Source organism: Amycolatopsis methanolica 239 (assembly GCF_000739085.1).
Classification (GTDB): domain Bacteria; phylum Actinomycetota; class Actinomycetes; order Mycobacteriales; family Pseudonocardiaceae; genus Amycolatopsis_E; species Amycolatopsis_E methanolica.
This window is the reverse complement of record NZ_CP009110.1, coordinates 4603414-4831554: the sequence shown is the minus strand read 5'-3', so window position 1 is coordinate 4831554 and position 228141 is coordinate 4603414. Positions and strand designations below refer to the sequence as shown.

The following is a 228141-nucleotide window of genomic DNA, read 5'->3' as shown; positions in this document are numbered from 1 at the left end:
CCGCGTGAGCACGCCGGACACGGCCCGGGTCGGCGACCCGGGCCGTGTCCGGCTCCGGGATCCATGGTCCACTGCTAGATTGGGCGCGGACCGACGAGAGGTGTTACATGGCGAACGAGGGCGTGGCCACGCCAGGGATCGGGGACCTGTCGGCCGAGGTCTCGGCACTGGAGCAACTGCCACCCCGGGACAGCACCGCACTGGTCAGGACCGTTCGCGACCGCCTGCGACTGGCGATCGCCCTGGAGCAGATCCCCACCGGGAAGCTGAACCAGGTCCAGGTCGCCAAGCAACTCGGGGTGAGCCGGATGCCCATCCGGGCGGCGATCCCCGAACTCGTCGCGGAGGGCCTGCTCGAACCACTGGCAGGTGGGGGAGTGGCCGTGCGGGAGTTGACGGCACCCGATGTGCGTCAGGTTTACGACGTGCGGATGGCACTGGAAACGAAGGCCGTCCGCATCGTCGCCGAGCAGGGAACCGACGAGAGCGTCCGCCACATCCAGCAGGTGGTGGACCGGCACCTGCCGGTCTTCACCTCCTACGACACGGCCAAGCTGCTGGCCGCGGACCGCGAGTTCCACATGTCGATCCTCACCGCGACGGACAACAGCCACTTCCAGCGCGCGATCGTGCCGGTGTGGTCCATCGTGGAGCGCGCCATGGTCAGCGTGATGCACATCCGGCACGTCTTCGACAGCGCCTGGCACGAACACGCCGAGGTCGCCCGCGCCCTGGTGGAGCGCGACCCGGACGCCGCCGAAGCCGCGATGCACCAGCACCTCAGCCGTGCCGCCGACAAGCTGGCCACGTCCATCGCGGAGTCCGCCGAGTCCTGACAGCACACGCCCAACGCGAACCGGCTTCCCGCGTCACTCCGCGGGAAGCCGGTTCGCGTTGCGCGGTGGCCGTTATCCGGCGGTGTGCTGCCACTGCACCGCCTGGCCGGTGGCGATCATGTCCGCGACCTCGGCGTCGTCGTAACCGAGTTCGGTGAGGACCTCGTGGGTGTGCTCGCCGAGCATCGGTGCGGGGCGGCGGAGCCATTGCGGGTCCGCGCCGCCGATGTGCACCGACTGACCGAGCACCTTCATCGGGCCGAGCGTGGAGTGCTCGACACGAGCGACCATGTCGAGGCCGGCCGTGATCGGGTGTTCCAGGGCCTCCGGGATCGTGAGGACCGGCCCGCACGGCACACCGGCCGCACCGACTTCGGCGATCCACTCCTCGGTGGTCTTGGCCGACAGCACGTCCTCGATGATCTTGCGGAGCTCGGTCCGGTTGGCCATGCGGCTCGCGTTGTCGGCGAAGCGCGGGTCGGCTTCGAGTTCCTGCATGCCGAGCGCGGAACACAGGCGCTGCCACATCTTCTCGTTGCCGCAGGCCAGCGTCATCGCCGTGTCGCGGGTCTTGAAGGTGCCCTGCGGAAACATGATCGGGTGGTCGTTGCCGTCCTGCCCGGGAGTGACGCCGAGGCTCAGGTACTTCTGCGCCTGGTAGGACAGCAGCGTCAGCATGGACTGCATCAGCGAACCTTCGACCACGGTGCCCTGCCCGGTGCGCTCCCGCTCGTAGAGCGCGGAGAGGACACCGACCGCGCCGAACACGCCGGTGGCGGAGTCGGCGATCGCGATCCCGACTCGCAGTGGGCCGGTTTCAGGCGTGCCGGTGACGCTCATCAGTCCCGACATTGCCTGCGCGGTCTGGTCGAAGCCGGCCAGGTCCGCTCCCGGGGGCCGTTGCCCGAAGCCGCTGAGCGAGACGTAGATCAGCCGCGGGTTGAGTTCGCGCATCTCGTCCGGGCCGAACCCCATCCTTTCGGTGGTGCCCGGCTTGAAGTTCTGCACGAACACGTCGGCCCCGGCGACGAGTTTGCGCAGCGCGGCCTTGCCTTCCTCGCTGCGCAGATCCAGGGCGACGCTGCGCTTGTTGCGGTTGGAGGCCATGTAGTAGACGCTTTCGCCGTCCTGGAACGGCCCGGACTGGCGGGCCGGGTCCCCGGTCGGCAGCGTCTCGACCTTGACGACGTCGGCGCCGAGGTCGGCCAGCAGCATCGTGAGCGTCGGCCCGGACAGGTAGCGGGTCAGGTCGACGACGCGGATTCCGTCGAGTGCGCCCATGTTCAGTCTTCTCCCTTCTGGCCGAACACCGGTGCGCGCCGCTCGGCGAACGCCGCGACACCTTCCTTGAGATCGCTGCCCTCGTAGGCCTCGACGGTGAAGCGCGCGAGAGCGTCGGCGTCGGCGTCGGTGAGCGGGCGCCCGGCCATGCCCGTGACGACCTTCGCCGCCTTGAGCGTGAGCGCCGACTGGGACCTGATCCGGCCCACGAGGCCGGTGACCGCGTCGACCAGCCCATCCGGGTCGGTCAGGCGTTGCACCAGGCCGATGCGGTGCGCGTCATCGGCGGTGATCAGCTCACCGCTGTAGAGCAGGTACTTCAGCTCTGCGGGGCCGATCAGCCGGGCCACCGACACGGTTTCGGTGTACCCGAGTGTGACGCCGAGTTTGCCGATCGGGATGCCGAAGCGCGCCGCGGTCGAGGCGATCCGCACGTCGCAGGCGGTGATGAGCTCGCATCCGCCGCCGACGGCCAGGCCGTGCACGGCCGCGATGACGGGAACGGGCAGGTCGGCCACCGCCCGCAGCGCACGGGCGATCGTCTCGTTGTAGTCGGTCGCCGCCGCCGCGCTCATCCTGGTTTCGGGGAATTCCTTGATGTCGGCACCGGCCGCGAAGGCCTTCGGGCCGGCGCCGCGCAACACCACCGCACGCAGGTTTTCCTGCCGGGCGAGCTCCGTGAAGTCCGATCGCAGCTGTCGCCAGCTCGCCAGGGAGAGCGCGTTGAAGGCCTCCGGCTTCGCGAGGGTGATCACGGCGACGTCGTCGACGGCCTGCCTGGCGATGCGGTCGACGACCAGGGCCGCCGGCGGGTCGGTGCGCAGAATGTCGGCCAGCTCCGCGGTGAAGGCGTCGGTGCTCATGACCGTGGCCCTCACCGGGAGGTGTCGATGGAGACGTGCTTGCGCTCGGTGAAGCTCTCGATCATGCCCTCGAGGGAGAACTCGCGGCCGATACCACTCTGCTTCCAGCCTCCGTAGGACTGGCCGAGCACCTGGCCGCCGCCCTGGTTGACCTGGATCCAGCCGGCGTCGATCGAGTGCGCGGTGCGCAGGGCGCGGCCGATGTCGTGGGTCCAGATGAACGCCGACAACCCGTAGTGGGTGTCGTTGGCCATGCGGACGACCTCGTCCTCGTCGTCCCACGGGATGACGCACAGGACCGGGCCGAAGATCTCCTCCTGCGCCAGCCGCCAGGAGTTCTCGACGCCGACGAACACCGTGGGCTGGACGTAGAAACCCTCCGACAGCGGACCCTCCGTGGGGGGAAGCCCGCCCAGGGCCACAGTGGACTCTCCGCGCTGGAGACCCTCGTCGATGTAGCCGCAAACCTTGTCGAACTGCTTCTTGTTGACGATCGCGCCGATGTCGGTCTCTTCGTCGAGCGGGTCGCCGACCTTGAGCTTGCCCAGGTTGGCGGTGAGTTTGTCCACGAAGGAATCGACGATCGAGCGGTGCACGAACAGCCGGGATCCCGCGGTGCAGGACTGGCCCTGCCGCGCGAAGCGCATGCCGGAGATCGTGCCCTGCGCGACCCAGTCCTCGTCGGCGTCGGGGAAGACGATCTGGGGGTTCTTGCCGCCCAGCTCCAGCGAGACGGGCACGATCCGCTCCGCCGCGGCGGACATCACCCGCTTGCCGACCGCGGTGGATCCGGTGAAGGACAGCTTGCGGACGGCGGGGTGGGTGATCAGGGCTTCGCCCGCTTCGGTGCCGTAGCCGACGACCACGTTCAGCACGCCCGCGGGCAGGAACTCGTGGCAGATCTTGACGATCTCCAGCACGGCCAGCGGGGCGTCCTCGGCAGCCTTGAGCACGAGGGCGTTGCCTGCCGCGAGGGCGGAGGCGATCTTCATGACGGCGAGCTGCACCGGGGCGTTCCACGGCACGATCGCGCCGACGATGCCGATCGGTTCGCGGCGGGAGTAGTCCAGGACGTGGGCGTTGAGCGGGATCGTCTCGCCCTTGACCTCGCTGGCCACCGAGCCGAAGTAACGGAACACGTCGACGGCGAAGGTGACCTCGCCGCGGGACTGCGTGCGCAGCGCGTTGCCGTTCTCGTCGGAGATGATCCGGGCGATGCGCTCGATCTCGGGTTCCAGCTTGTCGGCGATCTGCTGCAACAGTCGGCCGCGAGCCCGCGGCGCGGTGTCGCGCCAGCCCGGGAACGCGCGGCCGGCCGCGTCGACGGCGTCGGCGATGTCCTTCTCGTCGCCGCGGGGCACCTTCGCGATGATCTGCCGGTTGCGCGGGCTCTCGACGTCGATCCAGGCATTGTCGCGTGCGGCGACCCAGGTGCCGTCAATGTAGTTCAGGTACTCGGGAATCGAGGTGGTCATGCTGGTGCTCCTGGTGTTCGGGTACTGGTTGGGCCGGGCGTGTGGTCGAAGTCAGCTCTTGACTTCGATGACCTTCACGACCGCCGAGGAATCGAGGCTGCCGTCGTGCGCGACGAGCTTGTCGAACTGCGCCTTCGCGCTGGAGCCCACAACGAGCTCGACGCCCGCGCTTTCCGCGGCGCTCAGCGCGAGTCCGAGGTCCTTGGCCAACAGGGCGGCGGCGAACTTGGCCTGGTAGCCGTTGTCGGCGGCGGATCCCTCGACGAGACCGGGGCGCGGGGTGAAGTTGTGCAGCGCCCAGGTGTTGCCCGAGGACGTGCTGAGCACGTCGAACACGCTCTGCGGCGTCAACCCCAGCTGCTCCGCGAGGACGAACGCTTCGGCGGTGGCGGCGAGGCTGGCTCCGACGACCATCTGGTTACAGGCCTTGACCGCCTGGCCTGCGCCCGCGCCACCGACGTGGAAGATCCTGCTGCCCATGGCGTCCAAAGCTGGCTGCGCCGCGGCGAGTGCGGCCTCGCTCCCGCCGACCATGAACGTCAACGTGCCCGCGGTCGCGCCGCCGACGCCACCCGAGACCGGTGCGTCGAGGACGAGCAGACCGGCTTCGGTGGCCGCCGCGTGCACATCCCGGCTGGTGGCGACGTCGATGGACGAACAGTCGAGCACCAGGCCGCCCGGCTTCAACCGGGTCAGGGGCCCGTCCTGGGCGAGCAGCACCGCACGGACATGTTCGCCCTTGGGCAGCATGGTGATCAGTACGTCCGCGCCGTCGGCGGCGTCGTTGGCCGAGTCGGCGATCGTGATTCCCGCGGCGGCGGCCTGCTCTCGGATCGCGTCGACGACGTCGTACCCGCGCACGTCATGGCCGGCCTTGATCAGGTTCTCCGCCATCGGCCGACCCATGTTCCCGAGGCCGACGAAACCGAAAACACTCATGCCTTGCACCCCTTCTCGTGACTGTCCCGGTTACTGTCGCGTGGCAGAAAGGCACACTCAAGACGAACATCGGCACCCGGTCTGTGCAAAAATGCACGAGGTGAACCTCGAAGACCTCCGCTACTTCCTGAGCCTGACCCGCTACGGGCGGCTGGCCACCGCGGCCGAACGGCTGGAGGTCGAGCACACCACGATCCGCAGGCGGGTCCTGGCTCTGGAGAAGCAGCTGGGGGAGCGGCTCTTCGACAAGACGCCCCGCGGCTGGACGCTGACCTCCGCGGGGCGGCGGTTGTTGCCCTACGCCCAGCGGATCGAAGCCGAGGCCGACGCCGCCCGCGCCGCGGTGTCCAACGACCGCCACAGTCCACGCGGGACCGTGCGCATCGTTGCCACGGACGGCTTCGGCGGTTCGGTCATCGCCCCGGGGCTCGCCCGGCTGCGCGAGCGGCACCCGGGGATCGCGGTCGAACTCGTGACCCGCATGCACCTCCTCGACTACGGAGTCGGCGAATTCGACCTTGCGGTCACCATCCACCGGCCCGAACGGCCGGGTTTCCACATCGCGCACCTGTGCGACTACGACCTGCGTCTCTACGGCAGTCCCGGCTACCTCGCCGGCCATCCGCGGATCCGTGTGCAGGACGACCTCGCCGACCAGGACCTGGTGTGGTTCGTGCCGTCCCTGCTGGATCTTCCCGAGTTGCAGAGCGCCGAGGACATCGCGGCCAAGGCCAACGTCGTGTTCCGCACCACCAACCTGTTCGCCCAGGTGGAAGCCGCGGCGGCGGGGGTGGGGCTAGGTCTGGTCCCGTGCTTCCTCGCCCATCACGACGACCGCCTGATCCCGGTGCTGCACGACCAGGTGTGGGCGCGTCGCACGTTCTGGGTCATCACCCCGAACCGGCTGCTCAACACCGAGCGGGTCGCTCTCGTGGCCGAGCACCTGGCCGAGACTGCGCGGCTTGCGCAGGACAGGCTGATCCCTTCCCGAAACTGATCACCGCAACGTGAGCTCTTGAATCCGCTGGCCAGAGCGGCGATCTGGATGGCAGCGGCTGGGTGGGCGGGCAGTGACGGATTGACACCCCTCCGGCGGGAAGTTACGGTCCTCACACCGTGGATCCAGGACACAGGATTCAGGACTCACTAGATCAATTCTGGCGAACTCGTCACCGTGAGCACTCACCAGCAGCAAAGGAGCGCTGTGACAACCGTGCCACGACCGCTCTCGTCAGCGACCGCGCACCACCGTGATCGCCCGAGCGCGTCGTCAGCCCAGCCCCCCAACGATTCAGAGCCGAACCGTCCGGAGGTAACCCGATGACCGCCCACCATGACTTCGAGACGGCGGAACGAACCCGGCTCCGGAAGAAGGTCCTCTGGCGGATTTCCCCGTTCGTCGGCCTGATGTACCTGGTCAACTATCTCGATCGGACCAACCTGTCCTTCGCGGCGCCGGCGGGGATGAAGACCGACCTGGGCCTGACCGCGGCCGGGTTCGGTCTCGCCTCGGGTGTGTTCTTCCTCGGCTACCTGCTGCTGGAAGTCCCGAGCAACCTCGCGCTGCACCGCGTCGGTGCCCGTCGCTGGCTGGCACGCATCCTCGTCAGCTGGGGCGTGGTCGCCTCGGTCATGGCGTTCGTCCCGAACGCCCCGTGGTTGTACGCGCTGCGGTTGCTGCTCGGCATGGCCGAGGCGGGATTCGTGCCAGGCGTTCTGCTCTACCTGACCTACTGGTTCCCCAAGAAGGACCGGGTCCGGGCCATGTCGCTGTTCCTGGTGGCGATCCCGCTCACCTCCGTTATCGGCGCACCGGTCGCTAGCGCCCTGATCCAGTACGGGCACGACCTCATCCCCGGCCTGTCCGGCTGGCGGTTCATGATCCTCATGACCGGTGTGCCCGCGGTTGTGCTCGGCCTGATCTGCTGGTTCTACCTGACCGACAAGCCGGCTGACGCGAAGTGGCTGACCAGTCACGAAAAGCAGATCCTGATCGCCGAGCTCGAGCGCGAGCAGGAAGCCGGCGACCGGAGCCACAAGGTCCGCGACGCGCTGCTGCAGCCGAAGGTGTGGTTGCTCGGCCTGATCTACTTCGGCGTGCTGTACGGCATGTACAGCATCGGGTTCTTCCTGCCGACCATCATCGCCGACTTCCGCGAGCAGTACGGCGTGCGGTTCTCCACCCTCCAGGTCGGCCTGCTCACGATGATTCCCTACGGTGTGGCGGCCCTGGGCATGATCCTGTGGGCGCGGCACTCGGACGCCAAGAACGAGGTCGTCCGGCACGTCGCCATCCCCGCCGCGGTCGGCGGTCTGGGCATCGTCGCCGCGATGTACGCCGGCGGCCCGGTGCTGGCGATGGTGGGCATCACGATCGGGACCACCGGCATCCTGGCTTCCATGTCCCCGTTCTGGGGCATGCCCACCCGCCTTCTGACCGGTGCCGCGGCGGCCGGCGGCATCGCACTGGTCAACTCGCTGGGCAACGCATCGGGCTTCGTCGGCCCGTACCTGACGGGATGGCTGTCGGACCTCACCGGGAGCCAGCGCGGCGGGATGTGGATCGTCCTCGTCTTCCTGTTCCTGTCCGCGATCATCTCCATCCTCATGTTCCGGTCGCGGTTCGACGAACGTGCCAACGCGAAGGACACCGCGGCGGTGGAGGAAACAGTCAACTAGGACCGCGTCGCGGACAGGAGAGCTCCGTCTCCTGTCCGCGACGGACTGTGCCTGCTCAACGAAAACCGACGAGGGAATCGATGTTCCGCAAGGTGCTGGTGGCCAATCGCGGCGAGATCGCGATCCGCGCTTTCCGGGCCGCGTAAGAACTCGGGGTGTCGAGCCGGAGAAGTTCGAGGCCGAGCCGAACCGCTACGACATCCCGGACTCGGTGATCGGGTTCCTGCGCGGCGAGCTGGGCGACCCGCCCGGCGGCTGGCCGGAGCCGTTCCGCACCAAGGCGCTGGAGGGCCGCGCCGAGCCGAAGCCGGTCGCGGAGCTGTCCGCCGAGGACCGCGAGGGACTGGCCAAGGACCGCCGCGCGACGCTGAACCGCCTGCTGTTCCCCGGGCCCGCCAAGGAGTTCGAGGAGCACCGCCGCGCCTACGGCGACACCAGCGTGCTGCCCAGCAAGGACTTCTTCTACGGTCTGCGCCCGGGCGAGGAGTACGCCGTCGACCTGGAACCCGGCGTGCGCCTGCTGTTCGAGCTGGAGGCCATCGGTGAGGCCGACGAGCGCGGGTATCGCACGGTGCTCACCAGTCTCAACGGGCAGCTGCGCCCGGTTGTCGTGCGCGATGAGTCGGTGCGGACCGGGGTCAAGGTGGCGGAGAAGGCGGACCGGACCGGCCCCGGTCATCTCGGTGCGCCGTTCGGCGGTGTGGTCACGCTCCTGGTGGGGGAGGGCGAGGCCGTTTCCGAAGGTCAGGTCGTGGCCACGATCGAGGCCATGAAGATGGAGGACGCCATGACCGCCCCGCGCGGCGGTTCGGTGCGCCGGGTGGCGATCGGCGCCGTTCAGCAAGTGGCGGGCGGGGGTCTGCTCCTCGAAGTCGGCTGAGCGTTACCGATCGAGGGGCCGCGGGACGATCGACGCTCCCGCGGCCCCGCCTCACCGGCGGTGCGTGCCGTCCAGGTGGTCGCGCAGGGCGTCGGCGAACGCCGCCTCGTCGCACGACTCCACGATCATGATGAGATTTTCGTGTTGCCGCAGAACCAGGTCGAAGAAGCTGGGATCCGAGCTCACGATCCGCCTGCTCATCCTGCGTTGCCGATCCGCCAGTGAGTTGTAGAAGCGCGCGGTGAGCGCGTTCCTGCCCGCCGCGACGATGGTGCGGTGGAACTTCTCGTCCGCCTCGGAAAAGGCGCCGAGGTCCTGGGAGCGGGCGTATGCGCGCTGGATGTCCAGTGCCTGCCGGAGTTCCTCACAGGCGCGCGTGATGTCGGCGGGCCGGCGAAGCAGTCTGCGCACGGCGGCGACCTCGATCGCTTCGCGAGCGTCGAGGACGTCCTCCGCTTCACCGGCCGGAACGGGCGCCACCACGGCTCCTCGCTTGGGGAACAGGTCGAGCAGCTCCTCGGCCTGCAGCCGCAGGAAGGCCTCGCGCACCGGGGTGCGGCTCATGCCCAGCCGCTCCGCGATCTCGCCCTCGCTCAGGAGCTGCCCTGCGGCCAGCTCGCCGGACAGCACCATCTCCTTGGTCTGCCGGTAGGCACGTTCGGCAGCGGAAGATTCAACCATGCGGACCCTCCGTTGGGTTGCGTGAACGGTTGTCAGAAATGGCTGTGGAACTCGCGTACGTGCTGCTCCATGAGGTCTGCCGCGGCGTCGTCGTCCTGGTCGAGGAGAGCGTCGTAGATCCGGCGGTGCTCGCCGCGCAGCCGGTCGCGCAACGACTCCCAGTCGCCTTGGATGCTCACCGCGCCGAGCAGCAGACCCTGTACCGATTGCCGGATGGCGACGGTGAGCTCGTTGACCAGACGGTTGCCCGCCGCGCCTGCGATGGCGACGTGAAAAGCGACATCGGCTTCGCTGAACTTCTCCGGATCGAGGTCGGCGTCCATCGCGTCCAGCTCGACCTCCATCCGCAGCAGGTCCGCGGCCTTGCGGCGCCGCGCGGCGAGACTCGCCGAGAACCGTTCGAGCATCACCCGTGCTTCGGTGACGTCGTCGACGGGGAACGAGTCGACGGCGAGGTGCAGGGCCAGGACGCGGCCCAGTGCCCGCGCTGGAGCGGGAACCACGGTGGTTCCGGAGCCGTCGCCGGTGCCGACCTGCGACCGGATGACACCCTGTGCCTGGAGGACCCGCATCGCCTCGCGAACGGCCTGCCGGCTCGCGCCGAGCTGAGCAGCCAGCTCCCGCTCGGGAGGCAGCCGGTCGCCGGGACGCAAATCTCCCGACATGAGCCGCCGTTCGACATGGTCCAGCACCATCTCGTAGGTGGGCTGCCGCCCGGAAGTGCTGGTGGACACTTTCACCCTCCCCGTTCGCAAGCACAAACCGCCTCGTCCGGTCTCAGTGTGCTGCACCCGGATCCGCGGCGAGGTCCCGGTACTGCCCGGTCAGTTCGCGGTACACCTCGGCATTGCGGTGCAGCCCCTCGACCTCCTCGTCGGTCAACGTCCGCCGGACCTTGGCCGGCACACCTGCCACCAGCGACCTGGGCGGGACACGCGTTCCTTCCAGTACCAGGGCGTTGGCGGCCACCAGTGATCCGGCCCCGATCGTCGCACCATTGAGGACGGTCGCGTTCATGCCCACCAGGCAGCCGTCCTCGACGGTGCAGCCGTGCAGGACGGCGCCGTGGCCGACGGACACCCCTGCTCCGATGCGGGCCGGAGAACCGGGGTCGGCGTGGAGTGTCGCGTTGTCCTGGACGTTGCTCCCGGGACCGATCGAGATCGACTCGAGGTCCGCGCGGACCACCGCTCCGTAGAAGATCCCGGTGCCGGCCTCGACCACGGCCGACCCGATGACCACGGCGGTGGGGGCGACCCAGGCACCGGACGCGATCGACGGGGTGTGCTGCCCGAATGTGAGCACGTTGTGGGACATCGTTGTCTCTTCCTGTTTCACCGAGGTTGTGCTTGGTCGTACCATACAGCTATCTTGGTCGAACCACACCCTCCGTCCACTTTCTCTGCACCCGGAGGACCTATGTCCAGCGTCGGCCTGATGGTCACGTGCATGAACGACGCGCTGTTCCCCGACACGGGCCGCGCGGTAGTCACCCTGCTGCGGCGCTTGGGCGTCGAGGTCGGTTTCCCCGCGAAGCAGACCTGTTGTGGCCAGCCGATGGTCAACACCGGGTACCTGGACGAGGCGGTGCCGCTGCTGCGGAACCACCTCGACGCGTTCGTTGGCTGCGAGGCGGTCGTCGTTCCGTCCGGGTCGTGCGCCGGTTCCGTACGGCACCAGCACCGGATCTTGGCCGAGCGGTCCGGGGATCCCGGACTGGTACGTGCGGTCGAGCAAGCCCCGCCCGTCTACGAACTGACCGAATACCTCGTCGACGTGCTCGGCGTGGTCGATGTCGGCGCCTACTTCCCGCACCGGGTCACCTACCACCCGACCTGCCACTCACTGCGGATGCTCGGGGTCGGTGACCGGCCCACCCGGCTGTTGCGGGGCGTGCGCGGGCTGACCCTGCTGGAACTCCCTGCCGCGGACGAGTGCTGCGGCTTCGGCGGCACGTTCGCGGTGAAGAACGCCGACACCTCGGTGGCGATGGGCAGCGACAAGGCCCGGCACGTGCGGGAGAGCGGCGCTGAAGTGCTAGTCGCGGGCGACAACTCCTGCCTGATGCACATCGGCGGGCTGCTGTCGCGGGAGCGCTCGGGAATCCGGGTGATGCACCTCGCGGAGATCCTCGCCGCGACCGAGACGACCAGGACGAGGACCACCGAACCGGAGGCGGTGACGGCACGATGAGCGGCACGTTCCTCGGCATCCCGAAGTTCCCCGCGGCGGCGAAGAAGGCACTGTCGGACAGCCAGCTGCGGCGCAACCTCGCGCACGCCACCGGCACTATCCGGGCCAAGCGCGCGGCTGTGGTCGGCGAAGTCGCCGACTGGGAGCAGCTGCGCCTCGCCGGCGAGGCCATCAAGAACCGGGTGCTGCGGCACTTGCCCCACTACCTCGAACAACTCGAGAAGTCGCTGACCGCCGCCGGCGCGACGGTGCACTGGGCCGTCGACGCCGCCGAAGCCAACCGCATCGTCGTCGACATCGCGCAACGCCACGGCACCGACGAAGTCGTGAAGGTCAAATCGATGGCCACCCAGGAGGTCGAACTCAACACTGCGCTCGAAGCCGCGGGCATCCGGGCCTGGGAAACCGATCTCGCCGAGTTGATCGTGCAGCTCGGCGACGACCTACCTAGCCACATCCTGGTCCCGGCGATCCACCGCAACCGCGCCGAGGTGCGCGAGATCTTCCTGGGCAAAATGGGCCGGGTCGGCAAGGCGGCTCCGGACGACCTCACCGACGAGCCGAAGCGCCTGGCCGAAGCGGCACGGACGCACCTGCGCGAGAAGTTCTTGCGTGCCAAGGTCGCCGTGTCCGGGGCGAACTTCGCGGTCGCGGAGACCGGCACCCTCACCGTTGTCGAGTCCGAAGGCAACGGCCGCATGTGCCTGACCCTGCCCGAGGTGCTCGTGTCGGTAGTGGGTATCGAAAAGGTGTTACCGACCTTTCAGGACCTCGATGTCATGCTCCAGCTGTTGCCGCGCTCCTCCACCGGCGAGCGGATGAACCCTTACACCTCGATGTGGACCGGTGTCACTCCCGGCGACGGCCCGCAGGAGGTCCACGTGATCCTGCTGGACAACGGCCGGACGAACGTCCTGGCCGATCCCACCGGCCGCCAGGCGTTGCGCTGCATCCGGTGCTCGGCGTGCCTGAACGTCTGCCCGGTGTACGAGCGAACCGGCGGGCACGCCTACGGATCGGTGTATCCGGGGCCGATTGGCGCGATCCTCACCCCGATGCTGCGGGGATCGGATCCGCAGTCCGACTCCCTGCCCTACGCCTCGAGTCTGTGCGGAGCCTGCTTCGAGGTCTGCCCGGTCCGGATCGACATCCCGGCGGTGCTGGTGCACCTGCGCAGCCGGGTGGTCGACGAGCACAAGGAGGCCTCGGCCCTGCCGTCGGTGCAGGACATGGCCTTCAAGGCGGCGTCGTGGACGTTGGCGTCCTCGCGCCGGACCGCCGCCGCGGAGAAGGCCGCCGGGCTCGGGGGCCGGATCTTGGGCAAGCGCGCGCGGACGGCCCCTGGGGGGCGCGCGGTGTTGGGACCGCTGCCGGGGCCGGCCGCGGGGTGGTCGCAGTCCCGCGACATACCGGTGCCCGCTGCGGAGTCGTTCCGGGACTGGTGGAAACGCACCGAAGGCGGAACGCGCGACACCGGCAGCGCGCCTACCGCACGACGGAAGGGTGGACGATCGTGAGCGCACGCGAGCAGATCCTCGAGCGGGCCCGTCGGGCCCTGGCCGATGTCACCGCGACCGAGCCCGAACTCGACGTCCCGGTGCACCGCCCGCCGCCGCGGCCGGGAAGGCCCGCCGCGCAGGTGCTCGACCTGTTCGCCGAGCAGGTCGCCGACTACCGGGCCGTCGTCGAGCGAACCACGAAGACGGGCGTCGCCGGCGCGATCGTCGGCGCGCTGCACGGCAGGAAACCTCGCGCCGGGGCGGGACCGCTGCGGATCCTTGTCCCACCCGGCTTCCCCGCCGTGTACCTGCCGGCCGGGATCGAGCCCGTGGCCGACGGTCCGGACGTGCCCATCGCCGTACTCGACCGTTGCGACGGGGTGGTGACCACCGCGGCGATCGGCATCGCCGAGACCGGCACGATCGTGCTCGACCACGGCCCGGGCCAGGGTCGGCGCGCCGCGACCCTGGTGCCGGACCTGCACGTGTGCGTGATCCGAGCCGAGCAGGTTGTCGCTGACGTTCCGGACGCTGTTGCCGCCCTCGAACCGCACCGCCCGCAGACCTGGATCAGCGGCCCCAGCGCCACCAGCGACATCGAACTCGACCGCGTCGAGGGAGTCCACGGCCCACGAACTTTGCACGTGCTCATCGTCACCGATGACGCTTGAGGTGCCGGACTGCCGCAGCGACAGGTCCGCGCCGGTGATCGGTCGGCCGGGCAAGGGGCCGGGAGCGGTTCGCAGAGCTTCCATGAGCAAGCGTGGTCGTTCGATCGAACTCGGGGACGGCAGGGGAGGTGGGGCAGGCGGCTCGCGGAGAGCCAGTGAGAACATGATCGCGACATCGCCCGCTCCGACATCGGCGCGCAGTGTGCCCTCCGCCTGCGCCGCCTGAACGAGCCGTTCGAACCCGGACATGAGTTTCTCCCGGTACCGGCGGCCTCGACATTGTGGTGCAGCAGTTCCTTCGCGCGCTGGGAAATCAGTAGCCCTGCACGCTCACGTGCGGCCGACGGCACAACCGGATCAGGCGCGCGCGAGCATCCCATGCCGTCGGCTCCTCGTCTTCCGCTGCATGCATCTCTCGAACAGCTCGGCGGTAGCGCGTGTGCGCGACGGCCCGCAACAGCGCTTCGCGGTGGGGGAAGCGCCGGTAGAGGGTTCCGACGCCGACATTGGCTGAGCGCGCGCTGTCCGCCATGGGATGCAGCGGCTGCTGCGCTGGGCGGATTGGGATATCGACGGCGTCCGCGACGACATGCGCGACTATGTCATCGAGCACCTCGGCGAATCTGGCGGGGTGCTGATCGTCGATGACACCGGGTTTCTGAAGAAGGGCAGGATGTCGGCCGGGGTTCAGCGGCAGTACTCGGAACCGCCGGCCGGATCGAGAACTGTCAGATCGGAACGTTCCTGGCCTATGCCGGTACTCGCGGTCATGCACTGATCGACCGGGAGTTGTATCTGCCCGGGCCGTGGACGCCGATGAAGATCGTTGCCGGCGGGCGGGGATCCCGGAAGGCACCGAATTCCAGACCAGGCCATGCCAGGCGATGGTGATGCTGGCCCGGGCGTTCGAGGCAGAGGTGCCGTTCGCGTGGATCACTGCCGATGAGGCATACGGGCAGGTCAAGTACTCGCGGTTGTGGCTGGAAGCCCACGATGCCGCTTCCCGCCCGGTCCCGGCGGCGTCTATCGGTCGGCGCCGGAGCGCACGGGCCACGGGAGTACGACGGGGCGCGGGTGCCGATCCGGCTCGGCTGGCAGCCTGGGCGGGGACACTGGCCGCTGGCCCGCCGCAAGCTCACCGGCCCAGCCGGGATCGCCTACTACGTTTGCTATGGACCTCGCCGCTCGACGCTGCCGACTCCAGCCGCCCTGCACGCCGCCGTTGACGGCGCCGTGCAGATCAGCGCCGCGCTGGCCAGCCTGGTCCAGACCGTGATGCAACGGGACCTACCACCCTCGACCACACCAGCGGGCCGCTACTGGAGGAACTGTGCGCCGACTTGCGCGCGATGCACGGGTGCCTGATCACCGGGCACAAGCTGCTCGCCCCAGCCCGCGACGACCTGCAGGAACTCGACTGATCACATACTGTGGACATGGCTACGTGAATCGCATGCCAAAGCTGGGTACCTATGATCTCGGACCGTGCCCACGCGGGGCCAACACCTAGCGTTCAGTGTCTACCGGACTCGCGGCGGTTGCCGCCGCCGGCGGCGTCGTTGGCGTAGTGCGTCGATCACCCCGGCAAGGCCCCGGCGGCGGGAGACGAACACGATGCGCTCCCCGCTTGCCTGCTGGGTGGCGTGGAACCGGGCGAGCTGGGTGATGAGCTCGTCCGGATCGCCCCCACGGTCCGGGTGGTGGGTGCGGATCAGGTGGCGGTAGGCCGCCTTCTCTGCGGCCGTCCAGTCCCGGCCGGTGCTGTCCTGGTTCATTCCACTCTCGGGGTTCGGCGCTGGTGCCCTGCCCATCGTAGTGCTGTGAGCAGGTGGTCGGTGGGTGCCGTTCGGGCGGGCCAGTGGTGACAGGTTTCACCGGATCGTGGGCGTGACGCCGGGCAGCCGGGCGGGTCTTTCGATGCGAGTGGTGCACACCAGGGTGCGCCTCGACCGGAGGAGGGATGCCGGATGTCGCTCGGTGACAAGATCGGTAACAAAGCGGAGGACGTGGCGGGCAAGGCCAAGGAGGCCGCGGGCGCGGCGACTGGGGACGAGCAGCTGCGGGGTGAGGGCAAGGCCGACCAGGCCAAGGCCGGGATCAAGGACGCACTCGACTCGGTCAAGGATGCCGTAGGCGACGCCGCAGACAAGCTCAAGGGCGCCGTGAAGAAGGACTGACCTTGGGGCCCAGCCGGGGCGGCGGCGCAGGGGACGTCGCCCCGGCTGTCCGCCGTCCTGCTGCCCGGCGCGGTGGAAATGTGAGACGTGATCGTGTGGGGGACTTGCAGTTGAGCCCGTGGTCGGCCGCCTGGATGATGGCCAGTCCCGTGGCATGGGGGTGGCAGCGTCGGGGCGAGGGGAGGTTGAGTGGATGGTCTCGTCCGGTCCGGAGGAAGTAGGCGACTCCGAGCCAGTGGTGGTCGTCGAGCCGCGTCAGGACGCGACGGTGGTGCACGTCGCCGGCGAGCTCGACATGCTCACCGCACCGCAGGTGGAGGCTGCGGTTTTGCGGGAAGTACGCAGCGCCGCGGACGTGATTGTGCTCGATCTGAGCCGGGTCACCTTCCTCGGTCTGCAGGGCTTGTCGATCATCGTGGTCGCCCAGGAGGAAGCCGGAGACACTGAGGTGCGGGTGGTCGCGTCGACACCGGTGACGCTTCGCCCGCTGCAGCTGACACAGATCGACCGCCTGGTCGATGTTTACGGGTCCCTGGCCGAGGCACTCGCGCCGGCTACTCCGCAACCGGGTGAGCCCGGTCGCTCGGTTCGGCAGTGACGATCCGGACGGTGCCGTGTCGGTAGGGGCGGGACGAGGAGAGACGGCCGCGTATCGGCAGGCCGGTACCTGCTGATACGCGGCCGCTGCCGTTGGATGACGCGACTTTGGTCGCGCGCGCCCGTGATGGTGATGCACGGTCCTATGAGGAGTTGGTGCGGCGCTATCAGGGCCCGATGTTCGGGCCGGCGCTACGGATGCTGTCCCGGCAGGCCGGCGCCGAGGACGTGGTGCAGGAGGTGTTCCTGACCGCGTGGCGGCGGCTGGCGCAACGCCAGGAGGACGCCGCGTTCGTCGGCTGGCTGCACCGCGCCACCACCAACCGGTGCCTGAACGCGCTGCGCGCCCGCAGACCGGTCGCGGAATTGCGACCTGAGCAGCAGGGGTCGCTCGGCTCAACGGGACGTCCTGAGCAGGTTGCGGAGACCTGGGCGCAGATGCGGGCGCTGACGGTCGTTGCAGGAGTTGACGCCGGAGCAGCGGGCGTGCTGGCTCCTGCGCGAGGTGCACGGCCGGTCCCACGAGGAGATCGCGACGACGATCGGCACGACCACGACGGCGGTGCGTGGGCGCATCAGCCGTGCCCGGACGCAATTGGCGGAGGTGATGGCGCCATGGCGATGAACCCGGCCACCCAGGGCTACGCGCTGCCGTGCGGGCGTGACATGGAACAGCTGTGGGAGAGGCTGGAGGAGCTCGGCAACGACCCGCACGAGCGGGACTGCCCGCACTGCCGCGCGGCGCACGGCAGTTTGCAGCTGCTGTGCGAGGCCACCGCCGAGCTGAGGCACGACACCCCCGCGCCGTCGCAGGATCTGACCAGCCGCATTATGGCCGCGGTGCGTGCCGAGGTCCGGCGGCGTGAGCTGCTGCCGCTGCCCACGCACGAGCCGGGCGGGGCGCGGATCAGCGAGCGGGTCGTGGCCGCGATCCTGCGGTTCGCCGCCGACACCGTCCCGGGCGTGCGCGCGCGCCACTGCCGGGTCATGGCCCGGCCCGGTACCAAGGTGGAGGTGGAGATGGAGCTCGCCGTGCGCTACCCCGACACGACGGGGGCGGCCCTGAACCTGGTTCGCGAACGCGTTCCTGCGGCGGCGGGCGCGCGGATCGGGGTGGAGGTGGCCCGGCTCGACGTCAGCGTTACCGACCTTTACGACGGTTGAGAGGATCAGGGGGGCACCAGCCGCATGCCAAGGGGGGGACCAGCGCAGTGATCACGATCGACGTCGAGGACGCCGCGGACCCGGCCACGAAGGCGGTCGTCGCCGCCCCGGTCATCGCTGCGGTCGTCGCGCACGTCGCAGTGGCCGTGCCGGGCGTCGTCCGTACCCAGCCCGGGCTGGGCGGGCCGGCCGCTTCCATCGTCCGCACCGCCAGGCAACGGATTCAGGGGCTGCAGCCGACACCGGCCGACGGAGTCCGCATCTTCCTCGCCGATCCGGACGCTGACCGTGCAGGGGTGCGGGTGGAGGTCGATATCGCCGTCTCCGGCCAGGATCAGGCGGCCGCGATCGCTCAGGCCGTTCAGCGCACTGTGACCCGAGCGGTGGAAGCCGCCACGGGCGTGCATGTGGCGTCCGTGTGGGTCACGATCCTCGACATCGAGGACCTGGGAGTCCAGGGGTGATCACCAGTCGCCGCGAGTTGTCCCAGGCGATGCTCACCGTCCTGCGTGATGTTCCCGGGCTTCGCCCGGCTGTGCCAGTGTTGCGAAAAGCAGGACGGTTGTCGTGGGATCTTGACCTGCTCGCCGTCGATGTGGACGACGGCGTCGTCGAGATCCGGCTCGTCGCGCTGATCCTGCCGCTGGCCCCGCTGCTGCAGCAGGCGGTGGGGGCGCTACGGCCGGTGCTGGAGGACAGCCGGTGGAAGGACACCCGGCTGTGGCTGGTCGTGACCGACCTCGACGCCACGGCGTTCACGACGAACCGCGAGTGACTCCGAGCACACGATTAGGTGAGTGACGCTTTCCCCGTGTCCGGGTCTATCTGGTGTGGACGGATCGCACCAGGTGCGAGACCGTCCCTGGTAACGGAAAATGATGCGGACCGACGTGAGGAGACAGTCATGACCAACGCCACTGCCAAGCCTGCCGCGGACACCCGCTCCGGTGCGGAGGTGGAAAAGACCGACGCCACCGCTCTGGTCACCAAGCAGGGCACCACGACCATCGCCGACACCGTGGTGCAGAAGATCGCCGGCCTGGCCACCCGCGAGGTGTCCGGCGTGCACGACCTGGGAGGTGGCGCGGCGCGGGCGTTCAGCGCGCTGCGTGAGCGGATCCCAGGGGCGACCGCGAGCGCCGGGCAGGGTGTGTCGGTCGAGGTGGGCGAGAAGCAAGCCGCCGTCGACCTGCAGCTGCTCGTCGAGTACGGAGTGTCCATCACGGACCTGTCGCGCTCGGTGCGGCGCAACGTGATCACCGCAGTGGAGAGCATGACCGGCCTGGAGGTGGTCGAGGTCAACATCAACGTGACCGACGTGTACATCCCCGGCGACGACAGCGACGCGCAGGCCGACTCCGACCGCGTGCAGTGACCGCGGGCGTCGAGATCGACGCCGGCCGCATTGCCACCGCAGTGCAGGCCTGCCCGCACGTGGCGGGCCTGCACGCCGGACGGTTCGGCGAAATAGCCACCTACCTGCCCGGTGGCCGCGTCCCTGGCGTGCGGATCCGGCCGGAGGAGATCACCGTGGGGGTCGTCGGCCACTACCCCGCGCCCGTCCGCGACATCGCACAGGAAGTCCGCGCCGCGGTCGGCGCGGTGGACCGGGTGGTGCACGTGTGGATCGGCGACATCGCGGACACCCCACAGCCGGCGTGAGTCCACGCAACGAAGGAAGGCGATCACCATGTCCACCACCCAGATCGGCCTGCTGACCGGCCTCGTGCTCGGCTTGGCGGCCGCGTTCGGCGGGTTCGGCGCGTTCCTCGCCGTGCTCGTGCTCGGCGGCCTCGGCCTGGCCGTCGGGCGCTACCTCGACGGCAAGCTCGACCTCGCGCAGCTCACCCGCCGCGATCGGGGGTAGGCATCTCCATGACCACCACAGCCGCACCCACGCCTGACATCGACGACCGTGGTATTACCACCGTGGCCGAACGCGCCGTCGAGCGGATCGCGGCCGAGGCCGTGACCGAGGTCGATGGTGTCGGCGGCGCCGCCGGACGGGTGCTCGGGATCGCAACCGGCGGCGAGGACCCCGACCGCTCCGCGAAAGTCACCGCCACCGTCGCCAACGGCTGCGCCACCCTGGCGGTGCGCTTGTCGGTCGTCTACCCGCGTTCGGTCGCGGCCACCACAGACGCCGCCCGCCGCCACCTGCGGCGCCGCGTGGCGGAGCTGACCGGCCTGCCGGTCACCCGGGTCGACATCACCGTCTCCGCCCTGCACACCAACACCGCCACCGCGAGGAGGGTGCAGTGAAACGCCGACCCCGCCGCAGTGTTCCCGCGGCACTGACCGCCCTGGCGCTGCTCGCCGCCGCGGTCGTCGTCGCCGTCTCCGCGATCCAGACCCTGCTCGGTGAGCAGCCGTGGCTCAGCTACGACACCGCTGCCCGCACCCTGCACGATCTGCAGTGGACCGACCTTCCAGTGGCGATCGCCGGTTTGGTCGTCGCGGTGCTGGGCCTGGTCCTGTTACTGGCCGCGATCCTGCCCGGCGCGCTTACCGTCCTGCCCCTGAAAGCGAACGCGGACGACGTTGACGCGGGCGTGTGTCGACGCAGCTACCTCAGCACGCTGCGGGCCGCGGCATCCACAGTGGACGGTGTCGCCCACGCGAAGCTGAAGCTTCACCGCCGCACGGTGGCTGCCGTCGTGCGCACCGACCGCGCCAAGCCCGACGGCCTCGACGGTGCGGTCCGCAGCGCGCTGACCGAGCGGCTCGAGCAGATCCAGCCCGCCACGCCGCCGAAACTCAAGGTCGTCGTCAAGGCCCCGAGGAGCCGGTGATGCCCAGCCTCAACCGACCCGCCCGCCTCAACCGCAGCCTGCTCATACTGTTCGGCCTGCTCTTGATCGCCGTCGGCTCCCTCACCCTGGCCACGCATTTCCGCGCGCTGACCGTGATCGACCCCGACGCGCCACTCGTGCCCGGCACCGCCGCCCCGCCCACCTGGGCGTACTACGCCACCGTCGCTGGGGCGATCCTCGCCGGCCTGCTCGCGCTGCGATGGCTGCTCGCGCAGCTGGCCCACAAACCCAAATCCCGCACCTGGCGCCTGGAATCCGACCCTGACACCGGCCGCACCGAACTGCCCGCCGCCGTCGCGGTCGCCCCGCTCACCGAGGAGATCCGCGGCTACCCCAGCGTGCACGACGCCCACGCGACACTCGCAGGCGAACGAGACAACGCCGCCCTCGCACTCGTCGTCACCGCTGAACAGGACACCAACATCACCGTCCTGCGCAAGGAAATCACCACAACCGCACTGCCCCGCCTGCGGCAGGCCCTCGACCTCGACAACCTGTCCACCACTCTCGAAGTTCGCTTCGCATCCGCCACCCCTACACGCTCGCTCCAGTGACAGAACCCGCTTATCTGTCACTCGTACAGAACCTCCGCCACGGAGGGAAACACCGCAAGCTGCGTGGCCGGACCGGGCCCCGCTCCAGGTTCCGCAGCATCCTGGCCCACCGCGACAGTCCGGACCGACGACCGAATCTATGAGGCGAGCGTGCGTGCCGCTCAGTGAACTGTCACGGGTTGGGGGCCGCTTCCTTGCGTGAGGATTGATGGTCACTATGTCGAAGCGTTACCCGCCTGAGGTTCGGGAGAAGGCCCTGCGTCTGGCTCTTGATCACCTGGAGGAGTAGGGGTCCGCCTATGCCGCTGCGCATGCGATCGGGCCGCGGGCGGATGTGCATCCGGAGACGTTGCGGGTGTGGATCGTGAAGGCGCTCAAGCAGCAGCCCCTGCGGGGCGGGCCGGGCGCGCGGGCCGCTGGTGAGCTGGCGGCGGCTGAGCGTGCCGAGTTGGACAGGTTGCGCAGGGAGAACCGTGAGCTCAAGCAGTCCAATGAGATCCTGAAGCTGGCCTCGGCTTTTTTCGCAATCCAGATCGCGCCCCGGACCTACCGCAAAGCCCGTCGACGGTCGCCATCAAGCCGGGACATCGCTGATGCGCGTGTGGAGAACGCCCTGCGTGGCGTGGCAGGCAAGCCTGAGGCGATGTACGGCGGCGGAAGATGACCCGCTGGCTGCGCCGCCAGGGACATGACGTGGCGTTGTGCACCCCTCGACCGGATCATGCGCCAACTCGGCCTCAACGGAGTGACCAGAGGCCGGGCACCGCGGACCACGATCCGCGCCGCGGACGGCGTGCGAGCCGGTAACCAGCTCAACAGGGACTTCACCGCCCAGGCCCCGAACCAGGCCTGGGTCGCCGACTTCACCTACGTCTCGACCTGGACCGGATGGGCCTACGTGGCGTTCGTGTTCGACGTGTACTCGCGCACCATCGTCGGCTGGACCGCGGCGAACACGAAAACCACCGCGCTGGTCTCCCAAGCGCTGAACATGGCGATCTGGCGACGTGATCACTACGGGCATCCGGTTGAGCCGGGCCTGATCCACCACAGCGATGCCGGTTCGCAATACACATCAGTCGCGTTCACCGAATCCCTTGCAGTGCAAGGACTCTCCGCGGCTATCGGCTCGGTGGGTGATGCCTACGACAACGCGCTCGCCGAGTCCATCATCGGACTGTTCAAAACCGAGGTCGTCAACCGGCACGGACCATTCAAAACCCTCGCCATGGTCGAATACGCGGTCATCGAATGGGTCGACTGGTACAACAACGCCCGCCTCCACTCCCGGCTGGGCTACCTCACCCCCGTCGAGTATGAACACGCCTACTACGCTCAACACCAGCCACGCCAACCGGCGATGGTCTGACACCGAAGCCGGTCCCCAACCCGTGACGGTTCACCCTTCGGAAATCCCGAAGTCCCGGGCGATCCGGGGCAACGGGGCCTCGCCCTTGCGGGCGACCGCGACCACGTCGCGGCGGAACTCCTCTGGATAAGGCTTCGGCATGACAGACATCCTTCCACCGCGAGGCAGATCCTCACAGGTCAGGAGTCGATTAAACCGGGTGCAGTCCCTCGCGAACACCTTTGTACTGTACGAAAAGTACACCGACGCCTCCGATTACGAAGAGCACCGGGCGACCGAGACCTCGCGGTCCTACGTCCTCGGCGAGGCCCTGCCCGAGCTGGCGGAGCGGAGTGTCGCCGACTTCGAGGTGCTTGACTGACTCGTTCGCATCACTCGTGACGCTGATTGATCAACAAATGCTGGATCCCAACCGTCCTTCCAGAGCTCCCGTCAAAAGATGAGGCGGGTCGATGCGTGGCCAGGCGATGTCAGCGTTGTTCGCAGTGGTAGAACAGCGTGACGTAGTGAGCCGGCGTGGCAGCATTGTCTGCCTCGGCCTGCGGCCAGGCGCTGTGTGCCCTTTCCTGACCGGCGATCAAGTCGACCTCAGCGGACTCCCGACCGACCGACGATCGGTGACGGCCGGTCTCGCAGGCCGCGCACGGCATCCCCGGTTACTTGCCAGTGGGGGTGTCGGGGTTCCATCGGGGATCGGTCAGGATCGCGCGGAACACCGAGGTCAGCTCCTGGCGGCGTGCGCTGCCCACGAGCGCTGCCGCGGAGATCTCCGACCAGACGACCTCGGCGCGGTCCGGAAGTGGCACACACGCCAAGCCCGCCAGGTCCAGCGGGATCAGTGTGTGACTGCGATGCCACACCCCCGCGTCGACATCGCCGCGCAGGACCGCGGCCGGCACATCCGGGAACCGGTGGCCGACGTAGGTGTAGCCGGCCGCACGTGGATAGGACGCCTCGGTCAGTGCGACGTGGTCGGGCGAGTCCCAGTCGATCGCCACCCGTTGCGGGACAACAGCCAGCTCAGCGGCCCTGCGGACCGAAACCAGCCTGCCCCGGCCGTAGTAGGTGCCCGGTGCCAGCTGCCGGACGTGGACGTCGCCCAGCCGGCGGGCGGCCGCCTCGAGCACACCCGCGGAAACGACCGCGACATCCGCCCGGTCGTCGGCGATGCTGTCCAGCCGGCGGGAACCGCCTCGCTGATGGCGGACGGTGTGGGGAATTCCAGCCACCGTCAGGTCGTCGGTCAGGGCCTCGGAGAGGAGTTCGACCTCCTCAGGACCTCCGGGCGGCAGCAGCAGGCGAACGGGGGGCAAGCCGGCCAGCGCCCACGCCCGGCCGAGATCGATCGACTCGACAGCGCGACCGCGCGCGCCGTGCGAGGTGGTGGTGACCGCTCCCTGCTCGGCCAGCGTGGCCATCGCGCGCTGGATCGTGCCCGCCGTGCCGCCCACCGTCCGGGCGTAGTGCGCGTTGGTCGGAAGCCGCTCGCCGACACCCAGTTGCAGCGCGTCGATCACGACGGCCCGGAGCACCCGCGGCAACGGGCGATCCGACGCGGCCGGGCGGATCCGGTCGTTCACCTGCCCACTCCCAACTGTCGATGGTCAGGAACTCTACTGGTACCCCGGGCTGGCTATTGCTCCAAAAATGGAGTATTACTGGGAGGTGCATGCCAGTTGTCGTCGATCGCCGGGAAGTAACGTGTCCGAGTCCGAGCTGCTCATCCGTCAACTCACCGCGGCCGTGGGGGCCGGGAAGGTCCTGACCGATCCCGCGGTCCTGTCGGCCACCAGTCATGACACCTGGCCGGTGTCGACCAAGTGGGCGCGCCAGGACCAGCATCCGTACCGGGGTGACGTGGTCATTCGGGCCGGCTCCGAGGCCGATGTCGTGGCGGTTCTCGAGGTCGCGGAGGAGACCGGGGTGCCGGTCACCACGCGGGGGCTCGGCTCGTCGGTGACCGGGCAGCCGCTGCCCACCCGTGGCGGGATCGTGCTCGACCTGTCCGGGCTGACGGGGCCGCACGAGGTCGACGAGGTCGACATGACGGTGACTGCGCCGGCCGGGATGAACGGTGGTGCGCTCGAGGACGCTCTCAACCAGGCCGGCTGGACGATGCGGTTCTCGCCGCAGTCGCTGTACCGGTCTTCGGTCGGCGGCTGGCTCGCCACTCTGGCCACCGGCCAGTTTTCGTCGCGCTACGGCGGGGTCGAGGACCTGGTCGTCGGCTACCGGGTGGTTCTCGCCGGGGGCGAGGTGGCCGAGTTGACCGCGTCACCGCGAGCGGCGATGGGGCCGGATCTGCGACGGGTGTTCCTGGGCTCGGAGGGGACCCTCGGTGTCATCACCCGCGTCACCCTGAAGATCGTCCCGCTACCCGCCGCCCAGCATCTGCAGACGTTCCTCGTCCCGGATGTGACGACCGGGCTGGCGATCATGCGTGAACAGGCCGCGCGGGGTCTGCGGCCGTCCCTGCTGCGGCTCTACGACGCCGACGAGGCACGGCACGCGATGGCCGATCCGGACTTCGATGGGACGGTGCTCTTTGTCGGCACCGAAGGTGAGCCCGAAGTGGCAGCGGCCGAGATGACGGTGCTGACGACGATGGCCACCGAACGAGGCGCGACCGAGCTCGGCCCGGAACCCGTGCAGGCCTGGCTGGACCGGCGATTCGACTTCTCCACGGTGGAGAAGCGCCTCGACACCCCCGGCGGCTTCGCCGAGACCATCGAGGTCGCCCACACCTGGCGGCATATCGAGGGCCTCTATGCCGCCATCCGCAAGGCGCTCGAGCCACTCGCGGACGAGGTGCTGGTGCACTTCTCGCACGTCTATCCGCAGGGCACGTCGATGTACGTGATCCTTCTCGGTCAGGTGGCCGACGACGCCGCGGCGAGCGCGCGGCTCGCCGAAATCTGGGCGACCACGATGCAGATCGGCCTCGACCACGGCGCCGAGCTTTCCCACCATCACGGTGGCGGCCTGGCCCGCTCTCCGTACTCGCGTCGCTCGCTGGGGGCGGCGCACGGGGTGCTGCGGCGGCTCAAGCACGCGCTTGACCCCGACGGGCTGCTCAACCCGGGCAAGCTCGGACTCTGACACCACAGGGGGCTCACCGATGAGCAACGACGACCGGCTGCTGGTCATCGACGAAGGCACCACCGGCACCCGCGCACTCGTTTTTGATGGCGCAGGCCGGCGCCTGAGTGCGTCCTACAGCGAGTTCACCCAGCATCATCCCGCGCCCGACCGGGTCGAGCACGATGCCGAGGAGATCTGGCAGCGCAGCCTCGAACGGATCGGCGAAGCACTCACCGAAGCCGGGACGGTTCCCGACGCCTTGGTCGCGGTGGGTATCACCAACCAGCGCGGTACGAGCCTGCTGTGGGACCGCGGCACCGGAAAGGCGATCACGCCGGCGATCGTGTGGCAGGATCTGCGCACCGCGGGCCTGGCCGCCCGGCTCGCGCCCGAGTGGGGACAGAAGGTCCAGGCCCGCACCGGCTGGACGCTCGCGCCGGTCTACTCGTGCCTGTCGCTGCACTGGTTGCTCGCCCACGACGCCGATCTGCGCGCCCGGGCCGAGGCCGGTGAACTGGCCTTCGGCACGATCGACTCGTGGTTGATCCACAAGCTCAGCGGCGGCGCCGCCCACGTGATCAGCGCCTCCAACGCCGTGGTGACCGGGTGCTACGACCTGCTGGCCGGCGAGTGGTACGGCGAGTGGCTCGACGCGCTCGAGATCCCGCGCGCCGTGTTGCCCGAGGTCGTCGACGACTCCGGGGTCATCGCGACCACCAGCGCCGAGGTGCTCGGTGCTGAGGTTCCGATCGCGGCCGCCGTCGCCGACCAGTCCGCCGCGCTCTTCGGCCAGGGCTGCCTGGAACCGGGCGAGGCCAAGACCACCCACGGCACCGGGACGTTCCTCGACCTCAATACCGGCACCACGCCGGTGATCTCCGAGCACGGCCTGTCGACCATCATCGCGTGGCGGCGGGAGGGCGTGACCACCTACGGGCTGGAGGGCTACGCGCCGGTCACCGGCGCGGCGGTGCAATGGCTGCGCGACGGTGCCGGACTGCTCCGGACCGCGGCCGAGACGCAGGAGCTCGCCGGCAGGGTCGCGGACAACGGCGGCGTCTACTTCGTCCCGGCGCTGACCGGGCTGGCCGCACCGTCCTGGGACTCCTCCGCGCGTGGCCTGCTGATCGGGATCTCGCCGGGGACGACGCGGGAGCACCTGGCCCGCGCCGCTCTGGAGGGGATCGTCTACTCCATCAAGGACTTCACCGACCTGATGGCCACCGAATCGGGTCGTCCGATCACCAGCCTGCGGGCCGACGGAGGAGCTTCGGCCAACGACTTCCTGCTGCAGTTCCAGGCCGACATGCTCGATGCGACCATCCACCGCCCGGCCGACGTCGAGGCGACGTCCATCGGCACCGCCTACCTCGCCGGGCTCGCCGTCGGAGTCTGGAAGACCCCGGAGGAGTGCTTCCGCGGGGTCACCGACGACGCCGTGTTCACCCCCGCCATGGACCCGGCCGTCCGCAAGGCGCATCACGAGGAATGGAGCCGGGCAGTCGAACGAGCGAGAGGATGGATCCGGTCGTGAAGCGTTTCGCCCCATCCGACCTACCCGCGCGGGCGGACGTCCTGATCATCGGAGGAGGTATCACGGGCGCGTCCGCCGCACGCGACGCCGCCCTGCGCGGACTGTCCACTGTGCTCGTCGAACGCGACGACTTTGCCTCGGGCACGTCCTCACGGTCGTCCAAACTCATCCACGGCGGCCTGCGCTACCTGCAGACATACCAGTTCAGGATGGTCCACGAGTCGGTCCACGAGCGCGAGGTCATGATGCGCATCGCCCCGCACCTGGCGGACCTGCGGCCCTTCCTCTACTTGCTCTACCGCGGATACCCCGAGGGCAAGGCATTGCTCAACCTGGGGCTGACGTTCTACGACGCCTTCTCGCGAGCTCCCTTGCGACGGTGGCACCGCATGCTCGGGCGCGATGCCGTACTACGCCGCGAGCCGCACCTGAACCCGGACGGTCTCACCGGGGGCGGGCTCTACCACGACGCCATGACCGACGACGCCCGTCTGGTCATCGACGTGCTGGAATCCGCCTGGCGCGCAGGAGCGTTGTTGGCCAACCACAGCGAGGCCACCGGCCTGGTACACGAACGCGGCCGCGTCGCCGGCGCCGAAGTCACGGATCGGATCACCGGTGAACAGACCGTGATACGGGCCCGTACCGTCGTCAACGCCGCGGGACCGTGGGTCGACCGCGTCCTCGGGCTCGAGCGCCCGGTGACCCAACCGACGCTGCGGCCGACCAAGGGAGTCCATCTTGTCCTGCGTACAGAGGACTTTCCTTTGCAAACCGCGGTTTTTCTGCGCTCACCGTCCGACAACCGTGTTGTCTGGCCCACTCCGACGGCCGACGGCCGCCACGTCTACATCGGAACCACCGACACCGACTTTCACGGCTCACCGTCCGATGTGGTCGCCGATGACCGGGACATCGACTACCTGCTCGAGGTCGCCAACCACACCCTTCCCGATGCCAACGTCGGTCCGGAGCACGTCGTCGCCACCTGGGCCGGGCTCCGCCCGATCGTCGCTCCAACGCCCGGCACCTCGAATTCCGACGCCTCCCGCGAGCACACCATCACCGAAGGACCCACCGGTCTCATCACCGTGGCCGGAGGAAAGCTCACCACGGCACGGATCATGGGGCGCCAGATCGTCGAGCACGCCATCGAGCAGCTGCGTCGCGACCACGGGATCCGTTCGGTACCCACGAGCACGACGGGAACCGTCCCGATCGCCGGCGGCGATCCCGCCGACCGATTCCGCGCCGAACGGGCGGTCGCGACGGCTCCCGGTGACCTCGCGCAGCGCTGGCTGCGCCGCTACGGCGGTAACGCCGGGCGCGTCGCCGCCGCCGGTACGCACGAACGCATCGCTGGTACGGACCTGACCGACGCTGAAATCCGCTACGCCGTCGACCACGAGATGGCCATGACGGTCGCTGACGTCCTGGTCCGGCGAACTGGGTCGTTCTTCTGGTCCGCCGACGGCGACGCCGCCGCGATCGACCGCGTCTCGGACGTCCTGGCCGAGGGGCGCCGATACCCGGACGACGTCCGGAAGGCGCAGCAGGCTGACTACAAGGACTGGGTCGCCCGCAACCGCGGCAGACGTACTTCGCCCTGACCTACGGCGTTTGACTCCACGACGCCTGAACGCGTGCGCGGAACGTTGGTGAGCCGGCCGAAGTTCGCCGGTCTGTCCAGATCCGCGTGCCAGCCCATGGCCCGTCCCGCCTCCGGAAGGCACGCGGACCGGCTGGCGTCGGTCTCGGCGGATGGGAAGGAACCGTCACAGCCCGCTACGGCCGGTGTGACCGCCGCTGGCGCACGGCCGGAAACGCAGCACGCCCGCCTCAGCAGCACACCCAGCGCGGGCAACCAGCCCAGGTCGACACCGGTCCGGGCCAGGCCGCCAGTGTTGCCCGGCGAACTGCGGATCGGCGCGACTACCTCGCCGGTGGTGGTGGCGCCGGTGGTCATCGGGGTCGTCGTGGCCGTGCTGTTCGTCCCGGGCGTGGTCACCGTGGTGCGCTCACCGGGTTGCCGTCCTGGTCCCGCCGAGCAGGTTGACCAGCACGGTTGCGTTTGCCGCGATGCCGTCGAACATGATGGTCTGCGCGTCGCCGGTGCTGCCGGCCAGGTCGAAGTTCACGTTGAACACCCGGAGCGCGGACGTGTCGGCGCTGGTGAAGGTGGTCTGATGGCTCGCGTTGGTCACCGTGCCGGTGGGCGGGCGACCGGTGCCGGAGTCGGTTGGGCGTAGCGATGGTGCCGCCGGCCATGCCGGCGTGCCGGACCACGCCACCGGGCGGCGAGTCGCCGACCGCGTCCAGTGTCTGTCCGGATGTGACGGTGACGTTGGCGCCGGTGGTCAGCCAGTCGGTGCCGTTCGCCAGGGCACCCGGGAACCGACTCCAGCAACGCCGATGTTGTACCCGGACCACCCGCCGGGTGCTGTGTTCTGGTCGACATTTCCCAGCACCACGATCCGGCCTTCGGCCTCGGCGGCCCCGTCGCGCACCCGGTGCCGCCGCCATACCCGCCCCCTCGCTCGGGCCGTCGCAACGGCCGGCCCTGGTCTCATTGTGGCCAGGATGCCGACACCGCCACGGAACCGCCTGGATCGTGCCCTGGTTGATGCACCGGGACTGGGAACGGCCGGCCCACCACGGCCGTCCAGTGTTCGGCGAACCGGCGCCAGCGCCGCCCGATCACGCCCATCCACTCCGGACGTGGCAGGACGCGCCGTGCCGCGGGGGCGGACACGGGTGGGTGGCCGGAGGCAACAGCGGCCATCCCCGCCGCGCCCATCGCGGGCAGGTGGGACTCTTCGACGAGGTCGACCGGACGGCAGAAAGCATCGGCGACGATCTGCGGAAAGGGATCTGAGGGACCGAAATGGCCAGTGAGGATGATGGGCGTGGACGGGGGGAGGTTCCCGGTCACACAGATTTCCATTACCAGCCGGGCTGCGAACACGACTCCCTCGACCACTCCCCAGGCGGCCGCCCGGGACTCCGTTCCCGGCACCAGGCCCTGCAACGCGGTCCTCGGGCGTTCCAGCCACAGTGGACCGCGCTCGGGCACTACGTGCGGGATGAACACGGGCGCGTCGACGATCTTGTCCGGCGTCGCGCGGCCGGCGTCCGCGGTCAACCGGGCAACCGCGTCGCCGCTGCGGCCGTGCCCGAGTAGCCGCGCACCCATCGCCAGGGCGTCACCACCGTTGATCGCCCCGTGCGTGAGCCAGCGGGAGGGCAGGACGTGCGAGCGGGTCAACGCCACCGGGAACGCGTCAGGGCTGGCGCTGCAGGTGGTGATCACGTGGGTGGTCCCGACCGTGTACAACGGCGGGCCGTTCTCCTCGAGGCCCAGGAAGTAGGCCGCTGCGGCGGTGTCGGCGGCGCCGACGACGACGGGCACACCGGCCGGGACGCCGAGCAATGCGGCAGCCGGGCCGGTGAGACGGCCCAGGACCTCGAGAGAGGGCTTCACCTCGGGTAGCAGGGACAGCGGGATGCCCATCCGTTCGGCCAGCCCGGGCAGCCAACGGTGGGAGCCGTCTGTGAGCGCCATCAGACCGAGGTAGGAGGCCTGGGTGGGATCCAGCGCCACTCGCCCGGTGAGCAGACGTCCGAGCCAGGTGCCCACCAGCCCCAGCGTGGTGCACTTCTCGGCCACGAGCGGGTTTTCCTTGGCGGCCACGGGCCACGCGAGCGCCATGGTCGTGGCGGGCTGTGGCCGGTTCGCCACCAGCTGGGCCTCGGCAGCGGTCCGCATCCGGACCGCACTCGAACATCGAGGTGGCAGAGCGGGGTGATCCCAGCCGATGCCCGGACCGATCGGCTCACCAGCGGCGTCCAGGAACAGCGCAACCGGCGAGTGCACAGCCGTGCCCACGGCTCTGACCTGCTCTGTGGCAGGACCGAGCGCTCGGCACGCCTCCGTGAGGCTGCGCAACCACGGGCCGGGATCGACCTCTCCGGTCCCGGCCCGGCGGGTGTCGCCGTGGGAGGCCTTGCTCCGGGCCGCTACCCGCCCGTTGCCGTCGACCAGGATCGCCTTCGTCGCTGAGGTGCCCAGGTCCACACCGAGGTACAGTCCGTCACTCATGCGCCGCTCCGTCTCATCGTCGAGCCGTCCTCAGCCGATACTCAGTCGAGCAATTTGGCTGCGGTCTCGGGGCGCTCTCCGCCGTGCACGACGGCGCGCAGGGCCGTCACCATCTTCGCGGGGTCCTCGGCACCCCAGATGTTGCGTCCGGTGGTGATTCCGTGCCCGCCGGCCTCGATCACCGATGCTGCCTGCTGCAACACCTGGAGCGGGCTGTCGGCCTTCGCGCCGCCCGCGGCGACGACGATGGCAGGCACGCCCTCGACGACTTTCGCGAACTCGGCGGTGGATCCCGTGTACCAGGTCTTGACGATGTCGGTTCCCATCTCGGCGGCAGCGCGCGCGGCGTACAGCACGGCCTCGGTGCTGCCCTTCTTGTCCGCGGGCCACAGCTCCCCGCTCGGGTAGGCATGGCACACCACCGGAAGGCCCACCTCGGCCGCTCGGGCCGTGATCGCGGCGAGCTCGGAAAATCCCTCGACCTGACTGCTGGAGCCCGCACTGATCCCGACGGCGACCGCATCGGCACCGAGCCGCAGGGCCTCGTCGACGGTGCCGACGGCCGCCTCACGCGTCAAATGGAAGTCCACGGAGAACGTGCTGGCCTTCATGATGAACGGAACGGGCGCCGGGTTGTGCGCCAGCAGGGCACCCGCCAGGCCCTTGAACATCGTGACGGCGTCCGGGCCGGCGGAAGCGATGGCAGCGTAGGTCGGCGCGATGTCGGCCAGTCGCGGCGCGACACCGCGGGGTACCGCCTGATCCAGGGCAACCGTGACCGTGCGGCCGGTCTCGCCGAAGAGCCGGCGCAGGCGAATTGCACGACCGAGCGCGGCCGTGGTGCCGTAAGGGGTGATCTGCAGCGCGTCGGACGGCAGGGTGCTCGGGATCTGGCGGGTGGAAGTGCCCACAACGGCGGTCATGGAGGTCTCCTCGTCTGTGTTGGGTCGGGCAGGTGCGGTTCAGCCCCAGGGCGCCACTCCGACACGGAGGTCGCGGCCGGAGGCGGCGAGGTGGAGCGCGTCGGTCACGGCGTCGATCGGGAGCTGGGTGCCTACGAGGTCCTCCACATGCAGGGCTCCGCTGCGGACCAGGCCCGCGACGGCCTGGAAGTCGCCCAGACGGGAGGAGGACGCGCCGACGAAGGTCCATTCGTTGTAGTGCACGTCGTTGGCCGGGATCTCCAGGTTGGTGCCCTCCCCGCTGAAACCGGCGAAGACGCTCACCCGCGCCCCGGGTGCGAGCACCCCGAGGTACGGGTGCACGGCGTCGGTGCGGCCGACGGCCATCACCAGGACGTCGACCCCCGCCCCCTCCGTCCAGTCCAGGATCCGGTCGGCCGCCCCGGGCCCGGGGGACAGGGCGAGGTCGGCCCCGGAAACCTCAGCGAGCGCGCGCCGTTCGCGAATCGGATCGACGGCCACGATCCGCTGCGCCCCGAGCTGGCGGGCGAGCCGGATGTGCATGAGTCCCAGCGGGCCACAACCGCTGACCAGCATGGTGGACGCGCCCTGCGCCGAGGCCAGCCGTTGGCCGTTGTACGCGCAGGCCAAGGGCTCGATGATGGCCGCCGCAGCGGGGGAGATGCCGTTGACGGCGACGACGTTACCGGCCCGGACGGCCGCGGCGGGAACCCGGACGAACTGGGAGAATCCGCCGGGCAACTGGTAGCCGAACGCGATCCGGTTGCGGCAGAGGTTGGGGTGTTCCCTGCTGCAGGCGACACAGTGCCCGCACGGCAACAACGGGTAGACGCAGACCAGGTCGCCGATCGACAGCCCGTCGGGCAGAGGCCCTGCGGAATCGGCGACGGTGGCCGAGAACTCGTGTCCCATCACCGTCGGATAGGTCACGTTGCGCTTCTTCCGGCCTTCGTAGATGCGTACGTCGGTACCGCAGACAAGCGCGCTTTCCACGCGTAGCAGCAGATCACCGTCGTCGAGCGCGGGGATGTCGGTCTCCACGACCTTGAGGTCGAGCGGTGCGTGCAGGACAGCCTGCTTCATGAGTTGTCTGGCTCCTGTCGAGTGTTGCGGGCGGCAGCAGGCCACCCCACCGGGAAGTGAGAACTGGGAACGGCGCTATCCGCCGACCTCGGTGGCCGCCGGGAGCGGGCACGTGACGACACGGAGCTGGGGGTTCGCCGCCGAGAACGACTCCACCAGGTCGGGATCGGCGCCGTCGTCGGTCACCAGCGTCCAGGGCCGCGTCATCGGCGACCAGTAGGACGGCCAGCCGGCGGTGAGCTTGGTCGAGTCGGCAACCACCACCACCGACCGTGCGTGGGCGGCCATCGTGCTCTTCAGAGCGCTCTGCTCCATGGTTCGGGAAGCGATTCCACGTCCCGGATCCACCGCGTCGCCGCCGAGGAAGGCGACGTCGGCGTACAGAGTTGCGACCATCTGCTCCGAGGCCGAACCGCTGATGGCCTGGTTGATGCGCCGGAGCCGTCCGCCCAGGACGACGATTTCGGTGTCCCCGTATTCGAGCAAGGTGGCCGTTGCGGCGATGCTGTTTGTGACGACAGTCAGGTGGGGGATGGTTCGCAAGACCCGGGCGAGCCGCTCCGTTGTACTCCCGGCGTCCAGCAGAACGACGGCTCCGGGCTCCACCCACTGTGCGGCGGTGCGCGCGATGGCGTCCTTCTGCGGGACATTGCTGAGTTCACGCTGCCGCACCGATTTCTCGGCGGGCGCCATCCCCAGAGCGGCACCACCGTAGGTGCGGGTGATCCGTCCTTCCTCACGCAACTGACCCAGGTCGCGGCGCACCGTCGCCGTGGAGACCCCCAACGTCGCTGCCAACTCGTCCACCGGCAACGAGCCGTCACCGCGCTGAACGAGCAGCTCGACGATGCGCTCACGCCGAACATGCGCGGGGAGCCGTTCGGGCTGGTTCATCATCCTCCTCGTGATCAGTTTGTGCACAAAGATGCTCGCATTGATCACACCGCGCCGTCAAGCTGGGCGCGTCAGCAACGACCTCAACCGCCCTGCTGATCGAACTGCTCAGAGATGTAGCACATCACTCATGCCTTCAAGTGCTTGACAGGAGTGACTGATCAGACTGAGCATGTCCCCGACGTTTTGTGGCACGAGCCACATCCTTGACGCAGATGTGTAGTGCGCAGATCAAGCACGCCGTCAGCCAGACTCAGCCCTAGGAGCACATTCATGGTCGAACCGAGCGTGCGAAAGCCGACGACGGCATCCGCACCCAGTACCGAGACCGGCGACGTCGAAGTCCCCGTGCGCCGGGCGTCCGGTGTCCGGACCAAAAAGCGGTGGGTGATAGCCGGCTTCTGTTTCGCCGGCCTCGCGATCAACTACGTCGATCGCTCTGCACTGTCGGTCGCCCTCCCCTTCATGACCGAGGACTTCCACCTCACCCCCGCCGAGCAGGGACTCATCCTGTCGGCCTTCTCCTGGACCTACGCCCTCCTGCAGCTCCCGGCGGGCGCCCTCATCGATCGGTTCGGAACGCGCGTCATGTTCGGCGCATCAGTCATGTTGTGGTCGGCGTTCACCTTGACCACCACGCTGGCCAGTGGATTCGCCTCCCTTCTCGGCTTCCGCCTCGGTCTGGGCGTCGGCGAATCAGGCGCCTACCCGTCCAGCGCCAAGGCCATCTCGCAGTGGTTCCCACGGCAGGAACGCGGCCGCGCCACGGCGTTCTACGACAGCGGGGCGAGAGTCGGTTCTGCCCTCGCGGTACCGGTTGTCGCGGCCATCACCGGGCTCTTCGGCTGGCAGGCCGTCTTCGTGATCATGGGAACGATCGGGATACTCTGGGCCGTCGGCTGGTGGGCCTACTACCGCAGCCCTGAGAAACACCCTGGTGTGAACGCGGCCGAGCTGAGCCACATCCAGGCCGGCAACGCCGCACCGAGTACCGCCGCCACAACCACCACCGTCCCGGCGGGCCGAGTTCGGGACCTCCTCCGGCACCGTACGGTCTGGGGCATGTTCGCCGGGTTCTCCTGCCTGAATTTCGTGGTCACCTTCTTCCTCACCTGGTTTCCCAGCTACCTCGTCGAGGAGCGCGGCTTCGACCTGCTCAAACTCGGCTTCTTCGGAGTCATCCCAGGCCTCACCGCGATCGTGGGATCGTGGGCGGGTGGTGCGGTAGGTGACGCACTGCTCGCCCGCGGCTGGTCACTCACCAGGACCCGCAAAACGTGCTTGGTTTCGGGAATGCTCACCAGCTCGGTCATCATGGCGGCCGTCCTGACCGAAGCGGCCTGGCTCGCGCTCGCCCTGCTCAGCCTGAGCTACTTCGCCAGCGCCTTCACCATGGTTTCGGTGTGGTGCCTGCCCGCCGATGTAGCACCGGAGCATCAGGTGGGTGTGCTCGGCGGAGGACAGAACTTCGTCGCCAACGTCGCCAGTGCCGTCAGCCCCATCGTCATCGGGGCGCTCGCCGGCGCGACGGGTTCGTTCGTGGCGCCGCTCATCCTGACCGGCGCAGTCGCGGTACTCGGAGCCCTGTCGTTCGGGCTGGTGATCCGACGGGTCGAGACGCTGCACACGAGCGGGACGTAACCCGGCACTTCCCGCCCGGCTGCGACCGAGCCCGGCGCTGCTCACGGATCCTCAACCAACCGTGAGCAGCGCCGGTGAGGTTGGTACCGTACCGTGTCGCAGCGGGATCGGGACGATGCGCACCTGATCAACGCCGCGTTCGGCGTTCACCACGACGACCCCACGTTCGGCTACGGGTTCATTGCCGACGAACTCCCGGCCCGGGGATCATCGCCAGCGACAAGCGGGTCGACCGCCCGTGCCGGGAGCAGCGGATCTGGAGCGTGTTCGCGAAGAATCGCGGCCTGACCCGCAAGACGGGACCACCGGTGCACGACGACCTCGTCACTCCTCGGTTCACCGCCACCGTGGCCGATCGGCGCCGGCGCACCGACGTCACCGAACAGCCCACCAGCGAAGGGAAACTCTTTCTCCAACCGCATCGACGGATACTCGGTCGACCAGCGAATGACCTCCGACCTCGCGAGCAACACCCTGAGCTACGCGATTTCCACTCGGAAACCGACGAGTCGGAGCCCGCGGCGCCAACGCCAAAACTTGATCGTGTTCTCGCTCGTCAGCTGTTCCTCGGCGAACCCGAGTAAGGAGGCTGTGCGGATGGCGTCACCACGGGTGTCAGCCACAATCTCCAGGTAGATGGGATGACGGGCCACTCGTCGATCCCCAAGCGGACGCCGTCAAGGCGGAAGCTGGTGCGGCGGTTCTCCTGGTGCGACTTGGGCGTGAATCCGAGGAGGCCGAGCAGTTCGTTGGTGTCGGCGAAGTCGCCGACGGTGACTTCGACTTCGTGTGTCCCGTCGATGGCGTCGCTGCGGATCTCCTTGACGCAGAGGGTGGTCTCGCTGCCGGTGTCGCGGAGCCGGATCCATTTCGATTGGTCGCCCGGCGTGATCTAGTAGATGTAGCGCCGCATGAGCCTGGTCTCGCCAACCTGCTGGCCGTCCGGTGGCCGCGAGCTCGGAGATCCGCCTCGACCCGCTCACTGGCGAGTGGGCCGCCACCGGCAGACCCGCACCTACAAACCGCCCGCCGGCCTGTGCCCGCTGTGCCCCAGCAAACCGGGCAAGCCCAGTGAGATCTCCGAGGCCGACTACGACGTGGTCGTGTTCGAGTACCGCTTCCCCGACCACGACGGGTTGTTCGCGAAGCTGAGCCCGTCCCGGGTGCGCATGGTCGTCGACGCGTGGGCCGACCGGACGGCGGCGCTGTCCGAAATCGACGGTCTGGAGCAGGTCTTCCCGTTCGAAAACCGCGGCGAGGAGATCGGTGTCATACTCCACCACCCGCCCGGTCAGATCTACGGCTACCCCTTCGTGACGCCGAAGACGCGCCGCATGCTCGACGTCGCCCGCGCCGGCGACGTGCTCGCCGCGGAGCGCGCGACGTTGGTCACGATCCCGTCCAACACCACGCGCGTCGCCCGTTCACGCAGCTCCCTCACCGCATTTTCCCGGTTGCGGAATCGTCTGCATTCTTCCTGGAACCAGAGCCCGCACAGACATCTCAGACTGCTCGACATTCTCCGCGCAGGCATTCGTCGAGAATCCGGTGGAATAGAGCCGAATCCGCGTGCTTCGCGAAGCGGACATTCGCCGGCTCGCCTCGGTTCCCGTGGAAGTCGACGGCAGTGCGTCCGTAGTTGTACGGGCTCACGGTGTCGACCTCGACGAAGGCGTCAGTGGTGTCAATGACTTTCGGGTCGATCGCATACGCGACGCACAACGCGTCATGCGGCGGTGCAGACGAGGCGGTCCCGATTGGGCCGGCAGACGCTTCGTAACCATCGATGTAGTACTCGGTCACAGCGGACACGAGGTCGCCGGCGAGTGTTCCCAGTGTTCGATAGCGGTGCAAGTCTTCCCTGCTGACGAGCACGTCGTGCGTCGCGTCGAGCGCGGCCATCGTCAGGCGCTTGATGCCCGCATTGAGAACGACGTTCGCTGCGACGGCGTCGGTGTAGATGTTGAACTCAGCGGACAGGGTTCGGTTCCCGAAGGTCGATGATCCGCCCATCAGGACGACCTCGTCGATCGAATCGAGGATGTCGGGTGCGACAGTGATCGCGGCGGCGATGTTGGTGAGCGGGGCGACTGGGATCAGCGTGACCTGCCTTGTTGTCTGGCGCAGAGTCTCGATGAGCCATTCCACGCCGTGCCAGCTTCGTGGTTGAAGCCCTGAGACGCCGACAGGCAGTGTGTTCTGATGGAATACGCCGTCCACCTCGTTCGCACCGTAGGCATAGGGCGTCGGAGCAAAGGGACGCGAGAGACCGGCGTGGACCTCGATGTCGCTCCTGCCGATCGCATTCAGCACCCGGAGGGTGTTGTCGGTGGCCTCTTCGAGTGAGAGGTTGCCGGCAACGGTTGTGCAACCAAGAAGCTCGATCGCGGGGTGTGTCGCGGCCATGGTGATGGCGACGGCGTCGTCGTTGCCGGTGTCGACATCGAGGATCACGGGACGGCGCATCATGCGGAGCCTTTCAAGGTCGGGTCCATGGGGGGGTGGGGACATGCTGGGCCATGTCTGCGCTCAAGTCCTGCTGTGCTCGCATCAGCAACCACGACTCGGGCCAGCGCCAGGTCGTCATGAGGAAGGTTGCTGGGCTCCGGAGTCCGACCAGACGGACACCTTGCGCAGCCGTTCCAAGGTGCGCCAGGTGTTTCGCTGACCGGCATTGAGGCGGACGATATCGCCTGGGCCGATCTCGATCCTCTCCTTCGTGTCCTCGAATGTCACTTCGGCGCGGCCCTCGAGAACGACGAAGATCTCATCGGCAGTGAGGCCGCCGATGAGGCCCGGCTCCGCCTCCCACACCCCGACGTTGACGCCGCCGACCATTCCGATGTGATGGGCCGCCGTGTGGATGGTTGTGCGGCTGTCTTCCAGGGACTCGTAGCCCTCTGCGTCGAGGTCGTAGTGGAATGCATTCCCGAGGTGTTGCGTCACCTTCTTGATCCTTTCGGTGTGTGAATCCAGTTGTCGCGGCTGTCACGCGAACTCTTCGTCGCTACGGGGTCTGCGAAGCTCCCAGCCGTGACATCCTCGACGGCTTTCGCCAGGGGCCGAGGCGCGCGCGGCGCCGATGAACAGGCGCCGGGGGTTGGTCGTCAGCAGATCGGCGGTCACACTGGCCGGCACCCCGTGACGCTCGAGCCGGGGGAGGAAGAGCCGGGGCACGTAGCCGACGCCGTTTCCGCCGTTCCGCGTCCACATGTTCTTGAGCGACAGGTCATGGCTGAGGAGGAGGCGGGAGGCGTGCCCAGCCTCGACGAGCCGCGCGATCGCCGTGGCCGTCTGGTCCGGCGAAGGCGACTGACCCTCGCCAGGAAAGTAGTTGGACATGCCGATCATGTCGAACTCGAGCCAGACACCTCGATCAGCTACCTCGCGTTGGTAGACAACGTCCTCGCCAGATGGATCCATGTGACACAGGACGACTGCCTCGGGCGCAACGCCCTCTTCGCTCAGCACGATATCCAGTACCTCGAAGGCGCGGCGTTGCCATCCCGGCAGGTGGATGAGAAGCGGTACGCCCAGTGCCAATTGAGCCCGAGCAGCCGCGCGGAGCCGGACCCGTTCTGCGACGGTGAACTCGGGCGAGACGCCGATCTCTCCGATCACACCCGGCTTCACCCCCGTGTCGCCGACGCCGTCGGCAAACTCGGCGAGGATCTGCGCGTAGAGCTCGTCTGCTGTGGCCAGGGCGGTTCCGCTGTCGTGATACGGGTGCACGTACCAACCAGAACCCATGACGATGTTGAGGCCGGTTCGCTCCGAGATCTCGCGCAGCGCACGCGGGTTCCGGCCGATATCTCCGTTGGTGCAGTCAACGACCGTCTGTCCTCCCGCGTCGATGAACCACTGGAGTTCATCGACGACGGCCGCGGTGTCTTCCAGGCGTGCGTTGTCGAGGCAGCACGACGGATCCTCTGTGAGCAGCCAACAGATCGAGGGATCCACACGTCGGACAAAGGCACTGCGGTCAACTGCGCCCTGGGGTTCGCACAGGGGCTTGGTCCAGTCGCAGATGAGGTGCTCGTGCGTCAGCGTGGTTCCAAGCTCGTCGGCCGGCACGGGTCCCATAACAGTGTTGACCTGGACCTCGCTGGCAGAGGCTTCGTCCACAGCTGCAGTTCCCTCGTTGAAGTCGGCGCCGCTCCGCTGCGGCCCGCATCCTCGGATCGTATACTCGAATCGTTTCTGGTGACAGCCAACTGGGTGAGAACCGCCCATACGGCGGTCTCAGCGCCGCCTGACCTGCGAGCGGGGCGTTCCGACGTCTAGGGCGGCACCATGACGTGCTCCGTGCGCGGTCGACGCCGCCAGCGCCGGATCGGCGCGAGGCAGCTCGCGGCAGCCTGCGGCGTGCGGCTTGTGCCCGCCGACCTGATCGACCGGGAAGTGCCCGCAACACCACCTGCACCGGACAATTGGCCACGTCGTGGCGACGTGGCCGATCACCAGTGCCGGCGCATCGTCCACGCCCGTGTCGACGTCCCGGACCAGCGGCATCCCCGCCCCTCAGGCGCTGGTGGGGTGCCCTTCGCGTGCGACCGCACCGGCCCGCAGGTCGCACGCCGCGGCAACGGCCCCGTCCCACATCGGTTGACATCCTGCGGGCTGCGCACGCGCGGCGGATGGGTGGAACCTGCTGCGAACGCTTGTGCGCCAGCGTGGGGCCGGAGCGATGGAAACGCTTCCACCAGCGTCCTGGCCCGGCATCCTGCTTGGATAGCCAGATTTTAGCGACGTCTGGCCGTGCCGTTGACAGTCAAAGTCGAATCGTTAATACTTCCGTTCCAGAGATAAGCGCGGAGCCTGCAGTACGCGTGCCCAGCGAAGCCCTCGGCCGAGTTCGTGCGCCCGGGGCGGCACAGTCGGCCAGACCGAGCCGCAACCGTGGCGTCGTCTGCCCCTTGGTGCCAGAAGTGAGGATGGGAAGAGATGTCGGACTTCAAGGACCTGGTGCGTTCGGCTTGGGACGCAGCCTGGAACCAAGGTGACTCCGACGCCTTGGACGAGATCGTCCACGCCGACTACGAGTTGGAGAACGCCGGGCTGGGGCGAACCTCGGGGCTGGCCGAGCTCAAGCGCCAGGTTTGCGACATGCGGACTTCGATCCCGGACCTGCGAACGACGGTGGACAAGATCGTGGTGGACGGGGATGACTTCGCGCTTTTCTGGTCGGCAACCGGTACGTTCATGAACGCGTTCGGCGACGTCCCCCCGACGAGGCGTGCGCTCCACACCCGAGGCGCCGTTCAGGGAACCCTGCGCGATGGCCGGATCATCCGTGAGCGCGTGACGTGGGATCCGTCGGTGGACATGCTGTCCGACCTGGGAGTACCTGGCCTAGGGTCGGCGCTCGATGTACCTGCGTCGCCCAATGGCGCGGGCCAGGCGGTGGAGATGCCCAGCATCGAGGATCTCAAGGAGTTCAACCGGAAGTTCGTCACCGGTGTGACTGTGGTGACGACCATGGACTCCGCAGATCGACCCCGCGGACTAGCCGTGAGCGCTTACATGCCCATCTCGCTGGACCCGCCACTGGTGGCCTTGTGCGTGCAGAAGACATCCTCGACCTACCCGTCGCTCTTCGAATCCAAGCACCTCGGCATCAACATCATCGCCAACACACAGCGTGCGGTCATCGACAGATTCGCGTCCAAGTCGGACGACAAGTTCGCCGGACTCGACTGGCACGCCGGACCGGAGGGTTCCCCGCTGATCCGCGGGGCGGCCGCATCGATCGAGGCAGAGATCAAAGAACGCTTCCGCGCAAAAACTCATGTTCTGATCGTTGCGCAAGTCACCTACCTGGAGGTTTCCAGCTCGGATCCGATGGTCTACAAGGCTGGGAAGTTCTACGACGGCGCCACGCTGGAGGAGATCTAGCTGTGCTACTCACCGTGACCTGACAGGGCGACCCAGAATTCGGTTGACACTGGGGCCCGGGTGTTTTCAGGCCGTCGGTTGCGGACGTGTAAATGGTCTCGAACTCGACCGGGGTTTTAGTTTTCCCAGGGCGCGATCCAGCGCACGATCGGCGACCGCAGTTCCTTACGGGCGACTCCATGGGGCGTTGTCGCCGCGCAATCCGCCCCGGCCCGTGCATCCTCGCCGTATGGGTCGCGCGGTGCGCCGTCGCAGCGCGGCAACCGCAAGTGAGGCCTGCATGTGCGAGCCGATGGAGTAACCGGCGGTCTTGTTGGAGTGGCAGTCCTTGATCGCGCAGAGATCGAGTTTTCCTCGCTCTTCAGTTCTCCGTGATATCAGTGAGCCACTTGATAGCGGTGCGCAGCCGTGAAATCGTTGCGCACCGGGCCGGCGGGTGCCGACGGTCGGGCCTTGTGGGGAGGCCCTTCGTCCTGGCGCGCGCAGCGAGAAGATCTGTTGCGTCGAACAGACACGGCACGCCTGGTTGTCACCCTGATCGGGGTGCCGGCCACGGCCAGGTTCAATCCTCCCGGCAAATTTAACTCAGCCAAATATGCCGCCGCCGTGCGCAGCACCTCGTTCTCGCGTTCGAACCAGCCCCTGTGTGCGGGTGATGTTCGTGGCGCGCCGGTCGCGTCCGCCGCGGCCTGCAGTCGGCTGAGCGCCACGTCCCGCCACCCGCAATTCTTGTCAGACGGCCCTGGTCAGCGTTCGGAAAGCGGGCCTGTGGACTCCCGGATCTTCAGCGAGACCGGTGACGGAGGGGGAGGGGTCGGATCGGCGCCCTCGACCATGCCGAGCAGCAGCTTGGTGGCCTGAATCCCCATCTCCCGAGCGGGCTGCCGGACGGTGGTGAGAGCCGGGGTGAGGAGGGATGCGAACGGCAGGTCATCGAAGCCGACCACCGAGACGTCCTCGGGCACCCGCAGGCCAGCGCGGCGACAGTAGGACAAGGCCCCAATTGCCATGAGGTCGTTCGCGCAGATCAAAGCAGTCGGGCGATCTTTCGCCGGGCGGCTCAGGATCTCGGCCGCCAGCTGCTCGCCCGACGACATCCGGTAGTCTCCTGCGAGCACCGGGATGCCGTCGGGATCCAGTCCGGCCGCGGCGATGGCCTCGCGGTAGCCCGAGAGGCGCTGCTCGGCTGTCCAGAGTTCGAGCGGACCGCCGAGGATGGCTAGGCGCTCGTGCCCGAGCGAGGTGAGGTGGGCGGCGATCTCCCTCGCGCCCCGGCGGTTCTGCGAGACCACAGACGGCAGGTTGAATCCAGGGAGCTTTTCATCGACGAGGACCACAGGGCCGACCCGGGTCAACTCGACCAGAGCATCCATTCGCGTCTCTGATCCGGAGAGGTAGATGAGCCCGTCGAGGCGCTGACTGCGTAGCAGCCTGCTGTTCCAGGACTCGCCGCCACCGGTCGCCTCCGGTGTGCAGAACACCACCAGGACGTCTCTTTCGGACGCGGCTTGCTCCACTCCCTCGGCAATCAGCGCGAAGTACTGGTTCACAAGGTCTGGGACAACGAGACCTACTGTAGCCACGCTGTGTCGCTTGAGGTTGCGAGCAGACTCGTTGGGCGTGTAACCCAGCGCGCGGACAGCCTCCAGTACCCGTGCACGCCGATCGGCCGCCACGGGCCCGCTGTCGTTGACCACGTAACTCACCGTGCTGACCGCGACTCCTGCCCGCTCAGCAACGTCCTTCATCGTGGGCCTGCGCGTCGGCATGGCTCCCGAATTCCGGGCCAAGGTCACCCCCACGTGTCGTCTGCGGCACTTCGTTCACGTCGCGAACGGTAACCATAGCCGATGCCAGCTCAGCTCAGGGATAGAACGCTTTCCAGTACTCCTGCTGCAGCGCTGGCTTCGCCTGGCGCGCGGCGCCTGGATCCTTCGGTCTCTGTGCGTTCGCCGCTTCACGCGCTGGGTTCGGGTGGCGGCGGTTGCGGTGACCTGGGGTAGCACGCCGCGCCGGACTTGAGGGACGTGCCCAGCGACGGCCGCGCGGGGATCCGCGGTACGGGGTGATGGGGCGGAGGTCTCCAACATCCACGGCCACGGCATCTTCGAGCGCGATCGAGGGCTCGACCGCCGTCAGGTGCCCTTGGCCGGGCAGAGCAGGGCCTACCCTGGCCCCTTCCGGCCGATTGAAACTCACCGTTTACAGAGCCGAGCCACCGCTGCTACAGTCCCGTTGCTAGAAAGGTTTCTACCCGCTGGTTCGACGATCTGAACAGCGAGGCAGTGGTCGCAGACCGCATGCTTCGCCGTCATTGTAGAATCGTTAATGGTGTGCTGGCGACTGCTGGCGACTAGTCCAGTCGCGGTGCGACCGAGAGGAAGGACAAAGATGTCCCTGGGCGATCAGTTCGACAACATCATCGTCAACACCGACAACTACAAGCACTGCCACTACTCGCTGTACCCGCCAGGTACCGAGTACATCTCGTCCTACATCGAGTCTCGTGGCGGCCAGTTCCCCGTCACGATGTTCGTCGGCCTTCAAGCCTTCATCCGGGACTACCTCATGCGCCCCGTGACGGTTGAGGACGTCGATGAGGCCGAGTACCTCATGCGCGAGCAGGGGATGCACTTCAACCGTGACAACTGGATGAACCTCATCAACGATCACGGCGGCTACCTGCCCGTCGAGATCGAGGCGATCCCCGAGGGCACCGTGGTGCCCACCAACAACGTGCTCGTGCAGCTCATCAACACTGACCCGAAGTATTACTGGGTGACCAGTTTCTTCGAGACCGCCCTGCTGAGGGCGGTGTGGTATCCGACCACGATCGGCACACTGAGCTGGCTGTGCAAGCAGGTGATCCGCACCGCCCTGGAGCGCACTTCCGACAACCCGGGAGCGCTCCGGCACATGCTTCACGACTACGGCGCTCGGGGGGTCAGCTCGCAGCAGTCCGCCGCACTGGGTGGCATGGCGCACTTGGTGAACTTCAGCCAGAGCGACACCACCCCGGGCATCCTTGCCGCCAAGCGCTGGTACAACGCCGTGGCTCCGTCGAACTCCGGCCCCAACTCCGAACACGCCGGCTTCACCGCCTGGGGCCGGGCCTTCGAGGTCGACGCGATCCGAAACATGCTCGAGACCTACCGCGACTACGGCTTCGCGCTGGTCTTGACCGACACCTACGACCACGAGCACTGCGTCAAGAAGATCCTCGGCGGTGAACTGAAGGAACTGATCCGGAACTTCCCCGGCATGGTGGGCGCGCGCCCCGACTCCGGCGACGTCGTCCAGGTCACCTCCGACACCATCGAGTGGCTCATGGATGCCTTCGGCTACGAAGTCAACAGCAAGGGCTTCAAGATCCTCCCTCCGTTCATCCGGGTGGTACAGGGCGACGGCGTCACCGGCGAGAGCCTCCGGGAGATCTTCATTGAGATGGAGCGCCGCGGCCTGGCGGCCGACAACGCCGTCTTCGGCATGGGTGGCGGTCTCCTCCAGCACGTCAATCGCGACACCAACAACTTCGCACAGAAGGCAAACGCCGTTTGCGTCAACGGTGAGTGGCGCGACATCGCCAAGCAGCCCACCGGGGCGAGCTTCAAGAGGTCCAAGGCCGGGCGCCTTGCTCTCATCCTGGAGGACGGTGAGTACAAGACCGTACCGCGCGACTCCGTCAGCCCAGAGCAGAACCTGCTCAAGCCAGTCTTCCGCAACGGAAAGCTGCTGAAGAAGTGGGACTTCTCCGAAGTGATCGCTGCCAGTGAGGCGCCGGTGCCGCAGGAGTGGTACGGCGATTACATCGCGCCAATGCTTACCGAACCCGCACCGGCACCGGTCGGCGCGGCCGTCAACTGAAACACTCACCCGCGGGGCACTCATGAGGCAGTCCACGGCATCGTGGTCGTCCCGATGCCGTGGACTGCCGCGCCGAGCGCCCGGCTTAGCCCTACGGTCCCCTTGGATGTCAGCGAACAAGAGTTGAGGAAACGCGATGGCAATGAAGTTCTGGGTTACGGCGCCGTTTTTTTATCCGGACATGACCCGGTCCTGGTCCGAGGTTTTGGACAGCATGCTCAGGATCGTCGATGCCGCTGAGGAGTACGGCTTCGAGGGGATCACGATCAACGAGAACCAGTTCCAGAACTACGTAGCTAATCCCTCGGCGATGATGTTTGCGGCGGTCGCGGCTCAGCGGACCAAGCGGCTGCGGATCGTCCCCGGTGTGGTCGTCCTGCCGGCTTACAACCCGCTCCTGGTCGCTTCCGAGATGAGCATGCTGGATCATCTCGCGCCCGGTCGGATCGGCATCGGCGTGGCACGCGGTGGGAGCAGGTTCCAGCTCGATCGGCTCGGGGTGAAGCCTGAGAACCAGCGGGCAATGTACGAAGAAGGGCTGGAGATCGTCCGTCGTCTCTTCGCCGAGGATGACGTGTCGCATGACGGCCAGTTCTATTCGTTCCCGCCGACGACCCTGGTCCCCAAGCCGGTGACGAAGCCGCATCCGGAGATCTGGGTCGCATCGCAGAGCAACGACGGTGTCCGCCGGGTCGCCCAGCAGGGCCTGAACTTGATCACGGCGCCGAACTACGGCAACTTCGAGCCCTACGGCGACCTTGAGGAGCTCATCGGGAGTTACAACGACGAGATCGAAAAGACCGGGAATCCTCGCGGCGAGGTCATGGTGCTCCGCCACACCTGGGTCGGTCGTACCGAGGAAGAGGCGCTGGAGTACTTCGATGACGTCGTGAACGAGTACAACTACTACATGGCCCTGGTCAAGGGCCCCGGCACGGTCGATACGAAGGAAGAGCGGCTCGCTACTCGCGATGTCGGCGAGAGCCGTGACTACGTGCACCGCGGGAACATGACACCCGAGCAGCATTCCTTCTCCAAGGACAACCTGCTGGAGAAGTACGCCGACCCGGTGTTGACCACCCCCGACCGCATGATCGAGCGGTTCAAGTCGTACGAAAAGATCGGAGTGGACCACCTGGCGTGCCTTATCGCAGTTGGTCAGCCCACCGACGCGATCGTCAAGAACATGAAGATGATGGCTGAAGAGGTCTTTCCCGCGTTCGCGGACTAGCACCCCCGGGTGTCCAAGTGCGCCAGAGCGAGGCCGGCCGTGGCGTCCACCCGTCAACCGCCGTGAAGGCTCAGAATTCGATGCCCGCAGAGGAGAACAACAAGGTGATTTACGAGGTTCGTGAGTACCTCCCGGCGGCGGGTCGTTTCCAAGATGTCGTCGACCTGTTCACGTCAGTGGTGGTGCCGCTGTTCAGGAAACACGGGATGGAGATGACGCAGGTGGGTTGCACCACCATCGGTGACAACTCCTTCAACGAGCTCGTCTACACGATGCGGTTCGCCGACCTCGCTGAGCTGGAGCGCAAGTGGGGGACGTTCCTCGCGGACCCTGATTGGGCATCAGCACTGGCCAGCCGTGAGGAGAACGGTCCGCTGTACCAGGCCATCCGGCGGCGGGTGGTCGACTCCAAGCCGTTCGAGGGGGTTCTGGATCACGCTGTGTGACGAAGAGTCACCGGTCCTTGAGTCCAGTTCCTCGACCGCGGGCCCGCGCCCACTGCGGACTGGGCGCGATCCGATGAAGGGCCGGGTCGGCATTTGACGACAACCACGAGCTCTGCGGTAGCCGACCAGTTGGAGGCGAAGCATTTCCGATGACAACCAAGACGACCAGCGTGCCGATCTCGAAACCGGGGCAGTTCTACATTGACGGGCAGTGGGTCGATCCCTCGACGACTCACACGATCGAGGTGATCGAAGCGGCGACGGAGGAGTTGTTCTTCACTGTCGCCGCGGCCGAAGCGGCGGATGTCGCGAGGGCGGTGGGAGCGGCGCGGCGTGCCTTCGACGACGGCCCGTGGCCACGAATGCCGCCGAGCCGGCGGGCGGAGTTCCTGCGCGCCATCGCTCAGGCTGCAGCCCAGCGCTGCGATGACCTGGTCCAGTTGTGGCCCCGTGAGACGGGGGTCATCGCCCGTATAGCGCCGGCCGTCCTGGAGGAGGTCCCGGCGGCGTTCAACTACTACGCTGATCTCGCCGATCGGTATCCGTTCGAGCAGGAGGTGCCGACCAGCTCAGGCGAAGGCTTCGGGATGATCGTCGCCGAGCCCGTAGGCGTCGTGGGGGCGATCATTCCGTGGAACACTCCGATGCACCTGGCCGCCTGGAAACTGGCGCCCGCGCTGCTCGCCGGGTGCACGGTGATCGTCAAGGCGTCACCGGAGGCGCCGGGCGCTGCGTATGTCATCGCGGAGATCGCTGAACAGGTTGGCCTCCCTCCCGGTGTGGTGAACGTGCTCACGGCCGACAGGGAGGCCTCTGAAGCGTTGGTGACCGATCACCGCGTGGACAAGATCACCTTCACCGGGTCCACAGCGGTCGGGAAGAGGATCGCCGGGCTCATGGCGGAGCGCATCGGGCGGTACACCCTCGAGCTGGGAGGCAAATCGGCGGCGGTCGTCCTCGACGACATGGACATCGCCGAGGCGGCCGACAGCCTGACCGGGGGCGCGTGCTTTGTCTCCGGCCAGATCTGTGCGTCCCTCACCCGGATTATCGTGCCTCGCCATCGGCACGACGAGATGGTCGAGGCGCTCGCCGAGCGCTTCGCCCGGGTCAAGGTGGGGGACCCGTTCGACCCCAGCGTTCAGATGGGACCGCTGGCCTCTCGGCGACAGCGCGAGCGGGTTGAGGACTACGTCCGGATCGGCAAGGACGAAGGGGCTACCCTGGCGTTCGGTGGTAACCGCCCCAAGGACCTCGACCGGGGCTGGTTCATCGAGCCGACTGTCTTCGGGAATGTGGACAACTCCTCCCGCATCGCCCAAGAGGAGATCTTCGGGCCGGTGATCTCCGTCATCGCCGCTGCTGACGAGGAAGACGCGATCCGGATCGCCAACGATTCCGTGTTCGGTCTCAATGCTTCGGTGTTCACACACGACGCGGACCGTGCTCGCGAGGTGGCCAGGTGCCTGCGCGCAGGAACAGTGGGGCAGAACGGAAACCGGGCGGACTTCGGGATCGGCTTCGGTGGCTTCAAGCAGTCTGGTGTCGGCCGAGAGGGCGGCGTCGCCGGTCTTCTGCCGTACCTCGAAAACAAGACCGTAGTGCTCGATCAGAAGCCGCGGTTCTCCTCGTCCGAAGGGCAGCGCTGAAGGTGAACACATCCGCTGAGACGAGCGCGGCGGGATGCCTCCATGTCTTCGACATGGACGGCACCCTCCTGCGGAGCACCGCCACGATCGAGCTGGCTCGCCAGATGGGCCAGCTCGAGGCCGGGCAGGAAATCGAGAAGGCGTGGGGCGAGGGAACGATCTCCGACACCGACTTCTGGTTGAAGCTCCTCGACATCTGCAAGGACGCATCCCCTGCCGACTTCGACGACGCCTTTCGGAATTCGCCTTGGATGGACGGCGTCGCCGAAACCTTCGAGGACATTCGATCTCGCGGTGAGGACGTGATCGTGATCTCCCAGTCGCCGACGTTCTTCGTCCGCGGGCTGGAGGTTTGGGGCGCCAACGAGACCTACGGCTCGGCCGTTGAGTTGGGCAGTCCGCTCAAGAGCTCAGCCACGCTGTTGCCGGAGGCGAAGGTGGCAATCACCCAGTCGGCTCTCGCTGCTCGCAACCTGAGCCCCGATGAGTGCGTGGTCTACGGGGACTCATCCAGCGACGTGGCGCTGTTCACGACTTACCCGCACTCGGTCGCGGTGAACCCGACGCCCGTCTTGGCGCCCCTGGCCGCGAAGACCTACCTCGGGAGCGACATTCGCGAGGCGCACGCGATGGGCCGCCAGCTCATCGCCACATCAACCAGAAACCAGTTCGCGCAAGGGAGTTCAAGCTGATGAGCACGATCGGGTCGCCGGTCAGGGTTCTGTTCGTGGGGGAGTCGTGGGTGAAGCACACGATCCACATGAAGGGCTTCGACCAGTTCCACTCGACCGAGTACGAGGAGGGCGCGGGCTTTTTCCTCGGTTGCCTGGATGACGCCGGGTTCGATGTCACCTACGTCCGGGGCCATGAGATCACCTTGCGGTTCCCCCGCTCGCCGGAGGAGCTCGACGAGTTCGACGTAGTCGTCATCTCTGACATCGGATCCAACTCCTTCCTGCTGCCGGATGAAACGTTCTTGCGATCGGAGAGGTCGCCGAACCGGCTCGGTCTGGTTGCGGATTACGTCAAGCGAGGTGGCGGACTGGTCATGGTCGGGGGATATCTTTCCTTCACCGGGATCGATGGCAAGGGCCGCTTCGGCATGAGTCCGCTCGCCGACCCACTGCCCGTGGCCATGCTCCCGTACGACGACCGTGTCGAGAGGTCGGAGGGGGTCGAGGTGGAGGTCTGCCAGCCAGATCACCCGGTCCTGGGTGGTACGCCGACGGAGTGGCCCCACCTTCTCGGCTACAACAAACTCATCGCAAAGCCCGACGCCACGGTCGTGGCGCGGGTGGGTGAGGACCCGATGTTGGTCGTGGGCACGCACGGTGACGGCAGGACCGCCGCGTTTGCCTCCGATCTCGCCCCACACTGGGCACCTCAGGAGTTCCTGGACTGGCCGCACTACGGTGAGATGTGGACGGCGATGCTCTCGTGGACCGCACGGGCGCAGGAAGCACCGGTGCTCGCGGACAAGGTGTCGTGAGCTTGAGCGACGGTGCGCAGTCGGCCGGATCAGCCATGAGCGGGCGACTCCTCGTCGTCGGTGCGCTGAATGTCGACATGGTCGTCGCCGCCGACAGGCTTCCCGGACCAGGGGAGACCGTGGTGGGGACGAGCTTGCAGCGTCACGGCGGCGGGAAGGGCGGCAACTCCGCTGTCGCGGCGGCGCGCTCAGGTGCCGATGTCCGCTACGTCGGCGCCGTGGGGCCTGACGAATTCGGAGTGGCGGCTTTGACCGAGCTGCGTGCCGAAGGGGTCGACGTCGACGATGTGGTGATCAAGGAGGGGTCCACTACTGGAGCTGCGCTCATTGTCGTGGATCCCTCCGGGGAGAACCAGATCGCCGTGGCTGCCGGCGCAAATGCGGCGGTGAGCGCCCGGGATGTGAGGGCTGCGATCGACCGAGCGAGCGGGTGGCCAGGGTGTGTTCTGGTCAGTACGGAGATCTCTGTCACGGCAATCGCCACCGCAGTCGAGGCCGCGACCGCACAGGGGTGGCTGTGTGTGCTCAACCCGGCCCCTGTCGTCCCCGGAATCCAGGAGCTTCTCGAGTTCGCCCCGATCATCACCCCGAACCAGGGCGAGCTGCGAGACCTCTACCGTCTGCTTGGTGAGCCCGGAGACCCGCCGGTGGAGACAATGGCGGCCGCGGTGGCATCCCGCACGGGAGCGCCGGTGGTGGTCACGCTGGGCGCCGACGGCGTGCTGTTGTGTGGTGCGGACGGACTCAGCACCCGGATCCCGGCTGGGTCGGCACGTCGAGTGGTCGATACCACCGGCGCTGGGGACACCTTCAACGGTGTGTTTGCCGCCAGCTTGGCAGCGGGAACGGACGTCGCCGGCGCGGCGCGGCGTGGCGTGGCTGCTGCGGGGTTGTCGGTTGAGTCGGCGGGCGCGCGCACGGGCATGCCGAGTGCGGCAGCGATCGATGCCGTCTTGGTGACCGTCGAAAGCAATGCAGGCACGTGATGGTGGGCCAACCCGCAGCTTCTCCCCATTTTTTCTGACCGAAGTCGAAAGGTTTCTACGTCGTGAATCTGGCCACTGACAGGGAAAGGTCGGATGCGCCCTCAGGCATCCGTAGTCCGCACCGGCAGAGTGGTGAGCTCATGAACGCGTCGTTGCAGCCAAATTGGGGCAGGCGGCTGATGGTGTTCTCCGGCCGGTCCAACGCGCCATTGGCGGGTGCCATCGCCGAGCTTCTGCAGATCGAGCTTGGCAAGGTGACCCTGAAGACGTTCTCCAGTGGAGAGGTCTACAGCAGGTTCGAAGAATCAATCCGTGGAGCGGATGTCTTCATCGTTCAGCCGATGTGCGCGAACCCGGAGACGGGCGTCAATGCGAACGACTCGCTTCTGGAGCTCCTGGTGATGGTGGACGCCGCCGTCGGTGCGAGCGCACACCGCGTGATCGCTGTGACTCCGTGGTATGGCTACTCGCGGCAGGACAAGAAGTCGGCTCCGCGCGAGCCGATCTCGGCACGCATGGTGGCTCGTGCACTTGAGGCGACAGGTGTTGACCGTGTGCTGACGATGGACCTGCACGCCGGCCAGTTGCAGGGGTTCTTCGGCATCCCGGTCGATCACATGACGGCCGTGGGCATTCTCAGTGACTACTTCGCAGGCCTCGATGACGACCTGGTGATCGTCGCTCCGGACTCGGGCCGGGTGAAGCTCAACAAGCAGTTCGCCACCCAGATCGGGGCCGGCCTGGCCATCCTGGACAAGGAGCGGCCCCAGCAGCAGGTAGCCGAGATCACCACCGTCATCGGTGATGTCCGCGGGAAGACCGCCATCGTGATCGACGACATCATCGACACTGCGGGCACGCTGTGTGCGGCAGGAGAGGCGCTCAAGCACGCGGGTGCTCGACGAGTGCTCGCCGCGGCGACCCACGGGGTCTTCAGCGGGCCCGCGTATGAACGTCTTGCTGCGTCGGCTTTCGAGGAAGTCGTCGTCACCGACACGATCCCGCTCCGTGCGGGTGCCCCCGGCAAGATCAAGGTGCTTTCGTGCGCCCCGTTGCTGGCGGACTCGATCAGCAGTATCTTCACCGACGACTCCGTGAGCGCTGTTTTCGGCGGAAAGAACCACACCTTTTAGGGGATAGTAATGTCAGATCCAGCGCGCTTCCCGGCGTCGTGATGACTCCCGGCGACATCGCCATCGAAGGCGGCTTGGTGTGGACGGGACCGGGGCAGCATCACAGTGATGGACTCGTTCACATCCAAGCGGGCACGGTGGCCTACGCAGGGCCGCGGAAAGAGGGCAGGGTCCCCCCCGGGACTCCCCGGCTCGACGCTGCGGGTTGCACTGTCCTGCCCGGCCTGATCGATGCCCACGTCCACCTGACGACCAACTCCGATTACCACAACGTGATTGCGAGCGATGTCTTCCGCGGACAGGTGAGCAAGCGGGCCAAGCTGTTGCACGGCCTGCGCAACGCCCATCGGGCGCTCGCCGCCGGATTCACGACGCTGCGGGTGATGGGACACCGCGGCGCAGGAGAGACCGAGCTTCGCGATTTCATCGATGCGGGCTTGGCGGCCGGACCTCGTCTGGTGGTCGCTCCGTGGTGGATCACCATGACCAACGGTCACGGCGATCTGTTCTACCCTCCGTACACACCACGGGAACGGTGGGACACGGCAGATGGCATCGAGGAGTGCCGCAAGCTCGTGCGCCTCCAGGCCCGTGCTGGTGCGGACTTCATCAAGGTGATGGCCAGCGGTGGGATGTCGAAGGGCGAACAGCCGAGCTGGCCCAACTACAGCATCGCTGAGCTGGCCACCATCGTCGAGACTGCTCACGAGCTCGACCTACGGGTCGCAGCGCACGCACTGTCGGCCGAAGGCATCCGGCGCAGCCTCGCGGCAGGTGTCGACTCCATCGAGCACGGTTCGTATCTCGACGAGGAGATGGCGATCGAGATGGCCGAGCGCGGGACCTTCCTCGTCCCCACCATGTCCTTCAACGACTGGTGTCAACGGGAGGGGACGCTCCGAGGTCTGACCGCTCAAGGGGTGGCGGACCTCAGCGAAGCACACGACCGCACGCTGCAGGCGTTCAGCCTGGCACGCGAGGCCGGCGTCAACGTGGTGATGGGCACCGACTCCTCGGGCACGCTGTGCCCGTTCGGCGCGCACGCTCGCGAGCTCGAGCTGTACGTCCGCCACGGCATGTCCGCGGACGAAGCGATCACCACCGCGACGACGAACGCGGCGTCGCTGCTGGACCGCCCGGATCTTGGCTCCCTGCGGACCGGCGCCGTGGGCGATGTCGTCGTAGTCGAGGGAAACGTGCTCACCGACATCGGTCGGCTGTCCCGGCCCTCCAACATCAGGCACGTCGTGCGCGCCGGGCGCGAGCTCAGCGGGTATCTGCGAGCCGTGTCGGAGGCGCTCGACCTCCAGGAACCGGAGCACCCGACCCTGGCCGAGGGTTCCTGACCGGACGACCACCACAACTCACCGACAACGGTGCCCGCGAGACGGAGGTGCCGGCCAGCCCGGCACGGACGACCTGGCGCGTTGTAACCACGAAAGAAGGAGAAAGAGAGCAATGGCTCACATCGAAGCATCGTTCTTCAAGAGTCGTTTCGACGACGAGACGTTCAGCGCGAAGATGGTCGAGGCGCTGACGCAGGCAGTCGGCTCCGTCCTCGGGGAGGACGCGGCGAACGACACAGCCGTCGTCCTCCACGGTATCGAGCCCTCGCACTGGGGCTACCGCGGCAAGTTGCTGGGGTGACCGAGCAGCGACCCCGCTGACAGAGGGGCCGGCGACGGGTGCCGGCCGACGACATGCACGTCGGCCGGCACCGAGCCCTGTGGGCACGTCCGAGAGCTTCGACGGTGTCTCGCTCTTGTCTTCCACGGAAGCACGTTTCGTGAGCTGGTGATGTGAATGTCCTTGACGCCGTAAGCGGCCCCGTCCTGGGCCGCATTGCTTTCAGGAGCGTCGCGGCTGATGACTCGCTGTCCCGCTGATGCCGACTGACTGAAGGAGAACGCCGTGCACGGAACGGGCGCGGTCGAGGCGGCCATAGCCGATTTCGCCGCCGGGCGACCGGTGATCGTGGTCGACGATGAAGATCGCGAGAACGAGGGCGACCTGGTCTTCGCCGCCCAGTTCGCCACCGCCGAGCTGGTCGCTTTCACCGTCCGCCACACATCCGGATACATTTGCGTGTCGCTGACGGAGGAGGATGCGGACCGTCTCGACCTGCCGCCGATGGTCCACACCAACGAGGATCCGCGGGGGACGGCCTACGCGGTCACGGTCGACGCGAAGCACGGGATTTCGACTGGGATCTCGGCGAGCGACCGTGCGCGAACTATTCGCAGCCTGGCTGATCCGGCGTCCAGCAGCGACGACTTCAGCCGGCCCGGTCACGTCGTCCCGTTGCGCGCCAGACGCGGCGGGGTGTTGCGCCGGGCGGGGCACACCGAGGCGGCCGTCGACCTGGCGGTGCTCGCGGGTCTCGCCCCCGTAGCCGTGCTGTGCGAGATCACCAGTGAGGACAACCCGGTTGAGATGGCCCGCGGCCCAGAGCTGCGGCGCTTCGCGGAAGAACACGACCTGAGGATGATCTCGATCGCCGAGTTGATCGCCTATCGGTGGCGCGTCGAGAAGCTGGTCGAACGCGTTGCCTCGGCCCGTATCCCTTTGATGGCGGGACAGTTCACCGCGATCGGCTATTCGTCCCTCCACGACGAGCGTGCGCATATCGCATTCGTCTGCGGCGACTTGTCCGATGGTGAGGACGTACTTGTCCGCGTGCATTCCGAGTGCCTCACCGGTGACGTCTTCCGGTCGTTGCGCTGCGACTGCGCTCCCCACCTGGATGCCGCCCTGTCGGCCGTGGCGCGGGAGGGCCGAGGTGTCGTGCTGTACATGCGGGGCCATGAGGGACGGGGGAGAGGGCTGCTGCACAAGCTGCGGGCCTACCAGCTGCAGGAGCTGGGCGCGGACACCGCCGACGCCGATCTGGAGCTCGGCCTGCCCGCGGACTCCCGAGACTACGGCACCGGGGCACAGATTCTCAGCGACCTCGGGATCCGTTCTGTTCGCCTGCTGACCAACAATCTCGCCACACGCGTGGGGCTCGAAGCCTACGGACTGACGGTGCGCAGTCAGGTGCCGCTGCCGGTGCGGGCGGCCCCCGAGAACATCCGTTATCTGGGGGTCAAGCGGGATCGGGTGGGGCACGACCCGAAGCTGCTCCTCGACGATGGCAGAATCGCCCAGTGACCGGAGGGCTGCGTCGCCGGTGCCTCCGCCCTGGGCTCAATACTGCAACGGCACTAGGAACCAGGTGGAGCGTGTTCACTTCATCCTTGGCCTGGGGGGTTGATCATGTTCCCTCCGGTGTCGATGGGGTGATCCACGGTGGCTCTGCCCGTTGACGTCGCGCTGCGCACCGATCTGCGGGTGTGCCGCCGCCGGGGCTGGATCGGGTTGACCGGTATGAGCCGCCGGTCTGCGGTGTCTTCTGGACCATGTTGCGGCTGATGCCGTAGTAGCGGCACGTCGCGGCCACATTGCCGCTGACCTCCTCAGCATGACGAAGCACAGCAGCCAGACGCCGGTTCGCGCGCCTGACCAGGTCCTTCTCACTCCACACTCGCTCAGCCATGAGCTCCCTTCCTAGATCAGGAGCCCAGACTGTCAACAACCTCTGTCAGTTTTAGACCTAGCGGGCGGGCTGCGCGTACAAGCTCTTGCCACCGCAGACGTAGAGCACCTGACCAGTGATCGACCGACACATGGGTTCCGCGAAGAACCGGGCGGCCCAGGCGACGTCCCGCGGATCGCCCAGCGTTCCCATGGGCTGAGCCTGGAGCAGGCGTTCCATCACCTCGGGCGGCTCCGCCTGCAGCAGGGGGGTGTCGATCAGCCCCGGGGCCAGGCAGTTCACGGTGATGCCGTACTTCGCCAGCTCGATCGCCAGCGACCGGGTCGCCGAGACCACCGCTCCTTTGGACGAGGAGTAGGCGAGCTGCCCGAACCAACCGAGCCAGGCGCGCGAAGCGATGTTGATGATTCGCCCGGTGCGCCGGGCGACCATGCTGATCGCGGCGGCCTGCGAGCAGAGGAACACGCCAGTCTGGTTGATGGCGATCGTGCGCTGCCACTCCTCGTCGGAGATCCGGCGCACGCCCCGGTCGATGCTGATGCCGGCGTTGTTCACCAGGATGTCCACCGGTCCCAGCGTCGCCTCGGTCTCGTGGAAGAGGGCTTCCACCTTCGCCCGGTCGGCGACGTCGACCTGGATCCCCACCGCGGTGCCACCAGCGTGGGAGATACAGGTGGCGGCCTCTTCGGCACGGTCCTTCGCGATGTCGGCGATGACGACCTTGGCGCCGGCTGAGACGAACTCTTCGGCGATCGCGAACCCGATTCCGCTCGCGGCGCCGGTGACAACAGCGACCTGACCGTCAAGGCTCATGGTGGTGTCCTCCTTCATCGGGTCCACTTCAGACGGACAGACTGGAGAGCAGGCTCGCGCCACCGCAGCAGTGCAGGACCTGGCCGGTGATGTATCCGCTCCGGTCGTCGAGGAAGAATCCGACCGTGCGGGCGATGTCCTCCATCGTGACCGGTTCCGGTGTGAGAGCCGCGGGTTCCCGCAGGTGCGTGCCCACCGGGTCGCCCCCCTCACGGAGCGGACTGCCTTCCGGTGGCAGGGCCGACACCGCGTTGACGGTGATGCCGGCCTGCCCCAGCTGGAGGGCGAGGCTGCGCGTGGCGGAGACGAGCGCACCGGACGCCGCGGCGATGTGCGGCCGGTCTGGCCAGCCCAGGCCGTCGCGGCAAGTCACGGCGACGATCCTCGCGCCACCGTCCACACGAGCTCGCAACCGGGGACGGACCTGCTCGACCGCCTCGAAGAACTCGTCGACGACGGCTCTCTGTCGCACTGGCCGGTCCGAGGTGAACAGATCGGGTACATGGACCAGCCCGGTGACCGGCTTGTCCGCCAGGCCGGCGCTGATCTCCCACCCGGACGACTCCAGCCGGGCCGTGATCGCCGTTCGCACCGCCGTGTCCGGCCCGGCGACCAGGGCGACCGGCCGGTTCCTCGGTGTGTCGATCATCGTGGTCCTCCCGGTCAGGCCGTGGTCAGGATGTGCACCGCGCAGGCGCCGTTATCTACGCCGAAGATGCCGCCGCCGGTGACGTGGGTCAGCGCGACCTCGGCGCCCGGCACCTGGAGCTCGCCGGCCTGCCCGGTCAGCTGCCAGTACGCCTCACAGATCTGGGTGGTACCGGACGCCCCGACGGGGTGTCCGCGGGACAGCAGGCCACCGCTGGGGCTTACCGCCACCCGGCCGTTGCGGTCGAACTCCCCGGCAGCCACGGCCTTCGCCGCCTGTCCGCGGTCGGCGAGGCCAAGTGCCTCGGAGTGCAGCAGCTCCGCGATGCTGAACGCGTCATGCAGCTCGACCAGGTCGAGATCGGCCGGACCGAGACCGGCCATGTCATAGGCGGCCCGCGCAGTGCGCTCGGTGATGTCGGGCCATGTCATGTCGCGGTAGGACGTGTGGAACCGCCCGGACCGCACCGCGCTGGCTCGCATTCGAACCGCCGGGGTGCTCAACTCCTGGGCAACCTCCTTCGAGCACAGCAGTGCGGCCGCGGCGCCGTCGCTGTTCGGGCAGCAGTGCAGCAGGTGCAGCGGATCGGCGACCGGGCGGGACTGGGCCACGTCCTCGGCCGTGACCTCCTTCTGAAAGTGGGCCCGCGGGTTCGCCGCCCCGTTGCGCCGGTTCTTCATCGACACCCGGGTCAGGTCATCGGCGGTGGCGCCGAAGTCGTGGATATACCGCTGGGCACGCATGGCATAAGCCGCCGGCATGACCATGCCCTGGTCGATCTCGATGTCGGCGGTGGTCAGCGGCAAGGTGCCGCCGCCGAAGGCCGACAGGTTCTCCGCGCCGAACACGATGGCGGCGTCGGCGGTCCCGGCAGCCACCGCCTGCCAGCCGAGATGCACGGCGGAAGCACCGCTGGCGCAGGCGTTCTCCACGGTGTACACCGGTTGACCGGACACCCCGACGCGCTGCAGGACGCGCTGCGCCAGCAGCGAACCGCCGTAGACCGAGCCGCCGAAGCCGATGTCGATCCGCTCGGGTGGCACACCCGTCTGCGCGACCAGATCGCGCACCGCCCGGTAGCCGAGTTCCGCCGCGCTGAGCTCGCGGTACTTGCCGAACGGGTGAACGGCGGCCCCTGCCACGAAAACCGGCCTCATCGGGCACCTCCCTGGGTTTCGGCAACGAGGTAAGACGAGAATTCGCCGTCGGAGTCGGTTCCGATCGGGCCGACCCTCAGCGCTACGGGTGTCCCGGGTGCGAGTGCCTCGTCCGCGTCCACATGCGCCAGGACCCGTACGCCGCTCACGTCGACATAGGCCAGCACGTACGGGGGCTGGAAGGCCGGCGGGCCGATGCGCACCACCGTAGAGGCGTAGGCAACACCTTGGGTGGCGCTGAGGGTGTCCTCGACCTCGGTGGAGGCGCAGGACGAACACACGTCGCGTGGCGGGAACCAGGTGCTGTCGCAGCGGGCGCACCGGGTGATCTTCAGAGCCGTGCGGTCATCGTTGTCGCGGATCCATTGGCCGCCGACCATGCGGGGGCCGGTGTGTTCTGTCGTTGTCATTCCCGTTTCTCCTCAGCGGCCTCGGTATTCGGGGGTGCGCCGTTCGGCGAACGCGGTGCGGCCCTCGACGCGGTCATCGGTGTCGCGCAGCAGGCCCCACAGCAGCTGCTCGAGCTCGACCGACCTGCTCAACGGCAGATCGTCGGTGCGCAGAGCCAGGGTCTTGATGCTCTTGACCGCGAGCGGGCCGTTGGCCGCGATCCGGTTCGCGACCTGCAACGCGCGCTCGAGCAGTTCGCCGGCCGGCACGACCTCGCTGACCAGGCCGACCCGATGCGCTTCGGCCGCATCGATGCGGTCGCCGGTCAGGATCATCTTCATCGCCACCGCACGGGGCACGGCCCGTAGCAGTTTGGAGACACCACCCACCGCGGGCACGCTTGCCCACCGCGGTTCCGGCAGACCGAACGTGGCGTTCTCACTGGCGATGCGCAAGTCGCAGTCGAGTGCGATCTCGGTGCCGCCACCGAGGGCGTGGCCGTTGACCGCGGCGATGAGCGGCTTGTTGATCTTCAGGTCGCTGATGGTCATGGCCCGGACGTAGAGTCCTTCGTCGAGACTGCGCTCGTAGGCGTCGAAATAGGCCTCGGCGAAGGACGTGTCCGGGGGAAGCGTCTTCTTCAGGTCCGCGCCCGTGCAGAACGCGCGTTCGCCGGTCCCGGTCAGGATCGCCACGAGCAGCTCGGGGTCGTCACGGAACTCCCGCAGCCGGTCGTTGAGATCACGCATCGAGCCGGGATCCAGGGCGTTCAGCGCCTCGGGCCGGTCCATCCGGATGATCAGGATGCGTTCCCGGCGTTCGGTTTCGATGGCCATGGTCAGCCCACGACTCCTTCCCGGGCCAGTTCGGAATAGGTCTTGTCGTCCATGCCGAGCAGTCGGGTGCACACATCGTGGCTGTCCGCACCGAGCAGCGGCGCCGGGGCGCGCAACCGGCCCGAGGTGCGCGACATCCGGTAGGGGATGCCGTCGTAGACGCTCGGCCCCATCACAGGGTGGTCGAGCCACACCCAGTGCTCGCGCGCGGCGAGCTGTGGGTCATGGTTGAGCACCCCGTCCGCGTCGCGCACGGGCGCCGCGGGCACTCCCGCGCTCGTGAGGGCCGTGGCGAGGTCGTCAGCATCCCACGCCTTCGTCTCGGCGGCGATCAGCTCGTCGAGTTCGCGGCGCCGCTCACGACGGTCCAGGGCCTGGGCGAGGTCTCCGAGGGCGGCCCACGGTGGCGCATTCAGGACGGCGACCAGTGCGTGCCACTGGGCGTCGTCGAACACGCCGATGGCACACCAGGTGTCGTCGCCGCTGCACGGGTACACGCCGTGGGGCGCCGCGACCGGGTCGTCGTTGCCGCTCCGTTCGGGGTGTGCACCGGCTGCTCCCGCCACGATCGCGGGCCCGATCGCATTGACCGTGGATTCCAGCTGTGCCAGCTCGATGTACTCACCGCGTCCGGTGCGCCGCCTGTTGCGCAGCGCCGCCAGCACTGCGACCGCGGCGTGCAACGGGTTCGGTACGTGGTCCGGGTAGTTGGTTCCGGTGCCGACCGGTGGGCGGTCGCGATAGCCGGAGAGTCCGAGCAACCCCCCGGCTGCGGCGATCGTGAGCCCGTAACCGCGGAAGTCGCGGTACGGTCCCTCGGTGCCCTGCATGGGCATCTCGAGGTAGATGATGTCGGGCCGGATCGCGCGCACGGTTTCGTAGTCCAGCCCCAGCCGCTTCATGGTGCCCGGCGTGAAGTTGTTCGCGACGACGTCGCTACGCACGATAAGGTCCAGAGCGATCCGCCGCCCGGCCGGGTGCTTGAGGTCGAGACAGATGGAGCGCTTGCTGGAGTTGCGGTTCGCGAAGTACCCGCTGCGGTCCACGCCCGGCCGGCCATCCCGGAACGGAGCCATGGAGCGGATCGGGTCGGTGCGGGTGCGGGACTCGATCTTGATGACATCCGCGCCGTGGTCGGCCAGGGGTTTGGTGAGGAACGGGCCGGCGCCGACCCAGGTGAAATCGGCGACCCGGACACCTTCCAGCGGTAGTCCCGTCGTCATGCGGTGATCCCTTCGTCTGTACCGGAACGGTCCGGAGTGGACCGTGGGCCGACGCGCGAACCGGCGAACCGGTACGGCGGACCGGGGAAGACCAGGTCGCGGCCGTCCACGGTCACCTCACGGAAGAAGCCCCGCTCGGTCAGCTGTGGGTTGGCCAGCAGGTCCGCGGGCGTGGCCACCGGCGCGATGCTGATGCCGCGCCGCTGACCGTCCTCATAGAGCTCGTCCTTCGTCCGGTGGACTGCGAAGCGTTCGAACATTGACCGGAACTCGGTGGCGGCGTCGGGGCTGCGCCGCCAGGAACGCTCCCCCCAGCGCTCGTCGCGCAGTGCCTCCGCTTCGGTGATCCCGTTGTCCAGCAACCACTCCGTGATCGCGGACCACGCGAGGGGGCGGCCGCCGAGACCACCGACGAGGTAGATCCATCCGTCGGCACAACGAAACAGGCCGGTTCCCGCCTCCAGGGGCCCTGAACCGGCGCGGTTGCGCAGAACGCCTTCGAGGTCCAGGCACTGCACGGCGTTCTCCAGCGAGTGCGCCACGGCTTCCTGAGCGGAGAGGTCGACAACCTGTCCGCGACCGGTGGCTTCCAACGTGAGCAGCGCGAGCAGCGCCGCGACGGCGGCGTGGGCACCGGCGATGACCGTGGACTGCTCGCCCCACGGCCGGACGGGTTCCCGGTCCGGATCACCGGCCAGGGCAAGAAGGCCCCCGGCGGCCAGCAGTGTCAGATCACTGGCCGGACGGTCGGCGTACGGGCCGGTCAGGCCGTACGGGCTGACCGACACGTGCACCAGCCCGAGATGCCGCCGCACAACGTCCTCGGGGTGCAGGTCACGTGCTCGCAACGCGGCCGGTCCCTCACTCGTCAGCAGGATCTGCGCGGTCCCGAGGAGGTCTTCCAGGCCAGCGCGGCCAGCGGTCACGCGCGCCTTGCCGGCTTCGGTGAAGACGCCGGGGCGCGGGAGGCGATCACCGTCGAGGTCCACGCGAACGACATCGGCACCCAGGTCGCTGAGGAGCCGCCCCGTGTAAGCACCCAGCGACGTCGTGAGGTCCACGACGCGGACCCCGTCGAGCGGACCGCGCTCGACGTCTTCTTCGTGCATGATCACCACCATCCGGTCAGAACGAGCAGTGCCCAGGTCACGACCGGCGCGACGAGGACCAGGCCGAACCCCCACACCATGAGCCGGCGGTACACCGTCTGCTGCGCCTGGGCGGGTGAGTTGGCGACGACGAGTGCGCCGTTGGTCGAGAACGGGCTGGTGTCCACGACCGACGCGGAGATCGAGAGCGCGGCGACGAGCCCGATGGCGCCGACCTGTCCCGAAACGAGCAGCGGCACAGCGAGCGGGATGAGCGCGCCGAGGATGCCGGTCGTGGACGCGAAGGCCGACACGATCGCGCCGATGAAGCAGATGACGAGCGCCGCGAGGGCCGGCACGGACACCGACGCGATGCCCTCGCCGAGGTAGGAGACTGTTCCGTGGTCCTCGAGCAGGCCAACGTAGGTGATGATCCCGCAGATGAGGAGCACAACCCCCCAGCTGACCTGGTTGAGCGCCTCCTTGGCGCTGCCCGGCGCGAACAGGGACAGCACCACGGCGACCGACAGAGCCAGCAAGCCGATGTCGACGCCGAAGCCAAGCGCTCCGACAACGAGGACGAGGAGACCGAGCACAGTGAGGATACGATCGCGGTTCAGGGTGATCAACGAGGTCGCGATCTTCGTCCGGACGGCAACCCCGCCGCCATCGGTGCCCCCGGTGCCGGGATCGACAGTCGGCCTGGCCTCGCGACGCGCTTCCCGGAGGAGGCGGAGGCCGCCAAACACGAAGAACACCACGACCGCCAGGACCAGGTTGAAGATCGCGTTGCTGAGGAAGAGAACGGCCGGGCTGGCGGGGATCCCGCTCCGGTCGACGATCCCGTTGGTGATCACGCCGAGGACACCGAGCGGGGAGAAGTTCCCCGCGGCGGATCCGTGCACGACCATCAGGCCCATCAGCAGGGGACTGATGCCGTAGCGCACGGCCAGCGCCAGGGAGATCGGTGTGATGATCGCGACGGCGGCGGGACTGAGCGCGCCGAGCGCCACCAGTGCGCCGCTGAGCGCGAACATCACCCAGGGAATGGCCGCGACGTTGCCACGGACGGCGCGGACCGACCACTGCACCAGCCAGTCGACCGTGCCGTTGTTCTTGGCCATGGCGAACAGGAAGGTGACACCGACCAGGATCACGAACATGTCGGCCGGAAAGCCGCCGAGCACGTTCTTGGCGCTGTCGCCGAACACCCAGGTGCCGACGAGGAAGGTCGCGACGAGCGCGAGCGCGCCGAGGTTGATCGACCGGAGCGTGCCGATCAGGAAGATCACCGCGAGCACGAGTATCGAGACGAGGTGGGGGGACATTGAGACTCCTTGCCGTGACGCCGCTACACCGGGGCGACTGCCGGAAGTCAATTCGCGTTTGCGGTGCAGACTTCGCAAACTCGAAGTTAACGGCACAACCGATGCGGAGGCAAGACCTCTAGTTCGATTTAGCGAAGTTGACTTCGCTGATTCGAAGTAGTGCTGTCGCTAAGATCGTCGGCAGGCACACACGAGAGGCTGCGAGACGCGATGAACCCAGCCCGCCTGGACCGGGCGTTCAAGATCCTGGAGTACCTGGGGCACCACCAGGAGGGTGCCGCGCTCAAACGCATCTGCGAGGACCTCGAAGTCCCGATGAGCAGCGCCCACGACCTCATGCACGCACTGGTCCAGCTCGGCGCTGTGCGGCTGGCCGACCAGCGCACCTACCTGCTGGGGCCTCGGTCCCTGGTCCTCGCGCTCTCGATCGTCGATGCCGTGGACCTTCGCCAGGTCAGTCGCCCCTACCTGACCGATCTCTGCGAGGAGCTGAACGAGAACACCTATCTCGCCCTTCGCAGCGGGAACATCGTCACCTACGCCGACCGTTATGAAGCCGGGCAGACCCTCTCCGTCGTCATGAAGCTGGGCGGGGCCCGGCCCTTGCACGGGTCGAGCGTCGGCAAGCTGATCACCGCGTACAACCCTGACCTCGAAGAGCGTGTGCTCGGCTCCGCGGATCTTGAACGATTCACCCCGTTCACTCACGTCGACCGGGAGGTGCTGCGGCAGGAGTTCGCCGCGATCCGCACCCGTGCCTACAGCGTCAGCGACGGCGAGAGCGTCGAAGGCATCATCGGCCTGTCGACGCCCGTCTTCGACGCGACGGGCACGGTCGGCGCCGCGGTCCACGTCTCCGCACCTCGGGGCCGCCTCGCGCCGGAACGTCTGCCCGAGGTCCTCGCCGCGATGTCGCGTACCAGTGCGTCCATCTCGGCCCAGCTGGGTGCGCCCGCGGAGGTCATCGCGGCGAAGTCGCCGTCGGACGTGCTCGCGCTCGAACGCGAACGCCTCGGAAGCACCCCCGGTTCGTCGTAGGGGGTCAGTAACCGTCGAAGGCCCGTGAACCGATGCGTTCGAGGCGTTCGCGACCGCGTCGACGCTCACCCCGCCCGAGGTAGCCGCCCCCGACGAACGGCATCGCCCCGCCGATCGCGAGTCCCTCGACTCGCGTTGGCCTGCTGCTCCTTGCTCGGCAGTATCGCGGGAAGGGCCGAGATCACCTCACTGCCCGAACGGGTAGTGGTGTGGTGCCCGTATCAGGGCTCGATCTTTGTCTACATGGACACCTCGCTCCTTGGTTCACTCCGCTGTGCACACAGGCAATGAGGCTGGAGGCGATAGCGTGGCAGCGCAGCGGCAGGAACCCGAGGTGACGGTATACCGGGTGCCAGGGCTGACGGGGCCGGTGGAGATCGTGGTCGACCGCTGGGGGGTCCCGCACATCTATGCGGCCGACACCTACGACGCGTTTCGCGCGCAGGGGTTCAACGCGGCCCGGGACCGGTTGTGGCAGATCGACTTCTGGCGTCGCCGGGGCCTGGGGCGGCTTGCGGAGGTCTTCGGTGCCGAGCACGTCGAGCGAGACCGTGCGGCGCGGTTGTTCCTGTACCGCGGGGACATGCGCCGAGAGTGGCTCTCGTACGGCTCGGACACCAAGCGGGCCACGGTCGCGTTCGTGGAGGGCATCAACGCGTTCGTCGAGCTGACCCGGCGTGACCCGGAGCTGCTCCCGGTGGAGTTCCGGGAGCTGGGCTACGAGCCGGCGTTGTGGGAGCCCGAAGATGTCGCCCGGATCCGCAGCCACGGACTCTTCTACAACGTGCGGGACGAGGTAGCGCGCGCTCGTACTCTCCGGGATCTCCCGCACGAGGCCGAGGAGCTACGCCGCCGTCGTGAGCCGGATCGGGAGCTGACGATCCCGGAGGGACTCGATCTGGACCTCATCCCGGACGATGTGCTGGCGGTCTACGACCTGGCCACATCCGCACCGGTCTTCGGATCGCCTGCACCGCTCGCCCCCCAGGGCGACGTGCTTCCCGAGGGCAGCAACAACTGGGTGCTCGCCGGGGCGCGGACCCGCTCCGGGCGCCCCCTGCTGGCCAACGACCCGCACCGTGCCGCCGCGGCGATGCCGGGCCTGCGCTACATCGCGCACCTGTCCGCGCCGGGCTTCGACGTGATCGGGGGAGGGGAGCCCGCGCTACCCGGGATCTCGATCGGGCACAACGGCCGCATCGCGTTCGGCCTGACGATCTTCGCGATCGACCAAGAGGACCTGTATGTCTACGAGACCAATCCGGACGATCCGTACGCCTACCGATACCAGGACGGCTGGGAGCCGATGCGGCGGCTGACCGAGACCATCGCCGTGCGCGACGGCGAGCCGGTGGAGGTGGAACTGCTGTTCACCCGTCACGGACCGGTCATCCACCGGGATCCGGCGCGCCACACCGCGTTCGCGGTCCGGGCGGCCTGGCTGGAGCCGGGCATGGCACCGTACCTGGGCAGCATGGACTACATGCGGGCACGGAACCACGACGAGTTCCTGGCGGCGATGAACCGCTGGGGCGCACCGCCGGAGAACCAGGTCTACGCCGACACCGACGGCACGATCGCCTGGAAGACCGGTGGGCTGACGCCGATTCGCCCGAACTGGGACGGCACGCTTCCGGTGCCCGGCGACGGACGTTACGAGTGGGCGGGCTTCTACGACGCCGATCAGCTTCCCGGCTCCGTGAATCCGGAGCAGGGCTTCCTGGCGACCGCGAACGAGTGCAACCTGCCCACGGACTTCCCACCCGACCGGCACATCACCTACGACTGGTACGCGCCCTCCCGGCGCCACCGTCTCGACGAAGTGCTGGCCGACACCAACGACGCGACGCCGGAGAGCATGGTCGCATTGCAGGGCGACTACGTCAGTGTGCCCGCCCGGCGGATTGTGACCCGGCTCGCGGAGCTCGACGTGCCCGAGGACACCGACGGTCTCGCGCTGCTGCTGGGTTGGGACGGCGACCTCACGGCCGACTCGGCCGCGGCCGCGTTGTTCGAGGTCTGGTACCGGCGGCACCTGCGACCCGCACTGCTGGCCAAGGCGCTGGAGCCGCACGTCGGCGCCGAGGCCGCGGCGGACACGGCCCGCCGAATCTCCCCCGCCGAGGACCTGCTCGCCGACGCGCGGATCGACCTGGAACTGGTTGAGACAGCGGGCGATCGCTTGGGGCCCGACCCGGAGAAGATCCTGGTCGACACTGTAACGCGTACCCTGCCTGCCGCAGTGGCCGACCTCGCTGGGCTGCTCGGCCCGGACCGCGCCCAGTGGAGCTGGGGGCGCCTGCACGTCGCCACGGCGCGGCATCCGCTCGCGGCACTGCTGACCGGGGTGCCCGATGAACAGCTGGTCGCAGGCCCGGCCCCGCGTGGCGGCAGCGGCGACACCGTCGGCAACACCGCCTACGGGCCGAACTTCGTGCAGAGCGCCGGGGCGACCTTCCGTCTGGTCGTAGACGTCGGCGAGTGGGACTCGTCGCTCGCCATGAACGCGCCGGGCCAGTCCGGGCGGCTCGGCGATCCGCACGCGACAGACCTCTTCGAACCGTGGAGCCGGGACGAGGCCTTCCCGCTGCTCTACAACCGCGAGCGGATCGACGAGGTAGCCGAGCGGATCATCCGCCTCGACCCTTCCGCCTGACATACAACCGATTTCCAGAAAGGACACGACCCATGGGTCACCTGCAGTTGCCCCCCGGCAAGAAGATCGCCGTCAACCTGGGCACCGACTTCGACGCGCAGGCACTGTGGCTGGGTGGTTTCAACCGACCCAGCCCCTCGTTCATGTCGCGCAGCCAGTTCGGTGCCGAGGTCGGCGTGCCCCGCCTGCTCGAGCTGTACAAGCGCTTCGACATCACCACCACGTGGTTCACGCCGGGTCACTCGGTGGACACCTTCCCGGAGCAGTGCCGCAAGGTGCTCGAGGCCGGCCACGAGATCGGCCACCACGGCTACTACCACGAGATCCCGCCCGGGATCGACCGCGACACCGAGCGCAGGCTGGTCGACCTGGCCTTCGCCACGTACAAGAACGTGCTCGGTGTCCGTCCCACCGGCTACCGCTCGCCGTACTGGGACTACAGCGACAACACCCTCGACATCATCGAGGAGTCCGGGTTCCTCTACGACACCAGCCTGATGGCCAGGGATCTGACCCCGTACCACCCGCAGCGCTGGCAGGTCAACTGGGAGTCGGCCAACGTGGCCGGCACCGCCAGCTCCGTGATCGAGATCCCGGTCAACTGGTATCTCGACGACTTTCCGCCGCTGGCCTACACCGGTGTCTCCACCGGCATGCAGGACACCGAGACGATCTTCCGCCGGTGGCGCGACATCTTCGACTACGCCTACCAGCGGGTCGAGAACCCGGTCTTCGCCTCTTGTGTGCACCCGCAGATCATCGGCCAGGCCCACAACATGATCTGGTTCGAGCGGCTGATCGAGTACATCGCCGGGCACGACGGCGTCTGGTTCGCAACCTGTGAGGAGATCGCACGCGCTTGGGTCGACGATGAGGAGGACGAGCGCCTGATGGCGCTGCCCGACGTGCGCGGCGTCGAGCCCCCGCCCGCCGACTCCAGCTGGGCCCGGAGCTGACTTGCGCCTCGTTCGGCGCCTGACCCCGGCCGCCACCGCGGTCGGGGTCAGGCGCCGTCGTCGATCAGGTGCAGGTCCATGGCCAGCCGGACCAGCTCGGTGCGCCTGCTCAAGTTGTGGCGCCGCAGCATCGCGGTGACGTGGAACTTCACCGTGTGCGGGCTGATGCAGACCTCCTCGCCGATCCGGTGGTTGTCCAGTCCGCGGGCGATCAGCCGGACGATCTCCAGTTCGCGGTCGTTGAACGCGGGCTGGTTCCGACCCGCCGAGCGCTTCAGCAGTCCGCTGGCCAGCCGCGGGTCGAAGTAACTACCGGTCTCGGCCAGTTCGCGGATGACGCCGGGCAACCTGGAGGTGGTGGTCTCCTTCAGGACGTAGCCCGCCGCCCCCGCCTTGATCGCCTGTGCCAGCAATTCCGGGTTGCCGTACGCGCTGAACACCGCGATCTTCAATTCGGGGAACGCCAGCGACAGCGCCGCGCAGGTGTCGATGCTGTTTCCCGCGGCCAGCCGCATGTCCAGCAGCAGCACGTCCGGGCGCGCGGTGCCGACCAAGCGTTTCGCGTCGGTGGCCGAAGCAGCTGCCCCGGCGAACTCCAGGTCGTCCTCGCGGTCTGCCATCGCGCGCAGTCCGTCGTGCACTATCTCGTGGTCGTCGACGACGCAGAACCGGATCATCGGCCCTCCCCAGCCGGTACCGTGGCGCGGACCAGGAAGCCTTCCGCGCTGGGCGCGGGCAGGCGCTCGACCTTCCCGTGGACCCGATCGGCTGCGCGCTGCATCGCGAGCACGCCCAGGTGGGCGTGCTCGCGGCTCCCCGTGCCGGACGTGCAGGCCGGCCGTGCCCCGCCGCCCGCGTCGGTGACTGAGAGCACCCATTCTTCCGCGGTCACGTCGAGACGGACCTCGGCGGCGCTGCCGGCATGCAGGTCCACGTTCACCAACGCCTCCTGGCCGATGCGGATCAGCGCGTCGGCCACCGCGTCGGGAAGCACCGAGTCGGGGGTGCGCACGAGGAACCGGTGCCCGGCGTCGGGCCGCAGCGACGCCTCGGCTATCTCCTCCAGCACGTCGCCCGCAGTGCGCCGGGTCGACCCGCCAACCAGGAGGTCCAGCCGGCCCCGCAACGCCTCCATGCTGCGTTCGGCAGCGGCCGCGATCGTGGCCAGGCTCGCCTGGACATCGGGGGCACCGCTGAGATCGTCGCGCACCTGCTCGGCGGCGAACCCGATCTCCAGCAGGCCCCGCACGGCCGTGTCGTGCAGGTCGTAGGCGAGTCGCTCCTGCTCTTGGCGGCGCAGCACGTCACGCCGGTAGGCCTCGGTGGCCCTTCGCTTGAGCCCCAGCGTGGCGTACGCGGCGAACTCGGCGAGCACCTCCTCGTCGGTCTCGCTGAACGGGTGCAACCTGCGGTCTCCCACGTAGAGCACGGCCTCGACCTGCTCGTCGACGATGATCGGCGTGGCCATCGCGGACACGATCCCTTCCCGTGCTGTCTCGGCCACCGGCGCGGCGTGCAACCGGGAGTCACAGGCGTAGTTCAAGGAGCGCACCGGCTGGCGCAGTGACCGGGCCAGCCCACCGAGACCCTGCCCGTCGCGGATCCGCAGGTGACGGAAGTCAGGGGTGCGGATACCGAGCGTTTGGTCGAACGTGAAGGTTTCGACGTCGAGCTCGGGCAGCGACAGGTACGCGACGTCGGAACCGAACAGGCGCTGGGCCGACATCAGCAGCGTGGTCAGCGTCTCGGCGACGTCAGTGCAACCGACCGCGGCGGCGGCCACTTCCTTCATGGCCCGCTGCAGGTCCCGGTTGATCTCCACGGCTCCCAGCCGCCGGCCCGACGAGACCGTTCTGCGCACGCTGCCGCCCAGCCTTCGGACCAGGTCGGTGGCGGTTCCGGGGAACGCTGGTGCCGCGCAGGTCCGCCCGACGATCACCAGGCCATCGCCATGCTGATCGGCCCACGGAACGACCAGCGCCGAGCGCAACAGCAGCTGACGGGGGCGCAGGGCGGAACTCAGCCGAAGGTCTGCGACCACCGAGGGACGGCGCCGGGGCGGGCACCCGCTGAGGTGGAACGGCTCGTTCGGCAGCGGCGGATCAGGATCTCCTGGGGCGTCCACGGCCAGCATCAGCAGCCGTGCGTCCGGAGTGCGCGGCCGGTAACCCACCAGTCCCACCGACGCACCGAGCACCGTGCGGATCTCGGCGAGCACGGGCTGCAGGGCCGCCCCGACGGAGCGGGAACTACCGGCGTCGAGGAGGTACTCGGTGCGGACTCCCACCGGCGGATGCGTCATGGCTGCTCCTTCCCGGACGATGTCCCCCCAGTAAAGCCGCGCCGAAGCCACGGGGAAACCGGTGGGCGGATCTTTCGCTTGCCCGGCAGCATCACACTGCCTGTTCGGGTAGTGCCCGGCCATGCGGAAAGCCGCATCTCCGGCCGTCCACTGTGTCCTTCCTCACCACGTGATCCGGCGCGGGGACCCTCGTCGTCGATGTGGTCGTCGGTTCCGGCGGTGTGGAACGCCGCGTGTCCGCCGCTTGACGGGACATCTACGCGATCAGCTCGCTGCCCGCGGGCGTGGCCGTCGACCGCCTCCTCAGCCGGTGTGGTGCCGGGGGGCCCGGCCCGAACGCAGGAAAGCCACGGCGCGCCGATCAGGCGGCGCTTCCAGTGGCCAGGGGCGACCGCAACGCCTCCGATGTCACCGCCCCGGCGCTCCTCGACAGCTCCACAGTGGACCTGGATGCCCACGAGCGCGCTCTGGCCGCTGGCCCACCACCCCTACCCGGAACCGAAGGGTGGCGCTCGCCGCGGCGCGGGCGTTGGCGGACCGCAGCCCGAGCCGAGGTCGACACGTGACTGTTCCTTCCCCCGGCGGCGAGCACGACTTCACCCCGTGTCGCCGGGCGTTCGCCGACGCGCTGCCGTGGCTGGTGTCCCGGCTGTCCGGGTGTGGCCTCACGCTGCCGGGAAGTGTTCGCCCGCGAACACCAGCAGGTAGGGGAGGGTCGCGCGGGCGGTGCGCCAGGTGTGCGTGAGGCCCGGTTCGACGTGCACCACCGCCTGCTGTCCGTCGGCCGCCAGCAACACCGCCACCGGGTCGTGGAACACCATGCCGCGGAGGTAGTCCCGCGAAGGTGTTCCGCGCGATCGCGGTGCTGTCACCGTGGAACTCCGCCCGCACGTCCCCGGGCGTGTCGTAGGGCAGCGTCAGCAACAGCACCCCGAACCCATCGGTGTGGTGCAGGCCGATGTTCAGCGCGGCGAACGCCCCGCCGGCCATACTACCCAGTGCGCGGGCGGCGCGATCGCGGATCATGCGGTACCGACCATCCACAGCGGACACCACAGGGCCGGACAGGAACGTCTCCAGTCGCGATCCCCTCCGGCACGTCCAGCGCCTCCCAGTCGCGTCGCGGCTGCCCAGCGGTGAGGTCGACGCTGACCACGACCATGGGCGGGATCGCGTGGTCCCGGTGAGCCCGTCGAGCGCGCCGGCCGCGTCGCCGGCGGTGAGCCAGTCCTGTGCCGACCCGAACGGATATCCATGCACGAGGTAGACCACCGGGTAGGTTTGATCCGGGTTCGCGTAACCCGGAGGCAGCGGCACGTACACGCGGCTGGAAGGGATGCCGTCGCCCGGGTCGGCGTGGTCGAACGAATCCTGCGACGGGGCATCGGCCGGAACGGCCCGGTCGTCACCGTCGTCCAGCAACCGGCCCACGGCGCGGCCGGGCGCTCCGCCGCGGCCGAGGAGCAGCGCGAGGTCATGCCCGGTGCGGGTGTACCCGACGTAGGTGTTGAGCCCGGTCAGGCCCGCCGCCAGCGCGCAGCACACCGCGGCGATCACGGCACGACGGCGCGCGCGGGGCCAGCGCACCGCGACCCAGGGCAGGACCAGTGCGGCGGCGGTGAACCCCGGCCAGATCAGCGGCGACTCCAGCGGCCCCTCGGCGCGGCAGTAGCCGGCCGCGTCGGCCAGGACCGTCACGTCCACCCGTTCGTCGCTGTCATGGCGCGGAGATCCGGTAGCCGACCCCGCGCAGCGTCTGGATCAGGTCGGGCCCGATCTTGCGTCGCAGGTATCCGATGTAGACCTCGACGATGTCCTCATCCCCGTCGTAGTGGGGGTCCCACACGTGGGCGAGGATCTCCCGCTTGCTCAGCGCCTCCCCGCGTGGCCGGAGCAGGAACTCCAGCAGCCCGAGCTCGCGCGCGGTCAATTCGATCTCCCGCCCCGGTGCACGGTTCGCGCAGCCGGATCCAGCCGCAGGTCGGCCAGGGTCAGCGCAGCGGGCCGTTCCGGCGCGCCGCGGCGCAGCAGGGCCCGTAGCCGGGCCAGCAGCACCACGTAGGAGAACGGCTTGGTCAGGTAGTCGTCGGCGCCGAGGTCGAACGCGTCGGCTTCGTCGTACTCGTCGTCCTTCGCGGTCAGCACCAGGACCGGTGTCCAGTTCTCGCTCCGCCGCAACCGCTTGAGCACCTCGTAGCCGGACATCCCGGGCAGTATGAGGTCCAGCACGCCGACGTCGAAGGGCTGCTCCCGTGCCAGCCACTTCCTGCCGGGCGACTCGCTGTTGTTCACCGCGGGACTGCTCTGCTCTGCCACCCCCGGCTCGGCGCTGCACCTGTCGCTGTCCTGGTGCTGGCAGCGGCGGTGGGCGGTGCTCTCCTCGGTGCATCCCGGGCATCGACACCTACCTGTTGCCGATCATCGCGGTGATCGTGCTGCCGCCCCTGATCCCGGTCGCGCGCGAAGTCCTGCGTGCGCGCCGTCAGCAGGAGGGACTCCGATGAGCCTGGGCTGTTTCGAAGCGATCGTCGTCGGTGCGTTCCAGGGCGTCACCGAGCTGTTCCCCGTGTCCCGCCTCGGTCACAGCAGTCGGTGCCGGAGTCGCCGTACTTGGCGTTCATCGTCGGACTGCACGTCGTCACCGCGGCCGCCCTGTTGCTCTTCTCCCGGCGTGACTGGGTGCGCATCATGGGCGGCTTCGTGAGTTCGGTCCGGTACCGCCGGGTGCGTACGCCGAACGGCTGGCGTGGCTGATGATCCTGGCCACGGTTCCGGTCGGCTTGTCCGGCCTGCTGCTTGAACATCTCCTCCGGACGGTGCTCGGCAAACCGGCTCCTGCCGCGGTTTTCCTCGCCGTCAACGGGCTCGTACTCGCCGTGGGCGAGCGGCTGCGCCGCCGTGTGGAAGAACCCACGCCGGTCCTGTCTGCCACCGACGGTCTGGTCCGCGATGAGGCGCCGCCCACCGCCGGGGAGGCCGATGACCGGCTCGCACGACTGCCGGGGCGGGCGGTGCTCATCGGGTCGGCACAGATCCTCGCGCTGTCACCCGGAATCAGTCGTTCCGGGGTCACGATGGTCGCCGGCCCGGTGCGCGGACTGGCGCACGAGGACGCCGCCCGGTTCTCGTTCCTACTGGCCACACCCGTGATCCTGGCCGCAGGCGCGTTGAAGATCCCGGACCTGACCGGGCCTCTCGCTGCCGGGGTGCACGGCCCGATCCTGGCCGGCAGCATCACCTCGTTCCTCAGTGTCCACCTGGCGGTGCGGTGCCTCACCCGGTACTTCCACACCCGCACGCTCAAGCCGTTCGCGATCTACTGCACGGTGTCGGGCGCAACGAGCCTTGTTCTGGCTGACCGCGCCCTGAACCTGTGACGACAGGGCCGTGATCAAACCCTGCGCTGGGTGCCCCGCCAGGACGCGTGCCGCGTGTTGCCGTTACCGGTAATGCTCGCCGCGATCACCGTGAGTACCTGCCGCACCGTGACCGGCGCGCGACGCTCGTCCGGGACCGTCGGCGCCCGGCAAGCGAGGCAAGGCGGATCACGGGGCCGGCGGTCTCCGCCAGGACTGCGATCACACGGTTTCCGAGGGCAGCTCGCCGAACCTGCGTTTGTAGTGTTCCGCGAACCGGCCGAGGTGGTGAAACCCCCAACGGTGGGCGATCTCGGTGATGGAGACACCCTGGGGGCGAGCCAAGAGCTCCTCGCGTACCCGGTCGAGGCGTACGCCGCGGATGTAGCCCGTCGGAGAGGTGCCGAACTCCTCGCGGAAGCCCATCTGGAGTGCTCGGACGCTGACACAGGCTTCGCGGGCGAGATCGGCTGCGGTGATCGGGTCGGCGGAATGCTCCTGGACGAACTCCATCGCGATGCGGACGTGTCTGCGGCTCGCCGTTTTGCCCCGGGCGAGGAGAAGATGCTGGTAGTCGTGCGGGATGACCAGCAGCATCTGGCTCAGGACATACGACTCCAGTTGGGCGCGCACAAGCGGGATTCCCGCCGTCCCGTCCGGGCGTGTCAGTTCGACCTGCAGGTGCCGCACGGCGGCGAGGAGGCTCTGCCCACGCTGGGAGCCGAGGTCGAAGCCGAGGTTGAAGCGGATCGGGGTTTCCACCGGCCGACCGATCAGGGAGGCGAGCTGGCCCTCCAGGCTGGCTCGGGGAACCTTGATCGCGTACTGCACCGCGTCGGGACTCCACCGCACGACGTAGGGGTCCTTGAAATTGCAGGCTACGCCGCCGGCGGCGCCCTCGGTCGCCACCGAAACCCCTCCCTGGCTGACCTGCGTCCTTCCCGTCAACGTGAGATTGACGTGGTAGCAGGACATCATCGGCGGGCAGTGGAGCTCGACGTCGGCGCCGTAGCGGAGGTGTCCGAGCGTGAGCCGCCGGGACTCGAGGTAGGACAGCTTGAAACTGAGCCGCCGGCTGTCGTGCGAGGTGAGCTCATGCGGTATGTACACCGAGGTGATGTGGTGGCGCGCCCCGGCCAGGTCGCGAGCCTCGCGAAGCGGCGGTACCGCCGTTGTCGTCTCTTCTGTCGTCATGCAGCGGACTCCGTCGTCCCCGTTCCGGTAACCGATCGCCGAGGCTACCACCGTGCTCTGCATGCCGACCTCTGTTCGCCTCGATCCGGTGGTGCTGTGGCTTGACGTTGCGTATTGCGGATAATCAACTTGCGCGTCGCGGACGCCGAGTCCGGATCCACCAGGGTTTGCGTTCGCGGGCACCGGGTCGTTCGCTCCGCGGATAGCCTCGCGGTTCTTCGGCACCGGATACTCCTGTCCATGACAGGGAGTGGTGGACCGTTGTCCGGGATCCGGGTGGTCGAAAGCGGTTCTCTGATCGCGGGACCTTTTTGCTCGCAATTGTTAGGAGACTTCGGAGCTGAGGTCATCAAGGTGGAGGATCCGCGGGGTGGCGATCCGATGCGGAAGTGGGGAAGTCAGCTTCCGCAAGGTGTTTCCTTGTCCTGGCCCATCATCGCCAGGAACAAGAAGTCCGTCACCTGCAACCTCCGGGAACCGGACGGCCAGGCAATCATGCGCCGGCTGGTGGCTCAGGCGGATGTTCTGGTGGAGAACTTCCGGCCGGGAACGTTGGAAAACTGGGGACTCGGCTACGATGAACTATCCACAATAAACCCAGGACTGGTCCTGGTGCGCGTGACGGGCTATGGCCAGACTGGCCCGTATTCACGGCGCGCGGGGTTCGGGTCCATCGGCGAGGCGATGGGTGGGGTCCGCCACGTCACCGGTGAACCTGACCGGGCGCCGAGCCGTACCGGGATCTCCCTGGGGGATTCTCTCGCCGGCACCTTCGCGGCCCTCGGCGCCGTGATGGCCTTGTTGGCACGGGAACGCACCGGACACGGACAGGTCGTCGATTCGGCGATATACGAAGCCGTGCTGGCGCTCATGGAGTCCTTGATACCGGAGTGGGAACTCGCCGGTTCGCGGCGTGAGCGCACCGGGTCGGTGCTTCCTGGCGTCGCACCCAGCAACGTGTACCCGACGCAGGACGGCGGCGAGGTGCTGATCGCGGCGAACAAGGACACGGTTTTCCACCGGTTGTGCGGCGTGATGGGCCGCGAGGATCTGCGGGAGGACGAGGATTACCGCACCCACCTCGCGCGTGGGCAGCGTCAGCAGGAGCTCGACCGGCTGGTGTCGGGGTGGACCCGCACGCTCAAGGCGGAGGACCTGCTGGCCAGGCTGCACGAGGCCGGGGTGCCGGCCGGACTGATCTACACGGCTGCCGACATGCTCGAAGACCCGCATTTCCAGGCCCGGCAGGCGATCGTGCGGTTGGTGCACGACAAGCTCGGCGAGTTCCCGATGCAGAACGTCGCTCCGCGACTGTCGGGAACGCCAGGCGCCGTTCGTTCGCTGGGGCCGGAACTCGGTCAGCACAACGACGAGGTCTACGGCGGGCTGCTCGGCGTGGGCGAGGCGCAGCGTGAACGTTGGGCCTCACGGGGAATCATCTGACGAAAGAGAAGGTCAAATGGGCAAGCTCGACAACAAGACTGTTGTCATCACCGGTGCCGCGGGCGGACAAGGACAGGCGGCCTGTCGTCTGTTCAGTGAGGAAGGCGCCCGGGTTCTTGGCACCGACCTCGACGAGGCGGTCGGCAGCGAATTTTCGAAGGAGCTGCGGGACAAGGGTTACGACTTCTCCTTTGTGGCGGCTGATCTGGCGACCACGGCCGGGTGTGAAAAGTTCGTCACGGAAGTGCGCCGCCGGTTCGATCAGGTGGACGTGCTCTACAACAACCACGGCATCATCCTCGGCAAGCCGCTGCTGGAGACGACCGAGGAAGAGTGGGACCGCGTCCATGACATCGACCTCAAGAGTGTTTTCCTGATCACCAAACAGATCGCGCCGCTGATGAAAGAGCACGGGGGATCGATCATCAACGTTTCCTCGGTCGGCGGGCTGGTGGCGTTCGCGAACATGGCCGCGTATGGAGCGGCCAAAGGGGGGCTCGCGATGTTCTCCAAGGCTGCCGCGGTGGATCTCGCCCCCTACGGGATCCGGGTCAACGCCATTTGCCCCGGTGTTGTGGACACCCAGATGCCCCGCAATTTCGTCAGCGGGCTCGAGGCGAAGGAGGAGATCTGGCAGGGGTTCGAAGAAGGTCACCTCGTCGGGCGGCTCGGTCGCGCGGAGGAAGTTGTTTCACTCGGTCTGTATCTCGCCAGCGACGACTCCACATTCATCACGGGCGCCGCGATCCCGGTCGACGGCGGCTGGTCGGTTCGGTGACGACTCACACAATCAAGGAAAGCGAAATGGGTGCAATGCAAAAAGCGGCAAGTGTCTCGACCATCACGGCGGAGTTCGCGCAGGAGCTCGTCAGTCACGCCGCCCGGGTCGCGACCGAGAACGGCAAGCCGATGGTGATCACGGTGTGCGACCGTGACGGGACCATGAAAGCCTTCCTGCGCATGGACGGCGCACCGCTGCTGTCGGTGCAGATCTCCCAGGACAAGGCTTACACGGCAGTCGCATTCGGTATTCCCACCGACCAGTGGCACGAGTTCATCAAGGACGACGAGCCGTTGAAGATCGGCATCCCGCACACGGCCCGACTGGTGACGTTCGGTGGTGGCTATCCCGTCGTCGTCGACGGCGAGATCATCGGCGGAATCGGCGCCAGTGGTGGGCATTACACCGACGACATGGCCGTGGCACGCGGTGCGCTGTCGGCTGCCGGCCTCGCGGACTGACCCGATCCCCGAAAGGAAACGTCGATGACGCAGAACACAGATTCGGAACTCGCGGACTACCGCCGCAAGCACGTTCCGCTGTACAACGACCAAAAGCTCAAGCTCGGGCTGTTCGGCACCAACTGCAGCGAGGGCTTGACCATGACCACGGCCGAGACGAGCTATGAAGCGACCTGGGAACACACCCTCAAGGTCGCGCAGCGGGCGGACGAGATCGGCATGGAGATCCTGGTCCCGGTTGCGAGGTGGAAGGGGTTCGGTGGATCGACGAATTTCAACGGCACGAACTTCGACACCTACACCTGGGCCGCGGGACTGGCCGCGAAGACCGAGAACATCATGGTTGCCTCGACCTCGCACCTGCCCACCGTGCACCCGCTGGTAGCGGCGAAGGCATCGGCGACGATCGATCACATCTCCGCGGGCCGGTTCGCACTGAACCTGGTAATGGGGTGGTTCACCCCGGAGATGGAGATGTTCGGCGCCGCGCAGCGCGAGCACGACGACCGCTATGAGTTCGGCACCGAGTGGATCGAGGTCGTGAAGCGGCTGTGGACCGAGGACGCGCCGTTCGACTTCGATGGCCGGTACGTCCACGTCAAGGGCGGGGTGTCCTTGCCGAAGCCGGTCCAAAATCCCCGTCCGGTGCTGTTGAACGCCGGTAATTCGCCGGCGGGTATCGACTTTTCGGCCAAGCACGTCGACTTCAACTTCGCCACGATCGACACGCTGGAGAACGCACGGGGCTACGCCAAGGCGGTCCGGGACCGGGCCCGCGGCGAATACCACCGTGATCTCGGCGTCATGACGTACGCGTTCGTCATCTGCCGTGACACGGAAGAGGAGGCACAGCAGGTCAAGCGGGCGATCCTCGAGGCAGGTGACTACGAAGGCGCGAAGAACCTGATGGCCGTGCTCGGTATGCAAAGCGCGTCGTTCTCCGAACAGATTCGCGTGTACCAGGAGCGCTTCATCCTCGGCTGGGGTGGTTACCCGATCATCGGCACTCCCGAGCAAGTGGTCGACGAGCTGCAGACCCTCTCCGACGTCGGCATGGATGGCGCCATCCTCGGCTTCCTGGACTACCACGAAGAGATGAAGTACTTCGACGACAACGTGATGCCCCTGCTGAGGCAGGCGGGCCTGCGCAAGTGAGCCGGTGCGGGGCGGTTACGGACATCAGTCCGCGACCGTATCGGCCTGACTGAAGGAAAGGAGGGGCCGGTCAGGATGGACGTCACCCTGTGCGAGGTCGGCCCTCGGGACGGGCTGCAGAACGAACCCGGCACGCTGGCGCCTGCCGTGCGCGCCGAACTCGTCGAGCGCCTGGCGGGCGCCGGCTGCCAGCGTATCGAAGCGGTGAGCTTCGTCAGTCCCAAGCGGGTGCCGCAGATGGCCGGTGCCGAAGAAGTGCTGACCGCGCTCAACCCGACGGCGGGGGTCACGTACGCCGGGCTGGTGCTCAACCGTCGAGGTTACGAGCGGTTGGCCGGTACCCCGTGCCAGGAGGTCCACTACGCGTTCTGCGTCAGTGAGACTTTCAACCAGCGCAACCAGGGGCGGACGGTCGAGCAGTCGCTCGAGGAGGCCGGTGGTGTCGTCGCTGCCGCGCATCGGGACGGCCGCCGGGTGAGCGTGACGCTCGCGACCTCGTTCGGGTGTCCCTTCGAGGGGCGGGCCGACCCGGGACGCGTGCTGTCACTCGCGGAGCAGGTGGTGGCCGCCGGAGCGGACGAGGTCGTTTTCGCCGACACCATCGGTGTCGGCGTTCCGCACCAGGTCCGCAGGCTCCTGCGGGACGGCGCCCACCTCGGTGTCCCGCTCGGGGTGCATCTGCACAACACCCGCAATACCGGGTACGTCAACGCGTTCGCCGCGCTGGAGAACGACGTGGCGGTGCTCGACGCTTCCGTCGGCGGGATCGGCGGATGCCCCTTCGCGCCGAACGCGACCGGCAACATCGCCACCGAGGATCTGCTCAACCTCCTCGTGGAGGAGGGGATCGATGTCGGGGTGGACATCGATTGCGTGATGCGCGTGGCCGAGTGGCTGGAGACGGTTCTCGGCCGCCGCCTGCCAGGACAGCTCGTCCGCGCCGGCCGGTTCCCCGGGCGGTGACCTGTGTCCGCCAACTACCCAGAACCCGGGGTGTCGCCGATGATCGAGTTGATGTCCGCTACCTCCGACGGGAAGGCACTGCGCCGGGCCTTCGGGTGCTTTCCCAGCGGGGTGACCGCGATCTGCGGCCTGCGTGACGGGCTCGCGGTCGGGATGGCGGCGAGTGCGTTCACCTCGGCTTCGCTCGATCCGCCGCTGGTCTCCCTGTGCGTGCAGAACTCGTCAACCACGTGGCCGAAACTGCGTGAGCTCGCCCGGCTCGGGATCAGCGTGCTCGCTGAAGATCACGCCGACGCGTGCCTGCAGCTCTCCGGCAAAGCCGAGGATCGGTTCGTCGGCATCGAGTGGAGCGCCTCCACCGAGGGGGCGGTGTTCATGGAGCACGCGACGGCGTGGCTCGACTGCTCGGTGGAGCGTGAAGTTCCCGCAGGTGATCACACCATGGTGATCCTGCGTATCCACCGGTTCCTGGCCGATCCGGCCGTGGCTCCGCTGGTCTTCCACGCCAGCCGGTTCCGGAGGCTGGTCGCGGTCGAGCCGGTGCCGCCGGCCGGGCAAGCATGACGGCCCCGGAAGTGGCGCGAGCGCTGACGGACATCGCGGCTGGACGCCCGGTCGTCGTCGTGGACGACGACCGGGCCGAGGGCGCCGTCGTCTTCGCGGCGGAGAAAGCGACTCCGGCACTGATGGCGTTCACGGTGCGCCACACCTGCGGCCTGGTCGCCGTGGCTCTGCCTGGCGCCGACTGCGACCGGCTCCAGCTGCGGCCGATGAACGGGGGTGACAGGGAAAGTCCCTACACCGTCACCGTCGACGCGAAGAACGGTGTGCACACGGGTATCTCGGCGGCGGATCGGGCGTATACCGCCAGGTTGCTCGCCTCCCCGGACACTGCCGCCGCCGACTTGAGCCGGCCGGGGCACCTGATGGGCCTGCGTGTGCACGGCGGTGGAGTTCTCCACCGGCCACAGCTCCCCGAAGCGGCGGTCGACCTCGCCCGCCTGGGCGGGTTGCGGCCTGCCGGTGTGCTGTGCGAACTCGTCAGCCCGCGCGATCCCACGCGGATGGCGCGGGCGAGCGAGCTTGCGGAGTTCACCGCCGAGCACGACCTCGCGCTGGTGTCGATCGCCGGCCTCGTCCGCCACCGCGTTCAGACAGAGCTGGTTCGTGGCGCCGTGACGCGACAACCGGTCGCACACAGCGAATTCCAGGCGACCAGTGTGCTCGAGGGGGCCGAGCATGTCGTCGTGGTGGACGAACGCGCCGGCGTACTCGTCCGTCTGCATCGCGAGTGCCCGGGCGCGATCGGCGGGGTGGGCCCGGAAGTAGAGCTGTATCTGCGCGTCCCGTGCGACGGGGACTGACCAGGCGTCACGGCTCCAGTCACCGCGTGGGCCCCACCACGCCCGGTGGCCACCCACCCGCCCAGGTGTGGCCGGATCGGTTCAGACCGCCGCCTCGAACGGCGGTCACGGAGCCGCAAGACCGGCCGCAGCCTTGCGGCATGGGTTATGCTCAATATGTCAATGGTGATTGACCTGTCAAGGAGGCGACTGTCCGTGGGCCCGGAGCTGGCGTTCGACGCGCTTGCCGATCCGGTGAGACGCGAGATCCTCGCCGTCCTGGCCGAACGCCATGAGTGCAGCGTGGGCGAGCTGGTCGAGCGGATCGACAGCGTCGGCCGCACCGGGGTGTCCAGTCACCTCCGCGTCCTGCGGGCGTCCGGACTGGTCACCGAGCGCAAGGAAGGCCGCTACCGCTACTACTCGGTCGATCCGACCGGGCCCGCCAGCGACGTCATCGAGATGCTGCACAACCTGTTCCAGGGTGCGCTCGCCGACGCCGGACGGGCCGCCAGCGAGGAAACCGCGCGAACGAGCGACGAGGCCCGTTCGGCCTGACCTGGAAGGCGTCGATGGGCGGACTTGTCCTGCGAGCCGAGGAGTGGACCGACGCCCCGCCCGCCGTGGCGTTCAGCCTGTTCGGAGCGGGCCAAGGCGCCGGGTGGGTCTTCGATGCGCTCTGTGACCACGTCGCCGTCGGCAGCGCGGTCACGATGCGCGCGCCGATCGCCGGTTCCGGTGGGGACGGGGTCGACATCATCGGCCGGATCACCACGGTCCGCCCGGACCGCGAGATCGAGATCGCGCACGACCAGCCGTGGCGTGGCCGCATCACGCTCCGGTTCACCGCGGACCGGGCGGGCACCAGGGTCCGGCTGTTCGCCGAACTCGACGAGTCCGGGCTCGAGTGGCTCCTGCGCCGCCGGGGCTATCCGACCGCACGGGGACGCTCGCCGAACCCGAGGCTGGGCCTGCTGACGACCAAATCCGGACCGGGCAGCCTCTTCGCGGCGGCGGTGGACAACCTGGCCCTGCTGGCGATCGAGGAGATCAACGCCGAGGGCGGCGTGCGCGGGCGTCCCGTGGAGCTGCTCGTCGGGGACGACGCCACGAATCCGGCCACCGGGGTCGCCGAAGCGCAGCGGCTGGTCGACGCGGGCTGCAAAACGATCATGGTTTCGACGACGTCCGCGACGTTCGCCGCGGTGGCGCGCGCTCTCGCCAGCGCCGACGTGCTCGTCGTGCAGACGCTGATGAACGAGGGCGGTGGCCGGGGGCGCCTGTGCCTGCAGCTCGGTGAGCGGCACGAGGACCAGCTCGCGGCGGGCGTGAAGCCGCTCATGCGCATGGCGGGCGGACGTCGCTGGTTCCTGGCGGGCAACGACTACTGCTGGCCGCGCAGCACGCACGCCGCGGCACGGCGGTTCCTGCCCCGCGCCGGCGCGCGGGTGGTCGGCGAACGCCTGGCGGAGTTCGGCACCCGCGACTACAGCCCGCTCATCGACGAGATCCGGTGCTCGGGCGCGGACATCATCCTGTCCACCTTCGTCGGCGCCGACTCCGCGGCGTTCGAGCGTCAGTGCCACGCGATGGGGCTGCGCGATCAGTGCCTCACCCTCGCCCCCGCGATGGACGAGTCGACGTTGCTGCGGATCGGTGAAACCGCCTCGCGCGGGCTGTTCGGCGTGTCCGGCTACATCGAGCAGCTCCCCACCGACGGCAACGCGGGCCTGCTCGCCCGGTACCGGGCCAAGTTCGGCCGCTGGGCGCCGCCGGTGTCGTCGTTGAGCGTGTCGGTGTTCGAAGCGATCCAGCTGTGGTGGTACGCGGTCCGCCGGGTCGGGGCGGGCGATCCGAAGCGCATCTCCGAGGCTATGCGCCCGGGGGTGTTCGAGCTGCCGCGCGGAACCGTCCGGCTCGGCGACGACGGCCGGGTCGACCAGCAGATCTATCTCACCGCGGCCAACGGTGCCGCGCTGGAGCTGGTCTCAGCTCCCTAATACGTCAGCATGTATTGACTCATTGACGTGTCTGTCTTAGCGTTGTGACGGGCCGCACGTTCGGGGCGGCCCCGAGCCCGCCAGGAGGCACCAGGTGACTGTCAGATCCACCGCACGCACGTCCCCCTGACCCCGGCGCGGTGGACCATCACCGTCGCCCGAGTTCTGTCCGTTGTGGATCTCGCGGGGTGCGAAAAAGCCGCCAGTCCTCGGAAAGAATTTTCCCCGCAGCAATCGCTGTCCTCCCGTTCGACCGTTCTGCCGCTCGAACCACCACTCCCGAGAAGAAGGTGCAGGTATGTCAGCGTTGTCTCCACCGGACCGCGCGAAACTGGCCGCTCTCAGCGACCACTTCGGTTTCGGCCTGTCCGCAGAAGAGATCGAGGAGTACGGACCTGCCGTCGCGGCGACGTTCGCCGCCCCGGAACGGGTCGAGGAACTCTACCGGCGAAGCGCTCCGCCGGTGCCCGAACGGGCGTGGCAGAAGCCGGATCCGGACCAGAACCCTTGTGAAGCCTGGTATGTGACGACGTCCATTTCGGAATCGACCGAGGGTCCGCTGGCCGGGCGCACCGTCGCGGTGAAGGACAACGTCGCGGTGGCCGGTGTGCCGATGATGAACGGGTCGCGGACCGTCGAGGGGTTCATCCCCCGCCAGGACGCCACCGTGGTGCGCCGGCTGCTCGGCGCCGGTGCGACCATCGCCGGGAAATCGGTCTGCGAGGACCTGTGTTTCTCCGGAGCGAGCTTCACGTCCCGGCCGCGCCCGGTGCGCAACCCCTGGGACACCACCCGCAACGCGGGCGGTTCGTCGAGCGGCAGCGGTGCGCTCGTCGCCGCGGGCGTGGTCGATCTCGCGCTGGGCGGGGACCAGGGCGGCTCGATCCGCATTCCGGGCGCGTTCTGCGGCATCGTCGGGCACAAGCCCACCCACGGGCTCGTGCCCTACACCGGTGCGTTCCCGATCGAACGCACCATCGACCACCTCGGTCCGATGACCCGCACCGTCGCCGATGCGGCGCTCATGCTGACCACGCTGGCCGGTGTGGACGGCATGGATCCGCGTCAACCGTCCCGTGTGGACACCGTCGACTACCGCGCCGCACTGGCGCAGCCCACGAAGGGCCTGCGGGTCGGGGTGGTCGCGGAAGGATTCGGCACGCCGGTGTCCGATCCCGCCGTCGACGCCGCGGTGCGCACCGCGATCGAGGTCCTCGCGACGGCCGGTTTCGTGGTCGGCGAGACCTCGGTTCCCTGGCACAACGACGCGATGCACGTCTGGAACGTGATCGCGACCGAGGGCGCCGCCTACCAGATGCTGGACGGCAACGCGTACGGCATGAACACCGAAGGCTTCTACGACCCGGAGCTGATCGCCCACTACGCCCGGCAGCGCATCGAGCGCGGCGCGGAACTGTCCCGCACCGTGAAGCTGGTCGGCCTCTCCGGCAGGTACACCTTCGAGGCCGGCGGTGGCAAGTACTACGCGATGGCCCGCAGGCTCGTGCCCGAACTGCGTGCGGCCTACGACGCCGCGCTCGACGAGTACGACGTCCTCGTCATGCCGACCCTGCCCTACACCGCGAGGGAGATCCCGCCCGAGGACGTCTCTCTGCGGGACTACCTGACGACCGCGCTGTCGATGGTCGGCAACACCGCGCCCTTCGACGTGACGGGCCACCCCGCGTGTTCGGTGCCGGCCGGACTCGTCGACGGTCTGCCCGCCGGTCTGATGATCATCGGCAAGCACTTCGACGACGCCACCGTGCTGCGGGTGGCGAACACCTACGAGGAGGCGGTCGGCGGGTTCCCCGCGCCACCGGTCGCCGCGACCACCGGGAGCAACGCATGAACGGAGTTTTCGACCTCGGCGGCACCGACGGCCTCGGCCCGGTCGTCGTCGAGGAGAACGAACCGGTCTTCCACGCCGAGTGGGAGAAGGCCGCGTTCGCCATGTTCGCCAGTTCCTTCCGCGCCGGCCTGTTCGGGGTCGACCAGTTCCGGCACGCCATCGAGCTGATGGACCCGGCCGAGTACCTGCTGTCGAACTACTACGAGCACTGGGCGCACGCCGTCCAGTACTACGCCGAGAAGCAGGGGCTGATCGACGCCGCCGAGCTGGCCGAGCGCACGCAGTACTACCTCGACAACCCGGACGCGCCGCTTCCCGAACGCGAGGACCCGGAGCTGCTGGAGTTCTGCGACCTGGCGGTGAAGCACGGTGCGCCGGCCAACCGCGAATCCGGGAAGGTCGCCGCGTTCAAGGTCGGCGACCTCGTCACCGTCGCCGACGACAGCCCGATCGGCCACACCCGCAAGGCCCGCTACGTGCGCGGCCGCACCGGGGTGATCACCGGAGCGCACGGGACCTTCATCTACCCCGACAGCGCGGGCAACGGGCACGGTGACGCCCCGGAACACCTCTACACGGTCCGCTTCACCGCGAAGGAACTCTGGGGCGAGGACGTCGCCGACCCCAACGGGGCCAGTTACTTCGATGTGTGGGAGCCGTACCTGACCCTCGCCGAGAACCAAGGAGCTCACTGACCATGGCTGCAACCGACACCTCACTGCGCACCGAGGCGGAGATCACCGCCCGGGTCAAGGCCCTCGAAGCCCTGCTGATCGAGAAGGGCGTGATGACGACCGCGGCCGTCGACCGGATGGCCGAGATCTACGAGAACGAGGTCGGCCCCCAGCTGGGCGCGAAGGTGGTCGCACGGGCGTGGACCGATCCGGAGTTCAAGGCCCGCCTCCTGGACGACGCGAGCGCCGCCTGCGCCGAGATGGGCATCGGCGGCCTGCAGGGCGAGGAGATGGTGGTCCTGGAGAACACCGAGAAGGTGCACAACATCATCGTGTGCACGCTCTGCTCGTGCTACCCGTGGCCGGTCCTCGGACTGCCGCCCAACTGGTACAAGATGCCGCAGTACCGCTCGCGGATCGTCCGGGACCCGCGTGGTGTGCTGGCGCAGGACTTCGGTTTCGTCATCCCGGACGACGTGGAGATCCGGGTCTGGGACTCCAGCTCCGAGCTCCGCTACTGGGTGATGCCCCGGCGCCCGGAAGGCACCGACGGCATGACCGCCGAGCAGCTGGAACCGCTGGTGACGCGCAACTCGATGATCGGCGTCGGCCCGGCCGCCGCCCCCGCGGCATGACCGGCACCGGGCCGGACGTCACGGACCTCGGTGACGCCCGGCGGCGCGTGGAAGAACTCGTGTGCGGGCTCCCCGGTGCCGGCGAGCAACCGTTCGACCAGCCCTGGGAACTGCGGGCCTTCGCCCTCGCCGTGGCGGCCTACCACGAGGGCCACTACGAGTGGAGCGAGTTCCAGCGGTCGCTCATCGAGTCGATCCGGCACTGGGAATCCGGTTCCGGCGGCGAGTCGTGGAGCTACTACGAGCACTGGCTCCGTGCGCTGGAGAGCGTGTTGTCCAGCAAGGGATTGCTGTCGGACAACGAGATCGACGAGGAGACCAGGACTGTCCTCGCCGTGCCGCGCAACGCGAACCACCACGAGGCACACCGGGAACCGGTGGCGGTCGCGGCTGCCCGGACGTCCTGACCAGGTGGGCTCGGGCCGGGCAGTGTCCCACCCGGCCCGGGCCCACCGACCCCTCGGGCGTTGGGGAACACCCCTGCCCGCGGACGGGCCCGCCCGCTGATCCGTTCTCGACCACTTGCATCGGAGGAGCACCGTGGAAGCACTGGCGACGACATTCGGCGCCTGGACGAGGTCCGAGCGGGCTCGCCTCGGCGGCATCGTCAGCGCGATCGTCACGCTGCACATCGCCGGATGGACCCTCTACCTGTGGCAGGCGAACGGCCTCGGCGCCGCAAGCGGCTTCGCCGGATCCGGGATCCTGGCTTACGCGCTGGGCATGCGTCACGCCTTCGATGCCGACCACATCGCCGCCATCGACGACACCACCCGGCTGATGCTGCTGCGCGGCAAGCGGCCGATGGGCGTGGGGTTCTTCTTCGCGCTCGGCCACAGCTCGGTGGTGCTGATCCTGGCCGTCGTCACCGCGCTGGCGTCGACCCAGTTGTCCCGCGACGGGCTGGAACAGGTCCGCTCGATCGGCGGTGTGGTGTCGGTCGTCGTCGCGATCACGTTCCTCTTCCTCGTCGGCGTGCTCAACATCGTGGTCCTGCGCGGTCTCGTCGGGCTCTGGCGGCAGTACCGCGCGGGCAGGCTCGACAACGGCGAGATCGACGTCCTGCTGATGAACCGGGGCCTGATGAACCGGGTGTTCGGCCGTCGTGCCCGCACGCTCATCCGGTCGTCGTGGCACATGGCGCCGGTCGGGTTCCTCTTCGGGCTCGGGCTCGAGACCGCCAGCGAGGTCACCCTGCTGGCGCTGTCGGCGTCGACGGCCGCCCAGGGCCAGGTGCCGTTCCTCGCCATGCTGTCACTGCCGCTGCTGTTCGCCGCCGGGATGTCCATGTTGGACACCGCCGACAGCCTGCTGATGTCGCGCGCGTACTCGTGGGCGCACAGCAGTCCCGGACGGCGCCTGTACTACAACGTCGCGACCACCGCGGCGACGGTGGTGATCGGCCTGTTCGTCGCGTCGGTGTACCTGGCGGGTGCGCTCACCGAGTACGTGCACGTGGACGTCTTCAGCGGCTACGCCGCGCTCGCTGACCACTTCGAATTCCTCGGGTACGGAATCGTCGTCATGTTCGTCGTCGCGTGGGTTTCCGCGGCGCTGCTCTGGAAGTTCCGCTACGCGGATCGGTGACGGACCGCCGGGGCCACGGTCAGGCCGGGGTCGCGGTCGTCAGCGCGAAGCCCGCGATGAGTTCGCGGATGGGCCGGTAGTAGCTGTACCGGACCGAGTAGGGTCCGGCGGCGCCGAGCGCGGCGTACGCGGCGATCCAGGTGCGGACCTCGTGCGAGGAGTTCCCGGCGATGCGGGTCATCTCGCCGGGGTCCCACGCATCGAACGGGCTCAGGTCGCCGGAGGCGAGGATTCGCAGCAGTTCGCGATCCCACTCGGGGGCCAGGTCCTGGATGGTCGCGGTGCCCGCGGCGAACTCGCGGGCTGCGCTGATGACGCGCTGCTGCCGGGCCTCCCGCGCTTCGGGCGTGAGCGGGCCGCCTTCGCCCATCAGCATCCGCCGCTGGTCGGCGGTGGCGTTCGACAGGCGCGGCACCGGGGGATCGTGGGACAGACCACCGGAGGCGATCAGCAGGACCTTCCGGTCCAGCGTCGCGAGGTGGCGTCCCGCGGCTTCGCCGAGCCTGCGGACCCGTGCCAGCGGGGTGAACGGTGGCGCCACCGAGTTCATGAAGATCGGCACGAACGGTTTGGCGGTGATGTCGCCGTAGACGATTTCCATGGGCTGCACGGCGCCGTGGTCGACCTGCATGTCGAGGGAGACGGCGAGGTCGACGCCCTCAGCGATGACCGCCTCGGCGATACCGCGTGCGATGTCCTCCGGGACGTTCAACGGCCCCGCCTGGCTGCCGTAGTCGCCGATGCTCTCCGCCGCGTACCCGATGCAGAACGGTGGCATCAGCCGGTAGAAGAACCCGTTGTAGTGGTCCGGGCCGAAGTTGACCACGACGTCGGGGTCGAAGTCGTGGACGAACGCGCGGGCCTGCGCGAAGGCCTCGGTCAGCTCGCCGGAGACGTCCGCCGGCAGGTCGACGTGGTCGAGCAGCGGGCTGTGGCTGGTGGCCAGGAGGGCCAGGGTCACGGCTGCTCACCGTCCCGCCCGAGCAGGAAGTCCAGGTGGATCCGGTTGAACGTGGCCGCGTCCTCGTACTGCGGCCAGTGCCCGCAGTTCTCGATCACCGCCAGGCGCGCGTTCGGGATCAGCGAGGCGATCCGCTCGCCTTCGTCCACCGGGCCGGAGGGGTCCTTGGTCGTCCAGATGACCAGCGCCTCGGCCTGGATCGCGCGCAGGTCGTCGTCGCTGAGCATGTTGCGCTTGCGGGTGTCGAGGTCCTGCAGCGCCATGTTCATCTCGCAGGCCTTGAGCCAGCCGGGCTGCTGGAAGATCGCCTGCCGCGTGCGGATGAGGTCGTCGGTGACCATGGCCGGATCAGCTGGCGAGGGTGCGCAGCCTGTGCCGGCGCACCGGCGGGGGCGCCCCGGTGGTCCTGCGGTGCGGCGACGTCGAACTCGACGGAACCCGCAGGCAGGCCAGCCGGGGCGGCGTGCTGCTCACGTTGACGCCCAAGGAATTCCTGGTGCTGGAGAGGCTGATGACCACGCCCGGCACGCCGGTGTCCCGGCAGGAGCTGATCGAGCACGCGTGGGACGAGATGGCCGACCCGGCGTCCAACGTGCTCGACGTGGTGGTCGCCCAGTTGCGCCGCAAGCTGCGAGAGCCGCGGGTGATCCACACGGTGCGCGGGACGGGGTACGTGATCAGCGGGTGACCGGCGTTGCTCCGCTGGGGTGTATTCCCCGCGGAGCACTTCCTGTCAAATTGACAAGAATGTAGTGTCCGAGGCGTGTCGTCCGAATCCTGGACTCCTCCGGCCGTGCTGGTCGCCGTCGATCTCGTGATCCTCACGCTGCGCGACTCCGCACTGAACGTGCTGCTGGTCGAGCGCGGAATCGATCCGTTTCGCGGAGCTCGCGCGCTGCCCGGCGGTTTTCTGAACAACGCGGGTGAGGACATCGTCGCCGCCGCGCGCCGTGAATTGGCGGAGGAGGCGAACCTCGACGCCGCCACGCTGCACCTCGAACAACTCGGCGCTTACGGCGAGCCCGGCCGTGATCCACGGGGGCGGGTGGTGTCGGTGGCCTATCTGGCGATTTCGCCCGGGCTGCCGGAACCGGTGGCGGGCACCGACGCGGCACGGGCCGCGTGGACCCCGGTCGACGAAGCGTTGTCGGACACGGCTCGGCTGGCTTTCGACCACCGGCGGATCTTGCTGGACGGGGTCGAACGTGCGCGAGCGAAACTCGAGAACACCTCGCTGGCGACGGCCTTCTGCGCGCCGACCTTCACGATCGCCGAACTGCAACGGGTGTACGAGGCGGTGTGGGGTGTCGCGTTGGACCCGCGGAACTTCTACCGCAAGGTGCAGGCGGTACCGGACTTCATCGTCCCTGCCGGAAACCAGAGAACGACGAAGGGTCGCCCGGCCCGCCTTTTCCGGGCTGGTTCGCGAACTGAACTGACTCCGCCGTTGACCAGACCGTGAGCTGAAACGAGAACTGGGGGTTCGATGACTGATGCCCTGGTAGTGGTGCTGACCGCGCTCAATTCCGAGTACGCCGCGGTACGACAACGGATCGTGAACCCGAAGTCGCATCGGCATGAGCGCGGGACCTTGTTCGAAGTCGGAACGATCGCCGGTTCCCGTTACCGGGCGGCTCTGGCCCTCACCGGCAAGGGCAACCACTCCGCGGCTGTGCTCGCCGAACGAGCCATCGACGAGTTCGCACCGGTGGCCGTGCTGTTCGTGGGAGTGGCCGGGGCGCTGTGGGACACGCCGCTGGGTGACATCGTGGTGGCCACTCACGTGTACGCCTACCACGGCGGGACCAGTGAGGACGACGGTCTCAAGGCCCGTCCCCGCGTGTGGGAAATCGATCACGGCGTCTACCAGCTTGCCGCCCGGGTCGCGCGGGAGCGCAGCTGGCTCGACTCCGCAGCCGCGGCGGATGCGGTGCCGGAGGTGCACTTCGGTCCGATCGCGGCAGGAGAGGTCGTCCACAACTCACGGAGATCGGCCGAGGCCGCGTGGGTGCGGCGCAACTACAACGACGCCATGGCGATCGAGATGGAAGCTGCCGGTGTCGCTCAGGCAGGACACCTCAGCGGATCCCCGGTCGCCATCGTCCGTGGCATCAGCGACCGGGCCGACGGAACGAAGACGACTGGCGACGACCGCGTGTGGCAGCCGCGTGCCGCACGCAACGCCGCGGCGTTCGCGATGCGCCTCGCTGAAGAACTGATTCGAGAACGGGAGCTTGCAGTGCGTGATCGAAAGAACGAAAACCGCGACCACAACGAAGGCGCCGGAAATCCCGCCCCGTCCGTCACGAACATCGCCTTCGGGCAAGTCGGGATCCAGACCGGTGCGCTGACCGGGAGCAATGTGTGGGTCGCGACGACGCCGCAGCCCGCCCCCCAGGCGGACCTCGTCGGCGAGCTGCGCAGGTTCCGCAAGGAGCTGAGGCAGCAACGTGATTCGGGCACCATCCCGGCGGAGGTCTACGAGGAGGCGCAACGAGCCCTCGACTCGGCCGACGATGCGGCCGAGGAGAGGACACCGGACCGCGCCGAGCGGGTCGTCCACGCGCTGGGCCGCGTGCGCCGCGCGGTCTCGGAGGTCGGTGAACTCGCCGCGAAGGTGACAGCTCTCATCGCGGCGGTGAAAGGGGTGTCATGAGTGAGCGGCTCCACAGCGTCACGAACATCGCCGGGCCGGGATCCTGGGTCGGCCTCCAAACCGAGTACATCCACAACTCGACCATCTACATCACGTCACCGGATGCGCCGCCGGAGGAGAAGTTCCGGGTCGGCCTCAACCATCTGCGCGCCGGGGCTCCCGCTCGGGCGCGTGAATGGATCGAGGACGCGATGGCCGAGGGGCTCGACGTCCCGGAGGTTCGCTACTACTGGGTCCTGTCGATGCTTAGCAAACGGTCGTACCGGGACCTTGCCCACGCCGAGCGAGAACGGCTGATGCGCCGCGTGTCGCTCGTCGACGACACTGAGGAGGAACATCGCTGGAGCCGGGCGTTGCGGGCGATCCGTGAACTGCTCGAATGCCTCGACGATCGCACGCGGGACCCCGGAGGGGCGCTGAAGCGCATCGGTGACCTGGAGCGCGGTCGGCGCGAAGAAATCCAAGACCACCTCGACCTCGTGCTCACCGGGGGGATCAAGGACAGCCTGTGGGCCGAGACGAAGCAGAGAGCGAAGAGAGATCAGTGTGGCAACGACCGGCAGGGCCGGGTCTGGGCCTACTTCCAGCCCGAGCCGGCGCCCCCACGCGCCCGGATGCCGGCACAGGAGGCGCTGAGCCAGCGGGAGCACATCCGGCTTTTCCTGGCGTCCATCGTGTTCGTCGTCACGATCTGCTACCTCGCGTGGCTGCTCATTGACCACGGCGCCATCCTGGCGTTGTCGGCCCACGCGGCCATGCTCATCGCCGGGGGTTTCGCAGCTCGCCACGGCTTCGAGTGGTGGTACCGCGTGACGCGGCTTCGGGAGAGGAACCGCGAGTTCGCCGCCACGGGACGGGTGAACCGCGCACGCGAGGGCGGATTCACCGAACAGGTCGACGCTGCGTTCGACTGGTACTTCCATCGCTACGCACCCCGTGACGCGGACCGTCGACAGTGGTTGTCCGAGACCGCCGGATTCCGGCGATCTCTGCGCGACGAAATCGCCGAGATCTACCGTGAGCAGAGAACGGGTGTCGACAAGATCAGGTGGTTAATCCGGTTCCTGGTCCGGCAGGTCGCACGGGGCTGGGAGCACGGCACCCTGTGGGAGTACCGGAAGCGGTACCGGGTCGCCGTGGACACGAAGGTGTGGTGCGGGGTTGCGCTCGGCGCGGCCGCGGCAACGTGTGCAGCTGTGGTGTGGACGGTGCTCAGAGCCGAACCGGTGGGCGCCGTGATCGCGTGCCTGCTCACCGCGGCGTCGGGTGCCGTGAGCATCCGTGGAGTGGCGAAGGTCCTGTTCGGACGGAGAAGGTTTCTTGAGGAACACCAGGAATCTCAGGACAAGTTGCAGGAACGGCAAGAGGAATACGAACGCTGGCGCAACAAGCTGGATCGCCTGCGTCCCAGTGACCACGAGATGGAGACGTGGTTGCGTTGTGACCGAACCCTTCTCTTGGCCTACGCGCTGGAACACTTCCGACTCAGGTGGAGCGACATCCTTGCCCACACGTTCATCCAGTCTCCGGCGGCCGGCTGCAAACGCGCCCGCGTCCCTTATGGACCGTCCCGTTACTCGCGGTACGACATCCGGTTATTCCTGATCACGCGCGACGGTGTCCGGGAGGTCGGGGCCGACCTCGACTTTGAGAACGTCACGAGGGACGAGCGCGAGCGCAACAACTTCCGGTTCGACGCGGTCTCCTCGGTGCACGTCGGGAAGGTCGGCTCTTATGGATACAAGCTGACACTGACCCTCATGAACGGGGATCCGCAGAAGATCGAGGTGACGGATCCGGGCGTCGCCGATTCCACGGGCGAGGGACCCGCGGAGTCCCCGGCCGCCCGCTCGGCGTTGAACCTCGATGCCGCGGGGTTCAGCCACGCACTGCACATCCTCGAAGGAATCGCGGCGGAGGGGAAGGAGTGGATCAACCGCGATCCGCACGCGATCGGGTGACCGGAATACCGCCGCGGTTGGCGTCGTTGACGGGGTTATGGACGTCGAGGCCAGGTTGAACGCCGAGCGTGCTGCGGTGCTGGAGCGCATCGCGGCGTTGTCGCGGCAGGTGGAGGGCATCGTGGAAGCCTCGGCGTGGTCTGCGAACGACGACGAGCACGACCCGGAGGGTGTGACGATCGCGTTCGAGCGGGCCCAGGTGCAGGACCTGTTGCGGCAGGCGCGCGCCGATCTGGACGAGGTGGACGCCGCGATGCGCCGGTTGCGCGAGGGCACCTACGGACGCTGCGAGCGGTGCGGAGCCGACATCGGCGAGGGCCGCCTGGACGCCCTCCTCGCCACCCGGACCTGCATCCGCTGCGCCGACGCGCGACGGCGCTGAGCGCAGCTCCATCGGCTCCCAGGGCCCGGCGCCGCGGGGGAGTGGGATTCCGCCACGCGAGGCGAGGTCGCGGCGACGGCGCTGACCTGGTGCGGGGCCTGCTCCGAGTACCGCGCCGCCCGCGCGATCCGCGCGGGCGGCTGTGAGCCGACGGTGACTGGCGCAGCCCCGCCGCTGTGACCACGCCGGGCGCGGCACGCGCACGGCGACCGCAGCCCCGTCGCGCCGACTCCGCTGCATGCCGTCCTCACCCGCCCCGCGGGGGAGTGGGACTCCGCCACGCGAGGCGAGGTCGCGGCGACGGCGCTGACCTGGAGCGGGGCCCCACCGAGTACCGCGGCGGCTCCCCGAGACGCGCCGCTGAGCCGAGCGTCGCCACCCGCTGCGGCCGCTGACCCGCGCCCGGACACGGCGCCACCTCCCGCGCCCAACGCTCGGCCCCATGCACCGCTTCACGCACCCCAACGCCCGGGCGCCACCCCAGCCACGGCACCGCCTCACCCGCGCCGCGTGGAGGCGCGCAGGTTCAGCACCGGCTCGATCACCAGCGCCTCCGCCGGCTCGTCCGCTCCGGACAGCCGCGCCAGCATCAGCTCCACCGCCCGCTCGGCGAGCAGCTCGTGGTTCAGGTCCATCGCCGTGATGGGCGGGCTCGCCGTGCGGGAGTGTTCGCTGTCGGTCAGGGACGCGATCATCAGCTCGTCTGGGACGTGCAGCCCGAGCTCTGCCGCGACGCCGGCCGCGGGTGCCGCGAAATCGCTCGTCGCCATCACGATCGCGTCCGGGCGGCGCCGTTCGCGCAGGCAGGCGCGCACCTCGCGCATCGCCTCCTCCGGGGTCAGGCCCTCGCTGAGCACCTCGACCCGCGTGCTCCGCCTGCGCCGCGCCGACCAGGCGAGGTAGGTCTCCCGGGTGCGCCGGTTCCACGCGTTGTCCTCCGTGCCGGTGAACAACGCGATCCGCCGCGCGCCCTGCTCGCGCAGGTGGTCCAGCAGCGCCGACACCACCTTGGGGTAGTCCAGCCGCACGGCCCACGGCAGCTCGGGCCGCTCCGGATCCTCCTCGACCGTCACCACCGGGATGCCGCGGCGCGTCAGCTCCGTGAGCACCGGGTCGTTGCCGTACGGGTGGGCGACGATGCAGCCGTCCATCGGCACCCGCGCCACCGACGGGTCGTCGATGTCGGGCACGTGGATCAGACCGGTCTTGCGCCGCAGCATCTCCGTCGCCACCGAGCCCACCAACCGGTTGAACGTCTCCGCCCGGTCCGGCGTCCCGGTGACCGCGTACCGCGGCCGCAGCACCAGCCCGACGATCCCGGACCGGCCGGTGCGCAGCGACCGCGCGCTCGGGTTCGGGTCGTACCCCAGCTCCCGCGCCGCGCGCAGCACGCGTTCCCGGGTGGCGCGCGAAATCGGGCGGCTGCCGGAGAAGGCGTGCGACACGGTGCTGATCGCGACGCCCGCCCGGTCGGCCACGTCCCGGATCGTGATCTTCGCGGCCGGTGTGCTCACCGTCCCAGTATCGCTCACGATCCGTCAGGCTCTTGACACCTCCGCGACCGGGCGCGTTTCATGTCCCGAATCATCAAATCGTTTTGACGAAGGCGGTGGAAGATGGTGTCTGTCCCGGGTAGGGTCGAGCCGGTCTCCGTCGGGGACGTGTGCGACCGCATGCGGCTGACCCGCGCCCACGTGGTGGCGGGCGCGGTCCTGTTCTTCACGTTCGTCATCGAGGCGTGGGAACAGGTCGGGCTCGTCTACGTGTCGACCGGCATCGCCGGCGACTTCGGTGTCGACAACACGCGGCTGGGCTGGGCGCTGTCGGCGGTGGCGTTCGGCATGGCGCCGGGCGCGCTGATCTGGGGCGCGATCATCGACCGTCTCGGCAGGCGGCGGGTCACCGTCCTGAGCCTGCTGATCTACGCCGCCCTCGCGCTGGCGGCCGGGTTGTCGCCGGAGTTCTGGCTGTTCCTGGGCCTGCGGTTCGCCTCAGGCGTCGCGTTCGGCGGGGTGTACTCGGTGACGTTCCCCTACTTCCTGGAACTGCTGCCCACGCGCTGGCGCGGCCAGGGCGCGGTCGCGCTGTCGATCGGGTTCCCGGTGGGCACGCTGTTGTGCATCCTGGTCAGCCAGACGCTCGGTGGCATCAGCTGGCGGGCGGTGGCGATCGTGGCCGCGCTGGCCGGGCTGTGGGCGCTCGCGGTGCTGCGCTGGGTGCCGGAATCGCCGTACTGGCTGGCCCGGCAGGACCGCCACGCCGACGCGGCGCGGGTGCTGCGCGGCCTCGGCGCCGACCTCGACGAGCGGACCCGGTTCCGCATCGACCACGAGGCCGGCGGCAACCGCCGCGGCTTGCGCGGCTTGCTCCGCGGCCGGGTGCGCCGCAACTTCTTCCTGCTGCTCCTTGTGTCGTTCACCTTCAGCTGGGGCTACTGGGGCCTGCAGACCTGGCTGCCGGTCCTGTTGGAGGGCCGTGGGATGAGCGTGTCGGGCGCGCTGTGGTTCGTCGCCGTGACGCAGCTGGTGTCGGTGCCCGGCTACCTGCTGGCCGCGTGGCTCACCCGCCGCCACGGCCGCAAACGCGTGTTCCTGTGGTTCGTGTTCGCCTCCGCGCTCGGCGGCGCGTTGTTCGGCATCGCCACGAACGCGGGCCAGATGTACGCGGGCAACCTCGTGCTGGCGTTCTTCTCGCTCGGCGCATGGGGCATCTGGAACACCTGGGCGGGCGAGGCGCTGCCGACGAGCCTGCGCGGTCTCGGCTACGCGTGGGTCACCTCGGCGATCCTGCTGGCCAACACCGTGTCCGTCCCGGTGATCGGGGCGCTGATGGACCACGACGTGCCGTCGTTCGCCGTCATCGGGTCGATCGTGGCGTTCCTGATCGTCGCGCTGCTGGCCGTGATCCCGCTGCCGGAAACCGAGGGCAAGGCGCTCGACTGAGTGGTTTTCCCCGCTACGACAAGGAGTTTCTCGCATGACCTACCGGGTCGCCATGGACATCGGCGGCACCTTCACCGACGTCGTCACCTACGACGAGACGACGCGGCAGCTGCGGGCCGGCAAGGTCCTCACCACCCCGGACGACCTGGCGCGCGGCGTGTTCGACGCGCTCGAGGGGTTCCGGCTGCCGTTCGCCGACATCGGGTTCTTCGTGCACGGCACCACGCAGGGCCTCAACGCGCTGCTGGAACGGCGCGGTGCGCGGGTGCTGATCCTCACCACGCGCGGGATCGGTGACGTCTACCAGATCGCTCGCGGCAACCGGAACCGGTTGTTCGACCTGCACTACCGCAAGCCCGAGCCGCTCGTGCCGCGCAACGCGGTGGCCGAGGTCGGCGGCAGGCTGAGCGCGCAGGGCGAGGAGCTGGAACCGCTGGACACCGACGCGGTGCGGCTGGTGGCCAAGCGGGTGCGCGCCGAGGGGTTCGACGCGGTCGCCGTGTGCTTCCTGTTCTCCTACCTCGATCCCCGTCACGAACGGCGCGCCGGGGAGATCCTGCGCGAGGAGCTGGGCGACGACGTGCTCGTCGTGCTCTCCTCCGAGGTCGCCCCGGAGTGGCGCGAGTACGAGCGCACCTCCACCGCTGTCATGGAGGCTTACACCGGCCCCGCCGTGCACCGCTACCTCGACCGGATCGAGTCGCGGTTCGCGGAGAAGGGCCTGTCGGTCCCGGTGCACGTCATGCAGTCCTCCGGCGGGCTGGTCAACGCGGGTTTCGCGCGCAGGCACCCGCTGCAGACCCTGCTGTCCGGCCCGGTCGGCGGCACGATGGGCGGGGTCGCCGCGAGCAGGCTGCTCGGCAGGCCGGACGTCATCTGCATCGACATGGGTGGCACGTCGTTCGACGTGTCCCTGGTGATGGACCACCGGCCCGACGTCACCCCGGACGGGGAAGCCGAGGGGTTCCCGCTGCTCATGCCGATGGTCAACCTGCACACCATCGGCGCGGGCGGCGGATCGCTCGCCTACGCCGAGGGCAACGGCCTGCGCGTCGGTCCCGAGTCGGCGGGCGCGGTGCCCGGTCCGGCTTGCTACGGCCGCGGCGGCACCCAGGCGACCGTCACCGACGCCAACTGCGTGCTGGGCCGGGTGGACCCGGAGTCGTTCGCGGGCGGCGGGATGCGGCTGGACACCGAGGCGGCGCACCGGGCGGTCGCCGAGCTCGCCGCCACGTTCGACATGGACCCGGTGGAGCTGGCGTCGGGGATCTGCGACGTGTCCAACGCGAAGATGGCGCAGGCGATCCGCACCCTCACCGTCGAGCACGGCCGGGAACCGGCCCAGTTCGCGCTGCTCGCCTTCGGCGGCGCGGGCCCGATGCACGCGGCGTTCATCGCCAAGGAGATCGGGGTGCGCGAGGTGGTGGTGCCGCGGTTCCCCGGCGCGTTCTCCGCGTGGGGCATGCTCGAGGCGGACGTGCGCCGTGACTTCTCCCGGCAGTTCTTCGCCACGAGCGCGACCTTGGACGTCACCGCGCTCGCCGCCGAACTGTCCGGTTTGGATGAACAGGCGTCGGCGGCGCTGGCCGAGCAGGGCATCCCGCCGGAGCGGCGCGAGATCACCCACGGCCTGGACATGCGTTACGAGAGCCAGGACTACACGCTGACCGTGCCGATCCTGCCCGGCGAGGACGTGACCGCGCCGGAGTTCCGCGCCGCCATCGAGGAGCGGTTCGCACAGGCGCACCACCAGCGCTACGGCCACGCCACGCCGGGCGCGCCGGTCCAGTTCGTCACGATCCGCACCACCGGGCGCGGCCGGGTGGACCGCACACCCGGTGAACCGCCGGAGGTGCGGGACGCGGGCGAGCCGACGGTGCGCGACGTGGTGTTCGACGGCGTCGCCGTGCCGACGCCGATCGTCGCGCGCTCGACGCTGGCGCCGGGCGCGGAGCTGACGGGCCCGGCGATCGTGCACGAGGAGACCTCGACCACCGTGGTGCCGCCGGGCGCGTCACTGCGGGTGGACGACCACGGTTTCCTGATCATCACCCTGGACACGGAGGAACAGGCATGACCCCGAGCCCGGTCACCACGGAGATCATCCGCTCGGCGCTCATCCAGGCCGCCGAGGACATGAACATGACCCTCATCCGGTCGTCGTACACGCCGACGATCTACGAGGGCAAGGACTGCGCGGTGGCGCTGCTCGACCGCGAGCACCGGGTGCTGGGCCAGTCCTCCGGCCTGCCGATCTTCCTCGGCAACCTGGAGGAGTGCACCCGCCACACCGAGGAGCGGTTCGGCGCGGACGTGTGGCAGCCCGGGGACGTGTGGGTGCTCAACGACTCCTACCTCGGCGGCACGCACCTCAACGACTGCACGGTGTACGCGCCGATCTTCGTCGACGGTGAGCTCGCCGGGTTCGCCGCGTCGCGGGCGCATTGGATCGACATGGGGTCCAAGGACCCGGGCGGGTCGATGGACTCCACGACGATCTACCAGGAGGGCCTGCGGATGGGCCCGACCCGGATCGTGGTCGGCGGCGAGGAGAACACAGACGTCGTGCGGCTGATCGAGACCAACGTGCGTTTCCCCTACGTCACGATCGGCGACATGCGCGCGCAGGTGGCGTGCGCGCGCATGGGTGTGCGGCGGCTGGGGGAGTTGTTCGCCCGGTTCGGGGCGGACACCATCGAGGCCGCGCGTGCGGAGATCTTCGAGCAGACCGAGCGCCTGGAGCGGGCGCGGATCGCCGCGATCCCGGACGGCACCTACGAGGCCACGGGCTGGCTGGACAACGACGCCATCGACCTCGGCACGCCGCTGAAGGTCACCGTGCGCGTCACCGTCGACGGCGAGGAGATGACGATCGACCTCACCGACTGCGCCGACCAGACCACCGGTCCGGTCAACTGTGGACGGTCGCAGGCCATCTCGGCCGCGCGCGTCGGGTACAAGCTGCTGATCTCACCGTCGATCAGCCTCAACGGCGGGTCGTTCGCACCGCTGGAGGTGAAGGTGCGCGACGGCTCGATGCTGGCGGCAAGGGAACCGGCGGCATGCCAGTACTACTACTCCAGCCTCGGTATGCTGATCGACCTGGTGGTCAAGGCGCTGGCCCCGGCGATGCCGGACGAGGTGGCCGCGGCCAGCTACGGCGATTCGATGATCGTCCAGTTCGCCGGCGACAACCCGCGCACCGGTGAGCCGTTCGTGACCCTGGAGGCGACCGTCGGCGGCTGGGGCGCGTGGCGCGGCGGCGACGGGGAGACCGCGTTGATCAACAACGTCAACGGCTCGCTGCGCGACCTGCCGATCGAGGTCGTCGAGACGCTGTACCCGGTGCGGGTGGACGAGTACCGGATCCGGCCGGACTCCGGCGGCGCGGGTCGCTGGCGCGGCGGCAACGGGGTGATCCGTCAGTACACAATGGAAGCCGACATGGATCTCTCGCTGTGGTGGGAGCGCTCGGTGACCCCGGCGTGGGGCGTGTTCGGCGGCGCGGCCGGTGCGCCCCCACGCGTGGTGCTCAACCCCGGCCGCGCGGACGAACGGGAGATGCTGAAGGTCAACAGCCTGCCCGTCCACCGCGGCGACGTCCTGCGATGCGAATCCGGAGGCGGCGGCGGTTACGGCGACCCGGCCGGCCGGGACCCGGCGGCCGTCGAAGCGGACCTCGCGCTGGAGCTGATCACCCGACGGCCCTGAGGTGTGGGCTTGCGTGCCCGGTGGGGTGCGGGGCTGCGCGGTGGCCGGCGTGGCGGCTGCCGTGGGGTGGTGCGGGGGGCGGGGTGGGCGATGGCAGCTGGTTGCCGCGTCCGCGCGGTGCCGCGCGGACGCGGCCCGGGGCGCGATACGCCGGGTGCGGCCCCGCCCCGCTCGGCGGCCCGGCCCCGGCTTGGCCCATGGCCGCTTCGCCCCGCGCGCTGGCCCTACCTACCGCGCTGCGCGGCACCCCGGCCCGCCTCGCCGTCGGCCCGAGCCGGTTTCGCCCGGGCGGCCCGGCCCGGTTCGCCGCCCTCGCGGTGGCCCGGCCTGGTCTCATCCGGGTTTGGCCCTGCCGGGCGCCCGGTACCCCTTCGCCCGGCGGTCCGGCGTCGTCTTGCCCAATGGCCCAGCCCTGCATGCGGCCCTGTCCGGCCTCGGCTCGTCTCGCCCCGTGCCACCCTTGCTTGGCGGCCCCGCCTGCGGCTCGCTTGGTGGCCTGGCTCCGCCTCGTCCCGCGACATGCCCACTCGGCGCTCCTCATCCGGCGCCCCGGCACCCCGCGTCCCCGCGAGGTCACAACCGCGCCAGCAGCGCCGCCGTCAGCCGGGCCCGCTCCACCAGGCTCGCGGTCACGATCTGCTCGTCCGGGGCGTGCGCGCCGCGGCCGACCGGGCCCAGGCCGTCCAGACTGGGGACGCCCAGCGAGCCTGTCAGGTTGGTGTCCGCGCCGCCCGCGGCCGGCCTGCCCCCGGCGGGCTGCCCCACCTCGGCGGCGGCCGCGCGTAGCACCTCCGCCAGGCCCGGATCCTCGCCAGTCCACACCGGACGGTTCGTCAGAATCGTGCTCCGCACGATGGTTCCTGCGCGCACCGGCTCCAGTTCGGACAGCGCGGCGAGCACCGAGCGCTCCGAACCGGCGTCGGCGAAGCGCAGGCCCACCTCGCACCACGCCTGCCCGGGAACGACGTTCGTCCGGCCGCCGCCGCCGATCGTGCCCACGTTGCACAGCACACCGGGATACCCGGCGACCAGCCCACGCAACGCCACCACCTGGTCGACCAGCTCCTCGATCGCCGACGCGCCGTCCTCGGGGGCGAGCGCGGCGTGCGATTCCCGGCCGGTCACCTCGATGCGTACCCGCGTGCTGCCGCGCCGCGCGGTCTTCAGCGCGCCGTCCGGGTGCGGGGGCTCGAACCCGAGCGCGGCGACCGCGTCCGCCGCCTCGCGTTCCAGCAGTGCCCGCGCCGTCGGGGAGCCGATCTCCTCGTCGGCCACCACGACCATCGTCACCGGCCGGTGCGGCACGTCGCGCAGCGACTCCACCGCGGTCTCGAACACCACGAGCCCGCCCTTCATGTCGTACACGCCGGGCCCGAACACCCGCCCGTCGCTCTCCCGCCACTCCAGCGCTCCGCGCGGCCACACCGTGTCGTGGTGTCCCAGGCACAGCACCGGGCGCTCGTCCTCGCGGCCGGCGGAGCCGGGGAAGCGCGCCACCAGATGCGCACCGCCCGGATGCGCCTCGCGCTCGACGGCCGCCCCCAGCTCGGTGTAGCGCTGCCCGATCTCGGCCAGCAAGCCGTCGAGCGCCGCGGCGTCACCGGTCGGGGTCTCGTGGCGGACGTAGTCGTGCAGGCGGTCGCGCATCTCGTCAGTGTTCACAGTTATGAAACGTATCTTGCGATCAAACTCTTGACAATGCGGGTTTGGACGCGAAGAGTGCCAACATACGTTTCGTAAGTTGGAGAGGTGATGGTGTGGCGTGCGTGCAGCGACCTGGGGTGCGGTCCGACGGGCTCGTGGTGCGGAACCTCGACTCCGCCGCACTGCAACTGCAGGCCGCCGCGCTCTACCGGCGCGTGTTCGCCTACGACGAGCCGGACGTCGGGCTGAGCCCGCCGCTGCTGGCCACGCTGCTGCGCAACGGCGGGTCGGCGATCGGGATCACCGGGCCCGGCGACGAGCTGCTGGCCTTCGCCTACGGCCTGCCCGCCTCCGATGACACCGGCGTCTACCACTACTCGCAGGCCGCCGTGGTGGCGCCGTCGAGCCAGGGACTGGGCCTGGGGCGGCTGCTCAAACACGCGCAGGCCGACGCGGTCCGCGCCGCGGGCATGCGGTTCATGCGCTGGTCCTACGACCCGCTGCTGTCCCGCAACGCGCACTTCAACCTCAGTGTCCTCGGCGCGGTGGGCCGCTGGTACGTCGACGACTACTTCTTCCGCCAGGGATCGGACCGGGTGATCGTCGAGTGGGACCTCACCGCGGCGGAGGCTCCGGCGACGCCACCGCAGCCGGATCGGGTGCCCGCCCCGGCGAGCTGGGGCCGGGCGTGGCGCGAGGGTGACCGGCGCTGGCTGCCCATCCCGGCCGATCCGGCCGCGGCCACACCCGCCCTGCGCAGCGCGGTGCGCGCGGGCTTCCACGAGTTCCTGGGCGAGGGCCTGGCCGCCGTCGCGTGCGTGCGGTGCACCGGCGACACTTCGGCGTACCTGTTCGCCGAACACCGGAGTGCCGCATGAGCCAGGACGACCGTTCCCTGTCCAGCCCGCGTCAGCGGTTCGACGCGCGCGTGCAGCGCCGCTCGGCCGCCGTGCTGCAGCGCCTCGTGGCCGATCAGGAGATCAAGTCGCTGGGCGCGGCCATGGAGTCGATCCTCGCCGACGGGTCGGTGCAGCGCGCGGCCGCGCTCGTGGTCAGCGCCCGGCGCCGGTTCGTGCTCGGCACCGGCAAGTCGTTCGCCTACGCCTGCCTGCTGGCCGCCGACCTGCAGGCCTCACTGTCCAACGTGACCCCGATCGACGGCAGGCTGGTGCAGGCCGTCGACGTGCTCACCGAGGTGCGCGCCACCGACGTGCTCGTGGTGTTCTCGCTGCGCCGGTACCGGCGGGACACGATCGCGATCGCGCGCGAGTTCGCCGCGAGCGGCGGCAACGTCGTCGTGGTCACCGACTCACCCGACGCGCCGCTGGCCGAGGTGGCCGACGCGCTGATCGTGGTGCGCACCGAGAGCGCGTCCTATTCGGACTCGCCCACTGCGGTCGCGGCCGTGGCGCACATCCTCGCCACGCTCACCACCGCCAGCGCGAAAGGCGCGCAACGCCGTCTGGGAGAGCGCGACCGGTTCTCCCGCTCCCTGTCGCTCTACGTCGAATCGGAGACCCCGTGAAGATCACCCACGTCACCCTGCACCGCGTGCGCCTGCCGCTGATCCACAGCTTCCAGACCAGCTCGCACCGCAAGAACCACCTCGAGCACATCCTCGTCGAGCTGACCGGCGACGACGGCGTCGCCGGCTGGGGCGAGATCGCCTGCCCGAGCGATCCGTTCTACGCGCCGGACACCGTCGAGACGAGCTGGCTGATCGCCACCCGCTACCTCGTGCCCGCGCTGCTGGACGAGGAGATCGCGCACCCCCGCGAGGTGCCCGCGCTGTTCCGCCGGGTGCGCGGTCACCGGTTCGCCGTGGCCGGGTTCGACGCGGCGGTGTGGGCGCTGTGGGCGCGCTCGCGCGGCATCCCGCTGGCGCAGGCGCTCGGCGGCACCAGGGCGACCGTGACGGCGGGGGTGTCGCTCGGCATCGAACCGACCATCGACGACCTGCTCGAACAGGTGTCGCGACAGGTCGAGGCCGGGTACCGGCGGGTCAAGCTCAAGATCGCCCCGGGCTGGGACCGCGAGCCGGTGGCGGCGGTGCGCGCGGCGTTCCCCGAGCTGACGCTGCAGGTCGACGCCAACGGCGCCTACCTGGACGAGCCCGCGCACCACGAGGCGCTGCGCGGCCTGGACCGGTACGGGCTCGCCATGATCGAGCAGCCGTTCGCGCCGCGCGCGCTGCTCGCCTCCGCGGCGCTGCAGGCCGCGACGGACACCGCGGTGTGCCTCGACGAGTCCATCGACACCCTGGACGACCTGCGCACCGCGATCGCCCTGAAGGCGGGGCGGATCCTCAACATCAAGGCGTCCCGGATGGGCGGGCTGACCCCGGCGGTGGCCGCGCACGACGTGGCGCGCGACGCGGGGTGGCCGGTGTGGTGCGGCGGGATGCACGAGTTCGGGGTGGGCCGCCTGGCGAACGTCGCGCTGTCCAGCCTGCCCGGGTTCACACTGCCCTCCGATGTGTCCGGTTCGGACAAGTACTATGCCCGTGATCTCGTGGTGCCGCCGGTGTCGGCCGACGCCGGTGTGGTCGCCGTGCCTGCCGGTCCCGGTCTCGGCGCGCGGGTCGACGAGGAGTTCGTCGCGGGATGCCGGACCGAGGTTTTCACCAGTTCCAACCCGGCCGCCGTCGCGGCCGCGGGATGACCGCGCAGGAAGAAGGGAAGTCCATGAACGAGGTCGACACCGCGGCGGAGGTGACCGCCCCGCCCGCTCGTGCGCGCCGGGAGGCGCGCACCGTCGTGCGGACCGTCATCGCCGTCGCCGGGCTGGTGCTCTCCGCCGCGCTCGGCCCCTTCGTGTCGGCACCGACCCTGTGGGGCTTGGTGCCGATCGTCCTGTACGCCGTGCTCGCGCTGCTCGGCATGGACATCATGGTCGCGACCGTGGCGGCGGTGCTGTCCGCGCTGCTGGTGATGATGCCGACGCCGGAGAACGCCGCGAAGCTGCTCGGCGAGTCACTCGGTGATCAGGTGACCATGATCGGCCTGGTCATCATGCTCGGCGCAGGCGTCGGCGAGATCCTGCGCGCAACAGGTGTGGCGGCGCGGATCGTGCGCGGGGTCATGCGCGTGATGGGAGAGCGCAGCCGCACCGCCGCGACGCTCGGCGTGATGCTGTCCTGCCTGATCCTCGTCGCGAGCCTCGGCACCCTCGCCGGTGCTCTGGCGATCGCCGCGCCGCTGCTGCTGCCGATCGTCGCGCGCCTCGGTTTCACCCGGTCCGCCACCGCCTCGATGATGTTCATCGGCGGGTGCGCCGGTCTCGCGCTGGCGCCGTTCGCCGGGTCGAACGTGGCCATCATGGACGCCGCGGAGGTCGGCTACCTGCAGTACCTGCTGTACGGCGCGGGCCCGCTCGCGGTGCTGTCGCTGGTGGCCGGGCTGCTGATCGTGCCGTGGATGCAGCGCCGCACCCGGGGCACCGACGACTTCTACGACCCGGAGGACCTCGGTGCCACCGACGACGGTGCCGCGATCCCGCGCAGCGGCCGCGCGACGCTCGCGTTCGGGCTGACCCTCGTCGCGAGCGTCGTGTACGCGATCATCAGCGGCGCGGGCACCGCGTTCCCGCTGGTCGCGCTGCCGGTGCTGGCGATCGTCACCGGCCTGGCGGGCGGGCTGAGCCCGGTCGCGATCGCCTCCCACGTCTACCGCGGCGCCGCCCGGCTGGTGGAGATCTTCCTGCTGTTCTGGCTGCTGGCGGTGCTGTTCGCGGGCATCGACGCGCTCGAACCGTTCCAGGTCATCCTGGACACCTGGGGCGGGTCGATGCAGGGCCTGTCACCGTTCCTGTTCGCGCTCGTCATCGCGCTGCTGGGCTGGGTCGGGGTGCCCGGCGCCACCGCGGCGCAGGTGGTGCTGCTGGACAAGGTGTTCGGGTCGCTGGCCGCCGCGGTCGGCATCGGCCCCGGCGCGTGGGTGATCGTGCTGCTGTTCGCGTCCAAAGCGGACACCTACGGTCCGTTCCCGAACGCCAACATGGTGGGCTCGATGAGCCTCGCCCGGTCGGTGAACCTGCGCAACATCATCATCACCGGGTTCCTCGTGCTCATCCCGGCGTGCGTGATGTACGCGATCATCCTGATGTTCGAGACCCGGTAGGAGAACCGCAGTGTCCGATTTCGACATCGTGATCCGCGGCGGCGACGTGCTCGACGGCACCGGCGCCGCCGCCCGGCGGGCCGACGTCGGTGTGCGCGACGGCCGGATCGCCGCGATCAGCGGCGAACGGCTCGACGGTGCCACCGTGGTGGACGCGGCAGGCCAGGTCGTCACGCCCGGGTTCATCGACCTGCACTCGCACGCCGATTTCACCCTCGCGCACGATCCGGGCGCGGTCACCCAGCTCGCGCAGGGCGTGACGACGCTGATCACCGGCAACTGCGGTCATTCGCCGTTCCCGATCGGCGACCTCGCGCTGCACCAGCGCACCAGCGCGTTCGACCCGGCGCGGCTGCGCTGGTCGTGGTCGGACGGTGCGGGGTTCGCCGCCGACCTGGGCGAAGCCGCGCCCGCGGTGAACGTGGGCCTGCAGGTCGGGCACAACTCGGTGCGGCTGGCGGTGCTCGGCGCCGAGGACCGGGCGCCCACCGAGGACGAGCTGCACCGGATGTGCGAGCTGGTCCGCGCGGCCGCCGGGCAGGGCGCGGTGGGGTTCTCCACCGGGTTGATCTACACGCCGGGCCTGTTCGCGGCGCCGGAGGAGGTGCGGGCGCTGGTCGCGGCGGCGGCCTCGGCCGGGTTGTTGTACTCGACGCACCTGCGCAACGAGACCTCCGCCCTCGCGGATGCGGTGGCCGAGGCGATCGAGGCGGCTGAGGCCGGGGGAGCCCGGCTGGAGATCTCGCACCTGAAGGCGATGGGACCGGCCAACCACGGCGCCGTGCACGACGCGCTGGCCCTCATCGACGCCGCGCGTGCCCGCGGGGTGGACGTGATGGCCGATGTGTACCCCTACACCGCGTCGAGCACGGAGCTGGCGTCGCGGTTGCCGTCGTGGGCGGTGGACGGCGGCAAGGACGCGCTGGTGGCGCGGCTCGCCGATCCGGTGCTGCGCGGGAAGATGGCGGCGTCGTTGCGGGAGCGGTTCGGCCGGGACATCGACCCGGAGGGGGTGGTGCTGGGGGAGCTGCCACCGGGCCCCTACCGGGCGAGCACCGGTCTGTCCATCGCGGACATCGGCAGGGCGGAGGGCACCGACCCGGCCGAGGCGGCGCTGCGGGTGCTGGAGGCGCACGCGGCGCAGGTGATGATCGTCAACCACGCGATGGACGAGGACGACGTGATCGCCGTGCTGCGGCACCCGGCGGTCTCCGTGGCGAGCGACGGCTGGATCATGACCGAGACTGGCGAGGGCCGGCCGCATCCGCGTAGTTTCGGCACGTTCGCCCGGGTGCTGGCACGGTACGTGCGGGAGCGCGGGGTGCTGAGCCTGGAGCAGGCGGTGCACAAGATGACCGGGCTCCCGGCCGCGCGGCTCGGCTGGACCGACCGCGGCGTGCTGCGCGAGGGCGCGGTGGCCGACATCGCGGTGTTCGACCCCGACACCATCACCGACCACTCGACGTTCGAGGAGCCGTGGCGCCTGGCGACCGGGTGCTCGACGGTGCTCGTCGGCGGAACCCCCGCGCTGCTCCACGGCGAGGCGACGGGCGCCAGGACCGGAGTCGTGGTCGGCGCAAGCTGACCGGGCTGGTTCAAAGGCCCGGCAACGCGAGCCGCCCGCGACGGCGCCCACACCCCACCGGCTCCCCGGTCCCCAGCCCTGCTCGGCCGCTGAAACACTCGACAACCGGGGCGCCGAACCCAATGGGACTCACCCTCGCGACCATGACCGACGCCGTCCCGCTCGGCAGGCTGTGCTCCGAGGAGGACGTGGCGAACGGGGCGCTGTTCCTGCTGTCCGAGCGCGCCGCGTTCGTGAACGGGCAGACGCTGTTCGTCCACGCGGGACCGAGTGCGTTGACCCGGGTCCTCGCCGCGCGCGGCACCCGCGTTGAACTCGTCGAGGGTGGCCTGCAGCCGGTCGGCGGGCACCCCGATCTTCTCCGCGAGCGCGGCCACCGTGCGGGCCTTGTGCAGGAACCCGCTGCGCTTGAAGTAGGTCTGCGGGAACGGCCACGGCTTGGCGTAGCCGATGCCGTAGCGGCGCATCGCCTTCTGGTCAGCGATGATCCAGCCGTAGGTTCCGTCGCGGTCCTTGTCGTTGCGCAGCATCTCCACGCCGTAGTCGTGGTAGGACAGCGACTCGTTGGCGAACCGGACCCCCTCGCGGTCCACGGCGATCAGGCCGGGCAGGCCGAACGCGCGCAGGTGCGGGAACCAGCGCTTCTGGCCGCGCAGACCGCGGAACACCGTCACCGGGCCCCACGCGGCGGGCTGGTGCGGGCTGTCGTCGATGTGCCCGCCCAGTGGCTGGGTCAGCCGCAGCGAATCGCCGTGGTGGCCGATCGTGGGTGTGGTGTGGTTGGTGCCGTCCGGGTCGTGCGGGAAGTAGCGCTTGCGCAGCTCGGCGTTGCCGGAGAATCCGCCCGCGGCGATCACCACGCCGAGCCCGGCCCGCACCTCGCCGGAGTGCGCGCCGGAGATCCGCGCACCCGTCACCGCCCCCGAGGAGTCCCGAATCAGCTCGTCCGCGCTGGTCAAGGTCCACATGCGAATCCCGGCCTCGTCGGCGGCGGCGATCATCCGGGTCATCAGCGCGTTGCCGTTGGTGCGCAGGTAGGCGCGTTCCTCGGCAGCCTGCTCGAGTACTACGACTTCTTCATCTACGGCTCGGCGGCCGCGCTGGTCTTCGGCACCGCGTTCTTCCCCGCGGGTGATCCGGCCGTGGCGACCGTGTTGTCGCTCGCCACGTTCGGCGTGGCCTACCTGGCGCGCCCGCTGGGTGCGGTGGTGTTCGGGCACTTCGGTGACCGCGTCGGCCGCCGTGGCGTGCTGCTGGCGACCCTGCTGCTGATGGGCGCCAGCAGTCTGGCCATCGGACTGCTGCCCACCTACGAGTCGGTGGGCACGCTCGCGCCGGTGCTGCTGGTGATCTGCCGGCTCGTGCAGGGCCTGTCGGCCGGTGGCGAGGCGGCCGGGGCGAGCACGCTCACCCTGGAGTACGCGCCGCAGGGCCGCCGCGGGTTGTTCACCAGCTTCGCGATGTCCGGGTTCGCCGCGGGCATGGTGCTGGCCACCCTGGCGTTCCTGCCGGTCGCGGCTCTGCTGCGCGTGGTGTGTTGTTCGTTGTTCGCGGTGTTCCAGACGGTGTTCGCCGTGTTCGCGCTGGCGTTCGCCACGTCCGGGGAGGTGCAGCTCGACCGCTCGGCGATGCTGTGGGTGTCGGTGGTGTCCAACGCGGTGGCGATCGCGGCGATCCCGCTGTGGGCGGCGTTGTCCGACCGGATCGGGCGGCGCCCGGTGGGGGTGTTCGGGGCGCTGGCCTCGGCGGTGACGTTCCGGGCGTACCCGTGGTCGATCGGCACCGGGTCGCTGGGGCTGGTGTTCGACGCGCGGGTGCGCTACACCGGATTCGCGATCGGCACGCAGCTGGGGTTCCTGCTGGCCGGGTTCTCGCCGTCGATCGCGGCGGTGGTCACCGGCGGGCAGACCACGACATGGTGGCCGGTGGCCGTGTTCGCGGTGGTGTGCGGCGTGCTGTCCGCGGTGGAGGGCCTGACCGCGCGCGAGACGGCCCACACACCGGTGCTGGAACTGGGCCGGTAGCCGCCCGGTCAGGTGCACGCCGCGCCGACGGCCGGCTGAGCGCAGGCGCCTGCGATCCGGCGCCATGGACCACGATCTGCATCCGCCGGAGAAGCCGCCTGGTCACCCGGGTTCGCCCCGCGTGACCAGGGGGTGCGCGTCCGCGTCAGAACCCGATCGGCAGGCCCGCGTAGTTCTCCGCCAGTCCGGTCCGCGCCGCTTCGCTGGTGGCCACCCACCGCAGCTGGGACAGCTGTAGCTGCTGGTCGAACGGGTCCCCGGACTGGTGCAGCATCGTGGTCATCCACCACGAGAAGTGGGTGCACCGCCAGACCCGGCGCAGCGCGGTGTCGGAGTAGGCGTTGGCGAGCTTCGGGTTGTTCTCGCGCAGCAGGGCGGTCAGCGCGGGAGCCAGCAGCGCGACGTCGGCGACGGCCAGGTTGAGCCCCTTCGCGCCGGTCGGCGGCACGATGTGCGCGGCGTCGCCGGCGAGGAACAGGCGTCCGTGGCGCATGGGCTGCTGCACGAAGCTGCGCATCGGCAGCACCGACTTCTCGGTGATCGGGCCGGGGGTGAGGGTCCAGCCGTCCTGGCCGTGCCCGAGCCGCGTGGCCAGCGCCTCCCAGATCCGGTCGTCGGACCACTCGGCGACGTCCGTGCCGTTCGGGACCTGCAGGTACAGCCGCGAGACGGTGGCCGAGCGCATCGAGTGCATCGCGAAGCCGTCTGGGTGCCAGGCGTAGATCAGCTCGTCGGTCGAGGGCGCGACGTCGGCGAGCACACCCAGCCACGAGTACGGGTAGGTGCGCTCCCACGTGCGCTTCGCCGAATCCGGGACGGCCGCGCGGCACGGCCCGAACGACCCGTCGCACCCGACGATCACGTCCGCGTCGATCCGCTCGTGCGTGCCGTCCGGGCCGGTGAAGGTGACGTAGGGGTGGTCGGTGTCCAGGTCGTGCACCGCGGTGCCGGACACCTCGTAGCGGATCTCCTGCCCCGCGGCTTCCCGCGCCCGGCCGAGGTCCTTGGTCACCTCGGTCTGCCCGTAGACGGTGACGCTGCGCCCGACGAGGTCGACGAAGTCCAGGTGGTGCCGCTCGTGCGGCCACTGCAGGTAGATGCCGCGGTGCTCGTCGCCCTCGCGGGCGAGCCGCTCACCGAGCCCGGCCTCGTGCAGCAGGTCCACACTGGACTGTTCGAGGATTCCCGCGCGGATGCGGGCCTCGACGTACGCCCGCGAACGCGTCTCGACGATCACGGACTCGACGCCCGCGTTTCCGAGCAGGTGGGAGAGCAGAAGACCGGCCGGGCCTGCGCCGACGATGGCGACCTGGGTACGCATGACGGCAGTGTCCGGCTCCACGGCCGTTCGGACTAGCCGGTCTTCCATTGAATGGAAGTTCTCGGCGGTTCAGTCGCGGCGAAGCACGATCCGGCCGGCGACTCCGCCGCCGCTGAGCCGGTCCAGCGACTCCTGCACCGAGGCGGCGGTCAGGGGCGCTTCGACCACCGGGATGCGGGGCAGGGCGCCCCGGCGGGCGAGTTCCACGAGCGCGTTCAGCTCGGCGGGGGTGCCCACGAAACTGCCGCTGATCGTGATCATCTTCAGCGCCATCAGCGCGGTGGGCACGGTCAGTTCACCGCCGAAAAGTCCTACTTGGACCAGACGTCCGGCCTTGCGCAGTGCGTCGAAGGCAGCGGTCGCGGTGGCTCTGTTGTTGACGAAGTCGATCGCCGCCGCGACCGGACCTCCGCACGTCCCGATGATGGCCTGGCTCACCTCGCCGGTGGCGAGCACGGTCGCGGACGCACCCAGTCCCTTCGCGACCGACAGGTTGTCCTCCGACAGGTCCACCGCGCAGATCGACTCGTGCCCCAGTGCTTTGAGGGTGGCGATCGCGGTAAGCCCGACGCCGCCCGCGCCGATCACCACGATCGGGTCATCGGGCGGCAACGGCAGCACTTTGTGGACAGCGCTGAACGCCGTCAGCCCGGAACACGCCAAGGTGGCCGCCCAGCTGGGATCCAACCCCTCGATGTCCACCAGGTACTTTTCGTCGGGCACCAGGATGTGCTCGGCGTAGCCGCCGGGCCGCGCCACACCGAGGTTGCGGCCGTTCGCGCAGTGGTTGTCCGCTCCGTCGCGGCACCGCGCGCACTCGCCGCATCCGATCCACGGGTACACCAGGCGGAGATCGCCCGGACGGTGCGCGCTCACCCGCTCGCCGACCCGTACGACCGTGCCGACCACCTCGTGCCCCATCACCAGCGGGTAGGTCATCCCGCGCTCGGTGAGCCGCATTTTCCCGCGCGCGCCGAGATCGTAGAAACCCTGGCGCAGGTGGGTGTCGTTGTGACACACCCCGGACCGTTCCACCTTCAGCAGCACCTGCGTGCCGGCCGGGCTGGGCGTCGGCAGTTCCACGTCGGTGACGTCGGCGCCCTCTCCACTGACCGCGAATGCGTGCATGTCTTCCCACCTCACATCTCAATCGGACGAAAATCCTTGGTACCAGCGCGATGCGGGCGCGCCGGTGTCCCGATTCGGAACACGTCCGCCGGTGCGGCGATCGGTCATGCTCGCCGGCAACCACACGGAAGCGAGGAGCGCATGACCAGTTACCACACCACCAACCCGGCCACCGGCGAGCTCGTCAAGGAGTTCCCGGTCGCATCAGGCCAGGAAGTGCGCGAGGCCCCCCGACCGCGCCGACGAACTCGCCCGGATCATCACCCTGGAGATGGGCAAACCGATCACCCCGGCGAAGGGAGCGGTGGCGCTGGTCGCCGCCCATCTACGACCACTACGCCGAGCACGGTCCGGGTTTGCTGGCCGATGAGCCGTTGAACATCGCGGGCAGCGGGGAAGCGGTGCTGCGCACGGAGCCGATCGGGGTGCTCCTCGGGATCATGCCGTGGAACTTCCCCTACTACCAGGTGTCGCGGTTCGCGGCGCCGAACCTGGTGCTGGGCAACACAATTCTGCTCAAGCAAGCACGCAACTGCCCCCAAGGGGCGCTGGCGATCGAGGAGCTGTTCACCGAAGCCGGGGCGCCGGAGGGAATCTACCTGAACCTCTTCGCCGACAGCGAGCGGATCGCCGGGCTGATCGGCGATCTACGGGGGCAGGGTGTGTCGCTGACCGGGTCCGAGCGCGCCGGGTCCGCGGTCGCCGAGGTCACCGGACGCCACCTGAAGAAGTACGTGTTCGAACTCGGCGGTTCGGACCCGTTCGCCGTCCTCGACGACCACAACCTCGACACCACCGTCGCGCACGCGGTGCACAACCGGTTGTTCAACGGGGACCAGGCGTGCACGGCCTTGAAGCGGTTCATCGTGCACGCCGACGTGCACGACGCGTTCCTCGAGCGGTTCGTCCACGCGATGCGCGAGATCCGGCCTGGCGATCCCACCGACCCCGCCACTCGCCTGGGGCCGCTGGCCTCCGGTGAGGTGGTTGCGGACCTGACCGCACAGGTCGAGGACGCGCTCGCGCTCGGCGCCACGCTGCACACCGGTGGCGGCCGGGTGGCCGGCCCCGGCCACTACTTCGAGCCGACGGTCCTCACCGGGGTCACCCCGGCCATGCGCGCCCACTCGGAGGAACTGTTCGGCCCGGTCGCCGTGGTCCACCGGGTCGCGTCCGAGGCGGACGCCCTCGCTCTGGCCAACGAATCGCCGTTCGGGCTGGCCGCCTCGATCTACACCGCCGACGTCGAGCGGGCCCGGGCGTTGGCGACGCACCTGGAGTGCGGCATGGTGTGGATCAACAGCACCACCAGGAGCGCACCGGACCTGCCGTTCGGCGGGGTGAAGCGCTCCGGCGTCGGCCGCGAGCTGGGCGCGCTGGGCATCACCGAGTTCGCCAACAAGAAACTCGTGCGCATTCCGTGAACACGCGGGCGGTGGGGGCCCACACGCACCGGACGGCCCCCACCGCTCTCAGCCGATCCCGAACTCCCGCATCTTGCGGTAGAGCGTGTTGCGCCCGATGCCGAGCGCCTGCGCCGCGCGGCTGCGGTTGCCGCCCGCGGTCTGCAGCGCTTCGACGACGGCGGCGCGCTCGGCGGACTCCAGCTTGCTCAGTGCGCGACGGGGTGCGCACAGCTCGTCCGGCAGGTCGCCGGCCTCGACCCTACCGCCGTCGGCGCGCCGCGCCAGCTGGGCCACGGTGTTGCGCAGCTCGGCGAGGTTGCCCGGCCAGTGCCAGGCCATCAGGCTGTCCCACACCGGTGCGGAAAACCGGCTCGTCGACGCCGGTTCCGGGAGATCGGCCAGCATCGCGCGGACCAGCGACGGCAGGTGCTCCCGGCACTGGCCCAGCGCCGGGAGCCGCACTGTGGTCGCCACCTGCCGCACGAGCCCGACGACGTCGTCACCGGCAGCGTCGAGGTCGGCGGTGAGCGCCATCGGCACCTCCGCGGCGGCCAGCAGCCGCACTTGCTGCAACGGCGGTACGGGGTTGTACTGCACTCGGCGCAGGACGACTCCGCGACCGAGGGTGAGCGCCGTGCGCGCACGGTCGAACCAATCCCGCTCCAGGTGCGGTTCCACGACGAGCGGGTCCCGGGCGCCCTGCCGCCGCAGTACGCACAGCGCCGTGTGCAGCTTGCCGGTCCCGGCCGGGCCGGTCACCGCGATGTGCTCCTGGTGGCGGACGGCGGTCTCCAGCCTCCGGTTGACCTGCTCGTCGAAGTGCAGCACGTCGCCGAGCACCGCGGGAGTGACCGGGTGAACGGAGTCGGCGGGGCCGGCGCGGCGAGGGAGCAGGCGCACGCTGAACGCGGCCACCCCGTCGTCGGCCACCGGCTCGACGAGGGCCTCGTGTGGGCCGTCGGACAGGGGGACTTGCATCCTGCAGGGCCCCGTGGGTCGGTGTTGGCTGAGGAACCGCCACAGCAGCGGGTGCAGTTCCGGTCCGGTGTGGGCCAGTCCGGGCCGGTTGGCGAGCAGGGTCTCCTCGTCCACCACCAGCGCAGCGGTGCCCGCCCGTTCGACGGACAGGTACGCGTGCACGAGCCGGCGGCGCCGGTCCCCGGCCTCGTCCAGCAGGCGGGATTCGATCTGACGGCCGACGTCGCCCGCCATGACCGTCATCAGCGGGTGCACATCCCTGGTCGAACAGGCCAGCGAGAACGTGCCGACCACGCGACCGGTACACGGCTCGATGATGGGCGTGCCCGCGCAGGTGAGCTCCTCCAGCAGGGCGTTGTAGTGCTCCGGACCCCGCACCAGCACCGGACGGCGCTCGACCAGCACCGTGCCGATGCCGTTCGTGCCCACCGATTGCTCCGAGTAATCGAACCCCTCCGCGGCGCAGGCGCGGTCCATCACGTCGCGCTGACGGCGCACGTCGGCGTGCCGCACCACGATCCGGCCGGTCGCGTCGGAGAGCACCATCGCCACCGGAACGTCGGCGAGGCTGTCCTTGAGCCGTTCGAGCACCGGGCGGGCCGCGCGGAGCAGCGTCGAGCGGTTGTCCTCGGGTTCGCGGTAGTCGATCCCGTCGGGGAGGACCGGCACCTCCTCGCCGACGCAGCGCCGCCAGCTCCGCTCGATGTGCCGGGGCACGCCGGTACCGCCCGGCGGTGCCGCGAGAAGGCCGCCCTCGACGAGTGCCGCCCGGGTGCGGCGGATCCGGTCCAGCTCGGCCCGCGACAGCGCGGGCACGGGTGGCGGTTCGTGTCGACGCATCGTTGCCTCGTGGTCGTCCCGTGGTGTTGTGGCCACCGTAGTCGTTCACCCCGGGTACCCGTTGTGTTCCGTTCTGGAACACCGCGCGTCGTTCCACAACGGAACACCGGCCGTCCCCGCGTGCTCGCCACAGTGAGTCCCACGCCACAGCGGGCCGCTTCCCTGCCCGCGCACACATCGAGGAGGAATCAGATGACAACGGTGCCACTACCCGGTCGCCGGGTACCTCGGGCGCATCGGACGCACTGCGTGCGCTGTACGCGGACTGGGCGGAGATCATCGCCACCACGCCCGGCCTGACCACGCGGCTGTTCCGCAGCATCTTCGACGAGTGGCACCAGCCGACCCGGGAACCGGAGGATGTCACCTACCGCGAGGAGACCGTCGGCGGTGTGCCCGGAATCTGGGCATCGCCCGCCGGTGCCGACACCTCGCAGGTCCTGCTCGACACCCACGGTGGCGGCTTCGTCGTCGGGTCGGCGGCCAGCCACCGCAAGCTCGCGGCGCACGTCGCCAAGGCGCTCGGCGTCACCGCTTTCGTGCTCGACTACCGCCGCGCGCCCGGACACCCGCACCCCCGCAGGTCGAGGACGGGGTCGCGGTGTTCACCGGGCTGACCGAACGTGGGATCGACCCCGCGGACATCATTACGATCGGTGATTCCGCCGGCGGCAACCTCGCCATCGCCATCGCCATCCCGCTGGCGCTGCGCGAGCAGGGGCAGCCACTGCCGGGACGGGTGATCGCGTTCTCGCCGTGGCTGGACATGGAGAACTCCGGCGAGACGCTCGTGACCAACGCCGCGACGGATGCCTTGATCACGGCGCCGCTGCTGGAGGGCATGACCGCCGGTGTGCTGGCCGGGGGTCGGATCGACCCGGCGACGCCCCTGGCGAACCCGCTCTACGCCGACCTCACCGCATTCCCCCGGCTCTACGTCAACGCCGGGTCGGTGGAGTGCCTGGTGGACAACGCCACCCGCGTCGCGGAGAGGGCCGAGGCGGCCGGTGTCGACGGGACGTTGTCGATCGGCGAGGGCATGCAGCACGTCTTCCCCTTCCTGGCGGGCAACGCACCGGAAGCCGACGCGGAGATCGCCGCCATCGCCGCGTGGTACCGCGCGATCCGCACACCGATCCGACATCGACTCGATCCAAGGAGCACCCCTGAGCAACTTCCGCACCCCGGATGTCGACGCCATCCTCGTCGGAGCCGGTTTCGGTGGCATCTACATGCTGCACAAGTTTCGCAACGAACTCGCCCTGACGGTCATGGCGTTCGAGAAGGGCGACGGCGTCGGCGGCACCTGGTACTTTGTCCGACACCAGAGGGTTTCGTCTACCGGTACTCGTTCGACGAGGACCTGCTGCGCGAGTGGGACTGGTCGACGCGGTACCTGGAACAGCGGGACGTGCTGGCCTACCTGGAGCACGTGGTCGAGCGCTTCGACCTGGCACGCGACATCCAGCTGAACACCGGGGTCACCGGTGCGGTGTTCGACGAGTCCGATGAACTGTGGACGGTCACCACGTCCACTGGCGTGACACTGACCGCCCGGTACCTGGTCAACGCGCTCGGGCTGCTGGCGAAGAGCAACATCTCCGACATCGCCGGCCGGGACAGCGTCGCCGGCACCCTGGTGCACACCAACGCGTGGCCGAAGGACCTGGACATCGCGGGCAAACGGGTCGGCGTGATCGGCACCGGATCGACCGGGACGCAGTTCATCGTCGCCGCGGCGAAGACGGCCGGCTACCTCTCGGTCTTCCAGCGGTCGCCGCAGTACTGGGTGCCGTCTGGGAACGGCCCGATGGACAAGTCCGAAGTGGAGCCCATCATGGCGGACTTCGACAACGTGTGGGACCAGGTGCGCAACTCGGTGGTGGCCTTCGGGTTCGAGGAGAGCACGGTCGGGCATGAGCGTGTCCGAAGAGGAACGCCGCAGGGTGTTCCAGGATGCCTGGGACAAGGGCAACGGGTTCCGGTTCATGTTCGGCACGTTCTGCGACATCGCGACCAACCCGGAAGCCAATGCGGCCGCCGCGGCGTTCCTCCGCTCGAAGATCGCCGAGATCGTCGAGGACCCGGAGACCGCGCGCAAGCTCACGCCGACCGATCTCTACGCCAAGCGGCCGCTGTGCAACGAGGGGTACTACGAGAACCTACAACCGGGACAAAGTCGAGTTGGTCTCCATCAAGGAGAACCCGATCACCGAGATCACCCCGGCGGGGTCCGCACGGCCGACGGTATCGAGCACGAGCTGGACATCCTCGTATTTGCCACGGGCTTCGACGCCGTGGGGGGCAACTACCGGGCGATGGACCTGCGGGGCCGCGGGGGCAGGCACATCAACGAGCACTGGGCCGGCGGTCCGACCAGCTACCTCGGCGTGTCCCCGGCCGGTTTCCCGAACATGTTCATGATCCTCGGCCCGAACGGCCCCTTCACCAACCTGCCGCCGAGCATCGCGACCCAGGTCGACTGGATCGGCGAGCTGATCGCCACCGCCGAGCGGACCGGGGTGCGCACGGTGGAGCCGGCGCGCGAGGCGGAGGACCAGTGGACCGCCACGTGCGCCGAGATCGCCGACACCGGCTACGCCGGCTTCGAGCTCGCGCGGGCCGGTGAGACCGCCACCGTCTGACACCACCGGAGCCGGCGGGGGGCACGTCCGGGTGCCTCCACCGGCTCCGTTCCATGCGGTCAGCCGCCGGTCAGGGTGGTCATCGCCAGGTGCCGTGCCTCGGCGGCGATCAGTGGGCGCTCGTGCAGCCTGCCGAGGCGCACGAGGTCGTCGATCACCGTCAGGGCGGCGTGCACGCGGATGCGGGCCGCGCGCTCGTCCTCCTCCGGCCGCTGCGGGCGCAGCGCCGCGCTCCACTCGGACACGCGGGCGCGCAGCGCGGCCGTGATCCGGCGCTGCGCGTCGGGCGGCAGGTTCATCGTCTCCCACACGTAGATCCCGACCAGCTTGCGGTTTTGGAGGCAGAAATCGGTGTAGGTGCCCACCAATTCGGCCAGCGAGCGCTCACCGCGCGGTGAGTGTTCCTCGGCCAGCCGGTCGGTCGCACGGGTGAACGCGGCGAGCAGGATGTCGGTCTTCGTCGGGAAGTGGTGGTAGATGCTGGGGCCCGCGATCCCGATCGCCGCCCCGATGTCGTCGAGGCTGACACCGGTGAAACCGCGCTCGAAGAACAGGTCTATGGCCGTATCGAGCAGTTCGGTGCGGCGATCGGCGGGCTCGCGCGCGGCCGGCGCGGGCTCGGCCACCGGGCCCGGCTGTTCGCGGGGCAGATCCGCGTGCAGGATCGCGGTGGCCGCCGCGGACAGGGTGCCGACGACGAGCGAGCGCGGTGCCGACCTCGGCACCGAGGGGCTCGCCAACGCCGACGTGGCCGCGGTGACCAGCACACGCGCGTCGTCGCGGGCGAGTTCGGGGCGGCGCTCGACGAGGCGCCGCGCGAACTCGTCGACGACCCGGGTGAACCGCTCCTGGACACCCGCGCGCGCCTCGGGCTCGAGGAACCGCACCTCCCGCTGCAGCAACGCCCACAGGTAGCGGCGTTCCGCGGTGAGCTCCGCGACCGCGGCGACCACGGCCTCGAGCGGTTCGCCCTGGGTGCGCGCGAGGGTGTCCTCGGCCGCGTCGAGCACGATGCCGATGGCGCCGGCCAGCAGGCCCTGCTTGTTGCGGAAGTGCCGGTACAGTGCCGGAGCCGTGATCCCCGCGTCCGCGGCCACATCGGCCAGCGAGACGTGGTGGTAGCCGAGCTCCTGGAATCGCCGCGCGGCCAGTTCCGCGAGCTGAGCCCGTCGCTGCGCCGCCGTGCGGCGCACCGGTGCGGAAGTGGCGTTGTCGGCAGCCACGGTCGTCTCCCTCGCTCGTGCTCCTGCGTCCGGTCCGACAGTGTGCCAGGTGTGCGCCCGGTGATCACGGACCCCGGCCCGCCGAGTCTAGTGAACATACACTAGGCAGACGAAAGGCTGTCGCCTTCGAGTCCCAGTCAACATAATCTGCATGATGTTGCGTGACCCGTCGGGAAGATCATCACGCCGCAAGCAAGGCTCCCACCTGGTGTTTTGCCAGCCCTGGGTTCGGGTGGAGCCGTATTCGACCGCGCATGACAACCACCCTTGCGCGTAAGGATTCTTATGTTAGAGTTCGGCGCGGTGATGCGGGACACGTCGTGGTCCGGCACTCCGGACGGCGGAGCCGTCACCCTCAACGGACGATCAAGGAAGTCAACGATGACTACAGTCGGCCGCGCGAACCGTGTCGCGAAGACCGGGTTCGCGCGATGTGCAGATCACGGTGTCTTGCGGGTTGTCCCGGCCGGCCCCGGAGCGGCGCGGTGAGCGCCGCCCCGCAGATCGCGCGGCGCCAGGCCGATCCCGGCGGGGACTTCCTCCGGCCACCCAGCCGCGTGGACCGGCTGATCGCACCGCTCGGCGGGTTCTTCGCCATGGCGCTCGAGGCGTTCCGCGTGCTGCCCAAGCGCCCGCTGCAGTGGCGCGAGTTCATCCAGCAGACGTGGTTCATCGCGCGGGTGTCCATCGGACCCGCGATCTTCGTCGGCATCCCGCTGACCTGCCTGGTCACCTTCCAGTTCAACCAGGTGCTGCGCGAGGTCGGCGCGATCGACCTGAGCGGCTCGGGTGCCGCGCTCGCCACCGTGACCCAGATCGGGCCCGTGGTCGCTACGCTCGTCGTGGCCGGGGCGGGCGCCACCGCGATCTGCGCCGACCTCGGCGCGCGCAAGATCCGCGAGGAGATCGACGCGATGGAGGTGCTCGGCATCAACGTCGTGCACCGCCTGGTCGCCCCGCGCGTGCTCGCCTCGATGTTCGCCGCCGTCATGCTCAACGCCCTGATCATCCTCATCGGACTCGCCGGCGGGTACGTCTTCTCGGTGTACCTGCAGGGCGCGTCCCCGGCGCTGTACGTGGCGAACCTGAACCTGCTCATCGGCATACCCGACCTCGTGCAGAGCGAGGTCAAGGCGCTGGTGTTCGGCATGCTCGCCGGACTGGTCGGCTGCTACCGCGGCCTCACGGTCAAGGGCGGCCCGAAAGCGGTCGGCAACGCGGTGAACGAGACGGTCGTGTACTCGTTCATGGCGCTGTTCGTCGCGAACCTGTTCCTGACGGCACTGCCGTACAACCTCGGACTCGTCGGCAAGTAGCGCCACGGAGAGGACCAACCACGGTGAAAACCACTGAGGGATCCGTCGTGTCCAGGTTCCGGCACGCGGCGGGCGCGCCGGTGCGGCTGCTCGACGCACTCGGCGAACAGGGCACGTTCTACCTGCGCGTCTTCGCCTGGGTGTACCGGGCGATGTTCCGGTACAAAAAGGAACAGACACGGCTGCTGGCCGAGGTCGGGATGGGCAGCGGCGCGCTCGCGCTGATCGGCGGCGCCGTCGCGATCACCGGCTTCATGACGTTCTTCGTCGGCGCGAGTTCCGGTGTGCAGGGTTACCAGGCGCTGCGGCAGGTGGACCTGACCGCGCTGTCCGGGTTCGCCTCGGCGTTCATCAACACGCGCCTCGCCGCGCCGATCATCGCGGGCGCCGGGCTCGCCGCCACGGTCGGCACCGGCATCACCGCCCAGCTCGGTGCCATGCGCATCAACGAGGAGATCGACGCGCTCGAGGTGATGAGCGTGCCGTCGCTGCCGTACCTGGTGAGCACCCGCCTGCTCGCCGGGCTCGTCGCGGTGGTGCCGCTGTACGCGCTCGCGCTGATCCTCAGCTACGTCGGCTACCAGGCCGTGTCGGTGCTGTTCTACGGGGTGTCCTCCGGCGGCTACACCCACTACTTCTTCGCGTTCCTGCAGCCGGTGGACATCCTCTACTCGTTCCTGCAGGCGATCACCATGGCGGTCGTGGTGGTCCTCGTCCACTGCTACTACGGCTACAACGCGACGGGCGGGCCCGCGGGCGTCGGCGAGGCCGTCGGCCGCGCCGTGCGCACGTCGCTCATCGGCGTCACCACCGTCACGCTCCTGGTGGCACTGGCCGTCTACGGCAACCACGACACGTTGCGGATCGCGGGGTAGGGCACGGATGTCGAAGATCAACCTGGATTCACCGGTGACCAAACGGGTCTCCGGACTGGGCATGCTGGTGATCTTCACCGGAATCGTGGCGCTGGTGTGGGCCATGTTCACCGGTGCGTTCACCTCCACGCTGACCATCACGGTGCGGTCTGACCGGGCCGGTCTGCTGATGGCAGCCAAGGACCGGGTCAAGTACCACGGCGTCGTGGTGGGCACGGTGAAATCGGTGGAGCTGGCCGGTGACGCCGTGGACATCCTGATGGAGCTCGATCCCGCGCAGGCGTCGCTGATCCCGGCGAACGCCACCGCCGCGATCAACCCGGAGACGGCGTTCGGCAACAAGTTCATCGACCTCAAAGCGCCGGACGAGCCGTCGCCGAGCCGGTTGCACGAGGGGATCGTGCTGACGGCCGACCACGTCGGCACCGAGGTCAACACCGTCTTCGAGAACCTGATGAACGTCCTGACGGTGGCCAAGCCGGGCAAGGTGAACGAGACGCTGCACGCCATGGCTTCGACCCTGCAGGGCCGCGGCGACCAGCTCGGCAGGTTCCTCACCGGGGTCAACACCTACCTCGCCGAGTTCAACGGGAGCCTGCCGGACCTGCACGACGACCTGGTGCGCACCGCCGAGGTGAGCAATCTCTACGCCGACGTCGCGCCCGACTTCTTCCGCACGCTGGACAACGCGACGCGCATCGGCGCGACCATCGTCGACAAGCAGGAGGCGCTGCACGCGTTCCTGGTGCAGCTGGACCGGCTCGGCGCGTCCGGCACGGAGGTGTTCGGCCAGAACGGGCGCAACCTCATCGACACCCTCCGGCTGCTGGAGCCGACCAGCTCGCTGCTGCGCGAGTACTCACCCATGCTCACCTGCTTCCTGCAGGGCGAGGACAACGCGCGCAAGCTGCTCGAACCCGCGCTCGGCGGGCTCGGCCCGTTCGGTCTGCTGACCGTCAACTTCCTGCCGGGCAAGGAGCCCTACAAGTACCCCGACGACCTGCCGGAGATGAAGGCGTCGTCCGGACCGGACTGCCACGGGCTGCCCAACCTGGCCGGCACCCCGGTCCCCGCGCCGCAGATCGTGATCCCCGGAAACGGTTACGTCCCGCCCTCGGGCCCGGGCTCCGATTCGGTGCAGATCGGCAAGTCCCCGGTGGAGTTGTTCCTCGGCTCGCCGGCTCGTCCCCAAGGAGCGAAATGAAACGCTCATCCGCCGTCGCGGTGCGGGGTGACCTGGTCCGCGTCGCGATCTTCGCGATCGTCGGGCTCCTGGTCATCGCGTTGCTCGCGGTGCAGCTGTCCGGCACCCGGTTCTCCGGCGAGGAGGTCTACGGCGCGTCGTTCCACGACGTCAGCGGCCTGCGGCCGGGTGACGAGGTGCGTGTCGCGGGCGTGCGCGTCGGCGCGGTGGAGGACATCGCGTTCGCCGACGGGGTGCCGCGGGTGACGTTCACCGTCGACCGCTCGCTGCCGATGACCGACGACGTGCACGCCACCGTCCGGTACAAGAACCTGCTCGGCGACCGCTTCCTCGAACTGTCCGCGCAGGGCGGCGCGACCGGGCGGATGGCCCCTGGCGAGACGATCCCGGTGGCGCGGACGGCACCCGCCGCCGACCTCGACGCACTGCTCGGCGGCTTCCAGCCGCTGTTCCAGGGCCTGCAGCCGGACCAGGTGAACCAGCTGTCGCAGGAGCTGATCACGGTGCTGCAGGGGCAGGGCGGCACGGTGCAGGGCCTGCTCGGGCACATCGGGGAGCTGACCAACAGCCTGGCCGATCGCGATCAGGTCATCGGCGACCTCGTCACCAACCTCAACCAGGTGCTCGGCACGGTCGACCAGCACGACCAGGAGTTCGCGGTCGCGCTGACCCAGCTGTCCGACCTGATGAGCGGTCTGGCCGCCGACCGCCAGGCGCTCGGGTCGTCGCTGCAGGAGGTGGCCACGATGGCGGGCTCCTTCACCGACCTGCTGGAGCAGGCGCGCCCGCCGTTGCGCAGCGCCGTGGACGAGTTCGGCCGCACGATCGCGAACGTCAACGCGGGCAAGGACGAACTGGAGTTCAACCTGAACGAACTGGTGGACTTCTACACCCGCGGCAGCCGCATCGGGGCCTACGGCACCTTCACCAACGCCTACCTGTGCGGTTTGCAGATCAAACTGACCGGCCCGGACGGCAACACGATCTACACGCCGTGGATCGATTCCAACTCCGGCAGCGAGCGTTGCGGGGACGGCCAATGAAATCCTTCCGCGAGATGAACCCGACCAGGATCGGCGTCGCGAGCCTGATCGCCGTGGTGGCCGCCGTCGTCCTGCTGTTCAACATCACCGCCTTCCCGCAGCTCATCGGCGCGACCGTGTACCGGGCCGCGTTCGTCAACGCGGGCGGCCTGCAGAGCGGCGACTCCGTCCGGATCGGCGGTCTCGACGTGGGCAAGGTGCGCGACCTGGAGCTGGAGGGCGACAAGGTCGTGGTCACCTTCGAGGTCACCGACGACGACGCCCGGTTCGGCAAGGACAGCACCGTGTCGATCAAGACGGAGACGCTGCTCGGCCGCAAGTTCCTCGCCATCACCCCGATGGGCGGCGGCGAGGTCGACCCGGACACGGTCATCCCGGTGTCGCGCACCGAGGTGCCCTACGACCTCACGACCCAGCTGGGCGACCTGGCGATCACCACCGGGCGGATCGACAGCGCGCGGCTGGCCCAGGCGCTCGACTCGGTGTCCGGTGCGCTGGCCGGTTCGCCCCCGCAGATGCAGGAGGCGTTGCGGGGCCTGGGCAGGCTGTCGGAGACGATCTCGTCCCGGGACGGGCAGCTGCGGGAACTCCTCGGCCGCGCCGAGGGGGTGACCGGTGTGCTCGCCGACCGCAACCAGCAGCTGACGCGCCTCTTCGTGGACGGCAACGCGCTGCTGACGGAACTGGACAACCGGAAGCGGGCCATCCACGACCTGCTCGTCAACGTGTCGACCCTCGCCGACCAGCTGTCCGGCCTGGTCGCCGACAACGAGACGCAGCTGGCGCCCGCCCTCGCCGAGTTCAACAGCGTGCTCGAGATGCTGCGGCGCAACGAGGGCGTCATCGCGACCGCGCTCAACCAGCTCGGCCCGTACGCCACCCGGCTCGGCTCCGCCGTCTCGAGTGGACCGTTCTGGGACGCCTACGTGGCCAACCTGATCCCCGGCAACCTCATCCCGCTGCCCGAGCTGCCCGGGGGCGATGTCGTCAAGTCCGTTCTCGGAGGTGGCCGATGAGGCTGGTCCGGTGGAGCCGAGCGCGCGCGCTCGCCCCGAAACTGCTCACCACGGCGGTCGTGCTCGGCCTGGTCGCGGCCGGCGTGATGCTCTGGGTCACCGGCGGGCGGGTCACCGCAACCGCCGTGTTCCCCAGCGCGACGAGCCTGTACACCGGGGATGACGTCCGCATCCTCGGTCTCAAGGTCGGGCAGGTGGACGAGGTCGTGCCGGGGCCGGACGGGGTCCGCGTCCGGTTCCACTACGACGCCGAGCACCAGGTGCCGGCCGACGCGAAAGCCGTGATCGTGGCGCCCGCGCTGGTCGCGTCCCGGTACGTGGAGCTGACCCCCGCCTACACCGGCGGGCCGGTGCTGGCCGACGAGGCGACCATCCCGGTCGAGCGGACCGCGGTGCCGGTCGAGTTCGACCAGATCAAGGACGAGCTGAACAAGCTGGCCACCGCGCTGGGGCCGGACGGGGCGAACTCGTCCGGGGCGCTGACGCGGCTGCTGGACACCGGCGCGACCTACCAGGGGCAGGGCCAGACGTTCCACGACACGATCACGCAGGTCAACGAGGCCATCCGCACGCTGTCGGACGGCCGCGGCGACCTTTTCGGCACGGTCCGCAACCTCGCCGTGTTCGTCAGCGCGCTGCGGGCGAGCGACGAGCAGATCACGCAGTTCACGAGCAGGCTCGACACGGTTGCGGGCACGCTGAACGACAACGGTGACGAGTTCGCCGCCGCACTGACCAAACTGGACGGTGCGGCGACCCAGGTGCGGACCTTCCTCGAGAACAACCGTTCGCTGCTCGATTCGAGCACCGACCAGCTCACCGAGGTGCTCGGGGTGGTCGCGGGCGAGCGCGACGCGCTCGCACAGGCCCTGCACGTCGCGCCCACCGTGCTGGCCAATGCCTACAACATCTACGACCCGCTGGCCGGCTCGTTCACCGGTGCGCTGCAGTTCGCCAACCTGCAGAACCCGGCGCAGTTCGTGTGCTCCGGGATCGGTGCCGCGGCCGCGACGACGCCGGTGCAGGCCGGGCAGCTGTGCGAGCAGACGCTGGGCCCGCTGCTCAACCTCCTCCAGATGACCTACCCGCCGGTCGGGGCGAACCCGCTCGTGCGGCCCGGCACCCCCGGCAGCGGAACGGTGCGGCCGACGGGCCCGGGCACACCGGCAGGCCCCGGCGCGCCCGCACAGCCCGCCGCACCCGCACCCGCCAAGACACTCGGCGGACTGCTTGGCGTTCAGGAGACACCGTGATGCGAAAGATCCGTCCCGTACTGGCGCTGAGCGTGTCCGGCGTCCTCGCCCTCATCGGGTGCGACGTCGCCCCGGATGGCCTGGGCTCCGTGCCGTTGCCCGGCACGCAGGGGCGGGGCGAGGGCGCCTACACCGTCACGGTGCAGCTCGCCAACGCTTCGGACCTCTACCCGAACAGCCGGGTGATGATCGCGAACGTCGACGCGGGCGCGGTGACCGGTATCCGCCTCAACGGCTGGAACGCCGAGGCGACGGTGTCGCTCAACCCCGACGTGAACCTGCCCGCGAACGTGCAGGCGCGGGTCGGGCAGACCAGTCTGCTCGGCGCCAAGCACCTGGCCCTCGACCCGCCCGCGGACGAGCCGCCGCGGGGCAGGCTCGCCGACGGCGACACGATCCCGCTGTCGCGCAGCCGCAACTACCCGGACACCGAGGACGTCCTCGCCACCGTGTCCACGTTGCTCAACGGCGGCGGCCTGCAACAGGTCCAGACCATCACCGCGGAGCTCAACAACGCGCTGGGGGAGGGCAGGGACGAGCAGGTGCGGCAGACGTTGAACCGGCTCGACACGTTCGTCGGCACCCTCGCCAGGCAGAAGGACGACATCAACGCCGCGCTGGCGGGGCTGGACCGGCTGAGCGGTCAGGCCGCCGAGCACAACCAGGTGATCGAACAGGTCCTCACGCAGCTGCCCGCGGCGCTGCAGACCCTCAACGAGGAGCGCACCACCCTGATCCAGACGCTGAACAGCCTGAACACGCTGTCCGGCACCGCGACGAGCACGGTCGACGAGGTGCGCGGCACGCTGACGCGCAACCTCGAGAACCTGACCCCCGTGCTCAAGGGGCTCGCCGACGCCGGGCCCGCGCTCGTCGGGTCCACCGGTCTGCTCGCCACCGGCCTGTTCCCGCTCAAGACGAACCGCAACCTGTTCAAGGGCGACTACGCCAACCTGGCGATCATCCTGGACCTGACCGACACCGCCATCAGCAAGTACTACCTGTCCCTGCTGCAGGGAACCCCGCTCGGCGAGGTCGTTCCCGGGCTCGGCAACTCCTCCGGCAACCTGCTGACCCCGCCGGAGGGCGGCAAGTACGAGGGCGCGGGCGGCACGGGCCCGCTGCCCGCTCCGCCGCCGGAGGGACAGAACCCCTCGATCGCGGCCGGGGGCGTCAACTCGCTGCTGGAAACCCTGCTCGGCGGGCTCGGAGGTGGCCGGTGATCAGCCGTTTCGTCCGCATCCAGCTGGTGATCTTCGCGCTCGTGAGCGTCATCAGCATCGCGGTTGTCGTCGTCTTCTACGCGCAGGTGCCGAAACTGCTCGGGTTGGGGCAGCACACGCTCACGGTGAAACTCGCCGACGCGGCGGGCCTGTACGTCGGTTCGCGGGTCACCTACAACGGGGTCGAGATCGGCCGGGTCACCGCGGTCGAGGTCGAACCCGGCGGCGCCGATGCCAGCCTGTCGGTCAGCAGTGACATCGGCATCCCGTCCGACGTGCGTGCCGACGTGCACAGCGTGTCCGCCATCGGCGAGCAGTACATCGACCTCACACCCGGGGGGAGGCCCGGCGCCGGGGTGCTCGCCGACGGCGCGACGATCCCGGTCGAGCGCACCGGCGTCCCGACGCCGACCGGGGAGCTGCTGGACAACGTCAACCGACTCGTCGCGTCGATCCCGCCGGACAGCCTCGGCACGTCGCTCGGCGAACTGGCGGACGCCTTCCGCGGCACCGGGCCCGTCCTGCGCCAGGTGCTGGACCAGTCGGAAAGCCTGCTGGCCGCGGCGCAGGAGAACCTCGACCCCACGCAGCAGCTCCTCCGCGACGCAGGCCCGCTGCTGGACACGCAGATCGCCAGCAGCGAGCACATCCGGTCGCTGGTGTCGAGCCTGGCCGGGTTCACCGGGACCGTGCACGCCAACGACGCGCAGCTGCGATCCGTGATCGATCGCGGTATCCCGGCGGCCGCGCAGGTGGATGGTCTTTTCCAGGACCTCAGGCCGACGCTGCCGATCCTGCTGGCCAACCTGACCAGCGTGGAGCAGGTCCTCGTGACCTACAACCCGGCTTTGGAGTCGATCCTGGTCACCTACCCGGCGCTCACCACGGCGCTGATCTCGGCGACGGCCCCGCACCAGGACGACCAGTCGCTGGCGATCGACTTCCGCACCACGGCGCTGACCCCGCCGCCGTGCACGGTCGGCTTCCTGCCCCCGGAACAGCACCGTTCACCCGATGACCTGTCGAGGGTGGCGACCCCGGACGACCTGTACTGCAAGCTGCCGCACGACAACCCGACCGACGTCCGCGGTGTGCGCAACATCCCGTGCCTCAACGCACCTGGTCGCCGCGCGGCGACCGTGCGGGAATGTGGCGGCGAAGGGTTTGAGCCCGTGCAGCAGAACAACCCGCCGTTCCCGTCGGGAAGCCTGCTCGGAAACCTGACCTCGGCGCTCTACAACCCGCAGACCGGATCGGGTGTCGCGGCCGACGGTCACCTGTTCGGCATCGGCGGCATCGGCACGACGGCCAAGACGAAGGAGGATCTGACGTGGCAACAGATGCTACTGGCACCACTGGGACGGTGACCGCCGTCGACGACGGCGAGACCGCCGTCCCGGATGAGGCCGCGGCGCGGCCGAGCCCGTCGCCCCGTCCCAGGGACGCCGAGCCGGACACTCCGGAATCCGCAGACACCACAGACACCGCCGGCACTGCCGGTGGGAACGACGGCCGCGCGCCGCGCTCGAAATTGCACGTGTTGCTGATCGCCGTGCTCCTCGTCGTGTGCGTGGCGCTGCTGGTGGCTGGCACGCTCGTGGGTCTCGCGGTGTGGCGCGGCCACCAGCAGGACCGCGACCGCGCCGCGGCCACGGAGGCGGCGCGCGCCGAGGTGGTGAACATCCTGACCATCGATCCGAACGCGATCGACGCGGGCGTGCAGCGCATCCTCGACGGCGCCACGGGCCCGTTCAAGGAAGATTTCGCCTCCCGCAAGGACGTGTTCTCCGCCGTGGTGAAAGAGCAGAACGTGACCTCCACCGGCGAGGTCAAGGCGATCGCCGTGGAGTCCGCATCGGACGGTTCGGCGAGCCTGCTGGTGGCCGCGACGTCGACGGTCACCAACGCAGAATCCGGCGGCCAGCCGCAGCCGCGGGACTACCGGATGCGGGTGCAGGTGCAGGAAGAGGCTGGCCAGTGGCTGGTCGCGCAAGTCGAGTTTGTGCCGTGACCGAAGGAGCGCCATCGATGACGACGGACACCATCGCCGGGGACACCGACGAGCTGACCACCCCGCACGAGGACACCGAACCGGGGGAGCGGACACCGGAACCCCGCCGCCGCCCGCTCCGGGCGCTGGTGCGCGTGCCGGCGCGGTGGGCGGGTGCCGCGGTGCGCGGTCCGCTGCGGCGGCCGGTGCTGACGCTGACCGTGCTCGCGGTGCTGGCGGTGCTCCTGGCGGCGGCGGTCACCGCGGGCACGGTGCTGCGACAGCGCCAGACCGCGGAGGAGGACGCACGGGGTGCCGCGACGGACGCGGCCCGCGCGGGCGTGACGACCATGCTGTCGTACCACTTCCAGACCTTCGACGACGACGTGGCGAAGGCGACTGGCCTGCTCACGGGTGACTTCAAGCAGCGGTACCAGGACCTGATGACCGGCACCGTGCGGGCCACCGCGATCGACCAGCAGACGGCGACGAACGCCAGCGTCGCGCGGGCCTCGGTGATCTCCGCGACGCCGGATGCGGCCGAAACCCTGTTGTTCGTCAACCAGACGACGACGAGCAAGAACCTGCAGGGCCCGCAGCTGACGGGCAGTCGCGTGCAGGTCTCGCTGATCCGGGACGGCGACCGCTGGCTGATCACCAACCTGACGCCGCTGTGACGTGACCGGCCGCGCTGCCCCGGTGAACCCGGGGCAGCGCGGCCGGTCAGTGCCGGTTAGTTCCAGGCGCGCGTGGGCTTCGACCGCTTGCCGCCCGCTCGCTGTGCGGCGCGCGCGAGCACCATGTCGACGTACTGGTCGAGCGACCACCGGAGGTCGTCGAGGTTGATCGGGGACTGCAGTTGCTGCATCCCCACCACGATGCTCAGCCCCAGGTTCGCGAGCTGGTCGGCCTGAGGATCGTCCGGCGAGACCAGCAGGACGGCCCGGCGGATCAGCCCGAGGCGCAGTTCGTCGACCTCCTGCTGGGTGGCCAGCACCATCGGATCGACCTTGCTCCACGCCCGTATCGCGGCTTCAGCCTCGTGCGGGACTGTCATCGCCAGCGCGGTGAGCTTGCGCAGGCGCTCACCCGGTTCGTCCACCTGCTCGGCGGCTTCGATGAGCTGCTTGGTGAGGTTCTGCCGCCAGGACTTCAGGAACTGAGCCGTGAAGTCCTTGAGGTTGCGGAAGTAGTTGTAGAACGACCCGGTGGTGACACCCATGGCCTTGCACAGCTTGACCACCTGCACGCCACGGAACCCCTCCGTGGACAGGATTTCGATCGCGCTGTCAAAGTACTCCTGGCGCGTGACTAACGTCGGCACCGCGGCTCCGATCGAAACTGCGGTGCCCCGGTGACACCGGCTCGTGGTCCTGACGGTTCCATAATACGCATTATCTCTGGCTGCAACAAGTGACGGTCTTGCTCGTCGCTCGGCAGGTCGTCGTTCGATCGAGCTAAGCAGTCCGGTGAACTCCGGAAGCTGCCGCGGGCGGAGCGCGCAGACCGGCGCCGGAAAAGTCTGTTGCACATAATAGCGTTTATGTTAGGCTGAGCGCCGCTGGTGAGCCCGATCACGGCACCAGCGGTTTTTCGTCCGACGATCCCCGCGGCTTGGCAACCGGTGCCCGTCGCGGTCGTCGACGGTGCGCCGGCGCACGTTCGTGCTTCTCGGTGCGCCGGAACAGTCCCCGGGAGGTACGAACAAGATGGACGTGCGTGGTCTGCGCTGCGTCGTGACGGGTGCGGCATCGGGTATCGGCGCGGAGGTCGCGCGCCGGCTTACCGACGGGGGCGCGGCGGTCACGGCCCTAGACCTCAAGGCGCCGGAGGTTCCGGTCGAGCGGTTCGTCGAGTGCGACCTGACCGATCCGGCGAGCATCGAGTCCGCTGTGGACGAGCTCGGTTCTGGCTGGAACGTGCTGTGCAACGTCGCCGGCGTGCCCGGCACCGCGCCCGCGGACGTGGTGATGAAGGTGAACTTCCTCGGGCAGCGGCACCTCACCGAGTTGTTCCTCGACCGGCTCGAGCGCGCTGGTTCGATCGTCTCGGTCGCCTCGATGGCGGGGTTCGGCTGGCCACAGCGCATCGAGCAGATCCGCGACCTGCTCGCCACGGACGGTTTCGACGAGGGTGTCGCCTGGCTGCGCGACAACCCGATACAGGGCAACGCGTACAACTTCTCCAAGGAAGTCGTCACCGTGTACGTGATGTCCATGGGGCTGGCGCTGGCCGAACGGGGCCTGCGCATCAACGCCGTGAGCCCCGGCCCGGTCCAGACGCCGATCCTCGGTGATTTCGAGGCGACCATGGGCAAGGAGAACCTGGACGGGGTCCGCGACCTCGTCGGGCGGCACGCGACCGCCGCCGACATCGCCCCGTCCGTGCTCTTCCTCGCCTCGCCGGTGTCCTCCTGGGTCAACGGCGTGAACCTGCCCGCCGACGGCGGGATCGGCGGTGCCGTGGTGTCCGGACTGGTTCCGGCACCGGAGATCTGACCGCCACCCAGTTTTTCCCCTAGACCGACGATCCACACAGGAGTGATCAGAATGGCCGGCTTCGCCACCGTCGACGAAGTGAACACCTACATCGGCGGCATCTTCGAACGGGCGCTGCAGGACGAGAACATCGGGCCCAAACTGGCTGCGACGGGCATGGTCCTGCGCATGAACTTCACCGACCCGGATTCCGCGGTCACCGTCGACCTCGTCGCCAAGAAGGTGCTCACCGGCGCGGAGGCGCTCGTCGACGCCGACGCCGAGCTGTCGATGTCCTCCGACACCGCCAACCGGTACTGGCAGGGCAAGGTCAGCCTGCCCCTCGCGCTGGCGAAGGGGAAGCTCAAGATCGGCGGATCGGCCGCGCAGCTGTTGAAGCTGGCCCCGATCACGAAGGACCTCTACCCGGTCTACGTCGACATGCTCACCGCGGACAACCGCACCGACCTCATCGTGTCCTGAGGAGATCCCCGATGACCGCCACAGTGCGAGAGTTCGACACGATCGACATTTCCGACATGGCGTTCTGGGCCCGGCCCCCGCACGAGCGGGAGCGGGTGTTCGCCCAGCTGCGGCGTGAGCGGCCGGTGTCCTGGCAGCGTCCCGTGTTCAGCCCACTCATGGGCGAGGTGAACGAGGCCGAGGCGGGTTACTGGGCCGTGGTCCGCAACGCCGACATCGTGACGGTGAGCAGGCACGCCGAGGTGTTCTCGTCCGCCACCGGCGGGGTGACTTTCGAGGACATGCCCTCGGAGATCCTCGAGATGGCCACGTCGATCCTGACGATGGACGCGCCGCGGCACGGCAAGGTGCGCCGTCTGATCAGCTCCACCTTCACGCCGAAGCGGCTCGCGCTCATCCAGGACCAGATCGCGAACCAAGCGCGGCGCATCGTCGACGCGATCGCGCCGCTCGGCGAGGTGGAGTTCGTCTCCGCCGTGTCGGCCCGGCTTCCGATGTGGACGATCTCGGAGATGATCGGCATCCCGGAGGAGAACCGGGACGAGGTCCACGAGGCGGCCAACCTGATGATCTCGTGGGACGACGAGGAGGTCACCGGCGGGCTCGACGCCCCCACGGCGATGCTCAACGGCATCGCCACGCTGCACGGGGTCTGCCAGGACGTGATCGAGGCGCGCCGGGCCAAGCCCGCCGACGACCTGCTCACCGCGCTCACCCAGGCCGAAGTGGACGGTGCGCGGCTGACCGACGACGAGATCCGCTCGTTCTTCGTGCTGTTGTGCGTCGCGGGCAACGACACGACGAAGCAGACGACCACGCACACGCTGCGCGCGCTGACCGAGTTCCCGGACCAGCGGCGGCTGCTGATGGAGGACTTCGACGGCCGCATCGACGGCGCCGTCGAGGAGTTCGTGCGGTGGGCGAGCCCGGTGATGACGTTCCGGCGCACCGCGCTGGAGCCGTTCGAGCTGGCCGGGCAGCGCATCGAGGCGGGCGACAAGGTCGTGATGTTCTACAGCTCAGGCAACCGGGACGAAGAGGCCTTCGACCGGCCCGGCACGTTCGACATCACCCGGGACAACCGGCGGCACGTCGCGTTCGGTGGCCGGGGACCGCACTACTGCCTGGGCAACCACCTGGCCAAGACGCAGCTGAAGCTGATCTTCTCCGAGCTGCTCACCCGGTTGCCCGACATCAGGGCCGACGGCGAGCCGGAGTACCTGACCAGCACGTTCATCAACGGGATCAAGTCGCAGCGCTGCGTGTTCACCCCCGAACGGTGAGCGCGGGCGCGGTGTTCGGCTGAACTGAGTTTGGCGCACAAGGAGGTGCGATGGGTGCTGAGGTGGTCATCGAGGGGCTGACGAAGTCCTTCGGGCGCCAGAACATCTGGCGCGATGTGAGCCTGACCCTCCCGCCCGGAGAGGTCAGCGCGCTGCTGGGTCCGTCGGGTACCGGTAAGTCGGTGTTCCTGAAGTCCATGATCGGGCTGCTCAAACCGGAGCGCGGGCGGTGCGTGGTCAACGGCGTCGACATCGTGACGTGCTCCGAGCGCAAGCTGTACGAGACGCGCAAGCTGTTCGGGGTGCTGTTCCAGGACGGTGCGTTGTTCGGGTCGATGACTCTGTTCGACAACGTGGCGTTCCCGCTTCGGGAGCACACGAAGAAGTCCGAGACCGAGATCCGCCGGATCGTGCTGGAAAAGCTGGATCTGACCGGTCTGGCGGGTGCGGAGAAGAAACTCCCCGGTGAGATTTCCGGTGGTATGCGCAAGCGCGCCGGTCTGGCGCGGGCGCTGGTGCTGGACCCGGAGATCATTCTGGTGGACGAGCCGGACTCGGGTCTTGACCCGGTGCGCACCACCTACATCTCGCAGCTGTTCATCGACGTCAACGCGCAGATCGACGCGACGTTCCTGATCGTCACGCACAACATCAACCTGGCCCGCACGGTGCCGGATAACCTGGGCATGCTGTTCCGCAAGGAGCTGGTCATGTTCGGGCCGCGCGAGGTGTTGCTGACCAGCGAGGAGCCGGTCGTCAAGCAGTTCCTGGGCGGGCGGATGGACGGCCCGATCGGCATGTCCGAGGAGAAGGACTCCGCCCAGATCGCGGCCGAGCGGGCCATGTTCGAGGCCGGTCACCACGCCGGCGGCGTGGAGGACGTCACCGGCATCCCGGCCCAGATGCAGCCGACGCCGGGCGTGCCGACGCGGCAGGGCGCGATCCGCCGCAAGGACCGGGTCATGAAGATCCTGCACACCCTGCCCCCGGCCGCCCAGGAGGGCATCATCGCCTCCCTCACCCCGGAGGAGCAGCGCCGCTACGGCGTCACCCCACGACGCTCCGTGGTCACCGTGGGCAGGCACACCACGTCCCCGGCGGAGGACACCGCCATCCTGCCCGCGCGGGGAGAACTCGGATGACCGACCGCGAGTCGTTCGCCGGCGTGTACCGGGCCCACCGGGCGGCGGTGTTCCAGTACCTGCACCACCGCACGAGGGACCGGGACCTGGCCGAGGACCTGACGAGTGAGACGTTCGCCCGCGCCCTGCGCGGCTACGGCAGCTACGTCGCCCGCGGCACACCGATCCGGGCGTGGCTGGTCACGATCGCACGCAACCTCCTGGCCGATGAGCTCAAGAGTGCGCGACACCGCTACCACGCCCCGCTGCCCGACTCGTTCGACGAGTTCCGGTGGACCTCCGGTTCGCCCGACCCCGCGGAGCTCGTGTGCCGGGAGGCGGTGCGTTCCTCGATGCGGCGCGTCGTGTCCCGGCTCAACGCCGAGCAGGCGCGGTGCATCACGATGCGCTACTTCGACGAGCGCACGGTCGCCGAGACCTCGGTGGCCATGCGGCGCAGCGCCGGTGCGGTGCGGGCGCTGCAGAACCGCGGGATCCACAGCCTCCGCGAGGTCCTGACCACGGGCGCGATCGCGTCCTGACACACCGGAGAGACAGTCATGTACCCAGGCACCCACGCACAGCGGACGCCGGACAAGCCGGCGGTGGTGATCGCGGAGTCCGGCGCGGTCCGGACCTACTGCGAACTGGACGACCGCTCGCTGCGGTTCGCCCGGCTGCTGCACGACGCGGGGCTGCGCCCCGGTGACGTGGTGGCGCTGCTTTCGGACAACCGGCTCGAATGCTTCGACGTCTACTGGGCGGCGATGCGGTCGGGGCTCTACGTCACCGCCGTGAACCGGCACCTGTCCGCCGACGAGGTCATCTACATCCTGCGGGACAGCGGCGCCAAGGCGCTCGTCGTGTCGGCGGGGCTGGCCGAGCTCGCGGAGGAGATCGGCAGGTACACGGACCAGGTCGCGGTCCGGCACGCGTTCGGCGGGCCGGTCGCGGGTTACGACTCGTTCGAGGCCGCGATCGCCGCGGCGGAGCCGTCGCTGCCCGCGCAGCCGAGCGGTGCGGCGATGCTGTACTCCTCGGGTACCACCGGCAAACCGAAGGGCGTGAAACCGCCGTTGCCGCCCCGCGCGATCGACGAGCCGGGCGACCCGATCGTCGGCATGCTGGGCGCGATGTACGGGATCACCAGCGACGACGTCTACCTCTCGCCCGCGCCGGTGTACCACGCGGCGCCGCTGCGCTGGTCCGGCGTGATGCACTCGCTCGGTGCGACCGTCGTGATGATGGAACGGTTCGACCCGGAAGGCTTCCTGGCCGCCGTCGAACGGTTCGGCGTGACCGCCACCCAGGTGGTGCCGACGATGTTCGTGCGGATGCTGAAGCTGCCCGAGCCGGTGCGGGAGAAGTACGCGGTGTCCACGCTGCGCCTGGTGGTGCACGCGGCGGCCCCGTGCCCGCCCGAGGTCAAGCGGAAGATGATCGAGTGGTGGGGCCCGATCGTCCACGAGTACTACGGGTCCACAGAGGGCAACGGCATCACGTTTATCGACACGCCGCAGTGGCTGGCCAAGCCCGGTTCGGTCGGGCGCAGCATGCTCGGCACGATCCACATCTGCGACGAGTCGGGAGACGAGGTCGAGGCCGGTCAGGACGGCCTGGTGTACTTCGAGCGCGACGAGCTGCCCTTCGAGTACCACAACGATCCGGAGAAGACCCGCTCGGCGCAGCACCCCCGGTACCCGACGTGGACCACGGTCGGCGACGTGGGACGGGTCGACGAGGACGGTTTCCTCTACCTGTCCGACCGCAAGGACTTCATGATCATCTCTGGTGGGGTGAACATCTACCCGCGCGAGGTCGAGGACACGCTGGCCTTGCACCCGCTGGTCGCCGACGTCGCGGTCATCGGGGTTCCCGACCCGGAGATGGGGGAGCGGGTCCAGGCGATCGTGCAGCCGGCGCAGGGCGTCCGGACCGGACCCGAGCTCGAACAGGAGCTGATCGGCTACGTCCGCGACAGGATCGCGCACTACAAGGCCCCCCGTGCGGTGACGTTCACCGCGGAGCTGCCGCGCACCCCGACTGGCAAGTTGCTCAAGCGGGTGCTCAAGGAACGGTTCACCACGGAAGGAGCGGCGCGATGAGCGTCGACGTGATCGAGACGAGCCCGGCGTCGGCCGTGGCGCGCCTGCGCGCCACGTTCGCGAGCGGCCGCACCCGTTCCGCGCGGTGGCGCATCGAGCAGCTGCGCGGGCTGGAACGCCTGCTCGCCGAGCGGGAGGACGAGATCCGCACGGCATTGGCCGCCGATCTCGGGCGGTCGAGCGCCGAGGCGTTCATCGGCGACATCGGGGCCACGAAAGCCGAGGTCGTCCACGCCCGCAAACGGTTGCGCCGGTGGATGCGACCGCGCCGCACCGGGCTGCCCCTGACCGCGCTGCCGGGACGGGGCTGGTTCCAGTACGAACCGCTGGGCGTGGTGCTGGTGATCGGTCCGTGGAACTACCCGTTCTACCTCACGATCGGCCCGATGGTCGGCGCGCTGGCCGCGGGCAACTGCGTCGTGGTCAAGCCGTCCGAGCACGCGCCGCGGTCGTCGGCGGCGTTGGCCGAGCTCCTGCCGCGCTATCTCGACCCGGAGGCCGTCGCGGTGCTGGAGGGGGACGCGGAGGTGACGCAGGACCTGCTCGCGCAGGGTCTGGACCACGCGTTCTTCACCGGGGGCACGGAGATCGGGCGGGAGGTGATGCGCGCGGCGGCGGCGCGGTTGACGCCGGTGACGCTCGAACTGGGCGGCAAGAGCCCGGTGATCGTCACCGCCGCGGCAGATCTGGAGGTCGCGGCGCGGCGGATCGCCTGGCTCAAACTGATGAACTCCGGGCAGACCTGCATCGCGCCGGATTACGTGCTCGTCGAGCGCGCGGTGCGCGACGAGTTTCTGGACCTGCTCGCCTCGACGATGCGGACGTTCCGCGCCGGGGACCACGAGTCGGGGATGCGGGTGGTCAACGAGCGCCAGTTCACCCGGCTGGCCGGGTTGCTCGGCACGTCGGGCGGCGAGGTCGTGATCGGTGGCGGCGCGGACCGCGCGGCCACGGCGATCCAGCCGACGGTCGTGGCCGACCCCGACCCGGATTCGGCCCTGATGGGCCAGGAGATCTTCGGGCCGATCCTGCCGGTGCTGACGGTGGACTCGCTGGACGAGGCGATCGCGTTCGTCAACGCCCGCCCGAAACCGCTGGCGGCCTACCTGTTCAGCCGTCGCCGCGGTGAGCACCGCGCGGTGCTCGACCGGACCAGTTCCGGTGGCGTGGTGATCAACCACCTCGCCTTCCACTGCATGTCCCCGCAGTTGCCGTTCGGCGGCGTCGGTGACAGCGGCATCGGCAGCTACCACGGCAGGTGGGGTTTCGAGACGTTCAGCCACCGCAAGGCGGTCGTGTCGAAACCGTCGCGCCCGGATCTGTCGCTGCTCTACCCGCCGTACACGGACAGCAAGATGCGGATCATCCGCCGGTTCTTCTGAGGCCGGCGGCCGGTTCACCGATTTTGTCAGCGCCGCTGAATGATCCCGGTCATGTCGGTGGCGATCGCTCGAGGAGGAACACTGTGGAGATCATCGTCGACAGGGCCAAGTGCACGAGTCTGGGAATCTGCGAATCCCTTGCTCCCGACGTCTTCGAGGTCGACGACAACGGCGAGCTCGTGCTGAAGGCGGCGACGGTCCCCGACGGGCTGCGCGACGACGTCGAGGCCGCGATCGCGGGGTGCCCCACCGAGGCGCTCCGGCTGCGCGACTGAAAGCCGGGGAAGCGACATGGGTGCATCGCCGGAACGGATCGTCGTCGTCGGCGCCTCGCTGGCGGGGCTGCGCGCCGTGGAGGCCGCCCGCAAGGCCGGGTTCGGCGGTCCGGTGACGCTGATCGGGGCGGAGGACCACCTGCCCTACGACCGGCCGCCGCTGTCCAAGGCGTACCTCGACGAGGGTGATCCCGTGACGCCGTGGTTCCGCACCGCGGACCACCTCACCGGGGAGCTGGGCATCGACCTCCGCCTGGGCACACCGGCGTCCGCTTTGGACACCGCGTCCCGGACGGTGGTGGTGGGCCGTGACGAGATCCCGTATGACGTGGCGGTGATCGCGACCGGGGCGCGTCCGCGGACGCTGCCCGGCGCCGACGGGCTCGCCGGCGTGCACACGTTGCGCACCCTCGACGACGCGCGTGCGGTGCGCGCGGCACTGGACGCCGGCGCGCGCACGGTCGTGGTAGGCGCTGGTTTCATCGGATCCGAGGTCGCCTCGGGTGCGCGCAAACGCGGGTTGCCGGTCACGGTGGTCGAGGCGATGCCCACGCCGCTGGTGCGCGCGGTGGGCGAGGCGATGGGACAGCGCTGTGCCGCCCTGCACCGCGCCAACGGCACGGACCTGCGCTGCGGTGTCGGCGTGGCGGGCTTCGAGGGCGACGGACGCGTCGAGCGGGTGCGCCTGTCCGACGGCACCGCGGTGGAGGCGGACCTGGTGGTGGTCGGTGTCGGCGCGCAACCGGCGACCGGGTGGCTGGCGGGCTCCGGCGTCACGCTCGACGACGGGGTGGTGTGCGACGCGACGCTGGCCACCGGCGGGCCCGGGGTGTACGCCGCCGGTGACGTGGCGCGCTGGCACAACCCCCTGTTCGACCGGCCGATGCGCCTCGAACACTGGACGAGCGCGGCGGAGCAGGGAGCCGCCGCGGTGCGCAACGCGCTCGACCCGTCCGCGGCCCGGCCGTACGAGACGGTGCCTTACTTCTGGTCGGACTGGTACGACACCCGCATCCAGTTCGTCGGCGTGCCCACGGCCGACGAGGTCGTGGTGGTCGAGGACGGCAGCGGTGCGGCCGGTGGCCGACAGGTGGCGCTGTACCGGGAGGGCGACCGCCTGGTGGGCGCACTGACGGTCAACGGGCAGTCGGTGATCATGAAGTACCGCGGCCTGATCATGCGCCGCACGTCGTGGGCCGACGCGCTCGACTTCGCGCGGGCCCGGCGCGAGGCGTGATCCGGCCGGTGCTCGTCACCCCTCGGTGACGAGCACCGCCTTGCCCAGCACCGTCCCGGCTTCCAGGTCGAGCAGTGCCTGCGCGCCCTCTGCCAGCGGAAAGCGGCGGGTGACGGGAGGACGCAGGCCGCGGGCGACGAACGCCTGGAGCGCCTGCGCCGTCTCGGCCAGCGCCTGGGGCCGGGTGCGCAGGAACTCGCCCCAGCCCGCGCCGACCACGCTGACGTTGCGCAGCAGGAGCCGGTTGACCTTCACCTGCGGGATGGCGCCGCCCGCGAACCCGAGCACGATCAACCGCCCCTCCGGGGCCAGCGCACGCACCGCGTCGTCGAACAGCGCACCGCCCACCGGGTCCACCACCACGTCGACACCGCGGCCGGAGGTGACCTCCCGCACGCGGTCGAGCCAGCCGTCGTGCAGCGGGACGATCCCGTCGGAGCCGAGCCCGCGCACGAACTCGTCGGCGCCGCGGCGGTGCACGCCGGCGATCACCCGCGCGCCGAGCGCCGTCGCCACCTGGACCGCGGCCGAACCGACGCCGCCCGCCGACCCGAGCACAAGCACCGTCTCACCGGCGGTGAGCCCGGCGCGCCGGTGCAGCGCGAAGTGGGCGGTCTGGTGGTTGGCCAGCAACGCCGCGCCCTCGGCGAAGTCCAGCTCGTCCGGAAGGCGCCACACCGCCCCGGGATCGACGGCGACGCGCTGCGCGTACGCGCCCAGTCCGACCACGGCCTGCACGCGGTCGCCCGCGCTGAACCCGCTGCCGTCCGGGGCGTGCACCACCAGCCCGGCCACTTCGGAACCGGGGACGAACGGTGGTTGCGCGCGGGCCTGGTAGCGGCCCTGCGTGAGCAGGAGGTCGGGGTAGCACACGCCCGCGGCGCGCACCTCGATCAGCACCTTCCCGTCGGACGGTGGTTCGTCCACGTCGTCGAAGCGGATCGCCGATGGGCCGTCGAGTCCGTGCACGACAAGGGCTTTCACGACGATCCACACTAGGGCCTGTTTCAATGCGCTGATCTGGGAAGGTCTTCGGCAGTGTGGGTGTCGCGGCGTGTCGTTGATCAAATAAGTGAGGTCTCCGGTAGATCGATCAGCGACTAAGAAGATCGAGAACACCGGAGACCTCGTGGCTAGCGTAGCGGCGGCGGGGCGAGCCGATCTGACCGACGCGCAGTGGGCGGTGCTGGAACCACTGCTGCCGGTCGGCCAGAAGCCGGGTCGCCCACCGAAGTGGACCAAGCGTCAACTCCTCGACGGAATTCGGTGGCGAGTGCGTGTGGGCTCTCCCTGGCGCGATGTCCCACCGGTGTATGGGTGCTGGCAGACGGTCTATGGGTTGTTCCGGCGCTGGCAGCGCGCGGGTGTGTGGGCGGTGATCCTGGCGGCCTTGCAGAGCAGGGCCGACGCCGCTGGGGTGATCACCTGGGACGTGAGCGTGGATAGCACGATCAACCGAGCGCATCAGCATGCGGCGGGCGCGCGGACCGAGAGTGAGGTGCAGAAGGAACCACCGGGTGGGGTGGGCGCGCCCGAACCCGCTGATCACGCATTGGGCCGGTCTCGGGGTGGATGGACCACCAAGCTGCATCTGGCGACTGAACAGGGGCAGAAACCGCTGTCGCTGCTGGTCACGGCGGGGCAGCGTGGGGACAGCCCGGAGTTCGAGGCGGTACTGGCCGGAATCCGGGTCGCCCGAATCGGCGGTGGACAAGCCCGGACCCGACCGGATCGGGTGCTGGCGGATAAGGCCTACAGTTCCCGCGCCAACCGGGCCCACCTGCGCAGGCGCGGGATCGCGTGCACCATCCCCCAGCCCGCTGATCAGATCCGGCATCGCCGCAACCGTGGACCAGACGGTGGCCGGCCACCAGCCTTCGACCCGCACACCTACAAACAGCGACACGCGGTCGAGTGCGGGATCAACCGCCTCAAACGTCACCGAGCCCTCGCCACCCGATACGACAAGCTCGCCGTCCGCTACGAAGCCACAATCCACATCGCCGCGATCAACGAGTGGCTACCTCGCTTATGAAACAGGCCCTAGGCGGGCGATCACGCGCGGGCAAGCGCTCCTACGTCCACTCCGGACGGCAGGAGCCCCCGGCGCGTGCCGGGGGCTCCCTGAGGCGTCAGCGGTTGCGCGACATCAGCGACAGCAGGTAGGCGCCGCCGACCTTGCCCTCGCGCGGCGGCAGCGCACCGAGCTGCCGCATCATGTCGGTGATCTCGTACTGGGCGAGGTAGCGCGACAGCAACCCGTCGGTGAACCCGAGGAAGATGTCGCAGCCGTGGGTGCTGAACCGCTTGCCGGGATCCAGCTGCGGCGGTCCGCTGCCCTCCTGCCGGAACAGCACCAGGGCGCGCCCGTCCGCGGGTGCGGTGAACAGCTGCACCTCCTCGAACCGGACGTCGGGCATCACGGCCCAGATCCGGTCGACGTAGGTGCGCATCGCGTCCCGGCCGTGGATCACCTCCGGCCAGAACACGGTGTCGTCCCATTCGATGCGCGGGTGCAGCAGCGCGAGCACCTGCTCGGTGTCGTGGGAGTTCCACGCCGTGAGCCAGTCGTCGGCGAACCGGCGGAGGAACGCGGGGTCGTGGGCATCAGTCATGATCGGCAGCTCCTGCGGTGGTGTGGGTGAACCGGGGTGTCCGCTTGGCGAGGAATGCGTGCACGCCCTCCTGCCCGTCGGGTGTCTCGATGAGCGCGGCGATGGAGCGGGCTTCGGCGTCGAGGTGCCCGGACAGCGGTTCGCTCACCGCCCGGCGCACCAGTCCGGCGGAGGCGGCCAGCGCACGACGCGGCCCGCGGGCCAGTGCCGTGGCCAGCCGGACGGCCTCCGCGCGCGCGGTCCCGGGTGCGACCGCGCGCGAGACGAGGCCGATGCGTTCGGCCTCGGTGCCCTCGACCTTCCGGTTGGTGAGGATCAGATCGCTCGCCCTGGCCGGGCCGAGCGCGCGGGTGAGCGCCCAGGACACCCCGCAGTCGGGCGACAGGCCCGTCGCGGTGTAGGCGACCACGAACCGCGCGGTGTGCTCGGCCAGCACCAGGTCGGCCGAGAGCGCGAACCCGATCCCGGCGCCTGCGCACGCTCCCTGCACCGAAGCGACCACCGGCACCGTGAGCGAGCGCAGGCCCAGCACGGCCTCGTGCGCGGTGCGGGCGAGTTCGGCCAGGAACTGCCCGGGCGCCTCGGCGTCGGCGAACGCCAACAGGTCGCCGCCGACGCTGAACTGCTCGCCGTGGCCGAACAGGACGGCGGCCCCGACGTCCGGGGTCGCCGCCACCTCGGCCACCGCGTCGCGGAGCGCGCGGGCCAGCGGGAGGTCGACGGCGTTGTTCCGCTCCGGGCGGGCCAGCCCGAGGAGCGCGACGCCGTCGGTCACCTCGAGCGTCACCGGTGGGGTCATCGTGTGCTCCTCACAGCCCGAGGTCCCGGCCGATGATCTCCTTCATGATCTCGGTCGTCCCGCCGTAGATGGTCTGGATGCGGGCGTCGGTGTAGGCGCGGCTGACCGGGTACTCGCGCATGTAGCCGTACCCGCCGTGCAGCTGCAGGCACCGGTCGGCGACGCGGACCTGCAGTTCGGTGCACCACCACTTCGCCTTCGCCGCCTGCACGGCGGTCAGCTCGCCGCGGGCGTGCAGCGCGACGCAGTGGTCCACGAACACGCGGGCGATGTCGACCTCGGTGTGCAGTTCGGCGAGGAGGAAACGGCTGTGCTGGAAGCTGCCGACCGGGGTGCCGAACGCGCGCCGCTGCGTGACGTAGTCCATCGTCCTGGCCAGCACACCCTCCGCGGAGGCCACCGCGGTGACCGCCAGCGAGAGTCGTTCCTGAGGCAGGTTGCGCATCAGCTGGAAGAAGCCCTGGCCTTCGTCACCGAGCCGGTTGGCCACCGGCACCCGGACGTCGGTGAAGTGCAGTTCGCTGGTGTCCTGACCGTGCAGGCCGAGCTTGTCCAGGTTGCGGCCGCGCTCGAAGCCCGGTGTGCCGCGTTCGACGACCAGCAGGGTCAGTCCCCGGTGCTTGTCGTCGGAGGTGCGCGCGGCCACCACGACGAGGTCGGCGTTCTGCCCGTTGGAGATGAACGTCTTGGACCCGTTGAGCACGTAGTGGTCGCCCTCGCGGACCGCGCGGGTCGCGATGCCCGCGAGGTCGCTGCCCGTCCCGGGTTCGGTCATCGCGATCGCGCCGACGAGCTCACCCGAGGTCATCCCGGGCAGCCACCGCGCCTTCTGCTCCTCGTCGGTCAGGTCGAGCAGGTAGGGACCGACGACGTCGTTCTGCAGGGCGATCGACAACCCGGCGGAGGCGAACCCGGACCGGCCGAACTCCTCGTCCACGACGGCGCTGAACCGCCAGTCGTCGATGCCGGGGCCGCCGTGCGCCTCGGGCGTGCCGAACATCAGCAGTCCCGCGGCGCCCGCCTTGGTGAACAGGGCGCGGTCGACGATGCCGCGCCGCTCCCACTCCTCGTCGTGCGGGGCGACCTCGGACTTGATGAACGAGCGCACGGTTTCGCGGAACAGCTCGTGGTCGGCGTCGTACACGCCGCGCGTGCCGGTCACAGTTCACCTCCGGGCAGGAACAGGTCCGGCTTGAGGTCGGATTCGGCGGCGTCGCCGTAGCGGTACCCGCTGAAGTCGGTGACGCCCTGCGCGCGCAGCACGTCGTCGTCGATGAAGCAGGTGCCGGTGCACTCCGCGGCGTCGCGGGCGAGGATGGCGTGCGCGGCGTCGGCCATGATCTCCGGGCGGCGCGACACCGCCATCGCCGCGTCACCGCCGACGATGTTCTGCACCGCGGCGGTCGCGATCGTCGTGCGCGGCCACAGGCAGTTCGCCGCGATCGGGCGCGGGTGTTCCTGCCCAGCCAGGCCCAGGGTCAGCATGGTCATGCCGTACTTGCTGATGGTGTAGGGCGCGTGCCGGTGCAGCCAGACGGGGTCCGGGTTCAGCGGCGGGGACAGCGTCAGCACGTGCGGGTTGTCCGATGCGTACAGGTGCGGCAGCGCGGCGCTGGTGAGCGCGAACGTGCCGCGCACGTTGATGTCGAGCATCAGGTCGTACCGCTTGAGCGACAGCTTGCCCAGGGGGGACAACGTGATCGCCGAGGCGTTGTTGACCACGACGTCGATGCCGCCGAACCGGGCCACCGCCTGCTCGACCGCGCGGGCCACGTCCTCTTCCCGGCGCACGTCGCCGACCACCGCGAGCCCCTTGCCACCGGCGGCCTGGATCTCCTCGACGGCGGTGTGCACGGTGCCGGGCAGCCGCGGGTCCGGTTCGGCGGTCTTGGCCAGCAGCACGACGTTCGCGCCGTCGCGCGCCGCGCGGGTAGCGATCGCCAGCCCGATGCCGCGGCTGCCGCCCGACATCAGGATGGTGCGCCCGGCCAGCGGTCGTGCCGTGTCCTGTGTGGTCACTGGTAGTCCTCTCCGTTCTCCGCCTTGCGGACGAGGGATTCCGGCGGGGTGAACCGGTCGCCGTAGCGCGCGGCCAGTTCGCGTGCCCTGGCGACGAAGCCGGGCAGGCCGCCCCGGTAGGAGTTGATGTACTGGATGACCCCGCCGGTCCAGGCGGGAAAGCCGATGCCGAGGATCGACCCGATGTTGGCGTCAGCGACGGAGCGCAGCACGTTCTCGTCGAAGCATCGCACGGTGTCCAGCGCTTCGGCGAACAGCATCCGCTCCTGCATGTCGATCAGCGGGATGTCGGTGTTCGTGCCGCCGAAGGCCGCGCGCAGGCCCGGCCACAGGCCCTGCTTGCGGCCGTCGGCGTAGTCGTAGAACCCAGCGCCGGCCGCGCGGCCCTTGCGGTCGTGCTCGTCGATCATCGCGTCGATCACCGCGGCCGCGGGGTGGACCGGTTTGTCGATGCCCGCCGCCCGGTGACCGGCGACGGTCTCCTCCCGGATCTTGCGCATGAGCGTCAGCGTCAGTTCGTCGACGAGCGCGAGCGCGCCGACCGGGTACCCGGCCTGGGTGGCCGCCTGCTCGACCGACGCGGCGGGCACGCCCTCACCGACCAGCGCGATGGCCTCGTTGACGAACTCCAGGATCACCCGGCTGGTGAAAAAGCCCCGGCTGTCGTTGACGACGATCGGGGTTTTGCCGATCTGGCGGGCGAAGTCGATCGCCTTGGCCAGCGCGGCGTCACCGGTCTTCTCGCCGACCACGATCTCGAGCAGCGCCATCTTGTCGACGGGGGAGAAGAAGTGCAGCCCGATGAAGTCCTCCGGTCGGTCGGCCCCCTCGGCGAGATCGGTGATCGGCAGGGTCGAGGTGTTGGAGCCCAGCAGCGCGTCCGGGGTCAGGTACTTCGCGGTCTCGGCGATGACGGTCTTCTTCAGCGCCGGGTCCTCGAACACGGCCTCGATGAGCAGGTCGGCGTCCTCGGCGTCGGCGGTGTCGGCGGTCGGCGTGATCCGGGCCAGGATCTCCTCCCGCCGCTGCGGTGTGGTGGTGCCCCGCGCCACGGCTTTGTCCAGGATCTTCGCGCTGTAGCCCTTGCCCCGTTCGGCCGCCTCGCGCGTCACGTCCTTGAGGACGACCTGCACGCCGGCTTTCGCCGCCACGTGGGCGATTCCGGCGCCCATCATGCCCGCGCCGAGGACGACCAGCTTCCGCGCGCGGTACTCGGGATACCCGTCCGGCCTGCCCGCGCCGCGGTTGATCGCCTGCATGTCGAAGAACATCGACTTGATGATGTTCGCCGAGATCCGGCCGCAGATCAGCTCGGCGCAGTACCGCGACTCGATCACCAGCGCATTGTCGAAGTCGACCTGCGCGCCCTCGACCGCGGCGGCGAGCACGTTGCGCGGGGCGGGCGCGGGGGAGCCGTTGGTCTGCTTGCGCAGCACCGCGGGCAGCGACGGCAGCACGGTGGCGAGTGCGGGACTCGACGGGGTGCCGCCCGGGATGCGGTGACCGGGGCGGTCCCACGGTTGCGCGGGTTCGGGGTTGGCCGCGATCCACGCGCGCGCCGCGGCCAGCAGTTCGTCCGGCGTGGCGGCGACGGCGTCGACGAGCCCCGTTTCCAGCGCCGCCGCGGGACGGAACTTCCGGCCGGTCAGCAGGATCTCCTGCAGCGCGGTGCGCAGCCCGAACATGCGCACCGTGCGGGTGGTGCCCCCGCCGCCGGGCAGCAGACCCAGCGTCACCTCGGGCAGGCCCACGGTCGCACCGGGCACGTCCAGCACGATGCGGTGGTGGCAGGCCAGCGCGATCTCGTAGCCGCCACCGAGCGCGGCGCCGTTGATCGCGGCGACAACCGGCCTGCCGAGGATCTCCAGCCGCCGCAGCGGCGCCTTGATCGCGTCCAGCAGGCCGGTGATCTCCTCGACCTGGTCCTCGGTGGCGCGCATCATCATGCCCAGGTCGCCACCGGCGAAGAAGGTCTTCTTCGCCGAGGTGACGATCACGCCGGTTATCGAGTCGCGTTCGGCGTACAGGTGGTCGACCAGTGCGGGCAGTTCCCGGCGGAACCGGTCGTTCATGGTGTTCGCGGACTGGTCCGGATCGTCCATCGTGACGGTGACGATGCCGTCGGCGCCGGTTTCCCAGCGGAACATCGGGTGGTCGTGGCTCATCGGGTTCTCCTCGGGTGCGGATCGGTCGGGGGTCACAGGCGCTCGACGAGCGTGGCCACGCCCATGCCGCCTCCGATGCAGAGCGTGACCACCGCGCGCCGGGCCTGACGCCGCTCCAGTTCGTCGAGTGCGGTGCCGACGAGCATCGCGCCGGTGGCGCCGAGCGGGTGGCCCATCGCGATGGCGCCGCCGTTGACGTTGACCTTGTCCATCGGGATGCCGAGGTCCTTGGCGTACTTGAGCGGGACCGCGGCGAAGGCCTCGTTGATCTCGAACAGGTCGATGTCCTCGATGGACAGTCCGGTGTGTGCGAGCAGCTTGCGCGTGGCCGGGATCGGCCCGGTCAGCATGATCGTGGAGTCGGCGCCGGAGGTCGCGGTCGCGACGATCCGGCCGCGCGGGGTGAGACCGTGCTCGACCCCGGCCCGCTCGTCGCCGATCAGCACGAGCGCGGCACCGTCGACGATGCCGGAGGAGTTGCCAGCGTGGTGGACGTGGTCGATGCGCTCGACCCAGTGGTAGCGCTGCAGCGCCACCGCGTCGAACCCACCCTGCTCGCCGAGCGCGGCGAAGGAGGGCTTGAGGCCGGCCAGTGACTCCGCGGTCGTGTCCGGCCGCATGTGCTCGTCGTGGTCGAGGACGGTCACGCCGTTGCGGTCGCGCACCGGGACGACCGATTTGGCGAAGTAGCCACCGGACCAGGCCTGCGCGGCGAGCCGCTGCGAGCGTTCGGCGTAGCCGTCGACGGTGTCGCGGGTGAAGCCCTCGATCGTGGCGATGAGGTCGGCGCTGACACCCTGCGGGACGAACGACGTCGCCAGGTTGGTCTCCGGGTCGTTCATCCACGCGCCGCCGTCGGCCCCCAGCGGCAGCCGCGACATCGATTCGACACCGCCCGCGATCACCAGGCGGTCCCAGCCGGAGCGGACCTTCTGCGCGGCGGTGTTGACGGCTTCCAGGCCGGATCCGCAGAACCGGTTCAGCTGGACCCCGGAGACGGTGTCGGGCAGGCCTGCGGCCATCGCGGCCGTGCGGGGCAGGACCGAGCCCTGGTCGCCGACCGGGGACACGATGCCCAGCACGAGGTCGTCGATCGCGGCCGGGTCGAGGTCCGGGTGGCGGGCGCGCAGTTCGCCGATGAGGCCGACGACGAGCGAGACCGGCTTGATCGTGTGCAGCGATCCGGTGCTCTTGCCGCGGCCACGGGGGGTGCGGATGGCGTCGTAGACGAACGCCTCCGGTATCGCGGGTGAGGTGGACATCGCGGGTTCCTTCCGGGCGTGAGCCGAGTACGGGGTTGACCGGGAGACTAAACTAGTTAATATTCACTAGGCAAGCCGCGCTGCGGAGACGGCCTCGGCTGAACGGAAGGAAGCAATCGTGACGAAGACGTCCGCCCACCGGTACCTGATCACGTCGGTCGAGGACGGGGTCGGCGTGATCCAGCTCAACCACCCGGAGAAGCGCAACGCGCTCGGGTGGGAGCTGCATCGCGAGATCATCGCGGCGCTCGACGGGTGGGCTGAGGACGACTGTGTGGCGGCCGTCCTGCTCGTCGGCAACGAGGACTACTTCTGCGCGGGCTGGGCGCTCGACGTCCTGGAGTCGGTTTCCGGGGACGAGCTGACCCGGTTCAACGACCTGGCCTGCAAGTTGATGACGACCGTCTACGACTATCGCAAACCCACCGTCGCGGCGGTCGCGGGCGTGGCGCCCGGGTACGGGATGGACCTGGCGAACATGTGCGACATCACCGTGGCCGCCGAGAACGCCGCGTTCGGTTCCACGCAGGTCAAGTACGGGATGAACGGCTTCTACCACGGCATGCTGCGCAAGGTCGGCGGCCAGCGCGCCCGCCGGATGCTGTTCACCGGCGACCCGATCGACGCCGCCGAGGCGCTGCGGGTCGGTCTCGTCGACGAGGTGGTGCCCGTCGGCACCGTGCGGGAGAGCGGGATGCGGCTGGCGCGGCACATCGCCGAGGCGGGTGCTGAGCTGACGACGGTGCTCAAGGAGGTCGCGCTGCGGGCGGGGAACATGGACCACATCGGCGCCACCGCCTACGAACTGCGCGTCACCGCCGACCTCATCCAGCGCGGCTTGTTCACTCGCAGGCTCTCCGACGGGCTCGCGGCCCTGCGGTCGGGCCGGAGCAAGGCCACGGAGCGCCTGGAGTCCTGACCGGCAAACCGTCGCCGGTGAGGCGGCGTTTCCGGTCAAGAAGCACCGGCGCCACGGGGCTTCCTTAGTGAATATTAACTAGGTAGCTTGGCGGGTGGCCGGGCGCGGACCCGGGCGGAGGAAGGAGCGCGTCGATGACGACGGTATCGGAAGTGCGGGCGCAGTACCGGCACGCCGGGTACCGGGCGACCGGTCTGTGGACAGCCGAGCGGATCGGCGACCTGCTGCCCGCGCGGGCGGCAAGCCACCCCGACCGCGAACTGTTCTGCTTCGAGGGCAGGCGCGTCACCTACGCCGAGTTCGACGGGTGGACCGCCGCGGTCGGCGCCGACCTCGTCCGGCGCGGCGTCCGCCCGCGTGACCGGGTGCTCGTGCAGCTGCCCAACTGCCTGGAGGCGCTGGTGCTGCAGGTGGCGGCGTTCCGCATCGGCGCGATCGACGTGCCGGTCGTGCCGATCTACCGCGAGCACGAGATGCGCCGGATCCTCGCCGACTGCCGCCCCGCGGCGATCGTGGTCAGCGCGGAGCTGGGTGCCCGCCGCCCTGCGGAGGAAACCGACGCGCTGCTCGGCGAGCTCGGGCTGCGTCCGGCGGTCAAGTACCTTGTGGGCGGCGCCCGCGAGGGGTGGGAGCCGGTCGCCGCGGAGCCGGTGTCCGGAGTGGAGCTGCCGGAATCGCTGCCCGCACATGAACCGGCCCTGTTGCTCTACACCTCCGGGACCACCTCGGCGCCCAAGGGTGCGCTGCTGTCCAGCCAGGCGTTGTTCGCGCACCTGCGGAACTTCCGCGAGGCTCTCGGAGCGGGCGAGCGCACCGTGACCCTCGCCGCGACGCCGCTGTCGCACCTCGGCGGTTTCGTCGCGGGCGTGGTGTTCCCCGCGTTCCTGGGTGGACGGTCGGTGATCACGCGCGGCTGGCAGCCGGACGAGGCGGTCGAGCTCATCGAGCGGGAGCGGGTGTCGCTCATGATGGGCGCCACCGTGTTCGTATCCGACCTGGTCGAACGCTACGAGCGCGGGGTCGCCCCCGGACACCGGTTGCCGACGTACGCTTGCGCCGGTGCGGCGATTCCGGGCGCGCTGGTCGATCGCGCGGCCGGGGTGGGGATCTCGGTGGTCCGCGCGTACGGCATGACCGAGACGGCGGGCGTGTGCGCGATCGCCGCGGCGGACGATCCGCTGGAGCGCAGGCGGGACTGGGACGGCAGGCTGCTCCCCGGACTGGAGATCCAGGCCATCGACGACGACCGCGCGGTGCTGCCGGTGGGCACCGTGGGCGAGCTGCGCATCCGCGGCCCGCAGCTGCTGTCCGGCTACACCGATCCCGCGCTCACCAAGGAGCAGATCGACGACGACGGCTGGTTCTACCCCGGCGACGTCGGCCTGGTGGACGAGCAGGGCTGGGTGCGCATGACCGGGCGCAGCAAGGACATCGTCAACCGCGGTGGGGAAAAGTTCTCCACAATGGACATCGAACTGGCTATCGCGTCTCACCCGGACGTCGAGTCGGTCGCGGTGACCGCCGTGCCCGACCCGAGGCTGGGGGAGGTGGCCGGCGCGTGGCTCGTGCTGCGGCCGGGGGTGATCTGGCCGGGCTCGCAACCGCTGATCGAGCACCTGGAACGGCAACGACTTGCCAAGCAGAAGATCCCGGTCGAATGGCACGTGGTGCGGGAGATCCCGCGCAGCGCCACCGGGAAGATCCAGAAGCACCGGCTCGCCGAACTCGGCGACCTCGCTTCGCAGTAACCGAAACACCATCGAAAGAGGACAGTGCACATGACGGGGTACGACAACATCGAGGCGAGCGTCAAGGACGGCGTCGGAACGATCACGTTCACGCGGCTGGACCGACGCAATGCCCTGAGCGTCGAGCTGATGACCGATCTGAGCGACCAGCTGGACGCCTGGGCCTACGACGACGAGGTCGCCGCCGTCGTGCTCACCGGCGGTGAGGACGTCTTCTGTGCGGGGCTCGACCTCGACCTGCAGTCGGGTTTCACCGAGGAGACGCGGGCCATCTACTCGGAGGCGTGCCTGCGCGCGTACGGGACGCTGCTGGACTACCGCAAGCCGACGATCGCGGCGGTCGGCGGGCCCGCGCTCGGCGGTGGGTGCGACATCGCGGTGTTCACCGACATCCGCATCGGCAGCGAGAACGCGATCTTCGGGTACCCGCAGATCAAGTTCGGCCTCACTCCGTACTTCTCGCCGCTGTGGCGCATCGTCGGGCTGAGCCAGGCGAAGCTGCTGACCTTCTCCGGTGACCGCATCGACGCCGCCGAGGCTCTGCGGATCGGGCTGATCGACCGGCTGGCGCCGGCGGGCGGGGTCGTCGAGCGGGCGACCGAGCTGGCCGCGTCGATCGCGGGCACCACGGCGAAGTCGGCCGTGAACAACAAGGAGATGGCCCGGACGTCTCCCGCGATGGACCCGATCAGCGCGCTGACCTACGAGACGCTGGCCTACCGCGAGGTGATCTGGCACCCGGACATCGTCGCCCGCATCAACGAGGCCTACAGCCGCATCAAGAAGAAGTAGCGGGCTCCGGATGACCGTGCCGGTCACCGACCGCGACGCGGAGTGCCACCGCGGGGTGGTGGAGCGCAGGCTTGGTGTGGTGGGATGCCGGGCCGGCGGGGGCGGGCGCCGCGCGATCCTGCGGATGCCGGATTATCCGGGACAGCGGATCGTCGCGCTCGCGGTGCTCGCCGACCACGTCATGGGCGAGGCGTTCTACCTGGCGGCGCCGCCGGGCCGGTGGGCGCTGACCACGGAGCTGGCGGTCGACGTCCTCGCCCCGCTGCCGTGGCCGGACCGGGAGGTGTCGGCCGCGGCGCGGATCCTGTGCTGCGACGCCCGCGGCGGGTTCGGCACGTGCGAGGTGACCGGCGGCGACGGGGCAGTCCTGGCCACGGCGAGCACCCGGCTGCAGTACGTCGCCGCCCGCGCGGGCGCCGGGCCTTTGCCGGATGCCGCCCCGCCGGACGCGGCCCTCGACGTCCGGGCCTGGGCCGACGACGGAACCGGCCGCGCCGAGCTGCGCCATCCGCAGCACTGGAGCAACAACTACGGAGTCCTGCACGGCGGGGTGTGGGCCGGGATCACCGAGCTGGCCGCCGCGGCCGTGTTCGCGCGCGACGGGCGGCTGCGCACGGCGCACCTGCACGTGCGCTACCTGCGCTCGGCCGAGCCCGGCGGACCGGTGCGCGCCGAGGCGCGCCCGGTCCACCTCGGACGGTCTTTCGGCGTGCTCGAGGTCGACGGCACCGACGGGACAGGGCAGCGATGCGTCACGGCGACGGTAACCGGCAGGCGGGACGGAGGAGTTGCGCCATGAGCGAGGAGATCCAGGTTTCCGGGACGGGTCCGGTCCGGCAGCTGCTGCTGAACCGGCCGGCGCGGCACAACGCGCAGACGCCTCGGATGTGGGCCGAGCTCGCCGCGGCGGGGCGTGCGTTGGGCGTGGATCCGGAGGTGCGCTGCGTCGTCGTCACCGGGGCGGGTGGCTCGTTCAGCTCCGGCATCGACCTGGACGAGATGCGTGAGCCCGCGGGGTTCCTGCGCTCCCTCGCCGCGCACCCGCCCGGCGACCCGGACCCGATGATGGCCGAGATCGCCGTCGCGCAGGAGGCGTTCCGCTGGATGGCCGGCGCGCCGTTCCTCGTCGTCGCCGCGGTCACCGGGGTGGCCTTCGGCGCCGGGTGCCAGCTCGCGCTGGCGTGCGACGTCCGGATCGTCGCGACCGACGCCCGCCTCGCGCTGCGGGAGGTGCGCTACGGGCTGATCCCGGACATGGGCGCGACCCATTCGTTGCCCCGGCTGGTCGGCAGGCAGCACGCGCTCGACCTGATCCTCTCCGGCCGGGAACTCTCCGGCGCGGAGGTGGTGGCGCGGGGCATCGCGTTGCACGACCACCCCGCGGCCGAGGTGCTCGACGCCGCGACCGCCTACGCGCACGAGCTCGCGCGGGTGCCGCGCGCGGGCATCGCGCACGTCAAAGCCGCCGTGGACGAGCCGGACCTCGACCGCAACCTGCGGATCGCCGGTCTCGGCCAGGCCGCCTGCGTCCGCCAGGCGTCCTGGCCGGAGTGAGCCCGCTACCGGCCCAGCGCCACGTCGAGGCAGTCGGCCGTGGTGGCGGGGTGGGTCGAGCCGGTCGTGAAGTCCCCCAGCCGCTCCAGGTCGGCGAGCACCGCCGCCGGGGTCAGGGTGCCCGCGTCGAACCGCACACCCGCCGCGCGTTCCCAGCGCAGCTCGGCGGCCCACCCGCCACCGGTCTCCAGCACGGCGCCGCCGCGGGCGCGGGGTGCGCGAGCGCCAGCACGAACGGGGACACCGACTCGGCGGGCAGGCCCGCACGCAGATCGTCGTCGAACACCCCGTCGGTCATGCCGGTGTGCGCCATGGGGGCGACCGCGTTCACACCGATGCCGAACCGCGCGCCCTCGATCGCCAGTGTCTTCGCCAGCGCGATGATCCCGGCTTTCGCCGCGGCGTAGTTCGCCTGGCCGAAGTTGCCGTGCATCCCCGCGCCGGATGTGGTGAGCACGATCCGCCCGTACCGCTGAGTGCACAGGTGGGGCCAGGCCGCTGCCGTGACGGCGTAGGCGCCACCGAGGTGCACGTCGACCACCTCGTGCCACTCGTCCGCGGTCATCCGGCCGAACGAGCGGTCCCGCACGGCGCCCGCGTTGACCACGAGTGCGTCGATCCGCCCGCCTTCCGCGAGCGCGCCGGCGACGATGGCCGCGCCGTCCCGCGCGTCGGCGACCACGGGCACGGCGTGTCCACCGCGGTGCCCGATCTCGGCGACCACCTCTCGCGCGGCGTCGGCGCGGCGCGCATGCACCACGACGAACGCCCCCGCCGCGGCGAAGTCGAGCGCGTACCGCCTGCCGAGTCCGCGGCCCGCTCCGGTGACGACGACCACCTGGTCCCGGAAGTCGGCGGTGGTGGGGGTTTCCGGCATGGCACCTCCGTGGTGAACAGTCCTAGTGAATATTAACTCGACAGGCTGCGGTCCGAGGGTGTGACGTTGCCCGAGCTGGACTGGGCGGAGCCGGGTGCTACACCGATGTCACGACCCACGCCGACGGCACCGCCACCGCGTTTTGCTACTGCGGATGGACCGAAGAACACGCCAGCCACGACGCCGCCGCAGCTGCCACCGACGCGCACCGCGACGCCACCGAATTCACCTACAGCTGAACCGCGCGCCCGCGCCACATCCCGGAAAGGGGGGCCACGCCGTGAGCCGCAAGCCGGCACCCCGCGAACCCCGGCGGTGCAGGTCATCGACCCGATGGCCGATTCCGCGCCGCTGCCGGAGATTACCGTCGACCACTTCATGGCAAACGGCTGCACGGTCATGTGCGTGGTCATTGACCCCGCCGACGCGCAACAACTGTTGTATGGCGCGGTTACCCGCCCCGACGGAACGCTCGCCGGAACCTACTACCCGGCCGATCGGGTGCGCGGTGAGCACTGGCGCATCGTGGCCGCCGACGGCACGCACTACAGCGCCGCCAGCGAATTCGACGCCGTCGAATGGCTGTCCACTACCGCCGCCACCCCGGCGGGCCCGACACGGGAACGGTGGAATCCCAACCATTGACCATCACCCGCCAGCAGTGGGACCGCGACGCGTTCGCGCCCTGTCCGTGTGGCAGCGGCGCCGACCTCAACTTCCATCGGCGGCACGCCGAATGGGGCGAAAACCTCTAGCCCGTGACCGCGACCGTCTGAAAGGGACACCCGATGAGCACGCCCGCCTCAACCTCCGCCCGGGGCGACACACCCGCCGCCCCCGGCGCGACAGCCCGGCTGCGCAACGGCGAATTGCGCCGCATGGTGGCCGAACACCTCGCCCGCAACCCCACCGCCGCGTTCACCCCGTCCACGATCGAACAGGCCCTGAAACGATCATCGGGCGCGGTGGGCAACGCGCTGGCGATGTTGGCCGCGCGCGGGCAAGCCGAGCAGGTCGCCACCAACCCGGTCTCCTACCGCGCGACCGGGAAAACCGCCGACGCCGCGAAAACCGTCACTATCACCCCGCGCACCACCACGACCACCGTTTCGACGCCTGCTCCCGCCGCGCTGGTGACCACCCCGGTCCGTTGCCCGAACGGGCAGATGTACCACCCGCGCAAACTGTCCGGGCTGTCCGATGTCACCGCGTTGCGGCGGTTGCGTGCCGCTGGGGTGTCCGCGCTCATGTACGGCCCACCCGGGACCGGAAAACGTCGGTGGTGGAGGCCGCGTTCGACGACCTGATCACGTGCAGGGCGACAGCGACACCGTCACCGACGACTTCGTGGGCTCCTACCCCCAAACCCCGGACGGGCGCTACGAATTCGCCTACGGCCCGCTGGTGACCGCGATGTGTGAGGGGCGGGCGCTGTTCATCGACGATGCCACCCTCATCCCGCCGACCGTGCTCGCCGTGGTATATCCCGCGATGGACGGACGCCGCCAGATCATCATCAAATCTCACCGCAACGAGGTGGTCGACGCCGCGTCCGGGTTCTACGTCGTGGCCGGACACAACCCCGGCGTGCACGGCGCGGTGCTCACCGACGCCCTCTCGTCGCGGTTCGCCACACCCACCACGGTCAACGGCTGGTACCTGTGGCGCCGCGCGCACGATGACCGGCTCCTCGCCGACCTTCGCGCCGAACTCGCCAGTGCACCCCGGAGCGTGCAGCGATGACCCGCGACGCACCGTCCCGGCGCGGCGATGTCCGCGACGCCGACAGCGGCCTCCCGCGCCTACTGACCACCAAGTGCGCGACCTGCATCTTCCGGCCCGGCAACCTGATGTTCCTCCCGCCCGGCTACCGTGACCCTGATGCTGCTGGTGGGCGCCGGGCTGGGAATCGTGTTCATGCCGAGGTCGGCCGGTCATCTCAAGGCCACGGGTGTGGCTCTGGTGGGTGTCCTACGTCCCGGAGACCGTACTGGCGATGGTGTCCCGCACCGACGACAACCCGGCCCGCATGGCATTGCTGGACCGCGTCACCGAGGAAAGTCGCGCACTGTCCTGACCGGTGCCGGGGCGTTCGCGGCGTCGAAGCCCCTGCGCGACCCCTGCGCACCGAGGGACCGGGCCGCCGCCGGTCGCGGGCTCGTGCTCGCCTCCCCGGGTGGCTACCTGCTCTCCGCACCAGTCACGGCAGCAGTTCGGTGTTCCAGTTTGCGCGCTGGATCGCCACGTCGAGCTCACGCAGTTCCACAGCCAACTGGTCGGCGCAGCTCGCCGACGGGCAGCACCGACAGCCGGCGCAGTTCAGGCCGTGGTTGCCGGTATTCGTTCCCGCCCGGCCGCGGGGTCGGCGGCCGTGGTGAGCACGTCGTGGTGGTGGAGCCGGAGCACGGCGCGCCGTCCTCCGACGGGGTCTCGCCCACCTGGTAGCGCGCGTTGGCGACGATGCACGCCCGCAGTCGCTCGATCCGCTTGGTGGTGTCCGAGCGCAGCGCCAGCGTCTCGGCCACCATCAAGATCACGACCGTACTCCACGGGCGGACCACGGTGGACTGTGGTGGGCGCCCGGACGGGCACCCACCACGCGTCGCCTCAGTTGAGGACCGGGCGGCCCAGCGGGAGCGGCTTGCCGCCCGTCGCGGCGGAGATGGCGCCTGCGAACAGGTAGACGCCCACCGCGGTGAAGGCGAACACCGCGTAGCCGCCCGCTGTGGTCGCCGCGGTGGAGTGCCCCACCGTGCCGTACAGCGCCAGCGCGAGCGCGAGGTCGACCAGCACGAACAGCAGCGTGAACGCGGCGGGCAGCCGCAGCGTCGTCAGCGTCAGCAGGACGATCGTGACCAGCCACGCGATCAGGAACAAGCCCTGTGTCGCCACGGCAGCGTCGCCGGAGATGCCGAACCAGTTGTGGATGAGGCCGAGCACCAGGACCGCGTAGCTGATCCAGAACCCGGCGAACACCCCGAACACGGCGGCGACGGCGTTCTCGCCGAGCGAGGCCGCCCAGAGGGCGGCGACGAGCTGCCCGACGCCCGTCGCGGGCAGGATGATCGCGATCGACGCGCCGACGGCGTCGGCCGGGACGTAACCGGTCAGCACCAGTCCGAGCGCGATCGCGCCGACGATGAAGGTGGGCACGCCGATCAGGGCCGGATCTCCCGCGGGCGCGGGCCGGGTGGGTGCTTCGGTGGCGACGGCAGTGGTCATCGTGTACTCCTCGTTGAGCTGCGACATGTCCTCGGGTGCGGCGCACCGCGCCGGTGAGCTACCCGCCCGCGGGCCACAGGATCGACAACTCGGGGTGGTCGTCGTCCAGCAGCCGGTGCGCCAACGCGATCGCCTCTTTCGGGTCGATCTGGTCGAAGGCGGGATCTCCCTCGGCGATGCGTTCGAAGACCTCCGCCAGCTCCTCCGCATCCGCGGGCGACAGGCTGGTGTCCTGACTGCACTGCACGTACCGCAGACGCAGGACCCCGGCGGCCTTCAGCATCAGGGAGCCGTAGGTGTTGTCCACCGACGACGCCCGACCGGATCGGGCACCTGCCTTCTGCGCGTCCATGAGATCTCCCTTCCACGATCGCCGTCGTCGGCGCGTTGGTCAGTGGGTGGCGTGGTGTTTGAGTTCGCGGGCTGCGGTGGCGGGGTCTGGGGCGTTGTAGATGGCTCCGCCTGCGACGGCGACGGTGGCGCCGGCGTCGCGGACGGCGGTGATGGTGTCGGCTTTGATGCCGCCGGCGATGGAGAAGGGCACGCCGGCTTCGCGTCCGTCGCGCAGCAGGGTGTCGATGGTGTAGCCGGGGCGGGCTTGTTCGTCCAGGCCGGCGTGGATTTCGACGAACGCGACTCCGAGCTTGGCGACCTCGCGGATGCGTTGTACCCGGTTGTCGGTGACGGTGATCATGTCGGCCACCACCTTCTTGCCGTACTTGCGGCCCGCCGCGACGGCGCCGCGGACGGTGTCGTCGTCGGCCGCGCCCATCACGGTGACCAGGTCGGCGCCGGCTTCGAAGGCCAGCGCGGCTTCCAGTTCGCCGGCGTCGGCGGTTTTGAGGTCGACGAACACCTGCTTGTCCGGGTGCGCGGCTTTGACCGCGGTCACCGCCGCGATCCCGGCCGATTTCACCAACGGGGTGCCCAATTCCAGAATGTCGACGTGCTCAGCCACCTGACGCGCCAACGTCAACGCCGCCGGCAGATCCAGCACGTCCAACGCCACCTGCAACTCCACGACACACTCCCTCACATCACGACAGGAAAAACCTTCTGGCCCACCACGATCACCCACCAGCCGAAACCACCACAACACCCCACCACATCCACAAACACAATCACCCCGATCACCACAACCAATAACCACGCCCCCCGGGACCTCGCTACGCTCGCACTGCCGGTACCTCGAGATCGTGCCCGTCCGCCCGGGGAAAACCGGCACGTCACCCGGCATCCCGGGCACGCGCGCGCCCGCGACCCGCTCGTGCGGGCATGGCCGCCGTTCGTCCGCGATCCCATCCCGGTCGTTCCCAATTGGTTGCCGGTCCCGGCCGGGGAAAGCGATGCTGTGGCACGACAGGTGGTTCCCATGGCCGAGGAGGGGAGGCGCGCGTGTTCATCCATTGTCTCGGCGCCGCGGCGGGCGGCGGATTCCCACAGTGGAATTGCGCGTGCGACGGGTGCCGCGTGGCGCGGGCGAAACCGGAAAAGGCCACTCCGCATGCGGGAATCGCGGTATCCGGCGACGGAACGAATTGGTTCCTGCTGAACGCGACGCCCGACGTCCACCACCAGATCGCGGCCGATCCCGCACTGCACCCCGGACCCGGAATCCGGCAGACGCCGGTTCGCGGTGTGCTGCTGACCGACGCGGAGTTCGACCACACCATCGGTCTGCTGATGCTGCGCGAGGGGTCTGCGCTGACCGTGTATGGCACCCGGCCGGTGCTCGACGCGCTCACCTCGTGCTTCCCGGTCCGGGGCCTGCTGTTCGACTACGCAGACCTGACCTGGTGCCCGCTGGACGCCGGAACCCCGCTGGACCTGGACGAGCGGGTGCGAGTGACCGCGTTTCCCACCGGCTCCAAACCACCGCGCTACACCGGGCGGGCGCGGGAGGACGACCCGTCCGCCGACTGGGAGGTCGGCTTCCGCCTGGAGGACACGGCCACCGGCGGCGTGGCGGTGTACGCGCCGACGCTGCCGCGCTGGGACGACGCGTTCGCCGCGCAGGTGGCCTCGGCCGACTGCGTGTTCGTCGACGGCACGTTCTGGACCGACGACGAGATGCCCGGCCAGGGGGCCGGGCATCGCACCGGGCGCTCCATGGGGCACATGCCCGTTGGCGGCGAGGACGGGTCCGCGCGCAAGCTGGCCGCCCTGCCCGCGCGGCACAAGATCTACACGCACATCAACAACACGAACCCGATCCTCGACGAGGAGTCCCCGCAGCGGCGTCTGCTCGCGTCCCTGGGGATCGACGTCGGCCGAGCCGGTCTGGAGGTGGAAGTATGACGACGTGGTCCGCGCGGGAGTTCGAGGCGCAACTGCGGTCGGTCGGTGAAAAGCGGTACCACCACCTGCATCCGTTCAACGAACGGATGCACGCGGGTGAACTCTCCGAGGAGGAGTTCCGCGGGTGGGTGCGCAACCGCTTCTACTACCAGGTGAACATCCCGGTGAAGGACGCGTTCATCCTCACCAAGCTCCGCCGGGAGGACCGTCGCCGCTGGATCCAGCGCATCATCGACCACGACGGCCGGACCGGGGACGAAGGCGGCATCGAGCGGTGGATCCGCCTCGGCGCGGCCGTCGGCCTGACCCGCGAGGAACTGTACGACGACGACACGGTGCTGCCGGGGGTGCGGTTCGCCGTGGATGCCTACGTCGACTTCTGCCGCCGCAAGCCATGGCTGGAGTCCGTGGCCTCGGCACTGACCGAACTGTTCGCCCCGGACCTGCTCAGCAGGCGGATCACCGACGTGCGCAAGCACTACCCGTGGATCGCGCCGGAGGGTCTGGAGTACTTCCGGGCGCGCCTGACCCAGCAGCCCAAGGACATCGCGCACCTGCTCGAACTGGTCCTCACCCACGCGCGGAGCAGGGAGCAACAGGACGCGTGCGTGCGCGCGCTCGAGTTCAAATGCGACGTCCTGTGGAGCCTCTTGGACGCCGTGCAGACCGCCTACAGCAAGAGTTCGTGATGGACGAGAACGATCTGATGGCCACCCCTCGGCTGGCGACGAAGGCGATGCTCAAGCACGACAGCGTGCGCGACGTGGAACTGCTCCTGCTGCCGGAGCGGGTCGTGCTCCTCAACAAGTCCGGTGCGGCGATCCTGGGGTTGTGCGACGGCAGCCGGACGGTGCGGGAGGTGGTCGTCCAGCTCGAAGCCGAGTTCGACGCCACCGACCTCGCCGGTGACGTGATGACCTTCCTGCGGGACGCCTCCGGGCGGGGATGGGTGGTGGTCTCGTGACCGCGGCGCCGCAGCCCTTCGGCCTGCTGGCCGAGGTCACGCACCAGTGCCCGCTGCACTGTGTCTACTGCTCCAACCCGCTGCAGCTGCGCGACCGGAATGACGAACTGTCCACCGGCGACTGGCTGCGGGTGTTAGACGAAGCGGCCGGCCTCGGTGTCGTGCAGGTCCACTTCTCCGGCGGGGAACCGCTCGTGCGTGCCGACCTGGAGACGCTGGTGGCCGAGTGCCGTCGGCTGGGGCTGTACACCAACCTCATCACCAGCGGGCTCGGGCTCACCGCCCGCCGCGCGGAATCACTCGTGTCGGCAGGCCTCAACAGTGCACAGCTGAGCATCCAGGGCGATGCCGCCGAGTCGACCGACCTGGTGGCGGCGAGCAAACGCTTCGACAAGAAGGAGGAAGCGGCGCGCATCATCCGCGGGTCCGGGCTGCCGCTCAACATGAACGTGGTGTTGCACCGGCTCAACCTGTCGCGTTTGGACGCCATCATCGACGTCTGCGTGGGGTGGGGCGCCGAGCGGCTGGAACTGGCGAACGCCCAGTACTACGGGTGGGCCCTGCGCAACCGCGAGGCGCTGATGCCGACCAAGGACCAGCTCGACGAGGCCGTCGAGGTTTACCGGCGGCGCAAGGCAGAGCTGGGACAGCGCGTGGAGCTACTGTGGATCCTGCCCGACTACTACGAGCCCTACCCCAAACCATGCATGGGCGGATGGGCGCGCACAGCGCTGACCGTGGCGCCGGACGGGGTCGTCTACCCGTGCCCGGTGGCCGCGGAGATCACCACGATGGAGTTCTCATCGGTGCACGACCACGACCTGGCGTGGATCTGGGCGGAGTCTCCCGCGTTCGAGGCGTTCCGTGGCACGGACTGGATGCCCGATCCGTGTCGCAGCTGCCCGCGCAAGGAGACCGACTTCGGCGGGTGCCGGTGCCAGGCCTTCGCGCTGACCGGCGATGCGGGGCGCACCGATCCGGTGTGCGTCCACTCCCCGGACCACCACCTGATCACCGACGCGCTCGCCCGCGCCAACCAGCGGGACGCCGCGGTCGACCACACGCTGGTGTACCGGCGGCCGACCGTCGCCGCGCGGGGGCTGTGACCGCATGACGGTCGAGCACCGCACCGCGGCGAAGAGGGCGCTGACGCGGGACGAGGCGGCGGTGCGGGCGGCGGAGGTCGGCGAGCTCCACTACACGTTCACGCTCGACCTGGCCCGCGGCGATCGGGAGTTCGCCACGAGCACTGTGGCCCGCTTCCATGTCCGCACCGGCGCCGCGCCCGTGTTCCTCGACTTCACCGGTGAGGTGGACGCCGTCGAGTGCGACGGCAGCCCGGTGCCGGGTTCGGCGCACGACGGGACGCGGGTGCGGCTCGATGTCGGTCCCGGGGCGCACACCGTCCGGGTCACCGGGCGCGCGCAGTACTCGCGCACGGGGGAGGGGCTGCACCGCTTCCGCGACCCGCTGGACGGGCGGGTGTACCTGCACACCAAGTTCGAGCCGTTCGCCGCGCACACCGTGTTCGCCTGCTTCGACCAGCCCGATCTGAAGGCGACGGTCGAGCTGACCGTGACCGCCGAGGACGGCTGGGTGGTGATCGCCAACGCCGAGCCCGCCGATCCGGATCCGCCGGCGGCCGGTGGGCGGCGCGTGTGGCGTTTCCGGCCCACCCCGCCGTTGCCGCCGTACCTGGTGGCGTTCGCGGCCGGGCCGTTCCGGCGCATCGGATCCCGGCACGGCCCGGTACCGATGGGGCTCTACGCACGGGATTCGCTGGCGGCCGAACTCACCGCCGACGCACCGGAGATCTTCGACGTGGTCGCGAAGGGACTCGACTTCTTCGCGTCGCTGTTCGGCGTGCCCTACCCGTTCGGCAAGTACGACCAGGTGTTCGCGCCCGAGTACGCGTTCGGCGGGATGGAACACCCCGGCTGCGTCACGCTCAACGAGCGGTTCCTGTTCCGCCACCGCGTCACCGCCGACACGCGGCGGCGGCGTGCCGAGGTGCTGCTGCACGAGATGGCGCACATGTGGTTCGGCGACTACGTGACGATGCGCTGGTGGGACGACCTGTGGCTCAACGAGTCCTTCGCCGAAGCGATGTCGGTGGCCGCGCAGGCTGAGGTGACGCCGTACGGCGACGGCTGGACCCCGTACGCGCACCACGCCCTGCCCGCGGCCCGGCACGCGGAGCGGCTGCCCACCAGCCACCCCATCCGGGCCGTCACCGGCGACACCGACGCCGCCCGCGTCAACTTCGGGCCCATCGTCTACAAGCGCGGTGCGGCCGTGCTGCACGACCTCGCCGAGCACCTCGGCTGGGTGACCTTCACCGCTGGTGTGCGCGCGTACCTGCGTGCCCACGCGTGGGGCAACGCCACCCTCGACGACTTTGTCGCGGCGCTGCGACGGGTCTCCGGCGCGGACGTGGACCGGTGGGTGGCCGAGTGGGTGCTGCGCCGCGGGATCAACACGGTCGAGGTGTCCCGCACCGGCAACGGAGCACGGGTGACGCAAACCGCCGACCGGGACGGCGGCCGCCGCCACCTCACCGTGCGCTGCGCGGGATTCGACGACCGCGACGGCGCGCTGGTCCTGCGCGACCAGGTCACCGTGCCACTCACCCCGGACCGGCCGGCGGCGTCGGAAATCCCGGCGGCGGATCTGCTGGTGCCCAACGCCGACGCGGTGTGCCACGTCGCCGTCCGGCTCGACCCGGAGTCGCGCCGCGCGGCGCTGCGGGCCCTGTCCACAGTGGAGGACGCACGCACGCGGGCGGTCGTGTGGGGCGCACTGTGGGACGACGTGCTCGACGCGCGGCTGGCCGCACGCGACTATGCCACGGCCGTCCTCACGCACGCGCAGGCCGAACCCGATGCCGGTGTGGTGGAAGCGCTCGGGCAGCGGGCCGTGCAGGCACTGCGGGAGTACGCGGACCCGGCGGACCGGGACGAGCTGCTCGCGGCGTGGGCGGACGGTGTGCGGGACCGGCTCGCGCGCGCGGCTCCCGGCAGCGACCAGCAGTTCGTGCTCGCCCGCGTCCTCGTCGATGCGTTGCCCGGCCACGACGACCTGCTCACCATGATCGCGCGGGGTAGGCCACCGTGGCCCGGCCTGCGCGTGGACCCCGGGCTGCGGTGGCGAGCGGTGCTGCGGCTCGCGGTGACCGGGCGTCTCGTCGACGAGCTCGTCGACGAGACGCTGGACGCCGACCCGGGCGACAGCGGGCGGCGCAACGCCCTGACGGCCAGGGCGGCGCGGCCCACCGTGCCCGCCAAGGAGGACGCGTGGGCGGAGTTGCTCGGTGACGGCCTCTCGCTCGCCGAGAAGAAGGCCGTCATGGCGGGATGGCGGCACCCGGAACAGGCCACGGTGCTGACCCCGTTCGCGTCCTGGTACCCGCGCACCCTGGTGAACCTGTGCCGCACCGCCCGGCCGGAATTCACGGTCGCCTTCGCCCGCGCGCTGTACCCGCGCTTCACCACGGCCGAGCAGCGCGTGCTGGCGGAGACCGACGAGCTCGTGCGTGAGGCGGCGCTCCCCGGTGCCGTGTGCAAGGCCGTCGCCGAGGAACGCGCCGAGCTCGTGCTCCTGCGCGCTGCGCGGGCGTGCGACGGCACGTCCGCTCTGTCCTGATCGGACACCCGTGGAGGGCGCAAGACCCCGGTGCCTCGCGCGAACCGGGGCCTTGCGCCTGCTGTGGTCCCCGACAGCGGGGAAGTCCGGCTCACCCAGGATCGCCGACCTCGCCTCGTGGCGGCAATACCGCCGTCACCGGTGACAGTGGATCGACGACGAACGGTGCTGTTGCGGCCGCGGAAGGAGACCCCGTGGGGTGATGCGGTGTTCGCACGAGGGAACTGTCCTGCCGGGACGCGGTGACGGCCGCAGGTGGCCCGGAAAGCGCCGCTGGTGCGCGTTCCCCGCGCGCTCGTCGCGGACCGATTGACCGTGGACCCGTGCGCCGGGCAGTCTCGGCGTACACCGCGAGCCGCAGGTGGAGCCCGCGGCTGCGTTCCCCGCCACAGAGTCGTTGCGAGAGGTGGAATCCGTGGTTCTTCCATCAAAGATGCCTCAGCTCGCCGATCTCGATCTGCTGCTGTCGGTCGAGACGTACGGCAGCGTGGGGAAAGCGGCCCAGGCGCACAACCTGTCCCAGCCCGCGGCCAGCATTCGCATCAGCGCGATGGAACGCCGTCTCGGTCTCAAGCTGCTCGAACGGTCGCCCGCCGGGTCGAAGCTGACCGAGGACGGCGAGATGCTGGCGAAGTACGCCCGCAACGTCATGCAGGCGGCGCGGGAGTTGCTGGAATTCGGCTCAGGCGCCCGGAAAGGCGAGGCGAACCGGCTGCGGGTCGCGGGCAGCCCGGCGATCTCGGAGCACCTCATCCCGGAGTGGCTGAACCTGTCCGGGTTCTCCTTCGGCGAGGCGCGCGTCGAGGTGCAGGCGGGCAGCGTGGAGACGCTGTACCGGCTCATCCGCGCGGGCCGCGTCGACCTCGCGTTCATCGACGGCTGGTACCAGGCCGGTGCCCGGGAGACCAGCAAGGTGCCCGACGACCTGGTCACCCGCTACATCTGCGACGACCGGCTGGCCGTCGTGGTTGGCTCGCGGCACCCGTGGGCCACCAGGTCGGCTCCGTTGACGGTGGACGAGCTCGCCGCTGCTCCGCTCGTGCTGCGCGAGCGCGGGTCGGGGATCCGGGAGTTCACCGACGAACTGCTGGCCGGTGCGCCCGCGCCGCGCAGCTACGTCGAATTCCCGTCCAGCGCGGCGATCAAGCAGGCGGTCGCGACCAGCAGGCGGGTGACCGTGCTCAACCTGTCGACGGTGCGGTCCGAACTCGCCGACGGCAGGTTGCACCTGGTGGCCGTCGACCAGGAACTGCCGGGCAAACCCATCCACGCCGTGTGGAGCGAGCGCCGGGGACTGCCGGCGTACGCGCGGGAGCTGGTGGAGATCGCAGCGTCGAAGGGCAGCCCGTTGCCGGTCGTGGTGCCGGGGCAGCAGGCCAGGGCCGTCATCCGCGACGCCGCGCACCACCACGAACCACCAGTGCAACGTTTAACGTCCCCCACCGGGTGACACACAGGAGGAACAGGACCACATGTCAGCTCTGAACAAGATCGCGCGCACGATGGTGTCCAACCGGCGCGGCATCCTCGCCGCGGACGAGAGCATCGGGACGATGTCCTCGCGGCTGGAGCAGGTCGGGGTCGAACCCACCGAGGAGAACCGCCGGGTGTACCGCGAGCTCATCGTCACCACCCCGCGGCTCGCGGATTCCATCAGCGGGGTCATCCTCGCCGACGAGACGTTCCGCCAGAAGCTGTCCGACGGCCGCACGTTCCCGCAGTACCTCGACGACATCGGCGTGCTCGCCGGGATCAAGGTCGACACCGGTGCGAAGCCGCTCGCGGGCGCGCCTGGCGAGAAGGTCACCGAGGGCCTGGACGGGCTGCGCGAGCGCGTCGCCGAGTACGTGCGCCTGGGCGCGACGTTCGCCAAGTGGCGCGCGGTGATCACGATCGGCGAGAACACGCCCACCGACCGCGCGGTGCGCGCGAACGTGCACGCGCTCGCCCGCTACGCCGGGCTGTGCCAGGAAGGCGGCCTGGTGCCGATCGTGGAGCCCGAGGTGCTCATGGACGGTGCCCACTCGTTGACGCGGTGCCGTGAGGTGACCACGTTCGTGCTGCAGGTGCTGTTCGCCGAGCTCGACGTCATGGAGGTGGAGCTGGACGGCATCGTCCTCAAGCCCAACATGGTGGTCGCCGGGGCGGACAGCCCCGAGCAGCCTTCGGTGGAGGAGGTCGCACGGGCCACAGTGGAGACGCTGCGGGCCACGGTGCCGGAGTCCGTGCCCGGTATCGCGTTCCTCTCCGGTGGCCAGCGCCCGGAGGTCGCGACGGCCCATCTCGGCGCGATGCAGAGCCTGGATCCGCTGCCGTGGGAGCTCACGTACTCGTTCGGGCGGGCGCTGGTCGGCCCGGCGCTGGAGACCTGGCGCGGTGACAACAGCAAGTGGACAGCGGCGCAGGACGCGCTGTCCGAGCGCGCCGTCGCCAACGCCGCCGCGCGGTGAGCGGGCGGGGTGGGTCGCCGATGAGTGTCCAGCCCGAGGGCGAGCCGGTGGCGGGCCCCGGTCACCGGCTCGCCTTCGAACTGCTGCGGGCCACCGAGGCCGGTGCGGTCGCGGCGGGCCGGTGGGTCGGTCACGGGGTTGCGCGCAGCGGTGGGATCGCCGCGGCGGAGGCGATGCGCGAGGTCCTGGCGGCGGCGCCGGCGCGCGGGACGGTCGTGGTGCGCGCGGGCGCACGCCGCGGTGTGCCTGTCCTGCTCGCCGGCGAGGACGTCGGCCACGGGGACGGTCCTGCGTGCGACGTCGCGGTGTCCGTGGCCGACGGTGCGTTGTCGACATCGCGGGACGTGCCGTACTCGCTGACGGCGGTCGCGGCCGCCGAGCGCGGCGCGCTGTTCGACCCGTCGCACGTCACGGCGATGGACAAGCTGGCGGTCGGGCCCGGCTGCGCCGAGGTCGTGGACCTCGACCGCCCGGTGCGGGACAACCTGCGCGCGGTCGCGGCGGCCACCGGCGTGCGCGTCGGCGATCTCGTCGTCGGGGTGCTGAGCCGGCCGCGGCACCGGGAGCTCGTGCGGGAGATCCGCAGCGCGGGCGCGCGAGTGCATGTGCTCGAGGGAGGCGACCTCGCGGGCGCGCTCGCGGTGGGGCTGCCGGACAGCCCGGTGGACGTCGTGATCGGCAGCGGGGGAGCGGCGGAGGGCGTCCTGGCCGCGGCGGCGCTGGCCTGCCTGGGTGGTGCGCTGCAGGTGCGGCCGCGGTACGAGCGGCGCGGCGCCGGCCCGGTGCTGCACACCAGCGACCTGGTGGGCGGGACGGACATCGTCTTCTGCGCGACGGGCGTGACCAGCAGCGGGGCGCTGCGGGGTGTCGCCCAGCGGGCGGGCCGCACCACCACCCGGTCGCTCGTGCTGTGCTCTTCGCCCGCCTCGGTGCGGATCGTGGAGTCCGACCACGGAGCCGCGGACCGGTACGACCACACGCGCCGCCGGTCGGCCTGACCGGGAGTCTCATGGTGACCGGCCTGCGCGGTGGTGACCGCGTGGGCGGGCGGCGCTGGTGCTGAGGTTGCCGGGTGTGGTTGCGGTGGTGGCGCGGGTGAGGCGGCGCGGTCGCGTGTGCGGCGCGCCGCCGGCCGGCTGTCCACCCGCCGGTGGTCACCGCGAGGGCCGCCGGTCGGCGCGACTCTCGCGGGAACACCACGGGATGCGAACCGCCACTGTCGCGCAGCGTCGGCGGGCGGCCGCCGGTGGCCGCCCGCCCGGTGCGGTCGTGACGGCGAGGGCGATTCGGTCGCGTGCGCGACACGCCGCCGCTCGGGGGCCGACCTCACGGTGGTCACCAGAGCGCCGCACGGGGCGGTGAACGTCGTGTGGTGGCCGCCCCGTAGGGCGGCCATCACCTCACCCGGTGGGCGCCGCCGGTAGCGCGGGCGGGTCGCCGGTGCGTTCGAACGCCGTCAGCTGGTCGATGCGCCGCTGGTGGCGCCCGCCCTCGAACTCCGTGCCGAGGAACGCGTCGACGATCCGCTCGGCCTCGTCGACGTCGTGCATCCGCGCTCCGATCGCTGCCAGCCGCGCGTCGTTGTGCCTGCGGGCCAGCCGCGCGGTCGTCACGCTCCACGTCAGCGCGGCGCGCGCACCGGGCACCTTGTTGGCGGCGATCTGCTCCCCGTTCCCGGAGCCGCCGAACACGAGACCCAGGCTGCCCTCGTCGGCCACGACGCGCCGCGCCGTCTCCACGCAGTACGGCGGGTAGTCGTCGTCCGGGTCGTACGCCGCGGGGCCGGCATCGGTCACCTCGTGGCCGAGCGCGGACAACCTGCGGGCGAAATGGTTCTTCAGTTCGAAACCGGCGTGGTCGGCGCCGAGATGAATCCGCATTCCGCCATGCTATTGCGGTATCGGCGCCGTGGCGGTTCCGGGCGTCATCGGAAAACGTGATGACGCCCGGCGTCCGCTCGGCCCGGCGACGCCGCGCACGGGGCCTTTCGACGTCGAGGCCCCGCAGGTCGGCGCACTCATTCCCACTCGTATGGCCCCGGGCACCGTTCGGCACCGGTTACCGACCACTGGTTCCACGCCGGTTGCGACCGGTGCGTTAACCCCACGATGCTCGTGTGTGAACGCGCCATTTCGCGGAAACTTCCGGCGAAATGTCGCGTTTCACCAATGCCCGGCCTTCGCCCGTTCGCCGGGTGGAGTCGAGAGGAGGAGGAACAGATGAAGTGGGAAACCCCGGAGTACACCGTCGTCGAGGTGTGCGCTGAGGCCAGCGGTTACTTCTACCGGGGCTGACAACCGGGTCTCGTCGCTCGCGGCCCCGGGTTCGCACCGGCCCGGTGACGGGACCACGTCAGCGGTGACGCGGGGCTCCTGGACCCGATGCGGTGTGCAGGGGCCCCGCTTCACGGTACCGCGGGGACGTCCGAGGTGATGAGCGCGGTGCCTCCGGCCGATTTTTTTTGGGGTGGTGCAGGTGAATCTTGAATTTCTCCCGTTGATCGCGCTGGCTTTCGGCCTCAGTCTGGACAACTTCCGCTCGTCGATCGCCATCGGCACGATCCCCTTCGGGTGGCGCCGGGCGTTCCAAGTCGCCCTGGTCTTCGGTGTCTGGGACGCGCTCAGTCCCCTGCTCGGCGGAGCGATCGGGCACGTCCTCGGGGATGCCCTCGGCGAGTGGGCCGAATACATCGGCATCGTCGCGCTGGGCCTGTACGGCATCTACTTCATCGTCAGCGCGATCCGCAACCCGGAGCCGGAGGACCTGGACCACCCGTGGGTCACGTTGTTCGGCATGCCGCTGTCGCTGAGCATCGACAACTTCGTCGCCGGCGCGGGACTCGGCATCGCCGGTTTCTCGATCATCGTCCCGATGCTGGCCTTCGGCGCGACGACGGTGGTGATGTCGTTCTCCGGCCTGTTCGTCGGGCGCATGGCCGCCAGGGTCATCCGGGTCCGTGCCGACATGTTCAGCGGCATCTCGCTGCTCGGCGCCGCGGTCCTGCTGCCACTGGTCTTCGAATGATCCCGGCGGGGCAGTACGCGGGAGGACACCCATGCCCGAGAATCCCGACACCCACGTCTACCGCACGTACGACAAGGTTCTGAGCGAGACGGGGCCCGCCCGGCGGCGGCGCGACCGGGGGGCCCGCGTCGCCGACTGGTGGCCGGACCGGGTGGACCTGGCGCCGTTGCGCCGCAACCCGGCAGGCGGGAACCCGCTGGGTCCGGATTTCGACTACGCCGCGGCGTTCGAATCGATCGACCTCGACGAGCTCGCGCGCGACGTCGACGAGGTCCTCACCACCTCGCAGGACTGGTGGCCCGCCGACTTCGGTCACTACGGCCCGCTCGTGCTGCGCATGGCCTGGCACTCGGCAGGCACCTACCGCGTGTTCGACGGGCGCGGTGGCGCCGCCGCCGGAATGCTGCGGTTCGCTCCGCTGAACAGCTGGCCGGACAACCGGAACCTGGACAAGGCCGTGCGGTTGCTGTGGCCGGTGAAGCAGAAGTACGGGCGCCGGATCTCCTGGGCCGACCTCATCGTGTTCGCGGGCAACCGGGCCCTGGAATCCATGGGGTTCACCACCTTCGGCTTCGGTGGTGGACGGGTCGACGTGTGGGAACCGGACGGCACATACTGGGGCCCGGAGCGCAAGTGGCTGGCCGAGGAACGCTACGCCGGCCTGCGCGAGCTCGACGAACCGCTCGCTGCCACCGCGATGGGCCTGATCTACGTGGATCCGCAGGGGCCCGCCACCAACCCCGATCCGGTGCTTTCGGCCCGCGACATCCGCGAGACGTTCCGGCGGATGGGGCTCGACGACGAGGAAACGGTGGCGCTCATCGGGGGCGGCCACACGTTCGGCAAGACGCACGGCCGCGCCGATCCGAACACCACCATCGGTCCCGAGCCGGAGGCGGCCCCGCTGACCGCGCAGGGCCTGGGCTGGATCGGCAGTTTCGGCACCGGCAAGGGGCCGGACACGGTCACCACCGGGCTGGAGGGGATGTGGACGCGCACGCCCGTCCGGTGGGACCACACGTTCTTCGAAACCCTGTACGCCTACGAGTGGGACGTCGAACTCAGCCCGGCCGGGTTGTGGCAGTGGATCCCGAGCGGCGGGGAGGGCGAGGACACGATCCCGGACCCCTACGACCCGGACGTCAAGCACCACCCGGTCATGCTCACCACCGACCTGGCCCTGCAGCAGGACCCGGAGTACGACAAGATCGCCCGGCGGTATCTAGAACACCCCGAGCAGTTCGAGGACGCGTTCGCGCGGGCGTGGTTCAAACTCACGCACATCGACATGGGCCCGCGCGAACGCTACCTGGGCGCGCTCGTGCCGGAGGAACGGCTGATCTGGCAGGACCCGGTGCCCGATGTCGACCACGAACTCGTGGACGACGCCGACGTCGCGGCGCTCAAGCGGGAGGTCCTCGCGTCGGGGCTCACGATCGCGGAGCTCGTGTCCACGGCGTGGGCGTCGGCGTCGACCTACCGCGACAGCGACAAGCGCGGCGGTGCCAACGGCGCGCGGATCCGGCTCCGCCCGCAGCGGGAGTGGCCGGTCAACGAACCCGAGCGGCTCGCCGCGGTGCTCGATGTGCTGGAGACGATCCAGCGGCGGTTCAACGAGAACCGGCGCGACGACACGCGGATCTCGCTGGCCGACCTCATCGTGCTCGCCGGGTGCGCCGCGGTGGAGCACGCCGCCGCGGCCGCGGGATGTGCCGTCGAGGTGCCGTTCCGGCCCGGCCGCACGGACGCCACCCAGGAGTGGACCGACGTCGAGTGGTTCGGCCACCTCGAACCCGTCGCGGACGGGTTCCGCAATTACCTCGGGCCGCGGTGCCCGGTGCCGCCCGAGCACCACCTGGTCGACCGGGCGAGCCTGCTGACCCTGACCGCGCCGGAGATGACCGTGCTGCTCGGCGGGCTGCGCGTGCTCGGTGCCACGCACCGGCGTTCGCTGCTGGGGGTGCTGACGTCCAGACCAGGGGTGCTGACGAACGACTTCTTCGTCAACCTGCTCGACATGGGCACGGAATGGGTGCCGAAGCCGGGCAGCGGCACCTGGACGGCCGTGTACGAGGGGCGTGACCGGGTGACCGGGGCGCCGCGGTGGACGGCGAGCAGGATCGACCTGCTGTTCGGCTCGCACTCGGAACTGAGAGCGCTGTCGGAGGTCCACGCGAGCGCCGAGCCGGACGCGTTTGTCCGGGATTTCGTTGCGGCGTGGGCGAAAGTCATGGAACTCGGGCGGTTCGACCGACGCTAGTCCGCTGTGGACCGTCGGCGTCTGACGAACGGTACCCAGTGGCGGGCCAACGGCGGACGGCAGCCCTCCGGTGGCGAGGGATGTCGGACCGGCGCCGCGCGAGGTAGCGTCAATTTCCGTTACAGGCCAACGAAGTTGGTTTCTCACAAGGAGGTGAATTCCGATGACGGCTCTCGAGGAACGCGAGGACCTGCTGGCCGAACTCAGCGGACAGAACAGGGCGACGATCGGCGCCGTGCTCGGTACCGGCACGATCGGGAAGGCGACCGAGCGTCCGGACGGGACGATGGAGGCGACCATCCGCATCCCTGAGGACGCGATGGCGTGGGAGCCTTCGATCCTGATCCTGCCGCACGGTGGCACGGTCGAACTGACGATCATCAACGACGACAAGAACACCCACGCGTGCCTGTTGCCCAGCAACGGTGACCGGCAGTTCATCGGTCTGCTGAACCACTCGAAGGGCCGCGCGACGCTGGAGCTGGACGGGCCCGGTTGCTACTGGTACGGCTCGCCCGCGGGCAACGACGAGGGCCGCGGACTCACCGCGGCGATCGTCGTCAAGGGCGAAGTGCCGCCGGAAGCCAAACTCGACCGACCCGCCCAGCCGCGGCCGTAGGGAGCGGAGGACCCCATGACCATCGAGTACGTCGACGCCGGTGAGGCGTTCAACCACAGCCGGCTGTCCAACATGCCGCACAGCGCGCCGGACGTGACCCGCGGCATCAACTACGAGCGGCTGCTGCGCGCCCGCAGCGAATCGCACAACTGGATCACCTACTACGGTGACTACGACGGCAAGCGGTACAGCCTGCTCGACCAGATCAACACCGAGAACGTCAAGAACCTGAAGGTCGCGTGGATTCACCAGGCCAGCGCGACCGGCCTGATCGCCTCCACCTCGACCTACGCGTTCGAGGCGTGCCCGCTGGTGGTCGACGGCGTCATGTTCGTCACCGGCTGGGACGGCTGGCTGTGGGCGCTCGACGCGACCACCGGCGAGCAGCTGTGGCGGTACAAGCACGCGATCCCGTTCGACGTCACGCTGTGCTGCGCGAACGTCAACCGCGGCTGCGCGGTGGCCAACGGCAAGGTCTACATGGTCACGCAGAACGCCCAGCTGGTGGCGCTCGACGCGACCAACGGCCGCAAGATCTGGCAGAAGACGATCGGTGACGTGCGGGCGGGGGAGAGCGCCTCGATCGCGCCGCTGGTCGTCAAGGACACCCTCATCACCGGTTCAGCCGGCGGCGAGTACGGCGTCCGCGGCCACATCGACTGCTGGGACCTGGAGACCGGTGAGCAGCGCTGGCGCACCTACACCGTGCCGAAGCCGGGCGAGCCGGGCTCGGAGACCTGGCCGGCCGACGGTGAGGCCTGGCAGCGCGGTGGTGGCAACCACTGGGTCACCGGCACCTACGACCCGGAGCTGAACCTCTACTACGCGGGCACCGGAAACCCGGCACCCGACTTCGACGGTGAGGTGCGTCCCGGCGACAACCTCTACACCGACAGCGTCGTCGCGCTCGACGTCGACACCGGCGAGATCAAGTGGCACTACCAGTTCACGCCCCACGACCTGTGGGACTACGACTCCACAATGGAGATGACGCTGTTCGAGCGGGACGGCAAGAAGCTGCTGGCCCACTTCGACAAGAACGGCTACATGTTTGTGCTGGACCGCACCAACGGTGAACTGCAGCACGTGACGCCGTTCGTCGACCGCATCGACTGGGGCGTGATCACGCGCGACGGCAAGGTCACGCCGCGCAAGTACCCGGACAAGGAAGGCGAGCCCTGCCATTTCTTCCCCGGGCCCGCGGGCGCGAAGGAGTGGACGCACGCGTCGTACAACCCGGAGCACGACCTGTTCTACGTCCCGGTCGCCGACGTGGGCGCCACCGCCACCCGGCGTCGCCGCGAGTTCAAGGAGGGCATGCCGTACTGGGGCGCCGCGGTGGAGGTCGACATCGACAACATGGCGGGCTCGGTGAGCGCGTTCGACTCGCACGGCGAGGAGAAGTGGCGCTACCGGCTCAACAATATGCCGATGGCGGCCTCCACACTGACCACCGCGGGCAACCTGGTGTTCGCGGGCACGCCGGAGGGCGAGTTCCTGGCGCTGCACGCGGAGACCGGTGAGAAGCTGTGGAGCTTCCAGTGCGGCAGCGGTCACCACAGCAGCCCGAGCACCTACGTCGTCGACGGCAAGCAGTACATCACGGTGCCGGTCGGCTGGGGTGGCTGGCTGGAGGGCATCGTGCCCGGCCTGTCCGGGCAGGGGCACGGTGCGGCGGTGGTCACGTTCTCGCTGTGACCGCGGCCTGATGCGCCTCGATCCGCCCGGTGACCGTGGTCCGGTCACCGGGCGGGTTCCTTTCCCCGCGACGAAGCACGAGGTGATGGGAATGAACCAGTCGTCGGCACCGCGCTGGGATGCGGAAGTCGGATCACGGCCGTGTCTGTACTGCGGTGAACGCTACGGCTCGGACGACCTCGCGCGGCACACCGAACCAGTGGACTGCGGCCCGTGCATCACGTGCGTGGGCAAGCCGGCGTGCTTCAGCTGCCGTCTCATGTACTGCGTGTGCGAGGTGCACCGGTACCGGGGCTGAGGAGCACGGGACGGTGCGGCGCGTCAGATCGCCAGAGCGCGCCGCACCGCCGGGGCGTTGCGGCGCGAGACCGGCACCATCGTCTTCTCCTCGTCGTCCATGACGAGGTACAGCTCGCCCTTGAACCGTCGCTCCACCTCGCGGATGCGGCTGAGGTTCACCACGTACTGCCGGTGCACCCGCAGGAATCCCGCGCCGCTCAGCTCGGACTCCAGCTTGTCCAGCCCGGGCGAGGCGGACCGCAGGCGCCCCTGATCGGTGGACAGCCACACGTCGTTGCCGTCGGACTGCGCGACGGCGACCTCGGGCAGTCGCAACAGGACCATGCGGTTGTCGCGCGTGGCGACCATCCGGTGCGGGTGTTCCGGACGGGGGCTTCCGGCGGCCGTTCGGGGCAACGGGTCGCCGTCGGAACGCCCGAACCACACGAGGTTGCCGATCAGGTGACCGGAGAGGAATACCGGCCGGAAGGTGATCGGGGTCGGCTCGTTGGCCAACCGGGTGAAGATCTGCGTCGACCCCGTCCACTCCGGGTTGCGCGCCGCTTGTTTCGCGGCGTACTTGGCCGCCTGGATGAACTCCGGCAATTCCGGTTTCCACCGCACCGCGGGCTCGGGCGCAGGCGTGGAACCCGGGATGCCGAGGAGCACGCCCGCCGTGTCGTCGGCGAGCACCACCCGCCCCGCGGGGTCCACAGCCGCCAGCGGCGTGGTGGAGCGCGACCGGGCGTGGTCGAAGGCGGCCATCAGTTCCACACCGTCGTCCTGCGCGCGCCTGCGCAGGATTCGTTGCGTCATCGTGGCGGCGTTGCCCAGCCACGTCCCGGTGGTGGCGGGGAGGTCGCTGCGCCAGCACGACACGTTGAGCACGGCGACCGGGTCCCTCGTCACCACGTCCCGCACGGCCACACCGGCGCACGTCCAGTCGTGGAAGGCGCGGCACCAGTGTTCCGGGCCGCGGATCAGCACCGGGGTGTAGGACATCAGTGCCGTGCCCATCCCGTTCGTGCCGGTTGTTCCTTCCGCCCAGCAGAACCACGGGGCGAGGTTGGCGTCGATGGCCGCGGCGCGCGTGGCCTGGTCGCCCCACTGCGCCAGGACCCGGCCGGTGGCGTCGGTGATGGTCACGATGCCGCCCGTCGTGCCGATCTCGTGCGTGAGCGCCGCGGCGCGGAACCCCAGTTCGGCGAACACGACGTCGTGCTCGAGCGCGTGGTCCACCTCGGCGACGGCCACCGGGGCGGCGGTGAGGCACGGGTCGACCCGGTACTGGTCGCGGCACCGGTGCCAGGAGATCGCGATCTCCGGCCGCACGCCGCGGAGGTCGTCCTCGCCCTGCACGAACCGCTCCCACGCGCTGTACACCGTGTCGTGACGTCGGCTGGGGGAGTCCGGTTCGAGCCGGCGCAGCTGTGCCATGAAAGACCGCCTTTGGTCTGGTGCCACTCGAAAGGACCGGCGAGGGCGCGGTGCCGTGACAACGCGCCTCGCGTGTCCCGCGCTCGCACGCTAGACTTCGCGGCCTTCCGGGGCAAGCGAGCTGGGATGATCGCACGCGTGGCACTGACGAACGGTCGTGCGGCGCACATCAACGGTAGCCATCCGCACATCAGCGGTCGGCCGGTGCTCGCGGCAGTCGTCCGGACCCCCCTGGTACCGCTCGATTACTGTTCGGTACACGGTGTTTTGCCGTTCTGCAAGGCGTTTCCGCGTCTTGAAATGGCGCGCGGTAGTAGGTTACTTTGTAACGACTGTCACAGCTGCGGAGTGTCAGGCGACAAGGAGGCCGCGATGACCGGATTGGTGCCGCCGCTGTCGATCGCTCCGAGCCCAGCCGAGCGACGGACGGGCAGGTCTTTGCTGGCGACCCCCTCGGCGAAGGAAATCGCGCGTGCCTGGGAGAACTTCGCCGCCGGCGAGGACATCGAGACGGGTGTCCGGCCCGAGATCCTGGCGTCATGGTACCGATGCCGCGATCGGTACGAAGTGGACCGTCGGCTCGACGTCGCACCGGGCGCCCCGGGAGACGACAACCAGCGCATCGACAACGACGTGGTGTTCACCGCGCTGGGCGGCATCGGTGCGCTGGCGGGACGCGAGGTGGAACGCGACGGCGCCGTCGTCACCGTGACCGACGGCGACGGCCGCGTGCTCGGCGCCTGGGGCGATCCGAGCGCGCAGCGGCGTGCCGAGCTGCACAACCTCGCCCCCTGGTCGTCGTGGTCGGAGCAGTGCACCGGCACGAACGGAATGGGAACCTCGCTCGAATTGTCCGGTCCGGTCACCGTGACGGGGCCGGAGCACTGGTGCGAGGCGTTCCACCAGTGGGCCTGCGCGGGGATCTCGATCCGCGACGTGGTGACCGGTGCGCCGGTCGCCTCGGTCAACATCTCCCGCTGGAACGCCATGCTGTCGGAGCTCGTGCCGTCGTGGCTTACCGAAGCCGTGTCCTGCGTCGGCCAAGAGATCTACCGCCGCGCCATCTACGAGGCGGACAAAGTGATCTCCCAGTTCAACAGGAAGTGCGCCCACAGCAGCGCCCCGTTCATGGCGATGGACCGCGGCGGGAACGTGATCGCGGCGAACAAGGCAGCGGTCACCCTGCTGCGCATGGGCGGCGAGACGCCCATCCTCACCGGCGCGAGCGAGCCGACCGAGCGCTGGACCCCGGACATCACCGGTTTCTCCGACGTGGTGCGGTGGGCCAACGAGTGCGCGCAGGAAAACCCGCAGTGGAGCGGCTACGCGGGACTGCCGGTCTGCCCGGAGGAAGAGGTCACCCCGTTGACGATGCGGCCGGTGATCGACGCCAACCACGTGGTCGGTCTGCTGTGCGCCTTCGGGGTGCAGGAGGGCGAGGCCTACGAGAGCGAAGGCCCGCAGGCGGCGGGTTTGTTGCCACAGCGCATCATCGGCATGCGCAACGACCGGCTGGTGCTGCTCGCGCCGTCGGAGATCCGCTACGCCGAGGCCGACCGCAACATCGTCTGGCTGGTCACCGAACGAGGCCGCATCCAGGCCGCGACAAGAGGACTGGACAACGTCGAGCGGTCACTGGTGCCACACGGGTTTCGCCGCGTGCACCGGCGTTTCCTGGTCAACCTCGCCCGCGTGGCCGAGCTGGAGCGGGGCATCAAGGGGGAGTTGTTCCTCATCATGAACTCCCGCGCCCACGAGTTCGTCCCGGTGTCCCGGCGCCACGCGCCGGAGCTGCGGCGGATGCTCGGGGTCTGAACGGCTCCGGGCCGCCCCCGGCGCCGGCGGGGCGTCACCCGCGCCGCCGCTCCACCTGGTTGCGCAGGTTCGCCACGGCGCGGGCCGGGTCCACGGCGGAGTAGACGGCCGAGCCCGCGACGAAGCAGTCGACGCCCGCCTCGGCGGCCTGCTCGATCGTGTCGGCATTGATGCCGCCGTCGATCTCCACCACCAGGTCGAGGTGACCGGTGTCGACCATCCTGCGCGCCGTGCGCACCTTGTCGAGCACCTCGGGGATGAACGCCTGCCCGCCGAAGCCGGGTTCCACCGACATCACCAGCAGGGTGTCGTAGTGCTTGAGGACCTCGGTCCACGGCTCCAGCGGGGTGCCGGGTTTGATCGCCAGTCCTGCCCTGGCTCCCGCCGCGCGGAGGTTCTTCGCGAGCATCACCGGATCGTCCGCGGCCTCGCCGTGCACGGTCACGTTGGCGGCGCCCGCTTCGGCGTAATCGATGGCCCACCGGTCGGGGTCGTCGATCATCAGGTGGCAGTCAAGCGGCAGCGCAGTGGCCGCGCGCACCGCCCGCACCACGGGCAACCCGATGGTCAGGTTCGGCACGAAATGCGCGTCCATGACGTCCACGTGCAGCCAGTCCGCCGTGCCCTCGACGACGGCGATCTCGTCGGCGAGCCGCGCGAAATCGGCGGACAGGATGGACGGTGCGATCAACGCGTTCCTCGGCATGGATTCCAGGCTAGATCGGTCCCGGGGGGCGTGGTTATTGGTTGTGGTGATCGGGGTGATTGTGTTTGTGGATGTGGTGGGGTGTTGTGGTGGTTTCGGCTGGTGGGTGATCGTGGTGGGCCAGAAGGTTTTTCCTGTCGTGATGTGAGGGAGTGTGTGTCGTGGAGTTGCAGGTGGCGTTGGACGTGCTGGATCTGCCGGCGGCGTTGACGTTGGCGCGTCAGGTGGCTGAGCACGTCGACATTCTGGAATTGGGCACCCCGTTGGTGAAATCGGCCGGGATCGCGGCGGTGACCGCGGTCAAAGCCGCGCACCCGGACAAGCAGGTGTTCGTCGACCTCAAAACCGCCGACGCCGGCGAACTGGAAGCCGCGCTGGCCTTCGAAGCCGGCGCCGACCTGGTCACCGTGATGGGCGCGGCCGACGACGACACCGTCCGCGGCGCCGTCGCGGCGGGCCGCAAGTACGGCAAGAAGGTGGTGGCCGACATGATCACCGTCACCGACAACCGGGTACAACGCATCCGCGAGGTCGCCAAGCTCGGAGTCGCGTTCGTCGAAATCCACGCCGGCCTGGACGAACAAGCCCGCCCCGGCTACACCATCGACACCCTGCTGCGCGACGGACGCGAAGCCGGCGTGCCCTTCTCCATCGCCGGCGGCATCAAAGCCGACACCATCACCGCCGTCCGCGACGCCGGCGCCACCGTCGCCGTCGCAGGCGGAGCCATCTACAACGCCCCAGACCCCGCCACCGCAGCCCGCGAACTCAAACACCACGCCACCCACTGACCAACCCGAAACCGGCCCGATACCTCCAGGAGTGCGCGTTCATGGCAGCACACGAAGCGATTTCCGCGGATCGCGCGATCGACTCGCCCGCCGATGTCGTCCGCCTCACCACTCCGCGGCTTCCCGACGACTGGACCGAGCTGGACCGGCGCGCGGTGGACACCGCCCGCGTCCTGGCCGCCGACGCGGTCGAGCGGTGCGGGAGCGGGCACCCCGGAACGGCCATGAGCCTGGCGCCCGTCGCGTACGCGTTGTTCCAGCGGGTCATGCGGCACGACCCGGGCGACCCGCACTGGGTCGGCCGCGACCGGTTCGTGCTCTCCGCGGGCCATTCCAGCCTCACCCTCTACATCCAGCTGTACCTCTCCGGCTACGGCCTGGAACTGGAGGACCTCAAGGCGCTGCGCACGTGGGGATCGCTCACCCCGGGACACCCCGAGTACGGGCACACCGACGGGGTGGAGACCACGACGGGTCCGCTGGGTCAGGGCTTGGCCAACGCCGTCGGGATGGCCATGGCCGCGCGGCGGGAACGTGGGCTGTTCGACCCGGACGCTGAGCCCGGCAAGAGCGTGTTCGACCACCACGTGTACGTGATCGCGTCCGACGGGGACATCGAGGAGGGCGTGACGGCCGAGGCGTCGTCCCTGGCGGGCACGCAACGGCTCGGGAACCTCACGGTGATCTACGACAGCAACGAGATCTCCATCGAGGACGACACGCGGATCGCGCTGTCGGAGGACACCGCGAAGCGGTACGAGGCCTACGGCTGGCACGTTCTCACCGTCGACGGCGGTGAGAACGTGGCGGGCTTTCTCGACGCGATCGAGCAGGCGAAGGCCGAGACCACCCGTCCCACGCTGATCGTGCTGCGAACCGTGATCGGATACCCCGCGCCCACCAAGATGAACACCGGCAAGGTGCACGGCGCGGCGCTGGGCGCCGACGAGCTCGCCGCGGTGAAACGCGCGCTCGGCATGGACCCGGCGCGCAGCTTCGACGTCGACGACGAGGTGTTGCACCATGCCAGGGGGGTGGCCGACCGCGCCCGGGCCGACCGGGAGAAGTGGCAGGTCGAGTTCGACGCGTGGGCGCGCGCCAACCCCGAGCGCAAGGCGCTGCTGGACCGGCTGTCCCGGCGCGAGCTGCCCGAGGGCTGGTCCGCGGGCCTGCCCACCTGGCAAACCGACCCGAAGGGCGTCGCCACCCGCAAGGCCTCCGCCGCCGTTCTCGCCGCGCTCGGACCGGTCCTGCCCGAGTTGTGGGGCGGATCGGCGGACCTGGCCGAGAGCAACAACACCACCATCGCGGGCGCCGACTCCTTCGGGCCCGCCGAGATCTCGACCAGGGCGTGGCGCGCGCAGCCCTACGGCCGCACGTTGCACTTCGGCATCCGCGAGCACGCGATGGGCTCCATCCTCAACGGCATCGCGCTGCACGGCGGAACGCGTCCCTACGGTGGCACGTTCCTCATCTTCAGCGACTACATGCGCCCGGCGGTCCGCCTCGCCGCGCTGATGCGGTTGCCCGTGATCTACGTGTGGACGCACGATTCGATCGGCCTCGGTGAGGACGGTCCGACCCACCAGCCCGTGGAACAGCTCGCGTCCCTGCGCGCCATTCCCGGGATGTCAGTGGTGCGGCCCGCCGACGCCAACGAGACCGCGCATGCGTGGAAGGCCGTGCTGGAGGACACCACCGGCCCGGCCGGGCTGGCGTTGAGCAGGCAGGACCTGCCGGTGCTGGAGGGCACCTCCGCCGAGGGGGTGGCCCGCGGCGGGTACGTGCTCGCCGAGGCGTCGTCGGGAGCACCCGAGGTGGTGCTCGTCGGCACCGGCTCGGAGGTGCAGCTCGCGGTCGCCGCGCGGGAGGTCCTCGAGGCCGACGGGGTGCCCACGCGGGTGGTGTCGATGCCGTGTGTGGAGTGGTTCGACCGGCAGGACCGCGCCTACCGGGAGCGGGTGCTGCCCCCGTCGGTGCGCGCGCGGGTGGTGGTCGAGGCGGGCACGGCGCAGCCGTGGCACCGGTTCGCCGGCGACGCCGGTGAGATCGTCTCGCTCGAGCGGTTCGGCGCCTCGGCCGATTTCCGGACGTTGTTCAGCCAATTCGGCATCACCACTGAGGCCGTCGTGGACGCGGCCCGGCGGAGCCTGCACTCCGTACGACAGGGGTGATGCCCTGCCCGCGCACGGCGGCGGTGAACGCCGTGCGCCCCGGCGGCCCCGGCGTGTGAGCCGGGGCCGCCGGCGTGTAAACGGCCGAATCGTGACGGGTGTTAAGGAATGGTATTCGTTCCGGTGACCACGGGATAGCGTTTCCCAATGCCGCGGAATCTTGCCGGTTTCCGCGCTAGTGGGCGATGCTCGAGTTCCATCAATTCTTTGGGTGTCTCCGGGTGGAGGAGGAGTTCGTTGACGAAATCATTGTCGCGGAAACTCGACGCCGATCATTTCCTCGACGCTACGCGCGCCGTTGTCGGTGAAGTGGACAAGGTGCGGGCGGGCGTGGATTCGCCGTCCTGGATCCGGGCGGCGGAGCTGCTGCTCGAGGCGCCGCACGTGTTCACAATCGGCACCGGGCGCAGCGGGCTCGCCCTGCAGATGGCCGCGATGCGGTTCATGCACCTGGGCCTGGCCACCCACGTCGTGGGCGAGACGACCGCTCCGGCGATCGGTGCGCGCGACGTCCTGGTGGCGGCCTCGGGCTCCGGCAAGACCGCGCGGGTGGTGCGCGCCGCGCAGACCGCTCGTGATCAGGGGGCCGACGTGATCGCGCTGACCACGGCCGCCGATTCGCCGCTGGCCAAGCTCGCGACCGAGGTGCTGATCGTCCCGGCCGCCGACAAGCAGGACTTCGACGGCAACACCTCCGTCCAGTACGCGGGCAGCCTGTTCGAACAGTCCGTGCTGCTGATCACCGATGCGCTGTTCCACACGCTCTGGAAGACCGGCGGGAGCCAGGCCCGCGAACTGTGGCGCCGCCACGCCAACCTCGAGTGACCGCCCCGTCCGTCCCCTCCGTACCCGACGAGGAGTTCCCCATGCAGCACGACGACGCCGCCACCACCGACATCCACACACTGGAGGCGGTGGCTCTGACCGCCACCCGCAGCGCGGCGGTGGCCAGCTACGCCTGGGTCGGCAGGCGCGACCAGAAGGCGGCCGACGCGGCCGCGACCGCGGCCATGCGCGCGGCGCTGGCCGACGCTCCCGGGCGGGGAACCGTCGTCATCGGCGAGGGGGAGAAGGACGACGCGCCGATGTTGTTCAACGGCGAGGTCGTCGGCACCGGGCGGGGGCCCGACTTCGATATCGCGGTCGACCCGCTGGAGGGAACCTCGTTCTGCGCCAGGGACCATCCCGGCGCGCTCGCCACGATCGCGTTCGGCGTGCGCGGCGCCTTCTGGTCGCCGGGGCCGGGGTTCTACATGGACAAGATTGTGGTGCCCGCGCCCGCGAAGGACGTCATCGACCTCGATGACCCGCCCGAGCGCACGCTGGAGAAGGTGGCCGGCGCGCTCGGCAAGCAGGTCCGCGAGCTCCGCGTCGTCATCATGGACAAGCCGCGGCACCAGGATCTGATCCGGCGGGTGGTGCGGGCCGGCGCGGCGGTGCAGGCACCGGCGGGTGGGGACGTCGGGGGGAGTCTCGCCGTGCTCCTGCCGACGCTGGACGTCGACCTGCTCCTCGGCGTCGGTGGCACCCCGGAGGGTGTGATGACCGCCGCGGCGGTGCGCGCGCTCGGTGGCGGCATGCTCGGCCGCCTCGCCCCGCAGCGCGCGGAGGAAGCGGACGCGATCCGCGCCGCGGGCCTGTCCCTCGACCGCGTCTACGACTGCGACGAACTGGTGTCCGGTGACGCGTTCTTCGTCGCCACCGGGGTCAGCGGCGGGCCGCTGCTCGGCAGGCCGCGGGAACGCGACGGCGTCACAATCGCCGAGTCGCTCCTGATCACCGACGGGCAGGTCCGCCACATCACCCACACCACGTTCGAGAAAGCGCGCGGCTGACCGCGCCGCCTCGATCCGGTTTTCGTTGACGTTCAAGGAGATTAGGTGACGCTGCACCTGGACGACCTCCGCGTTCGCCTGCTCGGCGAATGCCGTTACGATTCGCCGTTCGCCGAGGTGCTGTCGACGAAGCGAACCTCGCCGCACTACGTCGCGGAAGGCGACCGCGTCCTGCTCGAGGACACCGTGGCGATGCTCGCCGAGCACAGCCTGCCCTCGGTGCAGGCGCCGAGTTTCGAGGCTGCTGGGCCGCGGCGGAAGATCTACTTCGACCCGGCACGCGTGACGGCGGGCATCGTCACCTGCGGCGGGCTGTGCCCCGGCCTCAACAACGTCATCCGCGGACTGGTGCAGGAGCTGTCGGTGCACTACCGGGTCAAGCGGATCGTCGGGTTCCGCAACGGCCTGCAGGGGCTGACGGCCGCGCACCGCGACGACACCGTCGAACTGACCCCGGAGGTGGTGCGCGACATCCACAACCTCGGCGGCACCATCCTGGGCAGCTCCCGCGGCGGCCAGGATGCGGACGAGATGGTGGAGACCCTCGCGCTGCACGGCGTCGACGTCATGTTCGTCATCGGCGGCGACGGCGGGATGCGCGCGGCCACGTTCCTCAGCGGCGCGATCCGGGCGCGCGGTCTGGACATCGCGGTGATCGGTGTGCCGAAGACGATCGACAACGACCTGCCCTTCACCGATCAGTCGTTCGGGTTCCAGAGCGCGTTCGCGCGGGCCACCGACTTCATCTCCGCGGTGTCGGTGGAAGCCGCGGCGAGCCCGAACGGCGTGGGGATCGTGAAGCTGATGGGGCGGCACTCCGGTTTCATCGCCGCCTACGCCGCACTGGCGGCGAACTCCGCTGACGTCGTGCTGATCCCCGAGGTGCCGTTCGCGCTCGACGGCGACGACGGCCTGCTGGCCCACGTCGAACGCCTGGTGCGTGCCAAGGGTTTCGCGGTGGTCGTGGTGGCCGAGGGCGCCGGGCAGGATCTGTTCGACGCGCACGGTCTTCCGCAGCTCAACGGGCGCGGCACCGACGCCTCGGGCAACGTCAAGCTCGGCAACATCGGGGAACTGCTGCGGACGAGCATCGAGGCGCACCTGACGGCTGCGGGTCTGGCCCCCACGATGCGGTACATCGACCCCAGCTATGCGATCCGCAGCATCCCGGCGAACGCCTACGACAGCGTTTACTGCCTGCGGCTGGCGCACGCCGCGGTGCACGCGGCGATGGCAGGCCGCACCGAGGCGGCGGTGGCGCGCTGGCGGCGGCGGTTCGTGCACGTCCCCTTCTCCCTGATGACGCGCCGGCGCAACCAGGTCGACCCGGACGGGGACCTGTGGATGTCGGTGCTCGAAACCACCTGCCAGCCCGCGGAGTTCGGCGCGGTCGCCGCGCGGGAGAGGATTTCCAGCGGGTTCTGCTGATATTTTGGTGCGAACGCAGGTTGTCTCGCCGAAGGGGCTGAGCGTGATGTCCGGTTTTCTTGCTCCGTCCGCACGCTCGGGCAGCTGACGTGCGATCGCGAGACGAGCGCGCGTCCGAGTGGCGCATCCCCGGCCTGCGGCGGCTCACCGTGCGCGAGTGGTTCCGGCTGTGGCTGGCCGACGTCCGGCACAGCGCCGCCGCGCGCAACGTCTTGTGCGATCACGACGGCAGTTCGCCGCCATGCCCGGTATGCTGGGTCCGCTACTGGTGACCCCGACGCGAACCTTGCTGATCACCGGTGCGAGCAGCGGTTTGGGCCGCGCCTTCGCGCAGCGGGCGCTGGCCGCGGGCCACACGGTCGTCGGCACGGTGCGCAAGGACGACGACCTGGCCCGGTTCGAGGCCCTGGCGCCGACGCGCGCCCACGGGCGGCTCTTCGACGTGACCGACGACAAGGCGGTGTTCGACGTGGCCGGGTAACGCGGTGTCTTCGGAGTCGCCACCACCGTGTACGCGGTGCTGCCCCGGGATGCGGCAGCGCCGGTTGGAGCATCCTCCCGGTGAGCTCGATGGCCGTGCCTGGGGGCCTGCTACTGCGCCAGCAAGTACGCGGTGGGGGCCTGCTCGAAACCTGTCCAAAGAGGTCACGAGGGACTGCACCGAGTTCGGTTGGCTCAGGTGCTGCCACAGGATCACGCCGCCGTTGGCCGGGTCGAACACGTGCGCCCCGAGATGCCGGTCGGCCGCCAGACCGAGCAGCGCGGCGGTCAGGATCGGGAACGCGATCAGGGTCATCACGCTCGTCACCAGGACGTTCCAGGTGAAGATCGGCATCCGGAACATCGTCATGCCTGGCGCGCGCAGGCACACGATCGTGGTGACCATGTTGACCGCGCCGAGGATAGTGCCCAGACCGGACACCGTCAGCCCGGCGATCCACAGGTCGCCGCCCGCGCCGGGCGAGTAGATCGCGCCCGACGGCGGGGTGTAGGCGAACCAGCCGAAGTCGGCCGCACCGCCCGGGGTCAGGAAGCCGGAGACGGTGATGACGCCGCCGAACAGGAAGAGCCAGTAGGACAGCGCGTTGAGACGGGGGAACGCGACGTCCGGGGCGCCGATCTGCAGCGGCAGCACGAAGTTGGCGAACCCGAACAGGATCGGCGTCGCACCTCCGAGGCCGAGACGTCCAGGCCAGGCATCTGCTCGGCCCACAGCGCCACCGAGCGGCCGACGACATCACCATCCATGTCGTGAAGTAGTACCTCGTGTCTCTCCGGACACCCGCACGGCCCCTCGGGTAGATACTTCGCTCGCGAGCGAAATAACCTCGCCTTCGTGACTGCCTCCCCCTCGGCGCCCGCCCGGCCGGTCGCGCGCCGCTCCGCCAGGGGTTCGGTGCTGCTGCGGTTGTTGCGCACGACGGACCACAAGCAGATCGGCATCATGTACCTGGTCACGTCGTTCGCGTTCTTCATGGTGGGCGGCGCGATGGCGATGCTGATCCGCACCGAGCTGGCGCGCCCAGGGCAGCAGTTCCTGTCGCAGGAGCAGTACAATCAGCTGTTCACCATGCACGGCACGATCATGCTGCTGTACGCGACCCCGATCCTGCGGATCGCGCAGCACGTGGAGGGCGCGGAGAACGGCCGGCTGCGCCGCCGGCGCGGGCGGATGGTCGCCAACGTGGGCGACTTCGAGGTGCTGCGGGCGCTGCGCCGCATCGGGCCGCCATACGCGATGACGCCGTCCCAGTTGCGCGCGGAGATGCTGATCTCGTCCTCCGGCCTCACCGGACGGTTGCACCGGCTGGAGCGCGACGGCTGGATCATGCGCGAGCCTCGGCCGACGACCAGCGCAGCGTCCTGGTCACCCTGACCCCGGAGGCGGTGTCCGACCTGGACGACGACATCGCCGACCACTTCGCCTTCGAGGACGACCTGCTCGCGCCCCTGACGCGGCAGCAGCGCACCGAACTGGCCGGCCTGCTAACGCTGCTGCTCCGTCGATTCGAAGCGGGTTGAACCAGCTCGGCGCGAAGTCACCGCGGTACGAAATGATCCGCCGGCACCCCGCGGGGCAGGGCTTCACTCATCCCCGGTAGCGAGGGTCCAGGGCCCCGTCGGCCGGGGCCCAGCCGATTCTCCCGGCGTCCCACCCGGCGGTCAGGGGCACCCACCAGAAGAAGGTGACCTTCCGCTCGGTGAACAGCCACTTCCCGTCCTGGCGCACCAGCGAATCGGTGTAGCGGCCCGCGGCCACCTGGGCCTCGCCGTCGACCACGCAGGGCTGGTAGAGCCAGGTTTCCCCGGAGGCGGTGTCGCCGTCGACCGTCACCGTCTCGTTGGCGCTGAAGTGCCACCACGCGGTGAGCGGACCGCCCTGCAGGCCGGCGAAGAACGTCCGCAGTTCACTGCGCCCGCTGGCGGTGGACAGGCCGACGAACCGGCCCTCCTCGGTGAACAGGCCGGCGAGCTCGTCCCAGTGCCCGTCGTCCAGGTACTGGCAGTACCGCGCACGCAGCTGGCCGATCTCCTGGACGTCTTCGAGCCGCCGGATCCTGGCCTCCAGGTCACCCATGCGCGCCTCCCCGCTCTCCGCCTCAGTACGAACGATCGTTCAGACGATAGGCGGGAGCGGGCCGGTTGGCAAGGCGTGCCTGCGGTCAGTCGCGGGTTTCGAGCAGGGCGAGCGTGTACCGGGCGTGCTGCTCGGCGAGGGCCTTCCGGGAGAGGCGCCCGCCAGCGCGGTACCAGGTGGAGATCGCCGAGCACATCGACACGGTGTTCCGTGCGGCGCCGTCGGGGTAGGGGGTGGTGAACCGGCCCTGGGCGACGCCCTCGGCGATGATCTCCCCGAAGATGGCCTGGGTGCTGTCGCGGGCGCGGACGACCCGTTCCCGGTGCTCGCCGTGGAGGTAGCGGATCTCGCTGATGGCGACCAGTGCCGCCGTCTGGTGGTCCACGACGAACCCGACGTAGGCCTTGACCGCTTCCCGCATCCGGTCGGCCGGGTCGTCCCCGGCGGGCTGGACCGCGGTGCTGGTGCGGTTCAGCAGCTCGTCGTTGGCCCGCTGGAGCAGTTCGGCGAGCAGGTGCGACTTCGACGGGAAGTAGTTGTAGAGGTTGGACAGGCTGGTTCCGGCGCCGGCGGCCACATCGCGTGTCGAGGCGCCGTTGAAGCCCTTTTCGCCGAACGCGGCCAGGGCTGCGTTGAGGATCGCCGCCTTGGTGCCCCGGCCGGTTTCGGTGATCAGCGCGGCAGCAGCAGAACGACTGTTCATCCGGCGAGGTTACACGTTCTTGACGGAACTCGAAGCGACTGGTTCTCTGGAGTAAGAACGTTCGTTCAGGTCCGAGGAGGTGTGAGCATGGCGAGTGCGCACACGCCGCCGGCCCTCGGCTGGGACGGTCCCGCCGGCCGTGGGCCGCCGTGTCACCCGCGTTCGTGCCCCAGCTCGCCGCTGATCGCCTTCACGGTCTCGTGCAGCACGGGGACCACCTCCTCGCGCATCGTCGCGTGCACGGGGACGCGCGTGCCGTGGGACACGGTCACGCTCAACACCCGGCGTACCGGCACCCGCGCGATGTAGACGACTTCGTTGCCGTCCATCACCGCGAGGGTGGCCGACTCCCCGGTCCGCTCGGCCTGTCGCATCAGGTGTGGTTGAGCCAGTTCGGTGAGGGCGTGCGTCGCCGTCTAGTGCTGGCCGATGGACGGCACCCGCGGCGTCAACGTCCAGTGTGGACCGGACGCGGCCACGTAACCAAGTCGTTGCAAGGTCAACAGGACTCGGGTGCACGACCGGGCGGGACAGCCCGGGCCGTCGCGAGCTCGGCCACTGTCGGGTTCGGACGGTCGGCGTCGAACTCGGTGAGCACCGCAAGGCCGCGTTCCAGGCCCTGGATGTGGTTCTGACTCGTCTTCTCGTCGTCCATCGGCTCCATTTCCTCAGTTCTCTTGACAGTCCGCAGGAAGTGTCACAACCGGGGTCACGGTGGTCACCTGTGACGGCGACGGAAACCAGGTCCATCGCGGACGTCGCGGCGGCCGCCGGGATCCCCGCCCACACGGGCACGTCCATCGACGGTCCGGTCGGCACCGCGGCCTCGCTGCACCTGGCGTGCGCACTGCCCGCGGTGACCTGGGGGAGCGAGCTGTTCGGGCCCCTGCTGATGCGTGCCGAGCACCTCGCCACCCCGCTGCGCTACGAGGGGGGAGCTGCACCTGCCCGACGGGCCCGGCTTCGGGGTCGAGCTCGACCCGGACGCGGTGCGCGCGTTCTCCCGGAGGTGACCAGGCCGGCCGCGCTCGGCGTTGAGGCCCGCCCCTCGTCGGAAGAACGCGTGCTGTGGCGGGCTCGGCGAGGTGCCCGCCCGGTTCGGCCCGTCCTTGGTTACGGCGTGGCCGAGGCCGGCTTGCGCTGCGTCTCGACCCGCGTCCGGGCCTGCCCGAGGCGCGGAGACGTGCGCGGGGCGGCGCGAGCACTCGGCCGTCCGCACCACGTCGAGGGGGCGTTCCGGCCGGGCGGGCACGGGCAGGACCGAGCTCGTCGTCGCGTCCGGTCGCTACCGGGGGCGCCTCGACGGCCTGGGGCCGGTCCCGGTGTGGGGCAGCGGCGAGCATCGGGTGATCGTGCCCGTCGCGCCAGTGCGGCTGGGACCGGTCGGTGTCGACTACGTGGCCTGTCGTGGCCGATCCAGCGTCCACTGTCGACTCCGTCCGCGGTGCAGGCCGGCGCCGCCGGGGGTTGACCCAGGGCGGGCCGCCTGCTTGACTGGCCTGAACGGTCGTTCGTTCTGAACGGCCGTGGTGGACGATCGATGAGGAGGTCCCCCCGGTGTCTACGGACCGTGACGTGTCCCCGTCCGCCCGAGCCGATGCGGCTCACGGCGGTCTCGTGGTCGACGAGCGCAGGATGCGGAAGCTGGCCTTCGCCTCCATCGCGTCGACCGTGCTCGAGTGGTTCGACTTCCTGGTGTATTCGACGGCGGCGGCGTTGGTGTTCGGTCCGTTGTTCTTCCCCACGCTGGGCGGCGTGCAGGGCACGCTCGCGTCGTTCGCGACGCTGGCGGTGGGATTCGTCGCGCGGCCGCTCGGCGGGGTGCTCGCCGGGCACGTGGGGGACCGTTACGGACGGAAGGTCCCGCTGGTCGGCTCGATGCTGTTGATGGGTGTGGCGACGTTCGTGGTGGGATTGCTGCCGACCTACGACACCGCCGGGATGTGGGCGCCGGTCCTGCTCGTGGTCGCGCGGATCGTGCAGGGGCTGGGTGTCGGTGCGCAGTGGGGTGGTGCGGCGATGCTGCTGGTGGAGCACGCCCCGGTGGCGAAGCGCGGCTTCTACGGCTCGCTGGTCAACACCGGCACGATCCTCGGCGCGGTCCTCGGCAACGGGTTCTTCCTGGTGCTCACCGCGCTGGTGCCGGCGGGTTCGTTCGAGGCGTGGGGCTGGCGGATCCCGTTCCTGTCCGGGCTGCTGCTGGTGGTCGTCGGGATCTACGTCCAGCTCAAGATCGAGGAGAGTCCGGTGTTCACCGAGCTCCGTTACGCCTCCTCGGCGGCCGCGCAGCGGGCCGGGGTGCGCAAGGCCCCGGTCGGGCAGGCGATCCGCCTTTACTGGCGGCAGATCCTGCAGGCGATCGCGGCGTTCTTCGTGGTCAACGGAACCTTCTACATCTTCATCTCCGGGATTCTCGACTACGGGACGAAGACACTCGGGCTGGACCGCACGCCGATGCTGCTCGTGGTGATGCTCGCGGGGCTGACGCAGGTGGTGACCATCCCGGTGTTCGGCGCGTTGTCCGACCGGCTCGGGCGCAAGCGGATCTACCTCGCGGGTGCGGCGGCCATGGCGGTCGCGGGGTTCCCGATGTTCTGGCTGATCGACACCGGCAGCCTGCTGTGGCTGGGGGTCGCGCTGGTCATCGGGTTCACGATTCACGCGTCGATGTTCGGGTGCCAGACCGCGATGTACGCCGAGATGTTCCCGGCCGATGTCCGGCTCTCCGGAGCGTCACTGGGTTTCCAGGTGGCGTCCGTGCTGGCAGGCGGACTGGCGCCGATGATCACCACGGCCCTGGTCGCCGCCTCCGGCGGATCGTGGGCGGTGTCGCTGTACATCATCGCGATGGCCGTGGTGACCTTCGCCGGGGTGAGCACCATCAGGGAACGGTTCCAGCGCGACCTGTACGCGGTTTCGTCCGAGCGGGCGGACGGTGCGGCGTGATCGGCGGAGGTGGGATGTACTTCGAGGACTTCCGGGTCGGGCAGCGGTTCACGGCGGGACCGAGGGTGGTGACCGAGGAGGACCTGGCGCGGTTCACCGCCCTCAGCGGCGACGACCACCCCCTGCACACCAGCGTCGAGTACGCCCGGGGCACGTCGTTCGGGGAACCGGTCCTGCAGGGTTCCTTCGGTGCGGCGGTGGCGGCCGGCCTGTGGACCCGGCTGGGGCTGGTGAGCGCGTCGATCGTGGCGGCGACCGAGGAGAGCTGGACCTACCACCGGCCGATCAAGGTGGGGGACGAGCTCTCGCTCGCGGTGACGATCGTCCGCCTGCAGGACAGCCGCGGGGGCGGCCAGGGACTGGTGACCCGGTACAACGAGCTGCGCGACGGTGCCGGCACCGTGATCCAGTCGGGCACGGCCACCGCGCTCGTGCGGGCGGGCGACGGAGGGCCGCGACCCGTGAACCGGGACGTGGGCACGGTGGCATGGGGGAAAGCGCTTGCCGAGGGGCTGACGGCGAACGCGGCGTTCCTGTCCGCGGTGGCGTCCTGGGACGGCACCATCGGACTGCGCGGTGGTGAGCACGAAGTCCACCTGCGCATCTACCGGGGCCGGATCATCGACGTGACCCGCCGGTCGCCGCACGGCGCCACGTTCACCTTCGGTGCGCCCGACCGGATCTGGGCGGATCTGCTGACCGCGGAGGAGAGCCGGTTCGGTGCCCGGTTGATGACCGGGGAGTTCGCCTCCAGCGGTGATCCGTACGAATACCTCCGGCTGACCAAGGCCCTGGAGATCATCGTGGACGTCGCCCGCGAGCTCGCCCGGACCGAGCACACCGAGGTGGTCGCATGACGGTCCACACCGTGACCGCACACCACCTGGTGCTGCACGACCGCATCGGGTTCGTGCAGGACGCTACGCCGAGGGAGCCGAACGGAACCACGTTGGTGCTGGTACACACCGCAGGGCAGAGTGGTGTGCAGTGGCGGCACGCGCTGCGGTCGCTGAGCGAACTGGGATACCGCGTGCTCGTGCCCGATCTGCCGGGGCACGGGCATTCCGAGCCTGCGCCCGGGGGCGCGGTGCGGGACCTGCGCGAGTACGCGGACTGGCTCGTGCGGCTGCTGGAGGTCCTGGAGGTGACGCGGCCGGTGGTGGTCGGCTGCTCGATCGGCGGCAAGATCGCCCAGGACCTCGCGGCGCGGTACGGCGACCGGCTGGACGCGGCGGTGTCGATGTGCGCCGAGTCCGGACCGGGACGGGTCCAGCTGCATGCGCTGGAACGGGAACTGGAGGACAGCGCCGCCGCCGCGCGTGCCGATCGCACTCACCTGGGCACCCGCGCGGTCGTCGGCCGCCGGGTGGCCCGCGGGCGCGCCGAGCTGATCGCGCGCATGCACTGCCGGGAGGACCCGCTGGTGTCCACCAGCGACCTCATCGGGTGGGGCGCGCATGACGTGCGCCCGCTGCTGCCGCGCATCCCGTGCCCGATCACGTTCGTGGCCGGCGAGGACGACCTGTGGGTCGATGCGCGATCGGTGGCCGAGTCCGCCCGGCAGGCGCCGGACGGCCGGTTCGTGCTCCTGCCGGGATACGGGCACTACCCGATGGAGGAGATGGACGACTTCGCGAAGGTCCTGGACGGTTGGCTGGGTGAGATGAAGGAGGGACGACCGTGACCCCGCGTCTGCTCGATGTGTTCGCCGGACTCGCCGACGCCGAACCCGACGCCGTGGTGCTGTACGACGCCGACGCCGGCCGTTCTCCGGTGCGGCCGGTCAGCAGGCGGCAGTTGCGTGACCTGGCCGCCGGAATGGCCGAGGATCTGCGCGCGCACGGGATCGGCGCGGGGGACTGCGTCGGTGTCTGGCTGCCGAACTGGTCCCACGCCGTCGCCGCGCAGTTCGCCGCCCTGGCGGTGGGAGCGCACGTCATCGGGATCAACACCCGGTACAACGTCGACGAGGTCGCGCACGTCCTGCGCATGGCCCGGCCCCGGGCGGTGGTGATCGCCCACGACTTCATGAATCTCGACCTCGGCCGGGTCCTGCGCGCGGCGCGCGAGGCGGCGGCGACCGAGCCGCCGGTGTGCCTGGTGACCACCGCGCCCGGGGCCGCACCGGCGTCCCCCGACGAGGTGGCGGCCTACGACGTGGGCGGTGGGGCGTCGGCGTTCCCCCAGGCGTCCGGTGGTGGTGAGCTGCGGCCGTGCCCGGTTCCGGGCCTGGCCACGGCGTTCACCACCTCGGGCTCGACCGGCCGCCCGAAACTGGCCGCCCACGGCGAACCCGGCATGGCCGAGCACCTCGTCGCCGCCGGCGAGCGCATCGGCCTGGGCCCCGGGGACGTCATGCTGGGCGCCCTCCCGTTGTCCGGGGTCTTCGGGTTCGTCGCGGCGATGGCCGCGGTCTTCTCCGGCGCCGCGGTGGCCCTGGAGCCGGTGTTCGACGCCGAGGGCGTCCTTACCGACATGGTGCGCCACCGGGTCACCCACGTCATCGGCGCCGACGACCTCCTCGGCCGCATCGAGCGGGCCTGGCAGGACCACCCCGCGCCCCTGCCGTTGCGGTGGATCGGGATCGCGGACTTCGAGGGCCGGTCCCGCCAGCTGGCGGCCTGGGCGGAGCGGGAGTTCGGCACCACCGTCGCCGGCGTGTACGGCTCGTCGGAGCTGTTCGCGCTGACCGCGTTCTGGCCCCGGCGGTATCCGCCGGAGCTGCGGTGGTCCGGGGGCGGCCAGGTGGTCACGGAGGCGATCGAGGTCCGCGTGGCCGACCCGGTCACCGGGGAAACCGTGCCGGACGGCGCCGAGGGCGAGATGCAGTTCCGCGGTCCGAATGTCGTCGACGCCTACCTCGGTGATCCCGCGGTCGCCGGCGAGGTGTTCACCGAGGACGGCTGGTTCCGCAGCGGCGACCTCGGCCGGCTGGTCGCCCCGGGAACCGTGCAGTACCTCTGCCGGATCGGTGACGTGCTGCGGTTGCGGGGATTCCTGGTCGACCCGGCCGAGATCGAAACCCGGCTGGCGGCGCACCCCGCGGTCGCGATGGTCAAAGTCGTGGGCGTGCCCGGCGGCGACGGCGGCACCATCGCTGTGGCCTTCGTGGTGCCCTACGGCCCGTCCCGGCCCGGCGAAGACGAGCTCAAGCAGTGGTGCGCCCAGACCCTGGCCAAGTTCAAAGTGCCATCCCGGGTCCGCCTGATCGACGAAATGCCCACCACCTCCGGCACGAACGGAACCAAGATCCGCGCCGCCGCACTGCGCGAGCTGGCACTGCGAGAGGGAGTCTGACCATGAACCACGAGGTCGTCATCTGCCACCCCCTGCGCACCCCCGTCGGCCGCTACGGCGGCGCGTTCCGGACGCTGTCGGCGACCGAGCTCGCCGCGCAGACCCTGCGGCAGCTGATCGAGCGGACCGGCCTGCCGGTGGACCGGGTCGACGACGTGCGTCTCGGGCAGTGCTATCCCAGCGGGGAGAGCCCGGCGATCGGCCGGGTCGCCGCGCTCGACGCCGGCCTGCCGGTGACCGTGCCAGGCGCGCAGATCGACCGCCGCTGCGGATCCGGACTGCAAGCCGTCATCGACGCCACCATGAGCGTCGCCACCGGCGCCGCCGAGGTCGTCATCGCCGGGGGCGCCGAATCGATGAGCAACGTCGAGTTCTATACCGACGAGATCCGCTGGGGTGTCAAGGGCGACGGGCCCCGGCTGCACGACAGGCTCGCGCGGGCCCGGGTGACCGCCGGCGGGAAGGACCACCCGGTGCCGGGCGGGATGCTCGAGACGGCCGAGAACCTGCGGCGCGAGTACTCGATCTCCCGGCGGGAACAGGACGAGTGGGCGCTGCGCTCCCACGAGCGTGCGGTGAAGGCCGCCGCCGACGGCCGCTTCGCCGAGGAGATCCTGCCGGTCACCGTGCCCGGCCGTCGCGGTGCGCCCGCCACCCTCGTCGACACCGACGAGCACCCGAGGCCCGACGTCTCGCTCGACGCGCTGAGCGAACTGCGGCCGGTCATGGTGAACAGCGACCCGGAGGCGACCGTCACCGCGGGCAACGCCAGCGGCCAGAACGACGGCGCGGCCGCGTGCATCGTCACCACCCGGGACGCCGCGGCGGAGCTGGGTCTCACGCCGATCCTGCGCCTGGTCAGCTGGGCGGTGGCCGGGGTGCCGCCGCGCACCATGGGCCTCGGACCGGTACCGGCGGTCGCGAAGGCACTGGACCGCGCCGGCCTCGCACTGTCCGACATCGAACTGGTGGAGATCAACGAGGCGTTCGCCGCCCAGGTGATCGCCTGCTTCCGGGAATGGGACCTCACCGATCGCGACCTGGAGCGGGTCAACGTCAGTGGATCGGGTATCTCGCTTGGCCATCCGGTCGGTGCCACCGGCGCCCGGATCCTGGCCACGCTGGCTCACGAGATGCGCCGCCGCGGGGCGCGCTACGGCCTGGAGACGATGTGCATCGGCGGCGGCCAGGGACTCGCTGCCGTCCTGGAGCTGGTCGAATGACCGCTCCGCTGCGCGGGCTCCGGGTCGTGGAGGCCACGAGTTTCGTCGCCGGTCCGCTGGCCGGCATGACGCTGGCGCAGATGGGGGCGCAGGTGCTGCGGCTGGACCCGGTCACCGGGCCGGTGGACGCGGGCCGGTGGCCGTTGAGCGGGACCGGCCGGAGCCTGTTCTGGGCCGGGATGAACAAGGGCGTGAAGTCCGTCGCCGTCGACTTCCGCGTGCCGGAAGGCCAGGAACTCGCGGCCGCGTTGATCACCGCCCCCGGCCCGCACGCCGGCTTGTTCGTCGACAACACGATCGGCCGGGATTTCCTGTCCCACAACCGGTTGCGCGCTCGCCGAGCCGACCTCGTGCACGTCCACATCCAGGGCTATCCCGACGGCCGGGCCGCCATGGACTACGCGGTCAACCCGCGCTACGGCGTGCCGGCGCTGACCGGTCCAGCCGATTCGCGCCGTCCGGTCAACCACGTCCTGCCTGCCTGGGACATCACCACCGGGCTGCTCGCGGTGTCCGGGCTGCTGGCCGGGTTGCACCGGCGGGCGGTGGACGGTGACGGGTGCCTGGTCGAGCTGGCCCTGGCCGATGTGGCCGCGGCGCACGTGGCGCATCTGGGCTGGTTCGCCGAGGTGGCCGAGGCCGGCCAGGACCGGCCCCGGCTCGGCAACCACCTGTTCGGCGCGTTCGGGGTGGATTTCGCGTGCGCCGACGGTCGCCGGGTGGTCGCGGTGGCGATCACCCGCGCCCAGTGGCGGGACCTGATGCGGATGACCGGGACGGAAGCGGTGTTCGTGGCCCTGTCTTCGGTGCACGGCACCGATTTCGACGTCGAGGGGGAGCGGTACCGGCACCGCGGCCTGATCGAGGCGGTGCTCGCACCGTGGTTCACCGCGCGCACCGTGGAAGAGGTGCTCGAGGCGGCGCGCGGCACCCGGGTGATGGCCGGCGAGTTCCGTTCGCCCTCGGAGGTCGTGGCGGCCTGGCGGCGGGGTGCGGAGTCACCGGTACTCACCGAGGTCGAGCAGGCCGGAGTAGGCCCGATGGTCACCGCCACCTCGCCGCTGCGCTGGAACTCGCGCTACCGCGAGGCCGAGCCGGCGCCGGAGTTCGGTGCGGACACGGAGTGGGCGCTGGCCGAGGTGCTGGGGATGTCCCGCCGGGAGATCGGGAGGCTCGCCGACAACGGGCTGATCAGGACGAGGAGAGATGAGAGCGATGGCGCGTGAACTGTGCCGGACCGAAGGGTTGACCGACGTCCAGGACGAGATCCTCAAGACCGTCCGCGCGTTCGTGGACGACCGGATCATCCCGGTCGCGACCGAACTGGAACACGCCGACGCCTACCCCGCCGAGATCGTCGAGGGGATGCGGGAACTGGGCCTGTTCGGGTTGACGATTCCCGAGGAGTACGGCGGGATCGGCGAGTCGCTGCTGACCTACGCGCTGGTGGCCGAGGAGATCGCCCGCGGCTGGATGAGCGTGTCGGGCATCATCAACACCCACTTCATCGTGGCTCACCTGCTCATGCACCACGGCACCGAGGAGCAGAAACGCCACTACCTGCCGAAGATGGCCACCGGCGAGATCCGCGGCGCGTTCTCCATGTCCGAGCCCGGCTGCGGCTCCGACGTGTCCGCCATCCGCACCCGCGCCACCCCGCACGACGGTCGGTACCTGATCAACGGCCAGAAGATGTGGCTGACGAACGGGGGATCGTCGACCCTGGTCGCCGTGCTGGTCAAAACCGGCGCCGGCGCCGGGCCTGCGCACCGGAACCTGACCACCTTCCTGGTGGACAAACCCGCCGGCTTCGGTGAGGTGGCGCCGGGCCTGACGGTTCCGGGCAGGATCGAGAAGATGGGTTACAAGGGCGTCGACACCACCGAACTCGTCTTCGACGACTACGGGATCGCCGCCTCGCAGATCCTCGGCGGCGAGCCCGGTCGCGGGTTCTACCAGATGATGGACGGCGTCGAGGTCGGGCGGGTCAACGTCGCGGCCCGCGGGTGCGGGGTGGCCTGGCGTGCGTTCGAACTCGGCGTCGCCTACGCGCAACAGCGGGAGACCTTCGGCCGGCCGATCGCCGATCACCAGGCGGTGCTCTTCCGCCTGGCCGAAATGGGCACCAAGGTCGAGGCGGCGCACCAGATGATGGTGCGGGCGGCGCGCAAGAAGGACTTCGGCGAGCGCAACGACCTGGAGGCCGGGATGGCGAAGTACCTGGCCTCGGAGTACTGCGCGCAGGTGGTGGAGGACTCCTTCCGCATCCACGGCGGTTACGGCTTCTCGAAGGAGTATGAGGTCGAACGGCTCTACCGCGAGGCGCCGATGCTCCTGATCGGGGAGGGCACCGCGGACATCCAGCGGATGATCATCGGGCGCCGGCTCCTGGAGGACTACAAGTTGCGGTGAGGTGAAGGGCCGCGCGGCGGAAGTGTCGGCTAGCCGCCTGCCGTGATCGAGCAGGCAGCTGTTGCTGAACGCACCGTCGCGCGCCCGGACCCAGGAAGTGATGGAGCTGAGCTGGGCGGTTCGCGCCAGCGGCTACCCGGGAGCCGTTCCGGGTCGGGCAGACGGCTCGAAGCGTTGCAGGAGGGTGGCGAGCAGATCGCCCGGGACTTCGGGATTTCCGAAGGGTGCCTGCATCGCTGGCTCAAGCAAGCCGACATCGACGATGGCGCCGCACCCGGGGTGTCCGGCAGGAATCCGCAGAATTGAGGGAAACGAAGAAGCGGATCCGGCAATTGGAGCAGGAAGCGGACGTGATGCGCCGCGCGGTCGCGTATCTCTCTCGGGATGTCAACCCAAAATAATCTACCCGCTGGTCCTCGACCTCGCCGCCGACGGAATACCCGTCGCGGTGACCTGCCGGGTTCTGGGCTTCTCCACTCAAGCCTTCTATCAATGGCGCAAGAATCCTGTGTCGCAGCGGGATTGGGACGATGCGCACCTGATCAACGCCGCGTACGGCATTCACCACGACGACCCCGCGTTCGGCTACCGGTTCATCGCCGACGAAGGCGGGCGACCCGGTTGTGGCCGGCGGTGATCCCCCGGGGCGGGAGTCTGTCTCGTAAGCAGCGGATCTGGAGCGTGTTCGCCAAGAATCGCGGCCCGACCCGCACAGCGGACCGCCGGCGCACGACGACCTCGCCACTCGCCGCTTCACCGCCACCGCGGCCGGCCAGCGCTGGCTCACCGACATCAGGGAACACCCACCAGTGAAGGGAAACTGTATCTCTGCGCCATCAAAGACGTCTTCTCCAACCACATCGTCGGATACTCGATCGACCAGCGAATGACTTACGACCTTGCGGTCAACACCCTGAGCCACGCGATTGTCACCCGGAAACCGACGGCGACAAACGTCCATTCCGACCGCGGCAGCCAATTCCGATCCCGAAAATACGTCGCCACACTCGCGGCACGGTTTACGCGGATCAATGGGCCGAGTCGGAGCCTGCGGCGACAACGCCGCGATGGAATCCTTTCTTCGCCCTACTCCAAAAAAGTGCTCGACCGGAAACGCGGGACAACCCGCGCTGAACTCCGACTCGCAATCGTCACCTGGATCGAACGCACCTACCACCGCCGACGCCACCAAGCCCCGACTCGGCGGCCTGCCACCTATCGAGTTTGAGAGCGTGTCTCACTTCAACTCGTCCAGCACGCCATGATCTTGCCCGCGCATCCCCCATGATCCAGCTGCTTAACCAGCGCCCACAACTCGTCGGGCACCAGCCCCCGCGACATCATTCCACCGGGCAAGACGCGTCCACAAGGTGGTGGAATGTCACGGGTGGACGATCGGGTGGTGTTCACCGCAATCGTGTTTGTGCTGACCAGCGGGTGTGCCTGGCGTCATCTGCCGCCCAGCTTCGGGTCACCGTACCGACGGTGCATCGCCGGTTCACCGAGTGGACCGAGGCCGGGCTGTGGTGGCAGCTGCACGAGGCAGTGCTGGACGAGCTGGGCGGCAAAGGCATGATCGATTGGTCGCGCGCAGTCCTGGACGGAGCATCCGTCAGGGCAAAAAAGGGCTCTGTTGATCTATGTGTGGGCCGGGTTTGACCTGGTAGAAGGGGCACGTCGTTGCTGGGTCTAGGTTTCTGAGCTGTCGAGGAACAGAAACGAACAGACGGAGAACGACGTGCCCTCTGCCAGGGTATGGTGTCGGCTGCTGGGTGTGCATCCCGCGGTTGTGGAATCAGTGGAGTTAGACGAGGCCGAGCAGGTACTGGTGGCCCGGGTACGGTTGCGGCGGCGGGATCGACACCGGTGCGGGGCGTGCTCTCGGCGGTGTCCGCGCTATGACGCTGGGCGGGGCCGGCGGCGGTGGCGTGCCCTGGATCTGGGCACCGTGCAGGCGTTTGTCGAGGCGGACGCGCCGCGGGTGCAGTGCCGCGAGCACGGTGTGGTGGTGGCCGCGGTGCCGTGGGCTCGCCATGGTGCCGGGCACACTCGCGCCTTCGATGACACCGTGGCGTGGCTGGCGACCCAGTCGTCGAGAACCTCGGTCCGGCAGCTGATGCGGGTCGCCTGGCCGACCGTCGGGGCAATCATCACCCGGGTCCGGGCCGATATCGACGCCCAGGTTGATCGGCTGGCCGGGCTGCGCCGGATCGGGATCGACGAGATCAGCTACAAGAAGAATCACCGGTATCTCACCGTGGTGGTCGATCACGACACCGGCAGACTGGTCTGGGCAGCGCCGGGCAACGACAAAGCCACGCTGGCCGCGTTCTTCGACGGGCGTTGTTCGGTGAGCATGTCGTAGCCGACGCCCAGCTGGTCGAGCACACCAGGCCGGAAGTTGTCCACGACCACGTCCGCGCTCGCCGCCAGGCGCACCGCCGCTGCCCCTCCGGGCTCTTCAGGTCGATGGTCACGCTCCGGGCACTGGGAGTGCGGGAATGGGCTCGGCCAAGATCGGCCTGCGCGGACCATCGGCACTCAAGACCGGCCAGAACGGCCCGCAACCGAGTGTCGCCCAGCAGGCCCACGACGCCCTCGACATGATATCGGGCATCCCGGCCCAGGTGAACACGCGGACACCATCAACTGCGGCTGGTCGGGCGTACGCTTGGTGAGGATCGTGTCCCGCCCGACTTCGGCGATTTCGAACCCCTGGACCGAGTAGGCGACGACCCGGTGCGCGCGATCGTAGAGCACTACCGAACCACCGGCGGTGAGGGTGATCGCGTCCGCGAACCGTAGACGGTACCGGGACTGATCTGATCCCGGGGACTCGGGGGACGGCCGCGGTCGCGGTCGGCGACGGCACCTACATGACGGCCAAGGCGGCCGCGGACGTGTCCGCGCCCGGCCCCGTGGCGTCGGCTCCGTCGACGAGCGGGCCGCTCCGCGCAGACCTTCGTCATCGGCGTGGTCGTCGGTTCCGGCGGTGTGGAACGGCCGCGTGTCCGCCGCGGGACAGGACATCTACGCGATCAGCACGCCGCGCGCGGTCGAGGCCGTCGACCGCCTCTTGATCGGGCGGACCAGGATCACGGGTGGGGTCCGCGGGCGCGGCGTCCGGACCACCACCTCCTGGCTGGCAGTCGTAGGCGACTGGAGTCGGCATGAACACCGCCGCTGGGACCGGCGTGGAGCGGACGGTGCCGACCCACGCCCGCGTGCCCCTCAGCCGGTGGTATGCCGGTAGAAGGGCTCCTTGATCGGCGCCAGCGGGGTGTTGCCGAGGATCAGGTCCGCCGCCTTCTCCGCGGTCATGATCACCGGCGCGTAGATGTTGCCGTTGGTGATGTAGGGCATCACCGAGGCGTCGACGACGCGCAGGCTCTCCGTCCCGTGCACCCGCATCGACCCAGGGTCCACAACGGACATGTCGTCGACGCCCATCTTCGCCGTGCAGGACGGGTGCAGCGCGGTCTCCGCGTCCTTCGCCACCCAGTCCAGGATCTGTTCGTCGGTCTCCACGCCGGGGCCGGGGGAGATCTCGCCGCCGTTGTAGCGGTCCAGCGCGGGCTGGTTGAGGATCTTGCGGGCCACCCGCACGGCCTCCACCCACTCGCGCCGGTCGTTCTCGGTGGACAGGTAGTTGAACCGCAGCGCCGGGTGCCGCCGCGGATCCGTGGACGTGATCTTCACGCTGCCGCGCGTGTCGGCGTACATCGGTCCCACGTGGACCTGGTAGCCGTGCCCACCGGCGGGCACCGAGCCGTCGTAGCGGATCGCGATCGGCAGGAAGTGGAACATCAGGTTCGGGTAGGCCACGGTGTCGTTGCTGCGCACGAAACCGCCGCCCTCGAAGTGGTTCGTGGCGCCCGGGCCGGACCGCAGGAACAACCACTGCGCGCCGATCAGCGGGCGCTTCCACGTCGCCAGGTGCGGCTGCATCGACACCGGTTCCTTGCAGGCGTACTGGATGTACACCTCGAGGTGGTCCTGCAGGTTCTCACCGACGCCGGGCAGGTCGTGGACCACGTCGATGCCGAGCCGGCGCAGCTCGGCCGCGTTGCCCACGCCCGACAGCTGCAGCAGTTGCGGCGTGTTGATCGCTCCGCCGCACAGCACGACCTCCTTGCCGTACACCTCGCGCGGCGCGCTCCGCCCGGTCGAGTACTCGACCCCGACGGCGCGGTTGCCGCGAAACAGGACCTGCGACACGAACGCGCGGGTCTGCACGGTCAGGTTCTTCCGGTGCCGCACCGGGTGCAGGTAGGCGCGGGCGGCGGAGAGCCTGCGGCCGCGGCGCACGTTCCGGTCGAAGGGTGCGAACCCCTCCTGCCGGTAGCCGTTCACGTCGTCCGTGCGCGGGTACCCGGCTTGTTCGGCGGCTTCGAAGAACGCCTGGAACAACGGGTTCGACGCCGGTCCGCGTTCCAGCTCCAGCGGGCCGTCGTGCCCGCGCCAGCGCCCGTCCGGTGGATCGGCGAGGCAGTTCTCCATGCGCTGGAAATAGGGCAGGCAGTGCGCGTAGTCCCAGCCGGACATCCCCGGGTCGGCGGCCCACCGTTCGTAGTCCATCGGGTTGCCCCGCTGGAAGATCATGCCATTGATGCTGCTCGACCCGCCGAGGATCTTGCCGCGCGCGTGGTAGATGCGCCGCCGGTTCATGAACGGCTCGGGTTCGCTGCGGTAGCCCCAGTCGTAGAAGCGGCTGCCGATCGGGAAGGTCAGCGCGGCGGGCATGTGCACGAACACGTCCCACTTGGCGTCCGGCCGGCCTGCCTCCAGCACCAGCACCTTCACCTTCGGGTCGGCCGAGAGCCGGTTGGCCAGCACGCACCCGGCCGAGCCGCCGCCGACGATGATGAAGTCGTAGTTCTCGGTGCTCACGTTCGTCCTCCTCAGGAAAGCTCGTCGACGAGCCGGTCGCCGCGGTCGGCCTGGTGTTCGGGGAGCGTGCCGAGGCGGCGGCAGCCGCGGAGCCGGAACCACGCCAGGCCGATCGCGGCGACGATCCCGATGAAGATCAGGGCCATCCAGCGCAGCACCCCGCCGCCGTAGATCTGCTCGCGCGGCCACGCCAGGTTCACGGACATCCCGGCGCCCCACAGCACGGCGACCATGTTGACCGGCAGTCCGAACCGGCCGAGCGAGAAGTGACCGCCCGCGTCGCGGCCCGACCACCCGCCGCGCACCCGCTTGACCAGCATCGGCACCGTCACCAGCAGGTAGGCCAGGTAGATCATCACCACCGCGACGCTGGTGACCGCGGTGAAGATCTGCGGCGTGCCGATGTTGACCAGCAGGATCGCCACCGCGACCGCGCCGATGAGGATCGCCGCGACCACCGGGGTGCCGGTCTTGGCGTTGATCCGGGCCAGCCGCACCCCGAACGGCAGGGCGTTGTCCCTGGCCATCGCGAACATCAGCCGGATCCCGGCGGTGTGCACGGCCAGCGCGCACACCGTGATGGCGACGACGATGCAGCACAGGAACACCTTGCCCAACGGCCCGCCGAGCACCTGCAGCACGATCAGCTGCAGCCCGCCCGACGACGTGCTCAGCCGCGGATCGGACAGGTCGGGCGCGGCCATGATGGCGAACAGCAGGATCAGCCCGCCGATCACGAACGACGCGATGACCGCGCGCAGGATCGCCACCGGCGCGGTGCGCCGCGGGTTGACGGTCTCCTCGCCCAGCGAACTCGCCGTGTCGAAGCCGTACATGACGTAGGCCGAGGCGATCGCGGCCACCAGGAACACGCCGGCGTAGCCACCGGTGTGCCCCTCGCCGAGCCCGTGCGTGTCGACGAAGACACCGGGACCGCGCACCACGTTCACCGCGAGGATGACGACCAGCAGGACCGCCGCGATCAGCTCGATGAACACGCCGATGCTGTTGATGCGTGCCATCAGCTTGACGCCGAAGGCGTTGACCACCGTGGTGAACAGGATCAGCACGGCGCCCCAGATCACCGCGGAGATCCCGAAGTCGTGTGCGCCGCCGCCGTCGCCGATCAGCTGGAAGCCGGACCACAGCTGTGGCAGCGTGACCTGGTAGGCCAGCACCACGCCGGCCAGGGTGACCACGGAGGCGGTGAACATCATCCAGCCGGCCAGCCACGACGTGGTGGGCCCGGCGAGTCTCTTCGACCAGTTGTAGACCGAACCGGCGACCGGGTAGCGGGCGGCCAGCTCGGCGAAGCACAGGGCCACGGCGATCTGCCCGGCGAAGACCATCGGCCAGGACCACCAGTAGGCCGGCCCGCCGGTGCCGAACCCGAAGTAGAACAGCTGGAACGTGCCGGTGAGGATGGAGATGTAGCTGACCCCGGCGGCGAAACTCGCGAACTTGCCGATGCTGCGGTCGAGGGACTGCCGGTACCCGAACTCGGACAGTCCGTGGTCGTTGCTGGTGCTCACGCGCGCCTCCTCTTCAGTACTGCGGCGTGGAGAGGGGAGTCCCGGTCAGCCCTTGAACCAGTGCTGCGGCCGGGGATCGATGTTGTGGTAGATGTGCTTGGTCTCGCGGTACTCGTGCAGGCCGGACGGGCCCAGTTCGCGGCCGATGCCGGACTTGCCGAAGCCGCCCCACTCCGCCTGGGGCAGGTACGGGTGGTAGTCGTTGATCCAGACCGTGCCGTGGCGCAGCGCCCCGGCCACGCGCTGGGCGCGGCCGGCGTCGGAGGTCCACACCGCGCCGGCGAGGCCGTAGTCGGTGTCGTTGGCCAGCTCGACGGCCTCCGCCTCGGTGGCGAACCGTTCCACCGTGACGACCGGGCCGAACACTTCCTCGCGCACCACGGCCATGTCGCGGGTGCAGTCGCCGAACACGGTCGGCCGGAGGAAGAAACCGTGGCGCAGCGCGGGATCTTCCGGCCGCGCGCCGCCGGCGTGCAGGGTGGCGCCCTCGGCGATCGCCCCGGCGATGTAGCCCTCGACCTTCGCGCGGTGCTGCGCGGAGATGAGCGGACCGCACTCGGTGCCGGGGTCGAGCCCGTTGCCCAGCCGGATCCGCTCGGCGCGCCGGGCGAGCTCGCCGACGAACCGGTCGTGGATCCCGTTCTGCACGATCAGCCGGGCGCCCGCCGAGCAGACCTGTCCGGAGTGGACGAACGCGGCGTTGAGGGCGTGGTCGACGGCGGTGTCGAAGTCGGCGTCGTCGAAGACCACGTTGGGGTTCTTGCCGCCGAGCTCCAGCGCCACCCGGCGGACGCCGCGCGCCGCGGCGGCCATGATCTTCTCGCCGGTCGCCAGCCCGCCGGTGAACGACACGAGGTCGACGCCGGGGTGCTCGACCATCGCCGCGCCGACCGCGCCAGGGCCGAGCAGCAGGTTGACCACGCCCGGCGGCACACCGGCCTCCTCGGCGAGCGCGACGAGCCGGATGGTGGTCAGCGGGGTGAGCTCGCTCGGTTTGAGCACCATCGTGTTCCCCGCGGCCAGCGCGGGGGCGATCTTCCAGGAGATCTGCAGCAGCGGGTAGTTCCACGGGGCGATCAACGCGCAGACGCCCACCGGCTCGTGCACGATCCGGCTGATCGCGGCCGGGTTGCCGGTGTCCACCACGCGCCCGGCTTCCTGCGCGATCGCCGCGGCGTAGTAGCGGAACACCGCGACCACATCGTCGACGTCGATGCGGCCCTCGGCGAGGGTCTTGCCGGTGTCGAGGGTTTCCGTGCGGGCGATGTCCTCGCGGTCGCGGACCAGCAGGTCGGCGATGCGGTGGAGCAGTTCGGCGCGTTCGCCCGCGGTGGTGCGGCGCCACGGTGAGCCGGGGCGGAACGCCGCTCGCGCGGCGGTGACGGCCCGGTCGACGTCCTCGGGCGCGGCGAGGGCGACCGTCTGGATGACCGAGGCGTCGTAGGGGTTGCGGACGTCGGTGCGGGACCCGTCGCGCCCCTCGGTCCAGTTCCCGTCGATGTACAGGTCCTTCATGAGCCCTTTCCGATGCGGTAGCGGGCAACGCCGGCGCGGGGAATGTGATGCGCGGCACGTCAGTGCGTACATTTGTACATGAGAGTGAGTACGGATGTCCATACTCGTCGGCTACGATCGTGTTAACCGGGTGTCTTCGCAGGTGAGGGGTGTGCGCGGTGGTGTCTGGGCAGACGGCCGGATCGCGCCGGCAGCGTCCCAACGATCCCGGACGGCGCACGAAGATCGCGCGCGCCGCCATCGACGTGGTGGCGGAGCGGGGGATCGACGGGCTGACGCACCGGGCGGTCGCCGCGGCCGCGGGGGTGCCGCTGGGCTCGACCACGTACCACTTCCGGACGCTGGACGACCTGCTCGAGGTCGCGCTGAGCCAGGCGGCCGAGGACAACGTCCGCCGCCTGCGGGAGTGGGAGCGCGGCGTGCCGCCGGACGCGGACTTCGCGGCCGCGCTGGCGGAGCTGGTGATGCGGTACGTGCGTGACGAGGGCCCGCACACGGTGGTCGAGTACGACCTCTACGTGGCGGCCATGCACCGGCCCCGGCTGCGGCCGGTGAGCGCGGCGTGGGACGACGCGCTGGTCGAGCTGTTCGGCTCCCGGACGGACGCGCTGACCGGGCGCCTGCTCGCGGGGCTGTTCTGCGGTTTGCTGATGCAGTTGGCGATCGCGGACGGCACACCGTCCCCTTCGGACATCGAGGCGCTGTTCCGCCGCGCGATCGCCGGTCCTGCCTCCTGAGTCGTTACCGGCCCGCGACCGGTTCCGGAGCGGTGGCGCGCAGCTCGCGGCGCCAGCGGCCGAACACCTTCGGCTGGTTCATCGCGAACACCGCCACCGGGCGGTCGCCCCGCCGGAACACGGCGGTGAACCGGCGCGCCGCCGGGTCGCCGTCGACGACTTCCATCCGGTCGCCGTCGCGGCGGTGGCCCGCGAACTGCAGGCGCGCCCCGTACTGATCCGACCAGAAGTAGGGCGCGCGCGGGCCGGGCAGCTGCTCGTGTCCGAGCAGGGTCGCCGCGGCGGTGGCCGGTTGCTCCAGCGCGTTGGTCCAGTGTTCGAGCCGGATCTCGGCGTCGGCGAACGGGTTGTGCGACACCGCGCAGTCGCCGACCGCCACCACGGACGGGATGCCGGTCGCGCACCGCGCGTCCGTGCGCACGCCCCGCTCCGCGTCCAAACCGGACCCGGCCAGCCACTCGGTGTTCGGCACCGCGCCGACGCCCACCACCACGACGTCGGCAGGCAGTTCGCGGCCGTCGGTCAGGTGCACCGACCGCACCCGTTTCGCGCCGGTCAGCCCGGCCACGCCGACGCCGGTGATCAGCTCGACCCCGTGCTCGCCGTGCAACGCCGCGCACACGCCGCCCAGCTCGGCGCCGAGCGGCCCGGCGAGCGGCACGGCCTGCTGTTCGACCACCGTGACCGCCAGGCCGAGCCCGCGCGCGGTCGAGGCCACTTCGGCGCCGATGAACCCGGCTCCGATCACCACCAGCCGCGCGCCCGGGACGAGCTCCGCCCGTAGCGCGATCGCGTCGTCCAGGGTGCGCAGCGTGTGCACACCCGCCGGCGTCGAGCCCGGCAGGCGGCGGGCCCGTGCACCGGTCGCCAGGACGACGCCGTCGCAGGTGATCCGCTTGCCCGAGTCGAGCACGATCGTCCGCAGCGCCGGGTCCAGGGCCACGGCCCGTGCGCCCAGGCACCAGTCCGCGTCCAGGTCCTCGTCGTCGCTCTCCAGCGCCAGGTCGGCCGCGGACATCGTGCCGGCGAGGAACTCCTTCGACAGCGGCGGCCGGTCGTAGGGCCGGTGCGGCTCGTCGCCGACGACGACCACCCGCCCGTCGAAGCCGGCCTCCCGCAGCGCGCGTGCCGTGGACAGGCCGGCCAGCGACGCGCCGGCGATGGCGATCACGCGCATCAGACCCCCATCCGCTGCGGCGCGTTGACGTTGACGTAGATCTGCCCGTCGACCACGACGACCTCGTGCGTGCGCACCGGCTTCTTCGCCGGGGGCCCGCTCGGCATGCCGGTGCGCAGGTCGAAGCAGGCGGCGTGCAGGGGGCACTCCACCGCGCAGCCGTCCAGCCAGCCGTCGGCCAGCGAGGCGTCCTGGTGGGTGCAGGTGTCGTCGATCGCGTACAGCGTGCCGTCGACGTTGAACACCGCGATCGGCACCTCGGCTTCGATGCGGACGGCTTCGCCGACGGGGAGGTCCTGGAGAGCGCAGACGGAAATCATGAGGCGGCTCCGTTGTGTAATGCACAACTACACGTGCTATCCGCAACAGAGTGCGGCAGTGCGGGGGGAGCGGTCAAGGCCTGGAAGTGGGAAATTGTGTCATGTGAGTAGAGTTGCGGTATGCGGAACAACGAGCGCTCTACGAACGGGTCCGCGAGTCAGGTCCAGTCGGTGGACCGGGCGATCGCCATCCTGGACATCCTGGCCAGACGGGGCGAGGCCGGCGTCACCGAGATCGCCCAGGAACTGGACGTGCACAAGTCGACGGCGTTCCGCCTGGTCGGCGCGCTCGAGGCGTGGCAGCTGGTGGAACAGGTCAGCGAGCGCGGCAAGTACCGCCTCGGGTTCGGCATCGTGCGCCTTGCCGGGGCCACCACGGCCCGGCTCGACCTGTCGCGGGAGAGCCGCGCGGTGTGCGAGCGGCTCGCCGCGGAACTCGACGAGACCGTGAACGTCGCCGTGGTGGACCAGGATCAGGCGACCAACATCATGCAGGTCTACGGCTCGGCGGCGGTGACCGCGCGGAACTGGATTGGCCAGCGCACCCCGCTGCACGCCACGTCCAGTGGCAAGGTCCTGCTGGCCTGGGCAGGCGACGACGACCGGGAAGCCGCGCTGGCCGAGCTGCCCGCGTTCACACCGAACACCCGCACCGACCGGGGCAAGCTCGCCGAGGAGCTGGAGCAGGTCCGCGAGCGCGGCTGGGCGTGCACCGTGGAGGAGCTGGAGGTCGGGCTCAACGCGGTGGCCGCCCCGATCCGCGCCGCGAACGGGGACGTGATCGCGGCGCTGTCGGTCTCCGGGCCGGCGTACCGGATGGAGCCATCGTCCTATCCGGACATCGCGGAGAAGATCGTCGCCGGGGCCGAGGAGATCAGCTTCCGCGTCGGCTACCTCGGGCCCCGGTAGCGGACCACCTGGCCGCCCGCGCGCACATTCGCGGCCCGGCCGGTCCGCGGGGCCGGGGGATGACCACGTGCCAGCGGAGTGCTCGGGGCAGCGCAGTGCCTCGGCATCGCGGCCTTGGCGTTTGGGGATCCGCGGGAAGGGTGTCCATAGTGCACGGGCCGGCCGGTTGGCGGGGGCTCCGGCTGCGCGGCGCGCGCTCTGCAGCGGGCGACGGTCCGCGTGCAGCAACTGGCCCGAGGTCGTCGCGGGTCAGGGGAAGACCACGGTGCTGTTGCCGTTGAGCAGCACGCGGCGTTCGCAGTGCCAGCGGACCGCTCGGGACAGCGCCAGCGCCTCCGCGTCGCGGCCTACCGTTTGCAGTGCGCGTGGGTCGTAGGTGTGGTCGATGCGGATGACCTCCTGCTCGATGATCGGGCCCTCGTCCAGGTCGGGCGTCACGTAATGCGCCGTCGCGCCGACGAGCTTCACTCCCCGGTCGTAGGCCTGGTGGTAGGGCTTCGCGCCCTTGAACCCGGGCAGGAACGAGTGGTGGATGTTGATCGCCCGGCCGTGCAGCGCCTTGCACAGCTGGTCGGACAGCACCTGCATGTACCGGGCGAGCACCACCAGCTCCGCCTCGAACTCCTCCACCACCTCCAGCAGCCGCGCCTCCGCCTGGGGCTTGGTCTCCGGGGTCACCGGGATGTGGAGGAACGGCAACCCGGCCGCCTCCGCCATCGGGCGAAGATCGTCGTGATTGGACACCACCGCGACGATGTCCGCGCCCAGGCTGCCCGCGCGCCAGCGGAAGATGAGGTCGTTGAGGCAGTGGCCCTGCTTGGACACCATCACCAGGACGCGGGCGTTGCGGTCCGGGTGGAACGCATACGACATGGCGAAATCCGCGGCGACCGGCTCGAAGCCGCGGGACAGCTCGCCGAGGTCCACCTCGGCGTCCGTGGTGACCTTGGTGCGCAGGAAAAGCCGCTTGCGCACCGGGTCGTCGAACTGCTGGTACTCCTCGATGTCGCCGCCGTGCTCGACGAGGTAGGCGCTGACGGCGTGGACGATCCCGGTCCGGTTCGGGCAGTCCAGGGTGAGCGTGAACGAGCGCGTCATCGGTTGTCTCCTCAGCATTCCACGATGTTGAGAGCCAGCCCGCCGCGGGCGGTCTCCTTGTACTTGTCCTTCATGTCGGCGCCGGTCTCGCGCATCGTCTTGATGGCCTTGTCCAGCGACACGTGGTGGCGGCCGTCCCCGCGCACCGCCATCCGGGCGGCGGTGATCGCCTTGACCGAGGCGATCGCGTTGCGCTCGATGCACGGGATCTGCACGAGCCCGCCCACCGGATCGCAGGTCAGGCCGAGGTTGTGCTCGATGCCGATCTCGGCCGCGTTCTCCACCTGCTCCGGGGTCCCGCCGATGATCTCCGCGAGACCGGCCGCGGCCATCGAGCACGCGGACCCGACCTCGCCCTGGCACCCGACCTCGGCGCCGGAGATCGAGGCGTTCTCCTTGAACAGCGACCCGATCGCCCCGGCGGTGAGCAGGAACCGCACGGCCGCGTCGTCGTCGAAGGCGGGCAGGAACTTCTCCGCGTAGTGCAGCACCGCGGGCACGATCCCGGCCGCGCCGTTGGTGGGCGCGGTGACCACCCGGCCGCCCGCCGCGTTCTCCTCGTTCACCGCGAGGGCGAACAGGGTGACCCACTCCATCGCGTGCAACGCGTCCGGCTCACCCGAGTCGCGTTCCAGCCGCTCCCGCAGGTCGTTGGCGCGGCGGCGCACCTTCAGCCCGCCCGGCAGCACACCGCCGGTGTGTGTGCCGCGGTGCACGCACTCGCGCATCACCGACCAGATCCGCAGCAGCCCGGCGCGGATCTCCGCCTCGCCCCGCCAGGACAACTCGTTGGCCAGCATCAGATCGCTGATGCGCAGGCCCGTTTCGCGCGTGCGGGCCAGCAGCCCGTCAGCGGTGGTGAACGGGTAGCGCACGGGGGTGGGGTCGGGCACCAGCGCCCGGCGGCCGGTCTCGTCCTGGTCGAGCACGAACCCGCCGCCGACCGAGTAGTACTCGCGCCGGTCGAGGACCTCGCCGCCGTCGCCGAAGGCCGTGAACACCATCCCGTTGCTGTGGAAGTCCAGCCGCTTCCGGCGGTGCAGCACGATGTCCTCGTCGACGGAGAAGGCGATCCGGTGCTTGCCGAGCAGTGAGATCGCGCCGTCCGCCCGGGCCGCGGTCACCGCGGGCTCGGCGGCGACCGGGTCGACCAGGTGCGGCTGCTCCCCGGACAGCCCCAGCACGACCGCCTTGACGCTGCCGTGCCCGTGCCCGGTCGCGCCCAGCGAGCCGAACAGCTCGCAGCGCAGCCCCGCCGTGCGCGGCAGGAGACCGGTGTCCGCCAGGCGGGAGGCGAACAGGTACGCGGCTCGCATCGGGCCGACCGTGTGCGAACTGGACGGACCGATGCCGACCTTGAAGAGGTCGAAGACGGAGACCGTCATGGTCCCTCCTGATGTAGGGTTGATATACCAGAGTGACGGATCGTGGTTTTCAGTGGATAGGATGGCGTTCGTGACCGTTCGACAGCAGGAACTCGAGGGGCCGCCGGTCTCGCTGGCCGAGCGCGCCTACACGGCGATTCAGGACCAGCTGATCATGCTGGACATCCCGCCGATGGCGCCGATCGACGACAGCGCGTTGTCCGCGTCGCTCGGGCTCGGCCGCACCCCGGTGCGGGAGGCGCTCAAACGCCTGGAGGTCGACCGGCTCGTCGTGTCCTACCCGCGGCGCGGCACGTTCGCCACCGGCGTCGACATCACCGACCTGGCCTACATCTCCGAGATCCGGGTCCAGCTCGAACCGCTCGCCGCCCGGCGCGCCGCCGAGACCGCCGGACCAGGCGTGAAGTCCGAGCTCGCCGAGCTCGCCGACGAGGTCGCCGACCTGGACGTGCGGTCGCTCGAACGCACCGAGCTGATGCGCTGCGACCTGCGGGTGCACCGCGCGATCTACCGCGCGGCCGGCAACCCGCACCTGGAGGACACGCTGGTCCGCTACGACAACCTGGCGACCCGCATCTTCTGCCTGTTCCTCGACCGGATGCCGCACTTCGACCGGCACGTCGGCGAGCACACCGCCCTGCTGCGGGCGATCGCCGACGGCGACGCGGACACCGCGGCCGAGCTGGCCCTCGTGCACGTCACCGGCTTCGAGAAGGCGATCCGCGCGATCATCTGACCGGTTCACGGCAGCGCCTCCAGGACCGCGAGGCCGTCGCGCGTGGCGGCGACGTCGTGCACCCGCACGATCTTCGCGCCGCGCTGCGCGGCCAGGACCGCGGCGGTCACCGACGCGACCGTGCGCTGCCCGACCGGACGACTGGTGACCTGACCGAGCATCGTCTTGCGGGACAGCCCGACCATGACCGGCACGCCCAGCGACCGGAACGCGGGCAGCGCGCCGAGCAGGGCGAGGTTGTGCTCCAGCGTCTTGCCGAAGCCGAACCCCGGATCGACGATCACGTGCTCCGCCGGGATACCGGCCGCCAGGCAGGAATCGATGCGGGCCCGCAGGAAGTCCCGCACCTCGGCCACCACGTCGGTGTAGCGCGGATCGCGCTGCATCAGATGCGGTGGCCGCAGCATGTGCGTCAGGCACACCGGCACCCCGAGCTCGGCTGCGGCCTGCAGAGCGCCGGGATGCCGCAGCGCGCGCACGTCGTTGATCATCGCGGCCCCGGCGTCCACCGCGGCGCGCATCACTTCGGGACGGGACGTGTCGACCGAGATCGGCACGTCCACCACGCGGGCCAGCCGGGCGATCACCGGCACCACCCGGTCCAGCTCCTCGGCCGGCGCAGGCGGACGCGCGCCGGGCCGGGTGGACTCGCCGCCCACGTCGAGCAGGTCGGCTCCCTCGGCCGCCAGCCGTTCGCCGTGCTCGACCGCGGCTGCGTGGGAGTGGAAGAGGCCGCCGTCGGAGAACGAATCCGGCGTGACGTTGACGATGCCGCACACCAGGGTGCGTGGCTCGGGCAGCAGCTTCGGCACCGGTGTGCGGACGGCGAGGGGGTTCCCGGTACTGGTCATGACTGTCCTAACGGGACGCGGCGGCGATGGTGTGCCGCAGCAGCAGCGCGGTGGTCACCGGGCCGACCCCGCCCGGCACCGGCGTCAGCGCCGCGACGCGGCCGGTGAGCGACCGCGCGTCGGCATCGCCGGCGAGACCGCCGTCCGTGGTGGGGTTGGTGCCCACGTCGACGACCACCGCGTGCGGGGCGACGTGCTCGGCGGTGATCAGCCCGGCCCTGCCGACGGCCACCACGAGGACGTCGGCCTCCCGCGTGCAGGCGGCGAGGTCCGCGGTGTGGCGGTGGCAGATCGTCACGGTCGCGTTCCGGGCCAGCAGCAGCTGCGCCGCGGGCTTGCCGACCACGGTGGAGCGCCCCACCACCACCGCGCGTCGCCCGGCCAGGGGCACCGCGTAGTGGTCGAGCAGCGCCAGCACCGCCGCGGCCGTCGCCGGCGGGTGCGCGGGCAGGCCGGCGGTGAGACGGCCGAGCGACAGCGGATTGGCGCCGTCGATGTCCTTGGCCGGGTCTATGGCGGTGGCCAGCTCCTCCAGCCGGGCGCCGCCGGGCAGCGGGGTCTGCAGGATGATCCCGTGCACCGCCGGATCGGCGCTCAGCCGCGCCAGCTCGGCGGTGATCCCGGCCGGGGTGGCGGCCGCGCCGAGGTCCACCACATCGCACCGCACCCCGCTGCGGGCTGCGGTCTTCGCGATCGAGCGCACGTACCAGGCGCTGGACTCGTCGTCGGTGGCGACCACGACGGCCAGGCGGGGGTGCACGCCCCGCTCGGACAGAGCCGCGGCCTCGGCCGAGACCTTGGCCCGGATCTGCCGGCCCAGCTCGGTTCCACTGAGGATGGCCGTCATCGCGTGATCTGCTTCCGTACGGCGGTGGTCACGTCGTCGGCGCGGGCGATCGCCTGGTCCACCGTGGCGATCGCCGCGGTCAGCTCGTCGCGGGCCGGGCCCTCGCCGATGCCGGACAGGTTGATCTCGACGTTCACCCTGGCCGTGGACAGCGCCGCCCGCGCTGCGTCGGCCGCCGCGGCGACGTCGCTGATCACGTTGCGGTTGCCGATCGGCTGGAGCCGTTCGGTGAGGTTGACGATCTGCTTGGCGACCGCGATGACGCGGGCCGGCACCCGCCCGGCCTCCACCAGGGCCGCACCGATCGCCCGCGACCGGGCCACCTTCTCGCGCTCGGTGGATTTCGGCAGCGCGTAGGCGCGGGTGACGGCCTGGAACGCGGCCGCGTCCTTTTCGGCCAGCGCCAGGGCGAGGGCGCGCAGATCGTCGGCGTTGGCCCGGATCTGCGCGATCGCGTCGGCGTCCTGCCGGTACTTCTCGCCGTCGCTGTACCGGGCCACCATCGCGACCAGCGCCGCGCCCTGGGCGGCGTGCAGCGCGGCGGTGGCGCCGCCGCCCGGGGCGGGCACCCGGGCGGCGAGCGCGTCGAGGAACGCTTCGAGGGTGAGTGTGCGCATCGGTGTCCGTCCTCAGCGCCGGATGCGCAGCATCTCGGGGTCGACCAGCGGCTCGGCGGCCACGGTGGCGCGCACCCGGCGGCCGAAGTAGCCGATCTCGACCGCCGTGCCGGGCGTCGCGCCGGCGGGCAGCCACGCGTAGGCGATCGGCACACCCAGGGTGTGCGCGAACGCGGCCGAGGTGACGTACCCGGCGGGGTCGCCGTCGAGGAACACCGGCTCGGAGCCGAGCACCACGCTGCGGCCGTCGTCGATCGTCAGGCACGACAGCCGGCGCGTCACGGTCTCGTCGGTGACCCCGGCGATCGCGTCGCGCCCGACGAAGTCGCCCTTCTGCTTGCGCACCGCGAACCCGAGCCCGGCCTCGTACGGGTTGTGCTCGGTGGTCATGTCCGCGCCCCACGACCGGTAGCCCTTCTCCAGCCGCAGGCTGTTGAACGCGGCGCGGCCCGCGGCCACCACCCCGAGCGGGCGGCCCGCCTCGAACAACACGTCCCACAACCGCTGCCCGTACTCGGCGCTGGTGTAGATCTCCCAGCCGAGTTCGCCCACATAGGACAGTCGCATCGCGGTGACCGGGATCCCCGCGATGTGCGCGGGCATGCAGCGGAAGTACTTCAGCGCCTCGTGCGAGAAGTCGTCGCGGCTGAGCGGCTGCACCAGATCGCGGGCCAGCGGCCCCCACACACCGATGCAGCAGGTGCCGCCGGTGATGTCGCGGACCTGCACGTCACCGCCGGCTTCGGACCGGAAGTAGGCCAGGTCGAGGTTGCCGTTCGCGCCGACCTGGAAGCGGTCCTCGCCCAGCCGGGCCACCGTCAGGTCGCTGCGGATCCCGCCGGCTTCGTCCAGCGCGAGCGTGTAGGTCACCGAGCCGACCGACTTGTCCATCTTGCCGGTGGTGAGCCGGTCCAGGAACGCCAGCGTGCCCGGCCCGGACACCTCCAGGCGCTTGAGCGGCGTCATGTCGTAGAGGGCGACCGCGGTGCGGGTCCTCCACGCCTCGGCCGCGGCGATCGGGGAGTGGAACATCGCCGACCACGCGTCCCGCGACGGCGGCTGCCACTCCGGCGGCAGGTCCTTGACCAGGTGCGCGTTGGCCTCGTACCAGTGCGGCCGCTCCCAGCCGTGCGCCTCCAGGAAGAACGCGCCCAGCTCCTTCTGCCGCGCGTGGAACGGGCTCACCCGCAGGTCCCGCGGCGACAGCTTCGGCTGCAGCGGGTGCACCACGTCGTAGATTTCCACGAAGTTGCGCTGCGCGGTCTCGTCGACGTAGGCCTCGGTGGTCTCGATCTCGTCGAACCGGTGCACGTCGCAGCCGTGCAGGGCGATCTCGCTGCGGCCGTCGACCAGCAGCTGCGCGACCGAGCGCGCCACGCCGGAGGAGTGCGTCACCCAGACCGCCTCGGCGATCCAGAACCCGGCGACGTCGGGCGACTCGCCGATCAGCGGGCCGCCGTCCGGGGTGAACGAGAAGATCCCGTTGAACCCGGTCTCGATCTTCGCCGACCGCAGCGACGGCAGCAGCTGCCTGCTGTGCTCCCACGAGGGCGCGAAGTCCTCCTCGGTGAACGGCAGCATCGACGGCATCGCCGCCTCGGTCAGGTCGTCGTCGGAGACCTCGGGCAGGTCGGACAGGCGCACCGGCATCGGGCGGTGCGCGTAGGAGCCGATGCCGAGGCAGTCCACGTGCTCGCGGTAGTACAGGTCGCGGTCCTGGTGCCGCAGGATCGGCAGCCCGGCCTCGGTCAGCTCGTCGTTGCGCCCCACCAGGTCCGCGACCTGGCCGGTGCGCACGTACTGGTGCGCCAGCGGCAGCAGCGGCACCCGCATGCCGACCATTTCGCCGATCGCCTGGCCCCAGAACCCGGCGCAGGAGACCACGATGTCAGCGGGGAAGTCGCCCGCCGTGGTGCGCACGCCGGTGACCCGTCCGCCGGTGTGGGAGATGCCGGTGACCCGGACGCTGCCGTGGAACTCGGCGCCCCGGGATTCGGCGCGCCGCCGCAGGGCCACCACGGCGCGGGCGGCCTTCGCGAGCCCGTCGGTCGGGGTGTGGAACCCGCCGAGGATCTGCTCGGGGTCGAGCAGCGGGTGCAGCCGCACGCACTCCTCGGGGCCGACGACCTCCCCGGGCACCCCCCAGGAGGTGGCCCAGCCCTGCTTGCGGTGCAGGTCGGCCAGGCGCTCCGGGGTGGTGGCGACCTCCAGGCCGCCGACCTGGTTGAAGCACCAGGCGCCGTCGACGTCGAGGCTCGACAGCTTGTTGACGGTGTAGGTGGCGAACTCGGTCATCGTCTTGGACGGGTTCGTCTGGTACACCAGGCCCGGCGCGTGCGAGGTCGAGCCGCCGGTGAGCGGGAGCGGACCCTGGTCCAGGACCGTGATCCGGGTCCATCCGCGCGCGGTCAGCTCGTCGGCCAGGTTCGCGCCGACGATGCCGGCGCCGATGATGACAACCCGGGGTGTGGTGCTCATCGTGGTCTCCTGTCTGTGGTCTATGAGGTGGCCCCGGCGGGCTGGAACTCCAGCGCCGCGTCGAGGAGCCAGTCGGCGAGGTATCCGGCGAACGAGGGCCGCACGAACACGCGGAAGTCCTCGCCGGCGCCGAGCGCGAGCAGCAGCACCGGGGCCTGTCCGAGCGTCGTCTGCGCGGCGCTTCCGGCGGGGAACGCCAGCGGGTGCAGGTCGAGCGAGCAGCCAGTGGCGAGGACGTCCCGTGCGTGCCGTCCGCTGACGCGGATTCCGGTGCGCTGCGCGGAAACGTCGGTCGCCGCCCCGCCACGCGGCCGCACCGCCGCGCCCAGCCGCGCTTCCAGCTCGTGCCCTTGTGCGGCGGTGCTGGTGACAAGCCACTCGTCGGGGCCGAGCCAGACGATCTGCCCGTCCGCGGTGCGGACCCAGGTGTTGGCCTCGGTGGGCAGGGGGGTGCCGAGCACGTCGGCCGGTGGTGTCACGCGCAGGTCCACCGCGGCCACCGGCGGCTCGGCCTCCAGGTTCAGGCCGGTCGCGTTGCGCGAGGCGGCGGCCAGCGACGGGATCCACTGCTGCAGCGGGTGCGTGGGGTAGAGGCGGGGGTCAGCCATCGCGGCGGGCTCCTTCCGGGTCGACCAGCACGATCCCGCCGATCTCGGCGGGCACCAGGGCGCCGTCGACCGGGACGTGCACGGTGTCGCCGATGCGCGACTGCCCGCCCTTGACGAGGGCCAGCGCGAACGGGCGGCCCAGCTCGGCGCTGTGGTAGCTGGAGGTGACGTGGCCGAGCATCGGCACCGGCGGCGGGGGCAGGGTGCCGTCCGGGCGGAACTCCACGACCTGTGAGCCCTCCGGCAGCTTGGTCCGGGCATCGGCGGGCAGGAGCGACACCAGCTGCTTGCGCTCCGGGTTGGTGTTCTCCGGGCGGGAGAACGAGCGCTTGCCGACGAAGTCCCGCTTCTTCTTCGACACCGCCCAGCCCAGGCCGAGGTCGTGCGGGCTGACGGTGCCGTCGGTGTCCTGCCCGACGATCGGGTAGCCCTTCTCCGCACGCAGGACGTGCATGGTTTCCGTGCCGTACGGGGTGATGTTCCAGCGCGCGCCGGCCGACAGCAGGCGCAGCCACATCGCCCTGGCGTACCAGGAGTTCACGTTGACCTCGAAGGCCAGCTCGCCGGAGAACGAGATGCGGGCGATGCGCACCGGGACGCCGTCGGCTTCGGTGTCCTGCCAGGACATGAACGGGAACGCCTCGTTGGACACGTCCAGATGCGGGAAGGCCGCGGCGATCACGTCGCGGGAGCGCGGCCCGACCACCGGGAACACCGACCACTGCTCGGTCACCGAAGTCAGGTGCACGCGCAGGTCCGGCCACTCGGTCTGCAGCCACTCCTCCATCCAGTCCAGCACGCGCGCCGCGCCGCCGGTGGTGGTGACGACCAGGAACCGGTCTTCGGCCAGGCGCAGCACGGTGCCGTCGTCGAACACCATGCCGTCGTTGCCGCACATGACGCCGTAGCGCACGCGCCCGACCTTGAGCGTGCTCATCATGTTGGTGTAGAGCCGGTCCAGCAGTTCGGCGGCGTCCGGGCCCTGCACGTCGATCTTGCCCAGGGTGGAGCCGTCCAGGATGCCGACCCCGCCGCGGACCGCGGCGCACTCGCGCAGCACGGCGGCGTCCATGTTCTCGTGCGGCGCCGGGTAGTAGCGGGCGCGCTTCCACTGCCCGACGTCCTCGAACACCGCGCCGGCCGCGACGTGCCAGCTGTGCAGCGAGGTGATCCGCTCGGGGTCGAACAGCTTCCCGCGCTCGCGCCCGGCCAGGGCGGCGAACGCCACCGGGGTGTAGGGCGGGCGGAACGTCGTGGTGCCGGTGTCCTCGACCGGTTTCCCGAGCAGCTCGGCGACGATGCCGGAGGCGATCACCCCGGACGTCTTGCCCTGGTCGTGCGCGGTGCCGATCGTGGTGTAGCGCTTGATGTGCTCGACCGACCGCAGCCCGGCGCCCACCGCCCTCTCGATGTCGGCTACCGTCGCGTCGCGCTGGATGTCCACGAACTGGCGGGCCGGGTCGCCCTCGGTGCGCCACAGCACCAGCGGCGGCGTGATCTGCGGCTCCGCGGGCGTAGCGGGGGCGTCGTCCCCGGCGCCGTCGCGCAGGCAGCCGGCGAGGTCGAACGTTCCGTTCGCGGCGCCGATCACCGACACCCCGGGAACCGGCTCGGCCGGGCGGAACGCGCCCAGGGCCGGGTCGTACCGCAACGCGCCGCGGACGTGACTGAACAGGTGCGCGGCGGGGTTCCAGCCACCGGAGGTCAGCAGCAGGTCGCACGGCAGCGGCTCGGCCTTGCCCGCGGTGACCGTGTCCACGCCGGTGATCCGGTCCTCGCCGGTGGTGCCGGCGACGGCGCTGCCCGGGCGCACGGCGATCGACCGTTCCCGGCACAGCGCGGCCCAGTGCTCCGGCGCGTTCGGGCGGGCGTCGAGGACGGTGACTCGCGCTCCGGCGTGCTCCAGGTCGAGCGCGGCGGCGTAGGCGGAGTCGTTGGTGGTGAACACGACGACCTCGCGCCCGGCGAGCACGCCGTAGCGGTGCAGGTAGTCCCGTGCCGCGGAAGCGAGCATGATGCCCGGCCGGTCGTTGTCGGCGAACACCACCGGCCGCTCGTGCGCGCCGGTCGCGACCACGACGTGCCGGGCGCGGATCCGGTGCACCCGCTGGCGCGAGACGTTGCGCGGCGCCGCGGTGCCCAGGTGGTCGGTGCGCCGTTCCAGCGCCAGCACGAACCCGTCGTCGTACTGCCCGAACGCCGTGGTGCGTTGCAGGTGCAGCACCTCCGGGGCGGCGGCCAGCTCGGCCACCACCTCGGCGACGAACTCCCGCGACGGCCGTCCGTCGATCACCTCGGCGCCGGTCAGTGAACCGCCCGCGTCGGCGCGGTCGTCGACGAGCACGACCCGTTCCCCGCGCCGCGCCGCGGACCGCGCGGCCAGCAACCCGGCCGGGCCCGCCCCGACGACGAGCGTGTCGCAATGCGTGTGCTTGCGGTCGTAGCGGGCGGTGTCGGCCACCTCCGCGAGCCGTCCCTGCCCGGCCACCCCGCGCGCCACGAGCCCGTCGGTCAGCTCCACGGTCGCGGCGAGCAGCATCGGCTCCGGGAACGGCTCCTCGATTTGCACCAGCCCGGTCGGGTCCTCCACCCACGCCGCGCCGATCCCGCGCGGGCGGCCGAACTTCACGCTCGTGCCCACCCCGTGCACGCCGTGCGCGAGCAGTGCCGACGCCAGTGTGTCGCCCGGGTGGCCGGTGTAGGCGACCCCGTCGAAGGTGAACCCGACGGTGCGGGTGCGGTCGATCCGGCCGTAGCCCTTGATGCGGCTCATGACGCCACCTCCGGTGCGGATTGCCCCATCGGGTACACGGCCAGAAACTCGTAGGTCCGGGTGTCGCGGACCGCGTTGAACCAGCGCCGGCAGCCTGCGGCGTGGCTCCAGCGTTCGGCGAACGGGCCCTTGGGGTTGTCGCGGAAGAAGACGAAGTGCGCCCACTCCTCGTCGGACAACGCGGCAGGGTCGTCCGGGTAGGCGAGGTGGGCCTGGCCGCCGTAGTGGAACTCCACTTCCTCGCGCGGCCCGCACCACGGGCAGGTGATGAGTTGCATGCGTGGCTCCTAGTGGGCGACGGCGGCGGCGCCGTGCTCGTCGACGAGCGCGCCGGTGACGAAGCGGTCCAGGCCGAACGGCTCGACGAACGGGTGCGGCTCGCCGTTGGCGACGGTGTCGGCCAGGCACCAGCCCAGACCCGGGGTGGCCTTGAAACCGCCGGTGCCCCAGCCGCAGTTGAGGTAGACGTTGTCGTAGGGCGTGCGGCCGACGATCGGCGAGGCGTCCGGCGTGACGTCGACGATCCCAGCCCAGGTGCGCAGCAGGTGCGCCCGGGCGAACACGGGGAACAGCTCCACCGCGGCAGCCATCTGCCGCTCGATGATGTGGAAGGCGCCGCGCTGGCCGTACCCGTTGTAGGAGTCCACGCCCGCGCCCATCACCAGTTCGCCCTTGTGCGCCTGGGACACGTAGACGTGCACGGCGTTGGACATCACGATCGTCGGGTGCACCGGTTCCAGCAGCTCGGACACCAGGGCCTGCAACGGGTGCGACTGCAGCGGCGCCCGCACGCCCAGCTGGTCCAGCAGCACCGAGGTGTGCCCGGCCGCGCACAGGGCGACGGTGCCGCAGCCGATGTCGCCGCGGCTGGTCCGCACCCTGGTCACCCGGTCACCGTCCACAGTGAACCCGGTGACCTCGCAGTCCTGGATCAGGTCGATCCCGGCCTCGTCGGCCCGGCGGGCGAAACCCCAGGCGACGTAGTCGTGCTTGGCGATGCCCGCGCGCGGCTGGTAGGTCGCGCCCAGTACCGGGTACCGGAGGTCGCCGGAGACGTTGACGATCGGGCAGATCTTGGCGACCTCGTCGGGGGAGAGCCATTCGGCGTCGATGCCGTTGAGCTTGTTGGCCTCCACCCGGCGCACGCTGTCGCGGACGTCCTGCTCGGTGTGCGCCAGGTTCAGCACGCCGCGCTGGGAGAACAGGATCGGGTAACCCAGGTCGTCCTCAAGACCCTCCCACAGCTTCAGGGCGTGCTCGTAGATCGCCGCGGAGGCGTCCCACAGGTAGTTCGAGCGGATCAGCGTGGTGTTGCGGGCCATGTTCCCGCCGGCCAGCCAGCCACGCTCCAGCACGGCGACGTCGGTGATGCCGTGGTTGCGCGCCAGGTAGTGCGCGGTGGCCAGGCCGTGCCCGCCGCCGCCGACGATCACGACGTCGTAGCTGCGCTTCGGTTCTGGGTTACGCCACAGGAAGTCCGGGTGGTCGGGCAGGTGCGCGCCAGGGGGCTGGGGGGTGGTCATGCAGTCAGCTCCGGGTAGAGGGGGTGGCGGGCGGTGAGGTCGGCGACGCGGGCGGAGAGCTTGTCCAGGTCGGCGGCGGAGGCGTCCGGGCGCAGCGCCAGCGCGGCGATGTCGGCGACCTCGGCGAAGTCGTCGGGGCCGAACCCGCGGGCGGCCAGCGCGGGCGTGCCGAACCGCAGGCCCGAGCTGATCATCGGCGGACGCGGGTCGAACGGGACGGCGTTGCGGTTGACGGTGATGCCGACCTCGTGCAGCCGGTCCTCGGCCTGCTTGCCGTCCAATTCGGACTCCCGGAGGTCGGCCAGCACCAGGTGCACGTCGGTGCCGCCGGTCAGCACCCCGATCCCGGTCTCGCGCAGGAACCGGTCGGCGAGGATCTTCGCGCCCTGCAGCGTGCGTTCCTGGCGCTCCCGGAACTCCGGCTCGGCGGCCAGCTTGAACGCCACCGCCTTGCCCGCGATGACGTGCTCCAGCGGCCCGCCCTGCTGGCCGGGGAACACGCTGTTGTTCAGCTTCTTCGCCAGCGACCGCTCGGCCAGGATCACGCCGCCGCGCGGCCCGCCGAGCGTCTTGTGCGTGGTCGAGGTGACGACATGCGCGTGCGGCACGGGGGAGGGGTGCAGGCCCGCCGCGACCAGTCCGGCGAAGTGCGCCATGTCGACCATCAGGTACGCGCCCACCTCGTCGGCGATCCGGCGGAACGCGGCGAAGTCCAGGTGCCGCGGATAGGCCGACCAGCCGGCGACGATCAGCTTCGGCCTGCGCTCCCGGGCCAGCCGCTCGACCTCCTCCATGTCGACGCGGTGGTCCTCGGCGCGCACGTGGTAGGCGGCCACGTTGTAGAGGCGGCCGGAGAAGTTGAGCTTCATCCCGTGCGTCAGGTGCCCGCCGTGCGCGAGGTCCAGGCCCAGGATCGTGTCGCCGGGCTCCAGCAGCGCGGCCATGGCGGCGGCGTTGGCCTGGGCGCCGGAGTGCGGCTGCACGTTGGCGTACTCGGCGCCGAAGAGCGCCTTGAGCCGGTCGATGGCGAGCGTCTCGATCTCGTCGACGTGTTCGCAGCCCCCGTAGTAGCGGCGGCCGGCGTAGCCCTCGGCGTACTTGTTGGTCAGCACCGACCCCTGCGCCTGCATCACCGCCAGCGGCGCGAAGTTCTCGCTCGCGATCATCTCCAGGGTGTCCCGCTGGCGGCCGAGCTCACGCCCTATCGCCGCGTGCACCTCCGGATCGGTCTGGAGCAGGGAACGCCCGAGCACGCGCTGGGGGCTGAGTGCGCCAGCGCGGCCGATGGCCACCGACATGCTGCCTCCCGGTCTCTTACCTCTGTTCGCCGACTGATATATCAACTGGCCGTCACGCTACGGCTCGGCGTCCGGCGGGGTCAAGAGCCGATTCCGGCGAACCTTTGTTACCCGTGAGTCCCTTGTGTCGCAGGGATTCCACCCCTCGTGTTGCCGGCAGGAAAACTCCGCGCCCCCCCGGTTCAGGTCTTGACAGAGCCGGTGCGCAGGCCGCACTGTGGTCCGCGTCGCAGTTGCACATCACGCAGGTGTTGCGGAAGAGGCAACAACCAGTCCCCGGTCACTCACACCACCACGGAGCGTTCGTTGACCGAGAACACCACCACGGCACCGTCCACCGACCAGTCCGGGCTTCCGTCGAGCCTGATCCCCACGCTAGGCGGGATCACCTACACCGACGAGACGATCTTCGCGCTGGAGCAGGAGAAGATATTCGAGCAGATGTGGTTCTGCGCGGTCCGCGGCGCGGACCTGCCACAACCCGGCGACTTCCGCACCGTGCGGATCGGCCGCGAGAGCGTGTTGGTGACCCGCTCGCGGGACGGCGCACTGCGGGCCTTCCTCAACATCTGCCGCCACCGCGGCGCACGCCTGTGCGTGGAAGAGAGCGGCACGGTCAAGCGGAACTTCCAGTGCCCCTACCACGCGTGGACCTACGGCCTGGACGGCAAGCTCGTCGCGGCGCCGAACCTGACCTCGATGCCGGATATCGACCGCACCGAATACGGCCTCAAGCCGGTGCACCTGCGGGAGTGGCTCGGCTACGCGTGGCTGTGCCTGGCCGAGGAGCCGCCCTCGTTCGAGGAGACAGTGCAGGCGGACGTGGCGGGCCGGCTCGGGCAGCTGGACGCGATCGGCAACTACGGCATCGACGAGCTGGCCCTGGGCAGGCGGATCACCTACGACGTCAAGGCCAACTGGAAGCTCATCATCGAGAACTTCATGGAGTGCTACCACTGCGCGACGATCCACCCCGAGCTGACCGAGGTGCTGCCGGAGTTCGCCGACGGTTACGCCGCGCAGTACTACGTGGGCCACGGCGCGGAGTTCGGCGAGGACGTCAGCGGGTTCACGGTGGACGGCAGCGCCGGGTTCGACCGGCTCGGCGGGGTGGACGAGCACCAGGACCGCCGCTACTACGCGATCACCGTGCGACCGCAGGTGTTCGTCAACCTCGTGCCCGACCACGTGATCATCCACCGGATGTTCCCGATGGCGGTCGACCGCACGATCGTCGAATGCGATTGGCTGTACGCCCGCGAAGTGGTGGAGTCCGGCCGCGACGTGTCACATTCGGTCGAGCTGTTCCACCGCGTGAACCAGCAGGACTTCGACGCCTGCGAACGCTGCCAGCCCGCGATGTCCTCCCGTGCCTACGCCCGCGGCGGGGTCCTGGTGCCCTCCGAACACCACATCGGCGAATTCCACCAGTGGGTCGAGCGGACACTGGCCGGCGGGCGGTGACGCGGTGACCATCTCGCAGAGCGCAGGGGGGCAACCGGACAACCAACTCGAGAAAGAGGCGGTGAGCGTCGTGCCCAGTACGGAAGCATCGACCCGGAAACCCACGGAACCCAGAGCGCGCGGCGGGATGGATCGCGTGGTGTTCGTCGTCGCGGCGGTGGTCGCGGCGGCGTTCCTGGCCTGGGGCGTGTTCGCCACCGACAGCCTCTCCAGCGTGTCCGCGGCGGTGCTGGACTGGCTGATCCGGAACACCGGCTGGGCGTTCCTGCTCGCCGCGACCGGGTTCGTCCTGTTCGCGATCTGGCTGGCGTTCAGCCGGTACGGCAAGATCCCGCTCGGCCACGACGGCGAGCGGCCGGAGTTCCGCACGGTGTCGTGGATCGCGATGATGTTCAGCGCCGGCATGGGCATCGGGCTCATGTTCTACGGGGTCGCCGAACCGTTGTCGCACTTCGTCGAGCCGCCACCGGGCACGGTCGCGGGCACCACCGACGCGGCGGTGGAGACCGCGATGGCGACCTCGCTGTTCCACTGGGCCATCCACCCGTGGTCGATGTACGCGGTGGTCGGGCTCGCCATCGCCTACGGCACCTTCCGTCGCGGCCGCAAACAGCTGATCAGCTCGGCGTTCGCGCCGCTGTTCGGCGAGCGGGTGAGCGAGGGGCCGCTGGGCAGGCTCATCGACATCCTGGCGATCTTCGCGACGCTGTTCGGGTCCGCCGCGTCGCTCGGGCTGGGCGCGCTGCAGATCGGCAGCGGGCTCGTGCAGCGGGGCTGGCTGTCGGACAACCCGGGCACCGGCCTGCTCATCGGCGTGATCGCGGTGCTGACGGTGGCGTTCGTCGCCTCCGCGGTGTCCGGGGTGGCGAAGGGCATCCAGTGGCTGTCCAACATCAACATGGTGCTTGCCGCCGTGCTCGCGGTGTTCGTCTTCGTGGTCGGGCCGACGATCTTCATCCTCAACCTGGTGCCCTCGACGATCGGCGACTACTTCCGCGAGATGGGCGAGATGATCTCGCGGTCGGGCGCTTCCGGCGGCGACAACATGGAGAGCTGGCTGTCCTCGTGGACGATCTTCTACTGGGCGTGGTGGATCTCGTGGACGCCGTTCGTGGGCATGTTCATCGCGCGGATCAGCCGCGGCCGCACGATCAAGCAGTTCGTGGTCGGCGTGATCCTCGTTCCGTCCGTGGTGAGCCTGGTGTGGTTCAGCATCATGGGGGGTACGGCGATCACGCTCCAGCGGAGTGGGACGGATCTGGCGAGCGCGGGCAGCGCGCAGTCGCAGATGTTCGGCCTGCTCGACCAGTTCCCGCTGGCGGCCGTGGTGAGCGTGCTGGTGATGGTGCTGGTGGCGATCTTCTTCGTTTCCGGCGCGGACGCCGCGTCGCTGGTGATGGGGTCGATGTCGCAACGCGGCGCGATCGAGCCGAAGCGCTGGCTGGTGGTGTTCTGGGGCGTGGCGACCGGTGGGGTGGCCGCGGTGATGCTGCTGGTCGGCGGTGGTGGCGACGAGGCGCTCACCGGGCTGCAGAACCTGACGATCATCGCCGCGGCGCCGTTCGCGCTGGTCATGGTGGTGCTGTGCGTGGCGCTGGCGAAGGACCTCCGCAGCGACCCGATGATCCGGCGGGAGCAGAAGAGCGCGGAGATCGTGGAGCAGGCGGTGCTGACCGGAAACCGCCACTACGACGGCGACTTCTGCCTGCAGGTGGCGCCCACCGGCGAAGGCGCGCCGAGCGGGAACGGCCGCGTGCCGGCGGAGAAGGCGGAGTGAGAACCGGGCGCCCGCTGGGGCGGGCGCCCGGTTCAGTCGTTCGCCGGCTCCAGGGAGAGGTTCCAGAACCGCGCGTACCGGCCGCCGTCCAGGAAGACGACGCGGTCGGCGCTTCGGACGGTGGGGTGCGCCACCGTCGTCACCGTGCCGCCCGCCCTCAGCCGTTCGATTCCCGGGGTTGTGGCGCACGGGTGGTCGCCAGGGGACTGGCGCAGGACGGCGGCCCCGGGCCGGTACACCGGAACCCGGGGCCGCCGCGGGGCGATCAGGGGATGTAGACCCCGTTGAACCACTGCCGCTCGCGTCGGCGGAGTAGACGTCGACGTTGAAGTTGTAGTTCCCGTGCCCGCCTTCCCACAGGTAGCCCGGCAGGCCGGAGGCCGCGTTGGCGTCGCAGATGATGTCGTCCGTGCAGAGCGTCAGGGTGGGGATGTCGCCGAAGAAGTCGTCCGCTCCGGCGAGTGGCGCGCCGACCACCGGGGCGACCAGCGTGCGCCGCGGCGCCGGCGTTGCCCGGGCCGGCCGCCCGCTTCGGGTCGGCGATCAGCACGGCGTTCACGTTGTCGATCGTCGGCCAGTTCTCGGTCACCCACGTGTGCACCACAGCGGCGCCGAGCGAGAACCCGACGGCCTTCACGTGCTGTCCAGGGCAGGCGTTGCGCTGGTCGCGGATCAGCCGGTTCAGCTCGTCGACGCCCTGCCGCGCGTTGATGGCGACCGGGATCGCCGGGTAGCCGACGCGCTGGCTGATGTCGCCCTGCCAGTACGGGTCGTCGGAGTCGTTGTCGCCGGTCCCGCCGACGTCGATGGTGGAGGTCCGCAGGTACGCCGCCGCCGCGACCGCCAGTCCGGTCAGCAGTGCCGCGATCTTCTTCATCGAACCCTCCCGGTTCGTGTGGACGAAATCCCGGCGAACGGTAGGGGCGGGCGATGAAAGATCGGTGAAACCGCAGTTCACCGCGGCGCGGGGCCTCCTGCCCGCCGCGGTCCTGCTGCCCGCGGTGGAGGTGCGGCGTACCGGATCGTGAACTGGTTTGATGGTCACGGACATCGTCTCGATCTGGGGGATCCGTTGCCGAAGGTCAGTGTGATCACGGCTGTCCACGACGGGGGACACCACTTCCTGCGGGAGGCCTACACCTCGCTGCGCGACCAGGAACTGCCGCCCGGCTGGGAGTGGGAGTGGTGCCTGCAGGAGGACGGCGACAGCGGC

216 protein-coding genes and 18 pseudogenes (2 of these 234 cut by a window edge) are annotated in these 228141 nt (G+C 69.8%); 150 read left to right on the top strand and 84 right to left on the bottom strand.

From position 1 onward, the window contains the following. Positions 1-8, top strand: the 3' portion of a protein-coding gene (ilvC, locus tag AMETH_RS23515) for a ketol-acid reductoisomerase (RefSeq protein ID WP_017983616.1). It extends 1006 nt beyond the left edge of the window; the window shows 8 of its 1014 coding nt (coding positions 1007-1014); its start codon lies off the left edge, out of view; it ends in the stop codon at positions 6-8. 99 nt (positions 9-107) lie between these two features. Next, positions 108-836, top strand: a complete 729-nt coding sequence (locus AMETH_RS23510) for a GntR family transcriptional regulator (RefSeq protein WP_017983615.1) — start codon at positions 108-110, stop codon at positions 834-836. A gap of 72 nt (positions 837-908) precedes the next feature. On the opposite strand, the gene AMETH_RS23505 is transcribed toward AMETH_RS23510, so the two are convergent. From AMETH_RS23505 to mmsB, 4 genes are read right to left on the bottom strand one after another with little or no spacing between them, the layout of a single operon-like run. After that, positions 909-2117, bottom strand: coding sequence for a CaiB/BaiF CoA transferase family protein (locus AMETH_RS23505; RefSeq protein ID WP_017983614.1), 1209 nt, complete (start codon positions 2115-2117; stop codon positions 909-911). Positions 2118-2119: 2 nt separating this feature from the next. Continuing rightward, a complete protein-coding gene (locus tag AMETH_RS23500; protein WP_017983613.1) occupies positions 2120-2980 on the bottom strand; it encodes an enoyl-CoA hydratase/isomerase family protein in 861 nt (286 codons plus the stop codon). 11 nt (positions 2981-2991) lie between these two features. Further along, positions 2992-4455, bottom strand: a complete 1464-nt coding sequence (locus AMETH_RS23495; protein WP_017983612.1) for an aldehyde dehydrogenase family protein — start codon at positions 4453-4455, stop codon at positions 2992-2994. Positions 4456-4506: 51 nt separating this feature from the next. After that, positions 4507-5394 carry a 3-hydroxyisobutyrate dehydrogenase gene (gene mmsB, locus AMETH_RS23490; protein ID WP_017983611.1) on the bottom strand — a complete coding sequence of 296 codons (888 nt, stop codon included), beginning with the start codon at positions 5392-5394 and terminating at the stop codon, positions 4507-4509. Positions 5395-5485: 91 nt separating this feature from the next. Between mmsB and AMETH_RS23485 the strand changes: the two genes are divergently transcribed. From AMETH_RS23485 to AMETH_RS23475, 3 genes and pseudogenes are all read left to right on the top strand, one after another. Continuing rightward, entirely contained in the window at positions 5486-6391 is a 906-nt protein-coding gene (locus AMETH_RS23485) for a LysR family transcriptional regulator (RefSeq protein ID WP_017983610.1), read from the top strand. 323 nt (positions 6392-6714) lie between these two features. Beyond that, positions 6715-8073: an MFS transporter gene (locus AMETH_RS23480; RefSeq protein ID WP_017983609.1), complete on the top strand. Its 1359-nt coding sequence runs from the start codon at positions 6715-6717 to the stop codon at positions 8071-8073. Positions 8074-8227: 154 nt separating this feature from the next. Next, a pseudogene (locus AMETH_RS23475) lies at positions 8228-8953 on the top strand (biotin/lipoyl-containing protein); the annotation flags it as partial. A gap of 51 nt (positions 8954-9004) precedes the next feature. On the opposite strand, the gene AMETH_RS23470 reads toward AMETH_RS23475, so the two are convergent. From AMETH_RS23470 to AMETH_RS23460, 3 genes are read right to left on the bottom strand one after another with little or no spacing between them, the layout of a single operon-like run. Continuing rightward, positions 9005-9634, bottom strand: coding sequence for a GntR family transcriptional regulator (locus AMETH_RS23470; RefSeq protein WP_017983607.1), 630 nt, complete (start codon positions 9632-9634; stop codon positions 9005-9007). A gap of 32 nt (positions 9635-9666) precedes the next feature. Beyond that, a complete protein-coding gene (locus AMETH_RS23465) occupies positions 9667-10368 on the bottom strand; it encodes a FadR/GntR family transcriptional regulator (RefSeq protein ID WP_017983606.1) in 702 nt (233 codons plus the stop codon). A gap of 43 nt (positions 10369-10411) precedes the next feature. Continuing rightward, on the bottom strand, positions 10412-10951 hold the full coding sequence (locus AMETH_RS23460) for a gamma carbonic anhydrase family protein (RefSeq protein WP_017983605.1): 540 nt from the start codon (positions 10949-10951) through the stop codon (positions 10412-10414). Positions 10952-11053: 102 nt separating this feature from the next. Here AMETH_RS23460 and AMETH_RS23455 point away from each other — a divergent pair, with 102 nt between their 5' ends. Genes AMETH_RS23455 through AMETH_RS23445 form a run of 3 tightly spaced genes read left to right on the top strand, consistent with a single transcriptional unit; the run spans position 11054 to position 13997 of the window. Next, positions 11054-11827, top strand: coding sequence for a (Fe-S)-binding protein (locus AMETH_RS23455; RefSeq protein WP_017983604.1), 774 nt, complete (start codon positions 11054-11056; stop codon positions 11825-11827). Beyond that, complete coding sequence (locus AMETH_RS23450; protein ID WP_017983603.1) at positions 11824-13344, top strand: lactate utilization protein B; 1521 nt, start codon at positions 11824-11826, stop codon at positions 13342-13344. Before AMETH_RS23455 ends, AMETH_RS23450 begins: the two co-directional genes overlap by 4 nt. Then, positions 13341-13997 carry a LutC/YkgG family protein gene (locus AMETH_RS23445; protein WP_017983602.1) on the top strand — a complete coding sequence of 219 codons (657 nt, stop codon included), beginning with the start codon at positions 13341-13343 and terminating at the stop codon, positions 13995-13997. The genes AMETH_RS23450 and AMETH_RS23445 overlap by 4 nt, the downstream gene beginning before the upstream one ends. Before the next feature lie 313 nt (positions 13998-14310). Here AMETH_RS23445 and AMETH_RS38170 read toward each other — a convergent pair whose 3' ends face one another. Continuing rightward, positions 14311-14529 (bottom strand): TetR family transcriptional regulator, encoded by a 219-nt coding sequence (locus tag AMETH_RS38170; protein WP_156131720.1) that lies wholly within the window; start codon positions 14527-14529, stop codon positions 14311-14313. A 3-nt stretch (positions 14530-14532) separates the two neighbouring features. Between AMETH_RS38170 and AMETH_RS42730 the strand changes: the two are divergent. Together AMETH_RS42730 and AMETH_RS42725 are read left to right on the top strand one after the other, a co-directional pair. Then, positions 14533-14908 (top strand): annotated as a pseudogene (locus tag AMETH_RS42730) (transposase); the annotation flags it as partial. 84 nt (positions 14909-14992) lie between these two features. Then, positions 14993-15209 (top strand): annotated as a pseudogene (locus AMETH_RS42725) (IS701 family transposase); the annotation flags it as partial. A gap of 308 nt (positions 15210-15517) precedes the next feature. Here the strand turns inward: AMETH_RS42725 and AMETH_RS23435 are convergent. After that, positions 15518-15772: a J domain-containing protein gene (locus AMETH_RS23435; RefSeq protein ID WP_017983601.1), complete on the bottom strand. Its 255-nt coding sequence runs from the start codon at positions 15770-15772 to the stop codon at positions 15518-15520. A gap of 192 nt (positions 15773-15964) precedes the next feature. Here AMETH_RS23435 and AMETH_RS23430 point away from each other — a divergent pair, with 192 nt between their 5' ends. From AMETH_RS23430 to AMETH_RS37220, 13 genes and pseudogenes are all read left to right on the top strand, one after another. Then, the gene (locus AMETH_RS23430; protein ID WP_017983600.1) at positions 15965-16174 is read left to right on the top strand and encodes a CsbD family protein; all 210 of its coding nucleotides are present in this window, start codon (positions 15965-15967) and stop codon (positions 16172-16174) included. 235 nt (positions 16175-16409) lie between these two features. After that, positions 16410-16772, top strand: a complete 363-nt coding sequence (locus AMETH_RS23425; RefSeq protein ID WP_157628488.1) for an STAS domain-containing protein — start codon at positions 16410-16412, stop codon at positions 16770-16772. A 53-nt stretch (positions 16773-16825) separates the two neighbouring features. Further along, positions 16826-17396, top strand: a pseudogene (locus AMETH_RS23420) (RNA polymerase sigma factor). Continuing rightward, entirely contained in the window at positions 17387-17935 is a 549-nt protein-coding gene (locus tag AMETH_RS23415) for an Asp23/Gls24 family envelope stress response protein (protein WP_017983597.1), read from the top strand. Before AMETH_RS23420 ends, AMETH_RS23415 begins: the two are co-directional and overlap by 10 nt. 47 nt (positions 17936-17982) lie before the next feature. Further along, entirely contained in the window at positions 17983-18399 is a 417-nt protein-coding gene (locus AMETH_RS23410; protein WP_017983596.1) for an Asp23/Gls24 family envelope stress response protein, read from the top strand. Positions 18400-18497: 98 nt separating this feature from the next. Next, positions 18498-18710 carry a hypothetical protein gene (locus AMETH_RS23405; RefSeq protein WP_017983595.1) on the top strand — a complete coding sequence of 71 codons (213 nt, stop codon included), beginning with the start codon at positions 18498-18500 and terminating at the stop codon, positions 18708-18710. Positions 18711-18839: 129 nt separating this feature from the next. Beyond that, positions 18840-19310, top strand: a complete 471-nt coding sequence (locus AMETH_RS23400; RefSeq protein WP_017983594.1) for an Asp23/Gls24 family envelope stress response protein — start codon at positions 18840-18842, stop codon at positions 19308-19310. Further along, complete coding sequence (locus AMETH_RS23395) at positions 19307-19597, top strand: hypothetical protein (protein ID WP_017983593.1); 291 nt, start codon at positions 19307-19309, stop codon at positions 19595-19597. The genes AMETH_RS23400 and AMETH_RS23395 overlap by 4 nt, the downstream gene beginning before the upstream one ends. 28 nt (positions 19598-19625) lie before the next feature. Then, positions 19626-19802: a hypothetical protein gene (locus tag AMETH_RS38795; RefSeq protein WP_017983592.1), complete on the top strand. Its 177-nt coding sequence runs from the start codon at positions 19626-19628 to the stop codon at positions 19800-19802. A gap of 8 nt (positions 19803-19810) precedes the next feature. Continuing rightward, positions 19811-20197: an Asp23/Gls24 family envelope stress response protein gene (locus tag AMETH_RS23385; protein ID WP_026153294.1), complete on the top strand. Its 387-nt coding sequence runs from the start codon at positions 19811-19813 to the stop codon at positions 20195-20197. After that, entirely contained in the window at positions 20194-20727 is a 534-nt protein-coding gene (locus tag AMETH_RS23380; protein ID WP_017983590.1) for a DUF6286 domain-containing protein, read from the top strand. Before AMETH_RS23385 ends, AMETH_RS23380 begins: the two co-directional genes overlap by 4 nt. Then, positions 20727-21302, top strand: coding sequence for an alkaline shock response membrane anchor protein AmaP (locus AMETH_RS23375; RefSeq protein WP_017983589.1), 576 nt, complete (start codon positions 20727-20729; stop codon positions 21300-21302). Before AMETH_RS23380 ends, AMETH_RS23375 begins: the two co-directional genes overlap by 1 nt. A gap of 217 nt (positions 21303-21519) precedes the next feature. Then, positions 21520-22671: pseudogene (locus AMETH_RS37220) on the top strand (IS3 family transposase). 36 nt (positions 22672-22707) lie between these two features. Here the strand turns inward: AMETH_RS37220 and AMETH_RS42950 are convergent. Beyond that, positions 22708-22812, bottom strand: a pseudogene (locus tag AMETH_RS42950) (transposase); the annotation flags it as partial. A gap of 58 nt (positions 22813-22870) precedes the next feature. Between AMETH_RS42950 and AMETH_RS38165 the strand changes: the two are divergent. Further along, positions 22871-23032, top strand: a complete 162-nt coding sequence (locus tag AMETH_RS38165; protein ID WP_017983586.1) for a hypothetical protein — start codon at positions 22871-22873, stop codon at positions 23030-23032. Positions 23033-23327: 295 nt separating this feature from the next. Here AMETH_RS38165 and AMETH_RS23350 read toward each other — a convergent pair whose 3' ends face one another. After that, a complete protein-coding gene (locus AMETH_RS23350) occupies positions 23328-24251 on the bottom strand; it encodes a YhfZ family protein (RefSeq protein ID WP_017983585.1) in 924 nt (307 codons plus the stop codon). A gap of 67 nt (positions 24252-24318) precedes the next feature. Between AMETH_RS23350 and AMETH_RS23345 the strand changes: the two genes are divergently transcribed. The 3 genes from AMETH_RS23345 to AMETH_RS23335 are packed head-to-tail and all read left to right on the top strand — an operon-like array spanning position 24319 to position 28896. Then, entirely contained in the window at positions 24319-25770 is a 1452-nt protein-coding gene (locus tag AMETH_RS23345; protein WP_156131719.1) for an FAD-binding oxidoreductase, read from the top strand. A 19-nt stretch (positions 25771-25789) separates the two neighbouring features. Then, the gene (locus AMETH_RS23340) at positions 25790-27286 is read left to right on the top strand and encodes an FGGY family carbohydrate kinase (RefSeq protein ID WP_017983583.1); all 1497 of its coding nucleotides are present in this window, start codon (positions 25790-25792) and stop codon (positions 27284-27286) included. After that, complete coding sequence (locus AMETH_RS23335; protein ID WP_017983582.1) at positions 27271-28896, top strand: glycerol-3-phosphate dehydrogenase/oxidase; 1626 nt, start codon at positions 27271-27273, stop codon at positions 28894-28896. The genes AMETH_RS23340 and AMETH_RS23335 overlap by 16 nt, the downstream gene beginning before the upstream one ends. Before the next feature lie 408 nt (positions 28897-29304). Here AMETH_RS23335 and AMETH_RS23330 read toward each other — a convergent pair whose 3' ends face one another. The 5 genes from AMETH_RS23330 to AMETH_RS23310 all read right to left on the bottom strand — a co-directional run bounded on the left by AMETH_RS23330 (position 29305) and on the right by AMETH_RS23310 (position 34333). Beyond that, entirely contained in the window at positions 29305-29577 is a 273-nt protein-coding gene (locus AMETH_RS23330) for a choice-of-anchor A family protein (protein ID WP_081617583.1), read from the bottom strand. A 275-nt stretch (positions 29578-29852) separates the two neighbouring features. After that, complete coding sequence (locus tag AMETH_RS23325) at positions 29853-31385, bottom strand: xylulokinase (protein ID WP_017983580.1); 1533 nt, start codon at positions 31383-31385, stop codon at positions 29853-29855. Positions 31386-31426: 41 nt separating this feature from the next. After that, entirely contained in the window at positions 31427-32308 is an 882-nt protein-coding gene (locus AMETH_RS23320; RefSeq protein WP_017983579.1) for a class I fructose-bisphosphate aldolase, read from the bottom strand. 39 nt (positions 32309-32347) lie between these two features. Then, positions 32348-33391: a zinc-dependent alcohol dehydrogenase gene (locus AMETH_RS23315; RefSeq protein ID WP_017983578.1), complete on the bottom strand. Its 1044-nt coding sequence runs from the start codon at positions 33389-33391 to the stop codon at positions 32348-32350. 75 nt (positions 33392-33466) lie between these two features. Beyond that, positions 33467-34333, bottom strand: a complete 867-nt coding sequence (locus tag AMETH_RS23310; RefSeq protein WP_156131718.1) for a DeoR/GlpR family DNA-binding transcription regulator — start codon at positions 34331-34333, stop codon at positions 33467-33469. Between the two features lie 225 nt (positions 34334-34558). Here AMETH_RS23310 and AMETH_RS23305 point away from each other — a divergent pair, with 225 nt between their 5' ends. After that, a complete protein-coding gene (locus tag AMETH_RS23305; RefSeq protein WP_017983576.1) occupies positions 34559-35926 on the top strand; it encodes an MFS transporter in 1368 nt (455 codons plus the stop codon). Between the two features lie 263 nt (positions 35927-36189). Further along, complete coding sequence (locus tag AMETH_RS42720; protein ID WP_167345507.1) at positions 36190-36510, top strand: hypothetical protein; 321 nt, start codon at positions 36190-36192, stop codon at positions 36508-36510. On the opposite strand, the gene AMETH_RS37215 is transcribed toward AMETH_RS42720, so the two are convergent. Then, positions 36483-36743 carry a CYTH domain-containing protein gene (locus AMETH_RS37215; RefSeq protein WP_267283493.1) on the bottom strand — a complete coding sequence of 87 codons (261 nt, stop codon included), beginning with the start codon at positions 36741-36743 and terminating at the stop codon, positions 36483-36485. The two genes, AMETH_RS42720 and AMETH_RS37215, sit on opposite strands and share 28 nt — an antisense overlap. A gap of 125 nt (positions 36744-36868) precedes the next feature. Between AMETH_RS37215 and AMETH_RS37210 the strand changes: the two are divergent. Further along, positions 36869-37431, top strand: a pseudogene (locus tag AMETH_RS37210) (galactose-1-phosphate uridylyltransferase); the annotation flags it as partial. Here the strand turns inward: AMETH_RS37210 and AMETH_RS23290 are convergent. From AMETH_RS23290 to AMETH_RS23280, 3 genes are all read right to left on the bottom strand, one after another. Next, entirely contained in the window at positions 37430-38380 is a 951-nt protein-coding gene (locus AMETH_RS23290) for a nucleoside hydrolase (RefSeq protein WP_156131717.1), read from the bottom strand. The pseudogene AMETH_RS37210 and the gene AMETH_RS23290 overlap by 2 nt on opposite strands. 129 nt (positions 38381-38509) lie before the next feature. After that, positions 38510-38872 carry a cupin domain-containing protein gene (locus AMETH_RS23285; protein WP_017983570.1) on the bottom strand — a complete coding sequence of 121 codons (363 nt, stop codon included), beginning with the start codon at positions 38870-38872 and terminating at the stop codon, positions 38510-38512. Between the two features lie 42 nt (positions 38873-38914). After that, complete coding sequence (locus AMETH_RS23280; protein WP_167345554.1) at positions 38915-40009, bottom strand: phosphotriesterase family protein; 1095 nt, start codon at positions 40007-40009, stop codon at positions 38915-38917. Positions 40010-40870: 861 nt separating this feature from the next. On the opposite strand from AMETH_RS23280, the gene AMETH_RS23275 reads away from it, so the two are divergent. Then, the gene (locus AMETH_RS23275) at positions 40871-41821 is read left to right on the top strand and encodes a flavin reductase (RefSeq protein ID WP_017983568.1); all 951 of its coding nucleotides are present in this window, start codon (positions 40871-40873) and stop codon (positions 41819-41821) included. Between the two features lie 746 nt (positions 41822-42567). Here the strand turns inward: AMETH_RS23275 and AMETH_RS23270 are convergent. Continuing rightward, the gene (locus AMETH_RS23270; RefSeq protein ID WP_038533389.1) at positions 42568-43569 is read right to left on the bottom strand and encodes a LacI family DNA-binding transcriptional regulator; all 1002 of its coding nucleotides are present in this window, start codon (positions 43567-43569) and stop codon (positions 42568-42570) included. Positions 43570-44212: 643 nt separating this feature from the next. On the opposite strand from AMETH_RS23270, the gene AMETH_RS23265 reads away from it, so the two are divergent. The 11 genes from AMETH_RS23265 to AMETH_RS23215 all read left to right on the top strand — a co-directional run bounded on the left by AMETH_RS23265 (position 44213) and on the right by AMETH_RS23215 (position 55769). Next, a complete protein-coding gene (locus AMETH_RS23265; protein WP_017983566.1) occupies positions 44213-45685 on the top strand; it encodes a nicotinate phosphoribosyltransferase in 1473 nt (490 codons plus the stop codon). A 136-nt stretch (positions 45686-45821) separates the two neighbouring features. Then, complete coding sequence (locus tag AMETH_RS23260) at positions 45822-46916, top strand: LLM class flavin-dependent oxidoreductase (protein ID WP_017983565.1); 1095 nt, start codon at positions 45822-45824, stop codon at positions 46914-46916. Positions 46917-46933: 17 nt separating this feature from the next. Next, a complete protein-coding gene (locus AMETH_RS23255) occupies positions 46934-47362 on the top strand; it encodes an NIPSNAP family protein (RefSeq protein ID WP_223842919.1) in 429 nt (142 codons plus the stop codon). A 149-nt stretch (positions 47363-47511) separates the two neighbouring features. Next, a complete protein-coding gene (locus AMETH_RS23250) occupies positions 47512-49011 on the top strand; it encodes an aldehyde dehydrogenase (protein ID WP_017983563.1) in 1500 nt (499 codons plus the stop codon). A 53-nt stretch (positions 49012-49064) separates the two neighbouring features. Next, on the top strand, positions 49065-49703 hold the full coding sequence (locus AMETH_RS23245) for an HAD family hydrolase (RefSeq protein WP_017983562.1): 639 nt from the start codon (positions 49065-49067) through the stop codon (positions 49701-49703). After that, positions 49703-50500, top strand: a complete 798-nt coding sequence (locus tag AMETH_RS23240; RefSeq protein ID WP_017983561.1) for a glutamine amidotransferase — start codon at positions 49703-49705, stop codon at positions 50498-50500. The genes AMETH_RS23245 and AMETH_RS23240 overlap by 1 nt, the downstream gene beginning before the upstream one ends. Continuing rightward, positions 50497-51486 carry a ribokinase gene (locus AMETH_RS23235; protein ID WP_017983560.1) on the top strand — a complete coding sequence of 330 codons (990 nt, stop codon included), beginning with the start codon at positions 50497-50499 and terminating at the stop codon, positions 51484-51486. The genes AMETH_RS23240 and AMETH_RS23235 overlap by 4 nt, the downstream gene beginning before the upstream one ends. Before the next feature lie 140 nt (positions 51487-51626). After that, entirely contained in the window at positions 51627-52619 is a 993-nt protein-coding gene (locus AMETH_RS23230) for a ribose-phosphate diphosphokinase (RefSeq protein WP_017983559.1), read from the top strand. A gap of 41 nt (positions 52620-52660) precedes the next feature. After that, positions 52661-53965, top strand: a complete 1305-nt coding sequence (locus tag AMETH_RS23225) for a metal-dependent hydrolase family protein (protein ID WP_026153291.1) — start codon at positions 52661-52663, stop codon at positions 53963-53965. A gap of 112 nt (positions 53966-54077) precedes the next feature. Further along, on the top strand, positions 54078-54266 hold the full coding sequence (locus tag AMETH_RS23220) for a tautomerase family protein (protein WP_017983557.1): 189 nt from the start codon (positions 54078-54080) through the stop codon (positions 54264-54266). Positions 54267-54530: 264 nt separating this feature from the next. Next, on the top strand, positions 54531-55769 hold the full coding sequence (locus AMETH_RS23215) for a bifunctional 3,4-dihydroxy-2-butanone-4-phosphate synthase/GTP cyclohydrolase II (protein ID WP_017983556.1): 1239 nt from the start codon (positions 54531-54533) through the stop codon (positions 55767-55769). A 442-nt stretch (positions 55770-56211) separates the two neighbouring features. Here the strand turns inward: AMETH_RS23215 and AMETH_RS23210 are convergent, their stop codons facing one another. From AMETH_RS23210 to AMETH_RS23175, 8 genes are read right to left on the bottom strand one after another with little or no spacing between them, the layout of a single operon-like run. Then, the gene (locus AMETH_RS23210; protein WP_156131856.1) at positions 56212-56967 is read right to left on the bottom strand and encodes an SDR family NAD(P)-dependent oxidoreductase; all 756 of its coding nucleotides are present in this window, start codon (positions 56965-56967) and stop codon (positions 56212-56214) included. A gap of 28 nt (positions 56968-56995) precedes the next feature. Further along, positions 56996-57616 (bottom strand): SDR family oxidoreductase, encoded by a 621-nt coding sequence (locus AMETH_RS36020; protein ID WP_017983554.1) that lies wholly within the window; start codon positions 57614-57616, stop codon positions 56996-56998. Positions 57617-57630: 14 nt separating this feature from the next. Next, on the bottom strand, positions 57631-58773 hold the full coding sequence (locus AMETH_RS23200) for a thiolase family protein (RefSeq protein ID WP_017983553.1): 1143 nt from the start codon (positions 58771-58773) through the stop codon (positions 57631-57633). Then, positions 58770-59183 carry a Zn-ribbon domain-containing OB-fold protein gene (locus AMETH_RS23195; RefSeq protein WP_017983552.1) on the bottom strand — a complete coding sequence of 138 codons (414 nt, stop codon included), beginning with the start codon at positions 59181-59183 and terminating at the stop codon, positions 58770-58772. Before AMETH_RS23195 ends, AMETH_RS23200 begins: the two co-directional genes overlap by 4 nt. A 12-nt stretch (positions 59184-59195) precedes the next feature. After that, positions 59196-59999: an enoyl-CoA hydratase/isomerase family protein gene (locus AMETH_RS23190; protein WP_017983551.1), complete on the bottom strand. Its 804-nt coding sequence runs from the start codon at positions 59997-59999 to the stop codon at positions 59196-59198. 2 nt (positions 60000-60001) lie between these two features. Further along, positions 60002-61222 carry a CaiB/BaiF CoA transferase family protein gene (locus tag AMETH_RS23185; protein ID WP_017983550.1) on the bottom strand — a complete coding sequence of 407 codons (1221 nt, stop codon included), beginning with the start codon at positions 61220-61222 and terminating at the stop codon, positions 60002-60004. Continuing rightward, entirely contained in the window at positions 61219-62331 is a 1113-nt protein-coding gene (locus AMETH_RS23180) for a CoA transferase (protein ID WP_157628487.1), read from the bottom strand. The genes AMETH_RS23185 and AMETH_RS23180 overlap by 4 nt, the downstream gene beginning before the upstream one ends. Before the next feature lie 2 nt (positions 62332-62333). Further along, the gene (locus AMETH_RS23175) at positions 62334-63638 is read right to left on the bottom strand and encodes an SLC13 family permease (protein ID WP_026153290.1); all 1305 of its coding nucleotides are present in this window, start codon (positions 63636-63638) and stop codon (positions 62334-62336) included. A 210-nt stretch (positions 63639-63848) separates the two neighbouring features. Here AMETH_RS23175 and AMETH_RS23170 point away from each other — a divergent pair, with 210 nt between their 5' ends. The 3 genes from AMETH_RS23170 to AMETH_RS23160 all read left to right on the top strand — a co-directional run bounded on the left by AMETH_RS23170 (position 63849) and on the right by AMETH_RS23160 (position 68288). Further along, entirely contained in the window at positions 63849-64676 is an 828-nt protein-coding gene (locus AMETH_RS23170; RefSeq protein ID WP_017983547.1) for an IclR family transcriptional regulator, read from the top strand. 307 nt (positions 64677-64983) lie between these two features. After that, a complete protein-coding gene (locus AMETH_RS23165; RefSeq protein WP_017983546.1) occupies positions 64984-67332 on the top strand; it encodes a penicillin acylase family protein in 2349 nt (782 codons plus the stop codon). Between the two features lie 32 nt (positions 67333-67364). Continuing rightward, on the top strand, positions 67365-68288 hold the full coding sequence (locus tag AMETH_RS23160) for a polysaccharide deacetylase family protein (protein ID WP_017983545.1): 924 nt from the start codon (positions 67365-67367) through the stop codon (positions 68286-68288). 47 nt (positions 68289-68335) lie between these two features. On the opposite strand, the gene AMETH_RS23155 is transcribed toward AMETH_RS23160, so the two are convergent. The 4 genes and pseudogenes from AMETH_RS23155 to AMETH_RS42715 all read right to left on the bottom strand — a co-directional run. Continuing rightward, the gene (locus tag AMETH_RS23155; protein ID WP_017983544.1) at positions 68336-68965 is read right to left on the bottom strand and encodes a response regulator; all 630 of its coding nucleotides are present in this window, start codon (positions 68963-68965) and stop codon (positions 68336-68338) included. Then, the gene (locus tag AMETH_RS23150; RefSeq protein ID WP_081617581.1) at positions 68962-70713 is read right to left on the bottom strand and encodes a GAF domain-containing sensor histidine kinase; all 1752 of its coding nucleotides are present in this window, start codon (positions 70711-70713) and stop codon (positions 68962-68964) included. The genes AMETH_RS23155 and AMETH_RS23150 overlap by 4 nt, the downstream gene beginning before the upstream one ends. Positions 70714-71255: 542 nt before the next feature. Further along, on the bottom strand, positions 71256-71462 hold the full coding sequence (locus AMETH_RS40730) for a hypothetical protein (protein ID WP_223843295.1): 207 nt from the start codon (positions 71460-71462) through the stop codon (positions 71256-71258). Positions 71463-71574: 112 nt separating this feature from the next. After that, positions 71575-71862: pseudogene (locus tag AMETH_RS42715) on the bottom strand (esterase); the annotation flags it as partial. Positions 71863-72094: 232 nt separating this feature from the next. Between AMETH_RS42715 and AMETH_RS40720 the strand changes: the two are divergent. Beyond that, on the top strand, positions 72095-72262 hold the full coding sequence (locus AMETH_RS40720) for a hypothetical protein (protein WP_017983541.1): 168 nt from the start codon (positions 72095-72097) through the stop codon (positions 72260-72262). Positions 72263-72307: 45 nt separating this feature from the next. Here the strand turns inward: AMETH_RS40720 and AMETH_RS40715 are convergent, their stop codons facing one another. Beyond that, entirely contained in the window at positions 72308-72520 is a 213-nt protein-coding gene (locus AMETH_RS40715; protein WP_223842918.1) for a winged helix-turn-helix domain-containing protein, read from the bottom strand. Then, positions 72517-72882 carry a response regulator gene (locus AMETH_RS40710; protein ID WP_223842917.1) on the bottom strand — a complete coding sequence of 122 codons (366 nt, stop codon included), beginning with the start codon at positions 72880-72882 and terminating at the stop codon, positions 72517-72519. The genes AMETH_RS40715 and AMETH_RS40710 overlap by 4 nt, the downstream gene beginning before the upstream one ends. 208 nt (positions 72883-73090) lie before the next feature. Between AMETH_RS40710 and AMETH_RS23135 the strand changes: the two are divergent. Beyond that, positions 73091-73967 (top strand): annotated as a pseudogene (locus AMETH_RS23135) (undecaprenyl-diphosphate phosphatase). A 201-nt stretch (positions 73968-74168) separates the two neighbouring features. On the opposite strand, the gene AMETH_RS23130 reads toward AMETH_RS23135, so the two are convergent. After that, complete coding sequence (locus AMETH_RS23130) at positions 74169-75365, bottom strand: AraC family transcriptional regulator (protein ID WP_223842916.1); 1197 nt, start codon at positions 75363-75365, stop codon at positions 74169-74171. Between the two features lie 15 nt (positions 75366-75380). Between AMETH_RS23130 and AMETH_RS23125 the strand changes: the two genes are divergently transcribed. The 14 genes from AMETH_RS23125 (at position 75381) to AMETH_RS23060 (ending at position 88034) form a co-directional block, all read left to right on the top strand. Continuing rightward, positions 75381-76583: a CaiB/BaiF CoA transferase family protein gene (locus AMETH_RS23125; protein WP_038533373.1), complete on the top strand. Its 1203-nt coding sequence runs from the start codon at positions 75381-75383 to the stop codon at positions 76581-76583. A gap of 16 nt (positions 76584-76599) precedes the next feature. Further along, positions 76600-77361: an SDR family NAD(P)-dependent oxidoreductase gene (locus tag AMETH_RS23120; protein ID WP_017983537.1), complete on the top strand. Its 762-nt coding sequence runs from the start codon at positions 76600-76602 to the stop codon at positions 77359-77361. 26 nt (positions 77362-77387) lie between these two features. After that, positions 77388-77825, top strand: coding sequence for a GlcG/HbpS family heme-binding protein (locus AMETH_RS23115; RefSeq protein ID WP_026153288.1), 438 nt, complete (start codon positions 77388-77390; stop codon positions 77823-77825). 24 nt (positions 77826-77849) lie between these two features. Then, complete coding sequence (locus tag AMETH_RS23110; protein ID WP_017983535.1) at positions 77850-78980, top strand: LLM class flavin-dependent oxidoreductase; 1131 nt, start codon at positions 77850-77852, stop codon at positions 78978-78980. A gap of 75 nt (positions 78981-79055) precedes the next feature. Then, positions 79056-79943, top strand: coding sequence for a hydroxymethylglutaryl-CoA lyase (locus AMETH_RS23105; protein ID WP_017983534.1), 888 nt, complete (start codon positions 79056-79058; stop codon positions 79941-79943). 51 nt (positions 79944-79994) lie between these two features. After that, the gene (locus tag AMETH_RS23100; protein ID WP_223842915.1) at positions 79995-80507 is read left to right on the top strand and encodes a flavin reductase family protein; all 513 of its coding nucleotides are present in this window, start codon (positions 79995-79997) and stop codon (positions 80505-80507) included. An 11-nt stretch (positions 80508-80518) separates the two neighbouring features. Next, positions 80519-81307 carry a 3,4-dihydroxy-2-butanone-4-phosphate synthase gene (locus tag AMETH_RS23095; RefSeq protein WP_223842914.1) on the top strand — a complete coding sequence of 263 codons (789 nt, stop codon included), beginning with the start codon at positions 80519-80521 and terminating at the stop codon, positions 81305-81307. A gap of 195 nt (positions 81308-81502) precedes the next feature. Next, entirely contained in the window at positions 81503-81844 is a 342-nt protein-coding gene (locus AMETH_RS23090; RefSeq protein ID WP_017983531.1) for an ArsR/SmtB family transcription factor, read from the top strand. A gap of 14 nt (positions 81845-81858) precedes the next feature. Then, a complete protein-coding gene (locus AMETH_RS23085) occupies positions 81859-83286 on the top strand; it encodes a substrate-binding protein (protein ID WP_017983530.1) in 1428 nt (475 codons plus the stop codon). A 298-nt stretch (positions 83287-83584) separates the two neighbouring features. After that, a complete protein-coding gene (locus AMETH_RS23080; protein WP_017983529.1) occupies positions 83585-85138 on the top strand; it encodes an amidase in 1554 nt (517 codons plus the stop codon). After that, complete coding sequence (nthB, locus tag AMETH_RS23075) at positions 85135-85833, top strand: nitrile hydratase subunit beta (protein ID WP_017983528.1); 699 nt, start codon at positions 85135-85137, stop codon at positions 85831-85833. The genes AMETH_RS23080 and nthB overlap by 4 nt, the downstream gene beginning before the upstream one ends. A 2-nt stretch (positions 85834-85835) precedes the next feature. Beyond that, on the top strand, positions 85836-86447 hold the full coding sequence (nthA, locus tag AMETH_RS23070; protein ID WP_017983527.1) for a nitrile hydratase subunit alpha: 612 nt from the start codon (positions 85836-85838) through the stop codon (positions 86445-86447). Continuing rightward, on the top strand, positions 86444-86854 hold the full coding sequence (locus AMETH_RS23065; protein ID WP_017983526.1) for a nitrile hydratase accessory protein: 411 nt from the start codon (positions 86444-86446) through the stop codon (positions 86852-86854). Before nthA ends, AMETH_RS23065 begins: the two co-directional genes overlap by 4 nt. 133 nt (positions 86855-86987) lie before the next feature. After that, positions 86988-88034: a HoxN/HupN/NixA family nickel/cobalt transporter gene (locus AMETH_RS23060; RefSeq protein WP_017983525.1), complete on the top strand. Its 1047-nt coding sequence runs from the start codon at positions 86988-86990 to the stop codon at positions 88032-88034. Between the two features lie 19 nt (positions 88035-88053). On the opposite strand, the gene AMETH_RS23055 is transcribed toward AMETH_RS23060, so the two are convergent. Both AMETH_RS23055 and AMETH_RS23050 read right to left on the bottom strand, forming a co-directional pair. Further along, positions 88054-88995, bottom strand: coding sequence for a 3-carboxyethylcatechol 2,3-dioxygenase (locus AMETH_RS23055; protein ID WP_017983524.1), 942 nt, complete (start codon positions 88993-88995; stop codon positions 88054-88056). Continuing rightward, a complete protein-coding gene (locus tag AMETH_RS23050; RefSeq protein WP_017983523.1) occupies positions 88992-89336 on the bottom strand; it encodes an alpha/beta fold hydrolase in 345 nt (114 codons plus the stop codon). Before AMETH_RS23050 ends, AMETH_RS23055 begins: the two co-directional genes overlap by 4 nt. A gap of 20 nt (positions 89337-89356) precedes the next feature. Here AMETH_RS23050 and AMETH_RS23045 point away from each other — a divergent pair, with 20 nt between their 5' ends. The 5 genes from AMETH_RS23045 (at position 89357) to AMETH_RS23025 (ending at position 93994) form a co-directional block, all read left to right on the top strand. Beyond that, the gene (locus tag AMETH_RS23045) at positions 89357-89683 is read left to right on the top strand and encodes a winged helix-turn-helix domain-containing protein (RefSeq protein ID WP_017983522.1); all 327 of its coding nucleotides are present in this window, start codon (positions 89357-89359) and stop codon (positions 89681-89683) included. 75 nt (positions 89684-89758) lie between these two features. Then, positions 89759-90457 carry an NUDIX hydrolase gene (locus AMETH_RS23040; RefSeq protein ID WP_026153286.1) on the top strand — a complete coding sequence of 233 codons (699 nt, stop codon included), beginning with the start codon at positions 89759-89761 and terminating at the stop codon, positions 90455-90457. 24 nt (positions 90458-90481) lie between these two features. Then, positions 90482-91651, top strand: a complete 1170-nt coding sequence (locus AMETH_RS23035; RefSeq protein WP_026153285.1) for a 5'-methylthioadenosine/S-adenosylhomocysteine nucleosidase family protein — start codon at positions 90482-90484, stop codon at positions 91649-91651. Beyond that, a complete protein-coding gene (locus AMETH_RS23030) occupies positions 91648-93612 on the top strand; it encodes a 6TM ABC transporter family protein (RefSeq protein ID WP_017983519.1) in 1965 nt (654 codons plus the stop codon). Before AMETH_RS23035 ends, AMETH_RS23030 begins: the two co-directional genes overlap by 4 nt. Positions 93613-93688: 76 nt before the next feature. Next, entirely contained in the window at positions 93689-93994 is a 306-nt protein-coding gene (locus AMETH_RS23025; protein WP_223842913.1) for a TraR/DksA family transcriptional regulator, read from the top strand. A gap of 497 nt (positions 93995-94491) precedes the next feature. Here the strand turns inward: AMETH_RS23025 and AMETH_RS23020 are convergent, their stop codons facing one another. Next, positions 94492-95508 carry a LacI family DNA-binding transcriptional regulator gene (locus AMETH_RS23020; protein WP_017983517.1) on the bottom strand — a complete coding sequence of 339 codons (1017 nt, stop codon included), beginning with the start codon at positions 95506-95508 and terminating at the stop codon, positions 94492-94494. Positions 95509-95610: 102 nt separating this feature from the next. Between AMETH_RS23020 and AMETH_RS23015 the strand changes: the two genes are divergently transcribed. Genes AMETH_RS23015 through AMETH_RS23005 form a run of 3 tightly spaced genes read left to right on the top strand, consistent with a single transcriptional unit; the run spans position 95611 to position 100647 of the window. After that, the gene (locus tag AMETH_RS23015; RefSeq protein ID WP_017983516.1) at positions 95611-96936 is read left to right on the top strand and encodes an MFS transporter; all 1326 of its coding nucleotides are present in this window, start codon (positions 95611-95613) and stop codon (positions 96934-96936) included. A 34-nt stretch (positions 96937-96970) separates the two neighbouring features. Beyond that, positions 96971-99013 (top strand): hydantoinase/oxoprolinase family protein, encoded by a 2043-nt coding sequence (locus AMETH_RS23010; RefSeq protein ID WP_017983515.1) that lies wholly within the window; start codon positions 96971-96973, stop codon positions 99011-99013. Beyond that, positions 99010-100647, top strand: a complete 1638-nt coding sequence (locus tag AMETH_RS23005; protein WP_017983514.1) for a hydantoinase B/oxoprolinase family protein — start codon at positions 99010-99012, stop codon at positions 100645-100647. Before AMETH_RS23010 ends, AMETH_RS23005 begins: the two co-directional genes overlap by 4 nt. Before the next feature lie 573 nt (positions 100648-101220). Here the strand turns inward: AMETH_RS23005 and AMETH_RS23000 are convergent. Next, positions 101221-102309, bottom strand: coding sequence for a M20/M25/M40 family metallo-hydrolase (locus AMETH_RS23000; RefSeq protein ID WP_017983513.1), 1089 nt, complete (start codon positions 102307-102309; stop codon positions 101221-101223). 104 nt (positions 102310-102413) lie between these two features. Between AMETH_RS23000 and AMETH_RS36015 the strand changes: the two genes are divergently transcribed. From AMETH_RS36015 to AMETH_RS40695, 8 genes and pseudogenes are all read left to right on the top strand, one after another. Then, positions 102414-103169 (top strand): GNAT family N-acetyltransferase, encoded by a 756-nt coding sequence (locus AMETH_RS36015; RefSeq protein ID WP_156131714.1) that lies wholly within the window; start codon positions 102414-102416, stop codon positions 103167-103169. Continuing rightward, positions 103166-103816, top strand: coding sequence for a MurR/RpiR family transcriptional regulator (locus AMETH_RS22990; protein WP_017983511.1), 651 nt, complete (start codon positions 103166-103168; stop codon positions 103814-103816). The genes AMETH_RS36015 and AMETH_RS22990 overlap by 4 nt, the downstream gene beginning before the upstream one ends. After that, a complete protein-coding gene (menC, locus tag AMETH_RS22985) occupies positions 103813-104952 on the top strand; it encodes an o-succinylbenzoate synthase (RefSeq protein ID WP_017983510.1) in 1140 nt (379 codons plus the stop codon). The genes AMETH_RS22990 and menC overlap by 4 nt, the downstream gene beginning before the upstream one ends. Positions 104953-104975: 23 nt before the next feature. Next, positions 104976-106409, top strand: a complete 1434-nt coding sequence (locus AMETH_RS22980; protein WP_017983509.1) for a Na+/H+ antiporter NhaC family protein — start codon at positions 104976-104978, stop codon at positions 106407-106409. A gap of 10 nt (positions 106410-106419) precedes the next feature. Further along, positions 106420-107994 carry an N-acyl-D-amino-acid deacylase family protein gene (locus tag AMETH_RS22975; protein WP_017983508.1) on the top strand — a complete coding sequence of 525 codons (1575 nt, stop codon included), beginning with the start codon at positions 106420-106422 and terminating at the stop codon, positions 107992-107994. Positions 107995-108116: 122 nt separating this feature from the next. Continuing rightward, a pseudogene (locus AMETH_RS42710) lies at positions 108117-108248 on the top strand (SDR family oxidoreductase); the annotation flags it as partial. 559 nt (positions 108249-108807) lie between these two features. Beyond that, the gene (locus tag AMETH_RS41245; protein ID WP_017983507.1) at positions 108808-109032 is read left to right on the top strand and encodes a hypothetical protein; all 225 of its coding nucleotides are present in this window, start codon (positions 108808-108810) and stop codon (positions 109030-109032) included. A 14-nt stretch (positions 109033-109046) separates the two neighbouring features. Then, positions 109047-110018: pseudogene (locus tag AMETH_RS40695) on the top strand (MFS transporter); the annotation flags it as partial. Positions 110019-110163: 145 nt separating this feature from the next. On the opposite strand, the gene AMETH_RS22965 reads toward AMETH_RS40695, so the two are convergent. Next, on the bottom strand, positions 110164-111339 hold the full coding sequence (locus AMETH_RS22965) for a 4-hydroxybenzoate 3-monooxygenase (RefSeq protein WP_026153283.1): 1176 nt from the start codon (positions 111337-111339) through the stop codon (positions 110164-110166). Positions 111340-111408: 69 nt separating this feature from the next. Then, on the bottom strand, positions 111409-112467 hold the full coding sequence (locus AMETH_RS22960) for an alcohol dehydrogenase (protein WP_017983504.1): 1059 nt from the start codon (positions 112465-112467) through the stop codon (positions 111409-111411). 356 nt (positions 112468-112823) lie between these two features. Here AMETH_RS22960 and AMETH_RS22955 point away from each other — a divergent pair, with 356 nt between their 5' ends. Further along, complete coding sequence (locus tag AMETH_RS22955) at positions 112824-113891, top strand: aldehyde dehydrogenase family protein (protein ID WP_017983503.1); 1068 nt, start codon at positions 112824-112826, stop codon at positions 113889-113891. A gap of 48 nt (positions 113892-113939) precedes the next feature. Here the strand turns inward: AMETH_RS22955 and AMETH_RS22950 are convergent, their stop codons facing one another. Continuing rightward, a complete protein-coding gene (locus AMETH_RS22950) occupies positions 113940-115691 on the bottom strand; it encodes a sigma-54-dependent Fis family transcriptional regulator (RefSeq protein WP_038532304.1) in 1752 nt (583 codons plus the stop codon). A gap of 392 nt (positions 115692-116083) precedes the next feature. On the opposite strand from AMETH_RS22950, the pseudogene AMETH_RS42175 reads away from it, so the two are divergent. From AMETH_RS42175 to AMETH_RS40685, 4 genes and pseudogenes are all read left to right on the top strand, one after another. Then, positions 116084-116685, top strand: a pseudogene (locus AMETH_RS42175) (alpha/beta hydrolase fold domain-containing protein); the annotation flags it as partial. A 13-nt stretch (positions 116686-116698) separates the two neighbouring features. Continuing rightward, on the top strand, positions 116699-117163 hold the full coding sequence (locus AMETH_RS42170; protein WP_323806962.1) for an NAD(P)-binding protein: 465 nt from the start codon (positions 116699-116701) through the stop codon (positions 117161-117163). After that, positions 117103-117396, top strand: a pseudogene (locus tag AMETH_RS42165) (flavin-containing monooxygenase); the annotation flags it as partial. The gene AMETH_RS42170 and the pseudogene AMETH_RS42165, both read left to right, overlap by 61 nt. Positions 117397-117607: 211 nt before the next feature. Then, positions 117608-118336 carry an NAD(P)/FAD-dependent oxidoreductase gene (locus AMETH_RS40685; RefSeq protein ID WP_223843294.1) on the top strand — a complete coding sequence of 243 codons (729 nt, stop codon included), beginning with the start codon at positions 117608-117610 and terminating at the stop codon, positions 118334-118336. A 59-nt stretch (positions 118337-118395) separates the two neighbouring features. Here the strand turns inward: AMETH_RS40685 and AMETH_RS22935 are convergent, their stop codons facing one another. Next, on the bottom strand, positions 118396-119559 hold the full coding sequence (locus tag AMETH_RS22935) for a TetR/AcrR family transcriptional regulator (protein WP_017983498.1): 1164 nt from the start codon (positions 119557-119559) through the stop codon (positions 118396-118398). A gap of 485 nt (positions 119560-120044) precedes the next feature. Between AMETH_RS22935 and AMETH_RS22930 the strand changes: the two genes are divergently transcribed. The 10 genes from AMETH_RS22930 to AMETH_RS22885 are packed head-to-tail and all read left to right on the top strand — an operon-like array spanning position 120045 to position 130156. Next, positions 120045-120875 (top strand): MlaE family ABC transporter permease, encoded by an 831-nt coding sequence (locus tag AMETH_RS22930; RefSeq protein WP_017983497.1) that lies wholly within the window; start codon positions 120045-120047, stop codon positions 120873-120875. Between the two features lie 47 nt (positions 120876-120922). Continuing rightward, complete coding sequence (locus tag AMETH_RS22925; RefSeq protein ID WP_038532301.1) at positions 120923-121750, top strand: MlaE family ABC transporter permease; 828 nt, start codon at positions 120923-120925, stop codon at positions 121748-121750. A gap of 7 nt (positions 121751-121757) precedes the next feature. Continuing rightward, positions 121758-122954, top strand: coding sequence for an MCE family protein (locus tag AMETH_RS22920; RefSeq protein ID WP_017983495.1), 1197 nt, complete (start codon positions 121758-121760; stop codon positions 122952-122954). Beyond that, the gene (locus tag AMETH_RS22915; RefSeq protein WP_017983494.1) at positions 122951-123997 is read left to right on the top strand and encodes an MCE family protein; all 1047 of its coding nucleotides are present in this window, start codon (positions 122951-122953) and stop codon (positions 123995-123997) included. The genes AMETH_RS22920 and AMETH_RS22915 overlap by 4 nt, the downstream gene beginning before the upstream one ends. Further along, positions 123994-125013, top strand: a complete 1020-nt coding sequence (locus AMETH_RS22910; RefSeq protein WP_017983493.1) for an MCE family protein — start codon at positions 123994-123996, stop codon at positions 125011-125013. The genes AMETH_RS22915 and AMETH_RS22910 overlap by 4 nt, the downstream gene beginning before the upstream one ends. Then, positions 125010-126266 (top strand): MCE family protein, encoded by a 1257-nt coding sequence (locus tag AMETH_RS22905; protein WP_017983492.1) that lies wholly within the window; start codon positions 125010-125012, stop codon positions 126264-126266. The genes AMETH_RS22910 and AMETH_RS22905 overlap by 4 nt, the downstream gene beginning before the upstream one ends. Then, positions 126266-127489: an MCE family protein gene (locus AMETH_RS22900; protein ID WP_017983491.1), complete on the top strand. Its 1224-nt coding sequence runs from the start codon at positions 126266-126268 to the stop codon at positions 127487-127489. The genes AMETH_RS22905 and AMETH_RS22900 overlap by 1 nt, the downstream gene beginning before the upstream one ends. Next, positions 127486-128856 (top strand): MCE family protein, encoded by a 1371-nt coding sequence (locus tag AMETH_RS22895; RefSeq protein WP_017983490.1) that lies wholly within the window; start codon positions 127486-127488, stop codon positions 128854-128856. The genes AMETH_RS22900 and AMETH_RS22895 overlap by 4 nt, the downstream gene beginning before the upstream one ends. After that, positions 128853-129500 carry a hypothetical protein gene (locus AMETH_RS22890; protein ID WP_017983489.1) on the top strand — a complete coding sequence of 216 codons (648 nt, stop codon included), beginning with the start codon at positions 128853-128855 and terminating at the stop codon, positions 129498-129500. Before AMETH_RS22895 ends, AMETH_RS22890 begins: the two co-directional genes overlap by 4 nt. 17 nt (positions 129501-129517) lie before the next feature. Further along, positions 129518-130156 (top strand): hypothetical protein, encoded by a 639-nt coding sequence (locus AMETH_RS22885; RefSeq protein WP_017983488.1) that lies wholly within the window; start codon positions 129518-129520, stop codon positions 130154-130156. A gap of 56 nt (positions 130157-130212) precedes the next feature. Here the strand turns inward: AMETH_RS22885 and AMETH_RS22880 are convergent, their stop codons facing one another. Beyond that, positions 130213-130803: a TetR/AcrR family transcriptional regulator gene (locus AMETH_RS22880; RefSeq protein WP_017983487.1), complete on the bottom strand. Its 591-nt coding sequence runs from the start codon at positions 130801-130803 to the stop codon at positions 130213-130215. A 385-nt stretch (positions 130804-131188) separates the two neighbouring features. Between AMETH_RS22880 and AMETH_RS22875 the strand changes: the two genes are divergently transcribed. The 9 genes from AMETH_RS22875 (at position 131189) to AMETH_RS22835 (ending at position 139842) form a co-directional block, all read left to right on the top strand. After that, positions 131189-131977 carry a coniferyl-alcohol dehydrogenase gene (locus AMETH_RS22875; RefSeq protein ID WP_017983486.1) on the top strand — a complete coding sequence of 263 codons (789 nt, stop codon included), beginning with the start codon at positions 131189-131191 and terminating at the stop codon, positions 131975-131977. A 51-nt stretch (positions 131978-132028) separates the two neighbouring features. Further along, positions 132029-132439 carry an SCP2 sterol-binding domain-containing protein gene (locus tag AMETH_RS22870; RefSeq protein ID WP_017983485.1) on the top strand — a complete coding sequence of 137 codons (411 nt, stop codon included), beginning with the start codon at positions 132029-132031 and terminating at the stop codon, positions 132437-132439. An 11-nt stretch (positions 132440-132450) separates the two neighbouring features. Beyond that, a complete protein-coding gene (locus AMETH_RS22865; protein ID WP_017983484.1) occupies positions 132451-133722 on the top strand; it encodes a cytochrome P450 in 1272 nt (423 codons plus the stop codon). Between the two features lie 50 nt (positions 133723-133772). Continuing rightward, a complete protein-coding gene (locus tag AMETH_RS22860) occupies positions 133773-134864 on the top strand; it encodes an ABC transporter ATP-binding protein (protein WP_017983483.1) in 1092 nt (363 codons plus the stop codon). Beyond that, positions 134861-135385 (top strand): RNA polymerase sigma factor, encoded by a 525-nt coding sequence (locus AMETH_RS22855; protein ID WP_017983482.1) that lies wholly within the window; start codon positions 134861-134863, stop codon positions 135383-135385. The genes AMETH_RS22860 and AMETH_RS22855 overlap by 4 nt, the downstream gene beginning before the upstream one ends. A gap of 18 nt (positions 135386-135403) precedes the next feature. Further along, entirely contained in the window at positions 135404-136948 is a 1545-nt protein-coding gene (locus AMETH_RS22850; protein WP_017983481.1) for an acyl-CoA synthetase, read from the top strand. Beyond that, on the top strand, positions 136945-138330 hold the full coding sequence (locus tag AMETH_RS22845; RefSeq protein WP_017983480.1) for an aldehyde dehydrogenase family protein: 1386 nt from the start codon (positions 136945-136947) through the stop codon (positions 138328-138330). The genes AMETH_RS22850 and AMETH_RS22845 overlap by 4 nt, the downstream gene beginning before the upstream one ends. A gap of 83 nt (positions 138331-138413) precedes the next feature. Further along, positions 138414-138605, top strand: coding sequence for a ferredoxin (locus tag AMETH_RS22840; RefSeq protein WP_017983479.1), 192 nt, complete (start codon positions 138414-138416; stop codon positions 138603-138605). Positions 138606-138621: 16 nt separating this feature from the next. Then, complete coding sequence (locus AMETH_RS22835; RefSeq protein WP_017983478.1) at positions 138622-139842, top strand: NAD(P)/FAD-dependent oxidoreductase; 1221 nt, start codon at positions 138622-138624, stop codon at positions 139840-139842. Positions 139843-139857: 15 nt separating this feature from the next. Here AMETH_RS22835 and AMETH_RS22830 read toward each other — a convergent pair whose 3' ends face one another. Continuing rightward, positions 139858-140826 carry an NADPH:quinone oxidoreductase family protein gene (locus AMETH_RS22830; RefSeq protein WP_026153277.1) on the bottom strand — a complete coding sequence of 323 codons (969 nt, stop codon included), beginning with the start codon at positions 140824-140826 and terminating at the stop codon, positions 139858-139860. A gap of 145 nt (positions 140827-140971) precedes the next feature. Between AMETH_RS22830 and AMETH_RS22825 the strand changes: the two genes are divergently transcribed. Further along, complete coding sequence (locus AMETH_RS22825) at positions 140972-141877, top strand: IS5 family transposase (RefSeq protein ID WP_026153428.1); 906 nt, start codon at positions 140972-140974, stop codon at positions 141875-141877. A gap of 97 nt (positions 141878-141974) precedes the next feature. Here the strand turns inward: AMETH_RS22825 and AMETH_RS22820 are convergent, their stop codons facing one another. Genes AMETH_RS22820 through AMETH_RS22795 form a run of 6 tightly spaced genes read right to left on the bottom strand, consistent with a single transcriptional unit; the run spans position 141975 to position 148702 of the window. Then, a complete protein-coding gene (locus AMETH_RS22820) occupies positions 141975-142457 on the bottom strand; it encodes a nuclear transport factor 2 family protein (protein WP_017983475.1) in 483 nt (160 codons plus the stop codon). Beyond that, the gene (locus AMETH_RS22815; protein WP_017983474.1) at positions 142450-143256 is read right to left on the bottom strand and encodes an enoyl-CoA hydratase/isomerase family protein; all 807 of its coding nucleotides are present in this window, start codon (positions 143254-143256) and stop codon (positions 142450-142452) included. The genes AMETH_RS22820 and AMETH_RS22815 overlap by 8 nt, the downstream gene beginning before the upstream one ends. A 10-nt stretch (positions 143257-143266) precedes the next feature. Further along, positions 143267-144418 carry an acyl-CoA dehydrogenase family protein gene (locus AMETH_RS22810; RefSeq protein ID WP_017983473.1) on the bottom strand — a complete coding sequence of 384 codons (1152 nt, stop codon included), beginning with the start codon at positions 144416-144418 and terminating at the stop codon, positions 143267-143269. Further along, positions 144415-145275 (bottom strand): SDR family oxidoreductase, encoded by an 861-nt coding sequence (locus AMETH_RS22805; protein WP_017983472.1) that lies wholly within the window; start codon positions 145273-145275, stop codon positions 144415-144417. The genes AMETH_RS22810 and AMETH_RS22805 overlap by 4 nt, the downstream gene beginning before the upstream one ends. Then, a complete protein-coding gene (locus AMETH_RS22800) occupies positions 145272-147440 on the bottom strand; it encodes a 3-hydroxyacyl-CoA dehydrogenase NAD-binding domain-containing protein (RefSeq protein ID WP_017983471.1) in 2169 nt (722 codons plus the stop codon). The genes AMETH_RS22805 and AMETH_RS22800 overlap by 4 nt, the downstream gene beginning before the upstream one ends. Before the next feature lie 32 nt (positions 147441-147472). Beyond that, positions 147473-148702 (bottom strand): acetyl-CoA C-acetyltransferase, encoded by a 1230-nt coding sequence (locus tag AMETH_RS22795; protein WP_017983470.1) that lies wholly within the window; start codon positions 148700-148702, stop codon positions 147473-147475. Positions 148703-148820: 118 nt separating this feature from the next. On the opposite strand from AMETH_RS22795, the gene AMETH_RS22790 reads away from it, so the two are divergent. From AMETH_RS22790 to AMETH_RS22770, 5 genes are all read left to right on the top strand, one after another. Then, positions 148821-149621 carry an enoyl-CoA hydratase/isomerase family protein gene (locus AMETH_RS22790; protein ID WP_017983469.1) on the top strand — a complete coding sequence of 267 codons (801 nt, stop codon included), beginning with the start codon at positions 148821-148823 and terminating at the stop codon, positions 149619-149621. Between the two features lie 134 nt (positions 149622-149755). Continuing rightward, positions 149756-151369, top strand: coding sequence for a class I adenylate-forming enzyme family protein (locus AMETH_RS22785; protein ID WP_017983468.1), 1614 nt, complete (start codon positions 149756-149758; stop codon positions 151367-151369). Positions 151370-151399: 30 nt separating this feature from the next. After that, entirely contained in the window at positions 151400-152161 is a 762-nt protein-coding gene (locus AMETH_RS22780; RefSeq protein WP_017983467.1) for an enoyl-CoA hydratase/isomerase family protein, read from the top strand. Between the two features lie 10 nt (positions 152162-152171). After that, positions 152172-152960 carry a PaaI family thioesterase gene (locus AMETH_RS22775; RefSeq protein ID WP_026153275.1) on the top strand — a complete coding sequence of 263 codons (789 nt, stop codon included), beginning with the start codon at positions 152172-152174 and terminating at the stop codon, positions 152958-152960. Beyond that, a complete protein-coding gene (locus AMETH_RS22770; protein ID WP_017983465.1) occupies positions 152957-153715 on the top strand; it encodes an enoyl-CoA hydratase/isomerase family protein in 759 nt (252 codons plus the stop codon). The genes AMETH_RS22775 and AMETH_RS22770 overlap by 4 nt, the downstream gene beginning before the upstream one ends. Positions 153716-153720: 5 nt before the next feature. On the opposite strand, the gene AMETH_RS41665 is transcribed toward AMETH_RS22770, so the two are convergent. Then, the gene (locus tag AMETH_RS41665; protein ID WP_017983464.1) at positions 153721-153852 is read right to left on the bottom strand and encodes a hypothetical protein; all 132 of its coding nucleotides are present in this window, start codon (positions 153850-153852) and stop codon (positions 153721-153723) included. Further along, on the bottom strand, positions 153828-154592 hold the full coding sequence (locus tag AMETH_RS22765; RefSeq protein ID WP_051079434.1) for an SDR family NAD(P)-dependent oxidoreductase: 765 nt from the start codon (positions 154590-154592) through the stop codon (positions 153828-153830). Before AMETH_RS22765 ends, AMETH_RS41665 begins: the two co-directional genes overlap by 25 nt. A 315-nt stretch (positions 154593-154907) precedes the next feature. Between AMETH_RS22765 and AMETH_RS22760 the strand changes: the two genes are divergently transcribed. From AMETH_RS22760 to AMETH_RS42155, 3 genes are all read left to right on the top strand, one after another. Then, positions 154908-155237 carry a hypothetical protein gene (locus AMETH_RS22760; RefSeq protein ID WP_017983463.1) on the top strand — a complete coding sequence of 110 codons (330 nt, stop codon included), beginning with the start codon at positions 154908-154910 and terminating at the stop codon, positions 155235-155237. A gap of 143 nt (positions 155238-155380) precedes the next feature. Next, entirely contained in the window at positions 155381-155899 is a 519-nt protein-coding gene (locus AMETH_RS42160) for a hypothetical protein (RefSeq protein ID WP_323806961.1), read from the top strand. 4 nt (positions 155900-155903) lie between these two features. Next, positions 155904-156335, top strand: coding sequence for an AAA family ATPase (locus AMETH_RS42155; protein WP_323806960.1), 432 nt, complete (start codon positions 155904-155906; stop codon positions 156333-156335). A 509-nt stretch (positions 156336-156844) separates the two neighbouring features. Here the strand turns inward: AMETH_RS42155 and AMETH_RS22750 are convergent. From AMETH_RS22750 to hxlA (AMETH_RS22735), 4 genes are all read right to left on the bottom strand, one after another. Next, a complete protein-coding gene (locus tag AMETH_RS22750) occupies positions 156845-157129 on the bottom strand; it encodes a hypothetical protein (RefSeq protein ID WP_026153274.1) in 285 nt (94 codons plus the stop codon). Between the two features lie 70 nt (positions 157130-157199). Next, on the bottom strand, positions 157200-157814 hold the full coding sequence (locus AMETH_RS22745; protein ID WP_026153273.1) for a GPR1/FUN34/YaaH family transporter: 615 nt from the start codon (positions 157812-157814) through the stop codon (positions 157200-157202). A gap of 58 nt (positions 157815-157872) precedes the next feature. Next, the gene (locus tag AMETH_RS22740) at positions 157873-158166 is read right to left on the bottom strand and encodes a hypothetical protein (RefSeq protein WP_017983460.1); all 294 of its coding nucleotides are present in this window, start codon (positions 158164-158166) and stop codon (positions 157873-157875) included. 39 nt (positions 158167-158205) lie between these two features. Further along, positions 158206-158835 (bottom strand): 3-hexulose-6-phosphate synthase, encoded by a 630-nt coding sequence (gene hxlA, locus AMETH_RS22735; protein ID WP_017983440.1) that lies wholly within the window; start codon positions 158833-158835, stop codon positions 158206-158208. Between the two features lie 374 nt (positions 158836-159209). Here hxlA (AMETH_RS22735) and pqqB point away from each other — a divergent pair, with 374 nt between their 5' ends. The 8 genes from pqqB (at position 159210) to AMETH_RS22695 (ending at position 168166) form a co-directional block, all read left to right on the top strand. Continuing rightward, the gene (gene pqqB / locus AMETH_RS22730) at positions 159210-160112 is read left to right on the top strand and encodes a pyrroloquinoline quinone biosynthesis protein PqqB (RefSeq protein ID WP_026153272.1); all 903 of its coding nucleotides are present in this window, start codon (positions 159210-159212) and stop codon (positions 160110-160112) included. After that, positions 160109-160801 (top strand): pyrroloquinoline-quinone synthase PqqC, encoded by a 693-nt coding sequence (gene pqqC, locus AMETH_RS22725; RefSeq protein ID WP_017983458.1) that lies wholly within the window; start codon positions 160109-160111, stop codon positions 160799-160801. Before pqqB ends, pqqC begins: the two co-directional genes overlap by 4 nt. Further along, positions 160801-161076: a pyrroloquinoline quinone biosynthesis peptide chaperone PqqD gene (pqqD, locus tag AMETH_RS22720; RefSeq protein WP_017983457.1), complete on the top strand. Its 276-nt coding sequence runs from the start codon at positions 160801-160803 to the stop codon at positions 161074-161076. The genes pqqC and pqqD overlap by 1 nt, the downstream gene beginning before the upstream one ends. Beyond that, positions 161073-162182, top strand: a complete 1110-nt coding sequence (gene pqqE, locus AMETH_RS22715; RefSeq protein WP_017983456.1) for a pyrroloquinoline quinone biosynthesis protein PqqE — start codon at positions 161073-161075, stop codon at positions 162180-162182. Before pqqD ends, pqqE begins: the two co-directional genes overlap by 4 nt. 4 nt (positions 162183-162186) lie before the next feature. After that, complete coding sequence (gene pepN / locus AMETH_RS22710) at positions 162187-164718, top strand: aminopeptidase N (RefSeq protein ID WP_017983455.1); 2532 nt, start codon at positions 162187-162189, stop codon at positions 164716-164718. A gap of 415 nt (positions 164719-165133) precedes the next feature. Next, complete coding sequence (locus AMETH_RS22705) at positions 165134-166168, top strand: LysR family transcriptional regulator (protein WP_167345525.1); 1035 nt, start codon at positions 165134-165136, stop codon at positions 166166-166168. 22 nt (positions 166169-166190) lie between these two features. Further along, positions 166191-167168, top strand: a complete 978-nt coding sequence (locus AMETH_RS22700; protein WP_017983453.1) for a class I fructose-bisphosphate aldolase — start codon at positions 166191-166193, stop codon at positions 167166-167168. A 20-nt stretch (positions 167169-167188) separates the two neighbouring features. Continuing rightward, positions 167189-168166 carry a fructose-bisphosphatase class II gene (locus AMETH_RS22695; RefSeq protein ID WP_017983452.1) on the top strand — a complete coding sequence of 326 codons (978 nt, stop codon included), beginning with the start codon at positions 167189-167191 and terminating at the stop codon, positions 168164-168166. Between the two features lie 402 nt (positions 168167-168568). On the opposite strand, the gene AMETH_RS22690 is transcribed toward AMETH_RS22695, so the two are convergent. Next, entirely contained in the window at positions 168569-169048 is a 480-nt protein-coding gene (locus AMETH_RS22690; RefSeq protein WP_017983451.1) for a ribose-5-phosphate isomerase, read from the bottom strand. 288 nt (positions 169049-169336) lie between these two features. Here AMETH_RS22690 and AMETH_RS41660 point away from each other — a divergent pair, with 288 nt between their 5' ends. From AMETH_RS41660 to AMETH_RS22670, 5 genes are all read left to right on the top strand, one after another. Next, positions 169337-169462: a hypothetical protein gene (locus AMETH_RS41660; RefSeq protein ID WP_017983450.1), complete on the top strand. Its 126-nt coding sequence runs from the start codon at positions 169337-169339 to the stop codon at positions 169460-169462. Positions 169463-169643: 181 nt separating this feature from the next. Further along, positions 169644-170192: a manganese efflux pump MntP gene (locus AMETH_RS22685; protein WP_156131712.1), complete on the top strand. Its 549-nt coding sequence runs from the start codon at positions 169644-169646 to the stop codon at positions 170190-170192. Between the two features lie 31 nt (positions 170193-170223). Next, the gene (gene katG / locus AMETH_RS22680) at positions 170224-172452 is read left to right on the top strand and encodes a catalase/peroxidase HPI (protein ID WP_017983448.1); all 2229 of its coding nucleotides are present in this window, start codon (positions 170224-170226) and stop codon (positions 172450-172452) included. A gap of 163 nt (positions 172453-172615) precedes the next feature. Further along, complete coding sequence (locus tag AMETH_RS22675) at positions 172616-173071, top strand: MSMEG_3727 family PQQ-associated protein (protein WP_017983447.1); 456 nt, start codon at positions 172616-172618, stop codon at positions 173069-173071. Between the two features lie 15 nt (positions 173072-173086). Further along, on the top strand, positions 173087-174769 hold the full coding sequence (locus AMETH_RS22670; RefSeq protein ID WP_017983446.1) for a PQQ-dependent dehydrogenase, methanol/ethanol family: 1683 nt from the start codon (positions 173087-173089) through the stop codon (positions 174767-174769). Positions 174770-175090: 321 nt separating this feature from the next. Here AMETH_RS22670 and AMETH_RS22660 read toward each other — a convergent pair whose 3' ends face one another. Next, a complete protein-coding gene (locus AMETH_RS22660) occupies positions 175091-176485 on the bottom strand; it encodes a DNA-binding protein (RefSeq protein ID WP_017983444.1) in 1395 nt (464 codons plus the stop codon). A 138-nt stretch (positions 176486-176623) separates the two neighbouring features. Here AMETH_RS22660 and AMETH_RS22655 point away from each other — a divergent pair, with 138 nt between their 5' ends. Next, positions 176624-178300 carry a DNA-binding protein gene (locus tag AMETH_RS22655; RefSeq protein WP_223842912.1) on the top strand — a complete coding sequence of 559 codons (1677 nt, stop codon included), beginning with the start codon at positions 176624-176626 and terminating at the stop codon, positions 178298-178300. 34 nt (positions 178301-178334) lie between these two features. On the opposite strand, the gene rpe is transcribed toward AMETH_RS22655, so the two are convergent. Beyond that, positions 178335-178991 carry a ribulose-phosphate 3-epimerase gene (gene rpe / locus AMETH_RS22650; RefSeq protein ID WP_017983442.1) on the bottom strand — a complete coding sequence of 219 codons (657 nt, stop codon included), beginning with the start codon at positions 178989-178991 and terminating at the stop codon, positions 178335-178337. 176 nt (positions 178992-179167) lie between these two features. Between rpe and hxlA (AMETH_RS22640) the strand changes: the two genes are divergently transcribed. The 6 genes from hxlA (AMETH_RS22640) (at position 179168) to AMETH_RS37195 (ending at position 185715) form a co-directional block, all read left to right on the top strand. Continuing rightward, positions 179168-179797 (top strand): 3-hexulose-6-phosphate synthase, encoded by a 630-nt coding sequence (gene hxlA, locus AMETH_RS22640; protein WP_017983440.1) that lies wholly within the window; start codon positions 179168-179170, stop codon positions 179795-179797. A gap of 41 nt (positions 179798-179838) precedes the next feature. Beyond that, entirely contained in the window at positions 179839-181971 is a 2133-nt protein-coding gene (gene tkt / locus AMETH_RS22635; RefSeq protein ID WP_017983439.1) for a transketolase, read from the top strand. Between the two features lie 237 nt (positions 181972-182208). Then, positions 182209-182796 (top strand): 6-phospho-3-hexuloisomerase, encoded by a 588-nt coding sequence (gene hxlB / locus AMETH_RS22630; protein WP_026153266.1) that lies wholly within the window; start codon positions 182209-182211, stop codon positions 182794-182796. Between the two features lie 41 nt (positions 182797-182837). Beyond that, positions 182838-183806, top strand: coding sequence for a class II fructose-bisphosphatase (gene glpX / locus AMETH_RS22625; RefSeq protein ID WP_017983437.1), 969 nt, complete (start codon positions 182838-182840; stop codon positions 183804-183806). 45 nt (positions 183807-183851) lie between these two features. Next, entirely contained in the window at positions 183852-185234 is a 1383-nt protein-coding gene (locus AMETH_RS22620) for an ATP-dependent 6-phosphofructokinase (RefSeq protein ID WP_017983436.1), read from the top strand. A gap of 241 nt (positions 185235-185475) precedes the next feature. Further along, positions 185476-185715, top strand: coding sequence for an SDR family NAD(P)-dependent oxidoreductase (locus tag AMETH_RS37195; RefSeq protein ID WP_410468238.1), 240 nt, complete (start codon positions 185476-185478; stop codon positions 185713-185715). 195 nt (positions 185716-185910) lie between these two features. On the opposite strand, the pseudogene AMETH_RS37190 reads toward AMETH_RS37195, so the two are convergent. Then, positions 185911-186402, bottom strand: a pseudogene (locus AMETH_RS37190) (cbb3-type cytochrome c oxidase subunit I); the annotation flags it as partial. 204 nt (positions 186403-186606) lie between these two features. Between AMETH_RS37190 and AMETH_RS40680 the strand changes: the two are divergent. From AMETH_RS40680 to AMETH_RS41655, 3 genes and pseudogenes are all read left to right on the top strand, one after another. Then, positions 186607-186846: pseudogene (locus AMETH_RS40680) on the top strand (cbb3-type cytochrome c oxidase subunit I); the annotation flags it as partial. Then, complete coding sequence (locus tag AMETH_RS42150; protein ID WP_323806992.1) at positions 186820-187110, top strand: MarR family transcriptional regulator; 291 nt, start codon at positions 186820-186822, stop codon at positions 187108-187110. The pseudogene AMETH_RS40680 and the gene AMETH_RS42150, both read left to right, overlap by 27 nt. Positions 187111-187121: 11 nt before the next feature. Then, positions 187122-187256, top strand: coding sequence for a hypothetical protein (locus AMETH_RS41655; protein ID WP_017983434.1), 135 nt, complete (start codon positions 187122-187124; stop codon positions 187254-187256). A 67-nt stretch (positions 187257-187323) separates the two neighbouring features. Here AMETH_RS41655 and AMETH_RS22600 read toward each other — a convergent pair whose 3' ends face one another. The 4 genes from AMETH_RS22600 to AMETH_RS39315 all read right to left on the bottom strand — a co-directional run bounded on the left by AMETH_RS22600 (position 187324) and on the right by AMETH_RS39315 (position 189170). Then, complete coding sequence (locus AMETH_RS22600) at positions 187324-187812, bottom strand: nuclear transport factor 2 family protein (RefSeq protein WP_017983433.1); 489 nt, start codon at positions 187810-187812, stop codon at positions 187324-187326. An 85-nt stretch (positions 187813-187897) separates the two neighbouring features. Then, positions 187898-188515: a TetR/AcrR family transcriptional regulator gene (locus AMETH_RS22595; protein WP_017983432.1), complete on the bottom strand. Its 618-nt coding sequence runs from the start codon at positions 188513-188515 to the stop codon at positions 187898-187900. A 152-nt stretch (positions 188516-188667) separates the two neighbouring features. After that, positions 188668-188889: an IclR family transcriptional regulator domain-containing protein gene (locus AMETH_RS39320; protein ID WP_026153263.1), complete on the bottom strand. Its 222-nt coding sequence runs from the start codon at positions 188887-188889 to the stop codon at positions 188668-188670. A 125-nt stretch (positions 188890-189014) separates the two neighbouring features. Continuing rightward, on the bottom strand, positions 189015-189170 hold the full coding sequence (locus AMETH_RS39315; protein ID WP_209436802.1) for a helix-turn-helix domain-containing protein: 156 nt from the start codon (positions 189168-189170) through the stop codon (positions 189015-189017). Between AMETH_RS39315 and AMETH_RS42145 the strand changes: the two genes are divergently transcribed. The 11 genes and pseudogenes from AMETH_RS42145 to AMETH_RS22545 form a co-directional block, all read left to right on the top strand. Next, a complete protein-coding gene (locus AMETH_RS42145) occupies positions 189141-189986 on the top strand; it encodes an enolase C-terminal domain-like protein (RefSeq protein ID WP_323806959.1) in 846 nt (281 codons plus the stop codon). The two genes, AMETH_RS39315 and AMETH_RS42145, sit on opposite strands and share 30 nt — an antisense overlap. A gap of 164 nt (positions 189987-190150) precedes the next feature. Next, a complete protein-coding gene (locus AMETH_RS22585) occupies positions 190151-191461 on the top strand; it encodes an MFS transporter (protein ID WP_156131710.1) in 1311 nt (436 codons plus the stop codon). A 14-nt stretch (positions 191462-191475) separates the two neighbouring features. Beyond that, positions 191476-192318 carry a MaoC/PaaZ C-terminal domain-containing protein gene (locus AMETH_RS36005; protein WP_017983430.1) on the top strand — a complete coding sequence of 281 codons (843 nt, stop codon included), beginning with the start codon at positions 191476-191478 and terminating at the stop codon, positions 192316-192318. Then, complete coding sequence (locus AMETH_RS22575; protein ID WP_017983429.1) at positions 192315-193145, top strand: alpha/beta fold hydrolase; 831 nt, start codon at positions 192315-192317, stop codon at positions 193143-193145. Before AMETH_RS36005 ends, AMETH_RS22575 begins: the two co-directional genes overlap by 4 nt. Then, entirely contained in the window at positions 193142-194758 is a 1617-nt protein-coding gene (locus AMETH_RS22570) for an AMP-binding protein (protein WP_017983428.1), read from the top strand. The genes AMETH_RS22575 and AMETH_RS22570 overlap by 4 nt, the downstream gene beginning before the upstream one ends. 2 nt (positions 194759-194760) lie before the next feature. Beyond that, entirely contained in the window at positions 194761-195981 is a 1221-nt protein-coding gene (locus tag AMETH_RS22565; RefSeq protein ID WP_017983427.1) for an acetyl-CoA C-acetyltransferase, read from the top strand. Continuing rightward, positions 195978-197207 carry a CoA transferase gene (locus AMETH_RS22560; RefSeq protein ID WP_017983426.1) on the top strand — a complete coding sequence of 410 codons (1230 nt, stop codon included), beginning with the start codon at positions 195978-195980 and terminating at the stop codon, positions 197205-197207. Before AMETH_RS22565 ends, AMETH_RS22560 begins: the two co-directional genes overlap by 4 nt. Continuing rightward, complete coding sequence (locus AMETH_RS22555) at positions 197197-198393, top strand: acyl-CoA dehydrogenase family protein (RefSeq protein WP_017983425.1); 1197 nt, start codon at positions 197197-197199, stop codon at positions 198391-198393. The genes AMETH_RS22560 and AMETH_RS22555 overlap by 11 nt, the downstream gene beginning before the upstream one ends. Positions 198394-198585: 192 nt before the next feature. After that, a pseudogene (locus AMETH_RS22550) lies at positions 198586-199658 on the top strand (IS3 family transposase); the annotation flags it as partial. 89 nt (positions 199659-199747) lie between these two features. Then, a pseudogene (locus tag AMETH_RS37175) lies at positions 199748-200022 on the top strand (transposase); the annotation flags it as partial. A gap of 109 nt (positions 200023-200131) precedes the next feature. Then, a pseudogene (locus AMETH_RS22545) lies at positions 200132-200731 on the top strand (helix-turn-helix domain-containing protein); the annotation flags it as partial. On the opposite strand, the gene AMETH_RS37170 reads toward AMETH_RS22545, so the two are convergent. The 4 genes from AMETH_RS37170 to AMETH_RS22530 all read right to left on the bottom strand — a co-directional run bounded on the left by AMETH_RS37170 (position 200662) and on the right by AMETH_RS22530 (position 206330). After that, positions 200662-200928 carry a CoA transferase gene (locus AMETH_RS37170; protein ID WP_081617574.1) on the bottom strand — a complete coding sequence of 89 codons (267 nt, stop codon included), beginning with the start codon at positions 200926-200928 and terminating at the stop codon, positions 200662-200664. The pseudogene AMETH_RS22545 and the gene AMETH_RS37170 sit on opposite strands and share 70 nt — an antisense overlap. 696 nt (positions 200929-201624) lie before the next feature. After that, on the bottom strand, positions 201625-203283 hold the full coding sequence (gene betA / locus AMETH_RS22540; protein WP_017983420.1) for a choline dehydrogenase: 1659 nt from the start codon (positions 203281-203283) through the stop codon (positions 201625-201627). Between the two features lie 11 nt (positions 203284-203294). After that, entirely contained in the window at positions 203295-204815 is a 1521-nt protein-coding gene (locus AMETH_RS22535; RefSeq protein WP_017983419.1) for an APC family permease, read from the bottom strand. 45 nt (positions 204816-204860) lie between these two features. After that, on the bottom strand, positions 204861-206330 hold the full coding sequence (locus AMETH_RS22530; RefSeq protein WP_017983418.1) for an aldehyde dehydrogenase family protein: 1470 nt from the start codon (positions 206328-206330) through the stop codon (positions 204861-204863). A gap of 149 nt (positions 206331-206479) precedes the next feature. Here AMETH_RS22530 and AMETH_RS22525 point away from each other — a divergent pair, with 149 nt between their 5' ends. Next, a complete protein-coding gene (locus AMETH_RS22525) occupies positions 206480-207067 on the top strand; it encodes a TetR/AcrR family transcriptional regulator (RefSeq protein WP_017983417.1) in 588 nt (195 codons plus the stop codon). A gap of 4 nt (positions 207068-207071) precedes the next feature. On the opposite strand, the gene AMETH_RS22520 is transcribed toward AMETH_RS22525, so the two are convergent. Both AMETH_RS22520 and AMETH_RS22515 read right to left on the bottom strand, forming a co-directional pair. Then, positions 207072-208244, bottom strand: coding sequence for an NAD(P)/FAD-dependent oxidoreductase (locus AMETH_RS22520; protein ID WP_017983416.1), 1173 nt, complete (start codon positions 208242-208244; stop codon positions 207072-207074). Beyond that, positions 208244-208564 (bottom strand): bifunctional 3-phenylpropionate/cinnamic acid dioxygenase ferredoxin subunit, encoded by a 321-nt coding sequence (locus AMETH_RS22515; RefSeq protein WP_017983415.1) that lies wholly within the window; start codon positions 208562-208564, stop codon positions 208244-208246. Before AMETH_RS22515 ends, AMETH_RS22520 begins: the two co-directional genes overlap by 1 nt. Positions 208565-208684: 120 nt before the next feature. On the opposite strand from AMETH_RS22515, the gene AMETH_RS22510 reads away from it, so the two are divergent. Beyond that, positions 208685-209473 (top strand): IclR family transcriptional regulator, encoded by a 789-nt coding sequence (locus AMETH_RS22510; protein WP_017983414.1) that lies wholly within the window; start codon positions 208685-208687, stop codon positions 209471-209473. A gap of 249 nt (positions 209474-209722) precedes the next feature. Here AMETH_RS22510 and purU read toward each other — a convergent pair whose 3' ends face one another. Both purU and AMETH_RS22500 read right to left on the bottom strand, forming a co-directional pair. After that, positions 209723-210571 carry a formyltetrahydrofolate deformylase gene (purU, locus tag AMETH_RS22505; RefSeq protein ID WP_017983413.1) on the bottom strand — a complete coding sequence of 283 codons (849 nt, stop codon included), beginning with the start codon at positions 210569-210571 and terminating at the stop codon, positions 209723-209725. 11 nt (positions 210572-210582) lie between these two features. Then, complete coding sequence (locus AMETH_RS22500; RefSeq protein ID WP_017983412.1) at positions 210583-211956, bottom strand: L-serine ammonia-lyase; 1374 nt, start codon at positions 211954-211956, stop codon at positions 210583-210585. A gap of 61 nt (positions 211957-212017) precedes the next feature. Between AMETH_RS22500 and AMETH_RS22495 the strand changes: the two genes are divergently transcribed. Next, a complete protein-coding gene (locus tag AMETH_RS22495; protein ID WP_017983411.1) occupies positions 212018-212692 on the top strand; it encodes a GntR family transcriptional regulator in 675 nt (224 codons plus the stop codon). Between the two features lie 5 nt (positions 212693-212697). Here AMETH_RS22495 and folP read toward each other — a convergent pair whose 3' ends face one another. From folP to glyA, 9 genes are read right to left on the bottom strand one after another with little or no spacing between them, the layout of a single operon-like run. Then, complete coding sequence (gene folP, locus AMETH_RS22490) at positions 212698-213543, bottom strand: dihydropteroate synthase (protein WP_017983410.1); 846 nt, start codon at positions 213541-213543, stop codon at positions 212698-212700. A 7-nt stretch (positions 213544-213550) separates the two neighbouring features. Then, a complete protein-coding gene (locus AMETH_RS22485; protein WP_017983409.1) occupies positions 213551-214390 on the bottom strand; it encodes a bifunctional 5,10-methylenetetrahydrofolate dehydrogenase/5,10-methenyltetrahydrofolate cyclohydrolase in 840 nt (279 codons plus the stop codon). Then, positions 214387-215007 (bottom strand): cyclodeaminase/cyclohydrolase family protein, encoded by a 621-nt coding sequence (locus tag AMETH_RS22480; protein ID WP_017983408.1) that lies wholly within the window; start codon positions 215005-215007, stop codon positions 214387-214389. Before AMETH_RS22480 ends, AMETH_RS22485 begins: the two co-directional genes overlap by 4 nt. A gap of 12 nt (positions 215008-215019) precedes the next feature. Then, positions 215020-217485 (bottom strand): GcvT family protein, encoded by a 2466-nt coding sequence (locus AMETH_RS22475; RefSeq protein ID WP_017983407.1) that lies wholly within the window; start codon positions 217483-217485, stop codon positions 215020-215022. Positions 217486-217505: 20 nt separating this feature from the next. Further along, positions 217506-218093, bottom strand: a complete 588-nt coding sequence (locus tag AMETH_RS22470) for a sarcosine oxidase subunit gamma (protein ID WP_017983406.1) — start codon at positions 218091-218093, stop codon at positions 217506-217508. Next, positions 218086-220866, bottom strand: coding sequence for a 2Fe-2S iron-sulfur cluster-binding protein (locus AMETH_RS22465; protein ID WP_017983405.1), 2781 nt, complete (start codon positions 220864-220866; stop codon positions 218086-218088). Before AMETH_RS22465 ends, AMETH_RS22470 begins: the two co-directional genes overlap by 8 nt. Further along, complete coding sequence (locus AMETH_RS22460; RefSeq protein ID WP_017983404.1) at positions 220863-221144, bottom strand: sarcosine oxidase subunit delta; 282 nt, start codon at positions 221142-221144, stop codon at positions 220863-220865. Before AMETH_RS22460 ends, AMETH_RS22465 begins: the two co-directional genes overlap by 4 nt. Positions 221145-221153: 9 nt before the next feature. After that, on the bottom strand, positions 221154-222389 hold the full coding sequence (locus AMETH_RS22455; protein ID WP_017983403.1) for a sarcosine oxidase subunit beta family protein: 1236 nt from the start codon (positions 222387-222389) through the stop codon (positions 221154-221156). Then, positions 222386-223687, bottom strand: a complete 1302-nt coding sequence (gene glyA / locus AMETH_RS22450; RefSeq protein WP_017983402.1) for a serine hydroxymethyltransferase — start codon at positions 223685-223687, stop codon at positions 222386-222388. Before glyA ends, AMETH_RS22455 begins: the two co-directional genes overlap by 4 nt. 306 nt (positions 223688-223993) lie before the next feature. Here glyA and AMETH_RS22445 point away from each other — a divergent pair, with 306 nt between their 5' ends. Both AMETH_RS22445 and AMETH_RS22440 read left to right on the top strand, forming a co-directional pair. Then, a complete protein-coding gene (locus tag AMETH_RS22445) occupies positions 223994-225151 on the top strand; it encodes an aromatic ring-hydroxylating oxygenase subunit alpha (RefSeq protein ID WP_017983401.1) in 1158 nt (385 codons plus the stop codon). A gap of 127 nt (positions 225152-225278) precedes the next feature. Further along, complete coding sequence (locus AMETH_RS22440; protein ID WP_017983400.1) at positions 225279-226928, top strand: BCCT family transporter; 1650 nt, start codon at positions 225279-225281, stop codon at positions 226926-226928. Positions 226929-227193: 265 nt separating this feature from the next. Here the strand turns inward: AMETH_RS22440 and AMETH_RS22435 are convergent, their stop codons facing one another. Then, entirely contained in the window at positions 227194-227805 is a 612-nt protein-coding gene (locus tag AMETH_RS22435; RefSeq protein WP_209436801.1) for a cutinase family protein, read from the bottom strand. A 210-nt stretch (positions 227806-228015) separates the two neighbouring features. Between AMETH_RS22435 and AMETH_RS22430 the strand changes: the two genes are divergently transcribed. Beyond that, positions 228016-228141, top strand: the 5' end (the start) of a protein-coding gene (locus AMETH_RS22430) for a glycosyltransferase family protein (protein ID WP_209436800.1). 378 nt of this gene lie beyond the right edge of the window; 126 of the gene's 504 nt are visible here — the first part of the coding sequence; it begins with the start codon at positions 228016-228018; the stop codon falls past the right edge of the window.

Excerpts from the sequence above, each read along its gene's own strand:
- AMETH_RS23240 (WP_017983561.1), top strand. The coding sequence starts at position 49,703 with ATGAGCACGATCGGGTCGCCGGTCAGGGTTCTGTTCGTGGGGGAGTCG.
- AMETH_RS23005 (WP_017983514.1), top strand. The coding sequence starts at position 99,010 with ATGACCCCGAGCCCGGTCACCACGGAGATCATCCGCTCGGCGCTCATC.
- AMETH_RS23195 (WP_017983552.1), bottom strand. The coding sequence starts at position 59,183 with ATGACAACGACAGAACACACCGGCCCCCGCATGGTCGGCGGCCAATGG.
- glyA (WP_017983402.1), bottom strand. The coding sequence starts at position 223,687 with ATGTCGGTGGCCATCGGCCGCGCTGGCGCACTCAGCCCCCAGCGCGTG.
- AMETH_RS23435 (WP_017983601.1), bottom strand. The coding sequence starts at position 15,772 with ATGAACCAGGACAGCACCGGCCGGGACTGGACGGCCGCAGAGAAGGCG.
- AMETH_RS22500 (WP_017983412.1), bottom strand. The coding sequence starts at position 211,956 with ATGACGGTCTCCGTCTTCGACCTCTTCAAGGTCGGCATCGGTCCGTCC.
- AMETH_RS22455 (WP_017983403.1), bottom strand. The coding sequence starts at position 222,389 with ATGACCACCCCCCAGCCCCCTGGCGCGCACCTGCCCGACCACCCGGAC.
- AMETH_RS23325 (WP_017983580.1), bottom strand. The coding sequence starts at position 31,385 with ATGAGTGACGGACTGTACCTCGGTGTGGACCTGGGCACCTCAGCGACG.
- AMETH_RS22920 (WP_017983495.1), top strand. The coding sequence starts at position 121,758 with ATGTCGAAGATCAACCTGGATTCACCGGTGACCAAACGGGTCTCCGGA.
- AMETH_RS23385 (WP_026153294.1), top strand. The coding sequence starts at position 19,811 with ATGACCACCACAGCCGCACCCACGCCTGACATCGACGACCGTGGTATT.
- AMETH_RS38170 (WP_156131720.1), bottom strand. The coding sequence starts at position 14,529 with ATGGCGGACAGCGCGCGCTCAGCCAATGTCGGCGTCGGAACCCTCTAC.
- AMETH_RS23120 (WP_017983537.1), top strand. The coding sequence starts at position 76,600 with ATGGGCAAGCTCGACAACAAGACTGTTGTCATCACCGGTGCCGCGGGC.
- AMETH_RS36020 (WP_017983554.1), bottom strand. The coding sequence starts at position 57,616 with ATGATCGACACACCGAGGAACCGGCCGGTCGCCCTGGTCGCCGGGCCG.
- AMETH_RS23210 (WP_156131856.1), bottom strand. The coding sequence starts at position 56,967 with ATGAGCCTTGACGGTCAGGTCGCTGTTGTCACCGGCGCCGCGAGCGGA.
- AMETH_RS22860 (WP_017983483.1), top strand. The coding sequence starts at position 133,773 with ATGGGTGCTGAGGTGGTCATCGAGGGGCTGACGAAGTCCTTCGGGCGC.
- AMETH_RS23260 (WP_017983565.1), top strand. The coding sequence starts at position 45,822 with ATGGCAATGAAGTTCTGGGTTACGGCGCCGTTTTTTTATCCGGACATG.
- AMETH_RS40685 (WP_223843294.1), top strand. The coding sequence starts at position 117,608 with ATGAGCGTGTCCGAAGAGGAACGCCGCAGGGTGTTCCAGGATGCCTGG.
- AMETH_RS23230 (WP_017983559.1), top strand. The coding sequence starts at position 51,627 with ATGAACGCGTCGTTGCAGCCAAATTGGGGCAGGCGGCTGATGGTGTTC.
- AMETH_RS23010 (WP_017983515.1), top strand. The coding sequence starts at position 96,971 with ATGACCTACCGGGTCGCCATGGACATCGGCGGCACCTTCACCGACGTC.
- pqqD (WP_017983457.1), top strand. The coding sequence starts at position 160,801 with ATGGACGAGAACGATCTGATGGCCACCCCTCGGCTGGCGACGAAGGCG.
- AMETH_RS22915 (WP_017983494.1), top strand. The coding sequence starts at position 122,951 with ATGAAACGCTCATCCGCCGTCGCGGTGCGGGGTGACCTGGTCCGCGTC.
- AMETH_RS22785 (WP_017983468.1), top strand. The coding sequence starts at position 149,756 with ATGACGACGGTATCGGAAGTGCGGGCGCAGTACCGGCACGCCGGGTAC.
- AMETH_RS23155 (WP_017983544.1), bottom strand. The coding sequence starts at position 68,965 with ATGATCCGGTTCTGCGTCGTCGACGACCACGAGATAGTGCACGACGGA.
- AMETH_RS23110 (WP_017983535.1), top strand. The coding sequence starts at position 77,850 with ATGACGCAGAACACAGATTCGGAACTCGCGGACTACCGCCGCAAGCAC.
- AMETH_RS22565 (WP_017983427.1), top strand. The coding sequence starts at position 194,761 with ATGAACCACGAGGTCGTCATCTGCCACCCCCTGCGCACCCCCGTCGGC.
- AMETH_RS23150 (WP_081617581.1), bottom strand. The coding sequence starts at position 70,713 with ATGGCCGGGCACTACCCGAACAGGCAGTGTGATGCTGCCGGGCAAGCG.
- AMETH_RS23375 (WP_017983589.1), top strand. The coding sequence starts at position 20,727 with ATGCCCAGCCTCAACCGACCCGCCCGCCTCAACCGCAGCCTGCTCATA.
- AMETH_RS22900 (WP_017983491.1), top strand. The coding sequence starts at position 126,266 with ATGCGAAAGATCCGTCCCGTACTGGCGCTGAGCGTGTCCGGCGTCCTC.
- AMETH_RS22485 (WP_017983409.1), bottom strand. The coding sequence starts at position 214,390 with ATGACGGCCATCCTCAGTGGAACCGAGCTGGGCCGGCAGATCCGGGCC.
- pqqC (WP_017983458.1), top strand. The coding sequence starts at position 160,109 with ATGACGACGTGGTCCGCGCGGGAGTTCGAGGCGCAACTGCGGTCGGTC.
- AMETH_RS23275 (WP_017983568.1), top strand. The coding sequence starts at position 40,871 with ATGTCGGACTTCAAGGACCTGGTGCGTTCGGCTTGGGACGCAGCCTGG.
- AMETH_RS22905 (WP_017983492.1), top strand. The coding sequence starts at position 125,010 with ATGAGGCTGGTCCGGTGGAGCCGAGCGCGCGCGCTCGCCCCGAAACTG.
- AMETH_RS22800 (WP_017983471.1), bottom strand. The coding sequence starts at position 147,440 with ATGAGCCACGACCACCCGATGTTCCGCTGGGAAACCGGCGCCGACGGC.
- AMETH_RS22870 (WP_017983485.1), top strand. The coding sequence starts at position 132,029 with ATGGCCGGCTTCGCCACCGTCGACGAAGTGAACACCTACATCGGCGGC.
- AMETH_RS22675 (WP_017983447.1), top strand. The coding sequence starts at position 172,616 with ATGACGGCTCTCGAGGAACGCGAGGACCTGCTGGCCGAACTCAGCGGA.
- AMETH_RS23185 (WP_017983550.1), bottom strand. The coding sequence starts at position 61,222 with ATGACGACGGGACTACCGCTGGAAGGTGTCCGGGTCGCCGATTTCACC.
- AMETH_RS23345 (WP_156131719.1), top strand. The coding sequence starts at position 24,319 with ATGGAGTATTACTGGGAGGTGCATGCCAGTTGTCGTCGATCGCCGGGA.
- AMETH_RS22475 (WP_017983407.1), bottom strand. The coding sequence starts at position 217,485 with ATGAGCACCACACCCCGGGTTGTCATCATCGGCGCCGGCATCGTCGGC.
- AMETH_RS23470 (WP_017983607.1), bottom strand. The coding sequence starts at position 9,634 with ATGGTTGAATCTTCCGCTGCCGAACGTGCCTACCGGCAGACCAAGGAG.
- AMETH_RS22695 (WP_017983452.1), top strand. The coding sequence starts at position 167,189 with ATGAGTGTCCAGCCCGAGGGCGAGCCGGTGGCGGGCCCCGGTCACCGG.
- AMETH_RS23050 (WP_017983523.1), bottom strand. The coding sequence starts at position 89,336 with ATGGTCACCGACGACCTCATCCGCACGCGGCAGGCGATCTTCCAGCAG.
- AMETH_RS22990 (WP_017983511.1), top strand. The coding sequence starts at position 103,166 with ATGAGCCAGGACGACCGTTCCCTGTCCAGCCCGCGTCAGCGGTTCGAC.
- AMETH_RS22965 (WP_026153283.1), bottom strand. The coding sequence starts at position 111,339 with ATGCGTACCCAGGTCGCCATCGTCGGCGCAGGCCCGGCCGGTCTTCTG.
- AMETH_RS23080 (WP_017983529.1), top strand. The coding sequence starts at position 83,585 with ATGTCAGCGTTGTCTCCACCGGACCGCGCGAAACTGGCCGCTCTCAGC.
- AMETH_RS23315 (WP_017983578.1), bottom strand. The coding sequence starts at position 33,391 with ATGAAGCAGGCTGTCCTGCACGCACCGCTCGACCTCAAGGTCGTGGAG.
- tkt (WP_017983439.1), top strand. The coding sequence starts at position 179,839 with ATGGCAGCACACGAAGCGATTTCCGCGGATCGCGCGATCGACTCGCCC.
- AMETH_RS22480 (WP_017983408.1), bottom strand. The coding sequence starts at position 215,007 with ATGCGCACACTCACCCTCGAAGCGTTCCTCGACGCGCTCGCCGCCCGG.
- AMETH_RS42150 (WP_323806992.1), top strand. The coding sequence starts at position 186,820 with ATGCTGCTGTACGCGACCCCGATCCTGCGGATCGCGCAGCACGTGGAG.
- AMETH_RS36005 (WP_017983430.1), top strand. The coding sequence starts at position 191,476 with ATGTACTTCGAGGACTTCCGGGTCGGGCAGCGGTTCACGGCGGGACCG.
- AMETH_RS22815 (WP_017983474.1), bottom strand. The coding sequence starts at position 143,256 with ATGACCCCACCGGTGACGCTCGAGGTGACCGACGGCGTCGCGCTCCTC.
- AMETH_RS22960 (WP_017983504.1), bottom strand. The coding sequence starts at position 112,467 with ATGCACGCATTCGCGGTCAGTGGAGAGGGCGCCGACGTCACCGACGTG.
- nthB (WP_017983528.1), top strand. The coding sequence starts at position 85,135 with ATGAACGGAGTTTTCGACCTCGGCGGCACCGACGGCCTCGGCCCGGTC.
- mmsB (WP_017983611.1), bottom strand. The coding sequence starts at position 5,394 with ATGAGTGTTTTCGGTTTCGTCGGCCTCGGGAACATGGGTCGGCCGATG.
- AMETH_RS22845 (WP_017983480.1), top strand. The coding sequence starts at position 136,945 with ATGAGCGTCGACGTGATCGAGACGAGCCCGGCGTCGGCCGTGGCGCGC.
- AMETH_RS23220 (WP_017983557.1), top strand. The coding sequence starts at position 54,078 with ATGGCTCACATCGAAGCATCGTTCTTCAAGAGTCGTTTCGACGACGAG.
- AMETH_RS23015 (WP_017983516.1), top strand. The coding sequence starts at position 95,611 with ATGGTGTCTGTCCCGGGTAGGGTCGAGCCGGTCTCCGTCGGGGACGTG.
- AMETH_RS22745 (WP_026153273.1), bottom strand. The coding sequence starts at position 157,814 with ATGACCACTGCCGTCGCCACCGAAGCACCCACCCGGCCCGCGCCCGCG.
- AMETH_RS39315 (WP_209436802.1), bottom strand. The coding sequence starts at position 189,170 with ATGGACGACGAGAAGACGAGTCAGAACCACATCCAGGGCCTGGAACGC.
- AMETH_RS22585 (WP_156131710.1), top strand. The coding sequence starts at position 190,151 with ATGCGGAAGCTGGCCTTCGCCTCCATCGCGTCGACCGTGCTCGAGTGG.
- AMETH_RS22910 (WP_017983493.1), top strand. The coding sequence starts at position 123,994 with ATGAAATCCTTCCGCGAGATGAACCCGACCAGGATCGGCGTCGCGAGC.
- AMETH_RS23175 (WP_026153290.1), bottom strand. The coding sequence starts at position 63,638 with ATGTCCCCCCACCTCGTCTCGATACTCGTGCTCGCGGTGATCTTCCTG.
- AMETH_RS42160 (WP_323806961.1), top strand. The coding sequence starts at position 155,381 with ATGAGCACGCCCGCCTCAACCTCCGCCCGGGGCGACACACCCGCCGCC.
- AMETH_RS23415 (WP_017983597.1), top strand. The coding sequence starts at position 17,387 with ATGGCGATGAACCCGGCCACCCAGGGCTACGCGCTGCCGTGCGGGCGT.
- AMETH_RS23160 (WP_017983545.1), top strand. The coding sequence starts at position 67,365 with ATGGGTCACCTGCAGTTGCCCCCCGGCAAGAAGATCGCCGTCAACCTG.
- AMETH_RS22765 (WP_051079434.1), bottom strand. The coding sequence starts at position 154,592 with ATGCCGGAAACCCCCACCACCGCCGACTTCCGGGACCAGGTGGTCGTC.
- AMETH_RS22950 (WP_038532304.1), bottom strand. The coding sequence starts at position 115,691 with ATGCGTCGACACGAACCGCCACCCGTGCCCGCGCTGTCGCGGGCCGAG.
- AMETH_RS22780 (WP_017983467.1), top strand. The coding sequence starts at position 151,400 with ATGACGGGGTACGACAACATCGAGGCGAGCGTCAAGGACGGCGTCGGA.
- AMETH_RS23105 (WP_017983534.1), top strand. The coding sequence starts at position 79,056 with ATGGACGTCACCCTGTGCGAGGTCGGCCCTCGGGACGGGCTGCAGAAC.
- AMETH_RS23270 (WP_038533389.1), bottom strand. The coding sequence starts at position 43,569 with ATGAAGGACGTTGCTGAGCGGGCAGGAGTCGCGGTCAGCACGGTGAGT.
- katG (WP_017983448.1), top strand. The coding sequence starts at position 170,224 with ATGCCCGAGAATCCCGACACCCACGTCTACCGCACGTACGACAAGGTT.
- AMETH_RS22435 (WP_209436801.1), bottom strand. The coding sequence starts at position 227,805 with ATGAAGAAGATCGCGGCACTGCTGACCGGACTGGCGGTCGCGGCGGCG.
- AMETH_RS23305 (WP_017983576.1), top strand. The coding sequence starts at position 34,559 with ATGGTCGAACCGAGCGTGCGAAAGCCGACGACGGCATCCGCACCCAGT.
- AMETH_RS23225 (WP_026153291.1), top strand. The coding sequence starts at position 52,661 with ATGACTCCCGGCGACATCGCCATCGAAGGCGGCTTGGTGTGGACGGGA.
- AMETH_RS23510 (WP_017983615.1), top strand. The coding sequence starts at position 108 with ATGGCGAACGAGGGCGTGGCCACGCCAGGGATCGGGGACCTGTCGGCC.
- AMETH_RS22520 (WP_017983416.1), bottom strand. The coding sequence starts at position 208,244 with ATGCGCGTGATCGCCATCGCCGGCGCGTCGCTGGCCGGCCTGTCCACG.
- AMETH_RS23245 (WP_017983562.1), top strand. The coding sequence starts at position 49,065 with ATGGACGGCACCCTCCTGCGGAGCACCGCCACGATCGAGCTGGCTCGC.
- AMETH_RS22820 (WP_017983475.1), bottom strand. The coding sequence starts at position 142,457 with ATGACTGATGCCCACGACCCCGCGTTCCTCCGCCGGTTCGCCGACGAC.
- AMETH_RS22555 (WP_017983425.1), top strand. The coding sequence starts at position 197,197 with ATGGCGCGTGAACTGTGCCGGACCGAAGGGTTGACCGACGTCCAGGAC.
- AMETH_RS23340 (WP_017983583.1), top strand. The coding sequence starts at position 25,790 with ATGAGCAACGACGACCGGCTGCTGGTCATCGACGAAGGCACCACCGGC.
- AMETH_RS23100 (WP_223842915.1), top strand. The coding sequence starts at position 79,995 with ATGTCCGCTACCTCCGACGGGAAGGCACTGCGCCGGGCCTTCGGGTGC.
- AMETH_RS39320 (WP_026153263.1), bottom strand. The coding sequence starts at position 188,889 with ATGCGACAGGCCGAGCGGACCGGGGAGTCGGCCACCCTCGCGGTGATG.
- AMETH_RS22440 (WP_017983400.1), top strand. The coding sequence starts at position 225,279 with ATGGATCGCGTGGTGTTCGTCGTCGCGGCGGTGGTCGCGGCGGCGTTC.
- AMETH_RS22595 (WP_017983432.1), bottom strand. The coding sequence starts at position 188,515 with ATGAACAGTCGTTCTGCTGCTGCCGCGCTGATCACCGAAACCGGCCGG.
- folP (WP_017983410.1), bottom strand. The coding sequence starts at position 213,543 with ATGACCAGTACCGGGAACCCCCTCGCCGTCCGCACACCGGTGCCGAAG.
- AMETH_RS23125 (WP_038533373.1), top strand. The coding sequence starts at position 75,381 with ATGACAGGGAGTGGTGGACCGTTGTCCGGGATCCGGGTGGTCGAAAGC.
- AMETH_RS23320 (WP_017983579.1), bottom strand. The coding sequence starts at position 32,308 with ATGACCGCCGTTGTGGGCACTTCCACCCGCCAGATCCCGAGCACCCTG.
- AMETH_RS22740 (WP_017983460.1), bottom strand. The coding sequence starts at position 158,166 with ATGGACGCGCAGAAGGCAGGTGCCCGATCCGGTCGGGCGTCGTCGGTG.
- AMETH_RS22575 (WP_017983429.1), top strand. The coding sequence starts at position 192,315 with ATGACGGTCCACACCGTGACCGCACACCACCTGGTGCTGCACGACCGC.
- AMETH_RS22700 (WP_017983453.1), top strand. The coding sequence starts at position 166,191 with ATGTCAGCTCTGAACAAGATCGCGCGCACGATGGTGTCCAACCGGCGC.
- AMETH_RS22980 (WP_017983509.1), top strand. The coding sequence starts at position 104,976 with ATGAACGAGGTCGACACCGCGGCGGAGGTGACCGCCCCGCCCGCTCGT.
- AMETH_RS23180 (WP_157628487.1), bottom strand. The coding sequence starts at position 62,331 with ATGCACGAAGAAGACGTCGAGCGCGGTCCGCTCGACGGGGTCCGCGTC.
- AMETH_RS22660 (WP_017983444.1), bottom strand. The coding sequence starts at position 176,485 with ATGGCACAGCTGCGCCGGCTCGAACCGGACTCCCCCAGCCGACGTCAC.
- AMETH_RS22865 (WP_017983484.1), top strand. The coding sequence starts at position 132,451 with ATGACCGCCACAGTGCGAGAGTTCGACACGATCGACATTTCCGACATG.
- AMETH_RS22600 (WP_017983433.1), bottom strand. The coding sequence starts at position 187,812 with ATGGGTGACCTGGAGGCCAGGATCCGGCGGCTCGAAGACGTCCAGGAG.
- AMETH_RS38795 (WP_017983592.1), top strand. The coding sequence starts at position 19,626 with ATGTCCACCACCCAGATCGGCCTGCTGACCGGCCTCGTGCTCGGCTTG.
- AMETH_RS23190 (WP_017983551.1), bottom strand. The coding sequence starts at position 59,999 with ATGGCCATCGAAACCGAACGCCGGGAACGCATCCTGATCATCCGGATG.
- nthA (WP_017983527.1), top strand. The coding sequence starts at position 85,836 with ATGGCTGCAACCGACACCTCACTGCGCACCGAGGCGGAGATCACCGCC.
- AMETH_RS23030 (WP_017983519.1), top strand. The coding sequence starts at position 91,648 with ATGAGTGAGCGGCTCCACAGCGTCACGAACATCGCCGGGCCGGGATCC.
- AMETH_RS23430 (WP_017983600.1), top strand. The coding sequence starts at position 15,965 with ATGTCGCTCGGTGACAAGATCGGTAACAAAGCGGAGGACGTGGCGGGC.
- AMETH_RS23500 (WP_017983613.1), bottom strand. The coding sequence starts at position 2,980 with ATGAGCACCGACGCCTTCACCGCGGAGCTGGCCGACATTCTGCGCACC.
- AMETH_RS23485 (WP_017983610.1), top strand. The coding sequence starts at position 5,486 with ATGCACGAGGTGAACCTCGAAGACCTCCGCTACTTCCTGAGCCTGACC.
- AMETH_RS22850 (WP_017983481.1), top strand. The coding sequence starts at position 135,404 with ATGTACCCAGGCACCCACGCACAGCGGACGCCGGACAAGCCGGCGGTG.
- AMETH_RS37195 (WP_410468238.1), top strand. The coding sequence starts at position 185,476 with ATGCCCGGTATGCTGGGTCCGCTACTGGTGACCCCGACGCGAACCTTG.
- AMETH_RS23265 (WP_017983566.1), top strand. The coding sequence starts at position 44,213 with ATGTCCCTGGGCGATCAGTTCGACAACATCATCGTCAACACCGACAAC.
- AMETH_RS22670 (WP_017983446.1), top strand. The coding sequence starts at position 173,087 with ATGACCATCGAGTACGTCGACGCCGGTGAGGCGTTCAACCACAGCCGG.
- AMETH_RS22530 (WP_017983418.1), bottom strand. The coding sequence starts at position 206,330 with ATGAAGGACCTGTACATCGACGGGAACTGGACCGAGGGGCGCGACGGG.
- AMETH_RS22510 (WP_017983414.1), top strand. The coding sequence starts at position 208,685 with ATGCGGAACAACGAGCGCTCTACGAACGGGTCCGCGAGTCAGGTCCAG.
- AMETH_RS37170 (WP_081617574.1), bottom strand. The coding sequence starts at position 200,928 with ATGGTCCGCGCAGGCCGATCTTGGCCGAGCCCATTCCCGCACTCCCAG.
- AMETH_RS23085 (WP_017983530.1), top strand. The coding sequence starts at position 81,859 with ATGGGCGGACTTGTCCTGCGAGCCGAGGAGTGGACCGACGCCCCGCCC.
- AMETH_RS22465 (WP_017983405.1), bottom strand. The coding sequence starts at position 220,866 with ATGAGCCGCATCAAGGGCTACGGCCGGATCGACCGCACCCGCACCGTC.
- AMETH_RS22690 (WP_017983451.1), bottom strand. The coding sequence starts at position 169,048 with ATGCGGATTCATCTCGGCGCCGACCACGCCGGTTTCGAACTGAAGAAC.
- AMETH_RS22770 (WP_017983465.1), top strand. The coding sequence starts at position 152,957 with ATGAGCGAGGAGATCCAGGTTTCCGGGACGGGTCCGGTCCGGCAGCTG.
- pepN (WP_017983455.1), top strand. The coding sequence starts at position 162,187 with ATGACGGTCGAGCACCGCACCGCGGCGAAGAGGGCGCTGACGCGGGAC.
- AMETH_RS23335 (WP_017983582.1), top strand. The coding sequence starts at position 27,271 with ATGGATCCGGTCGTGAAGCGTTTCGCCCCATCCGACCTACCCGCGCGG.
- AMETH_RS23495 (WP_017983612.1), bottom strand. The coding sequence starts at position 4,455 with ATGACCACCTCGATTCCCGAGTACCTGAACTACATTGACGGCACCTGG.
- AMETH_RS22460 (WP_017983404.1), bottom strand. The coding sequence starts at position 221,144 with ATGCAACTCATCACCTGCCCGTGGTGCGGGCCGCGCGAGGAAGTGGAG.
- AMETH_RS41660 (WP_017983450.1), top strand. The coding sequence starts at position 169,337 with ATGCCCGGCCTTCGCCCGTTCGCCGGGTGGAGTCGAGAGGAGGAGGAA.
- AMETH_RS22775 (WP_026153275.1), top strand. The coding sequence starts at position 152,172 with ATGACCGTGCCGGTCACCGACCGCGACGCGGAGTGCCACCGCGGGGTG.
- AMETH_RS23280 (WP_167345554.1), bottom strand. The coding sequence starts at position 40,009 with ATGGGACCCGTGCCGGCCGACGAGCTTGGAACCACGCTGACGCACGAG.
- AMETH_RS23460 (WP_017983605.1), bottom strand. The coding sequence starts at position 10,951 with ATGTCCCACAACGTGCTCACATTCGGGCAGCACACCCCGTCGATCGCG.
- AMETH_RS23505 (WP_017983614.1), bottom strand. The coding sequence starts at position 2,117 with ATGGGCGCACTCGACGGAATCCGCGTCGTCGACCTGACCCGCTACCTG.
- glpX (WP_017983437.1), top strand. The coding sequence starts at position 182,838 with ATGCAGCACGACGACGCCGCCACCACCGACATCCACACACTGGAGGCG.
- AMETH_RS23400 (WP_017983594.1), top strand. The coding sequence starts at position 18,840 with ATGACCAACGCCACTGCCAAGCCTGCCGCGGACACCCGCTCCGGTGCG.
- AMETH_RS22495 (WP_017983411.1), top strand. The coding sequence starts at position 212,018 with ATGGCGTTCGTGACCGTTCGACAGCAGGAACTCGAGGGGCCGCCGGTC.
- AMETH_RS22855 (WP_017983482.1), top strand. The coding sequence starts at position 134,861 with ATGACCGACCGCGAGTCGTTCGCCGGCGTGTACCGGGCCCACCGGGCG.
- AMETH_RS22885 (WP_017983488.1), top strand. The coding sequence starts at position 129,518 with ATGACGACGGACACCATCGCCGGGGACACCGACGAGCTGACCACCCCG.
- AMETH_RS22795 (WP_017983470.1), bottom strand. The coding sequence starts at position 148,702 with ATGTCCACCTCACCCGCGATACCGGAGGCGTTCGTCTACGACGCCATC.
- AMETH_RS22875 (WP_017983486.1), top strand. The coding sequence starts at position 131,189 with ATGGACGTGCGTGGTCTGCGCTGCGTCGTGACGGGTGCGGCATCGGGT.
- AMETH_RS22835 (WP_017983478.1), top strand. The coding sequence starts at position 138,622 with ATGGGTGCATCGCCGGAACGGATCGTCGTCGTCGGCGCCTCGCTGGCG.
- AMETH_RS23480 (WP_017983609.1), top strand. The coding sequence starts at position 6,715 with ATGACCGCCCACCATGACTTCGAGACGGCGGAACGAACCCGGCTCCGG.
- AMETH_RS22470 (WP_017983406.1), bottom strand. The coding sequence starts at position 218,093 with ATGGCTGACCCCCGCCTCTACCCCACGCACCCGCTGCAGCAGTGGATC.
- AMETH_RS22515 (WP_017983415.1), bottom strand. The coding sequence starts at position 208,564 with ATGATTTCCGTCTGCGCTCTCCAGGACCTCCCCGTCGGCGAAGCCGTC.
- AMETH_RS23170 (WP_017983547.1), top strand. The coding sequence starts at position 63,849 with ATGAACCCAGCCCGCCTGGACCGGGCGTTCAAGATCCTGGAGTACCTG.
- AMETH_RS23200 (WP_017983553.1), bottom strand. The coding sequence starts at position 58,773 with ATGAGGCCGGTTTTCGTGGCAGGGGCCGCCGTTCACCCGTTCGGCAAG.
- purU (WP_017983413.1), bottom strand. The coding sequence starts at position 210,571 with ATGACGCGCTCGTTCACGCTCACCCTGGACTGCCCGAACCGGACCGGG.
- AMETH_RS23450 (WP_017983603.1), top strand. The coding sequence starts at position 11,824 with ATGAGCGGCACGTTCCTCGGCATCCCGAAGTTCCCCGCGGCGGCGAAG.
- AMETH_RS22560 (WP_017983426.1), top strand. The coding sequence starts at position 195,978 with ATGACCGCTCCGCTGCGCGGGCTCCGGGTCGTGGAGGCCACGAGTTTC.
- AMETH_RS23065 (WP_017983526.1), top strand. The coding sequence starts at position 86,444 with ATGACCGGCACCGGGCCGGACGTCACGGACCTCGGTGACGCCCGGCGG.
- AMETH_RS23035 (WP_026153285.1), top strand. The coding sequence starts at position 90,482 with ATGACTGATGCCCTGGTAGTGGTGCTGACCGCGCTCAATTCCGAGTAC.
- AMETH_RS23455 (WP_017983604.1), top strand. The coding sequence starts at position 11,054 with ATGTCCAGCGTCGGCCTGATGGTCACGTGCATGAACGACGCGCTGTTC.
- AMETH_RS23115 (WP_026153288.1), top strand. The coding sequence starts at position 77,388 with ATGGGTGCAATGCAAAAAGCGGCAAGTGTCTCGACCATCACGGCGGAG.
- AMETH_RS23250 (WP_017983563.1), top strand. The coding sequence starts at position 47,512 with ATGACAACCAAGACGACCAGCGTGCCGATCTCGAAACCGGGGCAGTTC.